Consider the following 230,686-nt stretch of genomic DNA (forward strand, 5'->3'; position numbering starts at 1 on the left):
TGATCTATACGTGGCTGAATAAAGAAAAATTAGAAGTAGATGAATCACGTCAATCCACGACACCTGTTCATATTGCTTCGAAACAAAATGCGTAATCAAAAAGCAGCTGTCGCGACAGCTGCTTTTTTCATTCATTCCATATGTTGAAAGCGATCGACGTCTGCAGCCAGTTCTTCATAAATCGTTTCGACGATTTGTGCATCATCGAAGAGCCCGAGGACGTTATCGTCCGGTAAGGCGTCAACAGGAGACGTGAAGTACAGAACGGCCGTCAATAACAATTGTTCCTGCTCCGCATGCATTTCGAATTTTTTCTGATAGAGAGCACGAAGCATTTCAAGCAGTTGTTTTAATTGAAAATAAAGGACGAGTTCTGCCTCGCGTTCGATGTCCGAGCTTTCTGTAGACGCGATATCTTGCGTCAAGTGCGCAAGTCCGATTTCTGCTCGAACTAACAATTCTTGCTGTGCTTTTTCATCACCAACGAGGTCGAGTGCCTGTCGGTGAAAATACGTATAGGCCGATTTAAAATCGCCGGGTGTGAATTCCATGGTGATGCCTCCTTCTCTTCTCTTTCTAGTTTCGCCTTATTTCTTGCAAAATTGCAACTATTTCGTGAAAATAAAGATACAAGAAAGGGGATTACATAATGCCGACACAAGCAGAATTACAACAATACGCGTCTTTAGCCGTGCGTACGGGAATTAATCTACAACCAGGACAACAACTCGAGGTGCGTGCAGGAATCGAAAATTTGCCGCTCGTTCGTGAAATCACGCGTGTCGCCTACGAAGTAGGAGCTACGCAAGTATATGTACAATGGTCAGATGATGAGATGACGAAAATCCGTTATTTCGATGCACCGGAAGAGTCGTTTGATACGTTCCCGGATTGGTTAAAAGCACGTTACGACCAACTGGCAGAAGAAAAGACTGCGTTCTTATCAGTCGTCAGTGAAGATCCAGATTTATTGAATGGCGTGGACTCGAGCCGAATCGCACGTGCGAATAAAGCAGCCGGTGTCGCTCTTGCTAATTGGCGGAAGTTCGTCATGAGTGACAATGTCAGCTGGTGTGTCGTAGCAGCACCTTCTGAAAGCTGGGCGAAGAAAGTATTCCCTGATTCAGAGAATGCTGTTGAAGAGCTCTGGTCAGCTATTTTAAAGGCTACACGTGCCGATCAAGCGGATCCGGTCGCTGCATGGGCGGATCATGATCATAATCTGCGTTCAAAAGCAAAATTCCTGACAGAGAAGAAATACAAAACATTGCACTACACAGCTCCAGGAACAGAATTATCAATCGAATTACCAGAACGTCATGTTTGGTTAGGTGGCGGTGGTCCGAATGCAGATGGTGTTGATTTCATCGCGAATCTGCCGACAGAAGAAGTGTTCACGTTACCAAAAAAGACAGGTGTCAACGGACACGTCTCGAGCACAAAACCGCTTAGCTATAGTGGGAACTTGATTGATGAGTTCACACTCTGGTTCGAGAACGGAAAAATCGTTAAAGCGGAAGCGAAACAGGGTCAAGAAGCATTAGATGACTTGATTTCACTTGATGAAGGTGCACGTTATCTCGGAGAAGTTGCGCTCGTGCCGCACCGTTCGCCGATTTCTGACTCGGGTATCCTATTCTATAATACATTGTTTGATGAAAATGCTTCGTGCCACTTAGCGATTGGTCGTGCGTACTCGACGTGTCTCGAAAATGGTCCAAGCCTTTCAGCAGAAGAATTAGAAGCACAAGGCGCGAACGACTCGATGACGCATGTCGACTTCATGATTGGATCAGCGGATCTATCGATTGAAGGAGAACTTGCAGACGGAACGCGTGAATCAGTCATGCGTGACGGAAACTGGTCAATCTAAATGAACAAAAAGGTGAGTCCGAAACGGAGCTCACCTTTTTAATAAAATGATGGATTATGCTTCTTCACCGATGATTTTCACTTCTGTCTCAAGTAAGATACCGAATTTTTCTTGAACGGTTTCTTGGACATGACGAATGAGCGCGATATAGTCGGATGCTGACGCATTCTCGACGTTGACGATGAAACCAGCGTGTTTCTTGGACACTTCAGCACCACCGATGCGTGTTCCCTGTAAGTTGCTATCTTGAATCAGCTTCCCTGCAAAATAGCCTTCTGGACGTTTAAAGACGCTACCACAAGAAGGGTACTCGAGTGGTTGTTTCGTTTCTCGCTTATGCGTCAAATCATCCATGACTTCCTTGATTAGTGCTGGGTCACCCTCTGTTAAGGCAAATCGACCTTCGAGGATGATGTATTCTTTCTTCGAGAAGCAACTTGTCCGGTATCCCAGTTCGAGTTCATCATGCGAAATGTTCAACAGTTCTCCTTGCCGTGTCAATACAGTAGCGCTATGGAGGCAATCCTTGACTTCACCACCGTATGCTCCCGCATTCATGATCAATGCGCCACCAATCGTTCCTGGAATCCCACAAGCGAATTCAAGACCGCTGAGCTGATGCGCGTAAGCTACACGAGACGCTTCGATGATTGCTGCGCCACTTTGAGCGACGAGCTCATGTCCTTCGACCGAGATATCGGTTAACTTCTCAAAGGAGAGGACAATGCCGCGAATGCCGCCATCACGTACGACAAGATTCGATCCGTTTCCAAGCAACGTCAAGGGAATACCTTGTTCGTAAGCGTATCGGACGACAAAAGCTGTTTCTTCATAAGAAGTTGGGATGATGAATAAATCCGCGATTCCTCCCATTTTTGTATACGTATGATATTTTAAAGGTTCATTGATTAGTACGGACTCTTTTGAAATGCCTTCATACAGTCCCGTCATTACTTGTTCAGTCATTATGGTCTCAGTCCTTTTCGTGAATTCCTACCCAGCGCTCATGCGCTCAAAATATATTTTAACATTAATCGTACGGTCATTGTTCAACATACTGTTCCCAAAATACCGACTTATGCCGGGAATTGCAAGCACTAGGGAGTGAATGTCATCGATTAGTAATGAAAAATGTCACAGGGAAAGCAGGATCAGGAAGAGGAATGAAGCGAAAAGAACTCGGGAAAAGAGAAGTATAGAAGGAGGCGATGACGATGGAAAGTGAACGTTTATGGATGCGACCGTTCGAAGAAGAGGATTTTAGTTTTTATAAGTCACTTGTCCAAAATGAGCAAGTCATGCGTTATATCAATGGAGGCACTGCCTTAAGTGAAGATGAGGCACGAGAGTGGTTCGAACGGCAATTGGAGCGATATTCGGATGAGCGACAAACTGGTTTTTTACTGTTGTTCATAAAAGAAACGAATGAACCGATTGGCTTTGCCGGATTATTGATGCAGGAAGTGGATGGGAAAGAAGAGTTAGAAGTCGGTTATTGGCTCGAACCAAAGCACTGGAAAGTCGGTTATGGTCGTGAAGCAGCAAAACGATTAATGATGGAGGCGTTCAATCGAGGGCATGATCGAATCATCTCGATCATTCATCCCGATAATCGTGCTTCGCAAAATGTCGCTCGTGCCAACGGGCTGAACTGGGAAAAAGATACGGTGTTTAGAGATGTTCCCGTCACGATTTATGTTGGACAACTATCACGACTTTGTCGTAACTAAAGAGGAGAGTTTTTATGTACGAATTTAACTTCGCGTCTTTTCATTCCATGACACCTGATACCTTATATGCACTTTTGAAATTACGAACGGATATCTTCGTCGTCGAGCAGGAGTGCGCGTATCCGGAGCTAGATGATCAAGATCAACAAGCGACACACCTAATCGTACGGAGTGAGAGCGGTCAAATCGTCGGATGCCTTCGGATGTATAATCATCCTACAAAAGGAGTAGCGATTGGACGGGTAGCTGTTCATCGTGATCACCGATCGGTTGGGTTAGCGAGACAAATGATGGAGAGAGCGATGGTACATTTGCAGAAAGAAGCTGCGATCTACTTACAGGCACAAGCACACCTAGAAGGGTTTTACGGATCGTTTGGTTTCGAAACCGTATCCGACCCTTATTTAGAAGATGATATTCCACATGTGGACATGCAGTTTCACGTAAAGGATTCGAAAAAAGACTTCACGTCAACGATGGATGAACCGATGAATAAGTAGAATGAACTTTTTTCGGAGGTGGATCAGTCATGAAGAAAGTGCTGGTCATTTTCGCTCTTAGTCTAATTGGCATCCTATCTTTAGGAGTCGGTATTTCGTATGCTCAATTGCAGGGGAACTATCGTGACTCGGAAAAAGAGTTGATGACGATCTTAGAGCGGCAACATGATTTATCAGCTTCCTCCTTTCTTGAAGTGCGCGCATCATTCTCTTTACGACATCGACAAATCATACACGTTCGACTTCGGGGCGAACCTGCCATCACATACGAGTTCATTCAACCAAAGGATGAACTCGAATACCTGGGGTCTGTCGGAACAAGTGTTGAAAAGACAGGAAAACAAGATGCTGTCTTTCGAAACGCTCATTTAAAAGTCGGTAAAAAATAAAAAGTGGAGGATCTTCCTGAAACGACGGAAGATTCTCCATTTTTTGCTTTCAAGACGATAGGATATTGCGTACACTACGAAGAGATACTGGAATGAGGAGGTCGAGGGAATCATGTGGAAACCCTTTGTAAAAAATCAATCAATTGCACCGGCGTTACAAGCCTTTCGGGAACTTGACATCGAAATGTTTCGGACACATGTCGCCCAACTGAACGATGCGGAACAACAGGCCTTACAATTCATTAAGCGTGCGCTAGAGCAGGATTCACCTGCTCATTTGAAAATAGCGCTTGAAATGAAACAACCACTCGTCGAGGTTGATCGTCTGTTTCAAACACTCGTCACGTGTCAAAATCGTCAGCAGTTACTCGAAATGCTGCTAGCAGACGGTCTGGACGTCAATCAAGTCTATACACTTGAAGGGCATCGCTCGATCGTCCGCCAACCCCTTCACTTTCCGGTAGGTCTATATGCGGCGCGCCATTCCGAGTTGTGGGCACTTGTTGCTGAAAAGCTGGACTTTACTTATACGATGCATCTTCAACGCAGTGATCAATTCATGGAGACGCATGAATTGAATCTGCTGGATCTCGTCTTATTGCTCGATATCGAAGAAGAGTTGACGATTCGAGTGCTTGATCAGCTGTGCGAATGCAAGGCGACCGTTGGACTTGCAGAACGATTACAACGTCCCGCTTCACCATTGTTGTTAAAGACGATTGAGGCGGATGCCTATTTGCCGACGTTTGTTTATGCTAAACATTATTTCCCGTTTTATGCGCTGATCGGACGACAAACCGTACTGTTCCAATCTTTATTGAACCGTGTGATGCAAGCATCCATTGCTTCTGAAATTATTGAAGATGCCTTGCTTGCTTTTCATAATCACCAACCGGGACTTGCCTTGACATGGGGAGATGCCTATATCGAACAGTTATACGAGATGGGGCTAGTGCTTCGTAAAACGGGTCATGTTGATTTTCGGGAAATGGATGCGGAGTATGTGTTGCCTGAATACAAGGGAATCGTCAATCGCCTAAATGATTAACGGAGGTTGATCCGTACTGAACGTATGCCAATGAGAGGTTAACTGGATATCGCAAAACATCGAGGGATGATACAGGCGTAATACATCTTGTTGTGTTGAGAGAAAAAAGACTTCAAACGTTTGGATGTTTGCACGTCGTAACTTTTCTTGAAATGCATGGAGGATGCGGCTACCGTATCCTTGACGTCTCAGCTCTGGTAAGCACGTGATTTCAAGAAGACGGATATTCTGTCCCTGCTTTTGAAATAATAGTGTACCGACGATCAGTTGCTTATCATAGACTAAGTAAGGAATCGCTTTTCGTTGAATCAACTTGTCTAAATCAGATACCTGATAAGGAAAAAAGTGATGTGTTCCTTGAAGGGCATCGTTACGAAGTGCGAGATAAGTATCTTGATTCTGTGCATGAACAGCTTTCAAACGTAGCGTAGCAGGCTGTCCTTCTGAGAGTCCAATTAAACGAAACTGTTCGGCATATAAACTATAACCAAGCTCTTTCCAAATCGAAGTTAAAGAAAGATCATGCGGCGGAGAGACTTGTACATGTATCTGCCGGCATCCTTGTCGAACGGCATGTAAGTGTAGCAAAATAGCCAGATGACGAAAGGCTTTGATGTCATGAAAGGCGCTGTTCATAAAGTGAACGACGTCATGCACGACATGATATCCGAGCGTCGCTTTCACCTGACCGGATTCGAGGTAGACCCATTGACAATCTTCAAGCGGCTGAAAATATGAAAAATCATATGCCTTTTGATGGTACTGAAGAAGTTGATGGACGTGTCGCCTTTGAACATGAGACAATTGATTGTAATACACAATAGGCAAATTAAGTTCCTCCTTTAGCAAAGTGAAGTTCAAAATATCTTACTTTTATATTACAGGAAATAAAAGGTATTTATATCTTCTGTTTCAAACAAAAAGTAGATGGATTCCTGAAGATAAGAAAGAATCGAGGCAAAATTATCATGAAGTATCTCTGGATCGTCATCGGTTTATCGGGCTGGTTATTCAGCGCGGATACATTGGTAGCCGAAGCGCGTGATTACGATGAACCGGGTGTAAGCAGTTCGACGACATATGGGAATTATGGCGCGGAGGATCATATCATCGTTGATCGGAAGGAACCGATCTATGAAGGCTTCGATTCACCGAACGACATGGCATTCCTATTCGCTTGTATTGCATTACTCGCAACAGTCGGACTTGGCATCGTCAATGCCTCCGATTGAAATGAATCTGACTAATAAAAGGCAAGTGACGAATCCATCGTCACTTGCCTTTTATTGTCTACTACGTGTGAACAAGAAGAATCTACTCTTAGAAATGAATTCGTTTTTTTCGACCAACGCGTGCCATTCTTTCGTGTTCTTGTTCGAGTCCGGCTCGTTCGAGGAGATCGAGATAATAACGAAACGGAGTCGAGCGATGCGAAAAATATGGGATGTATTCAGTGAACAGCATCGTCTCCGCTCGTTCTAACGCGCGTAAGGAAATGAGAGCATGTAGCTCTGCGAAACGAATTTCTTGATAGGTGGATAAAGCGTCTGCATCAATCCGAACATGCGACTGTAATTTTTTAGCATGCGCATTCAAGTAATGGATGTATGCTTCTTGATGTTCGGGTTTCTCGCAATGGGCAAGTACGGCAAGCAAAAGATCACTGCGCTCAGTATCGACGTCCATCGGAACCTTCAACGCTGTATAGAGGGCGCGTTCCATCCATTCGACACCATGACTATCATTTTTATAATAGCCGACTAATTCTTGAAAAAAATCGACTTGCGAGACTTTCAATAATCGAAACGGATCATTACTTAAAAATAAAGGTTCTTCCCCGGCAGCCGACGAAAGAAGAAAGAAAAATTCCTCAAAGGCAATACGGGTTCCGTTTTTACGATGAGCATAGTGGCGTAAATGCTTAAGCAGGCGTTTGGCGGTGATATACCAATTCTTTTGTTCGCGAAGCGGTACGATCGGATTCGGCTCAAGGTACTGGAGATCGTATGCTAATTGAATAAACCGTTCCGTCTGAGCAATCGTCTGTTCGACGGTCGGTTGTTCCTGTTCTTTTTGCAAATCCTTATACTTCATGAACTGTGTCAACATGGCGTCAAACTCTTTCTCTTCGATGACTTGTCTCGGGAGTTGACGATAGATTTCGACGATGATATCGCGAAGGGTCGTATCGCCATATTGTTCTAGTAAGAGTCGCAGTTTCCGTATTCTCATGATCGCCCTCCTTCGCAAGAAAAGCACAGTACAACACTATTCAATTCCCGCTTTTTTCATAAACCGAACCTCTTCATTTGCGCTTTTTAGTCAGAGACGACTATCTTAAATAAGAAGACTCATTACAGAAGGGGACGATTACACATGAATGAAACCATTCAACATTTACTCAACCACCGGTCCATCCGGAAATTCAAACAACATCAATTAGACGAAGAGACGATTGAAACACTCATAAAAGCCGCACAGGCTGCCTCGACATCCTCTTATCAGCAAGCTTATGCAATCATCGGTGTCGAAGATGAAGGATTGAAACGACAATTAGCCGACGTTGCAAGTGGTCAACAATATGTGGCAGAAAACAGTTACTTCTTCGTCTTTTGTATGGATTACCACAAACATACGTTAGCGGCAGAACTAGCAGGAGGCGACGTGAGCCGGACGATCGAGACGACGGAAGCGCTTGTCGTAGGGGCTGTCGATGCGGGACTTGCCGCTCAAAATTTAGTCGTAGCTGCCGAGTCGCTCGGCTACGGAACGGTCTACATCGGTTCACTACGAAATGATGCTCGTCGTGTCAGCGAACTCTTACAACTTCCAGATCACGTCGTACCATTATTTGGAGTCGCGATCGGTCTTCCAGATCAACAACCGGGTAAAAAACCCCGCCTTCCGATGGATGCGGTCTTCCACCGAAATACGTATACTGATGACGATACGATGCGTGAGTTACTGACAGGATACGAAGAGTCAACGTCATCGTATTACGGAGAACGGACCGGTGGTCAACGGACAGAAGGGTGGGTCAAACAGATGGCTGCCTCGATGCACGAACCGAAACGGACGTATCTCCGCGAGTTCTTGAAAGAGAAACAGATCGCAAAAGATTGATACGGAGGTATCTGAATGGCAGAACATCAACCACACCGCTCTCGCTTAGAGCGACGACGTATGCAGTTAGAAGAGCAAGCTAGACAAGAAGAGCAGGCTAGGCAAGAAGAAGTTTTTTCGAAAGCGTACGCGCCGGACGAATCATTTTATCAAGACTCCTTTGAGAAACAGCAAGAACCGGCTACGTATCATCGATATGTCGAAGAGCAACCGCGAGATAGAAAAAGTACATCGCGTCGTTCCGGGAGCGGCATGCTTAAACAGGTCGCACAGATGATCGGGAATGCCGGATCACGGTTGTTTGCTAATCGGGAACGCTCGAGACGCTCGAGGAAGGCGGGGCGATCAGAGCAATCGGTACAGCAGAATCCTGACGTCTCTTCAAGAGAAACTCATCCTAAAAAAATCAAGAAAAAACGTCGTTTTAAACGAAAGCTTCTTGGACTATTTTTATTGTTGCTCATCGCATTCGTTCTTTTTGCTTCACAACCATTCACGTTCCTATTGATTGGTAGTGATGCACGACCTGGAGAGTCGTTGCGTGGATCACGTTCGGATTCCCTGTCGGTCATGCAATTCATTCCACTTTCTCGAACGATTCAACTGACGTCGATTCCTCGAGATACGTATACACCGATTTCCTGTGAGAATGGAAAGAAGGATAAAATCACACATGCCTTTGCCTTCGGTGGAGAAGAATGTACGCAAGATGCTGTTTCGGGTCTACTCGATGAAGAGATCGATGGAAAGATCGTCATCTCCTTCGATAGTTTCATCGGATTAGTGGATCAAATCGGCGGAATCGACCTTGTCTCGACAGGAACGTTCTCCGAGCAGGATGCGAGTGGGAAAGCAAATCAGTATTCATTCCAAAAAGGGAAGGAATATCATATGGATGGTGCGATGGCACTTGCCTATTCGAGACATCGAAAAACGGATAATGACGGAGCGCGCGCGAATCGTCAGTCGGAAGTCATCCAAGCCGTCGCGACACACTTGATGAAGCCGACTGGATGGTCGAAAATTCCAGCAGCGCACACGTATATGAAAGAAGAGATGAACCTTGATTTAAGTGTCCGCGAGATGGCAACGGCAGGGTTATCGATTGCCTTGATGTCAGAACGAAAACATTATGAAATCGAAGCCGTCAGCCAACGACTGAACGGGATTTTCTATGACTTACCGAATGAGAAGGCACTGCAAGAACTACGTGATCAGCTCGATACGACGTTTTATGGCACATTGAAGAACTAATGGGGAGGGGTTTCCTTCCGGTCATTGCGGGTATAAATTGATGTACGTTGCTCCTTTGGTGGATTGTTTTAGGTTATCTCTGAAATCGACGATTTTTGGACATGACATCATGACATTCCACGAAGGTGACTAACTTATCGAGGAGGGACCCCCATATGAAAGTACTAGTCGTAGGTGCATCCGGTACGATTGGAGCGCGCGTCGTCAAATCGCTTGCCAAGGGTCATCAGGTCACGGTCATCGTTCGTCATGAACATCTGGTGGAACGATTCGAAAAACTCGGTGTCAAGGCGCATTACGTCGATATCGAAACAGAACTCGAAAAAGTCATTGAGCACGGAGTCGCAGGGCAGGATGCAGTCATTTGTGCGGCGACCGCAGGAGTAGACGGCGAAGCAACTGAAATAGAACTGCTGGACCGAACAGTCGCTTTGAAAACAATTGATGCAGCTAAAAAAGCGCGAGTACGTCATTTCGTGCTACTGAGCGCTTATGGTGCAGATCGACCTGAGCAATTCAAGAAAGATGTCTATCCGTTCTACGCTGCTAAGAATGCAGCAGAGGAACAGATTGAACATAGTGGTTTGACGTATACGATCATTTGTCCGGTTGCCATCACAACAGGTGAAGGGCGTGGCTTGATTGAAGCCGATGAAGATTTGAAGGACACGAAGGACGCGACGATTTCGGAAACGGATGTCGCATCGATCCTCGTTGCTTCTGTCGATAATCGATCGGTATTTAATCGACGTCTAGAAGTCAAGGAAGGAAAGACATCCTTGAATGAGGCCTTAGGAGGAGCGGAAGCTGTCGGTAGCGTTAAAGATAACCGTCAAGTCAAAAAACAATTACCACGTTTTAACTAACCGTGTGTCTCGTTAAAACGTGAAGTCTCTAAAATAAAGCGAACTCATTTCCGCGTATAAGACGGAAGAGTTCGCTTTTTTGTTGATAAAAGTAGATAGTCGAAAAGAGGAAGTCTGCTACACTGAACAAAGAAGGAGGGGGTTAGATGTGAAAAAACCGTTGATCTATCTGATCCTAGCGATTGCTATTATCGGCATTGCCTATCAAAGTTATCAAACATATGATGCAAAACAAAAAAAAGTGGAGCAACAACAAAAACAAGTATCACAAGGTGGTCTCGAAGTAGGGATGAAAGCCCCGAATCTATCCTTGCGTCAAGAAGGAAAAACTGTCGATCTAGACGAAATCAATCATGATGTCTTTGTCATTAATTTTTGGGCAACGTGGTGTCCACCGTGTAAACAAGAGATTCCAGAACTAAATGCCTTTGCACGACATACAGATATACCCGTCTACGGAATCAATGTCACGACATCAGAACGACGTGTTTCGGATGTTGCTGATTTTCTGAAGCAGACACCTGTTGAATATCCTGTGTTATATGATCGAAAGGGAACTTCAGAAGATGCTTATCGTCTCGTAGCAATGCCAGCAACTTATGTATTAGACCGGAAAGGAACGATTCTTTCGAAACACATCGGTCCTGTAACGGAACAGATGTTAAAAGAGATGGTGAAACGAACAGGAGGATGACGATGGAACTCCTATGCCGCAACTGCTCCTTTCAACAAACATTCCAACTCGGTCAACTAGATGGTTGGCCGACATTTCCTGCTGTCTTGACGCAAGGGGTCGAAGCGTTCATGACGGGTCTCCCGCTTTGGTTCGTTCCGTCGATGCATGAACCGATTTTACAGCGGACGTATGTAGACGACTGGAATCGATTTCGATTAATTCAGCACTATCAGCTCCATCAGGAGGAATTAGCGGATGGTTGGGTACCGTATCAATTGGATTTATACCACTGTCCGATTTGTCACCGATTTTCGAATCGATTTTGGTGTGCCCTGTTTTTGCAACTAGATGTCGTTCAACCACTTTACGAATGCCCACATGATCAGACGGAACTTGAACGAATCGAAATATCCGATATTGATCACTTTCCTTGTCCATCGTGTGATGGTCACTCCCTATATGTGCGTAGATAAAGCGAAAAAGCCATTCATTTCATGAAAGACTGATGAGAGAAATTCCTTCTCCATAGTCAATGCATGATACGGAATGGCTTTTTATCGATCATCAACCCATTTGCCGAAACGAAAATGTTTGAAAGGAAGAGGGTGATGAATTACTGACATCTAACGTATAGGTTGTACCGTCAAAAATAATCGTATCGCCTAACCTTGCTTCAGGTGGTAAATAACGTCGTGGAATGAAACTTGAACCATTTTCCCATAGTAGGACAGCATACTTGCCGTCAAGTCGCTCCAGCGTACCACGTTTGATCATATTAACTCCTCCCACAATTACATCGAAGTCATCCCTCGGTCGATCAGGAACGTACTCTCTCTCTATCATTCTCTGTAATTTTTAATCTTATGTTTGGTATATTCCCAGTTCATTTCATCTTTACACATGATTCTTTAAAAAAACGTGATTCCAAGCCGTTTTCGTCTTAAATCTGACGTATTTAACAGGAAATAAAGGAGATATTGGAAAGAAAAAAAGACCCGATAGGACATATCGGATCTTTAATATGAAATAGACTCAAGAAGCGAGAGAGTATTTTGTTTCGATTTTCGTTGGACGAAGAAATGCGAGTAAAAACGTAAACAATGGTGAAAGGAGTAAAAAGAATGCGAACGGAACGTATGCTGTTACTGGGACACCGAGTGTCGAAGCGAAGAACGCCCCAGAAACACCCCACGGAATAAGCGGATTGACGAGTGTTCCTCCATCCTCGAGTGAACGAGAGAGGAAGCGCGGATCAATCTGACGCTCTTCAAAGATTTTCTTGAATGCTTGACCCGGAAGCAAGATGGACAAGTATTGTTCCCCAGCCATCACGTTTACACCGATAGACGATAAGGCGACGGATGAAATGATGCTACCATCACGTTTTAGTTTAGAAACGGTCCGTTCAATGACCACGTCAATGACACCGATGCCACGTAAGACACCACCGAACGCAAGGGCGAGCATGACGAGCGACACCGACCACATCATCGATTGCAATCCACCTTTACTAATGATGGATGTGACCGTCTCACTAGAAGATTCTAGTTTTAACCCGTTCTGAATGACGGCCATCCAGTTCGAGATATTCCAGTTTCCTTGTACAAGACCTGTTAACAACAATCCACTTAAAACGCCAGCAACAAGTGTTGGAACGACCGGCATCTTACGTAATGCTAATACCATGACGAGCAACGGTGAAAGCAACGTCCAAGGTGACAAGTCGAACAAACGAGCTAACTCTTGTTGTGTCGTTTGAACAGCAGACGAATCGACATTTCCACTACTACGTCCGAAAATGAAGAATAAGATGAATGTGATTGTGATAGCGGGAATCGTCGTTCCCATCATGAAACGAATATGATCGAACACAGACACATTGACGATTCCGGGCGCGAAATTCGTCGTATCTGATAAAGGTGACATCTTATCTCCGAAACAAGCTCCACTGATGATGGCACCTGCTGCAAGCGCAGGATTGACGCCCAGTGCGATCGCGATTCCCATCAAGGCAACACCGACCGTACCAATCGTTGTAAACGAACTGCCTGTAAAGGTCGAGACGACCATCGCGATCAGAAGAGCGCTCGGTGCGAACCAAGTCGCTGAAAGGGTAGATAACCCAAAATGAAGAAGGGTCGGCACTGCGCCACTCATCATCCAGACCGCGATCGTCATACCGACGAGCAACATGATCAGGATCGGTTTGATCGCTTCACGAATACCTTGAATCATATGGTGTTCGACGTCCTCGAACTTAAAACCGCGGTAAACGGCATATCCTGAGACGAAAATAAGACTAGACAAGATGGCAAGATGCGGTTCGGCTTTAGCACCGAATAACGCGGACAATAAGATGATGATACTGATTCCTAGGATAGCTGCGGATTCACGGAATGACATGCGCATGCTTCCACCTCCTTATATGAATATGAAAGTATGATAATGCTCTGTTACTAACACGCTTTTATGCACAAAAGCATTGAACAAACGTAATACTAACGAATATTACAGAGGACGTCAACCATAAGAGTGTCGATGAAAAATATAAAAAAATAGAAATGTGACGATTTTTTGTCGTAAACGCTTACTTTTTTAGTTCAAATCTTGCACAATAAGAAGTATCAAATGACATTTTTGTGAACGATGAGGAGGATACATATGTTTACATTGATTTTTGTAGTAGTCGTCGCGATCATGGGTGCAGGCGTATTTGGGATTGATCATCTCGTAGCGCAACGTGCGGAAAAGCGTTAAGTAGATGCGTGTAAAAGAAGCGTTGAAGGGACTGTCTTATAGAAGACAATCGCTTCAACGCTTCTTTTTTTGTATAAAAACTAATAAAAATTCAATTGACAGTATAAATATACATATGTTTAAATCGGTATAACATTCTTTGAAGGGGAGCGTACAGATATGAAATGTACCATCATCGGAGCAACAGGATACACGGGAATTGAACTGATTCGCCTACTAGAAGCACATCCTTCATTTGAGATCGTCTGTTTGATGAGTGACTCGATGGCGGGGGAATCCATGCATAATGTATTCCCATTCATGAATAAAAAAACATATTCCTCGTTATCTTTCTTTTCGGTGGAGCATTTGATGGAAACCGAGACGGATATGGTGTTCTTAGCGACACCGAGTGGGATTTCGAAGCATTACTTAGAACAACTTCAAAACTGATCGGGTTACGTCATTGATTTAAGTGGCGATTTGAGACTTCCAGCTGAATCATATGCAACGTGGTATGACAAGGAACCCATTGATGCCCAGTTACAACAAAGAGCAACTTATGGATTACCAGAATGGAATCGTCAAGCTGTTACAGCTAGCAAATGGATTGCGAATCCAGGCTGTTACGCGACAGCAGTTTTGCTTGGACTAACACCATTCTTAAAAGAGAAAAAAATCGATCCATCTCAAATCATCATTCAAGCTTCTTCTGGTCTGACGGGAGCAGGGAAAACGTTGACGGCACAAACGCATCATGTCCATTCAAGCGAAAACGTTCGCTTGTATAAAGTGAATCAGCATCAGCACATCCCGGAAATTGAGCAGGCGCTTTTCGAATGGACCGGATCATCGCATCCGATTACGTTCTCGACTCAACTACTACCGATCAATCGAGGCATCATGGCGATTATGACGGTTCAGCCGTTGATGGATTTATCGGAAACGGAGTGGCGATCCTGGTTGACGGACCAGTATGCAACGGAACCATTCGTCCGAATCCAACAGGCTGATCCGGAAATCAAATCCGTCGTCGGGAGTAATCACTGTGATTTGACCGTTTATAAGGATGATCGGACAGGGCGAGTGACCATCGTTTCAGTCATCGATAACATGCAAAAAGGAGCTGCCGGACAAGCCGTTCAAAATGCCAACATTCTAGCTGGTTTTGATGAGACATCCGGTTTAACGCAACAGCCGATCTACATTTAATCAAGAGAAAAAAGAGGAGGAACGCCTGTGTGGCAAGTACAAGTAGAGACCCCATTGACGATCACGACACCGAAGGGATTTCAAGCATCCGGGATACATGTGGGTCTGAAACGAAAGCGGAAGGATTTAGGTCTGATCTGGTGTGAAGTAGGAGCAAGCGCTGCAGCTGTCTATACGACGAATCAGGTGCAAGCAGCACCAATCGCTGTGACGAAACAAGCGATTCAGGCGTCACAAGGTCGTATTCATGCCGTCCTCGTTAACAGCGGGAACGCGAATGCGTGTACAGGGGAACTAGGGTTATCCCATGCGTATATGTCGCAACAAGCGATGGCGAAAAGTTTAAATGTTGCTCCAGAACAAGTCGCGATTGCTTCAACAGGGATCATCGGTCAACCGTTAGCCATTGATACGTTACTGGCAGGTATTCCACAGCTGATGCCTACAAATGACAAGGATGCCGCGGATGATTTTGCTCATGCGATCCTGACGACCGATACTGGTACGAAAATAGCTGGTCAACAATACATGCAAGGGGATATCCAAATTTCAGTCTGTGGTGTGGCAAAAGGGTCAGGGATGATTCATCCGAACATGGCGACGATGCTTGGTTTCTTGACGACCGATGCAACGATTGAACCGGATGTCTTACAGACACTGTTGCGTCGGACGATTCATCGTACGTTCAACTGCATTACCGTAGATGGAGACAGTTCGACAAATGACATGGTCATGATTTTAGCGAGCGGAGCTGCAGGAGGAGCAACGATCGTTGAAGGCACGGACGAAGCGTTAGCATTCGAACAGGCGATCGAAACGGTCTGTCAAGATTTAGCGAAACAGATTGCGCGGGACGGGGAAGGCGCGACGAAGTTAATCGAAGTGACGGTAAAGGGAACACAAACCGATGAAGTAGCGCGGATGGTCGCTAAACAAGTCGTCGGATCGTCTCTCGTCAAAACAGTAATCTTTGGGGAAGATGCGAACTGGGGACGAATCATCGCTGCTGTCGGAAGTATCAAGGAGCCACTCGATGTATCAAACGTTGACATCAAAATTGGTTCGCAGTGGGTGCTGCAACAGAGCATGCCTGTCTTATTCGATGAAGCAGTTGCATCGCAGGAACTGGCAAAGCAGGATGTACAGATTCACATTGATTTGCATGACGGAGTAGGACAAGGACACGCTTACGGCTGTGACCTGACGTACGATTACGTCAAAATCAATGCGAGTTACCGAACATGACGAAACGAAAAGTCATCAAACTAGGTGGTAGTGTGTGGGAGCAGTTGGATACGCGGTATTTCGAGGAATGGAAAGCGTGGGTCGAAACCGGTAACGAACTATTGATCGTCCATGGGGGTGGCCCACTTCTATCGAGTTACTGTGAACAAGAGGGAATCAAACCCGTGTTTCGAGATGGTGTCCGTGTGACGACGGATGGTGTGTTACTCGGGGCGCGACGGATCTTAGCAGGGGAAGTCCAATCCGGGATCGTCCAGCAATTGAATCAGGCAGGAATTCCAGCGGTCGGGATGAGCGGGTTAGACGGTGCGAGCGTCCATGGTAAAAAAGTCAAAGGACTCGGTGCAGTTGGTCAAATTACGCACATTCATCCACGATTGTTCACAGTGTTGAGTACGAATGGTTATGTGCCGGTCGTCACATCCCTTGTTACAGGGGAACAAGGTGTGTTGAACAGTAACGGGGATGCGTGTGCCATTGCTGTCGCGAAGGCTTGGTCCGTCGACCGATTTGAATTGTTGACGGATGTCGAAGGTGTAAAAGTAAACGGTGACTATCAATCAGAAATCACGTCTGCAGCCATCGAAGCTGCGATAGCGTCGGGAGAAATCTACGGGGGAATGATTCCGAAGGTCGAAGCGATGATGCAGGCCACTCAGCATGGTATTCCAGAGGTCGTCATTCGGTCTGGGAAAAATGCGTTAGCTGCTGGGACACGAATCAAGGAGGAGTTACATGAGTGCACTACTACCCACTTATCAACGTACTGATGTGGAATTGGTCAAAGGACAAGGGTCGATCGTAGAAGATGCGACAGGAAAGACGTATCTTGATTTCATCATGGGAATCGCTGTATGCAACACAGGACACCGTCATCCTTATATTCAGCAACGTCTAGAGGAACAGTTGAATCAAATTTGGCATACGTCGAATCTGTTTCAAATCGCGGCACAAGAGCGGGTCGCCGAGCGACTGACGGAAGACAGTCATCTCAGTCATGCTTTCTTTTGTAACAGTGGTGCTGAAGCAAACGAGGCGGCGTACAAACTCGTTCGAAAATGGACAGGGAAAACAGAAGTTGTCACGTTTAAACAATCTTTCCATGGTCGGACATTTGCGATGATGGGCGCAACAGGACAGGAAAAAATCAAAGCGGGATACGGGGAGATGGTGAATGGATTCAAACATCTGCCGTTTAACGAGATGGAGAGCCTATCAGCGATTACGGAGCAAACTGCTGCCGTATGGCTCGAAATCATTCAAGGAGAAGGTGGGGTCGTCGTTGCTGATGATGCGTGGCTAGAAGCGTTGATGAAGAAGGCGCAGCAATACGATGTCAAAATCATCGTCGATGAAGTGCAGACCGGCATTGGTCGGACGGGTTCTCGTTTTGCGTTTGAGCAGACGCCACTCGTACCGGATATCATCACCCTTGCGAAAGGACTTGGAAGTGGACTCGCGGTCGGTGCGCTACTCGCGACGGCAGAGGCAGCGGAAGTATTCACACCTGGATCGCATGGCTCGACCTTTGGTGGGAATCCACTCGCGATGACGGCAGCGGAAGCCACACTTGACCTCTTGTTAAGTGACACTGTCATGGTAGACGTTCAAGGAAAAGGCGAATTTTTGAGACAGCAATTAGAGCAAAAGCTACCTAAATCCATCATTCGCTCTGTTCGCGGACGTGGCTTGATGATTGGTATCGAGTGTGTGATGCCTGTTGCACCGCTGATTGACGCCTTACGTGAGAATGGTCTTCTCGTCGTATCGGCTGGTCCTCATGTCATTCGCTTATTGCCATCATTGTTCGTAACGGAACAGGAACTCATGCACGCCATCGAAAAAATACAACTCGTTTGTCAACAGGAGGTCATCGTATGAAACAATCCGGAAAACTAACGCTTGCGAACGGAACGACGTTTACCGGTTCGTGGCAAGGAACAGTTCCACTCAAAGGAGAAGTCGTCTTTTTTACTGGGATGACAGGATATCAGGAAGTCTTAACGGATCCATCTTATCAGGGGCAAATTCTTGTCTTCACATATCCGTTGATCGGTCAATACGGTATTCAAGCGGAGGCGTCAGAAAGCAACCAGATTCAAGTCGCTGGTGTCATCGTTCAAACTTTGGCTGAGGATGGGCAAGGAACATCACTCGCAAGCTGGCTAGGCGAAGCGAATGTTCCGGTTTTGTCGGGAGTAGATACGCGTTCCCTTGTACATCTATTACGGACAGAGGGCGACCAATTTGGAGACATGATGCAGGAGAATATGACAGTACCGGAGTCAGTAGACGCAGCATATATCGCTTCTGTGTCGACGACTGCAAACGTTGAATACGTTCCGGAAGTCGACCAGGGGCACATCGTCTGTATCGATTACGGTGTGAAACAATCGATGATCGATGCTTTGCTTGAACGGCATATGCGTGTGACGGTCGTGCCATACGATACGACACCAGAACGGATTCAAGCACTGGCACCAGACGGTCTGCTGTTTTCCAATGGACCTGGTGATCCGACGCAACTAGATCCATTCCTTTCAGAAATCCGTGAACTGGCGACGAGCTATCCGACACTTGGTATTTGTATGGGACACCAAGTTCTCGCTCATGCGTTCGGTTGTACCTTATTAAAACAACATCACGGACACCGAGGAGCGAATCATCCTGTACGTCATCTAGCATCCGGACAAGTATTCATGACGTCTCAGAATCATGGTTATGCCGTTGATGTTAAAAGCATCGAAGCGTCTGAGATGGAACTTGCGTATGAACACATCAATGATGGATCTGTTGAAGGATTGATTCATCCGGCTCTACCAATCATGACAGTCCAGTTTCACCCAGAAGCGAGTCCAGGACCGACAGAGGCGATGGTCGTCTTCGATCAATTCGTAAATACCGTATTACATCAGGAGGTAGCATATGTGGGATAAACAGAAAGTACTCGTCATCGGTTCGGGTCCGATCGTCATCGGACAAGCAGCAGAATTTGATTATTCCGGCACACAAGCCTGTCAGGCGCTTCGAGAAGCGGGATGCGAGGTCATCTTAATGAATTCGGATCCGGCTACTATCATGACGGATCCGAGCACGGCAGATCATGTCTACATTGAGGCGATGACTCTTGAAAAAGCAACAGCTATCATCAAACAAGATCGACCGTCCCATCTCCTAGCGACGGTCGGCGGACAAACGGCACTCAATCTTGCAATGTCACTCGAAGAAGCAGGAGTACTTGAGCAATACGGTGTCGAACTCCTAGGGACATCGCTTGAGACGATCCGAGACGGAGAAGATCGCGAACGATTCAAGCAAAAGATGATCGAGCTCGCGCAACCGCTCCCGGAAAGTCAAACGATCGAATCGTTAGCAGAGCTTGAAGAATTCATGGCAGTACATGGTGTCCCACTCGTCATCCGACCAGCCTTTACGCTCGGGGGAACGGGCGGTGGAATCGCGTTGACGAAGGACGAGGCACGTCTGTTAGCGCAGAACGCCTTACAAGCGAGTCCGATTTCACAGTGTTTGGTTGAAGTGAGTATCGCTGGCTATAAAGAAGTCGAATACGAAGTCATGCGTGACAGCGCAGATACGACGATCATCGTTTGTAACATGGAAAACATCGATCCTGTCGGTGTCCATACCGGGGACTCGGTCGTCTTTGCACCGATTCAGTCGATTTCGGATCGAATGAATCAACAATTGCGGACGGAAGCGCGTAAAATCGTATCGCATCTCGGTGTCATCGGTGGATGCAACATTCAATTCGCAATCCATCCGACGGAAGAATGCTATTTCGTCATTGAAGTCAATCCGCGTGTCAGTCGTTCTTCGGCACTTGCTTCCAAGGCGACGGGATATCCGATCGCAAAATTAGCGACACGTCTTGCGCTCGGTGAGCGACTCGAGGATTGCATCAATCCTGTCACGAAGGAAACGATGGCGAGCTTCGAACCAACGATGGATTATATCACGGCAAAAGTGCCTTGTTTCCCATTTGATCTATTTACCGGCAGTAACCGGACGCTTGGAACACAAATGAAGGCGACGGGTGAGAGCATGGCGATGGGGAAGACGCTAGAAGAAGCGTTACAAAAGGCGTGGCGCGGTGCGGGAGTTGAGCAATCACCTCTTTATCCGACATGGATGAAAACAGCGGAGGCTGACGTATTGTGGAAAGAAATAAAGGCTCCGACGGACCGTCGCTTGCTTGCGATGCTCGCACTACTCGATCGCAAGGAGACGACCGTCGAAGAACTCGTTGAACAGACGAAAGTACAAGCTTTATTCGTCAAAGTACTTCAACGTCTTGTCGATCACCAACAAAAAATCGATGTATCGAATGAAAGTTCTCTAAAGCAAACCAAAATGATGGGCTTTACGGACGAACAAATTGCGCTTCTGACGGGTGTCAGTGCTGTAGAGATCGAGCACTTACGTAAAGAAAAAGGCATCCTCCCTGTCTATCATATGATCGATACATGTGCAGGTGAGTTCAAGAGTGCGACGCCTTATTTCTACGGAAACTGGAGTGGTCAAACGGAAGTCACAGCATCGACGAAAAAGAAAGTCGCTGTCATCGGTGCGGGACCCATTCGGATCGGTCAAGGAATCGAATTTGATTATTGCTCCGTTCACGCGGTACGTGCATTGCAAGCATCCGGTTATGAAACGATCATGATCAACAATAACCCAGAAACCGTCTCGACCGACTTCGAAGTCGCAGATCGCCTGTATGTCGAGCCGTTGACACTTGAAGACGTCATGCATGTGCTAGAAGCAGAGGATTGCGAAGACGTTTTAGTCCAGTTCGGAGGACAAACGGGGATTGCGCTGGCGTCTGGTTTGGAGAAAGCCGGTTATCATCTTCTCGGAACGACGGCAGATGTCATCGATCAAATGGAAGACCGTGAGCGGTTCTATCAATTTTTAGATGACATTGGTATCGATCGTATTCCGGGACAAGAAGTGGCGACGCACGAACAAATGATAGAAGTCGCAACAACGATCGGTTACCCGGTCATGATTCGTCCTTCCTATGTCATCGGAGGTAAGGGAATGCATATCATCCACGATCAAGAGCAATTAGAGACGATCGTGTCCGAATTAGCATTCCCTGTCCTCGTGGATGCCTACCTCCAAGGAAAGGAAATTGAAGTCGACTGTATTACGGACGGAACAACGACGTACGTTCCGATTTTGATGGAGCAATTGGAACGGGCAGGAGTTCACTCTGGAGATTCGACGATGATTCTGCCACCTGTATCGCTCAGCGATACCGTTCAGAGCGAAATCGAGCGAATTGCACAGATGATCGGGCAACGAATGGATTATAAAGGAGCGTACAATATCCAATTCGTCTTGCATGACGATCAAGTCTACGTGCTAGAAATCAATCCACGTGCCTCCCGCACGTTACCGATCGTCGCCAAAGTAACAGGTCAACCGATCTTGCAGTGGGCAGTCCAAGTAGCGGTCGGTCAAGCGGTCGCACTACCAACGGAACAGACGAAACTTGATTTCCATGCCGTCAAGACCCCTGTTTTTTCAACGTTGAAACTACAAGGTGTTGATCCGAAAACAGGTCCCGTCATGCGTTCGACAGGTGAAACGCTGCAATGGACGACAGACGGACTGGCGCTGGAACGTTTCATTTTCGATGAGACGACAAAACGACATTTGACGACGAGAGACATCATCGTTGCTGGAGCAGATACAGAGGCTTTCGGAACGGGTGTAGCATTAGATGAAACGATTGACTGGGCACAATGTGCGATTTTCTATTCGCACGTGACAGAAGAAAAAGCGAGTCGCGAAGCAGCGCTTGCTGCCGGGGTACAAGTTCTGACAGAACCTGAACTAGCACATTATCATCTACAAGCGACAGAAAAGTCCCCTTATGCTGTGAAGCCACTTCATACATGGACAGAGCCGATCAAGGAGGAAGTAAAATGAAGACGATGCAACAACTAAAGCATTTCTTGACGATGGCGGAACTGACGCCGGAAGCACTGACGGAGCTGTTGGCACTCGCGAAAGACATCAAGCATCAGCCGAGTGTCTACCAAAACGCATTAAGCCATAAAAAAGTGGCCTTATTGTTTGAAAAGGCATCCACGCGAACACGTCTATCGTTTGAGGTGGGTGTCGTCGAACTCGGTGGACATCCGATCGTGCTAAGTGGAGCAGACATGCAAATCGGGCGGGGGGAGCCGCTCTCAGATACGATTCAAGTCATGAGCCGTTACGTCGATGCCCTGATGATTCGGACGTTCGGTCATGAGATCGTCGACACACTTGCGGCACATGGTACGATTCCAATCATCAATGGATTGACGGATCTACACCATCCGTGCCAAGTCCTTGCTGACTTGCTGACAATCGAAGAGACATTTGGAACCCGGTCTGGGAAGATTTTGACATATATCGGGGACGGAAATAACATGGCGCATTCGCTGATGATTGGTGGAGCGCTCAGTGGAATGGAAGTTCGCATCTGTGCGCCGGAGGCGTATGCTCCTGATCCACAAATCGTTCATGAGGCACAAGTCATTGCGAAGGAAACGGGTGGAAACATCATCGTCATGACGGATCCCGAGGAAGCGGCAAGTGGTGCAGACGTCGTGTATACGGATGTCTTCGCGAGTATGGGACAAGAAGAAGAAGGGACGATGCGTCTGCAAGCATTTGAAGGATATCAGGTTAATGCCAATATTATGAATCAAGCAAATGATGAAGCTATTTTCTTGCATTGCCTTCCGGCGCATCGCGGGGAGGAAGTCACGGAGGACGTCATCGATGGCAAGCAATCGGTCATCTTCGATCAAGCTGAGAATCGCCTCCACGCACAAAAAGCGTTGCTCGTCACATTACTTGGATAACCATAAAAGACTCGGTCGCCAATTTGGCGACCGAGTCTTTTGGTTGAGCGAAGTTAATCATAATGGCGTCGGGCTAATCGTTCTTCTTGTTCTTTTTTGACTTGTCGCTTATTTTTTTCATGCAGACGTTTCATAAAAGGGGTCGTTTGCCAAGAGGGAGCCCAGTCGGATTCTTTTCCGGCACGGAGGGCAAGAATATAATCATAGCTCTGATGAAGTCGTTCGATCATCTCTGTTCGGACATCACAAATGTGACCGTGTCCGGGAATCAAGAGTTTGACTTCATATTCATAAATGAACGACTCGAGTAACTCGAGCGTCGTCAAATACTCAGAGGAATCGTGTTCGATCAAGGGGATTTCAACGTCTGAAGCGTAATCGCCGCAGACTAACAAGTGAAGTGACATGACGATGAAGGAAAGATGAGTCGCTTCATGACCGGGCGTCAAAAAGAAGATTAACTTCGTTTGTCCGATCGTTAAAATCGTCTCAGACTCATGGATGACATGTGTCACGTCTGGGAAAAGGACGGGGGAATCGATATAGAACTCATCATTAAAATCTTGGACGGCTTGGAGCGCTTCTTGTCGGTCGACATCGATGAACGGTTTAGAAGCGATGACGATGGCATCCGTAAAGGCATAGGCACCTAAAATATGATCGAAATGGGCATGCGTATAGACGACGTATAATGGTCGTTCGCGACGCACGATTTCGACGTCTCGACGAATCGTTGCAATCTCATCGGGAAGCCAGCCAGGGTCGACGACGATCAGACAATCAGGCGTCTCGATTAATGTCGAAGTCGTTTTCATGAGTGTACTTTGATAGATCGTCACGCCGGGCATTTTCATCTGAATCATACGAATCCTCCTTTACGAATCTCTATCTATATCGTTGTATACCCATAAATTCGTTGGAATCATCAGCAGAATCAATAAAAAAGACGACTCGCACGTCGCGAGTCGCCTGCCCTCTAGAGGGAAATGGTCCTAGACCTATGTTATGTCATAATTGGAGCGGGTGAAGAGAATCGAACTCTCGTCATCAGCTTGGAAGGCTGAGGTTTTACCATTAAACTACACCCGCGTATCGGCTACATGAAATATAGTAGCATAGCAAAGAGGGCATTTCCATAACTTTTATGAAAAAAAGCAATTTCTTTTAAGATTCGGTGTACAATAATACTAGTTAATCGTTTCCAATGGTAATCTTGATTTGCAATATGGGTAAAGTTGGGTAGAGGAGAGAGTGTCTGGTGAATGAAGTGCGAGTTTGGAGCGAACAGTCGATGGGAAAAGGATGGAAGGCGATCTGTCACCATCAATTCGATCGTCATCGCTTATTGATAGGAGAGTGGTTCCATAACGTAGGTGTACTTGCTTTTTCCATCAATCAAGATGCGGATTTGCTACCGGATGTCCTTCCAAACACATTCGATCTGCCGCTCGTCTCGGAACGTGTGCAACGCGTCATTGCAGCATACGCGCCTTTTTCTGTACAATGTCTCAAGGTACATCTTGAGACGAAGGACGGAGTGGTTCCGTACTATCTTCTCAATCTCTTATCTGTCAGTCGGATCGAACATCTACATACGACGGATGTATTCCGTCCGGTCCCGAGACGACGCGTCTATTTTTTGACAGAGCGACGAATCAGCGATTCGATTTGTCCGCATCATCTTATGCGAGATGAGCGCACGCATCGCATGTTCGTCTCTGCTCAACTCGCTCGCCAATTTGAGCGTATGGCTGTGACGGGTATCCGCTTTGAAGAGATACAACGAATGGAGGAATTCAAATGAAACAGTACACAGTCGATCATTGGATCACGCTAGAATATCCAAAGGTATTCGAATATCAAGAAGAAGAGACATATGTCAGTTTTTATTCGACGGATGAAAATGCAATGGGTACGCTCCAATTATCCATTTATGAGTCCGATTCAGAAGAATTGACACCGTATGAGGCGGCGGAACAAGAAATCAATCTGTTGGTGGAAGAGTTCGGCATCGAACTAACAGGAGCACTTGAAGTCCGTCGTAATTCAACAAAAGAAGCGTTGCTTGCAGTAGATGGGAAAGAAGAAGATATCTTCTTACGGATCTACGCGTATTCGGACGGGGAACGGTTAGTCTTATTGACGTACTCTGCAGAACGCGAGACGCTTGAAATCGAAGAAATCGAAGCGATGATTTCTTCACTGACTTGGATTCAATGAAGGATACGATAGAAGTGCAAAAGGCAACGGATCACAAGGATCCGCTGCCTTTTTTTATATCGATCGATGTGGCTTAAGAAGAACGGGAAGATGACTGTTTAGCTGCAGGGTTGACTTGTTTATTCAACCAGCTCGCGATATCAGCAAAAACGCGGATGCGTTCGAGCTCATGGAAGAGCTCATGACGCAACCCTCGATAAATCGTCAGCTGTACAGCATCGACACGGACACGATTATACATATCGAACAAATGATGAATACCCTTTCCATCGAACGCGACCGCGTCATCCCCACCAGCAAGCAATAAGAGGGGTAAGTGACGTGGATGCTGATAGACGGAAGCAAGTGCGTTGACGAGCTTCGTTGCATGCAAGAGTTCGTGGAAGAACCCAAGCGTGACCGTTTGACCGGACAATGGATCTGCATCATAGCGCATGACGGATTGAGGATCCGAAGAGAGCCAAGCATTTTTAGAAAGTGCTGGGAAGAAGCGCAAGTTATACCGTCCGAACACGAGTTGTCCAAACCGTTCAGCGGGATGTGTTGCTGACAGCTGATGGATTTGACGTTCGACGAGTTTTTGACTGACATCACCGAGTAAACCTGTACTCGTCGGGGGGCCGCTCGCGATGATTCCTGCTACCGTATGACCGAGTGTTTGACCGATCCGGCGAGCGATCAACGAACCAAAACTATGACCAAAAATGAACACCGGTAACGTCGGATAACGCTCTTTGATGTCAGAGACGAGTTCTTCTGCGTCCTGCATCAATTGTTTAAACCCTTGATTCGGCTCAAGGTGTCCAAGTGTTCCAAGCTGTGCTGCTCGGGTTCCGAAACAGCGTAAGTCTGCGATGATCGTGTGGTAATGATGCGCATAGAGGAATTCTGCGAATTCCTCATACCGTGCGCCATGCTCCATCATCCCGTGAAAGACGATCACGACTCCTTTAGGATCATGGGCTTCGAGGCTATGCAATGTCGTAGTATAGCCGTCAGAGGCTATCCAATGTGAATGATCAATCGTCATGTAACTCATCCTCTCATCAAGAAAGTCCGAATACCTGTCCGTCTTCCGAAACGCCCATGTGGAAGGCGGCGGGAACTGCGGGTAATCCTGGCATCGTTAATACATTCCCAGTCAGTGCAACGATGAACCCTGCACCAACCGATGGTCGGATTTCGCGGACCGTGATCGTGAAGTCTTCGACACGACCATAACGAGCAGGGTCATCGGTTAAAGAAAATGGTGTTTTTGCCATACAAATCGGTAACTCATTCAAACCCATCTCCGTACACCGTTCGAGTTCGCGGAGTGCTTTGTCTTCAAAATGAACGTCGGCTGCACCGTAGACACGCTTTGCGATACGCTCGATTTTTTGACGAAGCGGTAAGACGTCAGGATACAGAGGGCGGAACTGGCTCGGTTCCTCAAGAGCTTGCATGACTTCCGTGACGAGTGCTTCACCGCCAGCTCCCCCTTTACTGAAGACTTCACTTTCCGCGACACGAATATTACGATCCTGACACCATTCTAGGATCATGTTCCGTTCTGCTTCCGTGTCGGTGAAGAAACGGTTCAAGGCAACAACGGCAGGGACGCCGAACAGACTCATCGTCTCGACGTGTTTTTCAAGTAACGCAAGACCATCTGTTAAGGCAGCGAGATTTTCTTCGCTGAGTTGCGTTTTGTCTACACCTCCGTGCATCTTCAAGGCACGCACCGTAGCGACGATAACGACGGCATCCGGGTGGAGTCCGCCAATCCGTGATTTGATGTTGAAGAACTTTTCGGCACCTAAATCGGCTCCGAATCCTGCTTCTGTGACAACGTAATCGCTTAGCTTCAGTGCAGTTTGGGTTGCAATCAAAGAGTTACAGCCATGTGCGATGTTCGCGAACGGTCCACCGTGAATCAGTGCTGGTGTTCCTTCGACGGTTTGAACGAGGTTCGGACGAAACGCATCTTTTAGAAGTAACGTCGCAGCTCCTGACGCCTGAATATTTTTGACCGTAACCGGCTGTTGATCGTACGTATAGGCGACGACGATGCGACTCAAGCGTTGTTCGAGATCCGTGATCGAGTCTGCTAGACAGAGGACCGCCATGATCTCGGAAGCGACCGTGATATCGAACCCATCTTGACGAGGCACGCCATGCGCAGGACCACCAAGACCAATCGTGACTTGGCGCAAGGCACGGTCATTCAAATCAAGAACGCGTTTCCAGACGATACGACGCGGATCGATGCCAAGGATGTTACCTTGATGCAGGTGATTGTCGAGCAAGGCACTGATTGTATTATGAGCAGATGTGATCGCATGCATATCGCCTGTGAAATGAAGATTGATCTCTTCCATCGGTAGGACTTGGCTATAGCCACCACCACACGCGCCACCTTTTAAGCCCATCGTCGGACCGAGTGAGGGTTCCCGTAAACAAATCATCGTCTTATGGTTTGCCCGATGCAATGCCTGTCCGAGTCCGACAGTGACGGTTGATTTTCCTTCACCGGCGGCTGTCGGATTGATGGCAGTGACAAGGATCAATTTACCGTCAGATTTCGTTGCCAATCGGTTCAACAGTCCGTCTGTCAACTTCGCTTTATACTTTCCGTACGTATCAAAATCCTCTTCTTGCAAACCAATTCGGTTCGCAATTTCTCGAATCGGGCGTAAGACGGTTTGTTGTGCGATTTCTAAGTCTGAACGAATGGTCTTTTCCATGGTATCGACTCCCTCTTTGATTGGATCTCTCTTTTTTCTAATAGTAGCGTATCTAGTGCGAACGCGCCAAAAGAAAACGTTCAATATTTTCCACCCAATGGGTCAAATGGTGACGTGTTCAAGTGCTAGAGAAAGACGTACTGTAGAGTGGAGGAGGGATGAAACAATGACATCTGGACAAAAGAAGTGGAAACGCGGTCTTGATTTTTGGCTCTTCGTCGGACCGGTCTTTCTTGTATTCGCAGTGATCGTGCTTGTACCGTTTTTCAATGGCGTCATGTATTCGTTCACGGATTGGAACGGTGTAACCGGAGAATTAAATTGGATCGGCTTTGATAACTATGTCCGTCTCTTTACGAGTGACGAGCAGTTCCAGCAGTCATTTTGGTTGACGACGAAATATACGGTCGTTGCCGTCATCTTAACGAATGTCGTTGGTTTCATCTTGGCGTTCTTATTGACACAAAATATTCGCACGCGTAATTTCTTACGAACGATTTTCTTCATGCCGAACTTGATCGGTGGGTTGATCCTCGGATTCGTTTGGCAGTTCATCTATGTCAAAGGCTTCGCATCGATTGGTGAATTGACAGGGTGGAGTATATTTGAACTTCCATGGTTAGGAGATGCCCGGACAGGATTCTGGGGTATCGTCATCGTTTCGATTTGGCAAGGTGGCGGTTACATCATGGTCATCTATATCGCAGCTCTACAAAACGTGCCACAAGAGCTGATTGAAGCAGCAAAAATCGATGGTGCCAATCGTCTCTCGACGTTACGGAACATTACGTTGCCACTGATCATGCCGTCGGTCACGATCTGTTTGTTCTTGACGATTTCATGGTCCTTCAAGTTATTCGATACGAACTTATCCCTAACGAATGGTGGACCATTCAAATCGACCGAAATGCTTGCTTTAAACATTTATAAAGAATCGTTTACGAACAATAATCTTGGACTCGGGTCAGCGAAAGCGATCATCTTCTTCGTTGTTGTCGCCGCGATTACAGTCACTCAAGTCTATCTGACGAAAAAACGGGAGGTGGAAGCATGAGTACGGCACAACCGTTACCCACTCCGCAAGAGGAGAAACCGAAGCGCTCTAAAAAGACGAGAGGTCGTTATTCATTCCGTCTTGGAACAGTCGAACTGGCAGCCTTATTGATGGGGCTTCTGTATATGATTCCGTTTTATTACGTCGTCTCGAATTCATTCAAGACGCAGGGAGATATCTTTACGAATACATCTGGCCTACCAAAGGAATGGATGACGTCCAACTATTCAGAAGCATGGGAAGCCATGAACTTCGGAAAAGTCTTTTTAAACTCCGTCATCATTACAGTCGGCGCTAACGCGGTCATCATCATCTTTTGTTCGATGGCAGCTTGGAAACTCGTCCGGACGAAAACACGCTTGTCGACGATCATCTTTTTCTTATTCGTTGCCGCGATGATCATTCCATTCCAGTCGATCATGATTCCCTTATCGAAACTGTCTGGTGATCTCGGATTGCAGAACAGTTATTGGGGATTGATTCTGATGTATCTTGGTTTTGGATCTGGATTATCAATCTTCTTATACCATGGATTCATGAAGTCGATTCCTGAAGAAATCGAGGAGGCAGCCATCATTGATGGTTGTTCACAATGGGGTGTATTCTGGCGTATCGTGTTCCCATTACTCAAACCGATCACGGTCACGATCATCATCTTGAACACGCTTTGGATTTGGAATGATTTCCTACTGCCATCGCTGATGTTACGAGACGTCGATTTACGAACGATTCCACTCGCGACGTTCTATTTCTTCGGTCAGTATACGAAGCAGTGGGACTTAGCACTTGCCGGACTCGTCCTCGGGATCATTCCGTTATTGTTGTTCTTCTTTGCCTTGCAAAAACAGATCATTCAAGGAATTACGAGTGGGTCGATCAAATAATTTTTGTAAGCGCGTTCTTGCTTCTGCGAGAACGCTTTTTTCATGTTTTACACGTCAGATTAATCTGACAACTTTTATTTTTTTTGAAAAAAGTCTTTTCAAACACTTGCGACCTGTTGTACGATGTTCTCAATTCAATTGTAACAACGACGTTGAAGGGAAGAGTAACACCTTGTACGACCGTATAGCGAGCTGGGGATGGTGAGAGCCCAGTCGGAAGCAAGATGCGAAGAACCTCCCGGAGTCGCTACCCGAACCCGAATGTAAGTAGGCGTAGCCGGAGTTGCCTGTCCGTTATCATATGGCCGAAGATGAAGTGATTCGTCTTTTGAGTGAGCAACATCGTTGCTAACATGGGTGGTACCGCGGAACCGAGTCTTTCGTCCCATATTCTTGGGAAAGAAGGGCTCTTTTTTATGGCTTCTTTTTCAAAACACAATTGAGGAGGAACACCACCATGACAACACTCGTATCGATGAAACACACACAGGAAGCTATCACACTCGTAAAGAAACGCTTTGAAGAACGCTTTTCGACGACACTCGGATTGACACGTGTCGAAGCACCATTGTTCGTAGAAAGCACACTCGGTGTCAACGATCATCTCAACGGCGTAGAGCGGATCATTCGCTTCGATGCCTTGGATCACACAGCAGATCTTGAAATCGTACAATCTCTTGCGAAATGGAAGCGTCAAGCGCTTCATACGTACGGATTTGAAGCGGGAGAAGGATTATACACGTTGATGCATGCGATTCGTCGCGATGAGATGCTGGATGCGACACACTCCATTCACGTCGATCAGTGGGATTGGGAACGGATCATTACGAAAGAACAACGGACGAGTGCTTATTTACAAGAAACGGTACAAGCGATCTATGCAACGATTCGCCAAGTCGAACAAGAAGTGGAAGCGGAGTATGGTATTTCGGCAATCTTACCGGAAACGATTCATTTCATGACGACACAAGAGCTAGAGGATGCGTATCCGACTCTTTCAACGAAAGAACGTGAAACGGAAGTCACGAAAGCATATGGCGCCGTTTTCCTCATGCAAATCGGTGGCGCACTGGCTTCAGGCGAGAAGCACGATGGTCGAGCGGCTGACTACGATGACTGGACACTCAACGGTGACATTTTAGTACACCACCCAGAAATCGGAGCATTCGAATTGTCTTCAATGGGAATTCGCGTTGATCGTGAAGCACTTTTAAAACAGACGGCGATTGCTCAAGAAGAGGATAAATTGGCGTTCCCGTTCCATCAAGGTGTGCTCGAAGAGCGTCTACCGTTAACGATGGGTGGAGGGATCGGTCAATCCCGTATGGCGATGTTCTTATTGAAAAAACGTCACATCGGTGAAGTCCAAGCTTCTGTCTGGTCAGAAGAGACGCGTAAAAGTCTTCAAGCGGAAGGCGTCCACTTGCTCTGACATATATATATAGTAAGAAAGCGTCAAAACAGGATGTTTTATAAAGTAAAGGGCATGCTTCGATTCAGAAGCGTGTTCTTTTTTTTAGGTTCGTAAGACCTCAGGCGGAGGAAAGACGTGTCGATTCCTGATAGAATGGGGATAACAATAAATAAGAAAGAGGTGAAGACATGTCTTCTTTATTGATCGTAGGATTACTCATCCCTGTATTATTCCTCGTATTCCTTTGGTTCAACATTAAAGGATTACGGACGATGTGGCGAGATTATAAACAGACAGGCTCAATCGTTGCACTCGGTTTCTTCATTGTCGGGATTATCGGAATCTTCACAGGCGTCTGGACGACGTTAGTCGTCATCATTTATTATCTCCTCCGTCCAGCGAGAGGATGAACGGAGGGTTAGTCGTATGTTGGAATGGTTGTTTTCAGCCGGAGAATCCAATCTCTGGCTGTTTTTAGGAATTATGATCGTTGGTCTTGGAACAGAATTGATTCCGGCAGAAGTGGGCTTACCGTTGCTCGGTCTATATGTGTCGAACGGAACGGTCAGCTGGACAGCTGCTGTTCTGGTCGGTTTTTTAGGAAGTCTGATGGGCGCGACGGTCTTTTATCTTCTAGGTCGTTATGCAGGTCGTCCGATACTTATCCGGTACGGCAAATGGTTACTGATTAAAGAAAAAGAAATTGAGCAAGGGGAGCGCATCGTCGGGAAATACGGAACATGGTCTGCTTTGTTCGGCCGCTTTTTCCCCGTCGTGCGCTCGGTCGTCTCGATTCCATGTGGTTTGTTTGGTCTTTCGTTCAAACGCTATTTACTCGCTTCAAGTATTGGACTTTTTCCGGTTTCCTTCTTTTACATCTGGGTCGGTGAACGATTCGGAGTAGAACGTGCCGAATCCATGCTAAAAGGATTAGAGCAGGAGTTATGGTGGATCTTAGGTGGAATCGTCGTGATTCTTGGTGGATACGTTCTCTACCGTCGTGCTAAAGCGAAGCGTAAAGAACAGAAGCAAGACACACAAACGAAACAACAAGATTCATGAATATGTAAAAAAACAACGCAGTGGATCTTCAGGATCCACTGCGTTGTTTCATGAACAGATCAAGCGGGAGGAAACAGGAATCGCTTCAGTGTCTTGATCCGATGTTTTGGGGTAAGGAGTAGTAACTGATCATTGCCTTCTAGGGCAGTGTCCCCACGTGGTGTAATGATTTGATCATCACGGATGATGGCTGTGATCAAAAATTCCTGAGGCAAATCAATCTCTGAGATCGTCGTTCCAATGAATGGATGGGACATCGGTAACGTCAATTCAATGATTTCCGCATTCGGTTTACCGATTGACATGAATTCAATGACGGTATGGATAGCAGAAGTCTGTGTTTCGTTCAGTCGTAACCGCTCGGAAAGGAACGTCAACATACTTCCTTGAATTAGCGTTGATAATAAGACTGTGAAAAACACGATATTGAAGATCATCGATGCATTCTCGATATCCGCAACGAGAGGATATGTCGCGAGAATGATCGGTACCGCTCCTTTTAGACCAGCAAAAGAAATGAAGACCTTCTCTTGCCACGAATAACGAAACGGAAGAAGACTCACCCAGACTGACAAAGGACGAGCGATGAAAATTAAGATCAGCGCCAACGCAATGGAAGACAGGATGACCTGGACATCGAGCAATTGTTTCGGAAAGACGAGCAGACCGAGCACGATGAACATTCCGATTTGGGCAAGATGCGCCATACTCATCGTAAAACGAACGAGTGTCTGTCGGTAGACGAGTTCATGATTACTGATGTAGATCGCTGTGACATAAACGGCTAAAAATCCACTGGCATGGAACGTATCAGCTAAACCGAAAGACAGGAAAGCAAACGACATGAGCATGATCGGATAAAAGCTAGAAGAGGACAAATCGATCCGATTGATCAAGGTCGAAGCTGCCCATCCGATGAACAAACCAATCAGAAGTCCCATCGCCATTTCCCAAACGAGTGATCCAAGTCCCGATAAGAGCGATGCTTCTTCAGGGTTTGTCACGAACTCAAGGAACAAGACAGTCAAAAAGACGGCCATCGGGTCATTCGTACCGGATTCAACTTCGAGTGTTGATCCGACTTTCCGTCGAATCGGCTGACCACTCAAGACAGAAAAGATAGCAGCGGCATCCGTCGAACCAACGATTGCCCCGAGTAAAAAAGCATTCGCCCAACTAAAGCCCAAAATATAATGGGAAGCAACGGCAACGATGGATGTAGCGATGAAGACCCCGAACGTCGCAAGCGAGAGGGAAGGGGCTAATTCATGACGCACTTCCTTCCAAACTGTTTGCAGACCACCCTCGAATAAGATGATGATGAGGGCGACGGTTCCAAGAAGCTGAGCCAGTTCTGCATCGTCAAAACGAATGAACCCCGTAATGTCGCTTCCAGCAATCATACCAAGGGCGATAAAAATCAGTAGAGCAGGAATATTCAGACGACTTGATAACTTCGTCGTCCAGACGGCGGCAAACAGCAATATACCAATCAATAAAATCGTGAGTTGCAAGGACATGGCATCAAACTCCTATTCCTAAAAGAATCTCTAGTTTCATGATACAACAATTCCGATGAAAAGACTCGGATAACGATTGTTCAATATTTTCCACCACACCGGACAACTTTCTCTCTCTTCATTGCAAGCGTTTTCATTTATTGTGAAGATGTAGCACGAAATGAAACGAAATCAGGGAGGGAATCCGAATGCGTAAAAGAAGATGGGCAACATTACCTGTCGTCACGACGGCGATGGTCGTCGCTTTGGCAGCATGTGGTGGCGGTACATTGAATAGCGATGACTCGAAAGATAGTGGTTCAAAAGACGGTAAGACGCTCAACGTATTCCAATTCAAGGCTGAAATCGCAAAAGACATGGAAAAGATGGCAAAAGCGTATGAAAAGGAAACCGGAACGAAAGTCGTTGTGCAAACAGTCGGTGGTGGATCGGACTATGGCGCGGCTCTGAAATCACAGTTCGCTTCAGGTAATGAACCAGATGTCTTTAACAACGGTGGCTTTACGGAAGCAAAGACATGGCAGGATAAGTTAGAAGATTTGTCAGATGAAAAGTGGGTCGGTGATCTAACGGAGCTATCAAAAGAGCCTATGACGATTGATGGTAAATTGTATGGTATGCCAATGAACCTTGAGGGGTATGGCTTTATCTACAATAAAGATATCTTCAAAAAAGCCGGTATCACGGAACTTCCGAAAACATTAACTGAATTGACGGAAGCTTCAAAGAAGCTGAAGGCTGACGGAGTGACGCCATTCTCGATTGGGTACGGGGAGTGGTGGATTCTCGGTAATCACCTGTTGAACATTCCGGTCGCACAGCAGGATGATCCAGATCAGTTCATCGCAGACTTGAATTCTGGAAAAGGAAAGTTCGAAGATAACAAACAGTTCAAGGATTTCATGAATCTATTTGATTTAACGATTGAGTACGGTAATAAAAATCCGTTAACGACGGATTACAACACACAAGTCTCTCAATTTGCTGAAGGTAAGACAGCGATGCTTCAACAAGGGAACTGGGCACAACAATTGATTACGGACGTCAATCCGGACATCAACATGGGCTTCATCCCGATGCCGATCAATGATGATAAAGAAAAAATGGACCGTCTTCCTGTTGGCGTACCAAACAACTGGGTCGTCAATAAGAACTCGAAGAACAAAGCAGAAGCGAAAAAATTCCTCGAGTGGATGGCGACGTCTGACACAGGAAAAGACTACATGGTCAATAAATTTAAATTCATCCCTGCCTTCAAATCAATCGAAGCGAAGGATCTAGGACCGCTTGCAGATGATATTCAAGCGTACTCGAAAGACGGAAAAACGATCTCATGGAACTGGTTCAAGTATCCGGATGGTGCTGTAAACGAGTTCGGAGCGATCATGCAAGCATATGTTGGTAAGCAAAAAACAGCTGACGAGATGCTGCAGGACTTCACGAAAACATGGGATAAAATGAAAAAATAAGAAGTGATTCAAAAAAACATGCCTGTTCCGATTAACTGACGGAACAGGCATGTTTTTTTATGATAAGAAGAATAATTGGATGAAGAAGAGAAGCGCGAACACATAGATGAGTGGATGGACACGCTCTTTTTGGATAGCTTTCATGATTGGATAGACGATGAAACCGAATGCGATACCGGTTGCGATGCTACCGGATAATGGCATGATCAAGATGACGAGGAAAGCCGTGAAAGCTTCGCTGAAATCATCCCATGGAATCTGTTTGATGTTTTGAATCATGAAGGCACCGACTAAAATCAATGCTGGCGCAGTAATCGCAGGGACGCTCGAAATCGATTGAACGAACGGTCCAAAGACGGCAGATAATGCGAATAGAATCCCGACCGTCACGGATGTGAGTCCAGTCCGTCCACCAGCAGCAACACCCGCTGCAGATTCTACGTAAGCGGTTGTGGGACTTGTTCCGAACAATGAACCAGCGACCATCGCAGTCGAATCAGATAATAGGGCACGTTCGCTGTTTTTCAATGATCCATCTTCTTCAATCAATCCAGCCTGTTCTCCGACAGCGACCATCGTACCTGTCGTATCAAACATCGTCACGAGAACGAAGGAGAGGACACCGCTGAACAGACCGTATTGGAACACGTCTTGAATGGCGTTGAACGGATTCGTGATGATCAATCCTTCTGGTAACGTCGGTAACGCAACGAAGGAATTGGAAAACTTCAATTCACCTGTCAGGAATGCAATCAATCCAGAGAGGATCATGGCATATAAAATAGCACCTGGTACACGTTTGATCGTCAAGATGGCTGCAACTAATAGTCCGATGAGTGTGATCAATGCTTCTGGTGACGTCAATGCGCCAATCGTGACGAGTGTATCTTCACTAGCGACGAGAATTCCTGACATCTTGAGACCAAGTGAAGCAATGAAAAGACCGATTCCACCTGTGATCGCAAGCTTTAATGTCATCGGAATGATTTCAATCAGCTTCGTACGGATTGGTGATAGTGATAACAATAAGAAAATGACACCAGCAACGAAGACAACTGAGAGTGCTGTCTGATATGGAATCTTTTCACCAACGACAAGTGTATAAGTAAAATACGCATTGAGTCCCATTCCGGGTGCGACTGCGATTGGTAGATTCGCATAAAGCCCCATCAGGAGCGTACCGATCAATGTCGCGATGATCGTCGCAGAAAATGCTTGGGCTTGGGGGATACCGGCATCTGCTAAAATCGTCGGATTGACGAGCAGAATATATGCCATCGTAATGAACGTCACGAATCCAGCTTGGATTTCACGTTTTACGGTTGTTTGATGTGCGGCAAGTTTAAACATGGGTAAAAGGACCACCTTCATAACAAATTGATTAAAAAACGAACATTGATGATATTATAGTAAAATTCATTCGGAATCAAGTCGAAACAAAAAAGAATTTTTTATAAGAATCATGAAAGAGAATATCAGGAAATGATGTAAGCGGATTCAAGGTTATGATACGATTGATTACAAGAAAAAGGATGGGGGCGCCTTTCATGAAAAGTATCCGGACACGTTTGATTCGTCTCGTCGTCCTAGCGATCTTGATTCCGACAGCCCTCGCGACATCGATCTCCTACTTGTATGTACGGCACCAAAACATTGAACAGGCAGAACGTTCTAGCCTGAACGTGTTGACGCGAGGAAATACACAGGTGACCCATTACATAGAGGATATCCGCCGTCTCTCGACAAGTCTGTATGCGAATCGTTCGTTGATGAACATCATGCGCGTCGGAGCAGATCAGGAATTAGACGAATCTGATGGAGTCGTTTCGCGGGCGATGTTAGGTCTGTTTTTATCACGTCAGGATATCGAGCAGTTACATTTCGTCATATTAAATGGTTATTCGGAGTATTCGGTCTACAACATGAAAACGACGAGTCGGGGAACGTTTGATTGGATGCAAGAAACGGATTATTTTCAATTGATGAAAGAAAAAAGTGGCTGGTTGATTGACGGAGCGCACACGATTGAACCATACAATGTGCACACGATGATTCTTGATGAGAAACAAGTCGTTAGTTTTCGTTATCGCATCGATCGTGTCGAAACAGATGAGCCACTCGGCTTCCTTTCAGTGGATATTCCAGTCCGTGTATTCGAACAACAGTTAAAACTGTTCGAGAATGATCCGGAAGAGTCGTTATGGTTGATGACAGAACAGCGTGTATTGGCACAGACTGGAGCAGAGATGGAACTACCGGTCGATCAATTCACTGGGCAGAGTGGGAGTTTACGTGTCGGAAAATCGTTCATCGTCTACTCAAAGACGATGACGAATGGCGTTCCACTCATACTCGTCAAACGGATTCCGTATGCGTCAGTCATCCAAGGGGCGAACGAAACGGCATTGATTCTTGTTTTGATCGGTCTCGTCTCACTGTTCGTCATGATCATTGCCGCAAGTCTCGTTGCCATGCAGATCACGAAACCAATCAAACAGTTGACAGCAAACGTCTGGCGAGTCGAACAAGGGGATTTATCAGCACCATTCGTTGCGACGACGAATGACGAGATTGGATTACTCAACCGTCAATTCCAACGCATGATTCAACGGATTGATCTTTTAATCAAACGGGAGTATCGACTGGCACTTGAAAACCGGACGAATGAGCTACGTGCATTACAATCTCAGCTCAATCCGCACTTCTTATTCAATGCCTTACAATCGATCGGAACGACGACGCTACAAGGAGACCGGAAGATCGCGTACCGCTCGATCACCGGATTATCACAAATGATGCGCTACTCGATGAATAATGAGCAGACGATCGTAACCCTAAAACAAGAAGTCGATCATCTTCAAGCGTATATTCGTTTGCAACAGCAACGTTTTCCGGAACGGTTCCGTTATATCGTTGACATCCCGTGGCATCTCAATGACATTGAAGTGCCGAAGATGATCTTGCAACCGTTCGCTGAAAATTACTTCAAACACGGATTTCGACAGCAATTAGCAGCGACAGAAAACTATCTCGCCTACAAAGTCCGGACGGATGGTGGACGTCTCATCATTCACATCGAGAATAGCGGCGCCGTCCTCGAAACAGGACGACTTGAAGAGATTGATCGAAAAATGCGCATGCATCGTAACCCAGAAGATCTCGAGACGAGCGGCATTGGTCTCCATAATATTTATGAACGACTCTTGATTTTTTACGGGGAGCAAGCCAATATGACGCTCTCTTCTTCAGCGGTAGAGGGAGGATTCAAAATCGTGATTCGGATTCCATATGAGAAGGGGGACTTGGCATGAACGTGTTGATCGTAGACGATGAACGACATGTACGGGAAGCGGTCAAATTGCTCGGAGAATGGGACAGTTGGCAGGTCTCACATATTTACGAGGCGGAACATGGGGAAGAAGCGAAACGATTACTGGATACTGGAACGATCGATTTAATGCTGACAGATGTCGAAATGCCTGGACTCGACGGATTAACATTACTAGAATGGACAAAAAATCATCATCCAAAGGTCGTCACGATCGTGCTGACAGGGTATGATGATTATACGTATATGCGACGTGCCATTTTGCATCAATCCTTTGATTATTTATTGAAGCCGGTTGATCCAGATGTACTCAATGATGCCTTGTCCCGCGCGATGGAATGTATCCATCCGGTAGTGGAATCAGGAGAAGCGATTGATCAAATCGCCAAATACATCGAAACGCATTATGCGGAAGAATTGACACTGCAATTCATGAGCGAACGGTTTTACTTGAGCCGAGAGTATATATCACGACGCTTCAAACAGCGTTTTTCCGTTAACTTATCTGATTATATTCAAACGATTCGCTTGAATCGAGCGAAGGAATTATTGAGTGAGACGGAAGCGCGCATTTACGAAATCGCACTTGAAGTCGGATATCAGGACGATAAGTATTTTCGGAAAGTGTTCAAAAAACAATTCGGTATGACACCGAATGAGTTTCGTGAATTGTTGTCGATTTAAACGACTATCGAGGAGGAATCGTACATGAGTGTACACATTAATGCAGCTGAAGGACAAATCGCCGAAACGGTCTTACTCCCAGGAGATCCGTTACGTGCTAAATACATCGCTGAGACGTTTTTAGAGGACGTCGTCCTTTATAACGAAGTTCGAGGCATGTATGGCTTCACAGGTACTTATAAAGGGAAAAAAGTCTCGGTTCAAGGAACAGGTATGGGTGTACCATCGATGTCAATCTATGCGAACGAACTTGTTCAGTCATATGGTGCGAAGAACTTGATCCGTGTCGGAACTGCCGGTGGGATCACGCCAGACGTTAAAGTTCGTGACGTCGTCATCGCGATGAGTGCTTCGCATGACATGGCACAGAACCGTGTCCGTTTTAATGGACTAGACTACGCACCGACAGCTTCTTTTGATCTGTTGCATAAAGCATATACAGCAGCTAAAGAACAAGGTATCGATGCAAAAGTTGGTCAAATCTTCACGACGGATCAGTTCTATCAAGATGATTTCCATCACTTCAAAAAATGGGCGGATTTCGGATGTCTCGCAATCGAGATGGAAGCGGCAGGTCTTTACACACTTGCAGCAAAACATAAAGTAAACGCACTGACGATCCTGACGATTTCAGATCATCTGTTGACAGGTGAAGAAACAACATCGGAAGAGCGCCAGACGACATTCAACGATATGATGAAAGTCGCGCTTGAGACAGCGATTCAATTATAAGAAGTAAGACGGAGAAGCCTCTCCGTCTTTTTTCATAGTCGAAAAGAGATATGGTAAGATAAAGGCAGTGTTATAGATCAGTTAAAGGGGAGATTTTCGGATGGAGACAACGATGACAGAGACAGTGCTTTCAGAGCGCCTTGAGACACAGCGTCACTTTTTCCAAACAGGTGCAACACGTAGTCTAGCTTTTCGCTTAAGCATGCTGACGTTCTTACGCCAAGCGATTGAAACGCATGAAGCCGCGATCTATGAGGCATTAAAACAAGATCTCAATAAAGGACAGCATGATGCTTTTACGACGGAAATCGGTTTCGTTTATGGAGAGATTCAACGGATGGAGCGACAACTCCGTCGACTGGCACGTCCAAAGCGTGTCGCAACACCGCTTCTGCATATCGGCTCAAAAAGTGAAATCCAGTACGAACCCTATGGCAACGTTCTTGTCATCGCGCCATGGAACTATCCTTTCCAGCTGGCACTTGCTCCGGTCATTGGTGCGATTGCAGCGGGGAATACGGTCGTCCTTAAACCATCCGAGCTGACACCGAACGTCTCTCGTGTATTACGAGAAGTTTTTGAAACGGCATTCCATGAACGATTCGGAATCGTCATAGAAGGAGATGCTGAAGTCAGTAGCGCTTTACTAAACGAGCGTTTTGATTATATCTTCTTTACGGGTTCCACACGCGTCGGAAAAATCGTGCATCAGGCTGCGGCGAAGCATTTAACACCGGTCACACTTGAACTGGGTGGGAAATCACCGACGATCGTTCACAAGGATGCGGATCTTCGTCTAGCAGCGAAGCGGATCGCATGGGGAAAGTGGCTGAATGCCGGACAAACATGTATTGCCCCGGATTACGTATTGATCCATGAAGACGTTAAAGAACGTTTTTTGCAGTTGATTGAAGAAGAAGCCTTTAAACAGTACGGGAATGGCGTCGGCGTCTCATCCTACGTCAAAATCGTATCGGACGATCATCTGAATCGCCTCAGCAGTTACTTGTCGCAAGGGACGATCGAATTCGGTGGACAAGTGGATCCGGAAACGCGTAAGATGGCGCCGACTGTCATGACGAATGTAGCGGTGGATGCTCCATTGATGCAAGACGAAATCTTTGGACCGATCTTGCCGGTATTGACATACCGTGAAGTCGAAGAGGTCATCGCGTTCGTTAACGATCGTGATAAGCCGCTTGCGCTTTATCTGTTCACAGAGAACAAAGCCGTCGAACATCGTATCCTTGAACGGATTTCATTCGGTGGCGGATGTGTCAATGACACGTTGATGCACGTCGCACAGCATCATCTACCATTTGGTGGAGTCGGGGCGAGTGGCATGGGTGGATATCATGGCAAGTATAGTTTCGAGACGTTCAGCCATCGTAAAGGAATCGTCAAAAACACGACGGCGTTCGATTTACCTTTCCGCTACATGCGAACAAATAGCAATTCCAAATGGATGCGCTTTTTGTTATGATGAGCTGTGATTAATTGACTTAAGAAGGAGCTCTTCACTTGAAAGATCAAGTAAAACAGTGGATGAAACGAACAGGCTTGATTGAACGCAGTCTGCGAACCATCATGAAAGTCTTTACGTGGTTGCCACAAAAATCAAATCGAGTCCTTTTCGAGAGTTTTCTCGGAAAGCAATATAGTGACAGTCCGCGTGCCATCTACGAATTGATGCGTACGATGCATCCGGAATGTGAGTTGATTTTTAGTAAACAACGAGGTGTTACGTTTCCACGAGACGTCAAGACGGTAGATCGGTTGACGTTTCGCTGGATTTATTTGCTCGCGACGTCACGGGTCTGGGTATCAAACAGTCGGTTACCGGGTTGGTTGATCAAACCGAAAAAAACGTATTATCTCCAGACATGGCACGGCACACCGCTCAAAAAGCTCGCGCTTGATATGGATGATGTCCAAATGGCGAATACGACGACGGAGCGGTACAAGCAAGGATTTAAGCAAGAGACTGCAAAATGGTCCGGCTTAATTTCCCCGAATGCCTACTCTAGTTCAATCTTTCGGCGAGCATTTGCTTTTGAAGGTGAGATGCTAGAAATTGGATACCCTCGAAATGATATATTTTATCAAGAGGCACGGCATGCTAAAATCAAAGAAGCAGTATATCGCCACTATGATATTGATCATTCAAAAAAAGTCTTGTTGTATGCACCAACTTGGCGAGATAATGCATTCGAAGGTCAAGGGAAATATTCATTTGAGCTACCTTTTTCGCTAAATGAATTTGAAAAGCGATTTGGGGATGAATACGTTCTGCTTGTCCGAATGCACTATTTAGTCGGAAGTCGTCTCGACGTCACTGCTTATCCATCCGTTCGAAATACATCGGACTACCCGGATATCGCGGAGCTCTATCTGGCGTCGGACGCCTTGATCACGGATTATTCTTCTGTCATGTTTGATTTTGCGCACTTATCTCGTCCGATTTTATTCTATACGTATGATTTAGAACATTATCGAGATCAGTTGCGTGGATTTTACTTCGATTTTGAGCAGGAGGCACCGGGACCATTGTTGTCGACTGAAACAGCACTGTTTGAAGAGCTGAACCAGTTAGATGATTGGCACACACGGTATGCGTCAGCATTTCGAGCGTTCCAAGAGACGTATTGTCAATGGGATGATGGACAGGCTTCAGAACGGGCGATGAAGACGATCATAAAGAGAATTCACGGATAAAAGGGAGAGCAGAATCATGAAGAAGGTTATTACGTACGGAACATTTGATTTATTACACTGGGGTCATATCAACATCTTAAAACGCGCAAAAGCGATGGGAGACTATCTTATCGTTGCGATTTCAACGGACGAATTCAATCGTTTGAAACATAAGCAGTCCTACCATAATTTCGAGAATCGAAAGATGATTCTTGAAGCCATCCGTTATGTGGATGAAGTCATTCCGGAAAACAGCTGGGATCAAAAAGTAGAAGATGTGAAGAAGCATAACGTCGACCTCTTCGTCATGGGTGATGATTGGAAAGGCGAGTTCGATTTCTTAAAAGAGCATTGTGAAGTCGTTTACCTTAGCCGAACTGAGGGTATTTCTACGAGTCAGATTAAAACGGAATTAGCTTCGAAGTGATTGAAGAGGAGACCACACGACGACGTGCGGTCTTTCTTCGTAGAAGGGCAGGATGAAAGTGGTTAGAGAAGGAATCGTATGGGTCTATTTATTGTTGTTTCGTATTTGTTATGGTGTCTTTCGGTTGTTACCGCTTCGCCCCGTCACTTTATTTTGGATGACATACGGGGATAACGCAAAACCTGTTAATGATCGCTTGGCGCAGGAATTGCCAAATGAGAAACGGTATCTGGTATATGATCACCATTTCATGAAGCAGCCGGATTTATGGAAGTCAGACCGAATGCTTCGCTTTCGTCGATTACGGTTCGTCAGACTCGCATATTTACTTGCGACCTCCCGGACGGTTTTCGTCGATAATTATGTTGCGGAATTCAGTGTTGCTAAAACGCGACGTGGAACACGACGTATCCAGCTATGGCATGCCGGCGGAACGTTAAAGCAGTTTGGACTAACTTCTTCGAAAAGCCTGTTCGTATCGGAACGGATACGAAATCGGTTCCGACGTGTCTATCAGGAATATGGTGATTTCATCGTGCCGGGGATGCGTTGTGCGACACAATTCATGGCACCGCATGATTTAAAACGATCTCATTTTAAACCGTTCGGCATGCCACGGACGGATTATTGGTATGATGAGGTTCAGCGGGAACATCGGGCGCTTGATTTAAAAGAACGTTATGTAAAACCCGACCGCCGGATTCTATTGTATGCCCCGACTTACCGCGAATATAAAGGAACGGAAGATCACACGATTCAACAATTTGAACAACTGGCTAAAACAGGCTGGACGATTCTTGTTAAGTTACATCCGACGATCCGAGCGCTTTCGACCTATCGTTCCGCCCATATACATCTTGTGGATGACACGTATCAGATCAATGATTATTTGCTCATCACGGATGTTCTGGTGACCGACTATTCGTCGATTCCATTTGAAAGCTGTCTTCTTGAGGTTCCAACGTTCTTATACACACCGGACATCGATACATATCGACAACTACCAGGACTTGTCGATCAGTATCCAAAACCATTACCGGTGCGACAGACGGAGCAGATGGCGCAATTGATGGAGTGGATCGTGTCTGACGCGATACTTGAAGAGTGCCGTCAGCACATGCAAGAATTCCAAACAAGTTGGTATGATCACCCACCAGGTCAAGCAGTTGAACGAATCGTTCATCATTATTACGGAACAGGTATGTAATACTATATCTGACGATTGCTTTAGTTTTAGAAAGCGGTCGTCAGATACTTTTTCAAAAATAATGTGAAAAATTGAACAAAGTTTGACAATCTTTTGAAAATCCATTCTTTTGAACTGTGATGTTCTATACTAAAAGCAGAAGAAAAGGAGAGGAGAAATGGATATGCTGACTTGTGGAACGACTGAAGCGAATACATTCATCTTATCACCTGAGACAAGAACGTTACTAGAGAGCTTCATGACGGAAACGACGTTCAAAAAGGATTCCATCGTCTGTTGGGAAGGGGAAATGAACGACAAGTTGTTTTATGTGAAACAAGGAGGCGTCAAACTATCGAAGTTGACGAAAAAAGGCAGTCCATTACTGATGTTCTTATATTTCAAAGGGGATCTATTTGGTGAATTTGATGTAGGAGAAGCTTTTCCGAGTTCATACAGTATCGAGACGATGGAGGATAGTATCATCGGTTTCCTCTCAAAAGAAAAATTAGAGGAACTCATGAGAAAGGATGGTACTTTTGCGCTTGAGATCATGCGGTGGCAAGCATTGATGCGGAAACAGACGGAGACTAAATTGCGCGACTTGCTATTGTTCGGAAAACCGGGTGCGTTAGCTTCGACGTTACTTCGTCTCATCGCGATGGAAGGGGGACAAGTAGGAGAAACCTACCGTCTTGCAAAACGTCCATCCGATGGGGAGTTTGGTCAATTGATTGGCGCACCGCGTGAAACGGTCAATCGGATGTTCTCCCAGTGGAAAAAAGAAGGTGTCATTTCGATGACGCCAAAAGAAATCATCATTCATGATGCACAATATCTGCGTGATCTGTGTCATTGTGAAGGATGCCCAGCAGGTGTTTGTCGAATTTAATAGATAGTGTACAAACAATTCAAACGTGAAGCAGAATTTTCTGCCTCATGTATGGATTGTTTTTTTTGTAGATGAGTCGTGCCTCCTTCTCTTGTTCAGATGTGAACTTTTTGTGTGTTTTTAGAAAGAAAAGTGCGGATTCTTCACATTTGAAGTGATATATATCACAGTTTCCGAACTTGCTGAATTCTTACAATAAAGACAAGTTCAAAGCAGGAGAGGAGTAATCACCATGGACCAAAAATCAGAATCAAACCTCAAAGGAACATTTATTGCCGTCCTGATCGTAGCAGGTGTCATCATCGGGATGTGGAGTTCAATCTTTCTATTGTTCATATCACGTTAAGGGGGAATCACGATGCACATTCATCGTTTAGAAAAAATTTGGCTGATCTTCGGAGTAGCGATGCTAGCGGTCTTCTTGACCATCATCGGTGTATCCGCTTTTGCATCGGGCAATCAACCACCATCCGATGCGACATTGATTGATCCGACGAAAGTCGATCAGACGAAACCGTTTGATAAACCAGGACTAAAAAAGATTGATGATGACCGATACGAAGCGGTCATCGTTTCACAAGCTTTTCAGTTTACACCAAAAGATATGGTCATACCTAAAGGGGCGACAGTCGATTTTCTCGTGACATCGAAGGACGTCGTTCATGGATTTGAAATCGTTAAGACGAACGTCAACATGATGGTCGTTCCCGGACATATTAATTCGATTGAGTATACGTTCAAGGAAGCAGGCGAATATCTCGTCGTATGTAATGAATATTGTGGTAATGCCCATCATATGATGGCAACGAAAATCAAGGTGGTGGAATAAGATGAATGCCATTTCAAAAAAATTAAGACAGTTCGAGATGGAGCGTGGTCTGCCTGCTACCGTCATCGGAATTAAGGAAGCGAAGCTCGCTTTCGCACATGTTAGTTTTTCACTTGTCGCCTTATTGATTGGTGGTTTATGTGGATTGTTGCAAACGATGGTGCGGACAGGTGTCATTCCAGAAATTGCTGGAGTCGGCTACTATGAGCTTCTCACTGCCCACGGGTTAATGCTTGCAATCGTCTTTACGACGTTATTCATTTTCGGATTATTGTTCTCATTTTTAGGTCAATCGTTCGGACGATTCGAAGAGTTTCCGCGACGTCTCGGATGGGTCGGATTCTGGTTCATGATTCTTGGTGTCGTCCTCGTCACGTGGATGGTGCTTGCAGGAGAAGCTTCCGTCCTCTATACATTCTATGCACCACTCAAGGCACATCCAGTATTTTATATTGGACTCGTCATCTTCGTCGTCGGAACGTGGATTGCTTCTGGTGCCATGTTCCGTATGTATGCTGATTATAAACGGGAACACCCTGGCGTTCATCCACCACTTCAAGCATACATGAGTATTATGACTGCCTTATTATGGGTGGTTGCGACACTCGGCGTAGCAGCGACGATTCTCTTTCAACTCCTTCCTTTATCTCTTGGTTGGACAGATAAGGTCGGGATCGAGCTATCCCGAACGCTATTTTGGTACTTTGGTCATCCACTCGTCTATTTTTGGTTATTACCTGCTTATATCGTTTGGTATACGGTCATTCCGAAAATCGTTGGTGGGAAGATTTTTTCTGACGCGTTAGCGCGAATGTCATTTTTATTGTTCTTACTTTTTTCATTCCCAGTTGGTTTTCACCATCAATTGTTAGAGCCGGGGATTTCTGCATTTTGGAAGTATGTCCAAGTCGTTTTGACATTCCTCGTCATCATCCCATCATTGATGACTGCCTTCTCGATGTTTGCGACATTCGAGCTAGCGGGTCGCCGTAAGGGAGCAACTGGCATATTTGGTTGGGTGAAGAAAATGCCATATCGCGACGTCCGGTTCCTTGCACCGTTCATCGGGATGTTGTTCTTCATTCCAGCAGGTGCAGGTGGTGTCATTAATGCATCGCATCAGCTGAACATCATCGTTCACAACACATTGTGGGTTACGGGACACTTTCATATCACGGTCGGTGCCGCCGTCGCACTGACGTTCTTCGGAACAGCCTACTGGCTTGTCCCGCTCTTACGTGGTCGAACGTTAACAGCAGCAATGAATCGTCTTGGACTTATTCAAACGGCTGCCTGGACGATCGGAATGCTCTTCATGTCGACTGCGATGCACATCTCAGGATTACTCGGTAATCCACGACGGACGGGACCAGCCACCTACTTCAAGGATTCAATCGTCGCTGACTGGATTCCATATCATGTCGCAATGGCGATCGGCGGAACGATTTTATTCATCTCGATTCTGCTATTCCTCTATGCGATGTTCCAACTTGCATTCCGAGCGCCAAAAGGAACGGAAGAATTTCCGATTGCTGAAACGGAAGAAGAGGCGATGGCAACGCCACTCTTCTTTGAAAATTGGAAGCTATGGATTTTCGTGACGTTCGCTTTGATTGCGTTTGCGTACACGGTACCGATTTGGCATATGATTGAAAATGCCCCTCCAGGAGCTCCCGGATGGAGACTCTGGTAAGACAGTGAAGAGGGGACTGACTCAAAAAAAGAATGACGCGTCATTACACACCATTTCCTCAGGTGAGACACAAGCCAGTTTTCCTGCTTCATTTAAGCAGGAAAACTGGCTTGTTTGTCTCTGACAACGCATAAATACGTTTTTTCCTGTAGGAGTGATATGCTCCCCAAAAAGTAGACAGTTGAAATAACAAAAACTGTCTACTTTTTGAAGGGAGCTTTTTCTATGACTAAATCTAAGTTTTCGTCAGATGAAAAACTACGAATTATTAAGATGTGTGAAGACCGAATCGACTCGATCAAATCGATTGCCTCGCTCTTCGAGCTTTCAGTCACCACCTTAAATAGATGGAGGACAAAATATCGTACGGGCGGCTCCATGGCACTTCGTAATCGAACAGAGTGGACGCGTTATCCGGAAGAACTGAAGATGAAGGCTATACGTGCAGTACTCGACCAAAAGGAATCGCTTATTAGCGCTACGGCACGGTTTGATATCTCGGATAGAAGCCTACTTGCGAAGTGGATAGAGAGGTATACTAGTCATAGTACTCAAGGGAAACCATTGAAGGAGCGATCCACTATGACTAAAGGTAGAACCACTACATTCGAAGAGCGTGTCCAGGCAGTCATGGACTGTATACAGAACAGAAAAGACTATCAAAGCATCATGAAGACCCATCGGGTCTCGTACCAACAAATTTATAGCTGGGTAAGAAAGTTCGAGAAGGACGGAATCGACGCACTGATGGACCGTCGCGGACGTCAGAAGCCAGTAGAAGAATTGACGGATACAGACCGTTTGGCGTTGGATCTGAAACGACTCGAGAAAGAAAATGAGCGTCTACGCATGGAGAACGATTTCTTAAAAAAGTTAGAGGAGATCGAGAGGAGGTCACGTTAAGTCAAATTCGTCTTCAAGATAAATATGAAGCCATTCAATCATCGGTAGAGCAATTTGGTTACCCGATCATCGCCCTGTGTCACCTCGCTGGAGTCTCGCGCGCTGCCTACTACAAGTGGTTACGCCGGATTGGTATACCACAGACTCGTGAGACGGAGAACATGAAAATCATCGAAGAGATGAACGAGATCCACCTTACGGTGAACGGAATCTATGGCTACCGACGGATGACATTGAACCTGAAACGTCGTTTCGGAAGAAACGTCAACGCGAAGCGTGTCCGTCGCCTGATGCATGTCGCCGGTATTCATTGCGTCATACGCCGGAAACGTCCTTTGTATATTCGTAATCGCCCTCAACAGACTGCAGAGAACATTCTGAACCGTGATTTCAACGCCGCAGGACCGAACCAAAAATGGGTGACGGATGTCACGGAACTGAAGTATGGCGCCTCTCAGAAGGCGTATTTGAGCGCCATTCTGGACCTATATGATGGATCCATCCGTGCCTTCGTTCTTGGGCATTCCAATAATAATCAGCTTGTGTTCGATACTCTTGAACACGCCCTACAGGGCGCATCCGGAAGTCGTCCCTTGCTTCATAGTGATCGAGGATTTCAATATACTTCTCATGCGTTTCGTCATATGACACGCGTGGCAGGCATTACACAAAGTATGTCTCGGGTTGGAAGATGTATTGATAACGGACCGATGGAGTCCTTTTGGGGAGCGTTGAAGTGCGAAAGTTATTATCTACATAAGTTTGCGGAGTTCGACGAACTCCGACTCGCAATCCAGAAATATATTTACTTCTACAATGAAGAACGATATCAACAACGATTAAACGGCTTGGCTCCATTAGAATACAGAGCGCAAGCCGTTTAAAGGATTTTTATTATTTGTCCTGTTTACTTGACAGGGAGCAGTTCAGAGTTGCGTGTGACGCGTCATTCTTTTTATTACGAGATAAGGGAGGCAGATCATCAATCTGCCTCCCTTATCTTTGTAGAGACTGACTTTTGAGTCAGCCCCTTATTTGCGTGAGCTTAAGGAATAAGTAATGAAGGGCTAAATCTTATTTGACGAGATTATGCTTGAAGGCATAGACGACAGCTTGTGTACGGTCTACGACATCGAGTTTCGATAAGATGTTCGAGACGTGTGTCTTAACGGTTTTTAAGGAAATGAATAATTCGTCTGCGATTTCTTGGTTCGCCATACCACGAGCCATCAATTGAAGAACTTCCTGCTCACGTTCCGTCAAATCGTCATGCAAGTGTGTCGTAGGACGACGAAGACGTTCCATCATTTTACCGGTCACTTGTGCTGCCATGACAGATTGACCGTTTGCCGTCTTGCGAATCGCTTCTGCGATGTCAAAGGCGCTAGCCGTTTTTAAGACATAACTCATCGCACCGGCTTCAATGACAGGATAAACTTTCTCATCATCAAGAAAACTCGTCACGACGAGAATTTTTGCTTCCGGCCAGTCTTTGCGGATCAGTCGTGTTCCTTCGACACCATCGACTGGTTCCATCACTAAATCCATCAAGATGACATCCGGTCGGTGTTCAAGCGCAAGCAAGGCTCCTGCTTGACCATCCGACGCTTCGGCGACGACCTCGATGTCTGGTTGTGTGGAGAGGAAAGCAGACACACCGGCCCGGACCATCTCGTGATCATCTACTAATAATACGCGTATCATGCTTGCACCATCCGATCTTTTCTAAGTTTGACTTCGATTTGGGTTCCTTGTCCCGGAACACTGACAAGACGAATCGTTCCGCCCATCTCAGCCGTTCGTTCCCGCATCGAATTAATGCCATAAGAGGCAAGTTTTTTTTCATCAACGACGAATCCAACACCATCATCGTTCATGCTTAAAATGATCGTTTCGTTGAATTGTCGGAGTTCGATATCCATATGAGACGCTTTCGCGTGACGTAAGGCATTCGTCAATCCTTCTTGAACGATCCGGAATAACTCGTTTTCGATTTGTCGTGGAAGTGACATCTCTTCTAACTTCCAACTCAATTGTGTGGACTGCTTTCTAGATAATTCTTCGAGCAGTTGCGAAAGTCCTTGTTGTAACGTCATTCCTTCGAGTTCGACAGGGCGAAGCTGAAGTAAGAGGGAGCGCATTTCAGATTGCGCCGTTTGCGCCATCGTCTCGACCATCTCAATCTGTTTGGCAGCAGCTTCAGGTTGAGACAGAATCGTCTGTTTAGCTGCTGTCGTCATCATCGAGATGGCATAGAGCTGTTGCGAAACGGAATCGTGTAAATCACGTGCGAGTCGTTTTCGTTCTTCCGTGACGGCTTGAACTCTTGCTTGTTCAACATGTTGTGGACGTGTACTGATTTTTTGGACGGTCTCGACTTGTTCGTCGATACGTTTTCCAATCCGCGACAAGCGCGTCAACGTATGAAAGTAGGGACCCGGAACGATCGTCACATCTTTTCCTTGCTCGAGTTCAATGATGGCAGTCGTGACACGTTTGAAGTCACGTCGTAAGAAAAAGTAATGCATGCTACCGATGGCAAGCGGTAGTAATAACGAGAGTCCGATAACGAGTAGAAGGACAGGGAAATCTTGTTGACGGACGAATAGGACATGCCAATCGACTTGTCGTGTACTTAAGAATAACAACGTTGTCATGACAGCCGTCAAAAAGCCCGTCATGACTTGGAGGGCAATGACACCAAGCGGGAATTGATCACGCTTCATATCGAAGACACCTCCACGTTGCCAATACCGAGCATGACATGAATGCGAACCTTCCGCGTCGCTTCACCGTATTCCGGTGCCCGGAATTGAATGCGTCGATTAAAGAAGGTCGGAATCCGGCGGATGTCCGTCTTGACGCTTCCGAAGCCGATTGACGTGTCGAGTGTATAGTCGTAGCCGGACGGTAAAAGAATTCGGACGTCCCCGACGACACCACTGACGACGATCAAGGTCTCACCTTCCGGGACGTAAGCGTGCGTCAAATCGATTTCTAAATCCTTGACGATGAACTGTTCACTCAAATCCTGTAAGACGTATGGTGCATCGGCTTGAGTCGAGAAGGAGTAAGCGGGTTGAATCTTGATCCCTTCCTCTTCGTATTGATGCGGAGCAATCCGTGAAAATAAAAATTCGCGGACAGAATGTCGTGTCACGAGAATGATCCCAAGATAGAGCAAGATACCAGCAATGACAAAACCGATGGCAGCCGAACTAAGGACGACGCCAGCAAGAATGATCGTACCGACGATGTAGAAGAGGATTGCTAATTTTTCATGATTGCGTCGTCGGAAATGAATCCCGACATAATACAGCAGGAACGGAAATAAGACACCAAACAATACATTTCCTGCACCGGACAATAGGTCATAGAACAGACCGAGGGCGAACAGGATCGATACGTAACCGACCAGTTGTTTCGTACTTAATCGTCGCACGATCAATCTCCTTTCTAACATGACAAAGGGAGGCATACGCCTCCTTCATCATTGACTGCTTATTGGTGAATGCGGCGTTCGAGTTCAGCAATACGCGCATCGATATCATCTTCATCAACGGCTGGTTGTTTTGCTTCAGGCTCTTCTGCCGTGAACGGATGTGCTTCTTCTTTTATAGTAGCATTTGGTTCGCGATCTAGCACCTGGTTCATCTTGTTTTTTAAGTTCGAGACGTTTTCACGCATCATCCATTCGTACCGTTTGTTTTGTAGATCTTCGAGCTTCAAATTCAACTCGAGGGCTTCACGTTCCAATTCATTCAGCTCGCGTTTCGTCTCAGCGACGAGTTCTTCGAAGAAGCGGTATTGCTCCCCATAATGCTTCGATTCGATGGCTGCGCGCTCAGCCAGTTGTTGTTCACCGGCTTTGTTTGCGATTTCGACTTGCTTGAAGCGTTTATCTGCTAAATCCTTCGCTTCTTCTTGTTTATGCGTTAATTCTTGCAGTAATGTCCGTTGACGCTCGAGAAGTCGATCAATCTCTTTTAAATCAGCTTCTGTAGATCGAATATGACGAACGAGCTTTTTAGCAGGTACTTCACCCTGTTCGGCTGCTTTTTTGACTTCTGTCATCATTTGTGTCGCAAAATCGTTAAGTTGATCAAATACGTTTTTCATGAAAAAATTCCTCCTTGGAAGTGGCGAATGATATCGGGTCACACATTTTGATTAGAAACGTTTTTCGTCTAAGTCTTTCCAGTCTGCTTCGAAATGTGTCGTTGATGTACGGCGACGGTTAAAGAGATCTTGAACATTGACACGCTGTAGTTTCATACGCATGTAACCGACGTACAATGCGATGGCTGCTGCGATTCCGATGACTGCCCAGATGTTCGAGAGGGCAAGTCCGATTCCGATGGCTGCTAGGAATCCGAAGCCGAGTTTTGCTGGCCATTTGTTCGATTGCATGAACTTACTGATCGAATAGAACGCGAGTAACGCCCCTAAGCCAAGTCCGATCATATGCGGTAATGTTCCGATGACGACGGCAAGTAATGCCAGTCCGGCGAGAATCATCACCAGTTGTTTTCCTTTCGATTGCTTCATGAGGAAGCCTCCCTTGTGTTGATACCTTTATGATACGGGAGTCCTTTTATTCCTACGACACTCTTTGGACCGTATTTGCTCTCGGGCTTAAGGCGGAGAGAAGGTCTGACTTTAAGGGAAGCGCTATCAGCACCAATGATTCATGTGATACTCTATAAGGGAATCGAATCGAGAGGAGTGATGTTGATGAGTGCAACAATCAACGCTAAAAAAGTAACGTGTGTCGGAAACCAGGGAGGGGTTTCCCTCCCTTAAATCAGAGGAGGAAACCATTTGAACGAATGGGGTATACCACCTGTCTACGAAGCGACAGGAACAGAACGATTAGGACGGATCATAGCCGTCTACCAAGCGCATTATCGCGTCATGACGGAAACAGGAGAATCGCTGAGCGAACTGTCTGGTAAATTGCGTTTTCAATCGGGAACGAAAGCTGAATTGCCAGCGGTTGGTGACTGGATCATCCAAACAGAGCGAGAGCCAGGCAAAGGACGGATCGAACGTGTCTTGCCACGATCTTCTCAATTTTCCCGAAAAGCGGCAGGAACGGAAACCGAGGAACAAATCATCTGCGCGAATGTCGACGTTGCCTTGCTCGTCATGGCTTTTGGACATGACTTCAACGTCCGTCGACTGGAACGTTATTTAACGGTTGCTTGGGATGCAGGGGTGACACCAATCATCGTCCTGACGAAAAAAAGTTTGATGCCGTCGATTGAAACGGAACTGCAGGCTGTCGAAGCGATCGCGTTCGGAACACCAATCCTTGCTGTTGATTCTTTAACTGGTGACGGATTAGAGGAGTTGCGTGAACAGTTACAAATCAAGCAGACGATCGTGTTAGTTGGGTCGTCTGGCGTCGGGAAGTCGACGCTCGTCAATGCTTTAGCTGGAGAACAGTTAATGGAGACGGGTGGCGTACGAGAAGACGATGAACGCGGACGTCACACGACGACACATCGCGAACTGAAACGACTATCGAGCGGTCTATTGCTCGTTGATACACCGGGGATGCGAGAATTGGCCTTATGGGATGGAAGTGACGGTTTATCGTCGACGTTTTCCGATATTGAGGAGCTTGCTGAAAACTGTCGTTTCCGAGACTGTGAACATGATAAGGAACCGGGCTGTGCCGTTCGGACAGCTTTAGAAGATGGCACACTAACTGCTGAGCGCTGGAATAGCTTCGTCAAGCTAAAACGAGAAATCGCTTATGCGGAACGCAAGCAAAATGTGGCGTTGCAGGCGGCGGAGAAAGAAAAGTGGAAAAAAATCCACAAGCAGGCTCAAGCGCATACGAAAGTGAAGTATCAAAAGCGATAATACGACTGAAATATGAAAAGCATCTGCAACGGAAAAAGGAGTCTCTTTTTCTATGCAGATGCTTTTTTCTCGTTATTCTTTTGAAAGGAATTCATTTGTTTCTGTATGGAACGGCACGTTACCCGTCAACGCATCAAGACGATGTAAGTCGGATTGAATCGCTTCAGGGTCACTTCGGCGCGCGTTTCGTACCGTGGCCGTTCCGACCGGATGATCGTTGAATCCAGTCGTTAAATCAAACGTCCGATTCGACAGCCGATCGGTAAAATAACGATCGTGAGAGACGAAGAGGAGTTCACCAGGGAAAACATCGAGGGCGGCTTCGATTTGTTCACGAGTCGCAAGGTCCAAATAGTTCGTTGGTTCATCGAGAATAAGCAAGTGAGCACCAGAAAAATACAGACGTAAGAAAGCGATCCGACATTTCTCACCCATACTAGCGTCGGAAATCGACCGGTAAACATCATCGCGACGGAATAAAAAACAGGCGAGCAACGTCCGGGCGTCCGTTTCACTCATCGTGCCGTACTCAAGTAATGCCTCTAACAACGTACCGGATGTCGGTAAGTGGGAAAGGGCTTGTGAAAAATAGCCGGTCTTCAATCGAGGATGACGGATTACGTTCCCTTGATGATGAGCATATTCGCCCTCGATGAGACGCAGTAAGGTCGTTTTCCCGCTTCCATTCGGTCCGATGACAGCAATTCGGTCACCACGTTCTACCGTAAACGAAACGTCGTTTAGGATCGGTTTCGTCTCATGCATGAAAGAGACACGTTCGAACGAAATCAGTCGTTTCGCACGAATCGCTTCATGTTCGAATGCGACGTGAACAGTCGGTGCAACCTGTGGTTTTTGTACACGATCCTCGAGTAGACGCTCGAGTTGCTGCTCTTTTGCCTTGACCTTTGTCGCATGTTTAGCAGCCTTCTTTTTCGCATAGGGATCTCGTTCACTCGCTTGATTCGAGGCTTTTTGATGCCATTGCCGATAACCCTGAATCATGCGTGTCAGCTCTTTACGTGTGCGTTCTTGTTTTTCGTACGCTCGTTGTTGCGACAGAGCTTGATGTTCCTTTTGTTCTTTATAGGACTGATAGTTTCCGCTGTATCGCGTTGCCCCTGATTCAGATAATTCAATGACGGCATCAGCTGTTGCGTCGATGAAGAATCGTTCGTGTGAGACATAGAGAATCGAGGTCCGTGACATGTTGACCCATTCCGTGAGCCACTCGAGCGTCTCTTGATCCAGATGATTCGTAGGTTCATCGAGAATGATGAAATCAGGTCGTGACAGAAGCAGGCAGGCAAGTTGGAGGCGCGTCTGTTCACCACCGCTTAAACTGGATGCTTTGTGTGTCCAGAGTGCTTCCTCTAATTTGACTTCTTTTAAGACGCGTGTTGCATCTGCTTCAAGCGAGAAGGCGTCCTGATCGAGTGCTTGTTGATAGATCGTCAAGTCACCATTCATGGCATTAGCGCGAAGTTGATAACGAACCGCATCCGCTCGTTCGACGACATCAAGAACGGTGTGATCGCCCGCTACGAAGTGTTGTGATAGTAGACCGAGTTTTTTGTAATGACGCTTGATCGAACCGTCAGTCGGCTGAAGTTGGTCAGCGATCAAGTGTAACAGTGTCGTTTTTCCGATGCCGTTCGGACCGATTAAGGCGACATGTTCACCGGTATGAATATGAAAAGAAACGTCCGAGAAAAGACGTCGTTCGTCGTAGTCCATCGATAGGTGTTGGATCGTAAGTGTTTCAGTAGGCATAAAAGCAACTCCTTTAGTGTTCATTTCCGATAAGATGAAATGAAAAACACACCATCCGAAGCGAGCGGATGGTGTGCCGGAGTGTAACTCAAAGAAGGTGCTGGCCAAAGGTTGGTCACACCGAAAAAGAGCAGACTCGTAGCGTCAGACATCCGCAACTGCATTGCGAAAGAGATGATTTCATTCATCAAGCGACGTGTACGAGTGATTGCTTCATTTCGGTGTTGTACCTCCTGTTCATAGTCTATGACGTCATTGTAACAAACTGGAAACGTTAACACAAGTACGATTCAAGTAAGGTTTGCGCAGTATCCGTTTCTTCTGATGAAGGGGGAAGCACATCAGTTAATGGATATGCAAGACCGAGGTTTTCCCACTTATAGACACCGAGTTGATGATACGGGAGTACTTCGACGCGCTCGACGTTTCCGAGCGTCCGGATGAACTCGCCGGTCTGGCGGAGGAAATGTTCTGACATCGTAATACCTGGAACGAGGACGTGGCGAATCCAGACGGGAATGTTTCGCTCGGCTAGGCGTTTTGCGAAGGCGAGTGTATTGGCGTTACTCCGTCCAGTCAAGACGCGATAAGCGGCATCGTCGATATGTTTGATATCGAGTAGTACTAGATCCGTCGCATCGAGAATCGCATCGATGTTTTTCGGGACGACGGATCCCGCGGTATCGATGACCGTATGCAATCCATGGCGTTTTGCTTCTGTTAAAGCAGCCTCCAAGAATTCTGGCTGAGCGAGCGGTTCACCTCCAGAGAAAGTGATTCCGCCACCCGTGGCCTCGAAAAAGGAGCGATAGCTGATCGCTTCTTTTACGACTTCGTCTGCTGAGACACGCCGTCCGCAACCGAACTCCCATGTATCCACGTTATGACAGTATTGACATCGTAGTGGACATCCTTGCGTAAAGACGATGAATCGAATGCCAGGACCATCGACTGTTCCACATGATTCAACGGAATGGATCATACCATAGGTCATCCTGCTCACTTCCTTTCACATACTACACATCATTTTAGAGAGAACCGTGGAACGTTCGATTGATGACATCGATCTGTTGTTCACGCGTCAGTTTAATGAAGTTGACGGCATAACCGGATACCCGAATCGTTAACTGTGGATATTGTTCTGGATGCTCCATGGCATCGAGTAACGTCTCACGGTCAAAGACGTTGACATTCAAATGGTGTCCTTTTGAAGTCGTACCACCCATATATCCGTCAAGTAATCCGACTGTATTGCGAATGCGTGTGGCTTCATCCTTACCAAGTGCTTTTGGAACGATCGAGAACGTGTAGGAAATCCCGTCGAGCGCATGTTCATATGGTAATTTTCCGACAGATGTCAGTGCGGCGACAGCTCCTCTAGTGTCACGTCCATGCATCGGGTTAGCACCCGGTGCGAATGGTTCACCCGCACGGCGTCCATCTGGCGTATTTCCTGTTTTTTTACCATAGACGACGTTTGAAGTAATCGTCAGGACAGACTGCGTCGGAAGGGCATTGCGATACGTTGGATGTTTACGGATTTTCTCCATGAACAGTGTGACGAGATCGACCGCCATCTGATCCACCCGTTCATCGTTATTCCCGAACTTCGGAAACTCGCCTTCGATCTTGAAATCAACTGCAATCCCATCCGCATCTCGGATTGGACGAACTGTTGCGTAACGGATGGCGGATAGACTGTCAGCGACGACCGATAAACCAGCGATACCGCATGCCATCGTCCGTAAGATTTCCGGATCATGTAAAGCCATTTCAATCCGTTCGTAGCTGTACTTATCATGCATGTAGTGGATGACATTCAGTGTGTTGACGTACAGTTCTGCGAGCCAATCGAGTTGACGATCATAAGCCGCCATGACGGTTTCGTAATCGAGTACTTCATCAAGCATCAATGGACTTGCTGGGGCGACTTGAATTTTGAGCTTCTCGTCCATTCCGCCATTGATCGTATAAAGTAATGCTTTTGCCAGGTTTGCTCGCGCACCGAAGAACTGCATCTGTTTCCCGATCTTCATCGCGGAGACACAACAAGCGATGCCGTAATCATCTCCATAAACCGGTAACATCAAATCATCGTTTTCATATTGAATCGAGCTTGAAACGATCGACATCTTCGCACAGAATTCCTTGAATCCGCGTGGAAGCTGAGTAGACCAGAGAACGGTTAGATTCGGTTCCGGTGCCGGACCAAGTGTCGAGAGTGTGTGTAAGAAGCGGAATGAACTTTTCGTGACGTTTGATCGTCCATCTTCACTCATTCCACCGATTGATTCCGTTACCCACGTCGGATCACCTGAGAACAGATCGTTGTAGTCTGGTGTCCGTAAGAACTTAACGATCCGAAGCTTCATGACGAAATGATCGACGAGTTCTTGTGCAGTCTCTTCCGTCAAGCGACCAGCCGCAAGATCACGTTCGACATAAATATCAAGGAACGTCGAGACTCGACCGAGTGACATGGCTGCCCCGTTTTGCTCTTTGATGGCAGCAAGATAGGCAAGATAGACCCACTGGAATGCTTCTTGTGCTGTTTCTGCAGGGCGGGAGAGATCGAAACCATAGCGAGCTCCAAGCTCGGTCAATTCCGTTAATGCGCGCAACTGTTCATTCATCTCTTCACGGTCGCGAATCATCGATTCAGATAAGAATCCGCCACGTGCCTTTAAATCCTTCTTACGTTCTTCGATCAAGCGTGCCGTTCCGTACAAAGCAACACGACGATAGTCACCGATGATCCGTCCGCGACCATAAGCATCAGGTAATCCGGTGATAATACCGGCTTTACGTGCAGCGCGCATCTCAGGGGTATAGGCATCGAAAACCCCTTGGTTATGTGTCTTCCGGTACTCGCTGAAAGTTTTCGTGACGGTCTCGTCTGCTTCAAAGCCATACGCAGATAGGGCATCATTCACCATCCGAATCCCACCGTTCGGATGAATCGAACGTTTAAACGGTTCGTCTGTCTGTAAACCGACTATTTTTTCAAGTGAGCGATTCAGATACCCTGCATCATGCGAGAGGATCGTTGATGGTGTTTTAGCATCGACGGCATATACACCACCACGTTGTCGCTCTTCATTCGTCAGCTGTAGAATTTGTTGCCAGAGACGTTCCGTTGCTTGCGTCGGACCGACTAAAAAGTGATCATCTCCTGTATATTCCGTGCGATTGAGTCGGATGAAGTCTGCGACATCGATCGTCTTTACCCATTCACCAGACGTAAAGTTCGTCCAAGCACTCGTTTTTTCTAATAACATAGATACCACTCCTTTAATATTGAGCTAATCATCAGTTCCTTATGTGAATAGTGTAACAAAAGGAAGGGTTGATTCCCTTTACGTTCATGTGAATGTTTTAACAAGTGGACAAACGTTGATATGACGGGCTTTCTTTATTTCTGTATTCATATGAAAATAGTTTGAAAAAAAACAGTTTTAGATTGCTAATTCAAGGTTTTTTGGAAACTGTATGAGTTGATTTGAAAAAGATTCACTAGAACAGTTGAAACTGTGAGGAATGTCACGCTACGGTGCCTTGTATTTTTAAGACGTATCGTTGACAATGAAAAAGGGAATATAGAACGTGGAGGTGTGCCAAATGGAGTATGTATCATTAACACAACAAGGAGAGTATCAGTCAGGAGACTGGGTCTCTTTGAAAATCGGATCGGACGGTTCAACGCGAACGGGAATGATCACGGAATTCGAAAATGATGGATTCTGGATTCGGTTTGAAGATGATTTTGATTATGAAGACTTTATCGGCTATGATGAATCGTATTGGATTGCGCTTGTTCGTCGTCCGGTTGACGTAAAAGCGACGTATGCGAGTCTTGCGGAGTACCCGGCACTCGCTGCAGAATTACAGGATCGTGTCATCCAAGGATTCGAAATTTTAGAAGAAGAAGCCGGTGAAAGCGAGATTCGATTCCATATTCGATTGCTTGACGCAGGAAATGAATATACACAGACATTACGGGGATACCGTGATGCATCAGGAGATCATGTCGAATACGTAACGGCATGATGGAATTAAGAGAGTAGGAGAAATCGTTATGAACTTTACAAAATCATTTTTACAGGAAGCATGGGAACGCGCACGCTTTACGGAGTTGATGCCTGTTCAAGAACAAGCGATTCCGTTGTTGCGCGAAGGAAAAGATGTCCTGGCAGAAGCGCCGACAGGAACAGGGAAGACGCTTGCCTATGTCATTCCAGCTTTAGAAAAGATTGAAGTAGAAGAACCACACGTGCAAGTCGTGATCACGGCACCAACACGGGAACTCGTCATGCAAATTCATCAAGTCATTCAATTGTTTGCTCAAGGAAGTGGTATCAAATCCGGTGCATTCATTGGTGGTGTTGAATTAAAGCGACAATATGAACGATTGAAGAAAAAACCACAAATCATTGTTGGAACGCCAGGGCGTCTCGTTGAGTTGATCGATTCGAAGAAGCTGAAGATGCATAAGGTGAAATTGATCGTCTTGGACGAAGCGGATCAAATCTATGAGAGTGGTATGAGTGACTCGGCGACGCGAATCGCAAACAGTGCACTACGCGATCGTCAGTTAGCATTCGTCTCCGCGACATTACCGGAACGGACAGCAGAATGGGGACGGACGCTTGCAAACAACCCTGAGACGATTCGAGTTGAGCGTGCCGTCAGTACACAAGTGACATTCGGTTATTTGGAGACTTCACGTCGTCAGAAGCCGGAATTGTTACGTCGTCTGGCGAACATGCAAGGATCAAAAGTACTGACATTCATTAATAATCGTTCCTTCCTCGGACCATTGAATGGCGAGTTGAGTAAATTCTCATTGAAATACCGGATTTTAGACGCTGAAAAAGGCAAACGAGAGCGGATGGAGACATTGCGTTCTTATAAAAAGGGAGAGTTTCCTTTACTCGTCACGACAGGTCTTGCGGCACGTGGGTTAGATATCGAAGCAGTCACGCATGTCGTCCATTATGATTTGCCGGAGTCGTTTGACGATTTCGTACACCGTTCAGGTCGGACGGGACGTGGAAACGCGAACGGAATGGTACTTGCTCTTGTTACGGATCAAGACTTAAAACACTTAAAAACACTTGCGAAGCAAATGGGCGTCGAGATGGAAGCGATGGAAATTTACCGTGGGGAAGTCATTCCAAAACGTGAATTCACAGCACCTCAGACGATTAAACGACCGGCTACTCCTCACCGGAAAGGGCGATCGAAATGAAGAACGATCGAAAAGTAATTCCGTTTCCGACGACGGTTTCTGAAGCGGAAATGAATGCAGCCTTGAAGAAGATGTATCAAGAAGCAGCGACAGCGCGCAGTACGGATTGGGTCGCTTTCATTGAAGAGATTGCGACGGAGGGACGTTGGTATTTAAAAGATGCTGAATTGTTCCGGGACTTATTCGTAGATTGGGCCATCTTCTATGAGACGGATGATCAAGGAAAAACGCCGCACGGTCGTTTTCTTGAGCAGGTCAAAGAAGAGTTATCGCCTAGCCTCTACCGCGCCTTGCGTGGATTAGCGGACCCGATGCCTTCGTTGTTTCAAGTCGAGGCGGATGGTGTCGTTGATTTAATGTCAAAACAGACGTATCAAACGGATTTGTCTGAGATTGAAGTCGAATCAGGTGATTTGTTGATTGGAAAACTGCTCTACATTTCTGGGAAATGGCGCTTTGCGATTGCCTATATGAAAGTAGCGCGCGCACTGGTACCAGAAGTCCTCGCTTTGTTGACGGACTTCGTGGATGAAGTAGGAGAAGACGCGTTGCTTCGTCAGTATCCAGAATTTTGTGCGGAATTGATTGACTTACTCCTCGATATCGAAGAAGGCAATATTTCACCGAGACCAGAAGAATAATCGAAAAAACCTAGAATACATGACCTGATTATGGTCAACGTATTCTAGGTTTTTTTCATGAATCTGCTCGATATAGGGAGACATCGTTTTTATCCCGATGTTTCACGCGATACATGGCAAGGTCGGATTGCTTTAAGCATGTTTCAAGATCAGCCTTATGACACGCGGTCACACCGATGCTTGCAGAAACGAATAAGGATTGTCCTTTATAAACGTAAGGACGTCTTAAAAAGTTTAAGAAGGATTTACATTTTCGACGTAAGGACAGTTCATCATCGGCGTGTAAGAGGATCGCGAACTCATCTCCACCAAGTCGATACACCTGTTCTAAAGAATTCGTATGCTCGCTCAATCGTTTCGCGACTTCGATCAATACGTAATCACCTGCCTCATGACCATACGTATCATTGACTTGCTTAAAACCGTCTAAATCGACTACCGCAAGATAATTCATCTCGAGGAGATGGTTTGAAAAATCTCGCTCCAACGAACGACGGTTTCCGATACTTGTCAAGGCGTCATGGTAGGCGTGGTATTCGATCCTTTTTTGCCGGAGCTTTCGTTCAGTGACGTCATGTAAAATCGTGAAACGTCCCATCGAGGTGGCAGCAATCTGAATCGGAATATCAATGATCTCATACTTTCTGTGTTGTTCATCTTCATACTCATCGATATCTGTCTCAAGTGTTTCTAATAAGTGACGCATCGTACGAGGTATATGTTCAATCGTCATGTCGGGTAAATGAAACAGACGTTGGGCAGCTAAATTTGCGTATAGTGCCGTTCCAGATTGATCGAGTCGAATCATCGGGTCAGGATGACCGAGAAAGAGTGGGATGACTTGCTGTTCACTATCTTTAATTTGTTGTTTGCGATGTTCAATGCGTGAAGCGAGTTGTTCATTCCGTTCGTGTAATTGTGCAACGATCAACCTATGCTGACGAGCAATCAAGATTTGTCGAATGATTAGTAAAACTAAAATGATGAAGATATCGAGCTTCCCGCCTTCTTGTTCCACCATATAGTGAATGAATAAAGGAACGGCCAGTAGAGGGAGCCAGGAACGGGGAATGGCCTTCGTTCGAGTGGTTCCTTCTTCAATATGATCAATATGCCATAAAATAGCTGCACTTTGCGCCAAACGGATCAAGATCGGGAAAAACAATAGATAATTTGCTGAGAAGTCCGGGAAATAAACACTTGAGACTTCGTAGATACCGCGAATGAAAATGGATAAGAACAATAAGAATAATGCCATCCTTGATACCCAATGAGTTTCTTGAATGAACGTGAAATAGAAGAAGACGAATAAACCGAGTGATGTATTCGTAATGACGATGATGGCATAAGGAACAGTTTGCAGTCCCGGATTCGTCAATTCATTGAGGACATGAAACGCAACAAGTGCTACGAAAACGACGATGATCGCGGCATCGACGAAAGCGAGCACGTGTTGTCCGAGTGTCCGTTTTGTGATGATTCGGTAAAAAATCGCGTATAAGAATACGTAATGAGATATTGAAAATAAAATCAGGCTATAAATAGATGGAACTGGAAAGTCTGGATCGAAGAAATGTAATGTCTCGAACGGAACCGATGCAGGTTAAAACCAGTGATCCTAAAGCGATCAGCCAAAACTTTCGTCTGGGTACGACCAATGTTTGTTCCTTACGATAAGCAGTAAGAATAAAGTAAGCAATCAATCCAAGAGAGATATACTGTAGTACTTGTTCAACGATCCGATTAGAGATGGAAGGAGTCCATGTAGCAAGGATCATTAGAGCAAAAGATATGACGAGCATGGCAGGAAACCAACGAATGAAATAGTTCGATTTAAGCATGGACTCCCTCCTAACGTTTAATTTGAGTAGCGAACAAAAAATTGTTTTTTTTCGGTCTTCTTAATATGGTACATGGCTTCATCTGCTCGAATCAATAATTGTTCAGAGCTTTTACCATCTTCAGGTATAAGGAAATTCCGATTGATGGTGTGACTTGAAGCGTATGTGTCTGGATGTAGAACGGATGATTTAGAACTTCGAGAACGTGTTCGGCAAACTGGCGTGTTTCCGAAGCAGATGCCTGAATGAAGATCAAGAACTCATCTCCTCCAAGACGTGCAACGAGATCAGTTGACGTCGTCATCGATTGAAGGCGGCTCGCCGTCTCTTGTAACACGAGGTCACCAACATCATGCCCATAAGTGTCATTGATTTGTTTGAAACCGTCTAAATCAATGAATAGTAAGGAGCCGTATTCTAACGTCGGCAGAGTCAGATAAAGTTGTTCCTCGAAGTAACGCCGGTTTGGCAAATGCGTGAGCGAATCATGGTACCCCATACGTTCTAGCCATACTTCCTGTTGATAATCTTCCGTGATATCCGCCAAGATGACGAAATAGCGTTGTTGATCCGGGATATCGATGATTGTCGTATTCAAAAAGATTTCCGGATGTTCCTCCGTGGTCGGTACATGTAGCAAGTGAGAGGGATAAATCAGCTGCGCTTGTTGAAGCAATGGAATGAGTCGATCGAGTTGTAGCCGTTGGCTCGGTCCGAGCGGTAAATCGCTCCATCCAGCTTCGACAGCAGCTGGATTGACAGATCGAATCTGATACGTAGCATCGATTTCAAGAACAATTTCTGGATAAGATAGAAAAAGCGATGTTAGTTCCTTTTCCCTTAACTGTAAGAGTGCTGTCTTTTGATGGACAATGTCTTCTAGATTCGTTTGCAGTGCTGTTGTTTCCTGTAATAACCGCAGATTTTCCTGATATGAAAAGCTGTCGTGTTAAAAATAATAAAAACGTAATGCCGACGGAAAGTGAGAAGAAGGTTTGGGAGACAGGGAAGAATGTAATATAGAGAATCAGTACAGATAATAAGATGTACGACATCAAGGAACGCGTAAGTGTTTCGACCCGAATAAGAGTTGCTTGTTGTTCATGACTGATGGGAAGAGCGCGAGTATTCATGAAGGCAAGGATGAAGAGTCCGCTGAGTGGGTATAGCGGAAGCAATAAACCAGCTATTCGCGGTTCACCGTTTAATAACAACGTATAAAAAATAAAGTTCGTCATACCGAGCACGAACGTTCCGAGTACTAGGAAGAGGAACCCTAATCTCGATACGTTTCGCTTTAGTCCAGAAGCATAAAGTAAGAAAAAGAACAGCGTTAACAGAATCGTCAAGAAGGCATAGAAGGTCCAACTGATTTGCTCGAGTACCGTTCTAGTATAAGAGGGGACAAAGCGGAAAATAGCGATGTATCCAGCAATCATTGATACAGTGAACAATGTTAAAGAATCAAGAATCAATAATTTTTGTTTTTGAAACAAAGTCAAATCCAACTGCCGAAATAAGAAGATGACCATCATCGTTAAATGAACCGTATAAGGCAGATCTAATAAGACGTTCAGGTTAACAGCGTTCCATTGAAAAAGACGACCAATCATATTGAGGAAATCGCCTAGAAAATACGAGAAAAAGGCGATCGATAACCATTTATATGGAATGGAAGATTGTTTGAAAGCCTTCGATTGACTAAGTAGGAAGATGACGAAAGAACCGACTAGACTAATGATCGCTGAAAGTTGTAACGAGCGATCTTGTGGCAATAGCCATAGCAGGGTGTACGTAACAACTAAGTAGAATGCGACGGTAGGGTAGATGTTATGAACGATCCGTTTCACCGGAACTCCTCCTTTCGTAAGCCTTCCATGAAAATGAAATATGCTATAACATTACCCGATATCTAGTTTGAATTCACATTTATTTTCAGATTTAAAATGAAAATAAGAGGCAATTCCCATTTCATGAAAAAAGCAGGGTTCTTCTTTAAGGAAGAACTCCGCTTATCGAAATTATTGATTAGATTGACGATAGTTTTCAAATGCCTCGATTTTTTCAGAAAGGTACGTCCAATACTCCATCCGTTCATCAAGCATCGCTTTCGTTTTTTCAATGGCTTGATACAGTTCATTGACTTTACCGAGATCGCTTCCTGCCGAAGCAAGTTCGGCTTCTAATTGCTCCAGTTCTGCCTCACTTTCTTCGATTTGTTGTTCAATGATTGCCCAATCTTGTTGTTCCTGATAACTTAGTTTCTTTGGCGTCTCTATCTTTGGTGCTGTAGCAACCTCAACCGTCTTTTCAACAACGATTGAGGGAACGGGTGCTGTCATTTGCTCAAGATAGTCTGTATATTGTCCATAATAAAAGACGACATTCCCGTCTTCAAATGCAATCAAGCGATTGACGACCCGGTCGAGGAAGTAGCGATCGTGGCTGACCGTGATGACGGTGCCTGGGAATGATTCTAAATAATCTTCGAGTACGGATAACGTCTCAGTATCCAAGTCGTTCGTCGGCTCATCAAGGAAGAGGACGTTCGGTTCTTCCATCAAAATCGTCAACAATTTCAGACGTCGTTTTTCGCCGCCGGAAAGCTTACCGATTTGTTTATATTGGGCTTCCGGTTTAAAGAGAAACTGTTCGAGCATCTGACTTGCCGTGATCTCCTCGCCAGCGAGTGTCGTGATGACTTTTGCGATTCGTTCGACCTCATCGATGACACGGCGTTCGGGATGCGTGAATTCGGCAAATTGCCCATAAAAGCCGATCTTCACCGTTTCGCCGTGAATGATTTCACCGGTTGTTGGTTCTAAGCGTTGCGCAAGAATTGAAAGAAGTGTTGATTTTCCACTCCCGTTTCGTCCTACGATGCCATACCGTTCTTTCCGTCCAATCAGAGCGTTAAACGATTCAAAAAGGGTCCGTTCACCAAATCGATGCGAGACATCATGCGCTTCGATGACTTTTTTACCAAGACGGGTCGAACCGACCTGTACTTCGAGTGTTGATTCTTCTTCCTCGTACGAGAGGTCTTGTAAAGCATCCACGCGCTGGATTCGCGCTTTTTGTTTCGTCGTCCGCGCCTTTGCTCCGCGACGCAACCAGGCGAGTTCGCGACGGAGGATGTTTTGACGTTTTTCTTCCATAGAAGCCGTCCGTTCACGGCGTTCGGCACGTTTCTCAAGAAACGATTCATAGTTTCCGACATAGAAATAAGCCGTACCGTTCGCGATCTCCATCATATGATTCGTCACACGATTCAAGAAATAGCGATCGTGGGTAATCAGTAGAATCGCACCACGGTATTCCTTGATTTGAGTCTCAAGCCAACTGATCGTCTCAGCATCGAGTTCGTTCGTCGGCTCATCGAGCAGGAGAAGATCGGCTTCATCAAGTAAAGCTTCAGCGAGTCCGACACGCTTGCGTTGTCCTCCGGAAAGAGAGCCGATCAACGCGTTCAAGTCGAGGATGCCGAGTTTGTTTAAAATCATCTTTAAGCGTGATTCCGTGTCCCAAGCTTGCGCAGCATCGACTTCTGTCTGAGCTGTAATGAAGCGATTGAGTAGTGTTTTACTCGTCGGATCTTGTTCAAGTGCTAGACGCGCTGTTTCATAGTGATGTAACGCATTAATCGTTGGTGTATCACCAGACAACAATACTTCCATGACCGTTTGGTCTTCCGGATAATCGGTCGTTTGCGATAGCAAGCGGATCCGATAATCATTCGGGTGATGCATCGTACCAGCGTCTGCCGTCTCTTTACCTGCCAAGATATGCAGGAGTGTCGACTTACCGGTACCATTGACGCCGATGATGCCAATCCGGTCGCCAGGTGAGACGGAGAATGTCACATCTTCGAAGACGATTTTATCGGCGAATTCTTTTTTGAGATTTTCTGCTTTCATTAACATATTAGACACCTTCTACAATCTGTTTGATTTGCTGTTCGACTGTTTGGACGAGTTCTTTCTGTGTCATCGTACTCGGATCAATCGACGGTAAGATCGTGACGTCGACCGTGGCAGGACGAATCTTACCCGTCTCCTCCATGACACGATAACTTCCTGAAATTGCGACGGGTACGACGCGAGCGCCACTTGAGGTCGCGAGTGTGAAGCTTCCCGCTTTGAACTCCGCCATTGGACCGCCTTTGGAGCGTGTTCCTTCCGGGAAGATGATCATCGATTGTCCGTCCTTGATCGTCTCGACACCAGAACGAATCGCTTTCAGCGATTGGCGTCGATCTTTTCGATCGATCATGACACATCCCATCAGATTCATCCAAACATTGACGATTGGGATTTTATTCACTTCGATTTTTGAGATGAATGCTTTCGGTTTATCGATTGTTCCAAGTAGAATCGGAACATCGAAGTTCCCTTGGTGATTCGAGATGAAAACGACAGGTTCGTTTGCTGGGATGTGTTCACGACCTGTTACGTTGACACGAACACCAGCGAGTCGGAGAAGAGAGTTTGCCCAGGCGCTTGCTACACGCTGGACGAACGCATAGCGCGCGAGATGCGTTCGACGTTTTGCACTAGGTAAAAACGGTAAGGTACAGGGTAAGACAAGTCCAAAATAAATGAACCATATGACAGTACGTATCATGATGAAGTGACAGCTCCTTTTTTCATTACTGATGTTATTGTACAAAAAAAGACCGGGCGTCGCACCCGGTCTGCGTGATTATTCCCAGTAACGAGGTTCAGATTCCTCTTCGCTTTCTCCTAGTTCAAAGGTGAGGCGACGTGTCGTTGGATCAACAGAGAACGTAGCATTTGTATTGTCGATCTGTTTGATTTCCATCGTTTCCTCATCCAAAATGAGAGTCAAGCGGACCTTATCTTCGTGATCTACGAGCAGTACGCCATCTTCCTTCAACCATAAATCGATGACAGGGGAGTAGCGAAGTGTCCAACCGTTTGATAAAGGGATTTCGTTCATAATGAATCTGTTCCTCCTAGATGATGAAATCGTGTTCTTTATTTATCATGCTGGTCTGTCGCGGAGAATGCAAGTGGTGTGCTGGAATCTTGTTGAGGATAAGAGACTTGATAAGAAAGTTCACGCTTTTTCATCCGTTCGTACTGTTTTTTGACACGACGGTGTCGGATGTATTCAATGTAAGTCAGATAGGACGTACGTATCAGCTGGCGGATTGATGATAGTGACAGACAAATCGCTAGCGTAAAGACGAACACACCGATCGAACTCGTATAATAACCGGTAACAAAACTTAAATATGTAGTGATGAGACCCGCAATCGTCGTGAATAAGTAGAAGAGCACGTCCGTTTCCTCCTCGAAATTAAAATAATGGTATGTCCATTACAATTCGAGGTAAGCCGTGATTTTCCTTTATCGTCCTGTAAATGTCCGGAAAAAATAAAAAATCCACACGGAAGGTGTAGATTTTAAGGGCGGTCGATTTGCTGAAGCGCTGGTGTCTTCGGTGTCATATCCGTACTGTTCGATCCTTCTGCGAAGACGATTCCAATCGTAGCAAGGAACGCAAAAAATGCAAAAACCAATGTTTTCGTGAAGCGTCGTGCGAACGAACGCGATTGAATGTTATGAAACATTTTTATCCCCCATATTTACCTAAACTAAACCTTCTTTTTCCTGTTATTTAATCATATATCTTTTTTTCAAAAAAATCACGCAAATGTGTTCTGTTCACAAATATGTCACAACTGTCACCATTGTGTCGATATCAGAGATGAATGGAAAAAGAGTATAGTATGGTAGGGAAAGAACAGCAGAACGATTCACAAGGACTGGAATCGATTCAAATACAGAGAGGAGATGACCCGAAATGGGATTACGCGCAGGACAGGTTGTCACATTAAAAGTAGAACGCGAAGCAGAGTTCGGAGTGTTTCTGACAGATGGAAATGAAGACGTGTTGTTGCATAACAATGAACAAACACGGAAAGTAGCCCTCGATGAAGAGGTAGAAGTCTTCTTGTATCAAGATAATGAAGGGCGTCTAGCATCATCGATGACGATTCCAGAAGCTTCATTTGAAGACTATGTCAAGACGACGATTAATGGAACACGCTATAACACAGGAGTGTTCGCGAACATCGGTATTCAAAAAGACGTTCTCGTCTCACTCGACGATTTGCCGCAGCGCCGGATGTTCTGGCCAGAAGAAGGCGATCAACTCTTCATTCGTCTGAAACATGATCAGAAGCTTCGGTTACTCGGAGACCCTGCACCTTATGCATACTTCAACTTACGTGCGAAGCCAGCTCCAGAGGAGTGGAACAACATGGACGTCGAAGGTCTCGTCTTCTCACAACGTGAACCAGGCGTTAACGTCTGGGTCAACGATCAATCGATCGGATTCTTGCATGAACGTGAGATGGAACGCTGGCCGCGTCTTGGAGAAGTCTTGAAATTACGAGTGACAAATGTAAAACCAGATGGTACAGTATTACTTTCAGCACGACCACGTGCCTTTGAAGCCATTGATACAGACGCGGAGTTGATTCTGAACCATCTACTTGAACATGATGGTCAGATGCCGTATGGTGATAAGACAGCTCCCGAGACGATCGATGAAGTATTCGGTCTCAGCAAGGCAGCATTCAAACGAGCGCTCGGTCGCCTGTTGAAAGATAAAAAAATAGAAAAAAATGAAACGGGTATTCGGTTGACGAAATAATCGGACCGAGTAAGCCTGCGTTTCGAATAGATAGTAAGGAATTCATCATTTTGGTGGTTGCGGCTGGTTTGATTACCGGCGACCATTTACTGAATATACCCCATCACTAGTGGGGGCACGCGATGACGTACATCGCACGGTCCGGGCACTTCGCCTTTCCCTCGCCCTTATGGCAACGATTATGATGGTGACTTCCCTAAACATTATTATAAGAGAAACCACTCTATCTTTATGTGATAGATTCTGTTATAATAGGTAGTCGATTGTATTCGTTACGGTAGCGTCTGTTTAGTGGCAGACGTTTTTCATATGACAAAGGAGAGTATTTAGCATTGACAACATTTCGTGAATTAAATCTTAGTGAGGCACTTATCAAAGGTGTCCTAAAAATGGGCTTCGAAGAAGCAACACCAATCCAAGCAGAAACAATTCCAGTCGGACTCAGTGGCGTTGACTTAATTGGTCAAGCACAAACAGGTACTGGTAAAACTGCAGCGTTCGGTATCCCAACAATCGAGCGTCTTGACGCAAAATCACGCAACATCCAAGCGTTGATTCTTGCTCCAACACGTGAGCTCGCAATCCAAGTAGCAGAAGAATTGAACCGGATCGGTGAAGTAAAACGCGTTCATGCACTTCCTGTTTACGGCGGTCAGCAAATCGATCGTCAAATCCGCGCACTTCGCAAAAATCCACAAATCGTCGTTGCGACACCAGGACGTTTGATGGACCACATGAACCGTAAGACGTTGAACCTCGATCACGTTCAAACGGTCATCCTTGACGAAGCAGATGAGATGTTGAACATGGGATTCGTCGAAGACATTGAGAAAATCCTCGGTGCACTTCCTGAAACACGTCAAACACTCTTATTCTCAGCAACGATGCCACCACAAATTCGTAAAATCGCAGATCGTTTCATGACGACTCCGACACATATCAAAGTCAAAGCAAAAGAAATGACAGTTGAAAACATCGACCAGTCATTCATCGAATTGAAAGAAAGCCAAAAATTCGACGTTCTTTGCCGTTTGATCGACACGGATTCTCCGGAACTCTCAATCATCTTCGGTCGTACGAAAAAACGTGTTGACGAAATGACTGAAGGTTTGATCCAACGTGGATACACAGCTGACGGTTTACACGGTGACTTAACACAAGCAAAACGTGACCAAGTCATCCGTCGTTTCAAAAAAGGAACGATTGATATCCTCGTCGCGACAGACGTTGCAGCACGTGGTCTTGACATCTCTGGTGTCACACACGTCTACAACTTCGACGTCCCACAAGATCCAGAGAGCTATGTTCACCGGATTGGTCGTACGGGTCGTGCTGGTAAAACGGGATCGGCTGTCACATTCGTTACACCACGTGAATTCGGTCAAATCAAAACAATCGAACGTGTCACGAACAAAAAAATGTCACGTCGTCATGCACCAACACTTGATGAAATCTTAGAAGGCAACTTGAAGCTTGCTGCACAAGAACTCATCAAACGCGTTGAAGCAAAAGACTCAAAAGAATATACGACACTTGCACAAGAACTCTTAGAAGAGTACGAAGCAGTGGAACTTCTTTCAGCAGCACTTAAAGGATTGACGAAAGAGCCGGATGCAACACCAGTCCAAATCTCTTCAATCGAACCAATCCGCGTGAAACGTTTCGGTAGCAACGGTGGTGGAAACCGTCGTCCTTACGGAAACAAAGGTGGAAGTGGAAGCGGCAACCGCAGTGGCGGATACCGTGGAAACAACCCACGTGGCGGTAGTGATCGTCGTGAAGGTGGTCGTTCATCTTCTTCATCAGATCGTCGTGAAGGCGGTTATGCTGGACGTAGCAACCGTAGCGAAAGCGATCGTAACCGTGGTGGACGTAAACCACGTTTTGAAAAGTAAACGATTCGAACCGATTTGTCACAGACAAGTCGGTTCTTTTTTATGATTTATCTGAGCGGTCATGATAAAATGAGCCATGAACGATAGGGAGAGGGCTGAATCATTCGTGTATACCATTTATGTAGCAGCATCCGTCTGTCTCGTTGCACTGATTATCGCGACGAAAAAGATTTGTGAGCGGACGACAAAAGGACATTTTCGTTATATTCCGTTGGCGACCTTATTATTTGGCGGCATCATCTTTCTTGTGCTAGCCATCGGTAAGGGGGGAGCCGTCGGAATCCAATACGGTGTCCTGAGTATCATCTACTTGACGGCGACATTCGGTGTGTACTTGTATATCGCATTGAGGAAAGATACGACGTTATCGTAAAACAGGGGCTCTCTCGTTACAGAGAGGCTCTTTTTTTGTTAAGATAGAACAAGAGTACAAGGGGGGAATAGAATGGATGCATTAGATGTCATCGTTCATCCCGAAGAGATAGAGGCATGGTTTCAACCGATCGTAGGCGCTGCCCCTTTTAAGGTGGAAGGGTATGAAATCCAGTCCCATTTTCGTGGAGAACCGTTAAAACCATTTTTTCAGGAAGATGATGTTCCAATCGAGTATCAACTCGAAGTCATGGGGCATGTCGTCCGTCAAGCATTCCAAAAAGTACCCTCCGATGCACAAGCGTTTATTCTGATCCGTTGTCGTCCAGCTTGGCTGTTTGAAAACGGTGGGGAGGACTTCTTGCATGTCTTACGGACGGTCGACTCGTCGTTTCCAAAAGAGCGGATGTACGTTACTTTGACGGATGTCCAAGTCGATGATTTTGACCGTTTGGGTCGGATCGTTGCGTATTACCAGAACTCTGGACTGAAGGTAGCGCTGGACCGTGCGGAAGCAACGAGTCTTGAACGTGTCTTTTCGATGTCGCCGGATATGTTGATCGTCGATTTATCCTCCATGATTGAAAAAAAGACCGTCTCAGCGTCGTATCCACATCTCTTACAGACGATGGAGCATCTTTGCGACCAGCTTGGAGCGCCACTTTTGTATAAGAATATCAGTCATCTCGGTCAACTTCGGTATGCGTGGCAACACGGAGGACGTTACTACATGGGGAATCTACTTGGAGAAGCATCACCTGAATGGGTCATGACCTGTCCTGGTATGGAAGTGTTGATCCATGAAGTCCCGATGTTTTATAAATATGATCGCGAGCAGATGAATCGCTTGTTTCAGCTAGAGCAAGACTGGACGGTTCGATTTAATGAAGATTGTCAGTCCTTGAAGCCGGAGCAAGATCTCGATCAATGGTTGCTGACGCTCGCCCGGAAGATGGAGCCAGAATTCATCCGGTTTTATATAACGGATGCGAATGGATTCCAACAATCTTCAAATGTCAGTAAAAAGAGTGGGGAGTGGAAACTGTATTCCTTCTACAAAGGGTACAACTGGAGTTTCCGTCCTTACTTCATCCGGACGACGGTAGCTATGGAACGACGACATAGTGGATATTTGTCCGAACGGTACGTCGACTTCAGCTCGAGTGAACAAACGCGGACATTTAGTATGCCGCTTAGTAATGGGATGTTCTTATTTGCGGATATCTCTGCAGATTATCTATATCAAGAACGATTGAGTGAATGAGGAGGAAATGAAAGTGTTAGATTATGATTACGAGGCATTACGAGAAATTGGACGAATCGTCGCCATGGCACGCGATGAGATGGCGGATGCCGTCAAACCGGGAGTCACGACGAAGGAACTCGATGACATCGGAGCACGCATCCTGAAGGAACAGGGAGCAGAGTCTGCTCCAATCGTCATGTACGATTTCCCAGGAGCGACATGTATCAGTGTCAACGATATCGCAGCACACGGTATCCCAGGGAAGTATGTCATTCAAGAAGGTGATATCGTTAATGTCGATGTCTCGGCTGTGAAGAACGGTTACTACTCGGACACAGGGAAGACGGTCATCGCAGGAGAAGCAAAACGTCCGGAAGATGTCCGACTCGTTGAAGTGTCATTGACGGCGCTTGAGAAAGGACTTGAAAAAGTCAAAGCCGGAACGAAGGTCAACCAGATCGGAAAAGCAATCTATGCCGAAACACGTAAGAGCGGTTTCACGGTCATCCGTAACTTAGCGGGACATGGTCTCGGTAAGACACTTCATGGTGAGCCAGAATCCATCTCGAACTACTTCAATCGTGAAGAGAATGATTTGTTGAAGGAAGGCCAAGTCATCGCTGTCGAGACGTTCATTTCAACAGGAGATGAGTTCTGTATCGAAGATGAGCGGGACGGTTGGACGTTATACACACCGAACCGGAGCCTCGTCTCACAATTCGAGCACACGGTCGTCGTCTTGAAGGACGGGTATGAGATTTTGACGAAAGTCGAAGGCAAAGAATCGTTCTAAGAAAAGCTCATATAGTAAAACACGAGAAGGGGGCTGACTCAAAAGTCAGTTTCCACAAAGGTAAGGGTGGCAGAATGATAATCTGCCACCCTTACTTCATAACAAAAAGAATGACGCGTTTCACGCATCTCCTACAGGAAAAAGCGCATCTTTGCGCTGTCAGAGACAAACAAGACCAGCTTTCCTGCTTGAATAAGGCAGGGAAAGCTAGCTTGTGTCTCGACTGAGGAAAGGGCGTGAAAAGACGCGTCATTCTTTTTTGAGTCAGCCTCCTTTTTCGTCGTAGTGCTCCTATTATAAGGATATCCGGGACGTTGCCAATTTATTTAACTGTGACTCGGATACGGCTGGAGCGGAATAACGAATGTGTCCGTGTTCGACATGATACGGGGTCTCAAGCAAATCTTCTTCGAAATAATCGGCAGTACTTGCCATATCGATCGGATAAGCGAGTCCAGGCAGTGTTGCAAAAGCAAGGGTCTGACGACGCCCGATACCGCTCTCGAACATCCCACCGAGCCAGTATGGTGCTTTTGTTCGAAGGGACAAAGCGTTCGTCAGTCCACCGACGCGTGCCGGCTTGATGTTTAGAATCTGACCAGCGTGGAGCGTCTGCATCAACTCGGCATCTGCTGGAGCGACGATGGATTCATCCAGACAAATCGGTGTCTGTAAGAGTCTAGCGAGACGTTGATGTCCGGACCAATCCGACGCTGCGAGCGGCTGTTCCATCATAACGAGACCGAATGAATCCCACTGTTGTAATAGAGGGAAGTCTGCTTCAGTGAAGCTGCCGTTAGCGTCAAACATCAAGGGCGCATCAGGGAAAGCGGCACGTACTTGCTCAAGAACGACGGTATCCGTCGGAGCGAGCTTCAGCTTGATCCGTCCATATCCGGAAGCGATCGCTTGTCCGACGGCTTCGACGGTCTGTGCTGCAGAAGCCCGTCCGAGTGCTTTCCCGCAAGGTACGAGAGATGATTCATCACCTCCGAGATACGTGGCGAGCGATTGACCGGTAGCTGCTGCGAATAATTCATAGATCGCGCCTTCGAACATCGCCTTTGCCATCGGATTACCTTGCACGATGTGGAATCGATCCGTAACGTCTGCTGGATGATGGAGCGGTTGTTCAAGTAATCGATACAGCAGCGGAGCGATTCCTTGAAGAGAGTGCTGTGTTTCCGATGTATACCACGGTGTATCAAACGCGACACCTTCCCCGTAACCGATTCGTCCTTCCGAATCAGTCAGACGCAAAATCGTCGTCCGACGTACTGTCAGCGTCGAGAGGGCGGTTTGCATCGGACGACGAAAGACGAGCGGAACATCGAACAGTTCGGCAGACCGGAGAGTGATACTCATAATAACTCCTTCAGTTGCTTCCGCAATAGTTTACCGTTCGCATTGCGTGGCAGCGCGCTATGATAGATATAATCAACCGGACATTTATATTTAGCGAGCAATTGACTGATTTCCGTTCGGACGATGACTTCATCGAGTGTGCTGACGATGAAGGCGACCGGAACCTGTCCCCATTTAGCATCAAATCGTCCGACGACACCTGCTTCTTGAATTCCATCAATCGAGAGAAGTGCTGATTCGACTTCAGCTGGATAAATGTTTTCCCCACCTGAGATGATGAGGTCGCTTCGACGATCGAGGACGTAGAGGTATCCATCGGCGTCCAAGCGTCCTAAGTCACCAGTCTTGAAAAAACCGTCTGCCGTAAACGCTTCTGCCGTTTTCTCTTCCTCATGAAAATAACCTTTCATGATCGTCGGTCCTTTGACTTCGATTTCTTGATGACGTGTAATGCGGATTTGTGTCGGATGAATCGCTTGTCCGGCCGATCCAATCTTTCGTAAGGCATCCTCTGGCAAAAGAGTCGCGATTTGAGAAGCCGTTTCTGTCATCCCGTATGTCTGCATGACCGGGATATTGCGGTCGAGTGCACGCGTCAGAATCGGTAATGGCACAGGACCGCCTCCTGTCAGTACGACGCGAAGCGCGTGGCGACGTAGCCCGGCTTCGAGCAGTCGATCAAGCATGACCGAGACGAGTGAGACGTGGGTGATCTTTTCCGTCGTAATCCAGTGCAAGGCGCGTTCTGGTGAAAAATGTGGCTCAAGAATGATCGGTACTCCGTAGATGACCGCCCGATAGACGACAGCTAATCCACTCATATGGAACAGCGGCGTGACGATCAAAAAACGATCCTCTGGCAGTGATCCGATATGACGCGCGGCGTTCGTCGCACTTGAAAAATGATTCAACATCGTTTGTTCGACGGCTTTCGGATGTCCGGTCGTACCACTCGTAAAGAGCATCGATTGGACGTATTGCTTGGGCATATGGCGTATTAACAGGTCAGGTGCTTCTTTTTCATAAGAGAAAGCCACGCACGGAATCCTTGTATCAAGTGTCCGGTCCGTCACGATGAGCCGTACATCTGCCTGCTTGAATTGACGTAATACTTCCGTTTGCGTCAAACGTGTGTTGATCGGGACGACGGTCAGTTCAAGCAATTGAGCTGCGTGAAGTGCGACGATGTAGCGCGCACTCGATGGACCGTACAGGGCGATCCGGTCTCCGCGTGTCACGATCGTCGCCCAAGTACTCGCTAAGCGATGCGCGCGTGCATATAGTTCGGACCACGACCAACGCTCTGTTTCCGTAATGAGTGCGATGTCATCCGGCTGTTCTTTTGCCCGTGTATAGATCCAAGGATACAAAATAGTCACTTCCTTTTGAGATGAATATACGAAAAAGGTTCAATGTCGTAAGACGATTGAACCTTTTTTTCATTATGGGAAACGCGGGAACTGTCCGAAGTCCGGGTTGCGTTTTTCTTTGAACGCATCGCGTCCTTCTTTTGCTTCGTCCGTTGTGTAGTACAACAACGTTGCATCTCCTGCGAGTTGCTGAATCCCTGCAAGACCATCTGAATCAGCATTGAATGCCGCTTTAAGGAAACGAAGAGCCGTTGGTGAATGTTGAAGGATTTCAGCACACCATTGAATCGTTTCTTGCTCGAGATCTGCGAGTGGGACGACCGTGTTGACGAGTCCCATATCAAGTGCTTGCTGTGCGTCATATTGACGGCAGAGGTACCAGATTTCACGCGCTTTCTTGTGTCCAACAACGCGTGCGAGGTAACCAGAGCCATATCCAGCATCGAATGAACCAACTTTTGGACCAGTTTGTCCGAAGCGGGCGTTGTCTGCAGCGATCGTCAAGTCACACACGAGGTGAAGGACGTGTCCGCCGCCAATCGCATAACCTGCGACCATAGCGATGACTGGTTTTGGGATGACACGAATCAAACGTTGAAGATCAAGAACGTTCAAGCGTGGAATTTCATCGTCACCGACATATCCACCATGTCCACGTACCTTTTGATCTCCGCCAGAACAGAATGCGAGATCGCCTTCACCTGTTAAGATGATGACGCCGACATTTTGATCGTCACGTGCACGTGAAAATGCGTCGATGAGTTCGTGGACCGTGTGTGGTCGGAACGCATTGCGAACTTCAGGACGGTTGATCGTGATTTTCGCGATCCCGTTCCATTGTTCATATTTGATGTCTTCATAGCTGCGGGCTGATACCCATTCCGGAGCATATTTCATGTGAATTCCCCCAATATGTTAGTGATGAATAAGTAGATTCTCTACCATTGTAACAAACTTTTGCGGTTGGTCGATATGTGGGGCGTGCGAAGCGTGCAAAATCACGTGAATTTTTTCAGGTGATGCCGCTCGTGAAGCGATGGCACGGAATTTTTCATCCTCTGCCCCGACGATCCAATCAATCTCTTTCGGAAGGCATGACCATAGGGATGGCATGCTTCCTGTACCTTGTGTACGTAACGAAGCACTTAAACCTTCAACCGTTTGGGACAGACGCTCCTGACGCAGTCGCATACGTTGCGATTCCGGGAGAAGGGCTTGGGGTTTAAATAATCCAAGTGTCTCCCAGTGATCGATAAAAGCTTCGAGTCCGCCTTTTTCAAGGCGCTCCGCTAACTTTTGATCGGATGTACGACGTAATTTTCGCTCCATTGCCGTCTTAAGACCGGGTGTCGTACTAACGGCAATCGTTCGAGCGATTTGCTCAGAGACGACGCTCAGCATTAAAGCGATTCGTCCGCCCATCGAATATCCGAGGACGATCCATGGCTCGGATCGCATAGCGAGCAGTGCCTCGAGATCCTTGACCTGTTGCGTCAAACGCATTCGTTGCTCAGACGCCGGTGTCGTTTTTCCATGTCCCATCAAATCGAGGCGATAGACGGTGAAGTGAGTCGATAAATGCTCACTTAGCATGTCCCACGTCGAGAGGGAGCCTGTAAAACCATGAAGCAATAGGAGCGGTGGACCCGATCCCTCGATTTTCACATGATACGTATGGCCACGCAAAATCATTGGAACACCTCGGCTAACGCATGATTCGTCACGTCCCAGATCGAACGGTGCATCTGTACGTTTTCTGTTCGTGTCGTCTTGACTTCAAGAATCCGAGTGACGTGCGTCTCTTCCGCAAGTGCTTGACGTAACGCGGCAATGGAATCGATCGCCTGATAGGTTACACCGTATCCGGAAGCGAGAGAAGCGAAGTCGAGATGCTGCGGTGTACCGAAGAGTGGTTCGAATACCTCTTGCTCAAGTCGTTGTTGCGGTAAAAAGCTAAAAATGCCACCACCTGCATTGTTGACGAGAATGATCGTTAACGGAAGCGTCCGTGCTGTCATCAGACCGTTAATATCATGAATGAACGCCAAGTCACCGACGAGTAAGTAGCGATGTGTGGCATCAAACGTTGCTCCTAGAGCGCTTGAGAGAATGCCGTCAATTCCGTTCGCTCCTCGGTTCGCGAGTAGACGAAGGGATGTTCCTGTCGGTAGGAACGTATCGACATCCCGTATCGGCATACTGTTCGAAACAAAGAGACTTCCGTCCTGTAACGTCGCCAATGCACGGACGACGTTATATTCCGTCATCTCCTCTTGATCGATTGTCGCAAAAGCAGCGGCGACGCGTCGCTCCGCCTGTTGCAACAGTGTCAGATACGCAGGATCGTGCGGAACAGATTCATGATGCGCGAGTTGTCGCGCGTGACCAATTACGAAATCCGAATGAAGCTGTGGATCGCGCCAGTTTCCTGGATGACCGACGACCGTCGTCGGAATCTCCCGAGACCAAAGCAGATAAGGTTTTGACGTCGGCATGGCACCGAAACGAATGATTCGGTCTGGTCGGACGTGCTGAGCGGTAGCGGGATGTTTGAGCCATGTATCGTAATAGGCAAAAACGTGAGCATCATGCGATTGTCGTCCTTGACTGAGTGGATCCGCCAACACCGGAATCCCTGCTTGTTTCGCATACGAGATGACAACCTGACTGTCCGCCGCAGTAAGTTGTGGTCCAAGTACAAAAAGAAGACGCTCTTCTTGAAGTGCGGTCGCTAAAGCGTTGTTTACGCCCGGTGTCGGTTCAGGTAAAACACCGACCGGGCGCCCTGTCCGTAAGAGATCGAGTTCCGGCACGAGCGGTTCACGTAAGGGAACGTTGATTTGAACCGGGCCAGCTGGTTCCGTTAGAGAGAGTAGGGTTGCGCGTTGTGCAACATGAGCGACGTAAGGAAGGCTCGCTTCTTCTGCTAACGGAAGATCAAACGCATGCCGAACCTGCTTCCCGTACAGACCAACCTGATCAATAGCTTGTGGCGCACCGACATTCCGTAATTCATGTGGTCGATCGGCGGTCAAGACGATCAGCGGAAGTTCAAAAATATTCGCTTCGGTCACTGCTGAATAATAGTTCGTCGCAGCGGTACCGCTTGTACAAATTAATGCAACGGGACGAACGCGTTCTTCCGTCCGTGTTAGACCTAAAGCAAAAAAACTAGCCGACCGTTCGTCAACAAGGACGTGGGTACGGCTAGAAGGATGCAGAAAAGCAGCAATGGCAAGTGGTGTCGAACGGGAACCGGGACTGATGACGAAGTCCCGGACACCAGAAGCGACGAGCGTATCAATTAACGTGTGCATCCACTTAGTCAACATAAATATCATCCTTTTCAATCGAACCGACGTGTCCAAGTGCTTGTACCATCGGTGATAGTTTAGTTTCCGTCTCTGCCAGTTCACTATCGAGATGAGAGCCTTCGACGAGACCGCAACCGGCGTAAAGAATGACCGCCCGTTCTGTAAACAATCCAGATCGAATGGCAACGATGAATTCCCCGTCATCCTGTCCGTTCATCCAACCAACAGGTGAACCGTACCATCCTCGTTCGAACGTCTCGATTTCTTGGATGGCATCGACTGCTAACTGCTTTGGTTCGCCTCCAAGAGCAGGTGTCGGATGCAGTTTTTCGATTAATTGGAATAACGTCACATCTTCTTTTAAATGAGCTGTGATCGGTGTATAAAGATGTTGAATATGGCGATTCTTCAAGAGAATCGGCGTATCCGGACAATCCAGTTCCTCTGAAAAAACAGATAATGTCCGTTCGATCGAATCCGCGACGATTCCGTGCTCCACCCGATTCTTTTGATCTTGTAATAACGATTGACCGAGTGCTTCGTCCATCTCATCCGTTGCGTGGCGTGGTGCAGAACCAGCGACGGCTGCCGTTTCAAGACGACGTCCACGTTTTAAGACGAGTCGTTCCGGTGTAGCGCCGATGAAGGCTTCTTCCGGATTTGGTTGGAAACAGAAGACGTAGCTGCCGGGCTGGGTATCTTCGAGTTCAGCGACGACAGCGGCTACGTCGAGTGGACGATCCAGCTCATAGACGACTTCGCGCGCCAAGACGATTTTTTCAAGTGTCGTCTCCAAGTAGTGCATCGCTTGATGGAACGAAGCTTCAAAGGCTTCATTCCCATCTCGCGATAGTCGTAAGCGCGTGACGCCTGCCGCAGTCGATGGTTGCGGTTGATTGACTTTGGCGAAATCGAGTGAGAGTTCATTTAAGATAGAATCGACTTGATCCATTGGCTCGACGCGAGCAAAAATCGTCACACGTGTCTTGCCATCTTGTTCTAGAAATAAAAACTTCGGAATCGTCATCGAAGCGTCTCCGAAGGAAGACCAACGATAATCCGGTTGTTTAAGTTCGGTAAACGAAAATCCGCTGAACGCAAATAAATCATGACCGACATGATCGCGATTCAAGTTTTCCCATTGCGATTGAATTCGTAAAAAACGATCCGTTCCTGAAGCCTGAAGTTGTTGTACGATGCCAAACCCGATGGCCCGCATCGAGCGATCAGGTGTCGCGAAATAAAATCGTTCCTCGATACCCTGTTCGAGGGAACGCATGTCAGTTGCTTCGATTTCCCATGAATACGAAGCGAGTATAGGTCGTTGTGAGGCGTTCGCCTGACTGACGGCCTGTTCGATACACTGTTTTAGCTCTTGTTGAGCGTAAGCCATACCGCTCATTGCCCCCTAGTCTATAGATACTGTGATATGTTTCACTTAATCTAAGTGTAAACTTTTTGCGGACAAAAAAGAAGGAATAAGCTATCTCGGATTGAACATTGACAGCAAAAAACGAAACCCGATACACTTAGACAGGAAAGGGGTTATTATATGAATAAATCAATCGCTGTCTATTGGCGAATGACACGACCGCATACATTAACAGCAAGTTTTGTTCCGGTCGTCGTCGGTACGGCAGTTGTCGCACCACGCGTGGAATCGATACGCTTGGATTTGTTCGTGGCGATGTTGATCGCATCGATGTTGATTCAAATCGCAACGAATCTGTTCAATGAATACTACGATTACAAACGTGGTTTAGATACGGAGGAGTCGGTCGGAATCGGTGGATCGATCGTTCGTGACGGATTCAAGCCGGGAACGATCCTAGCGTTCGCACTTACATTGTATGGCATCTCGGCATTACTCGGTGTGTATCTGTGCATCGAGACATCGTGGTGGTTACTTGTCGTAGGACTCATTTCGATGTTCGTCGGATATATCTATACAGGAGGACCGCTTCCGATTGCCTATACACCGTTTGGAGAAGTCGTTGCAGGCTTTTTCATGGGGTATATCATCATCGCGATTTCGGCGTACTTGCAAATTGGTTATGTTCCGACAGAAGCCGTTGCGATTTCGGTACCAGTCGCCATCTTGATTGGTTCAATCCTACTTGCGAATAATATTCGGGACTTGGATAATGATAAGGTCAACGGACGAAAAACGATTGCCTGTCTCGTCGGACATCGCCGTGCCGTGTACGTCTTGATCGGATTTTTTGCGGCAGCTGTCCTGTCTCTCATTATTGCTGTACTCGCATTCGAAGTCTCATGGTTTGCGTTACTCGCGTTATTGAGTATTCCGCTCATGATCAAAGCAGTACGTCTCTTCTGGGAAGACTTACCACCGGAAAAGCTGATGCCTGGCATGGCACAGACCGGTAAAGTGAACACGATTTTCGGACTCTTACTCGCAATCAGTCTCGTGATCGCGAATATCTAATCTTTAATCAAAGCAGCAGGCGATCCGCTTGCTGCTTTTTTAACGTGAAGATAGCGAACAGTTAGAAAAAAACTACTTCGGTTGTCACTGATTTAAAATTTTACTATAATTGAAGCAATGTGCCTGAAAGATCAAACAAGGTCGGAAATCAGGAAATATGGTTAGAGGTGGAACTGAAATGAATAAAATCGCGGTAATCGGAAAAGTATTCGTCGACATAAAAGGAACTTCGTTCGCTCCTTTGCATAAGGATGCGAAAAACGTAGGAGACATCACGTTTTCAAATGGAGGAACAGGACGCAACGTAGCACAAAATCTAGCCGTCCTCGGGAATGAAGTTCGCTTTATCTCGACGGTTACGAATGATCAGATTGGCGTGGGAGTGCTCGATGAGCTGAAATCTTACGGTGCAAATGTGGATCACGTCGAAATGTTAGAGGATCATGGAATGGGCATGTGGCTAGCTGTCATGGATAACGAAGGTGACTTGCAAACATCGATCTCGAAACAACCGGATGCGAAGTTGCTCGAAGAGGCGATTTTACGTCAATCGGTCTATGCACTCGATGGAGTCGATGCCGTTGCGATCGATCTGGATTTGTCCGTTACGGTCTTAGAACGTTTGATTCATTTATGTCGCAAAATGGAGTTGCCGTTGTTTGGTGTTTGTGGTCACTTGAGCGTCATCGAACGAAATCGTCATCTGCTACAAGGGTTCACTGGATTCATTTGTAGCCGAGAAGAGGCGGAAATTCTGTCTGATCTGTCGATCGTGACGGTTGAAGATGCGATTCATGTAGCAAATGAGCTAGCGAAAAAAGGTGCTCCATTCACGGTCGTGACGATGAGTGAACTCGGGGCGGTCTACGTTGATCGGCGTACAGCGACATCAGGTCACGTCGGAACGAAAAAAGTGAAGGTCGTTGACTCAACGGGAGCAGGCGACTCATTCTTCTCTGCTGTCTTGTCTGAATTGACACAAGAGAGACCGGCAGAAGAAGCCTTGAAGCTTGGCATGAAGGTTGCAGCGGAAGTCATCGCTTCGACAGAGAATGGAATCGTTCCTGAAATGCTGGATGCTCTTCGATAAGTAGAAATGATAAAAGGGGAGGTGGCGTCATGCCGATTCAACGAAGTGCAATCATTTTACGAAACGAACAGGATGAAATTGCGTTGATCCGACGGGATAAACCGAACGAAACGTATTATGTCTTTCCAGGCGGTGGGAAAGATAACGGAGAATCGTTAGAAGAAACAGCGATTCGTGAAGCACATGAAGAACTTGGAATCGATGTGGAGTTGACCGGTATTGCCGCCATCGTCCGTTTTAATGGATTCGACAATCCTTATTTTTGGGCGAAAACAATTGGGGGTCGCTTTGGCACGGGTACGGGTGAAGAGTTCGAAGAGGAAGGATCGGGTTATACACCGGTCTGGATCAAGCGTTCGGAGCTACCTTCGTTACCAATTCGTCCACCGTCACTTGCCAAACAGCTGGCAGAAATGACAGAACCATTCTATGATTTAATCCTTTCTGAAAACGAATGAGGTTTTAGTTGAAATAAAATGGGAAAAGTATATTAAAACAATGAGGTGGTCTTCGACTGCCTCTTTTTCATGAAGGAGAGATGACGATGGCGCATTCACGCGATCTAAAAGGGCTTGCCCTGAACTTAAAGCAGCGAATGTCCGATCATAATATCACGGATTATGCAGGGACACTCGCTTATTACTGGTTTTTATCCATTTTCCCAGGAATCATTTTTGTCATTTCGGTCTTATCATTCTTTGACATCGATCGTCAGACACTCGAGTCACAAATTCGGGACCTAGCGCCAGGCGGAGCCGTCAATACGTTCACGGATACAATTTTCCAAGCCATCAAAGAACCGCAGGGTGGTCTGTTATCGATTGGTGCCATTCTTGCTGTCTGGTCTGCTTCCAAAGGGGTCGATCGTTTGATCACGACAGCAAACCATGCCTATGGTGACTTCTCGCCCCGTGGTTTTGTCGCAGCGCGTGGGATTGCCTTGTTACTCACGATCGTGCTCGGAGTCGGGATGTTGTTGCTGATCGTCTTGAATGTACTTGGTGGTCCGATCATTACGTATCTTGCCAACTTCGTGTTGCCGATCGATATGGGGCAAAAAATCCTACTGACGGTCTTACGATATGTCGTGTCGACGATTCTATTGATTTGTATCCTGTCGATTTTTTACCGCGTCGCACCAAAGCGTCCGATTACATTCAAAGAAGCAATTCCAGGAGCTGTTTTTGGTGTCATCGTCTGGCAATTATTATCGGTTGGATTCGGATTTTACGTCTCGAACTTCTCGAATTACAATCAAACATACGGTTCGCTCGGTAGTGTAGTTATCTTGTTACTATGGCTCTACTTCACAGGGCTGATCATCTTACTCGGTTCTGAATTGAACGCATCATGGGAACGGTTCATGAAAAAAGCGGATCCGAAGAAAATGGAAGAAAAGCGCTTGAAGGAACAAGCTGAACTTGATGCCATTCCGACGAATACGTTCGGATGAAGGTACAAAAAAGCCTGACTGCCATGTGGCGGTCAGGCTTTTTTGATGGTTAAGCAGCTAATCGTTTTTCAGATGAACGCTGTGGAAGACTTGGTAAAGCATCCTGTTGAAGAAGGCGTAAACCGTTCAGGATGACGAGAATCGTTGATCCTTCGTGTCCGACGACGGCGAACGGCATGATGAGGAACTGGGACAAATTCGATGCGATCAATAGGAGGATGACACCGATCGCAAGCGTGATGTTTTGTTTGACGATCCGGTTCATCTTCCGGGCTTTGTGCACAGCGTAGGCAAGACGACCTAAATCATTTTTCATCAAGACGACGTCAGCGGTCTCAAGCGCAGCGTCCGTTCCTTCACCCATCGCAATCCCGACATGTGCTAATGCAAGGGCTGGGGCATCGTTAATGCCGTCACCGACCATCGCGACGGTCCGACCTTCTGTTTGGTATTGTTTGATGTAGCGTACTTTATCTTCCGGTAGGCACTCAGCGACGAAGTCCGTCAATCCCGCCTCACGTGAGATGGCAGCTGCCGTGACCGGATTGTCACCAGTTAACATGATCGTTGCGATGCCGAGATCATTTAAGGCAGCAATCGCTGTTTTGGCTTCCGGACGAATCGTATCACGTAACGCATAAAGCGCTACGATCTGTGCTCCATTGCTGACATAAACGATCGTATGCCCTTGCTCTTTCAATGACTGTTCGATCGCGACGAATGGATCGTCTAAACCATCATGGAACGCCCGTTTACCGATACGATACGTGACACCATCGACAGTTGCTTCAATCCCGTATCCTGTCACATCTTTAAACGTTGATGGTTCGCGGACATCGGTTTTTAAGTGATCGACGATTGCTTGTGCGAGTGGATGGTTCGACTGCGCTTCGATGGAAGCGACCGCTTGTTGGACTGCGCGGACGTCCATGCCTTCCGCGTAACGACTTTCAGTGACGACGGGTTTCCCTGTTGTCAGTGTTCCCGTTTTATCGAAGACGATCGTATCGACTTGACCGAGCGTCTCAATGTGGGCGCCTCCTTTAAAAAGAACGCCATTTTTCGCAGATGCGGCAATTGCAGATAAGGCAGCAGGTGTAATCGACGCAACAAGGGCGCAAGGTGAGGCGACGACGAGAAGAATCATCGCGCGGTAAATACTTGTCTCAAATGTCCAGCCAACGACGTAATGAGGGAGGACCATCATCAGTGCGACGACGAGGAGGACGATTTTGACATAACGACTTTCGAAACGTTCGATGAACTGAGCAGATGGAGACTGTTCACTTTGTGCGTTTTGGACCATATGAATGATTTTTTGGAACAACGATTCGTCAGCAGCTTTCGTCATCTCAATCGTCAAGACACCATTCATGTTGACAGTCGAATTATAAACCGTATCACCTGTTTGTTTTTCAACCGGAATCGATTCTCCTGTAATCGATGCTTCTTCGATCGCGGCTTGACCTCGTACGATGACACCATCGACTGGAATCCGCTCCCCAGGACGAACATAGACGAGGTTACCGATCGCTAATTGTTCGATTCCGACGACTTCGAGTTGACCGTTTGCATTCAGACGTGTTGCTTCCTCCGGTTGTAAGGACATCAAGCTTTGCAAGGCACGTTCGTTTTTATTCATCGTGTATGTCTCAAGGGCACCGGATAACGCAAAGATGAAGATGAGGATCGCACCTTCCATCCAGTAGCCGATGGCAGCCGCACCGATGGCAGCTAAAATCATCAACAATTCGACGTTCAACGTTTTTTCTTGGTACGTCTCCGTCAATCCTTCCTTCGCTTTCGCATATCCTCCGATTACATAAGCCGATAAGTACAATGTGACATAAACGGCAGACGCCGTATTGAATTTTTCGAGTCCGTAAGCAACTAAAATCAATATTCCGCTAAACAATGCTAGAATCAATTCGTGATGCTCATCCCAAGCATGACGGAATACGGAACGCTGTTGAACATCGGTAGTAGTGGAAGTCGTCATATTAAAACTCCTTTCAAAATGTAAATGAGAAATGAAATCATTATAGAAAGAGAATGAGAATGTGATATATCAATGAGTTTAACTGATTGATAATGAGTTTCATTGTCTCTAGATTATAATTATTATTATCTGTAGAATTACTATACCATGCTTCAGTGAAAAGGAACAGGAAAGGAACTAGAAAGATGCAAAAAATTTTAACCCATCGGATTGGACTCGTCGTCTTTGCGTTACTAACGACTTTTTTGTGGGGAAGTGCGTTTCCCTTCATTAAAAAAAGTTATGACTTATTACAGATCACATCTTCCGAATACGGAGAGCAATTGCTGTTTGCGAGCTATCGTTTCTTTTTAGCAGGTGTGTTATTACTTGTCGTCAGTGTCTTCGTCTTCAAACAGACGATCACACTGAAGGAGCGGACTTACGCCTATAGTCGTCTCGGCTTCTTTTTGACGTTCTTGCAGTACGTCTTCTTTTATATCGGTCTATCTTTATCAACTGGCGTACAAGGATCAATCATTGCCGGATCGACTTCGTTCTTCCAGATGTTGCTGGCACATTTTCGATATGAAGACGATCGACTGAATCGATTTAAAGGACTCGCCTTATTCCTTGGATTCACAGGTGTCATCTTGGCCAACTGGCCACAAGGTGGGCAAGGTGTCTCGTTTGGAGTAGGGGAAGGATTATTGATCGCAGCAATGGTTTCCGGGGCGTTCGGTAACTTGGTTGCCAAAGAATACTCGGCACGTTATCCGGTGGCACCGATGACTGGATGGGCGATGGTCATTGGATCAATCGGTCTCTTTATCGCAGGAGTCATTCTCGATGGTCACGTCGCACCATTCACCTTTTCAACGACAAGTGCTTGGATGCTCGTGTATCTTGCCTTCTTATCAGCGACTGGATTTACGCTTTGGAACTTACTAATGAAATATAATCCAGTCAGTAAAGTGTCGTTGTTCATGTTCTTCGTACCGATCTATGGTGTCAGTTTATCGGCCTTGATTCTCGGCGAGACGATTCCACCGCAAGCGTTGCTTGGGTTACTCTTCGTCGTCAGTGGTATCTTAGTCTCGACGTACCTTCCTGTATGGTTTCAAAAGCGAGGTTGACGAAGATTCAGAATCGTGCAAAAATAGTTTCAATCAAAGTAACTCCCAATCGTTCGTTGCTCAAGCCGACCCGTTCGGCTTTTTTCTGTACGGTCAAGTGAAGACCGATTCGGCCTTGTCTGAAAGGCTAGTGCGACTATAAAACGGAAGGAGATGAAAACGAATGGAACGGAATGAGATCGTTCGAAAGATCATTGCCACTCGTCGTCCACGTGATGAGTTTGCCCGGTTCGTCGTAACGTGCGTCAGTCAGCAGTTGAAGGAAACCCATGGAGATGTGGATGTGGAAATCATCGAGGCGGAGAGAGGTTACGATTCAGTGTGGTCAATCAACGGTCGAGAGGTCGTCGTGCTGCTCGAGACAGAAGAGCTGAAGCGTGCAAAAGAACAGCCGTATGCGATCGACGATAAGCTCTGGCGGAGTTTTCGGCAAGAAGGAATCGTGAAATAAAACAAAGGATCTTGCGCATCATTAGCGCAAGATCCTTTGTTTTAGATCCGGGATGATTCGTGACGTTTCGCATATCGTAAGAGAAACGCAAGTGTCGCTAGAACCAGAACGAATAGACTGAAATAAAGCATAGCTGGAAGCAGAACGAACAAGCTGCCAGCAATCGGTCCAAGGATCGAACCAAGACTAAAGGCAATCCCTGCAAGCAAGTTGCCCGTCGGAAGAAGGTGTCGCGGTAACTGTTCCGTCATATAGGCGACACCGAGCGAGTACGTCGAGCCAAGTGCCATCCCGCTAATAGCAAAAATCGCGAATAACCAACCATATCGTTCGAAGACGAAGCAAGCGATGAGGAAAGCAACGGAGCCAATCGAAAGAACGGTTACTAACGTCCGACGTTTTCCGAAGTGATCAGCAAGTCGTCCAAGTGGAAGTTGCATGATCAACGAGCTGACGACGAATGTCGTGATCAAGGTACTGGTCTCAGATAGACCGTACCCGTTACGCGTCGCAAAAACGGGAAAACTGGCATTCAGTGTGGCTTCGAGAAAACCATATGTAAAGCCAGGAAGTAACGTGAACCAAGCAGTTGATAGGACAAGTTTATACCGTGAGGCGGCGCTTTGCAGCTCCTCCGGCATGACGGATGACGGTTTTTCGTTCGGCATACGCGATAACAAGATCAGGACGATGACAGTCAATGTACCAGTCAACACGAATGGTAGCCAGTTGATGACATCGACGAGAGGTGCCGCAAGAGGACCGAGAGCAAAACCGAGACCGAATGCCATCCCGTATAGTGACATCGTTCGCCCTAACCGTTCATTTGGGGTAATGGACGTCACCCAAACCTGTGATCCATAGTGTAACGTTTGATCACCGAATCCGACGAGAAATCGTAAGATCATCCAAGCAATGACACTTGGAAGAAGTGGAAATAAGAAAACCGCTACTGCAACAAGAGCGAGTCCGAACGAAATGACGGGAATATAACCCCGTCGTCGCAGTGGACCTTCCATGAGCGGGGCAGCGACGATGACGCCAATGTATAGAACGGCAGCACTGAGACCGTTGATGAAGGCGGGTGTCCCTTGGCGTTCAAGTAAAATGGATAGCAATGGAATCAGCAATCCTTGGGTGAAACCGGAAATGAAGACAATTGATAAAATGAGAGCAAAACGACGTGACACAAGTAACGACGACCTTTCTTTTTTCTTTTTAGCATAACACGCCCCAGTCTCTGAAACGGGAGACTGGGGCGTGCTTCATTTATTTTCTTGTTCAAAACGTGTCGGACGCGGCATGTGCAGCAGATGTTCATCCCAATCTGTCTGATCGAACACTTCATCATGTTCGATACTGTGTGAAGCACGAATACCAACCATCATGACGAACAAGACCATACTGAACGTACCGATGATTGCGACAATACCTACGAGCCATTCCATCCCGGTCACCCCTTTTTAGAAAACAGAATGTGTCTACTTTGTGACATTTTTCCCGGGACGCCATTGTTCAAAACCTATTTTTGATTCTTAAAGCCGACTCGATTGTTTTGTGAAATCAATCTCAGGGTAGTATGCGTTTTTCACAAGCGCGTTCGGTCCAAGGCATTGCACCGCAGGACAGTGACATGACAAGCTTTTATTCAGTTCTGTCTCTTGCCACTGGGCATACGCATCATTGAAAGATGTCTCGTGAATCGTACCGAGCGAAGCGAGTTCGTCGCCGAAATCGGTCACGATGATTTCACCATCAAAGATGTTGACGTTAAGACGAGAACGACCATCTGGGTCATTGCGAACCGATACGTTTTTTTCTTGACGCAAGCGACGGTGCAATTCTAAATCTGCCTCTTCCATCGAACATGCGTAGAAAGGAAGTGTTCCGAACAACATCCAAACGTTCGGATCGCGGACGTCAAGCAAACGATGAATTCCGTCACGGATTTCAGATAAACTAGCTGCTTCGATCATTGACGCGAAGTCAGCGGGGTACATCGGGTGCACTTCATGACGGACACACCCCATATCGACAATTTCCTTATGGATTGCTTCAAGGTGTGGCAACGTCCGTTTATTGATCATCGTCTCAGCAGACACGATGACACCTCGTGCATTCAGAACACGGGCATTCTCTTTCATCGTCTCGAAAAGTTTCGTCCGTGCTTCACGTGACGGTTTTCGTTCCATCATCGCAAAGCCGCCATCGATGAAATCGTCGGCTGTTCCCCAGTTATGTGAGATGTGCAAGACATCTAGATAAGGAATGATTAATTCATAACGAGATAACGGAAGTGTTAAATTTGAGTTGATTTGGGTTTTAGCGCCACGTTCGTGGGCATACTTAAGTAAAGGGACGACATATTCCTTGACGGATTTCATCGAAAGCATCGGTTCTCCGCCTGTGATGGAAAAGGCACGCAGGTGTTCGATTTCATCCAGACGTTGAATGAGTAGTTTGAGTGGGATTTCAGGTGACTCGCTACTGGATAACATGTAACCAACGGCGCAATGTTCACAGCGCATGTTACACAGTTTTGTCGTCGTGACTTCGATGTTCGTCAAACGGACGGTGCCGTATTGTTCAATGTCACGATAAGCTTCCCACGGATCGTTTGCGATCGTGATGGGTGATGATTGTGGCATGGGTACTCCTCCTTTTTAGTGCTCCACTTCGTATCGTATGCTAAAATAACGTCGGAATCCAGCGGAAGAAAGGAAGTCTGAATAATGGGAAAAGCAAGAACTGATAAACTTGGTCAAATGAATGTGCTAAAATCAAGAATGCAGCTTCTCTGTCATACAATCGATTCACTCGATGAATCATCAGATATCGAAGATTTGGAACGACTGATCGTATCACTGGATCAACTCAAGGCGAAGGTCGTTCGATATGCGAAGGATATGAAAGAACAAGAAGAAACGAAAAAAGCGGTAGATTGAGACCGCTTTTTCATTTGCACAAACGGAAAGGATGAAATCAATGGCAACAAAAATCAAATTAAAGACAGGTGAGGTCCGTTCGGTCACGTGTCTACGGATGGGAATCAACGGTGAAGGGATCGCGACGCTCGAGCGACAAATCGTCTTCATCCCAGGATTACTCGTCGGGGAAACGGCACAAATCGAGATCACGGAAATTCATGCGAACTATGCGAATGCAAAAATCTTAAAGCGTGACGATCGTTCACCAGACCGTGTTACTCCACTTTGCCCGGTCTATAGTGTCTGTGGCGGCTGTCAATTACAACACATGAGTTACGATGGACAATTGCGTTATAAGGAAGAAATGCTTCGCAACGCTTTCTTGAAATCAACGAAATTGAATGTCGAGAAAGCGGATATCCGTCCGACAATCGGTTCGAAGGAATGGGAATACCGCAATAAGTCGCAATTCGTCGTCGGTAAACAGGGGAATGAGATTGTCAGCGGTCTCTATTCCGCTAATTCGAATCGTCTGGTCGCGATCGATGATTGTGTCGTCCAAAACAAGGACACGCTTCGCGTCAACCAAGCTGTCACGAAATTACTCAATGACTATAAAGTACCCGTTTATCATGCAGCAAAACAAGACGGTGTCATGCGCCATATCGTCGTCCGGACAGGAATCAAAACGGGTGAAATTCAGGTCGTACTGGTTGCTTTTAAAGACGGCTTCCGTGATCTAGAAGGTTTGTCACGCGATATCATGGATATCCCAGGTGTCGTCTCGGTCGCACTGAACATCAATGATAAGTTGACATCACGTGTCTTCGGAGAAGAAACGGAAGTCTTGCGTGGCGTGGAACGGATTGAAGAAGAAATGGGCGAATTCACGTATCAACTGTCTCCGCGTGCCTTCTTCCAATTGAATCCGGAACAAGCAGAGCGGATGTATGAAGAGATCGCGCGTGCTGCTGCTTTGACTGGCGAAGAACGTGTCGTTGATGCCTACGCAGGTGTTGGTTCAATCGGACTTTGGATCGCTAAAGGAGCAAAAGAAGTCCGCGGTATGGAAATCATTGAAGAAGCTGTCGAAGATGCCAATGCGCACATGAAGCAATACGGATTCGACCATGCCCACTACGTCGTCGGTAAGGCAGAAGCGTGGATTCCACGTTGGGTCAAGGAAGGCTGGATTCCGGATGTCTTCATCGTCGACCCACCACGCTCAGGTTGCGATACACAATTGTTGAATGCGATGATCTCGTCTAAAGCGAAAAAAATCATCTATGTCTCGTGTAATCCGCAGACGCTTGCACGTGATTGTGATCACTTGATGAAAGCGGGATACAAGGTGTCGTACATTCAGCCGTACGATATGTTCCCACAAACAGCGCACGTCGAAGCGATCGTCGTGCTCGAAAAGAAGAAAAAGAAAAAGTTCTAAGTAACAAGCCCGTATGCACTCCTTGAACGAGTGGACATACGGGCTTTTTATCATGTTTGCGAAGGATAACCGAACGTTGCGTCACACTCAGCGAAGCGTTCCTTCAACCGAGTAACACGATCAGCAGGAAGTGGACCGCGCTCGATCAATTGCTGATTCAAAGCGAGGTGTTCTGGTCGAGATGTGCCGATGATGGCCGTCGTGATTCCTGGCTCAAAAACCGTGAAACGAAGCGCGGTTTCAAGCCAACTCGATTCCTCGAGTGGATAAGCGAGTTGTTGCGCACGTTCCCAGTAGGGTTCGACGTACTGTCCGACCGGACGCTCCGTGAATCGCCACGGGGCGTTACCGATCGGGCGCTTGGCGATGACACCGTGATCTAGAAGGGTGGGCAGGACTTCGGCGACACGTTGGTCAAATAGATTGAACGACGTTTGAAAACTATCGAAGCGATTCGTTTCGATAGCATATGTCAAGTCTTCCCGATCACCGGAATAAGCGATGACGCGAACTTTTCCAGCTTGTTTTGCTTGTTCAAGCGCTTCGATGACATCTCCTTGGGCGAGAACTTCTCGACTACAAGAGTGGAGATGTACGATGTCGAGATAATCTGTTTGCATCGTTTGTAAGGCTTGATCGATGCCACCATGGACCGCTTCAAAGGTCCAGTCCTGCGCACCGGGCACATCATAGCCGACTTTCGTCGACAGAATGACGTCGTGCCGACGATTCTTTAGAAATTGTCCGACGCGTTGCTCCGATAAGCCATAGCCGCGTGCTGTGTCGATCAGATTGATGCCGAGATCACGTGCTTGTTCGAGCAAATAGACTGCTTCGCGATCCGTCATCTGTTCTGCACCGATGTGACCGGCTCCGAACCCAAGCGGGGATACGAGTAGGTCGGATGTTCCAAAACGTCTTAACTCCATGAACGATACTTCCTTTCAGACATCTGTAGTTTTATATCGATGATGCTCGTTTTTGTTGAATACGATAGATCAGATAACCAACGAGTGCCACGCCTGCAATCGACCATTGAACGATGGACGAGGATTGCATGAACTGATGGACGGCGAACACTTCGACTAACATGGCTGGAATTTTTCCGATCGTACTGGCAGTCAGGAAGAGTAGGATCGAAATACCACTAGCGGCACTGACGATGTTGACGATGCCAGACGGGACGAACGGTAACAGCCGCAGCAAGATGATCGTCCAAAATGCTTCATGTCCTCGTTGTGCTTGCAGTTTTTGTTGCAAACGAGCGAATCGATCCGGAAGTGGGCGACGAAGGGCATACCGCAGTCCTTTTCGGTAAAGTAGAAACGCACAAACCGCACCTAGGACTTCACCGATGAAAGAGAGCAATGTGCCCATCCATAATCCGAAATAGACGAGATTCGCAGCGGTGACGAACGTACTCGGTAGGACACCAAGTACACTGACGACGACGCCGACTAAGACACTAACGAACGGAGCGAACGGTCCGAAGAGTTCAAAGGTTTGGATGACATGATGTTCCATCATTCGAATCCATCCGCTTCATCCGGAAGAAGCGGTAACACGATGTGGACAGTCGTTCCTTCTCCAAGAACGGAGTCGAACCGGATCGTTCCATCATGACGATCGATGATGTGTTTTGTGATCGCAAGACCAAGACCGGTTCCGCCATCTTTACGCGTCCGTGATTTATCGACACGGTAAAAACGTTTTGTCAGTCGATCAAGATGCTCTTCCGGAATGCCTTCTCCTTCGTCCCGGATAAGACAATGCGTCCGGTCGCCGATCGTTTCAGTCGATAAGAAAATCTGTTTACCAGGCGGTGTGTACCGTAAGGCGTTATCGAGTAAATTGCCGAAGACTTGCTCAAGGCGGTCCGTATCGCCTAAGACGATTTGATCCGGGTCGAGATTCATGACGAACGTGACTCCTTTTGACTGGGCGATGGGTTCCATCCGGTAAATGACATCTTCAAGTACTTGACTGAAGACAAGTGGTTGTTTCGACATCGGATAGGAATCGCGTTCAAGTTGAGCGAGATCGAGCAGATCATTGACGAGACGTTGCAGACGCTCTGTTTCTCGCTCAATGATTTGGTAATACTGCGCACGTTTTTCTTCCTCGAGCGAATCATCCTGCATCATCTCCGTATAGCCACGGATGTAGGAGAGCGGTGTCCGCAATTCATGACTGACGTTCGCGAGGAACTCCTTCCGCTGCTCGTCGACTTCTCCGAGCGATTCCGCCATCTTATTTAATGTTTCTGCGAGTTCCCCGATCTCATCGTCCGATTGAATCGGAATCCGATAATCAAAGTCACCTTGTGCATAAACAGTCGAGGCGCGCTTCATGTCGATCAACGGACGGATGATCGTATCGATGATTTGTCGTCCGAAGATGACGAGATTCAAAACAATCAGTCCGATCATGAAGAAGATCATCAGGCGGAGTGGGCGGAATGGTTCACTGATTTGACCGAGTTCCAGATACAAGATCAGCGTACCAACCAGTCGATTGTTTTCGATGATCGGAAATCCGGTCATCAAAATGTCCGTTCCTTCAATCGGATGGGTCCGACTGGAGACGACGGTTTCACCGTTTCGAAGTTCTTCGATATCCGCATTCGTCAAAAAGCGCAGTCCAGCTGGATTTTTCTTCAGGAAATCGATAAAGAAGACTTTCGATTCCGTCAACTCATTCGTATAAGTCATTCCATCGTAAAAAGCACCAGATAATCCTTCAGATTCATAAATGTTGATCAGCTTTTCGCCTCGGTTCAATAAGATATCTTCCTGCGTCTGAAGATAGAACCGGTCGTAGAGATAGAACGTCAGCAGGACGAATAAAATAGCGGAAAAAACGCTTGTGAACCAAATCGTGATCCAAATCCGGCGCCGGATCGTATAGCGCTTAATCATACTTCCTCGAATTTATAACCGATGCCCCAGACCGTTTGAATCGAGCCACCAGCTTCCCCGAGCTTTAAGCGAAGTGTTTTGATGTGTGTATCGACCGTCCGTAAGTTCCCGATATAGTCCGCACCCCAGATTTGATCGAGTAACTGTTCTCGAGAAAAGACCTTATCATTGTTTTGAGCGAACAGGTGCAACAAATCAAATTCCTTACGCGTCAGACTGACCGGCTTGCCATTGACGTGGACACTCCGACTTTCAGTGTCGAGTTCAAGCATGCCGAGCGTCAGGGTAGCCGATTGATCAACTGTAAAGCGATGAGAACGACGAAGTGTCGCTTCGATGCGAGCAAGCAGTTCTCGAGGGCTGAATGGTTTTGTGATATAGTCATCAGCTCCGATTTTCAGACCGTGAATACGATCGAGCTCGTCCGAACGTGCCGTCAGCATGATGATCGGAACGTTTGAGAATTCACGGATGCGCATACATGCTGTCAAGCCGTCCATTTCCGGCATCATGACATCGAGTAGAACGAGATGGAATGTATTTTGTTGAATGAGATGGATCGCTTCTTGTCCGTTAGAAGCTGTCATCGTCGTGTAGTGTTCTTTTTCAAGATTCGAGACGAGAAGGTCACGCATTTGTGCTTCATCATCTACTACGAGAATGTTAAACGATTCTGGCATTAGTCTTCGCTCCATTTCCTGTAGAAGAAAGTGTTTCTTCCATAAAGATGAGTTTTCTTATTTATCATACCATTTCAAACTTTAGAAGCGCATGCGTGGACACAAAAAAGCATGAGAGACAAGGCTCTCATGCTTCGAGTTGTTGGTGATCGTATAGTGTTTCGAGCTCCCGACCATGAATGTACATGTGGAAACTAGATTTTGAGACTTCATATAGCGTGAACTGTGTCTCGCCGGCATTCAATTGCTCAAGAAGCGCAGGACGCAACTCATCCGCACAGAACGCATACGGCAATTTTTCAGCTGCTTTTTGTGACCGAATATTGCTTTTGCGAATTTTCATGAAGACACTCTCATATCCAAGCTCGAAGAACAGCTCAGAGAAGAAGGCTTCTTTCGCTAAATGATTGTATCCTTTACCATGATACGGTTTACCTAACCATGTACCGAGAAACCCATATTGTCCTTCGATATCGAGTAAACTAATCGTACCAATCGGTTGATCGAATTCATCTAGGATGGTACGTGATACGATTTCACCACGTTCTTCCTCTTCGATTGCCTGCTTTGTAGTAAACAGAAATTCATCAAAGTACCGTGTTTTTTGGCGGACGTACGGATATACGTCTTGATGCTGCATCAGTTCGAACAAATCAGCGCAGTCGCTCAGCTCCCGTTGCTTGAGCATACTTCCATTCCTCCTTTTAGGACCGCAAGAATGATTGTCGAAAGCTACCTGTCTGACTCGTTTGAACCGCGCATGGTATGCCTTCTTCAGTTGTCGGATAAGATAATATTACCTTCTTTTTTTAAAATTGCAAGAAAATAATTTTTGTGAAAAAAGATACAAAAACAAGATGTTTTCCGTAAGCGTCTAAAACCCCCGAAAGGTGCAAAAAACACCTGGCGGGGGTGGGGTTAAGTCAAGTTCAGTTGAGCGTGTTCAAAAATGATTTTTCCGTCAATCATCGTCATGAGCGGCTTCGCTAAATAGTCGAGTGGGAAGTGACTCCATAGGACGAGATCCGCGTCTTTTCCGACCTCGATCGATCCGACGCGATCGTCCACACCGAGCGAGCGGGCTGGATGAATCGTGATCGCGCGCAAGGCGACATCGACCGGTAGACCTTCTCGTGCAGCTAGACCGGCACAGAGATTCAAGTACTGGACAGGGGTGTACGGATGATCGGTCGTAATGGAGATTTCAAGACCATGCTCATGAAGAATTCGATACGTTTCCCATGTCTTATTCTTCAGTTCGATTTTAGACTTTCGCGTGAAGGTGGGTCCGACCGTCACTTTTTCAATCGGTAATTGTTCCATCTCTTTTGCGACGAGATGACCTTCCGTACAATGTTCGATACGTAAATCGAGATCGAACTCTTCCGCAAAACGAATGGCGGAAAGGATATCATCTGCTCGGTGCGCATGTACACGAAGCGGCATTTTATGATCAAGGACCCGTTTGATCATCTGATGGGCGAACGTTTCGGAAACTCGTTGTGTCCGAACTTCAAGAAAGGCTTCGCGCAACATCCCCATGATGCCCATCCGTGTCAGTTCACCGGCGCGACCAGCACTATGGACACGCTTCGGGTTTTCACCGAGCGCCACCTTCAGACCCGCATACTTTCGAAGAATCATATCATCGATGAACCGTCCGTGCGTCTTGATGACACTCGTGACGCCGCCAATGATGTTCATGCTACCGGGCATGACTTGAACGGTCGTAATCCCGTGCTCGACGGCTTCCTTAAATCCTTCATCAAGTGGGTAGACGCCATCAATGGCACGCAGATGAGGGGTCATCGCAAAAATCGTCTCATTCGCATCATTTCCGACGGTTCCGGTACCTTCGTCATATAATCCGAGATGTGTATGGGCATCGATGAAACCGGGTAATAAAAAGTGACCTTCTGCTTCAATGACTTGATCGTTTTCTAAGTGATCCAGTAATTCACCGATTTCAATGATTTTCCCATCACGAATGCGGATGTCCCCGTAAAAACTGTCCGAAGTAATCGGATAGATATGTGCGTTTCGAATTAAGATATCCAAGTATCGTCCACCCCTGTACTAGTTTGAATGCTCGATTGCTCGCAATGCATCCTTTAGTTCAGCATACCGAAACTTGTATCCGTTTTCGAGCGCTTTTTTCGGAACGACACGAGCTCCTTCTAGTACAATCGTACTCTTTTCACCGAGTGCGAGTTCTAACGCGAAGCGTGGCGCCGGGAGCCAGTGTGGGCGATGTAAGACTTTTCCGATCGTCTGTCCGAAACGCCGCATCGTCTCCGGATGAGGAGCAGTGATGTTCAGCGGTCCTTCGACTGTCGGGGTCTCAAGTGCGAATACGAATAAATCGACTAAATCATCGATGTGGACCCAGGAGACCCACTGTTTTCCGTCGCCCATCGTCCCACCACCAAACAAGACATAGGGCAGGCGCATTAATGGGTAAGCGCCACCGGCTTTCGTTAGGACGACACCGATTCGTGGATGGACGAGTCGAATGCCAGCGTCAGCAATCGGGCGGGCAAGATCTTCCCACGCAACACAGACATGACTTAAGAAGTCAGCGGTCGGTGGAAGGGGGTGATCTTCAGAGAAGGTTTGATGCCGATCTTGTCCGTAAATGCCAACCGCAGAAGCAGACAACACGACATTTGGTTTTTGATCGAGTGCTTCAACGATTCGCACGAGCTCCTTCGTCGTACTGACGCGGCTGTCGAGAATGACGCGTTTGCGTTCATCCGTCCAACGTCCGTCGTTGATCGAAGCACCAGCCAGATGAATGAATGCATCAACGCCCTCTAAGTGCTGTTCCGGTTTTGCGTCTTCTGTCATCCACTTGATATATGTGACATGCGCGTCATTTGCTTTCGGATGACGCGTTAAGATAAAGATATGATGTCCTTGCTCGAGTAAACGCTTCGTCAAGGCTTGACCAATCATACCGGTTCCACCGGTAATCGCAATGTTCATGTAATCCATCCTCCCTGAAATAAGTAAAAGTAGCTTCTTTCCATTTGTTCCCGTTCCATGGTTTCACTCAAACATAGACCTGCCTGTTCATGATATCGTAGAACTACCGAATCAGGTTAGGGGAGGGAACGACATGAAGATCAAACGGATCTCGACGCAGAAAAAGAACAGCGAACGATTCAACATCTATGTCGAGCGTGATGGCAAAGAGGAATATGCCTTTGCCGTAGACGTCGATATCTTAATTAAATACAATCTACAACGCGATAAGGAACTCGATGACGATTTCGTCAAGGAAGTGTTGACGGCTGAAGAACAGCAAAAAGCGTATCGTCTCTCGTTGAATCATTTATCGTACCGCATGCGGGCGACGAGTGAAGTCGTCGCCTATTTAACAGAGAAAGAGACACCGGAGCATGCGATCAAACATGCAATCGAGCGATTGACGGAGCAGCGCTATCTGGATGATCAACAGTTCGCACTTGCTTATACGGCAACGAAAAAAGCGACGACACCTCAAGGACCGGGACGGATTCGACGCGACCTTGAGGCATTGAAGATACCGAAGACGGCGATTGATGAAGCGATCGTGACGTTTACGGATGAAGAGGAATACGAAAAAGTCCTGAAGTTTTTGCGGCAAAAGCAAAAAGAGCTGCAACGGCGTTCCGTGCGGGAACTGACACAAAAGTTACAGATGACGCTCATGCAACGCGGATTCTCGTCCGACTTGATCAAGGCGGGCATCGAAGAGGTGTTTCGAGCTGAAGAAGGGGACGAAGAAGAACAAGCGGCCCTTTATCAAGCACGCAAGTATTACCCGAAATACCGGCAACTTGAACCGTTCGAACGCGAACAGAAAGTGAAACAAGCGCTCGTCCGAAAAGGATTTCCATACGGTCTAGCGGCTCAAGTCCTCGAACAAGTCAAAGAAGAAGAGGCGGAATAATAAAAGCAAGACGAAAAATTGACAATTATCCGACAATTGTGCTATTCTACGCACAGACTAAGAAAAGGAGGAACCGTCCTATGAAAAAGCCAATTGGTTTCACTCATATCCAACAGCTGAATACGACGGAGACTCTTGAGCACGTATAAGTAATTCATTTCATGTGCGAGCAAGGGGATTCGTCTCCCGAGCGCGCAGACGAACAAGAATGCATCATGCCCATTTCAAGGCATACTGATTCTCGGACTGCATCCGGAAATCCGTATGCCTTTTTGCGTGCTCGGAAAAAGTATTTCATTTCACAGTAAAGGGGGGACCCTCATGCGTTTATTTCGGCAATTGAGTTGGTTTCTAAAAGAACACAAATCATCGTATCTCGTAGCAGTCGTCTTATTGATCATCACCGGCTTCATTGATTTAACGCCGCCATGGCTGATCGGTAAGGTCATCGACGGATTGCGGTCGGGATCGATGGACCAGGCGACGCTCTGGCAATACGTCATCGGATTAACAGCCATTTCTATCGTTTCTTTCATCTTGACGTATCTATGGTTAGCGAAATTATTCGGAACGGCATTTTTATTAGAACGGACACTTCGGAGTCGCTTCTTTACGCACTTATTGAAACTGACGCCGACGTTCTACCAAAAGAATCGGACGGGAGACTTGATGGCACTCGCGACGAACGACTTGAAGGCGGTCGAGCGGACAGCAGGATTTGGTGTCTTGACGCTCGTCGACTCGTTGAACATGACGGCAATCACTCTCGTCGTCATGGGGGTGGCGATCGATTGGAAGTTGACGCTTGCTGCCTTGTTACCGATGCCACTTCTCGCTTACGCGATGAATAAGCTCGGAAGTCAAATTCACGGACGTTTCATCACTGCCCAGGATTCATTCGGAACGATGAATGACCAGGTCGTCGAGTCGATTTCCGGACTGCGTGTCATCCGCTCGTTCGTACAAGAACCAGTCGATGTTAAACGCTTCGACGATGTCACGACGGATGTCTTTGAGAAAAACATGCACGTCGCAAAAATCGATGTCTTATTTGAACCGATCATCAAGCTGCTCGTCGGCTGCAGTTACTTGATCGGCTTATCGTTCGGGACATATCTCGTCTTTACGAACGACATCACGCTCGGACAATTGGTCGCCTTTAACATCTATCTCGGGATGCTGATTTGGCCAATGTACGCCTTTGGTGAATTGATCAATGTCATCCAGCGCGGAACAGCAAGTCTTGACCGCTTGGAAGCAACGATGCGAGTCAAACCGTTGATTGCTTCGACACCGCGGGAACATATTGATCGCCCTGAACGGATCGAGATGAACGATTTGACGTTTACGTATCCAGAGACAGCCCATCCGGTCTTACGAGATTTGAATATGACGATCGAACAAGGAACAACGATCGGTGTCGTCGGACCAACGGGATCCGGGAAAACGACGTTCTTGCGTCAATTCTTACGCGAGTATCCAATCGGACGGGATATGCTGACAGTCAACGGCGTACCGTATGAAGATGTTGCGCTAGAGACGGTTCGCGGATGGACCGGTTACGTCTCACAAGAACATTTACTATTCTCAAAATCCGTTCGGGACAATATTCTATTCGGTGCAGGTGAAGCGACAGAAGAAGAATTGCAGGAAGCGATTCGTCTCGCATCGTTCGAAAAAGATATCGAAACGCTGGAACAAGGACTTGAGACGATGGTTGGTGAACGTGGCGTCACGTTGTCGGGAGGACAAAAGCAACGTCTCTCGATCGCACGGGCGATGTTAAAAAAACCAGAGTTGCTGTTGCTGGATGATTCATTATCAGCAGTAGATGCGAAAACGGAATCACATATCATTGATTCGATTCGATCGAATCGCCACCAATCCACGACATTGATTGTTGCCCATCGCTTATCGGCAGTAGCACATGCGGACGAAATCATCGTCCTGCAAGACGGAATGATTTCTGAACGAGGAACACATGACAGCCTGATGGCACAAAATGGCTGGTACGCTCAACAATTCGAGCGACAAAGTGAAGAGATGTAAGGAGGTGCCTCTGCATGAATGAATTGGAATTATATCAACTCGATCCGGCACGTCGGAAGACGACGATCCGTTCGTTGATCCGCTATGCGATGCATGAGAAACAAGCGATTTTCTTAGGGTTGTTTCTACTCGTACTGGCAGTCGGAGCGGAATTGACAGGTCCGTATATTGCCAAAGTCATCATTGATGAACATATCGTGGCAATTGAGAAGGACTGGGTCGAAGTTAAAGCGGATGGTGCGGTCACGTATGATGGTCGTCAGTTCGCCAAAGCACAAGACGTCTCGAAAAGTCAGATCGTTCAATCCGTTTCAATCGTCCAAACGACCAACGGCTACTTTTTCGTACCGAAACAAGTCGTCAGTGGGGGAGAGCGGAAAATCAGTGGAAGTACGATGACGATCACGCGTGGAGACGACGTCTACACGTATGATAATATTCAAAAACTGACACAAGGACAGGTCTATGATTTTTATTCAAAAGACTTAAAAGCAATCGGCTGGTTGTCCTTGCTCTACGTCCTCTTGCTGCTAGTAGCAGCTGGTTTGAACTGGATTCAGCAAATCTTGCTCCAGCGATCTGCTCATAAAATCATTAAACGGATGCGGCTGGATGTCTTTACGCATCTGCAACGGTTACCGGTTCGTTATTTCGACCAGACACCGATTGGAAAAATCGTCAGTCGCGTCACGAATGATACGGAAACGATTCGCGATCTATATCTCGGTGTGCTCGCCCGGGTCTTCTCGGGGATCATCACGATGGCGGGGATTCTCGTCGCGATGTTCTTCCTCGATTATCGCTTAGGACTAGTCTCACTAATCATCATTCCGATCGTCTATTTCTGGATCCAGCTGTTCCAGAAACTCGCGACGAAGAACAACTTCAAAGTCCGCTCCCTCGTTGCCGACATGAATGGTCAACTGAATGAGAACATCCAGACGATGCCGATCATTCAGGCTTATGCACGTGAGAAGGAAGTTCTTGCTGAATTCGAACAAAAGAACGAAGAGAACTATCAGACAAGGGCAAAGTTGTTACGACTTGATGCCCTGATGTCACACAACTTATCCTACTTTTTGAAAAACTTGACGCTCGCCTTGTTGATTTGGGTCGTCGGTGGGAAAAGTCTGACGAACGGCTCGTTTTTATCGCTCGGGATCTTATATGCGTATATCGATTACGTATCCCGTTTATTCGAACCGGTCACCCAAATCATGAATCAGCTGTCACCGCTACAACAAGCACTCGTGTCAGCGGACCGAATGTTCCAGTTGCTCGACGAAAAGGGAGAGCCTGTTGAACAAGGTCGCGTTGCTCGGTTTAAAGGAGCGGTGTCCTTCAAGGACGTCGAATTCAGTTATGAAGCAGGAAATCCCGTATTACGTGAGATTCAAATCGATGCTCGTCCTGGCGCGACGATTGCTCTCGTCGGTCACACGGGCAGCGGGAAAAGTTCGATCATGAACCTGCTGATGCGTTTCTATGATCCGTCAAAAGGACAGTTGTTGATTGACGGACAGGACGTGACGCGTTTGCCGAAACAAGCGGTCCGTGAGCATATGGGGATCGTCCTACAGGATCCGTTCCTCTTCACAGGAACGATTCGCTCGAACATCACACTTGGCAATCCTGACATTTCTGAGGCACGTGTTCGCCAAGCGATCGAAGCCGTCGGCGCGGATCGGTTCATTGATCGTTTACCGAACGGACTCGATGAACCAGTCATCGAAAAAGGTGCCACGTTATCAGCGGGGGAACGACAGTTGATCAGTTTTGCCCGTGCGTTAGCGTTTGACCCTGCAATCCTAGTTCTTGACGAAGCGACAGCGAGCGTTGACTCGGAAACGGAAGCGGTCATTCAAGATGCCTTGTTAACGTTAACGAAAGGACGAACGACGTTCATCATCGCCCATCGCTTGTCGACGATCAAGGATGCGGATGAGATTCTTGTTCTCGATCATGGTCGGATCGTCGAGCGAGGATCCCATGATGTGCTCCTTGCAACGTCCGGGATTTATGCGAAAATGTATGCGTTACAAAGTAAACGGAATCTTGAATTGAAATCAAGCTAATCCATCCAGTTTCTCCTCCTTTTCGTTTATACTGAAAAACGAAGAGGGGGAGTTTTTGTAATGGAGACACGGATGAGTCAATTATCGAAATACGAGCTTGAGATGTTGATCACGAAATTAAGTGAACAAAAACGAAAAGCGGAGCAACACGGGAACGTCAGTGAAGTGGAAGTCGTGACGCGAAAAATCGCCATTGCGAAAAGTTATTTGATTGATCCGGCACGATTCGAACGGGGAGCCTTTTACCGAATCGAAGGAGAAGAGGCACGATTTGATTTACACTTCGTCAATGGCGTCATGGGTTGGGGACATTTTGAAGGAACCGCTCAGGAAGTCGCGATTCCGCTCGCGTTATTCACAGGAGAGGGAGAACAGACATGACGAATCGAGAACAAGCCCTTCAGCAACTGGCTGAAGAATTATTGCAAGTGAATGAAGTATTAACCCCGGAAGAAGCACTGACGTGGGTCGAAGTGCTGTGGGAAGATTTCGAAGCGACACTCGCGCGCGCAGGTGAGAAATATCAAGGTGAAGCCGTCGCGGTTCATTTCGTCGAGCAACAGATCAAACAGCACGGGGCAATGTTACACCGGTTTAATACGACGAACGAAAAATTCAAGCAATTGATGACAGGTCGAAACGTCGAATGAAAAAAGCTCCGCGCATCGGGATTTCCGTTGCGCGGAGCTTTGTCTTTATAATGCAGGGATGAACAGTTTTTTCTGCAAGGTCCGTTCGCTAAACACCCAGCCGGTATAGGAGCTGACGATCTCTTGTGTGGCAGCGTCGATTCTGACGACGGCAACGAATGGATAGACTTCCTTCGTGAAGTAACGCAGGTTAGTGAAGCGGTATTCGACAATGCCATCCTTTCGTGAGACCGTATACGTATGAATCTTCGAGAACTCAAGAAACGCTTGCAAGTCCGCGTTTTGTTTGACGATTTCGTACAAGGCGTCACCGTGTGGTTCGTCCTTGATCCGGAAGTTTCCGCATTCGACGACGGTTCCACTGTTAATCTTAACGACGGAATACTCATCGCGTAAACGTGCCGCGACATGCCATTCATCCCATTTCATGCCAGGGGAGATGAACAGTTTATGCGCACCGCGATAATAGCGGGCTGCGGTCGCGAGGGCATCGTTTCGTAACTTGAATTGAACAGCGTAGTAGATGATGACGATGGCGATTAAAATCGGGAAGATGACGATCGTCGCTCTCGTTAGTAGCCAAATCCCGAACGCGGCATAATACATCGTGAACAGATATGGATCAAATGTATTGATGACACCCCAACCAATCCAGGATTTTTTGAACGGGTGTAAGGCTTGTGTTCCGTAAGCGTTAAACAGATCGACGAAGACATGAAGAGCGACAGCGATCTGCGCCATCAGCCATAATGAAGTCGGAGGTACACTGAATAACGTGCCGATGACGATTGAAAGTAATAACGGCCAGGCGAGCAAGGCGATCAACCCGTGCGATTTTCCGCGGTGTTGACGCAAGTAGGCGCTGTTTCCTTTAAACTTAAAGACAGTATCGAAGTCCGGTGCGTGTGAGCCGACGAGCGCCGTCGTCGTCACGGCAGCAAACATCGTCGTGCTCGCTGCGACGTCAGGGTGTAGCGTCGAGATGGCGGCGAGACAAAGTCCCATGCCGATATGCGTACCAGTATCCAATGCGAATTCGCTCCTTCTATAAAATCGTGATGGTGAATCCATCGAGGTTCTGCCGAGTAATTTTTAATAAATATATCGTATCCAAGAGAAAAGAGGTAACCTTTTGACTGTCGTTCAAGAATATTTCACAAACTTTAATAAAACACAATTTACCACAGAACTGATTGCCTGGTTCCTTCGTGAACAGCGGGATCTCCCGTGGCGAAGAACCAAAAACCCATATCATATCTGGATTAGCGAGATCATGCTTCAACAAACACGCGTCGATACGGTCATCCCGTATTATGAGCGCTTCACGAAACGTTTTCCGACACCGCATGACTTAGCAGAAGCGGATCAAAGTGAAGTCCTGAAGCACTGGGAGGGCTTAGGGTACTATTCCCGTGTCAAGAATCTTCAAATCGCGGTTCAGGAAGTTGTTGAAAAATATGATGGAATCGTTCCGGACGAAAAGGAATTGTTCAGTCAGCTGAAGGGTGTCGGTCCGTATACGACAGGAGCGGTTCTATCGATTGCTTATGGGCAAGCAGAACCAGCTGTAGACGGAAATGTGATGCGCGTCCTCTCGCGTGTACTTGGGATTTATGAAGACATTGCTGCACCGAAGACACGGAAATTGTTTGAGGCGGCGGTACATCAATTGATTGATCCGGCTGACCCGTCCAGCTTCAATCAAGGCTTGATGGAACTCGGCGCGATGGTCTGTACACCGAAGTCTCCGATGTGTGGACTCTGTCCTGTTCAAGACGTTTGTTTTGCATATGATCGAAATGCACAGGAAGAACTACCTGTGAAGACGAAGAAAGGGAAGACGCAAATTATTCCGTATGATGCTCTCGTCTATGAAACGAACGGAAAAATCGCAATTGAACAACGAGCAGAAACGGGCTTGCTCGCAGGTATGTGGCAATACCCACTTCGAGAAGCAGAAGAAGATCGTAATGGAACGCTTGTTGGACACGTTCGACATGTCTTCTCACACCGGATTTGGGAAATTGCTGTCTATCGCGTGACGGAACAGCCGGACCAGACGGTACTGGTTGATCAGGAAACATATGCGACGCATCCGGTATCTGTCGCGCAAATGAAGATTGATCGACTATTAAAGGGGGAGATCTAATGCATACTTTTCGTTTTGAGACACGTGTCGATACATCAAAGGAGCAAGCGTGGGATTTTTTAAGTGACGCCAAGGCCTTAAGTCGATTGACGGTATTTCCACAAGTGAAGACGTCGGGCGATACGCGGACACGAGCGGGAAATACGATTCGTTTACGCGTTGGTGTTCCTCCACTATTTGTCTCGTGGACGTCTTGGATTCCTTTCGTAGAAGAATATGTCTTCGTCGATGTTGGTACAAAAGTGCCGTATCCATTCCGGGCATGGTGCCATGTGCACCGAGTCGAAGAACGTGAATCTGGCGTCTTTTTCGTGGATGAAGTGACGTATGCATCCTTCTTGCCCGCCTTCGTCATTGAAGCATTCATCTTGAAACCGATGTTCAAACAACGAAAAAGTGCGATTTTGAATCACTTTCAAGCCTGAATTCCGTCATTTTTCTGAAAAAACACCCTTTCGTTTTTCATGCGTTCTGAAAATGGGTATAATAAGCACGAGAGTATAACAGAATGGAAGAAAAACGCTTTAGAAAGGAGTAGCACATGAGTCGATTCCCAAAAGAAAGTAGCAAGATTGAGATTCAAAGTTTCAAACATAACGGGAGCTTACACAGAGTTTGGGAAGAAACGCTCGTGCTGAAATCGACGGAAGAAGAATTGATTGGGTTCAATGACCGCATCATGGTCAGTGAATCGGATGGTCGTCAGTGGCGAACACGAGAGCCTGCAATCTGTTACTTTTCAACAGAACTCTGGTTCAATGTCATTTGTATGATTCGGGAGGATGGCATTTACTATTACTGCAATCTTGGATCACCTTCTACGTTCGATGAGAAAGATCGAGCAGTCAAGTACATTGATTACGATTTAGATATCAAAGTGTATCCGGACATGTCCTACATGATCCTCGATGAGGACGAGTATGAGAAGCATCGCCGCGAGATGAATTATCCGAAGGCGATTGATCGTATTTTGAAAGACAATGTCCAAATCCTGATTCAGTGGATTCGCAGTCGGAAGGGTCCATTCAACCCGGCTTTCGTGGATATGTGGTATCGTGAATATGAAACAAGATATCGGAGATGATGGTTCGCCATCGTCTTTTTTTAATTGAAGGAAGTGAAACACGTGGCAACACAAGCAAAACGTAAGAAACAAGGTTCGATCCGCCGCTATATGGCGTTCGTCAAGCCGTATCAAAAACAGATCCTCCTGACGGTCTTCGTCGGGATCATCAAGTTCTCGATCCCACTCGGACTTCCGTTGTTGTATAAGTACATCATCGACAATATCCTAACTGGAAACACGATGCCGATGGCGGAAAAAAGTAAACAATTGGCGTATTTGATTGGAGCGGGTGTCTTCATCTTCTTGATTGTCAAACCGCCGCTCGAATACGTTCGCCAGTACCTCGCGCAATGGTCCGCGTCGAAGATTTTATTTGACGTACGGAATCGATTGTTTGATCATGTTCAGAAATTATCGCTTCGTTTTTATTCGAATACGAAAACTGGAGAAGTCATCTCGCGAATCATCAATGATGTCGAGCAGACGAAAGACTTCGTCGTCACGGGATTAATGAACCTGTGGCTTGATATGATCACGATTTTCATTGCGATCGCAATCATGTGGACGATTGATCCGCAGTTGACGCTCGTCGCGATCATCCCATTACCATTCTATGCTCTCGCCGTTAAGTTCTTTTACGGTCGCTTACGTGGATTGACACGGGAACGTTCGGCAGCACTTGCGGAACTACAAGGTCATTTGACGGAACGGGTCAACGGCATGGCAGTCATTCGTAGTTTTGCACTCGAACCGCACGAGAACAAAGCGTTCAAACATCAAAATGATGGGTTCTTAAAAGCGGCGCTGCGTCAAACGAACTGGAATGCGCGAACGTACGTCGTCGTCTCGACGATTACGGATTTCGCACCGATCCTCATTTTCGGGACAGCGGCGTTCTTCGTCTTGAACGGACAAGTGACACTCGGGACGATGGTTGCGTTCATTGGTTATATCGATCGCCTGTATGCGCCGCTCGGTCGTCTCGTCAACTCCTCAACGACGTTGACGCAGTCGATCGCTTCGATGGACCGGATGTTCGAGTTTTTAGATGAGCCATATGACATCACGGAAAAACCGAATGCACGCGAACCAAAAAATGTCCGCGGAAACGTTCAGTTCGAAAACATCAGTTTCGCTTATGAAGAAGGCGGCGAGCTAGCGATTGATCGGTTGACGCTTGACGTTCAGGCAGGTGAACGGATTGCTTTCGTTGGGATGTCAGGTGGCGGGAAATCAACGCTCGTCAGTTTGATTCCGCGTTTCTATGATGTGTCTGCCGGTCGGATCACGCTTGACGGCGTTGACATTCGTGACTTGAAGTTGCGAGGTCTTCGCGATCAGATCGGGATGGTCATGCAGGAGTCGATTCTCTTCAGTGAGTCGGTCCAAATGAACATCAAGATGGGGAATCCGGAGGCGACGGACGAGGAAGTCATCGCGGCAGCAAAAGCAGCAAATGCCCATGAATTCATCGAACGATTACCAAACGGTTATCATACGCCGGTCGGAGAACGCGGCGTCAAGTTATCGGGTGGTCAAAAACAACGTCTTGCGATTGCACGGGTCTTCTTGAAAAATCCACCGATTCTGATCTTGGATGAAGCGACGAGTGCGCTTGATTTGGAGAGTGAAGCGATGATTCAAGATTCGTTAGCGCGTCTCGCGAAAGGGCGGACGACATTTACTGTCGCGCACCGTTTATCAACGATCACTGATGCCGATAAGATTGTCGTCATCGAAAATGGTCAAATTACGGAAATCGGAACACACGAAGTCCTCATGCAAAAACGGGGTGCGTATTTCGAACTGTATGCCATTCAAAATCTGGAACTCGTCGAATAACACAAAAGCAGCGATCCTCGTGAGGGTCGCTGCTTTTTTAGGAGGAAGACTTAGAGTCGAGCAAAGGCACGATCGACTGCTGCGATCGTCTCTGTGATGTCGGCTTCCGTATGTTCCGTCGTCAAGAACCACGCTTCGTATTTCGAAGGGGCAAGGTTGACGCCTTCTTCTAGCATCAATTTGAAGAAACGTCCGAACATCTCGCTATCTGCACGTTCTGCACCATCATAATCGATAACTGTTTCATCCGTGAAGTAGACCGTCATGGCACCTTTTAGACGGTTGATCGTAATCGTGACGTTATGACGTTTTGCTGCTTCTAGCACACCTTGTTCGAGTAAGGCGCCAAGGTGATCGAGTTGTTCATAGACACCAGGCTGCTCAAGTAATTCAAGACAAGCGATACCCGCAGCCATGGATGCTGGGTTACCTGCCATCGTACCTGCTTGGTAAGCCGGACCGAGTGGCGCGACGTGTTCCATGATTTCTTTGCGACCGCCATAAGCGCCGATTGGTAAACCACCACCGATGATTTTGCCGAGTGCCGTCATATCGGGACGGATATCGAGTAACTCTTGTGCACTGCCGTACGTGAATCGGAAGGCTGTGATGACTTCATCATAGATGACGAGTGCGCCGTGTGCATGCGTGATTTCGTTGACCGCAGCAAGGAATCCAGGTTGCGGTTCGACGATACCGAAGTTTCCGACGATCGGTTCAACGAGTACACAAGCGACTTGATCGCCCCATTGTTCCATGATTTGACGGTACGATTCGATATCATTGAACGGTGTCGTGATGACTTCTTTTGCCGTCGCTTTCGTGACACCAGCTGAATCGGGAGAACCAAGTGTCGCTGGTCCGCTTCCTGCTGCAATCAGCATCAAATCCGAGTGACCGTGGTAACACCCGCTGAACTTCACGACGAGCTCACGACCCGTATACGCACGTGCGACACGAATCGTCGTCATGACAGCTTCGGTTCCCGAGTTCGTAAAGCGTACTTTTTCAAGCGATGGGATCGCTTTTTGTAGTTTATGTGCAAAGTTGATTTCTAGACGGTGTGGTGTGCCGTAAAGAAGACCGTTTTGGGCAGCGTGGGTGATCGCTTCCGTAATGTGAGGGTGACCGTGTCCCGTGATGATCGGACCATAGGCTGCTAAGTAATCGATATAACGATTGCCATCGACATCATAAAAGTAAGCACCTTCTCCGCGTTCCATATAGACAGGTGCGCCGCCACCGACGGCTTTGAATGAACGGGATGGGCTGTTGACGCCACCAACGATACACTCTTGTGCGATTTCATATAACGCCTCTGAAGTAGGACGTGTAGTGTGGGTAGACATGAGGATTCCTCCAATCGATGATTCGTGAAAAATATCACGATATGATTGTATCATGGACGTCAAATCCGGTGCAGAGCCGTTGACGGAATACCTATTTGTAGGTAGACTAATTATAAAGATTACAATCTGATAATCAATGAAAGATAGAAATGAGGGGATGGACGTGGCTAACGAAATGCTGGATGACGCCGTGAAGTCACTTCGGGAATCAGGCGTTCGAATGACACCACAACGTCACGCGATTTTGGAATATTTAACGACGGGACACACGCATCCGACAGCGGATGAGATTTATCGTGCACTCGAACATCGTTTTCCAAACATGAGTGTGGCGACTGTATATAATAACTTACGCGTGTTTCGAGAAAAAGGAATCGTTGAGGAAATGAATTACGGAGACGCTTCAAGTCGCTTCGACTTCGTTACGACACGCCATTACCACATGATCTGTGAAAATTGCGGAAAGATCGTTGACTTCAATTATCCTGTGCTCGATGATGTCGAAACGGTTGCGGCGCATTTAACAGGCTTTAAAGTCGATCGTCACCGATTAGAAGTGTACGGAACTTGCCCGGACTGTCAATCGAATGTCCAATAAAAAAACGAGCTGCCTTAGCGGGGAGCTCGTTTATTGTGTTTATTATATTTTTCATCGAATTCTTTTCCTTCAAGAGATGGATCCATCGTCAATGGTTCATCGCAATGCATACATAAGTCGACTCGACCAAGGACCTTTGTTTCTTTTCCACAGTTCGGACAAGTGACGACAGCTGCCTTCGTTGATGTCAGACCAATCAAGAAATAGAGTGCCGTACTGGCGAGAACCATGACGAAACCGAGAAGCATGAGTAAGACCATGATGATTTCAAATTGTTTGAGCAATAGACCGACATACATGACGAGCATCCCACCGAAGACGAGAAACATAGCTAAGTTTCGCGCGCGGTTTATTTTATTTTTACGTTGTTTTTTCAAGTGAATTCCCCCTGTTGTCAGTCTAGCATAAGAAGTGGGATTGCCTGAAGAAGGAAAGCTTGTTTTTTTGTCGAAAATGGTAACGACGAGTTCGTATAGAAGGGTGAGAAGTACATGGAACAAGCAACACGAACGATTTATTCGGAGTACGCGGCTTATCGTGAAACACAAGGGATCATTGCTGTTGAGAAACGGCAACCACGGGATTCCCTGACGGATCAATTTGATACACTTCTTGTCGTCATCACGAGAGACCCAGAAGTCGAGTGGACGATCAAACATTATCGACTGAATACACTAAAGGTATCATTACACCTCGTACATGAAGATGTCTTATCACGCTGGATTTTGTTAAATGCCAATCGACGTGCGATTCACTGGATTGCGGAAGGAACGATCGTGTTTGAACGAAATGATTACTTAGTTGATTTAAAACGGCAGCTATTAAACTTTCCTGAGGAGGAAAGATGTTTACAGATGACGATTTCGTTCGCTAAACTTTTGCGTCGTTTCCAAGACGGAAGGAACTTGTTCAGTCGCGGACATCATTATGATGCCTATACACACGTCCATCACGCATTACATCATCTCGCGCGATTATCTGTTCTGGAAAAAGGAAAACATCCCGAGACAGTCGTCTGGGAACAAGCGCGACTCGATGATCCGGATGTCTATAAACTATATGAACAATTATTGATGAGTGAAGAGACATTAGATCAACGTATTCACCTCGCCTTGATTGGACTTGAGCATCTTCTGCAGTCGAAGGTCTTATCGGGAGGACGCTATTTATTTGAAATCATGCGTGAGCGGACAAGTCCTTGGACGATGTATGAATTGATGGAAGAAGAGCGACTGCAAGAAGTCAAAGTAGATTTAAGTAGTCTGATTGATTTCTTCATGCGAAAAGGTCTGATCAGGATTTCGTATCAAACAACTAAAGGAGCAGGGGTCGAACTCGTAACGTATGAGCCGGTCGTATGACGATCGGCTTTATTTTTTTCTATATGTTGTTTTGGCTATATATAGAAGGAAAAAGTTTTCAAAAGTTTTTTAGAAAAACTATTGACGGTATTATACCGAGATAGTATATTAATACATGTCGACAGGGCAACACGCACTGGACGGTGACGAGAAAGAAAAAAGATTTCAAAAAGGGATTGACGCTTAAGTTATTCCGTGATATCTTATTAAAGTCGCTGAAAACGACACGACGAACTTTGAAAATTGAACGATGAGGCAAAAATCGTATTCTACGGAATACAAAAACGAATGAAGCGCAAGCTTCGTCAATCGTGACTTCGGTCACACAACGAGCAAGTCAAACACTTCATGGAGAGTTTGATCCTGGCTCAGGACGAACGCTGGCGGCGTGCCTAATACATGCAAGTCGAGCGCAGGAAACTGACGGAACTCTTCGGAGGGAAGGCAGTGGAATGAGCGGCGGACGGGTGAGTAACACGTAAGGAACCTGCCTCAAGGATTGGGATAACTCCGAGAAATCGGAGCTAATACCGGATAGTTCATCGGACCGCATGGTCCGCTGATGAAAGGCGCTTCGGCGTCACCTTGAGATGGCCTTGCGGTGCATTAGCTAGTTGGTGGGGTAACGGCCCACCAAGGCGACGATGCATAGCCGACCTGAGAGGGTGATCGGCCACACTGGGACTGAGACACGGCCCAGACTCCTACGGGAGGCAGCAGTAGGGAATCTTCCACAATGGACGAAAGTCTGATGGAGCAACGCCGCGTGAGTGATGAAGGTTTTCGGATCGTAAAACTCTGTTGTAAGGGAAGAACACGTACGAGAGGGAATGCTCGTACCTTGACGGTACCTTACGAGAAAGCCACGGCTAACTACGTGCCAGCAGCCGCGGTAATACGTAGGTGGCAAGCGTTGTCCGGAATTATTGGGCGTAAAGCGCGCGCAGGCGGCCTTTTAAGTCTGATGTGAAAGCCCCCGGCTCAACCGGGGAGGGCCATTGGAAACTGGAAGGCTTGAGTACAGAAGAGAAGAGTGGAATTCCACGTGTAGCGGTGAAATGCGTAGAGATGTGGAGGAACACCAGTGGCGAAGGCGACTCTTTGGTCTGTAACTGACGCTGAGGCGCGAAAGCGTGGGGAGCAAACAGGATTAGATACCCTGGTAGTCCACGCCGTAAACGATGAGTGCTAGGTGTTGGGGGGTTTCCGCCCCTCAGTGCTGAAGCTAACGCATTAAGCACTCCGCCTGGGGAGTACGGCCGCAAGGCTGAAACTCAAAGGAATTGACGGGGACCCGCACAAGCGGTGGAGCATGTGGTTTAATTCGAAGCAACGCGAAGAACCTTACCAACTCTTGACATCCCATTGACCGCTTGAGAGATCAAGTTTTCCCTTCGGGGACAATGGTGACAGGTGGTGCATGGTTGTCGTCAGCTCGTGTCGTGAGATGTTGGGTTAAGTCCCGCAACGAGCGCAACCCCTATCCTTAGTTGCCAGCATTCAGTTGGGCACTCTAGGGAGACTGCCGGTGACAAACCGGAGGAAGGTGGGGATGACGTCAAATCATCATGCCCCTTATGAGTTGGGCTACACACGTGCTACAATGGACGGTACAAAGGGCAGCGAGACCGCGAGGTGGAGCCAATCCCATAAAGCCGTTCCCAGTTCGGATTGCAGGCTGCAACTCGCCTGCATGAAGTCGGAATCGCTAGTAATCGCAGGTCAGCATACTGCGGTGAATACGTTCCCGGGTCTTGTACACACCGCCCGTCACACCACGAGAGTTTGCAACACCCGAAGCCGGTGAGGTAACCGTAAGGAGCCAGCCGTCGAAGGTGGGGTAGATGATTGGGGTGAAGTCGTAACAAGGTAGCCGTATCGGAAGGTGCGGCTGGATCACCTCCTTTCTAAGGAAAACGTCCCTTACGGGACATGCCCATCGTTCAGTTTTGAGAGCTCGTCTCTCAGTCTCGTAAGAGACACTCGCACCTTGAAAACTGAAGACATCAACAAGACATCAAACTTTTAATTAACCATGTCATTTAAGACGTGTGTTCTTAGAATACCAACGCTAGATCAAGGTATGAAGGGCGTACGGTGGATGCCTTGGCACTAGGAGCCGATGAAGGACGCGACGAACAGCGATATGCTTCGGGGAGCAGTAAGTATGCTTTGATCCGAAGATTTCCGAATGGGGGAACCCACCATCCGTAATGGGATGGGACATGTTACGTGAATACATAGCGTAGCGTGAGGCAGACCCGGGGAACTGAAACATCTAAGTACCCGGAGGAAGAGAAAGCAAATGCGATTCCCTGAGTAGCGGCGAGCGAAACGGGAACAGCCCAAACCGGAGAGCATGCTCTTCGGGGTTGTAGGACACTCTATACGGAGTCAAAAAGGAAGACAGTAGGTGAAGGACCTGGAAAGGTCGGCCGAAGAAGGTGACAGCCCTGTAGCTGAAACTGTTTTCCCTCCAGAGTGGATCCTGAGTACGGCGGGACACGTGAAACCCCGTCGGAATCCGGGAGGACCATCTCCCAAGGCTAAATACTCCCTAGTGACCGATAGTGAACCAGTACCGTGAGGGAAAGGTGAAAAGCACCCCGGAAGGGGAGTGAAATAGATCCTGAAACCGTATGCCTACAAGTAGTCAGAGCCCGTTAACGGGTGATGGCGTGCCTTTTGTAGAATGAACCGGCGAGTTACGATAACGCGCGAGGTTAAGCCGATGAGGCGGAGCCGTAGCGAAAGCGAGTCTGAACAGGGCGTTCAGTGCGTTGTCGTAGACCCGAAACCAGGTGATCTACCCATGTCCAGGATGAAGGTCAGGTAACACTGACTGGAGGTCCGAACCCACGCACGTTGAAAAGTGCGGGGATGAGGTGTGGGTAGCGGTGAAATGCCAATCGAACCTGGAGATAGCTGGTTCTCCCCGAAATAGCTTTAGGGCTAGCCTCGAGGTTGAGAGTTCTGGAGGTAGAGCACTGATTGGACTAGGGGCCCCCACAGGGTTACCGAATTCAGTTAAACTCCGAATGCCAGCAACTTATACTCGGGAGTCAGACTGCGAGTGATAAGATCCGTAGTCAAGAGGGAAACAGCCCAGACCGCCAGCTAAGGTCCCAAAGTGTATGTTAAGTGGAAAAGGATGTGGCGCTGCCTAGACAGCTAGGATGTTGGCTTAGAAGCAGCCACCATTCAAAGAGTGCGTAATAGCTCACTAGTCGAGTGGCGCCGCGCCGAAAATGTAACGGGGCTAAACATACCACCGAAGCTGCGGATTCCGTAAGGAATGGTAGGGGAGCGTTCCAAACCGCTGTGAAGCTGTACCGGAAGGAGCAGTGGAGCGTTTGGAAGTGAGAATGCCGGTGTGAGTAGCGAAAAGAGGGGTGAGAATCCCCTCCGTCGAAAGCCCAAGGTTTCCTGAGGAAGGCTCGTCCGCTCAGGGTTAGTCTGGACCTAAGCCGAGGCCGAAAGGCGTAGGCGATGGATAACAGGTTGATATTCCTGTACCGCCGATCCACCGTTTGAACAATGGGGGGACGCAGGAGGATAGTGACGCATGCGGATGGAAGTGCATGTGCAAGTTTCAAGACCGTCTGATTGGCAAATCCGTCAGGCACCAAAGTCAAGGAACGACGCGGAGTCCCGTAGGGACGTAGGTCACGATTTCACACTGCCAAGAAAAGCCTCTAGTGAGGGGGAAGGCGCCAGTACCGTAAACCGACACAGGTAGGCGAGATGAGAATTCTAAGACGCGCGGGATAACTCTCGTTAAGGAACTCGGCAAAATGGTCCCGTAACTTCGGGAGAAGGGACGCTCTACATGAGTAGAGCCGCAGTGAATAGGCCCAAACGACTGTTTAGCAAAAACACAGGTCTCTGCTAAATCGCAAGATGACGTATAGGGGCTGACGCCTGCCCGGTGCTGGAAGGTTAAGGGGATGGGTTAGCGCAAGCGAAGCTTTGAACCGAAGCCCCAGTAAACGGCGGCCGTAACTATAACGGTCCTAAGGTAGCGAAATTCCTTGTCGGGTAAGTTCCGACCCGCACGAAAGGCGTAACGATTTGGGCACTGTCTCAACGAGAGACCCGGTGAAATCATAGTACCTGTGAAGATGCAGGTTACCCGCGACAGGACGGAAAGACCCCATGGAGCTTTACTACAGCCTGATATTGAGGCTTTGTGCATGATGTACAGGATAGGCGGGAGACGTCGAGCCCGGAGCGCCAGCTTCGGAGGAGTCACCCTTGGGATACCGCCCTTCATGCATAGAGTCTCTAACTCGCAGCCGTGATCCGGCTGGAGGACCGTGTCAGGCGGGTAGTTTGACTGGGGCGGTCGCCTCCTAAACAGTAACGGAGGCGCCCAAAGGTTCCCTCAGAATGGTTGGAAATCATTCGTAGAGCGCAAAGGCAGAAGGGAGCTTGACTGCGAGACCTACAAGTCGAGCAGGGACGAAAGTCGGGCTTAGTGATCCGGTGGTTCCGCATGGAAGGGCCATCGCTCAACGGATAAAAGCTACCCTGGGGATAACAGGCTGATCTCCCCCAAGAGTCCACATCGACGGGGAGGTTTGGCACCTCGATGTCGGCTCATCGCATCCTGGGGCTGGAGTAGGTCCCAAGGGTTGGGCTGTTCGCCCATTAAAGCGGTACGCGAGCTGGGTTCAGAACGTCGTGAGACAGTTCGGTCCCTATCCGTCGTGGGCGCAGGAAATTTGAGGAGAGCTGTCCTTAGTACGAGAGGACCGGGATGGACGCACCGCTGGTGTACCAGTTGTTCCGCCAGGAGCATCGCTGGGTAGCTACGTGCGGACGGGATAAATGCTGAAAGCATCTAAGCATGAAGCCCCCTCCAAGATGAGATTTCCCTTTGAGTAATCAAGAAAGACCCCTCAGAGACGATGAGGTAGATAGGTCACGGGTGGAAGCATGGCGACATGTGGAGCTGAGTGATACTAATCGGTCGAGGCCTTGTTCTAGCAGATGCATTGTTGATGACTTCAGTTTTGAAGGCGCGAGCCTTTCAAAAAAACGAAAAAAAGTCTTGACGTTATGCGAACATAATGTTAAGATAATAAATGTCTGGTGGCGATAGCCAAGTGGTCACACCCGTTCCCATGCCGAACACGGAAGTTAAGCACTTGAACGCCGAAAGTAGTTGGGGGCTTCCCCCTGTGAGGATAGGACGCTGCCAGGCGATCGTTCCGCAATAGCTCAGCGGTAGAGCAACCGGCTGTTAACCGGTAGGTCGTAGGTTCAAATCCTACTTGCGGAGCCATTTATTACTTCTTCACCACGTACAATGGAGAGCTGTCCGAGTGGCCGAAGGAGCACGATTGGAAATCGTGTAGGCGTCAAAAGCGTCTCAAGGGTTCGAATCCCTTGCTCTCCGCCATCATCACTTTCAATTCATAATGGCCCGTTGGTCAAGCGGTTAAGACACCGCCCTTTCACGGCGGTAACACGGGTTCGAATCCCGTACGGGTCACCATTTATAGCGTCGCGGGGTGGAGCAGTCTGGTAGCTCGTTGGGCTCATAACCCAAAGGTCGTCGGTTCAAATCCGGCCCCCGCAATTACATACGGTCCTGTGGTGTAGCGGTTAACATGCCTGCCTGTCACGCAGGAGATCGCGGGTTCGAATCCCGTCAGGACCGCCATTGTTAAGGCTTTGTAGCTCAGTTGGTAGAGCAAAGGACTGAAAATCCTTGTGTCGGCGGTTCGATTCCGTCCAAAGCCACCATCTTTATTAACAACATGATTTTCCCATTTGTGGGGGGGTAGCGAAGTGGCTAAACGCGGCGGACTGTAAATCCGCTCCCTCGGGTTCGGCGGTTCGAATCCGCCCCCCCCCACCACCATAGGGGCATAGTTTAGCGGTAGAACTACGGTCTCCAAAACCGTCAGCGCGGGTTCGATTCCTGCTGCCCCTGTTTACCATGGCGATTGTGGCGAAGTGGTTAACGCACCGGATTGTGATTCCGGCATTCGTGGGTTCAATTCCCATCAGTCGCCCTCTTATTATTGGGCTGTAGCCAAGTGGTAAGGCACTGGATTTTGATTCCAGCACGCGAAGGTTCGATCCCTTCCAGCCCAGCTTTTCAAGCGGAAGTAGTTCAGTGGTAGAATACGACCTTGCCAAGGTCGGGGTCGCGGGTTCGAATCCCGTCTTCCGCTCCAATGAGTGGCGCCATAGCCAAGTGGTAAGGCAGAGGACTGCAACTCCTTTATCGTCAGTTCGATTCTGACTGGCGCCTCCAACTATTTCTCAATTAAATAGTTTTGCAAGAGATTGTGCCGGTGTGGCGGAACTGGTAGACGCGCACGACTCAAAATCGTGTTCCTTTGGAGTGTCGGTTCGATTCCGACCACCGGTATCTTGCGGGTGTAGTTTAATGGTAAAACCTCAGCCTTCCAAGCTGATGACGAGGGTTCGATTCCCTTCACCCGCTTTATACTTTTTACACAATCTGATGTTTCACCTGATCATGCGGGTGTAGTTTAATGGTAAAACCTCAGCCTTCCAAGCTGATGACGAGGGTTCGATTCCCTTCACCCGCTTTATACTTTTTACACAATCTGATGTTTCACCTGATCATGCGGGTGTAGTTTAATGGTAAAACCTCAGCCTTCCAAGCTGATGACGAGGGTTCGATTCCCTTCACCCGCTTACCAAAAAAGAGCAATGTGTCGTTTTCGCTGACACCTTGCTCTTTTTGTTTAGGAACGGGATTTTAACGAGGAAAGGAGTAGATCGTGATGGATGGTATGCAATTGAAATTGGCTTTACAAGAGTACGCAGCAGAAATTGGGATCGATGAATTGAAGGTGACGACGGCTGATCCATTTCTTGTCTTAAAACGTCGCCTGCAAGCGCAACAAGAAAAAGGATTCGCTTCTGGTTTTGAAGAGCCCGATCTCGACCTTCGAACGACACCGTCTCTACTCGTTGAAGATGCCGCTTCGATCATTGCCATTGCGGTCGCGTATCCAAGTACTCTCAAAAATGCACCTCGTGGCAAGGAAGGGGAGCGACGGGGAATCTTTTGTCGATCGTCCTGGGGACTGGATTATCACCAGGCGTTGCGACAACGCTTGACGTTACTTGAAGAAAAAATTCAAGAATTGAGTCCAGGTGCAAGGACACGCTCGATGGTCGATACAGGAGAACTCGTCGATCGTGCAGTAGCAGAACGAGCAGGTATCGGATTCAGTGGGAAAAACTGCTCGATCATCAGTGAGGAGCACGGATCCTATCTCTATCTTGGTGAACTGATTACAGATATCGTCCTACCGCCGGATCAGCCAGTCGAAGAATTGTGTGGGACATGCAATAAGTGCATCGACGCTTGTCCGACGGATGCGCTTGTTGAACCTGGCGTCATCGACGCTAAACGGTGCATCTCGTTTTTGACGCAGACGAAAACGTTACTACCAGAACCATTCCGAATGGCGCTTGGGAACCGTCTATACGGTTGTGATACGTGTCAGCAAGTATGTCCGTATAACCGGAAGAAGAATGCGACACATCATGCTGAACTGCAGCCGGATCCAGAACAAGTCAAACCGCTCTTAGTTCCACTCTTATCCATGAGTAATCGTGAGTTCAAGAGCCGGTTCGGTACGTTATCTGGCGCATGGCGTGGAAAGAAGCCGATTCAGCGTAATGCGATTTGTGCGCTCGTCCATTATCGAGACAAGAGTGCGATTGATGCGCTACGATTGATGATAGAAACGGATGCCCGGGAAGACATGCGGGCACTGGCACTCTGGGCAGTTGGTCGAATTGGTGGAATTGAAGAAAAGTCATATATCGAATCACGTCTTTTAGCCGATATTGCAGTGGATGTGCAAACCGAAGGACAACGGTTACTTGAGGAGTGGGGGGAAGCAGATGCCATTTCAACAGCTCACTTATGAGTTTGGTACATTGCTCGTCGCATGGGAAAAAGAGCACATCGTGTATCTCGATTTTGGATTGAATGAAGAGCGTGCTCGAACCCATTTGCAAGAAGAAACCGGCGACGGTGAATTACCGAAAGCTTGGCGCATGGCGTTTGATCGTTACGCAGTCGGCGATCGACAAGCGCTTGATGAACTTCCTTGTCAGTTGCGTGTCACGCCTTTTGCAGAGCAAGTATTGCACGCTTTACGAACCGTTCCGTTTGGTCAGACGATCAGTTACGGTGAACTGGCTCGAATGATTGGGAAACCAAAGGCAGCACGAGCCGTTGGTGGTGCCTTGAACCGGAATCCAATCGCGTTAATTTATCCGTGTCACCGTGTCATCGGGGCGACTGGTAAACTGACGGGTTTTGCAAGTGGGATTGCCCATAAAGAAGCGCTTTTAGCGCATGAGATAGGAGAGAATTAAACCATGGCTATTCATGTCGTTATGTATCAACCGGAGATTCCTCAAAATACAGGAAATATTTCACGCACATGTGCAGCGACGCATTCCGTCCTTCACTTGATCCGACCGCTCGGCTTCTCGACGGACGATAAGCAACTTAAACGTGCGGGTCTCGATTACTGGGAATTCGTCGATGTCCGTTATCATGATTCGTTAGAAGAACTGTGGGAGAAGCATCCGGAAGGTATTTTCTACTATATTACGAAATATGGAGAACAGTACCCGAGCCAGATCGACTTATCGGACGTCGAACAGGATTATTTCTTCGTCTTTGGTCGGGAAACAAAAGGATTGCCGCTTGAAGTCATCGATGCGAACGCAGAGCGTTGTATCCGTCTACCCCAATCGAATCTCGTTCGTTCACTGAACGTCTCGAACACGGCAGCGATCATTGTCTATGAAGCATTACGTCAGCAAGGATACGCAGGTCTTCTATAAAGCAAAAGAGGCTGGGACATAACTAGCTGAATTTAACGAGAAGAAGGAATTGCCATCACTCAGGATGTGCAATTCCTTCTTTTTTCATTGTCTCGCGTCAAGTTGCCCTTCGGGCAACGCTTTGGATGAGCCATTTTCTTAAATTTACGGCCATGAGGATGAAGCCGAGCTCACGCTTCACCTTCGCTTTTCCTCTCACAGAAAAGCGAGTGAAACTCAAATTAGCCTTCAGATATCCAAAAACTGGTTCCACGTCTATCTTCCGTTTCGCATAGAGGGATCCTGTTTTTTGATCTGAAAGCCATTTTTTCATCTGTTCTTTTTGTTCTTCCCATGAAGTGTTTATGTGTACCTGTCGGTGACGACCCTCTTTGGCCTTGGTACAACGGGAGCGAAACGGGCAGCCATCACACCCTTCGCTTTCATACACCTTGAAATCACGCGTGAATCCGTACCGATCTGTTCTCTTGGACATGTAACGGAATGTTACGTCCTGTCCATTAGGGCACACAAAACGATCCGACCTTTCATCATAAGACCAGTTTACTGTGTTAAATGGATCATTGCGCCATTTTCGAGACTTTTCTTTTTCGAACATCGTATAAGGGATGAGTGGAATGCGCCCTCGGCGCATCAGAATATCCTGATAATTCTCCTGACTCCCATAGCCGGCATCCGCAACGATATGCGGTGGTAGTGGTAAATATGAGCTGATCTCATCTAAAAAGGGGAGTAACGTCCGGGCATCCGTCGGATTCGGATAAATATCATAAGCGAGTGTGTACTGTCCTTCGGTCGCGATTTGAACGTTATAGCCTGGCTTGAGTTGTCCATTTTGCATATGATCTTCCTTCATTCGCATGAACGTCGCGTCTGTGTCTGTTTTCGAATAGCTGTTCCGTCCAGCGAGCGTCCTCTTTTGGAGGGCGTATCTCTGTTTCCGCTCGATGAAATCTGTAATCTCCTTTCGAAGGAGACGTGGTTCCTTCCGTTCAGAACGTAGACGTTTTCTTTCTTGAGTATCCGAACTCGCCTCGATTTTTTGGTTGATGGAAGCGATATGTGCGTCTAAAGCTTCACCCATGTGTTCGAGTTCTGAGAGAGTGAGCTCGTCCGGGCTTTCTCGTTCAATTTCCGGTAGGATGTCTTGTTCGACGAGGTTGTCATAGATACGATTCGATTTGTCCACGAGAGACGAACTATGACGTTCGATCGATTTCCGCCAAACAAAGGTGTATCGGTTCGCATTCGCCTCTAGCTTTGTACCATCGATAAAGATGGCTTCTTCATTGATTTCTCCCATCTCGACGAGATGGCAACGGAAGGTAACGAAGGCTTGCTTCAAGATTGGAGTGACTGCGGGATGCACTCGAAAACGGTTGATGGTACGATAGCTCGGCGCATTCCCTTGCGCTAGCCACATCATCCGCAGACTATCGGATAGTAATCCCTCAATCTTCCGACCGGAGAAGACCGACTGTGTGTAGGCACATAAAATAATTTTCATCATCATCCGCGGGTGATAAGCAGGGCATCCCGTCGTCCGCATGAAAGGATCGAAAACATCATCCGGAATGGATTCGACGAGATGATGGACAGCGAACGCGATATCATTTTCTTGAAGACGAACTTCTAAATCTAAGGGCAGAACCAGCTGGTTCATGTTATAATCTTTAAACATAAGGGCACCTCCGATGGTTATGGTTTAGTCACTTTAACTTTATCAGAGGTTGTCCTTATTTGTTTATTCAGAACCGGTTTTTCATCATAGAACAAGGCCCTCGAAACGACTACACGTTTCGAGGGCCTTTCGTTTGTGAAACTGAGTTATGTCCCAGCCTCTTTATGAATTATTCGTTACCTTCAGGTTTTTTGTTGTAGCCTGCAGTGAAGATTGCTGTCAAAAACGCAAGACTTACGCCGACCATTAAGATAAATGCCATTTTTGTTTCCCCCTTCAGTCTCTTGAACCGATATAATCTATTATAGTATACCTGTAAGTGAAATTGTGTGCTACATATGAATTTTCTATGAATGGAGACTCTACATGCGTACGAACGTTTACCTATTAAGTTATGCTCCGCTGATCAGCATCTTGTTATTTAGTACGTCCCTTGCGATTGCAACGACGGAACTCGCATTACATTGGCTCGATCAAGTTGGTGTGTACGATGAATTGTTACAACTCTTGACGGCACGCGATACGAAGCTTGTCGTTTGGCTCGGCTTTTTGATTGTCTACTTCATGATCTTCAGTTCATTGAAATTATTATCGGATACGATCAATCAGCTCGGTTTCGCCTTTTTCATCAAGGAACAAGAGGGAACGACACTCGGCATGTTACGTCCGGGAAGTATTCTGCTACTTATCGGAGGTTGTGTCAGCTTCGCCTTCATGACGTCCTTCTTGCATGTCGGAATCGTCTTGCTTGTGTCTTTTTTCATCTACTTCATCTTTTACACGGTACAAATCAGTAAAATGACGAGTGCAGCAGGAGCCGTCGGTTTGATTATCTTTTCTTTCTTAGCCTGGGGTGTTCTGCTTGCTGGTCTATCCTGGGTCGGTCTGACTTTATTCAATTCGTTCGGGGAAGCGATTTTATTTCCGAGTTGACTTAAGGACTTAAAATCTTCGCCCACGTCTGGACCTGTAACGTTGCATTTGCCTCAACAGGGAAGGGACGCGGGCGATCTGCCCCTAGCCATATTCCTCCGATATGTTGATTTTTAATACCGACGAACCACATATCTTTGTTATCGTTCGTTGTTCCTGTTTTTCCTCCGATATAGCGCGCAGAGGAATCATATCCTTTGCGTCCCGTTCCATACGTCATGACATTCTTTAAACCAGCCCGTAATTCCCGGTTCGTCTGACTGGACCAAATCCGTTGTTCCTTTTCTTGTGGTCGTTCGACCGTTCCATTCTTAAGCGTAATACTTTTGATCATTGATGCCGGTCGATAGATCCCGTCATTAACGAATACGGAATAAGCGTTCGTCAGCTCATACGGACTGATCCCGTATTGCAACCCACCTAGAGCACTCGTAAAAGCATCATCCTCTCGCGTCCATTGGCTGAACTGGAACGGACGGATGGACTTCAGTCCTTCCCGGAAAGAGACAGCAAATGCGCGAATGGCTGGTGTGTTATAGGAATAGGCAATCGCATCGGCAATCGTTACTTGTCCGAGAATTCGATTTCCGCTATTTGACGGACAGTATCCATCGATACAGACGGGACTACCGTCTAACGTGCTCGACAAGCGGGCTTTCGTCTTCTCAAGGTAAGGACCGTAGACAAGTAACGGTTTGATGGCTGAACCAGGTTGTCGGTACGACTGCACTGCTCGGTTGAACTGACCTGTCAAATTCGATTTGTAGCCGACAAGAGCCGTGACTCCGTGTGTTTGTCCGTCGATGCCAACATAAGCCCCCTCAATCGGGTTGGGTAGATTGCGAAGAGCTTCCTTAGCCCGTCGTTGTTCTGCTGAGTCGAGATATGTCGAGATGACCGCCCCTTGTTGATGTAGATATTCTGCAGCACGCTTCTCACTCCAACCTTTTTTTTGAGCGGTCATCCGAACAGCAGCTTGAACGGTGGCATCGATATAGTCCGGATAAGGGACACTCGGTTTATAGGATCGAGGCGACACACGAGAAATAGTAAAATCTTTCGTCAGTACACGATCGCGTATTAACGCTTGAACGATTCGTTGCTGACGTTTTTTTGTGTTTTCAGGAAAGCGCAGCGGGTCATAAAGAGAAGGATTGTTCGGAATTGCTGTCAGAAAACTGATTTCAGACCAACTCAACTCGCGTGCCGGCTTATTGAAATAGGATTTCGCGGCAAGTTCGATGCCATAAATATTATTCGCAAAATAGGCTTGATTGACATACGCTGTCATCAGTTCTTTCTTCGAATATTTTTGCTCCAAAGACACAGCAATTAACAACTCTTTTATTTTTCTAGTATATGTTTTTTCGTTTGATAGATACGTCATTCTTGCTAGTTGTTGTGTGATCGTACTGCCACCTTGAGATTTAGAATCAGACTGATTTTTTGTAAACGCGCGTAAGATTCCTGTGATGTCATATCCGTCATGTTGATAGAAACGCTGATCTTCGATGGCAACAAACGCTTGCTCGACTTTTTTCGGCAATGTTCGAGGAGTTAGATCATCCCGTCGCAATCCGTCATAGAGCTCGACCCGTTTGTTTTCATAGGTTACGGTAATTGGTTGATAGGAGGTCAGTGGATGTCGCGTCGTCTGTTCATCGGCCCAGAAAAAAAGTGTACGTGCTGTTTTTAACTCATCTTTTATTGAAAATAAGGAAAATAGAAGCATCGTCGCAAGACCAAGTAAGACAAGATATCCTGTAGTAATTCGCATGAGAACTCCTTTCAAAAAGCCATTTCATTCCTATTATCGGTCTTTTATGGAGAAATCAGTAGATTTTTTTCGAATTTTGTATTTTAATAAACCTATTTTGCAGGAATGTTATATTAAAAAGAGAAAAGATTGGGTATATAGAAGTATCTGTGGATTTTACAACGCGAATTGTCTGAAAAAAAGAGCATAAATGGAGGGGACGAAATGGCTAAAAAGAATGTCGTTGCGATGTTACTTGCAGGCGGAGAAGGGAAACGTCTGGGAGCTTTAACGAAACATACTGCAAAACCAGCTGTTGCATTTGGAGGAAAGTACCGGATCATTGATTTCCCGCTATCGAACTGTACGAACTCAGGAATCGATACAGTTGGTGTATTGACGCAATATGAACCACTTGAATTAAACCGCTATCTCGGAATCGGGAGTGCATGGGATTTAGATCGACGTAACGGTGGTTTGACGATTCTACCTCCTTACCAGGCGCAAAACGGAAAGAACTGGTACGAAGGAACAGCAAATGCCATTTATCGAAACATGAGTTACATCAACCAATTTGAACCTGACTATGTACTTGTCTTATCAGGCGATCATATTTATAAAATGGATTATGAACAGATGATTGAAGAGCATCGTCTTGGTGGAGCGGACGTGACGATCTCCGTTCGTGAAGTGCCATGGGAAGAAGCACCACGGTTCGGAATTCTCAACACGGATGATGATCTACGGATTAATGAATTCGAAGAAAAGCCACAGAATCCAAAATCGAATCTTGCATCGATGGGAATCTACGTCTTTAACTGGGATGTATTGAAGCGTCATTTAATTCAAGATGCTGGCGATGCGGAATCAAGCTTTGACTTCGGTAAGAACATCATTCCGAACATGCTCTTTGAAAACCTTAATATTCGTGCATATAAATTTAAAGGATACTGGAAGGATGTCGGAACGATTCAATCGCTCTGGGAAGCGAATATGGACTTGTTGACGGCAGAACCAGAGTTTGATTTATATGATCCTTCTTGGAAAGTCTATTCGGTCAACCCGAATCAGCAACCACAATATATCGGGAATGCTGCGACAGTCGAGACATCGATCATCAATGAAGGATGCCATATCGAAGGCGAAATCAATCATTCGGTTCTCTTCCATGGTGTCGACGTAGCAGAAGGATCACTCGTCAAAGACTCAGTCATTTTCCCGAATGTCAAAATCGGACGAGACGTCACGATTCATCGGGCGATCTTAGCAGACGGTGTGATCGTAGAAGATGGTGCAACGATCGGCTCTCCAGACGGAGAAGTTTTCGTCATCGAAGCAGACAGCATCGTCAAGAAGAACGAAGTCATCAAAGAAGCGATTCAATAAGGGGGATATTCGGATGAAGGTCGATTTATTAGGTGTCATCAATTTAAGCGGAGAAGAAGGCTTTTTCAAGGAATTGACGGAACATCGTAACTTAGCGGCAGTTCCATTTGCAGGACGTTATCGGTTGATCGATTTTACATTAACGAACATGGTACAAAACGATATCGCAAACATCGGGATTTTTACGCTCGAGAAATATCGTGGAATGATGGACCATCTTGGATCGGGTAAAGAGTGGGATCTTGACCGTTCAAACGGTGGACTCTACATCTTCCCGCCTGCATTGTCACAAGATGCGAACGAGTTCCGTGGAGACTTATCGAACTTCCACCTCCACCGTGACTTCTTCCTTCGCAGTAAGGAAAACTATGTCGTCGTTTCTGGTTCAAACATTTTATCTGCGGTAGATTATCGCGATGTGTTACGCGAACATAAAGAATCGAATGCGGACATCACGGTCGTCTATACGAAGCGTGAGCTGCCTTGTAAATACTGCCGTCCGATCCGTTTTGGCGAACAGAATCGCGTGACTGCAATCGGATCACGAGGGTTCCAACCGACGGATGAGACGTTCTATATGGAAACGGTCGTTCTATCGAAGAATCTCTTTGTTCGTTTAATCGATGAAGCAATCGCACGTGGTGAGTACGATTTACTTCAAAGCATCATTCGTTCGCAGCTCAATCGCTTGCACGTTCACGGGTATGAGTACCGTGGTACATCACAAGTCATTCATTCGCTTCGTTCGTATTACCGTGAAAGCATGCTGTTACTTGAACAGTGGGGAGCAATCAACGACTTCCAACACGTTTATACGAAAATCAAGCATGAACCGCCGACGCGTTACTTACCGGGTTCTGCCATTAAGAACTCACTCGTCGCAAACGGCTGTAAGTTAGAAGGCACGACGACGGACAGCATCTTGTTCCGTGGTGTCAAAGTCGGAAAACACGCTCGCATCAAGAACTCGATCATCATGCAAAAATCAGTCATTGAAGAAGGCGCGGTCGTCGAGTACGCGATTCTCGATAAAGAAGTCACTGTCAAACGCGGTCAAGTCATCCGCGGAACGGCAGAAGAACCAATCGTCATCAAAAAACAAACAATCGTTTAAAGGAGATGTCATTCATGAAGGTATGGTTTGCTGCCACGGAAGCGACACCCTTCATCAAGACAGGGGGGCTAGCTGACGTCGTCGGCTCGCTCCCCTTAGCGCTTGCTGAGGAAGGGGCAGACGTTTCAGTCGTCTTACCCAATTATGGTCAAATCAAGGAACAATACAAATCAGAGATGGAGTTCTTGTTCGACTTCATCGTGCCAGTCGGTTGGCGCCAGCAATTTGGCGCCGTCCTTCGTTTGAAACAAGATGGTGTGACGTTCTATTTCATCGATAATGAGTACTACTTCAAACGGGATGGCGTCATTTATGGACATTACGATGATGCGGAACGGTTTGCGTATTTCTCACGTGCTGTCCTTGAGATGATTCAACATTTGGATCGAAAGGAAGTACCGGACGTCATCCATTGTCACGATTGGCAAACAGGTGTGATTCCAGCGTTCTTACGCATCCATTATCAACACCTCGAGCGCTATCAAGACATTAAAACGGTCTTTACGATTCACAATCTACAATACCAAGGTGTCTTCCCAGAGGAAGTGCTTGGTGACTTACTTGGCTTGAGTCATGAACATTTCACAGCGGATGGGATCGCTCATAACGGACTCGTCAATTACATGAAGGCAGGACTCGTCCACTCCAATCAAATCACGACAGTCAGCCCATCGTACCGTGATGAGATCATGGATCCTTATTACGGTGAGACGCTTGAGCCAGTCTTACAACATCGTGCTGTTGACGTGCGTGGCATCTTGAACGGGATCGACTATCGTCAATTTGATCCTGCGCATGATACGCATCTCGTTGAGACGTATTCCGTTGATACCGTCACGGAAGGAAAAGCAAAAAACAAGGCGGCTTTACAAGAGGAACTAGGTCTCCCAATCAATCCGGACGTACCATTGTTCGGTTTCGTATCTCGTCTTGTCGACCAAAAGGGAATCGATTTACTCGCGCATATCTTACCAGACTTGTTCGAACTCGATGCGCAGTTCATCATTCTCGGATCGGGTGAAGCGGAATATGAAGGATTGTTCCATCATGCGACATCGATTCGTCCAGACAAAATCGCTTCTTATATCGGATTTGACGTTGGTCTCGCACAACGAATCTACGCGGGCAGTGATGCCTTCTTGATGCCATCGCGTTTTGAACCGTGTGGTCTCAGTCAGTTGATTTCGATGAAGTATGGCTGTTTACCGGTCGTTCGGGAAACAGGTGGGCTCCGTGATACGGTCAAACCGTTCAATCAGTTCACATTAGAAGGAAATGGATTCTCGTTCGCGAATTATAATGCACATGAGTTTTTAGAAGCGATTAAACGTACGATTGAGGTGTATCATGATCGACCAGTCTTTGATCATTTGATTGAGACAGCGATGAATGAGGACTTCAGTTGGTTGCGTTCAGCCGACGAATACTTGGCGTTATATCGTTTGATTGCACCGTCCGCCACTTGATCGTATCACTGGGAAAAGGGGTTACGTCATGTTCAAAGATAAAGAGAAGTTCAAGGAGAGGTTTACGGAACGATTCGTTTCGATGCATGGCAAGGCAATAACGGAAGCAACAGAAAACGATATTTATCAGACACTTGCCTATCTGGTACGCGAGACGGTCACGACCGATTGGTTACGGACGAAGGAAACATATATCCATAAAAAAAGTAAGCAAGTCTATTACTTCTCACTCGAGTTTTTACTCGGACGTTTCCTGCATAACAATCTATTGAGTCTTGATGTCTTAAAGGATGTCGAGCGGGGACTTGAAGAACTCGGATATCAGCTCAGTGATTTGACGGAAGAAGAGCCGGAACCTGGACTTGGGAACGGGGGTCTCGGACGTCTCGCGGCGTGTTTCCTTGATTCCCTTGCTGCGCTCGGTCTTCCTGGACACGGGAACGGAATCCGGTATCAGTATGGTCTCTTCAAGCAAAAAATCATCGATGGTTATCAAGTCGAATTACCGGATAACTGGCTGAAGAACGGGAACATGTGGGAAATCAGACGTTCCGATAAAGCGGTCGATGTTCCATTCGGTGGACATGTTTGGCTTGAAGAAGTCGGTGATGGGTATCGCGTCCATCATGAACCGGCTGAAATCGTTCGTGCTGTTCCGTACGACATGCCGATCGTCGGTTATCAAAACAAGGTCGTCAATAACTTGCGACTCTGGAGTGCTGAGTCTCCACTTGATGATGATGAATTACTTAGCCAATACCGTGGGAACTATAAAGATTTACTGGCACATAAACAATCGATTCAGACGATTTCCGAGTTCTTGTATCCGGATGATACGACCTATGAAGGAAAAGAGTTGCGTCTGAAGCAACAATACTTCTTCGTTTCTGCTGGATTACGGAGTATCTTGACGTCCTTTAAAAAACGAAATCATTCACTGAAGCAACTCGGAAATCATATCGCCATCCATATTAATGATACGCATCCGGTCGTCGCGATTCCGGAGTTAATGCGGATCCTTATCGATGAAGAAGGATTTGGATGGGAAGAAGCATGGCGGATCACGAAGAGTGTCATGTCGTTTACGAACCACACGTTACTGTCAGAAGCACTCGAGCGCTGGCCGATCGATTTGTTCCGTCGCTTGTTACCGCGCATCTACCTCATCATCGAGGAAATCAACCGACGCTTCTGTAAGGATGTGCTTGCGAACTATCCACACATGGAAGCGCATATGCGAGATATCGCCATCATCGCGGATGACCGGATCAACATGGCGAATCTGGCTGTTGTCGGCACGCATTCGACGAATGGTGTCGCTCAGATTCATACTGAGATTCTGAAGCAGCGTGAGATGCGCCTATTTTATGAGATGTTTCCGCTTCGCTTTAATAATAAGACGAACGGAATTACACATCGTCGCTGGTTCCTCTCATCAAACCCAGCACTGGCAAATCGTGTGACGGAAGCAATCGGGGATAGTTGGATTCAGCATCCGTCTGATTTGCAAAAGTTGACGAAATGGGCAGAGGATTCAGCATTACAGAAGGACATCGCCGAGATCAAACTTCAGCGCAAAGAAGAATTAGCGTTGCTCATTGAAAAAGAAACCGGTATCGTCGTGGACCCAACCTCGATTTTTGATGTTCAAGTCAAGCGATTGCATGCGTACAAACGTCAACTCTTGAATGCATTACACATTCATTCGCTCTACTATCGTCTGAAGGAGGACCGTTCCTTCACGATGACACCGAGGACATTCATCTTTGGTGCAAAGGCGGCGCCAGGCTATCATTATGCAAAAGAAGTCATTCGTTATATCAATGCGTTAGCTCGCTTGATCAATCAGGATCCAGACGTCAGTCCATACTTGAAAGTCGTCTTCCTAGAAAACTATCGTGTATCGCTTGCTGAGAAGATTTTCCCGGCAAGTGACGTCAGTGAACAGATTTCGACTGCAAGTTATGAAGCCTCTGGAACCGGCAACATGAAATTCATGATGAATGGCGCCTTGACGATCGGAACGCTCGACGGAGCGAACATCGAAATTCGAGACGAGGTCGGGGATGCGAACATCTTCATCTTCGGCTTAACACCACAAGAAGTCATGAATTATAAACAATACGGCGGTTACAGTGCATACGATCAATACAGTGCCCAACCCGAGCTACGACGGATCATCGGCAGTCTCGTCGATGGAACATTATTTGCTCCAGGTGAATTCCAAGCGATTTACGATTCATTATTGACGTATAATGATGAGTATCTGATCCTGAAAGACTTCATGTCGTATCAACAAGCGCAAGAACGAATCGATCGGATGTATCAGCAACCAGAAGAATGGTATAAACGCGTCATTCTTAATATTGCACGGTCAGGTGTGTTCTCAAGTGACCGAACGATTAAAGAGTATGCGAATGCGATCTGGAACATCAAACCGATTCAACTCTGAACAAAAAGACACTGACAGATGTTTCTGTCAGTGTCTGATGCTTACGAACGGGAGACATCTTCACCACGGCTGACCCAATCACTATAAGAGCCGGCGTAAAGCCGGACATCGGTTTTCCCAAGTGAATGGAGAGCAATGACATTTACACACGCTGTCACGCCACTTCCACAATAAAGGATAGGGGCTGTGACCGGTAGGATGTCGGCGTACAATTCTTTCAAATCTTCCGCGTCCCGTAAGCGACCATCTGGTGAGAGTGCTTGTTCGAAGAAACAATTCACGGCACCTGGAATGTGACCGGCGACGTGATCGAGTGGTTCGATTTCTCCACGGTATCGATTGGGTGCACGGGAATCGATGATCATCGTTTCTGTCAGCTGATGCTTTAGCTCTTCGAATGAGACAAGCATCTCATCTTGAAAACGAGGCGCGTACTGGGACGGTTCATAAGTAGGGACGTCGTCCGTGACCGGAAGATCGAACGCTAGGTAAGAGGAGAATCCGCCCTCAAGGACGACGACACGCTCATGTCCGATCCATTTAAATAACCACCAGGCACGAGCGGCATACGGAAAACCATCGTCATACAAGACGACGAAGTCTTCCGGTGTCACACCATGCTGTTCCAGTGTGTGTTGCCACGCTTCTTTTGAAGGAAGCGGATGCCGACCGCCGACTTCATCGATGGGACCGGAAAGGTCAGTCGTTAAATCCAGGTGCTGTGCACCTTCGACGTGTTGTTCCAAAAAAGCATTTCGTCCATATTCAGGTTGTTGCAAGTCATATCGGCAGTCAAACCAGCGAATCTGATCCGTTCGGACGAGCTGTTGAAGATCTGCCATTTGAATCGTAGGAAACATGCCTCATCACCTTACCCTTTCTAGTGTTAATCATATGAAAGGTATCGCATCATCGCAAGTCTTACCCTCATTTAAAAAGGAGTCGATTTACCATGTCATGGAAAGAAACCTATCAAAAATGGAATCAGTTCGCTGATTTAGACAGTACATTAAAAGAAGAGTTAGTCACGTTAGCAACGGATGAAAAAGCAGCTGAAGAAGCATTTTATAAAGAACTCGAGTTCGGAACAGGTGGTATGCGTGGGGAAATCGGTGTCGGGACGAACCGGATGAACGTATATACGGTCCGAAAAGCATCACAAGGGTTCGCGGCATTCATTAAGGCGTCGGGGGAAGAAGCGGCAGCAAAAGGAATCGTCATCGCACACGATTCACGCCATTTCTCACCAGAATTTGCCCTAGAGGCGGCACGGACGCTCGCAAGCAACGGCATCAAAGCGTATCTGTTCGACGGTCTACGTCCGACACCGGAACTTTCGTTTGCGGTTCGGTCTTTACAAGCGTCGGGCGGGATCGTCATTACGGCGAGTCACAACCCACCAGAGTACAATGGCTACAAAGTATATGGAGATGACGGTGGACAACTTCCGCCAAAAGAGGCAGATGAACTCGTTTCGTACGTCAGCCAAATCGAAGATGAGCTATCGATTGAACTGGAGCAAGAAGAAGTCCTTCGCGCGAACGGTTTGATCGTCCGTGTCGGAGAAGAGCTCGACGAGGCGTATCAAGAAAAATTACAAACGATTCGTGTCTTACCTTCGATTCAATCGGAATTAGCGGATCCACTTAAAATCGTCTTCACACCACTTCACGGAACAGGTCTTGTGCCGGTAACAGAAGGCTTGAAACGGTATGGATTCGAACACGTGACAGTCGTTAAGGAGCAAGCGGAACCAGACGGTGCGTTCCCGACCGTGACGTCGCCGAACCCGGAAGAACATGCTGCCTTTAAACTGGCGATCGAATATGGTGACCGGACAGATGCCGACATCTTGATTGCGACGGATCCCGATGCCGACCGTGTCGGAGTCGCAACACGTGATGCAGACGGAGAATGGACAGTCCTGACAGGGAATCAGACGGGAGCGTTATTGCTCGACTACATCCTTTCACAAAAAGCGGCGCAAGGAACACTGCCAGCGAACGGATTCGTCGCGAAGACGATCGTTACGTCGGAACTCGGCGCGTTGATCGCACGTCACTATGATCTCCACGTCGAGAATACATTGACAGGCTTTAAGTTCATCGGGGAAAAAATCAAACAATATAACGCATCGGGTCAATATGAGTATCTCTTCGGATACGAGGAGAGCTATGGTTACCTTATCGGTGACTTCTGCCGAGACAAGGATGCCGTCCAAGCGTGCTTGTTAGCTGCTGAGATGGCTGCGTACCATAAGAAAGAAGGACGGACGCTCTATGAGGCATTACAGGCGATTTACGAGCAGTTCGGGTACTTTGAAGAGTCACTTCGCTCTCTGACACTCAAAGGGAAGGATGGCGTGGCACAGATCGGTCGTATCATGGATACGTTCCGTGAGAATCCGCCAAAACAAGTGGCTGGAGAACAGGTCGTCTTATTCGAGGACTATGATGCGAGTATCGCCCACGATTTGAAGACACATCAACCTTCACCGATCAACTTGCCAAAATCCAACGTACTGAAGTTTACGCTTAGCGATGGATCATGGTTCTGCCTTCGTCCATCGGGTACGGAACCAAAAATCAAATTCTACTTCAGCGTCACGTCACCAGATGCTGCTGAGACGACACGGAAACGTCAGCAGATCGAAGATGAAGTCATGCAAGAAGTCGAACAAATTCAATAAGTTCCATGCAGGATCACGTCATCGACGGGGTCCTGTTTTTTGTCTGAGAGCATCAAAAAGTGAAATTCGTGCAACCGGTACCATTTTAAGATACAGTAAACGAGGTAGAGTTTATATGATAGAGGAGTTAGAAGACAGATGGAACGGATTCAACTAACAGAAGATTTATCATTCTCACGCATCATTCACGGCTTATGGCGATTGAATGAATGGGAGATGACGAAGGAAGAGCGGCTCGAATTGATTGAAGCATGCCTTGCTTTAGGAATTACGACGTTTGATCACGCAGATATCTATGGCGATTACACGAATGAACGCTTATTCGGAGAAGCGCTTGCTTTAAAACCGGAGTTACGTGACCGAATGGAGATCATTACGAAGACGGGCATCAAGATGAAAGGGAATCATTTCTCGGATCAGTCGTTGTCATTCTACGATACGACGAAAGAGCATATCATCAAACAAGTCAACCGTTCTCTTCAAGAACTCGGTGTCGAGTACGTGGATACGTTGTTGATTCACCGTCCAGATCCGTTGATGGACCCGAACGAGATTGCTGAAGCGTTCGTAGAGTTGAAGGACGCAGGAAAGGTACGGACATTCGGTCTCTCGAACCATACACCTGCGCAACAAAGTCTCATTCAGTCGCGCTTACCATTCATGCTCGTGACGAACCAACTCGAGTTGTCGGTTTCGGAACTGAAACATTTCGAGGACGGATCCGTTGATCTCTGTCATGAAAATGAGATGCCGTTGATGGCATGGAGTCCGCTTGCGGGCGGTCGTCTCTTCAAGGACGAGCAATATGCACCGTTACGCGAAAAATTAGCGGAGATCGCAGAGACGATCGGGGCAGAAGAAATCGACGAAGTCGCATATGCATGGTTGCTCAAACATCCAGCACGTATCATGCCAATCGTTGGTTCTGGTAAGATTGAACGCATCGAATCTGCGGTTCGTTCGACGAAATTGTCGTTGACACGCGAACAGTGGTTTGAGATTTTGAAGGCATCACGTGGTCGTGACGTCGATTAATTGATTTTGAGATAGAAGCGGATCAATGCGTAAATTGTCCGTTAGCGAAATAAAGTGAGAGGATCGTTTCCGATATATCATCCGGAAGCGATCCTTTCTTTCGCTTACGTATAGAACATATGTCAAAAAGTAAACAAAAAAAGCCCCATCTCAAGGGGGAGGAGAGATGGGGGATCTATGAGGTTAAGCTTCTAAGCGAAGCATCTCCTGACGATATTTATCTAAACGATCTTTACTTGCTGAAACGGCAGCTTGGTCATTGGCTTGAATCGCATCGAAGAGCGTACTGAGCTCATAATCGATTTCGAGACGTAGCACTGGAATTCGCTGCTCTGCATCTTGTCTACGGAAAGCTTCAATTACTTGTTTCATCTCGGCCACGCTCCTTTGTAATTTGTCAGATAATTCTGATTTTTATTAGTATACTTGATTATTCCCGGATTGCCTAGTGCTAAACCTAAAAAAATCTAAAAAAACACACTTGAAATCCTGACGGTTCCAAGTGTGGAAAATTCATTCTGGAATGCTGAATCGTGCCTCTAAGCGATGTTGAACACTTTGAATGAGCGTTGACATGATCCAGTAAATCGCAGCTGAGAATAGCAGCAACGGCATGACGAGATACGTCGTAGCTGAAATCTGGTCAGAGACGTATGTCAATTCTTCGACAGCAACAATCGTACCGAGTGATGTCGATTTGATGATATCGATGACAGAGTTTGAAAGCGGTGGAATCGCCCGAGATAGTGCTTGCGGCAAGATGACGTCCTTGAATGTCTTACGACGCGGAATACCGAGCGAATCAGCGGCTTCCCATTGTCCACGATCGACAGAGGAGATGGCAGCTCGGAACGATTCTGAGATATACGCAGAAAAGTGAAGCGATAAGCCGAAAGCGAGAGCTTGGAATCCAGTCAATTGAAGGACAACGAGACCATTGTATAAAATCAGGATTTGTAACAGCAATGGTGTTCCTCGGAAGAAGGAGACGTATAAACGTGCAAAACCGCTAAAGACGGCAAGACGGCTATCACGCATGACGGCAAGAATCAACCCGAGAATAAGCGCAAAGACGATGGCGAGACCACTTGCTAGAAGGGTCGTACCAATCGCCTTTGCGTAGACGTCCGAGTTATCCCGGACGATCGTCAGTAATTCACTCACTTACTGATATCCTCGTTGAAATACTTCTCACCGATTTTTGCAAGAGTGCCGTCTTCTTGCATCTCAGCGAGTGCTTTATTAAAGTCTTCTGTATACTTGCTGTTTTTCGCCATCATGAAGCCTGATTCGTTCTTATCGAACGTCTCACCGACCGCTTTGACTTTATAGCCTGCTTTTTTCAGCTCCGTTAAAACGAAGAGACGATCGTTCATAGCAGCATCAACACGACCTGCTTCAAGATCTTTTAAGACTTGGTTCGCACCTTTGTAGTACTTCACTTTCGCGCCAGCTTCTTCAGCCGTTTTGGCATAAAGTGAACCTTGTGTCGAACCGACTGTCTTTCCTTTTAAGTCGTCGAGTGTTTTGATGTCGTTCGTTTTATTGTTGACGATGATCGTTGAACCAGAGACCGTATACGCATCAGAGAAAGCGTATTTTTCTTGGCGCTCAGGCGTGATTCCCATTTGGTTCGCGATCACATCGATCCGTTTTGAATCGAGTGCTGGGATGAGTCCTTTGAAGTCCATCGCTTTGTAATCGACTTTATAGCCGGCACGTTTTGCGACTTCGTTCATGACGTCTACGTCATAACCTGTCAATTTTCCTTTTTCTTTATACGTGAAAGGTGGGTACGTTGCTTCTGTACCGACTGTAATAACTTTTGACTCTTTATCAGAACCTGCGTTGTCGTTCGAAGCGCCGCATGCTGCAAGCACCCCCGCTGTCGATAATGCTGCTACAGCTAATTTCAAACCGTGTTTCATAGCGCTCTCTCCTTTATAAATGAATGATTTCAATTCCTAGTTTTCGAATAGGATTAATTTTAAGCTACAAGCAGTATCATACAAAGTTACAGGAACGTCTGTCAATAAAAAAGACTGCCCTTAAAAGGACAGTCTGAAACATCGGAACTGATTAATGATGCGATTAACGGATCGTTGCTTCTGTTGAAGCATCGAAGAAGTGTGCTTTTGTCATATCAAAGAAAAGATCAAGCTGCGATCCCATCTCGACGTGTGAACGAGAATCAACACGTGCCGTGAACGCTTGTTGCCCGACTTTTGAGTAGAGGTAAGACTCTGCACCCATCAATTCGGAGACTTCGATATGTGCTGGGAAGCGGTGTGCTGTTTTCGTATCTTGGTAGATCAATTCCGCATGGATGTCTTCTGGGCGAATTCCGAGGACGAGATCCTTGTTCGTGTAACCACGGTCACGGAGAACTTTCATTTTCCCTTCTGGTACTTCGAACTTCTCTTCTGTTCCTGAAACGTGGAAGAGACCGTCTTCTGCTAATTTACCTGTCAAGAAGTTCATCGATGGTGAACCGATGAATCCGGCGACGAACATGTTATCCGGGTGATCATAGACTTCTTTCGGCGTACCGACTTGTTGAATGATACCCGCTTTCATGATGACGATTCGTGTCGCAAGCGTCATCGCTTCCGTCTGATCGTGCGTAACGTAAATCGTCGTCGTCTCAAGACGTTTGTGTAACTGAATGATTTCCTTACGCATTTGTACCCGCAATTTAGCATCTAAGTTCGAGAGCGGCTCATCCATCAAGAAGACTTTAGCATCACGAACGATGGCGCGACCAATCGCTACCCGTTGACGCTGACCACCAGAAAGTGCTTTTGGCTTCCGCTCGAGATATTCTTCAAGACCAAGGATACGAGCTGCGTTATCGACGCGTTGTTTGATTTCATCTTTCGGGAACTTCCGAAGCTTTAATCCGAACGCCATGTTATCGAAGACGTTCATGTGTGGATACAGCGCGTAGTTTTGGAAGACCATCGCGATATCGCGATCTTTTGGCGCTACATCGTTCATGCGTTTACCGTCGATGATGAAATCCCCACCTGAGATTTCTTCGAGCCCAGCGATCATCCGGAGCGTCGTTGATTTACCGCAACCTGATGGTCCGACGAAGACGATGAATTCTTTATCTTTAATGTGAAGGTTGAAGTCATCAACCGCTTTTGCATCACCTGAGTAGATTTTATCGATATGTTCAAGACGAATTTCAGCCATGTGTAGTTCCCCCTAATGTAAATGATGAAATAATAACGCTTACAAGATTTAGTATAAAAGAAGTCAGGGAGTCTGCCTATGGACAACCTGACTAAATGCAAACGTTTTCAATTAGGCATCATGCTACAAGAAGTAAGGTATAGAGGAAAGTAGCACCTTCAAATGAGCGAACATCGATTCCAGTCTGCTCCGTCAACCGGTCGAGTCGATACTGGAGGCTATTTCGATGTAAGAATAGATGTTTTGCTGTCAGAGAGACGTTCAAATTAGCTCGACAAAAAGCAAGGATCGTCTCACGAGACTCTGGCTCGAGGGAACGGATGAACTGATCGACGAGTGTCGCGCGATGCCGATCATCTAGACTTGCAAGACGGATCATGGCAGGCAAGAAACGTTCGATTTGCATCGAAGGAACGAAAGCAAGCGCTGCTTGTTCAAGTTGGAACTGAACGGCGATATCACCTGCAGCACGTTGTTGACCAAGCAATACCTTACCGTCTAGTACAAAATCAGATTGTAATGCTAAAAATAAATCGGATAGTTCGGACTCGATGACAAACTCTTCGCGTTCAACGACCGTGAAGCGGTGTGTGCTAAAAGGAATAAGGATGCTCGTCTGCGAAAAGAAAGAGGAGAGCAATTGTTGAATTTCTTCACTTGTCCGTTCATCGGTTGGATTGAACAAAAAGTGGACAAGTCGGAACGACTGATCTTCGAGGGCATGAGCAGATTGGATACGCTCTCGCCATAAATCGATATCAGATCGCGACGTCGTAATGATGCGTTCAGCGAATACATCAAGCAGTTGTTGTTCGCGGTCAGAGATGGCGGTCGCCTTGATTCCAAAACAGAGTCCATCTTCAAGGCGATATACGCTATACTGTTCCTGGCAATATACATTCGGATCGGTCGTAAGCTGGTCATTGAATACAGTCATCAGTTGTCGTAACACACGGCATCACTCCTAAATCGTACATAACTATCTCGACTTTACCATAAGTCGAAAATCGGAAGGAATGATAACTTATGTCAGATACGTTTTTACTCGTATTGAAACTTGTCGGAATCATTGTCATTGGTGCCCTGATTGGCACAGTCACGAATCATCTAGCGATTCGGATGTTATTTCGACCACTTGAACCGAAATACATCGGAAAATTTCGCGTACCCTTTACCCCGGGTCTGATTCCTAAACGGCGGGATGAACTGGCAGCGAATCTCGGACGGACGGTCGTCAAGCATCTTTTGACGCCAGAAGGGATCGGGAAACGTCTCGCATCACCAGCTGTTCGTGGAGCCGTCACGCGACTTGTCGAACAAGAAGTCATGAAATGGACACGCTCGGAAGAGACGACGGAAGCGTGGATTAGTCGCTTCATCGACGAACCCAAACAACGGATCCAAGGGAAAATCAGTTATCACTTGGAGCAGGAGTTTTCGCTCCTCATGGGTAAATGGCGTAAAAAATCCGTACGCGAGTTAATCGGGGAAGCCGGAGAACAAAAAATCGAGGAGGTCATGCCAAGACTCGTCACATCCGTATTGCACCAAGCAGAGGAATATTTTGATGGACCAGAAGGACGTCTACAACTCGAGGAAACGGTTGCTCGTTTCATCCAACAGCGTCTCGGAGGTGGGATGTTCGGGATGTTGCTCGCGAACGTCAACGTCGTTGATATGATTCAGCCGGAGCTGAAACGGGTACTTCAATCAGAGTCGACGTCTCAGTTCATCCTTGCCTTATTACGTCAGGAATGGCAAAAGGGACTGGATCGTCCACTGTCGTCTTATATGACAGAAGAGACGGAGTCACGGATTCGACAGACCGTCAAAGAACAAGTCTTGGCGCGTTTACCGATTGAATCGATGCTTGCTACACCATTACGCATCTGGTTGAATCCACTCGAAGCACAATTACTCGAGCAACATGTTCCTGTCGTCATCGATCATCTATTCGAACGGACGACGAATCAAATCGGGCAAATCTTGCAGACACTCGATCTCGAAACGATTGTTCGAGAAGAGGTAGGTTTGCTGGATACTGCATATCTCGAGGAAATCGTCTTATCGATTTCCAAACGGGAATTCCGGGCTATCACTTGGCTTGGAGGGTTGTTAGGTGGTTTAATTGGATTGATACAGGCGGGGCTTTATCTCGTCTAAACAAATTGGAGGTTTTACTCATGGCAGAAACAAACTTATACGATCACGCGTACACACTGGAGCGTGCATTACGTGAAACTTCGGAGTACACGACATTAAAAGACTTGTACACGCAAGTTAACGCGGATCCGGAATCAAACGAATTGTTCGCATCGTTCCGTAACATCCAACTCGAATTACAACAAAAACAGATGCAAGGTGAAGAAATCACACCAGACGATATGGCGTCTGCTCAAACAAAGATGCTCGAAGTACAAAACAACCCATTAATCAGTCAGCTGATGCAAGAAGAGCAACGGATGCACACGATGTTGACAGAAGTCACACAAATCATCATGAAGCCGTTAGAAGAACTCTACGCGCCAATGATGGAGCAACAAGACGACGTTCAATAAGTCATCAAAAAGGAAGACGCGCCATTATGGCCGTCTTCCTTTTTTGTATGGCTCAAGAGGAAGCAGGAACGATTCGTGGCAAGTAAGCGCGCTCGAAATGAATCAAACGACCTGAACGTGTGACGCGAGCGGCATGATGAGCGTACCCACTCTCATTGAGACGCCGAATCCCTTCTTCTCGAGCTTGTCCATCAGTTTCTGCTTCAAAAACGTCATCGAGTAACGTTTCACCACGATCTGAAAAGACTGTAATCGTATACTGCATACTTGTTCCTCCCTTGTCTGATCGGTCTTGTATTTAGTATAGTGAATAACCATTCATTTTACAAGCGCAAGTCTAAGTCTTGCCACGTCAACTGTCGCGCAGCGGGAGGAGTAGTCAGGTGACTGACCGTCATACCAATCAAGCGGATCGGTCCGTCGAAGGTGATGCCATTGAAGAGTTTCGTTGTTTCCTCAAGTAATCGTTCTTCGTCCGCCGTCTCTTCTGAAAATGTATGCCGTTTCGAACGTGACTGGAATGTATCGGTCTTCCACTTGATCGTGATCGTTCGGCAGACGAGTTCTTTTTTTTGAAGACTCGCAATGACGGATTTTGATTCTCGAATCAACGTCTCGAATATCGTATCGATATCCTCCGTATCTTCTTCGAAGGTCGTCTCAGAACCGATTGATTTTCGCTCGCGTTCCGGACGAACGGGACGTTCATCGATGCCATGCGCCATTGCATGCAGTTCCGTTCCGCGATCGCGTCCGAGCAATGCTCGTAATTGTTCGACCGGCATTGCTTGGACATCTGCGACGGTTTCAATTCCTTGTTTTCGTAACGCTTGTTCCGTGACTTTTCCGACGCCATGTAAATCTCCAATTTTTAATGGAGACAAGAAACTGATGACGTCCTCTGGAGGAACGACCGTCAACCCGTTCGGCTTCTCGTATCCGGAAGCGACCTTCGCGACGAGCTTAGAGTTCGAAACACCAGCAGAGGCTGTCAGACCTGTCCGTTCTTTAATTTGCTGAAGAACATATTGCGCGATATAGGTCGCACTTTTTTGATCAAAATAATTTTCCGTGACGTCGAGGTACGCTTCATCAAGCGAGAGAGGCTCGACGAGCGGTGTCACTTCTCGGAAAAGCGCCATAATTTGCGCACTGACAGCCCGGTAGACGTCAAAGCGGGGACGAATGAAGACCGCACGAGGGCAGAGCTGAAAGGCGCGTCGTGACGGCATCGCGCTATGAATCCCGTATTTCCGTGCTTCATAGGAACAGGTCGCTACGACACCGCGTGCATGAGGTGGTCCACCGACGACGACAGGAACACCTTTTAATCGAGGACGATCGCGTTGCTCGACGGAAGCGTAAAAGGCGTCCATATCAATATGAATGATTTTTCGTTCCATCGGACAAGCGTCTCCTTTCAGTAGATATGATACAATTAGTATAACGAACTTATGTTCTGATATCTATTTTTTTGGTCGACTGTTCTTTGGCATCCGAACAAGAGCGCCTAACCATCCGCGCCAGCGCATCCAGTAGAAGATGCCACCGGTCGAGAGAAAGATCAGTCCTAGGGATAGGGCGTAACCGTATTTCCATTCTAATTCCGGCATGATTTTAAAGTTCATCCCCCAAATCGCACCGAGGGCCATCGTTGGTGTCGCGACGGCAGTAAAGATCGTTAATGCCTTCATGATTTCGTTTCCACGGAAGTTCGAGACGGTCGTCGATAAGTCGAGCAGGACCTCAATGTCTTTTTGATAATGTTCGATGAGCATCAACAGACGGCGGACACGTATCGTAGCTAGTTTCAACGAGAGATCCTCGAGATACGCGTCCTCATCGAGAAATGATTCTTCGCCAGCCATGACGAGCTCTTGAAACGGAACGATTAAATCGGACCAGTTCTCGATCGTGTCGCGTAAAGCGAAGATGCTATCGAGTGAATCTTCATTGATGCTACCGCGCAGTTCATCTTGTCTTGAGAACAGTTCCGTCTCAAACTGATCGATACCGGCAAAATACGTGTTCAGCTGTAAAGCAAGAATCGTATAAAAAGCCGCAAAGGGATGCGCGGGAGAATAGGGAGCGACCAGGGACACGATTGAATCCGACAATCCGATTGTGATGAGTTTTTCTTTCGTTACGTAAAAGCAAATCGAGCGGCGGTCAGTTTTGTCGACAGGATTCTGCCAGGTGACGACAGCGCCATAGAGAACCCCTTTTTCCGAGCGGGTGAAGTTCATGTCTTTCGATCGCAACTGTGTGACCCAGTCCATTTCTGATTGGTCGACGGCAGCCGTCGGAAAGGTTTGTTCATAGTCAGCTAAATCGAGATAGCGGGACCAATTAAATTGAGGTTCCAGTTCCATGTTCATGACTCCCATATAGTAGAATGAAATAGTATATGCCTTAAGTGTAGTCAATGGAATATAAAAAAGACACCTATTTTACAGATAAAGGACGTGTTTCAAGTATGAAAGGAATCGGTAAATTAGCAGTTGGAGAAACGCTCGATCAACGAGCGATGATCAAGCAAGCAGTCAAAGGAATTGCAGCAAATGGGAAACCATACTTGACGCTCATCTTGACGGATAAGACAGGCGAAATCGAGACGAAGATGTGGGATACGAGTGATCTTGAAAAATATGCGCCGAAATCAATCGTCCATGCTGCTGGAGAAGTCATGGACTATCGGGGACGGACACAACTCAAGCTCAAACAAATCACGGTCCTAGAGGAGACGAATGTCGAGGACTACGTCCAATCCGCACCGATTCCGCGAGAGCAGATCGAGACGGAAGTACTCGCGTTCGTAGAATCGATTCAGAACAGTGATATGAAAAAGCTCGTTAAACATTTGATTACTTCACGATTTGACGCCTATTTCACGCATCCGGCAGCGGTCAAGAACCATCATGCTTTTTACTCGGGGCTGTCATACCACGTCCTTTCCATGTTGCGTCTAGCGGATCAAATCGCTCAACTCTATCCGACCTTAAACCGTGACGTGCTAATCAGTGGCATCATTCTGCACGATTATGCGAAAATCAAGGAGTTATCCGATCCGGTTGCACCGGAATATACGTTGCCTGGTAAACTCGTCGGTCATATTACGATGATGGTAGCGGAACTTGAAAAAGTCGGAGCAGAATTACAAATTGACGCAGAAGTACTGACGGTCTTGCAACATCTCGTCTTAAGTCATCACGGACGACCGGAATGGGGTTCTGCTGTCGCACCACAGATGCGCGAGGCAGAAGTCTTGTTCTTGATCGATAACCTTGATGCACGGATGACGATGATGGATCGTCTCCTTGAATATGTCGAGCCAGGACAGTTCTCGGAACGATCATTCGCACTAGATAATCGTGCTTTTTACCGTCCGAAGCTATAAGGGGGAAAAAGATGAAGACGAAGTTGTTTGATACGGTTCAACTCGGAGCGTTGACATTCCGAAATCGGGTCATCATGGCGCCGATGTGTATGTACAGTGCAAAAGAAGATGGACTCGTTACGGATTGGCATGTCACGCACTATGCAACCCGTGCGATGGGTGGTGTCGGTGGCGTCATCTTAGAAGCGAGTGCTGTTACGCCAGACGGTCGCATTTCAGCCGGTGATCTTGGAATTTGGTCAGATGCGCATATCGAAGGCTTACAACGGATCGCAGAGCAAGTCAAAGCAGCGGGTGCCAAAGCAGGCATTCAACTGGCCCATGCCGGGCGCAAAAGCACGACGGCAGAACCACCCCTTGCACCGAGTGCTTTACCGTTTGATGATACGTATACACATCCACGAGCATTAACGCTTGAGGAAATCGCGACGATCAAACAACAGTTCATCGATGCAGCACTGCGTGCGGAACGAGCAGGGTACGATTTCATTGAAATTCATGGGGCTCATGGTTACTTATTGAACACGTTCCTCTCTCCGTTATCAAACGTTCGTGAGGACCAATACGGTGGTTCGATTGAAAATCGGATGCGCTTGTTGCTAGAGATCATTGATGGCATTCAAGCCGTTTCCAAGCTCTCGATTTGGGTCCGGATTTCAGCAGCGGATCACGCAACAGGGGGAATGACGGCGACGGATTATATTCCACTCGCAAAAGAACTAGCTGCACGTCACATCGATTTACTCGACTGTAGTTCAGGTGCTGTCGTCGCTAATGCCGTACCGGAAGTGTATCCAGGCTATCAAGTGAGCTATGCGGAAGAGTTGAAACGAGAGACGGGTATTGCAACAGGCGCGGTTGGATTGATCACGACAGCTGCCCATGCAGAAGAAATCGTCCGTAACGGTCGAGCAGATATTGTCCTGCTCGCACGTGAACTACTTCGCCAACCTTACTGGGTCTACCATGCGGCAGCCGAACTAGGAGACACGGTCGCCTTGCCGAAACAATACGAACGGGCACCGATCCGGACGGTTCGTTAACTATTAATCATATGAAAAAACGACACAAAAAGAGGCTGGGACATAACTCAGTTTCACAAACAAAAGGCCCTCGAAACGACTATACGTTTCGAGGGCCTTGTTCTATGAAGAAAAACCGATTCTGAATAAACAAATAAGGACAACCTCTGATAAAGTTAAAGTGACCAAACCATAACCATCGGAGGTGCCCTTATGTTTAAAGATTATAACATGAACCAGCTGGTTCTGCCCTTAGATTTAGAAGTTCGTCTTCAAGAAAACGATATCGCGTTCGCTGTCCACCATCTCGTCGAATCCATTCCAGACGATGTGTTCGAGCCTTTCATGCGCACGACAGGATGCCCGGCTTACCATCCACGCATGATGATGAAAATCATCTTATGTGCCTACACACAATCGGTCTTCTCCGGTCGGAAGATTGAAGGATTACTATCCGATAGTCTGCGGATGATGTGGCTAGCACAAGGGAATGCGCCGAGCTATCGTACCATCAACCGTTTTCGAGTGCATCCCGCAGTCACTCCGATATTGAAGCAAGCCTTCGTTACCTTCCGTTGCCATCTCGTCGAGATGGGAGAAATCAATGAAGAAGCCATCTTTATCGATGGTACAAAGTTAGAGGCGAATGCGAACCGATATACCTTTGTTTGGCGGAAATCGATTGAACGTCATAGTGCGTCTCTCGTGGACAAATCGAATCGTATCTATGACAACCTCGTCGAACAAGACATCCTACCGGAAATTGAACGAGAAAGCCCGGACGAGCTCACTCTCTCAGAACTCGAACACATGGGTGAAGCTGTAGACGCACATATCGCTTCCATCAACCAAAAAATCGAGGCGAGTACGGACACTCAAGAAAGAAAACGTCTGCGTTCTGAACGGAAGGAACCACGTCTCCTTCGAAAGGAGATTACAGATTTCATCGAGCGGAAACAGAGATACGCCCTTCAAAAGAGGACGCTCGCTGGACGGAACAGCTATTTGAAAACGGACACAGACGCGACGTTCATGCGAATGAAGGAAGATCATATGCAAAATGGACAACTCAAACCAGGCTATAACGTTCAAATCGCGACCGAAGGACAATACACACTCGCTTATGATATTTATCCGAATCCGACGGATGCCCGGACGTTACTCCCCTTTTTAGATGAGGTCAGCTCATATTTACCACTACCACCGCATATCGTTGCGGATGCCGGCTATGGGAGTCAGGAGAATTATCAGGATATTCTGATGCGCCGTGGGCGCATTCCACTCATCCCTTACACGATGTTCGAAAAAGAAAAGTCGCGAAAATGGCGCAACGATCCCTTTAACACAGCGAACTGGTCTTACGATGAAACGGCGGATCGGTTTGTGTGCCCGAATGGACAGGACGTAACGTTCCGTTACATGTCCAAGAGAACAGATCGTTACGGATTCACGCGTGATTTCAAGGTGTATGAAAGTGAAGGGTGTGATGGCTGCCCGTTCCGCTCCCGTTGTACAAAGGCCGAAGAAGGGCGTCACCGACAGGTACACATAAACACTTCATGGGAAGAACAAAAAGAACAGATGAAAAAATGGCTTTCAGATCAAAAAACAGGATCCCTCTATGCGAAACGGAAGATAGACGTGGAACCAGTTTTTGGATATCTGAAGGCTAATTTGAGTTTCACTCGCTTTTCTGTGCGAGGAAAAGCGAAGGTGAAGCGTGAGCTCGGCTTCATCCTCATGGCCGTAAATTTGAGGAAATGGCTCATCCAAAGCGTTGCCCGAAGGGCAGCTTGACGAGAGACGATGAAAAAAGAAGGAATTGCACATCCTGAGTGATGGCAATTCCTTCTTTTCGTTAAATTCAGCTAGTTATGTCCCAGCCTCTTTTTGATTACTGCTGTTGTTGTTGCATCATCTGTTGTTGCATTTGTTGTTGTTCTTGTTTGTCTAAATCAAAAGCATCCTTGAAGTCTTTGTTTTCGATTTTAACATCGTATTCTTTCATGAGTGAACGGTAGATATCGTTCGGGTTGACTTGTGCTGCTTTTTCTTCAGCAAGTGCTTTTTTGATGCGTGATTTTTCTTTATCAAGTGTAAAGTCTTTCTTTTCTTTACGATCGACTACTTTGATGATGTGGTAACCGAACTGTGTTTTAATTGGATCGGAGATTTTACCTTCAACGCCATCCTTGAACGCATAATCTTCGAATTCCTTGACCATTTTACCTTTTGTGAAGTATCCAAGGTCTCCACCTTTTGTACCGCTACCTGTATCTGTTGATTTCTCTTTTGCGAGTTTCGCGAAGTCCGCGCCGTCATCCAATTGTTTTTTAATGTCTTTTGCTTCTGACTCTTTCGCAACGAGGATATGGCTTGCTTTAACTTCGACTTTTTCTTGGTCAAAACGCTCTTGGATTTCTTTATCTGTTACTTTTGATTTCGCAGATTTTGCTTCCGTTAAGAGCATTTGTGTGCGAAGAACTTTCTCGAATTCTTTTTCATTCTTGATTCCAGCAGATTTCAATGTTGTACTGAACTGCTCTTTATCCGGGAACTGGTCCTTTGTCTTCTTGACTTCTGCTTCGACTTCTTTATCCGTGACTTCTTTGCCGTATTTCTTCTCAAGCAATTTGTTCATCGTTTGCTGGAAGGCGATTTGAGCACCAGCTTTTTCGTATGCTTCTTCTTGGACGTCAGCCTTGTTGACTTCGCCACCTTTGTAATTGATGACGGCTTCGTCATTTGATCCACATGCTGCTAACGTAAATACACTTGCGACTGCTGCTGCGCCTAACAATTTCTTTTTCATACATACACCCCTAATTTACCATTTATTTCAACCGTTTTATCATATCATATTCTCGTCTGGTTGACAGCTGTATCTTGTCATGCCGAGAGATACTTGCTCTTTTCCATGCTATCACATCCAAGTAGCCGATTGAGGATAATTTTTATGGGAAATTGTGAGGGAAATAACGCTCTTGAGACATAGTAGTAATGTCCTTGTCATGAGGAAAAAAGACCTAAAAAAAGCATTCTAGCTAGAGGCTAAAACGCTTTTAGTAAGGTTATGCTTTTTTGATTGAGTCCATGACTGGATCTTGAGGGCGACGATCTGCTTCTTCTGTGATCATCTTTGATGTCTCAGCGAATATGTCCATGAAGCTGTCGCCATACAAGCGACGTACGATCGCAGAAATGTCCGTTAATTCCGGGAACTTTCCGTACAGTTCCTGAAGAGGAAGTGATGCACGGAAGACACCGTTTTCTTCAGGGCGGAACGCTTGAATCGTCTCAAGCAAGAGTGATTCGCCCTCTGGTGTCAACTGGACGTAGGTATTTCGTTTATCTGTTTCCTTTTTTGAGAACGTCAACAGTCCGCGGTCTTCTAACTTCTTCGAGAAGTTGAACGCCGTCGAGACGTGCATGACACCATACTTCGCAATCTCTGAAATCGAGGCACCGCCTAGCGCGTGCGAAATCCACAAGATATGATGTTCATTGATGTTCAGATCAAAAGGCTTGATCCAATTTTGCCAATCTTTTTCTACCGTTTTCCATAGTGCTTTGCTTAACTGGACAATCTTGTGGCTATACAACAAAGCCTCTTGTCCAGGATATAACTTTTCGTGTTCCATATCTGACTCATCCTTTCGAAAGGTGACAATGGCTCAAACGCGCAAAATGCAAACTATACAAAAACAAATCGAAGCAACGGATCTTACTTTTGTGGAGAAAGCTGGTCTGCTTCCTGTTTCGCTTCATCAGCGAGAGACTGGATCTTCGTGAGCGATGCTTGGACTTCCGTTTGGTATTCCGAGACGCTCTGCATGACTTCTTCTTTGAAGTGCATACCAGACGCTTTTGCTGTCTCTACTAAGTTCTTGCCCTCCTGGGTCAAATCCTGCACATTCGTTACGATTGTAGAATAAGAATTTCGACGTTGATGACCGTTCGAAGAGTCGCTTTTCGTACCTTGGCGAAGCGCCTTCAGACCGTAAAAAGTCACAAGTGTTAGCGTAGCACCAAAAGCGACCCAGTTACGGGCGGGACGCTTCGACATATTGAACCTCCTTTTTAATATTAAAATATTTGTTTCATATTATTTTACCGAAAATCGAATGAAAGAAACCTATTTCGGCAATATTTTTCTAAGAATAGAAGAAAAAGAACAGACTTAGATGCGAGAAGCAATCGAGTTAGCGAGTTCAGCCAATTCCTCTACCGTGTAATCGTCATTATGAACTTCCCATTTCGCGCCGAAACCGTCTTGTTTATCGTGACGCGGAATGAGGTGCAGGTGGAAGTGGGAGACCGATTGACCCGCTACTTTTCCTGTATTCGATAAGAGATTCATGCCAGCTGCCTCTGTCTCTTGTTGAAGCGCACGACTGATTTGCGGGATCGTCGCAAATACGTCTTGTGCTTGTTCAGGAGAAAGATCATACAAATTATCGGCATGTTGTTTTGGGATGACGAGCGTATGTCCTTTCGTCACTTGTGACAAATCGAGGAAGGCGAGAACTTGTTCGTTCTCGAATACGATATGACCAGGGACTTCTTTGCGAGCAATTTTACAGAAAATACATGACTCTTTTTGCATGGAACGTTCACTCCTTTGGGTAAGATAACATTAGTATACGGAAAGTTTCCGACTTCCGCACGATTGACAGTCAAATTGAACCCGATACACTTAGAAACATACAGCTACTGAAGGGAAGGAGCGAACTGCATGGCATCACGAGTAGCCTCGACGGCACAAAAAAAACGAAAACGGCGTCTGCTCGTCGGTAGCGTTATCGTCGTCGGTCTTTTCTTATTCGTTGCCTTTTGGTTTGGGCGTAACATGCAAGAAGCGGCGAAAATGGAGAAAACAGACGAGCGTCTTGCTACCTTGTTAAAGGAAAAGGATCAGCGTGGATTCCAAAAGCTAGTCACGATGAACGATAAGTCACTACCGATGAGTGAGGCGACGCGACTCGTTAATTGGTTGACGGCTGATGCAGAGCGGACGGACCGGGTCATCGCACAAGTCAAACAGGATCAAGACGCAGGTAAGCAAGTGAAGACACATCTGTTTTCGTTACAAGAAGAGGATGGATGGCTTTGGTATGACCGGTACTCTCTCGATGTGAATCCTCAACGGTTAACCGTTTCGAGTGATCTACCGGGAACAAAGGTTTCACTAGATGGAGAAGAAGTCGGGACGATCGATCAGAAATCCCTTGAAGTCAAGCGTTCTCCTGGAGAGTACGATGTTCAAGTAAGTGCGGAACAATCAGGACAGACCGTCCAGGAATCAAAGACTGTACAACTCGGAGATGAACCGAACGCGACAGTCGACTTTAAATTAGCTGATCGGTTCAATACGACCGTTTCGAACGAATATGCAGTCGATATCAAAACGTTACTTGAGACGGAAGTGAAAGCCCGGACTGGAAAAAGTATCGATACGATGACTGGCTATCTTGGACGTTCGCGTGACTCGTTTGAGAATACGTTCGGCACGCCTGATTCGACCGTTGCCAATCGAGCGCGGTACGATGGATATGAAGTAACCTATCAGTCGGGGCAGGTGGAAGAATTGTTAATCCGATTGAATAAGACTCCGGATGAACTGGAAGCCATCGCTGGAAAACCAGAACGAAAGAAGCGAGAGCAAGTCGGTACGGTTTGGGAATATCCGTCTAGTTTTCTCGAAGGTGTGTTCGAATGGTTGAATCTGCGAGCAGAAAAACGTGTCGTCGAGCGAGAAGACGGCATGTGGTTACAATTAAAAGACTAAAAAAATCCTCGGACAGAACGTGAACTGCCCCATAAAAGTTGGACATAAAATCCAACTTTTATGGGGTGTTTTTTATGGTCAAATATACAAAGGCGTTTAAAGTCCAAGTCGCTGAGCGTTATCTAACAGGACGAGACGGATACCGAGGTGTGGCGAAAGAATTCGGGATAGCGCATAACCTGGTCCGTGAGTGGTCACGTCTCTATGAGCGTTGGGGGGAAACGATCTTCGATCCTTCCTATACAACACACTCGCTGGCATTTAAACTGGAGGTATTAAACGACATGGCGACCAATAAGCTGTCCAATAGAGAGACGGCCGTAAAATACCGAATTTCCTCCCCGGGGATGATCTCGAGATGGCGATCGACGTATGATCGGGAAGGGACCGCAGGTCTGGTCGCCAGACCGAAAGGACGTGCCCCGATGGCGAGACGCAAGAAGAAGGAATTTGAAGAGATGACAGAAGTCGAGAAGCTCAAAGAGCGGATCGAGTATCTCGAGATGGAGAACGCTGCGTTAAAAAAATTGAAAGCCTTGGTTCAAGAAGAGAATGCGCGACGAACCGGATCAAGGCACAAGTAATCGATGAATTGCGATCAATCTATCCCGTTCCGGGACTCCTCCGCGTGCTCGGTATGGCACGAAGCGTTTATTACTATTGGCGGACGCGCCTGACGGGCGAAGACAAGTATGCGGAAGTGAAGGCGGCCATCCATACCCTCTTCCACGAACACGAAGGACGATGTGGCTATCGTCGCATCCACGCACTTCTCGAACGCCAGGGCTTCCGGCACGATCCGAAGACCGTGCGCCGTCTCATGAACGAACTCGGTCTCAAATGTCTCGTCCGCATGAAGCGATACCGCTCCTATAAAGGACGGGTCGGAAAGGTCGCACCGAATCTTCTTCAACGTGACTTCAAGGCCACCGGTCTGAACCAGAAATGGGTGACTGACGTCACTGAATTTCACCTGTTCGGAGAGAAGCTCTACCTTTCTCCGATGATGGACTTGGGAAACCGTGAGATCATCGCCTATACCCTATCGGACCGTCCTACATATCGATTCGTTGGCGAAATGTTAGATCAGGCAATCGGGAAGCTCGACGGAGAGGCGCGCCCAATCCTTCATTCCGATCAAGGGTGGCATTATCAATACAGAGCGTTCACTGGTACGCTCCACGAGCACGGCATTACGCAAAGCATGTCCCGTAAGGGCAACTGTCTCGACAACGCAGCCATCGAAAGCTTCTTCGCCGTGCTCAAGTCAGAGCTCCTGTATCTCAAGGAGTTCGATGACATGGACCACTTCAAATGTGAGCTCGAGCGTTACATCGAGTACTATAACCATCGTCGTATCAAGAGACGACTAAAAAACCTGAGCCCGGTTGAATACCGGACTCAGGTCCTCAAGGTCGCCTGACAAATTATTTATTGTCTAACTTTTTTGGTTCAGTTCAAACGTCCGAGGATTTTTGGTTATCGTTTATTCACCGCACGGAGAATGAACGATACGATGAGGATAAGAATGATAGCTCCGAGTAAAGCAGGTACGATTGCGAATCCAGCAACCATTGGACCCCAATCTCCGAATAATGCTTGACCAATCAATGCACCAACGAAACCAGCGATGATGTTACCGATAATACCACCTGGAACATCTTTACCTAAAATCAAGCTTGCTAACCAACCAATAATACCACCGACGATTAATGCCCATAAGAATCCCATTTAAGACACTCCTTTTCAATTTAAGATATATGATTACTTACGTACTGCCCGGAGAATAAGTGAGACGATGAAGATCAAGATGACTGCTCCGAGAATAGCCGGAATGACTGCGAAACCAGCGATTTTTGGTCCCATTGAACCAAAGATGGCTTGACCGATCATCGAACCGATGAAACCAGCGATAATGTTACCGATGATGCCACCCGGCACATCTTTCCCGATAATTAAACTTGCGATCCAACCGATGAGACCACCAATGATGAGTGCCCATAAGAAACCCATTTTAAAACATCTCCTCTACATATTAGTTTTACCTGTTTTCAGGCAGTTATAAACACGTGCGAAAATGAAAAAATCTGAAATCGTTCATTCTTTAAATGACTAGACAATTAGACCACTTGATAGAGAATGAATGGACGATTCATTGATTTCACTTTCAATTTACATGTAAATCGTTTTCATATATTGATGTAACGATTACACTTAGAGTAATTGCCGAAAAAACAAGTATTAAAACATTATATTTTAAAAAACTAGGCGTTAAGCTAGAAAAACGAAGCAAATCTACTTTACGATGAGCCTAAAGGGAGTGGCGAACATGTTATTAGATATCAAAGGTTTATCAGGTGGATATGGATCGAAAACCGTCCTTCATGACATTAGTATCGAAGTGGATCGGGGTGAACTCGTTGGTTTAATTGGTTTAAACGGTGCTGGGAAATCGACGACGATCAAGCACATACTCGGTCTTTTGCCAGTCAAGACGGGATCAGTTCGAATCAATGGAATGGATTTAGCAACGAACGAAACCGAGTATCGTCGTCAAGTTGCATACATTCCAGAACAACCGATGTTATATGAACAACTGACATTACGGGAGCACCTTCGTCTGATGGCGCAAGGATATGATGTCGAAGAAGCGATCGCGACAGAACGCGCGCAACATTACGCTGAACGACTTCGGATGACGAAGCAACTCGAATGGTTTCCAAGTGTCTTCTCAAAAGGAATGAAACAAAAAGCGATGATCTTGTGCGCACTCGTCACAGGGAGTGAGCTGTTGATCGTCGATGAACCGTTTGTTGGACTAGATCCGCTCGCGATTCGCGAGTTATTACAGATTTTTAGTGAACTCAAGCAAGACGGTAAAGGTATTTTAATGTCGACGCATATCCTTGAGACAGCAGAACGGCATTGTAATCGTTTCGTACTCTTACATGAGGGTCACATTGCAGCGGAAGGGACGACAGCTGCTTTACGCGCACGATATGGATTACAAGATGGAACACTAGATGATCTGTACGTCGCTGCAATCGAGGAGGCGGAACGATGAGCAGCCAGTCCTTATGGAGGGAACGGTATCAGGCGGCGATGACCGAGACGGTGAAATACACAAGGTATATGGCGAATGGTGGACTATTATTCACCGTGTACTTCGTTATTTTGTACGGTTTAGTCGTATACGGTCGTTTCCTCGACCAACTCGATCCATCGTTTCCTGGTCGGTTCGTCATGGCAGCCTTGTTTCTGATTTTACCGCTCTACCGGACGAGTCGGACGTTTCTCGTTGAGGCGGACCAAGTGTTTTTGTTACCGGTATTAGCGAAGTTATCAGGGTTTATGCAACAAGTACGAGCGTACAATGCGGTCTTTGGTATCATCCGTGCCGTGATTCCATTTTTAGCTGTCGTTGTTCTCTATGTTCGAACGGAACAGACGACACCACTTGAACTTGTTTTACTTGGGGTAGCACTTGGACTGTTCGGAGCAGCAGCGAACTTATCAAAACTTGAAGGAATTGCACATCGGACGGTGCTGTTATATGCGTTCGGAGCGGCACTTCTCGTCATCATCGATATGGCGTGGATGGCGATCGTCGTCGCACTTCTCTTAATGGTCGTCCTTCATCTGAAGCGTCAGGATCATCTTCCTCTACGCGAATGGATTTCACTTGAGCAGGAATCGCGCGATCGATTTTATCGATTAGCGAATTGGTTTGTCGATGTGCCGCATCTATCGGCAACGTATAAACGCCGTCGTCTCTTAAGTAACATGGTCGAGCGGATTCCATATCGAGCGCAAATGACATTCGATTACTTGTATGTCAAACAGTTCATCCGGAGTGGAGACGGGATCGGATTGATTGTTCGTTTGACGTTAATTGGAGCTGTTTTCATGTGGTTGGCAAGTGGAAATGTTTGGTTCGTCGCCTTAGCGATTCCAGCGTTCGGAGGACTAACTAGTTTTCAGTTGGCGCCATTCACGAAAGCAGTCGATCAGCATCTTTTGACTCGTCTATTACCATTTGGAAATGCCGTACTGGCGAAACGGAAAATCATCCGCTTCGCAGCAATCAGTCAATGTATCGTACTGACACTTATTGGATTCTTTTTAAGCGGATCCATCTATGTCGTTGGTGGAGCAGCGTTGGCACTTGTGATTGGTGAATACTACGCTCGAAAGTAATAAACAAGAAAGAGCCTACGCGATGAATCCATCGTGTAGGCTCTTGTTCTTTACTAATTATTAATTGACACGTTCGTTTGAGAGGTCTTCTTCAACCATACGTAATTCTTTGCTGACAGGAGCAGGGAGATCGTAAGAAGATTGACCATGTTCTGCAACATCCAGTCCGCGGAGTTCATCTTCGCGTGTGATCCGAAGACCAATCGTAAGGTCGAGAACTTTTAAGAATGCGTAACTTAAGACGCTGACGATGACGACGGCAAAGACGACACCAAGTGCTTGAACGCCGAGTTGCGTAAAACCGCCACCATAGAAGAGACCAGCTTGTCCGATCCCTGTGATTTCAACGAGTCGTGGTGAAGCGAAGAATCCAGTTGCGAGTGTACCCCAGATACCAGCGACGCCATGAACGGAGAAGGCACATAATGGATCATCCACACGGCTTGCGAGAAGAATGCTCGTTCCATATGTGATCACACCAGCGAGGAAACCGATGACGACAGCTGCCCACGGTTCGACGAAGGCACAGGCTGCTGTGATGGCAACGAGTGCAGCTAACACGCCGTTGATGATCGAAGGGATATCTGCGACACGACGGTGCCAGAATGAGATGGCAAGAGCACCGAGGGCACCTGCTGCAGTCGCAAGTAACGTCGTCAAGGCAACGTAACTAAAGAATCCATCGGCAATCGTTAGTGTCGAACCAGCGTTGAAGCCGAACCAACATAACCAGAGGATGAAGGCACCAACGACAGAGTAGATGACGTTGTGTCCAAGTAACGGTGTTTTTTCAGCACCGATTCGTTTCTTGAGCAGTAAAGCGGCAACGAGTGCGGCAATTCCACCTTGCAAGTGAACGACCGTTGATCCAGCGAAGTCTTGCATCCCGAGCGAACCAAGGAATCCACCTGCCCAAACGGAACGTGCGATGATCGGATAGATGATAGCAACGAAAAACGTTCCGAACAACAGGTAGACGGATAATTTAGCACGTTCTGCGAATCCGCCCCAAGCGATCGCGAGGGAGACAGCGACGAATGAGAGTTGGAAGAGGAACTTCACATCAATCGTGATGTTCGACCAATCAAGACTGCTGAATCCTCCTTGTAAGAAGAATCCTTCCGTTCCGATAATGGAATTACCATCACCGAACGTCAATCCGAATCCGATGGCCCAAAAGGCGAGGGCGGCAACTGAGAAGCTGATGATCTGTTTGACAGCGACGTGCCCTGCGTTCTTCGCCCGTAACATTCCTGTTTCTAAAAGTAAGAATCCGATTTGCATCGTAAAGACGAGCAGTGCTGCGAATAAGACATAAAACGTATCGACTGAGATAGCGAGTTGTTCCAGTTTCATTGTCGTTCCTCCTTTATCCATTTAAAGTATGTGTTTACTTTAGACGGAAATACTTTCAAAGAAACGTGTTGTGTCAGAAAATCTGACATGGTATTTTTGTGGAAAGGAGTGACGAAGATGAACTACCGTGAGAAAAAGGTGATGTCGATTGGAATCGTCTGTGAGTTGACCGGATTATCGGAACGTCAGATTCGTTACTATGAAGAACGAAAATTAATCTTTCCAGAACGGACGAACGGAAAGACACGAAAATATTCATTTACGGATGTCGAGCGACTTGTCGAAGTCGCGGAAAAAATTGAAGATGGCTGGCGGACACATGAAATACGTGAAAAAGAACGGAAGGTAACGGAACAGCAACGTTCTGACTTGATCCGTGGTCAATTAAACGCTGCATTCGGTCTTTACAAGAAACAGTGAACATTTCATGAACTGGTAACAGAACTGTCATTTTGTAAACGATTTATTGGCACAGACTTCTTAATTTCAGATATAATGTTTCTGTGTTCACAAACTTATCGTACGTTTTTTTGGGGCGTTAGAACGAGTATAAAGGGGTAGTTATGATGAAGAAATTCAATGATACGTTTTTGCGGGCGATCCGTGGCGAGCAAATTGATCACGTTCCCGTCTGGTACATGCGACAAGCAGGTCGTTATCAAGCGGAATATCGTGAAATCAAGAAGACACGGACGCTTTTCGAGATCACACATGACTCGGAACTAGGCGCATATGTGACAGAACTACCTGTAAAACAATTAGGGGTCGATGCAGCGATTCTGTATAAAGACATCATGACGCCACTTCCATCGATGGGCGTTGACGTCGAAATCAAGAGTGGTATCGGTCCAGTCATCGCGAACCCGATCCGCACGATGGCAGATGTTGAAGCATTACAACCATTTAACCGTGAAGATATTCCATATATCTATGAAACGATTCGTTTGTTACGGGAACGACTCGAAGTACCGTTGATTGGTTTTTCCGGGGCACCATTCACGCTTGCGAGCTATATGATTGAAGGTGGTCCTTCGAAGGGATACCATAAAACGAAAGCATTGATGTATGGACAACCTGAGGTATGGCATGCCTTAATGGAGAAACTAGGTGACATGGTCATCGATTACATCAAATCACAAGTGGATGCAGGAATCCAAGCGTTCCAAATCTTTGATTCATGGGTCGGAACGACGAGCCGGAAAGATTATGTCCGTTACATCAAGCCAACGATGGAACGCATTTTCACAGAATTAAAAGATACAGGCGTGCCGATGATCATGTTCGGTGTAGGAGCGAGTCACTTGGCAGAGGAATGGCACAGTTTACCGTTAGACGTCGTCGGACTTGATTGGCGTTTGTCGATTGACGAAGCACGTGAGCGTGGACTGACGAAACCTGTCCAAGGAAACCTCGACCCGTCTTATCTGTTAGCACCATGGGAAATCCTTGAAGCAAAAACGAAGGAAATTCTCGATATGGGAATGAAGCAACCAGGATTTATCTTTAACCTCGGTCACGGCATCTTCCCGGAAGTCGATCCAGAAGTATTGAAACGTTTGACTGCATTTATCCATGATTATTCGAAAGAAAAAATGGAGGTAGGAAAATGAAGACGTTAGGACTACTTGTTATGGCGTACGGTACGCCATATAAACCAGAAGATATCGAGCGTTATTATACGCACATTCGTCGCGGACGCAAACCGTCTCCAGAAGCATTGGCAGAGTTAACGGAACGTTACGAAGCCATCGGTGGTGTCTCACCACTCGCACAAGTCACGATTGATCAGGCTGAAGAGCTACACCGTCAACTGTCTGAGAAATATGCTGGTGAAATCGAGTTCAAACTCTATCTTGGTCTGAAACACATCGAGCCATTCGTTGAGGATGCTGTCGAGCAAATGGCAAAAGACGGCATTACGGAAGCAGTCACAGTCGTTTTAGCACCACACTATTCGACGTTCAGTATCCGTTCATATAACGGTCGTGCGAAGGAAGTCGCGGACCAACACGGTATCCGTCTCGCATCCGTCGAATCGTGGTACAAAGAAGAAGCGTTTCTCGATTGGTGGGGTAAAGAAATTCGCAAGACGTTCGACGCTTTACCAGTATCTGAAGAGAAAGCCGTTCTCGTCGTTTCAGCACACAGTCTACCTGAAAAAATCATTGCAAACGGTGATCCATACCCAGAGCAATTGAAGGAAACAGCTGAATTGATCGCGCAACGTGCTGGTGTACCGCATATGATCACAGGCTGGCAATCGGCTGGACAAACGCCAGAACCATGGCTTGGACCAGATGTTCAGGATTTGACACGTGACGTCTACGAAGAAAAAGGATACGAAGCATTCGTCTACGTACCCGTTGGTTTCGTTGCCGATCACCTAGAAGTATTGTTCGATAATGATTACGAGTGTAAAGTCGTCTGCGACGAACTCGGAATTCATTATGCGCGACCTGTCATGCCAAACGCGGATCCAGCTTTCATGAAAGCTGTCACGGAAGCCGTCGCGAAACAGGTGGGTAGTTATGTCCAGTAAACGTCTCGTCATCGTGGGCGGTGGTATATCAGGACTTGCAGCCGCCTATTATGCAGAGAAGCAGTTTCCAGAGATGAACATCACGTTACTCGAGGCAGAGGGTCGTCTCGGTGGTAAGGTGGCGACATATCGGGACGAAGGATTGACGATCGAGCGGGGACCGGATTCATACGTCGCACGGAAACACGTGTTGACGGATCTCATCGAAGAGATTGGATTAGGGGAGCAACTCGTTCGCAATAACACGTCGCAAGCGTATATCTTGGATGCGCGCGGTCTCCACCCGATTCCAAAAGGTGCCGTCATGGGCATCCCGACCGATTTAGAGTTATTCGCAGAGACGTCTCTACTGACGGAAGAAGAAAAGGCAGAGGTGACAGAACGCTTGCTTCACCCTGCTCCTGATTTGACGATTCCGGAAACAGACATTCCATTAGGGGAATACCTGCGTCCGCGTCTTGGAGATGCGCTCGTCGAGAAGTTGATCGAACCGCTTCTTTCAGGCATCTATGCGGGTGATATCGACCGGATGAGTACGTTTGCGACCTACCCGCAATTCGTTGCGAATGAGCAAAAGGCTGGAAGCTTGTTCGAAGGGATGCGCCTCATGCGTCCGCTTGATCAACAACAAGGTCCGACGCTCAAAGCGACAGGTCAATTCCTATCACTTGCTACTGGACTCGAGTCTCTCGTCGAGCGTTTAGAAGAGGTGCTCGAACGGACAGAGATTCGTCTTGAGACACCGCTTCGCTCCATTGAACGGGAAGAAGACGGGCGATATCGTCTCGAAACGGATCATGGTCCAGAATATGCCGATGATATTTTGTTGACGATTCCGCATCGCCAAGTCGTGTCCCTGTTACCAGATGCGACGCTTCCAGGGCTTGCGAACCTTTCAACACACTCGACGGCGACGGTCACGTTGATTTTCGATAAGGAAACTGCGTTACCGATTGATGGAACGGGATTCATCGTCAACCGTCGGGCGCCGTATTCAATTACAGCATGCACGGCGATTGATCAAAAGTGGAATCATGCAGCACCGAATCATACCGTGCTTCGTGCCTTCATCGGACGCCCCGGAAAAGATGCACTCGTTCGTGAATCAGACGAAGTGATTGAACGCGTCGTCTTAGAAGATCTTGAAAACATCTGTGATCGTCCCTTGCAACCGGAACGTGTCGTCATCAGTCGTCTCTTAGACGGCTTACCGGCCTATACGGTAGGACATGCACAGCGGATTCAAGAAGTGCGAGAAATCGTCGCTTCTCATTATCCGCACATTCATTTAGCCGGACTCGCCTATGATGGTGTTGGATTGCCAGACTGTGTAGCAGGTGTCAAAGCGACGCTTGAACAAATGGCGTTACAACAACTGGAACCATGCAAAGAATCATGACACACTTAAACCTTTTTGAAGCTAGCAGTGCTTCAAAAAGGTTTTTTTGTCTTCAGAAGAATGACACGGAAGGAAACGGGAATAAGAGACTGAGGAATCAAAATTGAAGAATACCGTTGAAGCGGGAGGGAATCGTATGGTGGAAGTATGGAGTACGTTCACGATCATCATCGTCTACGGATTGCTTATCATGAATATCTTGGCTGTCCTGACGGTTATTTTTCTCGAGCGGCGCGATATTGGTGCGACGTGGGCATGGGTATTCATCTTGTATTTCGTTCCGCTCGTTGGATTTCTCGTCTATCTGTTTTTCGGAAGATTGTTGAAAAAAACGAATTTTTATCGTGTCACGGATGAAGAACAACTGGAACAGGATAGACGGATCGCCTTACAGAAAAAAGAACTTGTAACGATGGGACGGCACCCGATGATTCAAAAGCATCGTGATATGATTCGGATGAACCTGATGTCGAACGGTTCCCTGCTCAGTCTCTCGAATCAACTGCAGATTCTTTCGGATGGCGAGCAGAAGTTCAATCGGATGATTCAAGATATCCGCCAGGCAGAGCATGAAGTGAATATCCAATATTACATCATTCAGAAAGATCGTCTCGGGTTAGCATTGATCGATACATTGACCGATTGTGCCCGTCGTGGAATCAAAGTACGTCTATTGTATGATGCTGTCGGATCACGAAGTCTCAAACGGACGGATTTTAAGGATTTACTCGCACACGGAGGAGAAGTGTTTGCCTTTTTCCCGTCGACGATTGGATTCGTTAATTTTCGATTGAACAACCGCAATCACCGTAAATCCTGTATCATTGACGGTCGAATCGGCTATATTGGTGGCTTCAACGTTGGTACGGAATATCTCGGTATCGATGAAAAGTTCGGCTACTGGCGGGATACACATTTTCGCTTGGAAGGTGACGTCGTTCATGATCAACTCGACCGCTTTATTCTCGACTGGAACCAAGCAAGTGACGTCTATACGGAAAAATCTTTGTTTTACTATGGAACGCATAGGATTCAGGATATATTACCGATGCAAATCGTCACATCGGGTCCGGATTCCCGTTCAGAGTATTTGAAGCTTGCCTTAATCAAGATGATCAACGAAGCAAAACGGACGATTTATATCCAATCGCCTTATTTCATTCCAGACACGAGTTATTTAGATGCATGTAAGGCAGCCCTTCTGTCCGGAGTGGAAGTACGCATTATGATTCCGAACAAACCGGACCATCCATTTGTTTACTGGGCAACGACTGCTGCTGTAGGGGAACTGCTATCTTACGGAGCTAAAATCTACACGTATGAACCTGGATTTTTGCATGCGAAGACAATCGTCGTCGATGGAGAAATTGCTTCGGTCGGAACAACGAATATCGATGCGCGAAGTTTTCGTTTAAACTTCGAAATGAATACAATCGTTTATGACCAGGCAGTAGCGATTGAACTAGAACGGCTCTTCTTAGCCGATTGTGAGGTATCAAAGCTCATGACGGTCGAGTCGTATGTTGCGCGTTCAAGAATGATCAAATTCAAGGAAAGTATTTCGCGTTTGTTGTCACCGATTTTGTAAACCGTGTTTACGACCAGTCAAAATGTGAAAAATGGTATAGTAGTATGGAAATAGAAAAAGAGGAGAGTGAAGACGATGGCAAATCCAATCAAATTACTCGTATCAGACATGGATGGTACCGTTCTTTCGGGCAAACAACGAATAGAGCCGGAGACGATTCAGGCAATTGAAGCAGCACGCGAACAAGGTGTCGAGTTTGCAATTGCAACAGGACGTAATTACTTAAATGCTAAAGAATTGACGGATGCCGCAGGAATCCACTGTCCAATCATTGCTTCAAACGGGGCACGTGTGATGACCGTCGATGGAGAAGAGTTGAGTGCGACGACTCTGACGACAGAACAAGCACAGCAAATTTACGGCATCATTAGCCAGTACGAAGTCTTCTTCGAGATGTTCTGTGATCAAGGACTCGTGACAGCGCAAGGAGCGACGATTGATGCAGCCTACGATTCGTTAAAAGAATTAAGTGAAGAAAGTGATCGGGCAAAACAAGTGCTTGATTTCTTCCACGATCGCTATTATGTCCACGAAGACGTCAAGATGATTGATGGATTCCGGTCATACATTCGTAATCAAGCGGGAAAAGTATTCAAGTTCATTTCGTTCTCATTTGATCAAGAATTGATGAAAACAATCTGGCAGGAAATCGAGCAGAAAGTCGAGGGTGTCTATGTCACGTCGTCAGGACACGATAACATCGAAGTCATGGCAGTCGGTGCCGATAAAGGAACGGCAGTTAAAATCCTCGCGGACCACCTTGGTGTGCCGATCGAACAAGTCGCTGTCATCGGTGATAATCTGAACGATCTTCCCATGTTTAAGGTTGCTGGAAAGGCGATTGCGATGGGGAATGGTCATGATGAAGCAAAAGCGATTGCGCATCATGTGACGAAAATAAACGATGAGCACGGCGTCGGATATGCGATTCAGCAACTGGCGTCCCGTGCTTGGTAAGGGGGACGTTTCATGTTTAAGGCATTTAAGGAGTTTGCTTTTCGAGGCAATGTGATCGATTTAGCGGTCGGAGTCATTCTCGGTGCTGCGTTCAGCGGGATTATCAAATCACTCGTCGACAGCGTCTTCATGCCGTTGATCGGTATCATCATCGGTGGTATTGATGTCAAAGGATTATCAATCATGGTCGGAAATGCAAAATTACAGTACGGTCAGTTCCTTCAGGCGAGTATCGAATTCTTATTGATTGCCTTTGCTTTGTTCATCTTCGTCAAAGGAATCACTTCGTTCCGGAAGAAGGAAGAAGTCGTCGAAGAAGAAGCGGTACCAACGACAGAAGAAAAACTATTGACAGAAATCAGAGATGCCTTGATTCGTCAAAATGAGTCATCACCTAAAAACTGATATATACCAAAAGCCTGTCTCACATATTTATGTGAAACAGGCTTTTTTGGCTCATAAAATTTCGAGTAATGCATTTTCGGAGCAGACTTGTAACGAAAGCTGTTTTTTCATTCCTTGATCAAATGAAATTTCTAGCACGTCGTCAACCATGTGCAAAACGGTTCCGGGACCAAATGCTGTATGCGATACACGCATGTTCTCAGTGATCGGAAGTGGAGGAACTTTCGCTCGCGCTGCAATGGCAGGACGTTGGCGTTCTATTTTTCGTTTTGCGGAATCCGGTGTAACAAGACGATGAACGTCTTCGACGAATGGTGAGACATCGAACGATTTCGATTTAAAACGATAAGACAGGAGATGCAGTTCGTGTCGTGCCCGTGTCATCCCGACGTAAAACAAGCGTGCTGCTTCTTCCATATCATCGAGTTGTCCATTCTTGTACGCCTTGATCGTGTCAGCCGATGGAAGAATACCAGCAACGAGATCAATCATAAAGACGCGATCAAATTCAAGCCCCTTTGCACTGTGAAAGGTCGAAAGGGTGACCGCATTTTGATTTTTGTTTTGTTTCGCATCACGCATCAACTGTTCGAGATGCGCGATCCGCTCACGAAAGGCGAGTAACGTCGGTACATCACTTGCGATGTTATCGATCGTATTTAATGTCTCAAGCAGGTGATCGAGACTAAAACCGAGACTCTCACTCATTTTCCGCAAATTCTTTTCGTAGCCCAGTTCATGACGAATCAATGAGAGGGCAGCAGACGGTCGAACGGTCTGAATGGAAGCGAACGTGCGCTTCATTTGTTGAAGTTGTTTCTTTTGATAAAACTTCATCTCGATTTTGTTTATGAGTAGATCAAATACAGATTCACCCGTGCCGAACTGTTGCAATTGAGAAAGTTGCGCTTTTGAAATGTACCCGGCGAATTTCGTATGAATAGTTGCTAACACATCGATATCTGTCGGATCTTGTGCGAATGTCATGAAGTTTAAGATATCCTTCAAAATCCAATGACTGAAGAATTTATGATCGACATCCTTAATATAAAACGGAATATTTGCTTGATCCAACGCATTCATGACGTTGATCGAAGAAGCATTGTTGCGATATAAGATGGCCACTTCGCGGTAATTCGTCTCTGTCCGTAGTTGATTCAACAGATAGCGGGTCTGATCCTCGTAAGTTGGTAACGTCTCTAAGATGATCGGACGAACAGCAGCGTTCTCCGTGAACATCTGTTTCGGATAGCGTGCTTTATTGCGCTGAATGAATTGGTTCGCGACGGATACGATGTCTTGAGACGAACGATAATTTTGTTCCATGTAAAGAATCGTCGCATTCGGATACGTATCTTTGAAGTGCAAAATTTTAGAAGCGTCCGCGCCACGCCAGCTGTATAGCGTCTGATCATCGTCTGCAACGACACAGAGTCGGTTATGCGGTAAGGCTAACTTTTCGACCAATTGATGTTGAACGAGTGACGTATCCTGGCTCTCATCCGTTAGGATATAGTCAAAGCGACGCTGATAATGTTGCAACAGACGACGGTCTTGCTCCAAAATCGTATTCGCATACGTCAACATATCATCAAAGTCGAGTAACGGATGTAAGGGATCACGCGACTTGAATTGTTCATACGCGACATAGATATCAGGGAAATGTTTGATCGTCGTCGGTACTGCCTTGATTTCCTTTAAAGAAAGAAGACGGTTCTTGACGAAGGAAATCATTCGTAATAACTCATCCATCTGGTCGTCGGTAATGACACTCCGATTAATTTCCTGGAAAATACGCCGGAGTAACATACGTTTATGTGGCGCATTCGGATGTTGTTGATCCATTGGTCCCTCAATGATCGTATAGGAGAGACGTTGCTGGGATGTATGATCCCGAACGACTTGAAAAGCAAAGCTATGAATCGTCGAGAATGCCGCTGTCGTTCCAATTAATTCGTGAAATAGATGATAAAAACGATCCGCCATCTCGCGAGCTGCTGCCTTACTGAAGGTCAGCCCTAAAATACGATGTGGTTCGATCTTTTTTTGTAAAATCAAATAGGCAATCTTAAAATTAAGCGTCGTTGTTTTTCCAGAGCCGGGTGAGGCGAGTAACAGCAACGGACCATGGTCATGTTCGATTGCCTGTTGTTGGACAGGATTCAGTTGAATACCGGTCAATCGCTCCATCTGTTCGAAAAAATCTTCATGCATGATACAGTTCACCTCGAGCGTATTTATTTCTCGTCCAATAATCGAACTTTCCCTAGTGTATCATTTTTAGTGTCAGGATTGGATTACGGAAAGAAGAACCGTGGAATAAAGAGACAAGAGCCTATTGGATGTTATGTAAGACGAGTACCCTAAAAGACTAGGCAAATGGATAAAAAAACATTAAAATGGGAATAGATGTAAGAGAGTACTCTCTTGTCCTGTACAAAGAGGGAAGGCGGAATGAGAATGTCTGTAGTGAAATTACACATGTATACGAATGAACATTATGAACAATGTGATGCGTTCATTCTTCCGGAAGAACAAGTCCAGTTTACTTCTTTTCCGACGGATGTCGTCACAGATGCAGTTGCCCATCCAGATAAATTCCCGGTTGTCATCAAAAAAGACGAGCTCGTCGTCGGATTTTTTATTCTTCATCTTAACCCCCCTAAAACACATCGAACACATGAACAAAGTGTCCTATTACGTGCCTTTTCCATTGATGCACGCCATCAGCACCAAGGATATGCGAAAGAGGCAATGATGCAGTTGCCAGAGTTCGTGCATCATCATTTTCCAGAAGTCACAGCGATTACACTAGCGGTCAATAAAAAGAATATTGCTGCAAAATCATTGTATTTCAAGACGGGATACGTCGATACGTTACAGTCCGTCATGGGTCCGATTGGGGAGCAACACATCCTTGCATTTGATTTAGAAAAAGAACTGCGATTGAAGCATTGAATTAAAAAAGCATTTTCCTGATTCTATTCAGGAAAATGCTTTTTGTTCATTTAAGATAAATCAAAAATGGATAGATGGGCAGTCGCTTCACCAGAGAAGGCGATCCCACGACTGGATGCTTTCGGGAAGATGCGTCCAGATGCAACGGCTTCTCCATCGTTCAGGAAAAGTTCAAATGAAGAACGATCTACGAACAAACGTAATGTATGCAAGTCTTTTGTAAGGACAGTCGACCGCGATGTACCAAATGTTTCAGCAGGTACTTCCGCACCTGAACGGCTTCGATCGATCGTAAATTGACGTGATACAGCATCGTAGTGGAATACCGTCTCTTCTGTAGCGTCTTGACGAATCGAGAAGCGGAACGAGTCGGACGACAGCTTCAAGTCTGTCATCATGAGTTCGAAAATCTCGGCTTCCGCAATCGTCACATCTTGCTCGAAAAGAATCGTTTCGTCAAACAGTGTCTCTTTTCGTAGCTGTGTCAGTTCACGGACAGGTCGTTGACGAAGTTGTCCCTGTTCGATCGTTAATTCACGTGGCAATGTCAAAGCATGTGCCCAGTTATAGATGTCAGAAGGATAACTAATATCCGGTAACCCCATCCAACCAACAAGAATCCGTCGACCATCTGCCGCTTCAGTTGTTTGTGGCGCGTAGAAGTCAAATCCGAAATCGAGTTCTTGGAACGATTCGTGTGTGAATGTTAAGTCGGGTAAAGCTAACGGTTCACCGATGAAATAACCGGACTGGAAGATATTTTGATAGTTCGTACCATCCGGTTCGATCCCTTGAGGACTAAAGAGGAAAACACCTTTTCCATCGAGTTCAAAATAATCAGGACATTCCCACATATAACCGAATGTTGGATTGTTCGTCTGTAATTCACCGAGGAATGTCCAGTGCTCTGCATCTTGAGACTGATAGATGACAGTACAACCCGTCAAGTCAATGCGCTGTGCACCAATGATGCAGTACCAGGTACCCGATGCATCTTGGAAGACTTTCGGATCACGGAAATGTTCCGTATATCCTTCAGGAACGTTTGGGATAGCAGGTGGTAAATGTTTTTCGATTCGTCCGTCGGAGCGAAGATGTCCGACGATTTGACTCGTATGGCGATTCCAATCGGCATCCCGTTTATTGCCAGTATACATGATGTGCACTTGATCATCTTTAATGAAGCCACTACCGGAATAAGCACCATGCGAATCGGGATCGTCATTCGGAATCAAGGCAGCTCCTTCATCGAACCAATGTACCAGATCTTTTGATGTCATGTGATACCAGTACTTCAGCCCATGAACAGGTCCGAGGGGGAACCATTGATAGAATAAATGATAGAGACCGTCGTGATAGACGAAACCGTTCGGATCATTCAAGAGTCCAGTTGGTGGTTGAATATGATAGGAAAATCGCCAAGGAGATGTTCGAACTTCTTCCTTCATCGCTTGGTAGACGCTCGGATCGACATCCGAGAGGGGACGATATCGTGCTTCACGTGTCCATTGATTCATGCTGACAGCTCCTTGTTGAAAATTTATACGCTTCTCGTTCACCTTACGGAGGAGAGCTGCGCTTGTCAATCCTTCGTCCTGAATGGTCAATGAACGGACATACATCCTCTGCCGTTTTGCTTCGAACGATAGAGCGCTAAATCAGCGCGATGCATGACTTGTTCGAGTGATTCTCCTGTCACCTGTTCGGCGAGCCCAATACTCATCCCGATATGGACGGTTTGTTCTTCTAAGTGATACGGCATCGAGACGTGAGCAATCCATTGTTCACCTAAGTATCGTGCTTCTGTTAAGGATTGAGTGGTCAAGACGATGATGAACTCATCGCCGCCCAGACGAGCCACGAATCCACCCGGTGGAAGCAATTGTTCGAGACGTTGACTGACCTCAATCAGCAAGAGATCACCTAGGGCGTGACCATACGTATCATTGACTGCTTTAAAGCCGTCTAAATCAAGGCAAAGATAGATAGAACGTGTTTCTACAGGCAATTGTTCGATGTATTGAGCGAGACCGTTTCGGTTCGCGAGACCGGTCAGGCTATCGCGTTGTGATAAGCGTTCGAACGTCAATTTCTCTTGTTCGGTATGTAGCAAGCGATGAATCAATTGCTGTAAGGCATCCGTCAGTGTCTCGATTTCTCGGATTCCACGATGATTCGGAAGTGATTTTGATGGATCATCCTGCATCTGTTGGGCGGCATGTGTGATTTTTAATAATGGTCGTGTCAATAACTTCGCTAACATCCATCCGAGTACGGCTGTGATGAAAGAGGCAATCAATCCGGATATGAAAATCGTTTGACGTAAAGCGTCGGCATCAGCGAAGGCAATCGAAGTCGGTTGACGCACGAGAACCGTCCACCCGAGTCCGTCGTAGTCCTTATAACCGCGACTCGTACTTTGACTAGAGACGAATTCTTTCCCTTGCCAGGAAGCGGTCGCAGAAGCATTCGACATCAACGTTACGCTATCGGGTAATGTTTTACCGCTCCATCCGTTTGGTCCAAGCAAAATCGTCTTTCGATCTTGACTAACGATGAACACATCGACTTGTTGGAGAGAGGAAGTAGCACTCTGAAAGCTTTGTTCGATCGCTTTTGCCCATTCGAAACTGAGATGTGTTGCGAGGACACCAGAAAATCGACCCTGATCATATAAAGGTGTACTAATATCGACGAATTGGAGTGGCTCACCGCTTGGGTTCGGCAATAATTTTGCGAGTAGGACAGCTTCATGGACATCCCCGATGAATGGTTGTGATAAGGCTTGTTGGAAGACAGGGCGTTCCTTGATCGACGTTCCTTCAAGAATCTGGTTCGTTGACGCAACGACTTTACCTTCCGCATCTAAGCGACCAATCCAAGAAAAGTCAGGAATCTGTCGTTGTAACTCTTCGAGTGTCTGCCGTGTTTCTGCTTTTTGTTCTGTTTGTTGGATTGTTGATAAGGAACCTAGCAATTTTACTTCGGCATAACGTGACCACATGTAATGATCAAGCTTATCAGATAGTTGGTGAGCGGTCGTTGACAGATTCATCCCGACTTCCGATTGGAGTCGGTTTGTTGCATGTTGACTAATGAAGAAAGTTAATCCGAGCGTCATGCTAAAAAATAGCAGGGAAATCAATCCTGCCAATAAAACATCAAAGCGAAGTGAGGGTCTGGACATTGTGTGATACTCCATTCATGCGTTTTCATTTGTTTTTACTTACATCATACACGTAGACGTCTACGAGTTGTTCACGATTCGAGAGACTCGTTCGCACGTAGTGGAAATCGTGTTTTTCCCAAAAGCGTAGGGCCCTTAAATTATCAGGTAAGACTGCGAGATGAATGTAAGATTCCTGACTTAGGAATTGATCACAAAAAGCGGATAGTAACCGACTGCTAGTTCCCGTTCCGTGCTGAGAAGCATCCAATAAGAATAGACCGATCCAAGGTGTACCGTCTTTCGGGTGCTTCGGTAGGTAGTCAATCAGTAAGACAGGTTCTCCGTCCACATACCCAATCAGCGATACGGTATCTGGATTTAAATACTCTTCCTGTAAGGTCGAATCAGAGAGTGGAAGCACTCGTTCTTCTAAGAGCGCATATTCAGGAACGCTCGCATACAACGATTGAATGATCGGAAAATGTTCGCGTGTCACTTCTTTAAAAATAATCATCTAGCGGCTCCATTCTTTAGTTATTTTTCGCACGGAACTAATCGTATTGAGGAGTTTCATTTGGAATCAGATTACATATTTGTAAGGAATGGAACTTTTCCTTTAAAATCACGTACACTAATAGCATAGACAAAATATGAATGAGGAGGAAGAGCAGATGTTAAAGATTGAAAATATCTCAAAGCGTCTCGGGAAAGAGCAAATTTTAAAAGACGTCAGTTTTGAGGTATCGCCAGGAGAAGTGTTCGGCTTCCTCGGACCGAACGGAGCAGGGAAAACGACGACGATTCGCATCATCACGGGACTACTCGAGCAGGATGCAGGGAAAGTCACGGTCAATGGATTTGATGTCGTAGAAGAGCGTTCGAAAGCGTTGACGCAAATCGGAGCAATCGTTGAGAATCCGGCGTTTTATCCTTATCTGACAGGAAAACAAAACTTGGTTCATGCAAAAAACCTCATTCCGGGACTCGGTCAAGTTGATTATGATGCACTAGCACGACTCGTTGGTCTTGAAGGAAAGCTTTCAAAAAAAGTCGGAGAGTACTCACTCGGAATGAAGCAACGACTCGGAATTGCTCGTGCCTTGCTACATAACCCGCGCGTCTTGATTTTAGATGAACCAACGAATGGTCTGGATCCATCCGGGATTGCGGAGCTTCGTGAATATTTACGTCAAATGGCGCGTGAGCAAGATATCGCGATTTTAATTTCAAGCCATATGTTGAGTGAGATGGAACAAATCAGTGATCGTTACGCGATCATCGATCAGGGTGTCATCAAGTCGGTCGAGTCCGTTCGTAATGAAACCGGAGCGAAAATCGCTCTTCGTGTTAATGCAGAAGCAATGACAGATGTACTGGATGCCCTTCGCGTCGCAAACTACCCATCAGAAGTACTCGAGAATAAAATCATTATCACCGCACCGGAAAATGAGTGTCCAGCTATCGCGCGACTCGTCGTACCGATTGCCGATTTACATGAATTGACCGTCAAACGCTTGACGCTCGAGGAACAATTCCTGCAAGTAACGAAAAAAGAGGGGGATTCACATGTTTTCGCTCATACAAAATGAATGGATGAAATGGTGGACGACTAAAAAAGCGAAGATCGTTTTAGCGCTATATGTCGTTATTGCAGTTGGTATTATCATCATTGCAAAGACGAATGATTTTGAGTTCACACGTTATGATTATTATTCATTAACATTCCTGTTGTTGACTTCCTTGTTAGGTATCATCACGATCGTCTTCACGGCAGAAGCCATCGGGAATGAAGTACGTTATGACACGATGAAACACTTATTAATGAGTCCGTATTCCAGAATGACGATTTACTTCTCGAAATTGATCTTCTCGATTTTGATCATGTTATTTCAATTCGTGTTCATCGCTGCGATCGTCTACGCAGGCTCATTTGCGTTTTCAGAAGCAGGAGATCCAATTCTGTTCCGAGATACGATCGTCGAAGTTGTCAGTCCGATCTTTACGATATTCATGACGTTATTCTTCTCATTGTTATTCCGTTCTGTCGGAATGATCATCGGCTTCACCGTACTGGCTCAGTTCTTTACGAGCATTGCGGGTAACTTACTGATTGGCTTCAAGCCAGCAATCGCTAAGTGGATCATATTCATGCATTTAGACTGGTCAATGTATTTCAAGGATTCTATGACCTATGGTACGAGTGAAGCGATGGGAACATCTTTGACATTCTCCGTCTTGTTCGTATTGGCACACATCATCGTCTTGTTAGGTGCATCGATTCTTGTCTTCCAAAGAAAATCATATACGTAAATGAAAGAGCTCCTGCTGATAGATAAATTCGTCTATCAGCAGAAGCTCTTTTTCAGTATTCAAGAACTTGTTCGTTTAGGCGGACGTGCTGTAATCGGGAACAATTGCTGGAACCATTCGATTAGTGGACCGTTCAATAAGAGGAAAATGAAAGTTCCGACTCCGATGCCGATCAGTTCGCGTTCAATTAGTGAAAAGAGGCAAGCAATCACAAAAGGAATGCCGAGGCTGATCGTTGCTCCGAGCGATGTACTTTTAAAACGACTGATGAGTGACTTCATCAAGTAATCCGGTGGCATCAATACGAATCCGATTTGGAGATAGAGGGCGAGTCCAAGTGAAATCAACGGCATGCCGATCAACATGTACACGGCGCGCATCCACAATCCTTGTGGTGTATAAATCAATTGATGGATCGATAAGAAGAAATCAATCGCGGCGCCGAAAAGGACGACGAGTGCAAAACTAAGGACGATCGTCCACCAACTGAAGCGGCTTCCGAGAAAGAGTGTTGCAATCAAGGCGAGTACATGTAGGACGATGATCGCTAGTCCAACGGTTAACGGTGAGATTGCCGCGACGGCTTCACTCGCTGAAGTCCAAGGTGCACTCCCGATCGAGGCGGTCACCATGAAGCTGTTTCCTAAGGCGTTAATTAAAATAGAAAATAAATAGATGACAATCCGTTTTTGCTGACTCATTGACGTGCACAGACGGTAGGACTGCGCGTTCACCTCCTGAAAATAAATCGTTTCGTTAAGCTATACCCTAATCGTAGCGCTCTTTTCACTTATTTTCATGAAAAGAGCATTGCCTATTCCTTATGTTTCACGACATACTTAGGACACATTACGAATCAGGGGGAGAACGTATGACATATTTTGGACAGAAGATCCTGCCTTCCGTTAGAAAATTAGAAGACTTTGAAAAGATGCTGAAGAGTCCATATGAATATGGGGTCTTACTCGAAATGCACGTATCGCGTTTAAAAGCAGTCTACGAGATGGCGCATCGTTACGACAAAAAAATGTTTTTGCACATGGATCTCGTTCAAGGATTAAAAAATGATGAATACGCAACGGAATACGTCTGCCAAGAATTGAAACCGTATGGTGTCATTTCGACGAAGGCAAGCGTCATCTTGAAAGCACGTCAAAAAAAGGTCAAGACGATGCAACGCATGTTCTTACTCGATTCGAGTTCACTCGAAAAGAGTTATCAACTTATGGAACGGACGCAACCTGATTACATCGAAGTGTTACCAGGGTTAATGCCAAAGTACATTCAAGAAGTGAAAGAAAAGACGGGACGTCTCATTTTTGCAGGAGGACTCATCGATACGGTCGAGGAAGTTGAACAAGCGATTGAAGCAGGTGCCTCAAGTATCACGACATCGAATAAGGATTTGTGGCGTCATTTTGAACCACGCTCCTAATCGGGGTGTGAGGAAAATCATTCGGATTATTTGACAGCGTTTTCACTGGTTGTTATAGTGATATCAAGTTGATACAAAGTGACGGAGAAAAGGGAGATTCACGTGTGAGTCCTGCTTGAAGAAAATTCAAGCATGAACTGACGTGGATCTCCTTTTTATGTTGCTTTTTTCACATAACAAAAAGGAGGAATACACATGTCACCCTTACTAGCGGAATTTTTAGGTACAGCCTTGCTTGTCGCGCTTGGAAACGGTGTTGGTGCAGGCGTTAGTTTGACGAAATCGTTTGCGAAGGATGCAGGCTGGATCGTCATCACGTTTGCCTGGGGTTTTGCTGTGGCGATTGCAGCGTATGCCGTCGGTCAATTCAGTGGAGCACACCTTAATCCAGCAGTAACGCTTGGTTTAGCCTTTGACGGTTCATTTGCATGGGCGGACGTACCAGGCTATATCGTCGCTCAAATTGCCGGCGGGATACTTGGTGCAAGTCTTGTTTTCGTTCATTACTTACCACACTGGGCGGAGACGAAAGACCCAGCAACGAAACTCGGCGTCTTTGCGACGTCACCAGCGATTCCACATACATTTGCCAATCTAATGAGTGAAATGATTGCGACATTCTTACTTGTCATCGGGTTGTTATCGATCGGAGCGAATAAGTTCTCAGATGGTTTAAATCCATTGATCGTCGGTTTCTTGATCGTCAGCCTCGGTATGTCATTCGGAGGCACGACAGGATATGCGATGAATCCGGCGCGGGACCTTGGTCCACGTATCGCTCACTTCATCTTACCGATTCATGGAAAAGGATCTTCGAACTGGGGATACTCATGGATTCCGGTTCTCGGACCAGTTCTCGGTGGAAGTCTTGGCGGATTGTTTTATCGTTCGGTCTTCACAGGAAAAGATACACCGGCTTTTTGGGTTGTAGGACTTGTGACAATCGTCATATTAGGCTTATGCTATAGATTCGGTGTTCGTCCGAACAAAACAACGTCAGTGGAGTCAAAGTCAGCTTAACTTATTTAGATACAAAAGGATGGGGAAGAGATGGAGAACTACATTTTGTCATTGGATCAGGGAACGACGAGTACACGTGCGATCCTGTTTAATCGTGCCGGCGAGATCGTCCATTCAGCACAACAGGAATTCACGCAGTATTTTCCGAAACCAGGTTGGGTCGAACACAACGCAAACGAGATTTGGGGAAGTGTCCTTGCTGTCGTGGCGACTTGTCTGACGGAGGCGAACGTAAAGCCATCGCAGATTGCTGGTATTGGAATCACGAACCAACGTGAAACAGCTGTCGTCTGGGAAAAAGAAACAGGGAAACCGATTCACAATGCAGTCGTGTGGCAATCGAGACAAACGGCTGAAATCTGTGAAGCGCTTCGAGCAGCCGGTCATGCCGAGCTCTTCCGTGAGAAGACAGGTCTATTGATTGACGCTTATTTCTCTGGTACGAAAGTCAAATGGATTTTAGATCATGTCGAAGGAGCACGGGAACGTGCTGAACGTGGTGAACTATTGTTCGGTACGATCGATACGTGGCTCATCTGGAAATTATCCGGCGGAAAAGCACATGTGACCGACTATTCGAATGCAAGTCGTACGTTGATGTATAACATTCATGAATTAAAATGGGATGACGAGTTACTCGGCATCTTAGATGTCCCGAAAGCGATGCTTCCAGAAGTACGACCATCTTCTGAAGTGTACGCAGAGACAGCAGGGTATCACTTCTTCGGAGAATCAGTTCCGATTGCTGGAGCAGCGGGCGATCAGCAAGCCGCCTTGTTTGGTCAAGCGTGTTTTGACACAGGAATGGCAAAGAACACATACGGTACAGGCTGCTTCATGTTGATGAACACAGGCGAAGAGGCTGTGAAATCAGATCACGGATTGCTGACGACGATCGCGTGGGGCGTCGATGGAAAAGTCGAATATGCTTTAGAAGGAAGTATCTTCGTCGCAGGATCTGCGATTCAATGGTTACGTGACGGCTTACGTCTCATTGATGATGCCAAAGAATCAGAAGGATACGCAACACGCGTCACGTCTTCAGACGGTGTCTACGTTGTACCAGCATTCGTTGGTCTTGGAACGCCTTACTGGGAATCAGACGTTCGAGGTGCGGTCTTCGGTTTGACACGGGGTACGGAAAAAGAACACTTCATCCGCGCGACACTAGAATCACTCGCTTATCAGACACGCGATGTTTTATCTGCGATGGAACAAGATTCAGGCATCGAGATGAAGACACTTCGTGTCGATGGTGGAGCGGTTAAAAACAACTTCTTGATGCAGTTCCAGGGCGATATCATCCAAGCACCGGTCGAACGTCCGGAAATCAATGAGACGACGGCATTAGGTGCAGCCTACTTGGCAGGTCTTGCTGTCGGATTCTTTGAAAACCGTGAACAAATTGCTACGCAATGGAAAAAAGAACGTCGCTTCGAGCCAAGCATGGCAAAAGAAGAGACGGATGCGCTCTACGGTGGATGGCAAAAAGCTGTTCAAGCTACGATGTTGTTCAAATGATGTGATGTATGTTATAGTAAGGTCAAGTTAATAAATCGGTCGGAGAATATGGAGAGACCACAGCAGCAGTTGACATAGTCAGCGTGTTTGTTGTGGTCTCTTTTTTTTCGAACCTAAACAGGAGGAACTATTCATGGCTAACCAACCATTTTCAAGCAAAAACCGTGCAGATGTCTATAATCGATTAACACGTGAAGAACTCGATCTACTCGTCGTAGGTGGCGGTATCACAGGTGCGGGGATCGCCCTCGATGCAGCGTCACGCGGTATGAAGATTGGCCTCGTCGAAATGCAGGATTTCGCGTCCGGTACGTCTAGTCGTTCAACGAAATTAGTCCATGGTGGTCTACGTTATTTAAAACAATTCGAAGTTCAGATGGTCGCGGAAGTCGGTAAAGAACGTGCGATCGTTTACGAAAACGGACCACACGTCACGACACCAGAGTGGATGTTGCTTCCGATGCATAAAGGCGGTACGTTCGGACCGTTCAGTACGTCAATCGGTCTTCGTGTTTATGACTTCTTAGCAGGTGTTAAACGTTCGGAATGGCGGACGATGTTATCTGCGAAAGAGACATTGGCAAAAGAACCACTCGTCAAACAACAAGGTCTTAAAGGTGGCGGTTACTACGTTGAGTACCGTACAGATGACGCCCGTCTAACAATCGAAGTCATGAAAGAAGCGGTTGAACACGGTGCACGCGTCGTCAATTATACAAAAGCGGAAGAAATCATCTACGATGCTGGAAAAGTCGTCGGCATGCGTGTGACGGACCTCTTGACAGGTGACGTACATGAAATCCGTGCGAAAAAAGTCGTCAACGCGACAGGTCCATGGGTTGATGAATTACGTGAAAAAGATGGCTCTAAAGTCGGGAAACAACTTCGTTTGACAAAAGGTGTCCACGTCGTCATCGATCAATCGAAATTCCCACTCAAACAAGCGGTCTACTTCGATACACCAGACGGTCGGATGATCTTCGCGATTCCACGTGATGGAAAAGCGTACGTTGGTACGACAGATACGTTCTTCGATAAAGATACTGCACATCCGAAGTTCACAGTCGAAGACCAAGACTACGTCCTAGACGCGATTCACTACATGTTCCCAGAGGTTAAAGTGACAGCAGAAGACGTTGAATCAAGCTGGGCTGGTGTACGTCCATTGATTTATGAAGAAGGAAAAGATCCTTCTGAAATCTCTCGTAAAGATGAAGTATGGCAGTCTGAGTCAGGTCTCATTACGATTGCGGGTGGGAAATTGACTGGATACCGTAAAATGGGTGAGCACGTCGTTGATCTCGTCGCTAAACTCTTGAAAAAAGAAGAAAACGTCGCGTACGCACGTTGCTCGACGAAAAACATGCCAATGTCTGGTGGACACGTCGGCGGAGCAAAAGGATTTGCTGAATTCCTAAAAGCTCAAACAGCAACGAACGGTCTAACGACAGAAGAAGTTCAATTCCTAGCAAAACGCTACGGTTCGAACTTACCGAAAGTACTGGAATATGCAGCAGCATTCGATGCAGCAACGACAGCTCTTCCACGTTCTGTCTATGCACAACTCCACTACAGCATCGAACATGAAATGGTCGCTCGTCCGATCGACTTCTTCATCCGTCGTACAGGTGCTGTCTTCTTTGACATCGCGTGGGCTCGTGCTCATAAAGATGCCGTCATCGAAGAAATGAAAACTGTCTTGAACTGGACAGCAGAACAAACAGATGCTTATACGAAAGAACTCGATATCGAAATCGAAGATGCAGCACACGCGCTTGTAACAGAATAAGCGATGAACGCACTAAAGAACCAAGATCAAAACGATCTTGGTTCTTTTTTTGAACATATTTGAATCGACCTGGGCGGAAAGATTGCAACTCTGTCTAGAGGCGACTATGCTTAATGTATGAAACTGCACAAAAGGAGAGAACACTGATGAAAGTAGAAGTATGGTCGGATTATGCATGTCCGTTTTGTTATATTGGGAAGCGTCGTTTAGAACAAGCAATTGCGAACGAAAAGTTGGATATTGAGGTCGAATTCAAAAGCTTTGAACTTGACCCAGATGCACCAGCAGTGCCGACGCAAGGGTTATACGAAATTCTTGCTTCGAAATATGGGACGACTCTCGAACAAGCACGGAATATGTCGCAAGGTGTCGTTGATACGGCACGTCAGGAAGGCTTGCACTACGAGATGGATCGTGTCATCCCAGCCAATACATTCGAGGCTCATCGCCTGACTCAATTTGCAAAAAAACATGGTAAGATGAATGCAGTATCGGAAGCTTTGTTCACAGCTTATTTCATGAATGGAGAAGATTTGAATGACCCAACCATTCTGACGCGGATCGCAGTAGAAGCAGGACTTGCTGAAGCAGATGTCACAGCGTTTCTCGCATCAAAAGAACTGGCGACAGATGTTCGAGAAGAAGAGGCGATGGCACAACAACTTGGTGTTCGTGGTGTACCGTTCTTCGTCTTCGACCGAAAATATGCTATTTCCGGCGCACAACCAGTAGAAGCATTCGAACAAGTCTTCGCGAAGATCCGCCAGGAACAAACACTTGAAATCATCGCTGAAGGTGATGCGTGTGGTGTCGACGGCTGTAACTGATCACATTATGATTCCATCACAAAGGAGCACGAAACCCTTATGAAATTCATCTTCCATCCTGAGATTCGCGACGCGCGAATCAATCTCGCTGTCGAAGAATTCATCTTGAACAACCTGAACGTCAATGAAGAAGACTATTTCTTGTTTTATATCAACGGTCCATCCATCATCGTCGGAAAAAACCAGAACACGAATGAAGAAGTTAATTTGAAGTATGTCGAGGAAAACGGCATCCACGTCGTCCGTCGTCTTTCCGGCGGTGGCGCTGTGTATCATGACGAAGGAAACTTGAACTTCAGTTTCTTGACGAAAGATGACGGTGATTCGTTCAACAACTATAAAAAGTTCACGGAGCCGGTCGTGCAAGCGCTGCATAAACTCGGTGTCGAAGCGGAGTTATCTGGACGAAACGATATTCATGTCGGAAGCCGGAAAATCAGCGGGAATGCCCAGTTCACGACAAAAGGACGGATGTTTAGTCATGGTACGCTGATGCTCGATTCGAACATCGAAGAAGTCGTCAATGCGCTTGTCGTCAGTGAAGAGAAGATGCGTTCCAAAGGCATTAAATCGGTTCGGAGCCGTGTCGCGAACATCTCGGAATTCCTGACAGAACCGTTGACGATGGAACAATTCGTCGATCATCTCCTTGCCTCGATCTATGAAGGGAAAGAGATTGAACGGTATATCTTAACTGAAGAAGACTGGGATAAAGTACGTGCCATCTCGGCAGAACGTTATGGCAACTGGGAATGGAATTTCGGAAAATCACCGAAATTCGATGTTATTCAAAAAAAACGTTTCCCGATTGGAACGATTGACTTCCGATTGAATGTCAAAAAAGGCATCATTGAAGAAGCGAAGATTTACGGTGACTTCTTTGGCGTCGAGGACGCGGAAGAAATCGCACGGGCGCTTGAAGGTACACGTTATGATCGCGCGTCTCTTCGCGAAGTGCTCGGTCGGTACGAATTGAAAAAATATTTCGGCGCCGTCGAACTTGATGAGGTGCTAGACGTTTTAGCGTAAGTCTTTATGGGAAAACTCCTTCTATCAACAGCATAGGGGGAGTTTTTTTCATGGGCTATAATAAAGATAACTTTTTAGAAGGTTCGTTGACGGACTTTATCGATTTTGAACAGATTTCAAAACAATTACCGAAGACGGAGGACGAACAACCGTTACCTTATTATGAGCGTGATGATTATAAGGCAGCAGGTAAGCTTGAAGGAAAGGTCGCAATCGTCACAGGCGGCAATTCTGGAATCGGTCGTGCTGTCTCGATTGCTTATGTCCGTGAAGGGGCAAAGGTTGTCATTGCTTTCTATGGCGATCAAGAGGGAGCAGAAGAAACGAAAGCGCGTCTTGAAGAATTAGGAGGCGAAGTCCTACTTTCTAAAGGAGATATTGGGGACGCAGACTACTGTGAAACACTTGTTCAAAAAACGATCGACCATTTCGGTCGCTTAGATATCGTCGTCAACAATGCAAGTATGCAAAAACCAGAAGATAGTCTGAAGGATATCACGGATGAGTCGATGGAGAAGACGTTTAAGACAAATATCTTCGGAATGATGCGCCTTGCCCGTGCTGCTTTACCGCACCTTTCACTTGGTTCTGCCATCATCAATACGACATCTTCGACAGCATACGAGGGGAACGCATTATTGATCGACTACTCCGCTACTAAAGGAGCAATCGTTAGCTTCACGCGGAGTCTTTCAATGAATCTGGCAAAAGAGGGCATTCGTGTCAACGCCGTCGCGCCTGGTCCGATTTGGACACCACTCATCACGGAGACGTTCCCGGATGAATCAGTCAAGACGTTCGGTAAGAATACACCGATGGATCGTCCAGGGCAACCGGCCGAGATGGCATCTGCTTATGTCTTCCTCGCCTGTAACGATTCAAGTTATATGACAGGACAGGTCCTTCACTTAAATGGTGGTGTCATCGTTAACGGTTAAAAAGAAACTCGGTGAAAACGTTTCCAAAAAGTGTTACACTATCCATACGGTCGCTTTTGACTACGTATGGATTTTTTTTATGTAAAAAATGAATAGTCATTCATTCGAAAGGGGAATTTTGCTCATGCTTGGATTGATTCAATCCGTCGAAGAAACCGCTCGAACACATCCGGACTCAACCGCGTATGTGTTTGAGGACACGCAAGTCAGCTATCGTGAGTTCGTCGAGAAGTTTCACCGGGCAGCCGGTGCGCTTGAAGCGAACGGAATCCGAAAAGGCGATCATGTCGCGCTGATCTTAGGGAATAGCCCAGCATTCCTAGTGGCATATTACGCCATCATGAAACAAGGGGCAATCGCGATTCCAATCAACCCTACATATACACCGGATGAGATCGGGTATATCCTGATGAACGGTGATGTGAAGGGGATTTTAGGCATTGCTCCGCTTGTTGAAGCTGCAAAAGATCGTCTCGTTCATTTACCGAACCTCAGGATTGTCGTCTCTGTTCCCTATGCGGATCAAGAAGGACCAAACGAAACACATCAACAAGTGACGTTCATCACGCTCGATCGCTGGCTCGAAATCGAACATCCATTGACAGACGTGACGAATGAACTGGATGACATCGCCGTCATTCTCTATACGAGTGGGACGACAGGAAAACCAAAAGGTGCGATGTTATCGCATCGTAATCTGACGTCGAATGCGCGCTCGATCGGAGATTATCTACACGTATCAAGTAAAGACCGGACACTTGCCGTATTACCAATGTTCCATGTCTTTTGTTTGACAGTCGTGATCAATGCTTCGCTCGCACATGGAGCCTCAATCATCATTGCTTCACGTTTTTCACCACAAGAGACGTTTGAATTATCGAAAAAAGAACAGGTGACGATTTTTGCAGGCGTGCCAACGATGTATAATTTCTTACTCCAAACCGTGAAGGCCCATCCGGAATACGCGACCTATTTTGAGTCAACCCGTCTATTCGTATCAGGAGGAGCGAGTCTTCCAGTACCACTCCTTGAAGCGTTTGATCAGACATTCCAGTGTCATATCCTCGAAGGATACGGTTTATCGGAAGCATCGCCTGTCACTTGTTTCAATCCGGTCGATGGTGTTCAGAAACCAGGCTCGATCGGTACATCGATCGTCGATGTTGAAAACAAAGTTGTCGATGAACTCGGACAGGAATTACCAGATGGTCAGGTCGGAGAATTGATTGTTCGTGGACCAAACGTCATGACGGGTTATTACAAGATGCCAGAAGAGTCGCAAGCGACGTTACGCGATGGCTGGTTATATACGGGTGATTTGGCTCGTCGTGATGAAGATGGTTATTTCTATATCGTCGATCGCAAAAAAGATATGATCATCGTCGGTGGCTATAACGTCTACCCACGTGAGGTCGAAGAAGTGCTCTATCAGCATCCAAATATCATTGAAGCCGCTGTTATCGGCATACCGGACGAGGAGATGGGCGAAGCTGTCAAAGCATTCGTCGTTGTCCGTGAGACGATGACAGAAGAGGAAACACAGGCGTTCTGTGCTACATCACTCGCAAAATATAAATGTCCGACACAGATTGAGTTCATCGATCAATTACCTCGTAATACGACCGGAAAGATTTTACGGACCGTATTGAAGAAACAACCGACGAATTCATGAGTGTTTCAAGAACTTCAGGTTTCTGAAGTTCTTTTTCTGTGCATAGACAAGAAGGAGGGGATACGAATGAATATCGCATTGATCGCACATGATGAAAAAAAAGATGAGATGATGGGGTTTACACGAGCTTATGCTGCATTCTTCAAAAAAAATACATTGTATGCGACAGGAACGACCGGGCAACGGATCATGGAAGCGACAGATTTACATGTCCATCGCTGTAAATCTGGACCACTCGGCGGTGATCAAGAAATCGGAGCACTCGTGGCTCAAGGAAATATCGATATCGTGATTTTTTTACGCGATCCGCTAACGGCGCAACCGCATGAACCGGACGTCTCCGCACTCATTCGATTATGCGATGTGTACGATCTGCCGCTCGCAACGAATGTCGGAACTGCCGAAATTTTAATCAATGGACTCGAACAAGGACAATTCGATTGGAAGGAAATCATTCGAAAACGTCATGAACTAGAACAAAAAAAGTTTTTAGATGATTAATTTTGTGAGAACGCTTCTCATTTTCGTTTGAGCATGCTATAGTCAGTTTGAGGATGATACTGATTATCAATTGCGAGGGAAAAGGTGGCGAAGAAAATGGAGATTCTATTAATGACGGGTGTAACAGTATTGCTAGGAGGCGGCGTTGGATTTTTGACGCACGTCGTGAAAATGGAACGACGTCAACAGGTGGCACCTGCGACTTCAAAGAACGAGCAAGTAGCGTATCCAGCGCTCCGTCTCGTCAAATAATAGAAAATTTATGACTTCGCCTTTCTTTTCTTTTGAAAAGAAAGGTTTTTTTGAATTATTATCCACTCTCCCATAATTTTGCGGAATTCCTTTGATACACTGAAACAAAGCACATTAGTCGAGGAGTGAGAGCTATGCATACAATCTATTTGGTTGATGATGAAGTGAACTTGAATCGTGTACTCGTAAAGTACTTGGAACAAGAAGGTTGGCAGGTTAAATCGTTTACATCTGGTGAGGCAGCTGCTTCTGCGATCGTAGAGAAGCCAGATTTGTGGGTTTTAGATATCATGCTACCGGATATGGATGGTTTTCAATTGATTAAGCGAATTAAGGCACATGATGAAACGACACCCGTCATTTTCATCTCGGCGCGTGATGAGGATATCGATAAGATCATTGGTCTTGAGATGGGATCGGACGATTATATTGCGAAGCCGTTCCTTCCGCGCGAACTGGTCATTCGTGTCAAAAAAATCTTAGCACGTACGTATGCGACACCGAAAAGTAGCGTCATTCAATACGGCGATTATATGATTTATCCTGAGAAACGAATTATCGAGGAGAACGGTCAAGAAATTGATCTAACCTCAAAAGAGTACGATCTACTGATTTTATTTGCGACACAAATCGGGACGCCGATGTCTCGCGAGCAGATTCTCGTCAGTGTCTGGGGTGACGATTATTTCGGATCGGATCGCGTCGTCGATGATCTTGTCCGTCGTGTCCGTAAGAAATTAACGAAACTGGAACTCGAAACAATCTATGGTATTGGCTATCGCTTGGTGTCTGCATGAAAAATCGTAGTCTCGGATTTCAGATTTGGGCGATGTTTCTGCTCGTCATCGTCACATTATCTGCAGTCATTCTCCTTGTCATCCGCTCATCGATCGGAAATTTCATCGATGAACAGGTCTATTCGACGCTTGAGAATAGTGAGGTCTTCTTCTCGAAGGATGCCTCTGTCATCGAGATGCTACAAGATAATCCGATTGAATTCGATCGTCGGAAACAAGAATCTCGATCAGTTAATATCCTATTGCTATCTAAGAACGGAAAACTTTATTACGGTGGGGCACCGCAACAACTGATCAATCAGATGTACCGTGATGCAATTGATCAAAAAACAGTTACGGCAAAGTATACAACGCGTCTTGATAAAGAAGATGTATACTACAGTATTCGAAAAATCGAGGATAGTGGTGAAACGTACTATCGTGTCTCCTATGTTTGGGATGCGTATCGACAAGAACTGATTACGCAGTTATTCTCGAAAATCGGATTCGTCGTCATCATTGGAAGTATCTTTACGCTATTCATTGCCTTTTGGTTAGCGCGACGGTTGACACAACCACTCGTCGAAATCGAGGGAGCGGTCGGGAAGATCGCGGCTCAGAAATGGGATACACCACTTCCACTTGATCGCGGGGATGAAATCGGACGACTCGCACGATCCGTTGATGCGATGCGGATGGATCTTGAAAAACAAGATAAGGCACAAAAATCATTACTTCAAAACATCTCCCATGATTTGAAGACACCGATCATGGTCATCCGAAGTTATGCTCAATCCATCTCAGACGGGATTTATCCGGATGGTGATTTGACCGGATCCGTATCCGTCATTGATGAAGAAGCGGAGCGGTTGGAGAAAAAAGTCGCAGCTCTACTTTATGTCACGAAGCTCGACTATTTCGAGCTCGATCGTTCAACGTGGGACAATGTTGACATCGACCGGATGGTGCATCTGTTGAAAAATCGCTTTTCTGGGACGAAGTCACTTGAATGGCATGTTAGTGGAGAAGCGGGAATCGTTCTTGGTGAAGGAGAGCAGTTACGTGTTGCGCTCGAAAATGTCATGGACAATGCGATTCGTTATGCCGAAACACGAATCGATATCCGATTGTCCGGAACAGCGGATCAGGTGCATATCGAAATCGAAAATGACGGACCACCGCTTGACGGCTCCTCGCCACTGTTCCATCAATTCTCACGTGGCAAGGAAGGAAAGTTTGGGCTTGGTCTCTATATCGTCAAACGGATCGTTGAGCGTCATGATGGAACGGTCGCAATCGAAAACCGTTCTGCGGGAAATGGAGTTGGAAAAGTTTGTGTGATTTTTAATTTCCCACGTCATTTTATTGAGCAAGAGGAAAAAAAACCAAAAGAATTTTAAAAACGGGATCTTTGGATCTCGTTTTTTTCGTTAGGAAATAATCGTTCCGTTCATGCAAGGCAAAAGGAAGTTTGATATAACCAATATAATCCAGGAAGGGAGCGAAGGAGATGTCATACCCAATCACGGAAGAAACGTTAGCCTTGATCCCGCGATACGGTCAATACGGTGAACCGCAGACACTCGTCATCAAGGAACATTCTGAAAGTATTTTAGATGGTCATCCCATTAAGCTGATTGAAGAATCCTGTTTGTATTTTGGTTCGTCCATGCGTGGAAGAATCGAAGCAGCACGGCATATTCTTGGTCCGAACCGAAAGACCCCTGTTTTAGTGGATTGGCAAGCACAAACGATTTTCTTTCCGACGACCGCAAAAGAAAAGGCGGAATGTATTTGGATTAATTTTAAACAGATGAAGACTGTTCAGAAAAAATCCGGTAAAGTACAAGTCGAATTTCAGACAGGTCAATGTATCGATACGGATGCATCCGCATACAGCATTGAACGACAACGGATTAAAACACTGGAACTGGCTTATGAAATGCAGCGTCGTTTTCAGTTGCCGGAGTTTAAGAATCGGTGAAAAGTGGAAACACATAACAGGAATCTTACTTACGTAAGGAGAAACAGTAGAGAGAGAAATCATAGGGAGGTGAAGCGGTAACTTTTACCGCGACACGATGAATGAATCATACGAATGGTTAAATCGCCGAAAATTACAGCCTGGATTTGGTGCGACTGGAGGCAGACGCTTTATCAGTTCCCGCATCGTGCGTCCGGAAAATACACCGGGTAAACGAATCAAAGGAATTAAACGGGCGCGACAATTGGTCGTCGATGATGCTGGAAATCGCCGTTGGGTCACAAAACGCATCGTCGTGACGGATGCTGCGAAACACGTCACGATGAACCGTCGGACATCCATCGCCTTGAAAGAGACGAATGAGTCCCGCCTTGAGCAAGTCAAACAAAAACTAGCATCCAACAAAAAAGTCTTATTACCGATCTTGGCGGCAACAGGGATCGCTGTCGCAGGTGGCGTTCTTGCTTACGTCCTTCGTCGGAAGAAAAAACAATCTGATCAATAAAAATAAGCCGTTCTCCAATCGGAGGACGGCTTATTTCATGCATTATAAGAATCGTTTTCGTAAAGAAGTCGAGAGTGCTTTGTCTGCGATTTCTTCTAGTTCCGTCAAGTTTGTCGGATCAAAGCTATCATTGTAGAAACGACCTACGAAGTCGACACGGTCGTAATCGAGTTCCTTGAAAATCAAGTGTTTATGGTCGTCATAAAAAACGACACGATAGTAATCAGATCCACGTTCAAGGGTTACGAGACCTTTGATGTGATCCAATTTTTTTTGTTCTTCGGTTTTCTCTTCCTCGAGCGTGTCATCCTCGTTCGTCGATGCTTCGGCTTGCTCGATCGCATTCTTTACGAGTTCAGGTCGTTGTTCTTGTTCTTCCGTCATGTTTTATCGCCTCCATTTATTATTTTACATGGAAATGGACAGATGAGAAAGAAAAATCCCTCAGTCCATCTGGTGTGCTTCACAAACGCGTAGTACATTCATCGCGCCAATTCGTAATCGCTCGAGTAGTTGAAGTCGTGCTTCGTCATTTGGAATTGTATCAAGAGCAGCTACTTCCATCAGTTCCAACCAACGGATGGCATGTTCTTTTTGAATCGGTAATAACCGGTGAATCATCGCTAAACTCGCCGGCGGTTGATCCGGGTCGCGCGGTCCCCCTGTCAATTGGGTCAAGAAGACGAGTTGTGCCTGTTCGACACGTTGCCGATCTTCAGGGAATAACGGTCGCAACAGTGAATCATGGTAGACTTGATGATAGAACGAGCGAACCAAGGATGTGAGTATATGCTCGCCTCCGATGGTTTCGTAAAGTGACAAGAAGTATCACCTGCCTTACATAGGATGTGTCCTGATTATAGCAAATTTATACGTAGAAGACATGCGCCAAAAACAGTACATTTGTTCTTGTTTGTGAGATAATAATAGTAAAGAAAAAAACGAGGAGGAGGTTTTCTTGATGAACCATATGCATATTGGTCGTGCCGGGAGTGGAAAAACGACACAATTGATCGAGCGCGTCGTACAAGAACTCGAGCAACGACCACTAGGGGAGAAGATGTATTTCATCGTTCCAGATCAGATGTCATTTGAAATGGAGCGGCGGATTGCGACAGATGAACGGATAGCAGGTCTTGTTCGTCTTGAGGTCATGAGTCTACGGCGCTTTGCGTTTCATATCTTACGCGATTACGGGAATCAAACGATTCCATTTCTTGATGAGACGGGGACACAGCTATTACTGCGACAGGTCGTTGAGGAATCAGAAGACGAACTGAAGATTTTTAAACGAACTAAAAACATGCCTGGATTTTTCCAAGGACTTGATGAGCTCATTGCGTCGTTTAAACGTTCGTTGATTGAGCCAGACATGTTGCGTCAAGTGAGTGATCGCTCTCTCGAACGGTCATCGAAATTAAACGATCTTGCGTTGATTTATGATCGCTTTACGGAACGAATTGTCGATAAAGCACTCCATGCAGACGATTACTATACGACGTTGCTCGAATTGCTTCCCAAAGCGCGACTGGATCAAGCGACGATCATCGTCGACGGATTTTATGAATTTTCGCTCCAGGAACAACAAGTTTTACTCGCCTTGATGCAACAAGTGGCTGAAATGCATATTAGTTTTACAATGGACGCAACGGATCCTTATGCGAAACAAACTTCTTTTGGTGTGTCTCAGCGGTGCTACATGCAATTGATCGGTCAGATGCAGGAACTGTCGATTCCATATGAAGAAATTTTGTATGATCAACCAATCAAGTTTCAATCAGAAGGACTACGACATTTGGAGCAGGCCTTGTTGAAGCCGGGATATCCTCCTGTCGATCATGACATTGAGGGCTTTCAGATGACAGCTGCAGTTAACCGTCAAGTTGAAGCAGAATCAGCCGTGCGGAAAGTGATTCAACTCGTTCGACAAAAAGGGTATCGGTTTCATGAGATGGCATTCGTCGTGCGACATCTTGAGCCGTATGCGGATCACTTGGAACGAGCCTTCCACATGTATGATGTTCCATATTTCTTGGATCAACGTGAGTCGATGGTTCATCATCCACTCGTTGACTTGATTCAATCTGCTTTGGACATCGTAACGTCGGGTTATCGGGAAGAAACGGTCTTTCGTTTGCTGAAGACGGAGCTCTTGCCGATTCCCGCGGAAGATGCGCGTCTAGCGCTCGATCGTTTTGAGACCTTCGTGCTCGAACGCGGCATCAAAGGGTCGATGTGGCAACAACCGTGGCAATTAAAGCGGCGCCTAGCAGAGGAAGTTCGCTTAACGGAAGAGGAGCTTGCGCAAGAAGAAGAACTGAACCATTTACGAACATTCGTCGTCGACTTGATTGAACCGTTGCACCGCCGGCTGAAACAGGCGAAGACGATGAGCGCGTATACGAAAGGTCTGTATCAATTCCTTGAAGAACAAAAAATTGCAGAACGTTTAATGGAATGGCGTAAGCAAGCACTAGAGCAGGATCAATTACTTGTTGCGCGCGAGCATGATCAAGTATATGAAGCGATACTTCATCTATTCGAGCAGCTAGAAGCTGCTGCGCCTGAGCATACCTTATCAACGGATTTGTTCGTCCAGATGGTCGAGACAGGACTTGAGAGCCTTCGTTTTGCGCTTGTTCCGCCATCGCTCGATCAAGTCATCGCGACGGACTATGTCCGTGGACGATTACAACGAGTAAAAGTCGTCTTTTTACTCGGAGCGAATGATGGTCTGATTCCGTTCGTTCAAGATCAATCAAAGTTACTGTCCGAAAATGATCATGACTTCTTACATGAACATGGTATTCCGGTTGGAAAAGCATCTCTTGATGTGTTTGATGATGAGCTGTTTTACCTGTATCAAGGGATGATGGCTCCAAGTGAAGCCTTGTATGTTAGTTACGCACTTGTCGATGAAGAAGGAAAGGCGCTTCAGCCGGCAGCGATCACAAAACAATTAAAACGACAACTGTTGCTCGATCGTCCGATTAAGACGCACTTTGCGGAAGCTGGGGAACACGCACCGCAAGAACAACTTGATTTCGTGACGAGTCCAGAGCGTGCGGCAGCAGCGACAGCGATTGAACTTCGGCGTCTTCAACGACGTTATCCGATTCAGCCGATTTGGTTCGAGGTGTACAATACGCTTCTCGAAAACGGACGGGGACGTGAACGGATGGGGTTATTCTCGAGTGCCTTGTTCTATCAAAATCAAGCGGAAGCGTTACCGGAAGGGTTGGCGCATCGTCTATATGGTGATTCACTGCAAGCGAGCGTTTCGCGTTTTGAGACCTATAACGCCTGCTCGTATAAGCATTTTGCTCGGTATGGGCTTCGTTTGCGCGAGCGAAAGCTTTATAAATTCGAAGCACCGGACATCGGAAATCTGTTCCACGGCGCATTAAATGATCTATCGCTCAGTATTAAAGCTTCTGGACGTCAGTGGCGAGAGCTTGACGGCGAGACATGTGGAACACTTGCGAAGGAAGCTGTCGAGAAAGTGACACCGGAAATTCAGAACGCGATTTTGATGAGTTCGAGTCGGTTCGGTTATATCAAGAAAAAATTAACCGATGTTGTGGAACAGACTGCGAAAATGCTCGTTGAGCAGGCGAAACGAACGGATTTTGAACCGGATTTATTTGAAATCAGTTTTGGGAACGCGACCTTCCCACCATTACGCTTTACGTTACCAGATGGAACGGAAATCGAATTCACGGGTCGGATCGACCGGATTGATCAGGCGACGATCGGGGATCAGTTATACGTTCGCATCATTGACTACAAATCAAGTGCGCGGGGACTGGATTTTGCGGAAATCTATTATGGGCTCGCCATTCAGATGTTGCTGTATTTGAAGACAGTCGTGGAACAGTCGGAATTGCTCTATCAACAGCAGGCAAAACCTGCGGGTGCGCTTTATTTCCATGTCAAGAATCCGATGTTACGAGGCGATTTATCTGCTGATGAAGCAGAACGTAATCGACTATTGCTCGAGTCCTATCAAATGCAGGGCGTCATTCTCGAGAATGATGAAGTACTGCGGGCTATGGATCATATTGCGTACGATGAACGAAAAAAATCACCACTCGTCAAAGTGACATTCACGAAAAACGGACTCCATAAGACACAGACGAAAGGTGTCGTGCAGGAGGAGGATTTATCGGCGCTGATGGACCATGCATGGGAGGCGTTAAAAGACAGCAGCCAGGATATTTATGATGGAGATATCGCCATCAATCCATTTGATTATCAGGAACGGACACCTTGCAGCTTCTGCGAATACCGATCGGTCTGTCAATTCGATGAGTCACTTGGGAATCAGTATCGCCCATTAAAACCGATGTCTGAAAAAGAAGTGCTGGAACGGTTGAAGGAGGAAGAAGAATGAGTGTGCGTTGGACAGAAGAACAACAACAAGCTATTTCAGCGAGAGGAGGACATATCTTAGTTTCAGCAGCTGCTGGATCAGGAAAGACCGCTGTCCTTGTCGAGCGACTGACGCAACGTTTGATCGATCCCGAAGATGAGCTGTCAGCGGATCGTATACTAGTTGCCACCTTTACGAATGCGGCAGCGCGTGAGATGAAGACGCGGGTCATCGAGGTCATGGATCAGCGTATCAAAGAGGCGCCGGATGATTTGTATCTAAAAAAGCAGCGTCAACTGATGAACCGGGCCCAAATCACGACGATCCATTCATTTTGTCTATCGATTCTACGCGAGAATTATTACCGGATCGGTTTGGATCCGGCATTTCGGATAGCTGACGAATCTGAATTGTTATTACTGCAAGACGATGTCTTAGAAGCAGTCTTCGAGACGTTCTATGCTTCTGAGGATCCGGGATTCTATGATTTGATTGATAGTTATACATCGGACCGGGATGATCAAGCGATGCTGTCGCTGATTTCGAATCTCTACCGTTTTTCTCGATCCTTACCTGACCCAGAAGCGTTTTACGCGCATTTGATCAGTCAGTACGATCAGCCGATTGACCCGGACGATTCGCCACTTATGCAACGATTGGTCGAACTGGAATGGGAGACATTGTCGAATCTGTTGGGACGTTACCGAGAACTAGCGTTTGAATTGGAACAGTCCGGATATACGGAAATGGGACAGATGATGCGACAGGATATGGCTCCGTTTGGAGTACTTGAAACGTCAGCGCGGCGATGGTCGATGGTTGCGTTTGCCTTTCAAGCAGTGGAGTTCGGTCGCTGGAAAAGTCCGCGTGGGGATGAAGGAATCAAACCGTTCCAGACAGAGCGAACACGTCTTGTTGCAGAGTTTAAAAAGATGAAGGAACTGTTCGTTCAAAAAACAGGTGTCGATTACTTGGAGGATTTACGATCCCAGTTACGACACGTAGAGACGATCGTCACACTCGTGCGTCAATTCGCAAATGATTATCTCGAAGCGAAACAACAACGAGGAATCGTTGATTTTTCAGATCTTGAACATTTTGCATTAGAGATCTTGACGGATGAAGGACAACCGTCAGACGTAGCAAAGCTTCTGAAGGAGCGCTTCGTTGAGGTACTCGTTGACGAATACCAAGATACGAATGAAGTACAGGAACGCATCATCCAACTGGTCTCAAAAACGGATGAGGCGACAGGGAATTTATTCATGGTCGGAGATGTCAAACAATCCATCTATAAATTTCGTCATGCTGAACCAGGATTGTTCCTAGAAAAATTCAAACGATTCCAGCAGACGGACGTCGGAACACGGATCGATTTAACGAAAAACTTCCGAAGTCGTCTTGAGGTGCTGGATGGAACGAATCAAATCTTTCGACAAGTCATGGATGAGACGGTTGGAGAAATTGATTACGATGAAGCCGCCCATCTTCGACTCGGTAATCTGAGTTATCTCGAATCGGAGCAAGTCGCACCTGAATTACTTTTAATCGATCCGCTAGATAGTGAAAAGGAAGAGGTTGAAGCACGAGCGATTGCGACGCGGATTCTAGAACTCGTCGACTCCAAACATCCACATCTGATCTATGATGCGAAAGCGAACCGATTCCGAACTTGTGAATACCGCGATATCGTCGTCTTAGCACGGTCGCGTGGTAAGCGTGTCCAAGCACTTGTCGAGGTACTTGAACAGTATGAGATTCCAGTTTATGCGGATACGACGGGTGGATATTTCCAAGCGACGGAAATTCAAATCATGATGGCGTTGCTTAAGACGATCGATAATCCGCTTCAAGACATCCCGCTCGCGAGTCTGTTACGATCGCCGATTTTCAGTGTGGCGGATCGCGATTTGGGACGGATTCGAGCAAAACAAAAAGAAGGAAGCTTTTATGAGGCGGCACTTGCGATGGCGTCAGAGGAGTCGGAACTCGGTATTCGAATCGATGAGATCATCCGTCAGATTCAAGCATGGCGAACCGAGGCGCGTGGGAGTGCGCTTCCAACCTTCATTCGGTCGTTGTTTGATCAGACCGGCTATTTTGAGTATGTCGGCTGTCTCGCCGGAGGCAGAAGTCGTCAAGCTAACTTGAATGCCTTATATGAGCGGGCGAAGCAATATGAGACGTCCGGCTATCGTGGGTTGTATCGTTTTCTCCGTCTAATTAATCGGTTGATCGAACGAGGAGAAGACTTCGCGGAAGCTCGTTCACTCGGTGAAGACGAAGATGTTGTCCGCATCATGACGATTCACCAGTCAAAAGGACTCGAGTTCCCAGTGACGATTGTCAGCCAATTGACGAAGCAATTCAATAAACAGGATCAGATGCAAGCGATCCAGTTGCATAAGACGTATGGTATTGCTCTGGATGCAATCGATCCAATCCGTCGTTTGCGATCCGGAACGTTGCTGAAAGAAGTCATCCGCCGGGAAATGGATCGAGAAATGAAGGCGGAAGAGATGCGGGTTCTGTATGTCGCGATGACCCGGGCAAAAGAAAAGCTGATTCTCGTTGGAACAGTCAAGGATTTAGAAGATCAAATGGCGACTTGGCAGATGACACCACCCGATGAAGTCCTGTTACCGGAAAATGATCGGCGCCAAGCGAAAAGTTATGCGGAATGGGTCGTCCCGGCAGTCTTGCGCAGCAGCTTACTGCGTCCGGATGAGACGAACTGGTCGATTCGCGCGATGTCGTTGGAGGAATTAGCACCGTACCAAGAGATTTCAACGCTTGTGGAGCAACTTGAGCACGTCCAGCAGCTTGAAAAAATCGACGTCCCGGTCAATTCACACGTCAAAGAAATTGTCGAGTCGGCGTTTTCGTATCAGTATCCGCATCTACTCGCGACAGAGACGGCAGCGAAACAGACCGTCACGGAACTGAAGCGTGCGGAACAACTCGAGCGCGCAGCCTTTGAAACAACGTATCGTCAAACGACCTATTATCGAACACCACAATTTCTCGGACCCGTACTCAGTGGAGCGGAACGAGGAACGGTCTTACACTTAGCGATGCAATTATATGAACCGGATATAGCGCTTACGCAACAGATCGATCAATGGGAAGCGACGGAACGGATTACGCCCATCGAAGCAACGACGATGCGAGAAGCAACAGCACAATTACAAGGATTCCTCGATTCCGAGATCGGGCGATTGTTCGATGAACGACTACGGACGAATCATGTCTATCGAGAGTTGCCGTTTACGTATAAAATCGAGGCGGCACGTTTCCGGAAAGACTGGACGGGTCCTTCAGACGATGCTGTCATGCAAGGAATCGTCGACTGCTTGATTCAAGATGGAGAGTCGTATATCTTGCTCGATTATAAATCGGATCAAATTGTTACGACGGAAGTCGGACAGACACCTGCTGATATGTTACGAGAACGATATGCGACTCAGCTGAACCTGTATCAAGAAGCGTTAGAAGCCATTCTTCATATTCGAATCTCGCGGAAAGCCATCTATGCTTTTGCTTTAGGAGAAACGATTGATTTAGTTTAATCGGTTCATCTTACGATTGAGACCTCCCTTGTCCTCCTACTTCTGGTGGAGACAAGGGAGGTTTTAGTATAGGTCGAAAGAGGGATGAGGAATAAAGGAACAAAATCAGCGTATGAAGTGATTTCCGTTTCTTATTGTGAAGGAACTGTGTAAAATAAAGAAGATATGTCACTTTAATGATGGATAATTTTGGGAGGTTTTAATAGATGGCACGTATTTTATTAGCAGAAGACGAAGATGTCTTACGAATGTTGGTACTTGATACACTGGAAGATGAAGGGTATACGATCGATGAAGCGACGGACGGGGACGAAGCGTATCAAAAAATCATGAACGCTGAATACGATCTTGTTCTACTCGATTACATGATGCCTGGAATGACAGGAATTGAAGTCATCGAAAAAGTCAGACAACATCCGGATAAGCAACATTTAAAAATCATGATGCTGACGGCTAAAAGTCAACAATCCGACCGGGAACGCGCGGAAGAAATCGGTGCGAACTATTTCTTCTCAAAACCTTTTAGTCCTCTAAAGTTGATTGATGTAGTAGGAGGAATACTGAGTGATTACAAAGTGGATTAATCGAAAAATCGGACGCCAACTCATGGCTTCCTTTTATGTCGTATTAGCTACATTGATGATTTCATCATTGATCGTCTACAACTACACCGACACGAAACTGCAGGCGACCCGGGCGAAGTTAGAAGACATCCGTGATCGAAGTGCACGCGCAGGTGCCTTATGGGAAGAGTGGCAAGATGTCCAGTTCAACATGCGCGGATATGCCTTGATGGGAAATGCGGATTTATATAATCAGGTCATGGCCCAACAAGATAAGATTGATCAGCAGACAGAATGGTTCGAAAAAAATGCGATCTATGATCAAGGAAAGGCATTCGCCAAGTCCTCGAGAGAATTATATGGTTATTATTTCGATGCCATCTTGCCGCTTGTTCAATCCTATGTCAAAGCGAAAGAATCAGGAGATGTCACGGAATCTTTCTTAAAAGGAACGACGCTTGCTGAACTACCACTCGGTCAAAAGTTGTTAGCTGAAGGTCAAATCCAGTTAGATAGTCAAGGAAACATCGATGTATTATCAGAGATTAATAAAAGTGAATTAGCACTCGGTGGCTATCGTGAATTTTTGGAAGATTGGGCACAACGGACAAGTAATCAATTAGAACGGGAAATCCGAACGACACAACTGATTTGGTTAGCGAATATCGTCGTCTTGATTGCCGTCTTGATCTTCTTCATCTACCCCTTCATCCGCCGGATCACGATAGGATTATTGTCTCTCGTCAAAAACAGTCAACGGCTTGCGAATGGTGAGGATGTCTCGAGCGTCAAAGTACCAAATCGTAAAGATGAAATTGGTATTCTGGCGTTATCATTCAACCAGATGGCGAGTTCGATTTCTGAAAACAAACAGCACCTATTAGCAAAAAATGAAGAGTTGCAGGCGCAGCAGGAAGAACTGCAAGCTCAGCAAGAAGAATTGCAAGCACAACAGCAAGAGCTTGAAGAAGCATTGGAGCTGACGATGCGAAATGAACAGCATCTCCAGTACCGGAATGATTTAACCGAGACACTTGCGGCACGTGAGTCATTGACCGCTTATCCCGAAATCATCGAGAAGCTCGTCACGATCACGGATTCGGAGATCGGTGCATTGGTGTTCGTGGATGAGGAAGATAGTTATTCTGTCGTCACTTACGGGATGACGGATGAACTGGCAGAACAGTTGCTTCAAAATGATGCGTCACTGTTGAAACGAGCAGAATCGCTGAAGACCCCAGTTCATTCTTCTAAACAAGTCGCGAGCAATCATCCATTACCGTATCCGTACTATATGTATGAAACGGCTGTGCCGATTCTCGATCCAACGGCAGATGATATCATCGCGTATATTTACCTTGTCCGTTACCGCGATCAGTTCACGAATGAACAGATGCGAGACGTCATGTCCTTCTCTCGTCAACTGTCACTATCGCTCTTGCGAATGCGTTTATTTGACGAGATGACGAAAGAAAAAGCGAAGACGGAGCGAATTCTCGATTCGATTCGAGAGGCCGTCATCTATCTCGAGCCAGGAAAAGAAGAGGTCTTCGTCAATCGACCGTTATACGATCTTTTCCCGGAATTACGATATGGTGTTCACACGGAGCAAGAAACGCTTCAAACATGTCTTGAAGTCATTCGATCTGTCGTCGATGAACCTGAAGTCTTCAGCAGATATGTCGATTCAGTTCTCCGTGGAGAATTACCGACGGATAGTCTACAATTCTCGATTCGAAATGAGACGGTATTCATTCAATTTTATGTCGAGGTGATTCAGATTCATCAGGTGCATAAAGGAACGATGCTTGTCATGCGTGATGTGACGAAAGAGACTGAAATGGACCGTTTGAAATCAGAGCTCGTTTCGACCGTGTCTCATGAACTTCGGACGCCGCTCTCTTCGATTTACGGCTTTACAGAGCTCATGCTCAACCGAGATATTGAAGAATCGCGCCAAGATCGGTATTTGCGGACGATCCATTCCGAAACGGAACGTCTTGCGAATCTCGTCAATGATTTCTTAGATGTCCAGCGCATGGAGTCGGGCACACAATCCTATAAGAAAGCATCCGTGAACGTTCATGCGATTGCTGAAGAAACGACACAATTTTATGCCGCTTCGACACAAGCCCATCGGATTACGTTCCGTCATGAAGGAGATCAATTGCCTGTCATTGAAGCAGATGAAGAAAAAATCAGGCAGTTACTCAATAATTTATTGAATAATGCAGTGAAATATTCACCATCTGGTGGTGCGATTGATGTTGTACTGACGACATCGCTTGATCAAGTCATTCTTCAAGTCCGGGATGAGGGAATCGGGATTCCGGAACAATCGCTCAGTCGTCTCTTTGAAAAATTCTATCGCGTCGACAATTCGGACAGTCGCAAAATCGGTGGTACGGGTCTTGGTCTAGCCATCTGTAAGGAAATCGTAACCGGTCATGGTGGAGAAATTCACGTGGAATCGGTCGTAAGGGAAGGAAGTCTCTTCACCGTCAAATTTCCACTCGTCCAGTCCACACATGTGACAATCTCCTGAAAAAACCATATAGCAACAAAATAACACTAGGTGTTCGTACGGAAATCAGATACGATGAGAGATGAGATAGGAAAAGAAAGGAGGAAATGAAATGCCAATCACAGCATTTGTTCACACACACGTCTTACTTTGGGTACTTTTGTTGGTCACGTTCTTCGTTGCGTTTTCGATGTACAAGAACAATAAAAAAGCCGCAAAAGGCATTCATATGGCGTTCCGTCTTCTGCTTTTATTGACGTTCGCGACAGGTCTTTATCTGTACATTGAAATTCCTAACAAGGAAGGCTTATATCATGCGAAGATCACAGCAGGTCTTCTGACGCTCATCTTCGGAGAATTGACACTCGTTCGTGTCAAAAAGGGTAAAGCCTATTCCGGTTTCGTCATCGGATTCATCGTGCTCGTTCTTGTCACAGTATTCCTTGGGTATTCGCTCCCATACGGTATGAAGTTCTTTTAAGTGCATGCGAAATCAAAGAGTCCTTTTCGACCTCACAGGTTGAAAGGACTCTTTTTGTCGTGTCCGCTAGTAATTTTTGTTTACAAGTGGTTGTTATTTGGGAAAAGGGATGTATTACACAGTAGAGAGGGGAACGCTTGTGGCACAGTTGAAGGAATGGACGAAAGTCTTCCGGGCACGGAAATGGATGAAACGCGCAGAACCGGTGTTACCACTTTGGCATGGATACATCGGTTATAAATATGGTTTATTTGATGCTCTTCAAACGGGAGCGACGCAAGCAGAGGCTCAACTGCGGATGCAACGTCCGCTGACACAGGAAGCGTTATCCCGCTGGTTCGAGGTCGGCGTAGCTGTTGGTCACTTAAAGAAAAAAGATTTACGTTACACAGCGACGCGTCATGTATTGCCGGAACTTTCTCAATCAGACGATCGCAGTATCGGATTCATGTTATCGGAAATGATGGAGTTACATTTACCCGCATTATTCTCTTATCCACAGTTTCTAGAAGAAGGTCAACAGAAAGTTTTCAATGGTGAAGAACACGGCGACATCGTTGCCGAAACGTCGGCACTTGTTGAGACCGTCGCTTTTCCAGCCGTACGTCATATCATTCGTAGTCGCAATCTGACATCACTTCTTGATATCGGCTGTGCCTATGGCGGATATCTCCGCAAAATCCATGAGGCGTTGCCTGATTTGCGACTCGCTGGAATCGATATCGAAGAATCGGTCATTGCAGAAGCAAAACGACGAGATACAAGCGGAGAAATTGACTTTGTCGTCGGAGACATTAAGACATTCGATGTCAAAGAGACCTATGACGGAGTCATGATGAATAATATTTTATATTACTTCCCACAACCGGAACGTCTTGCGCTTCTAGAAGGCGTTCGCCGTTTCGTTAAAGATGACGGGACAGTCATTCTGGTAACACCACTTCGTGACAGTTCGCATGGTGCGCCGTTCTCGGCAGCATTTAATGCTTTCATGACGTTGCATGAGAATCTGTATCCATTACCAAGCAAAGAAGAACTGAAAGAGGATTTATCGAAAGCTGGGTTTGAAAACATTTCGATCACACCATTCTTAAAAGAAGGTGCCTGGTATATCGTGACTGCAAACGCCACTTCCTAAGCGAAGTCTGGCGTTTTTACAGTTGGAAGACAGTTTAAATTTGTCGCTCTTACTATGTGCTTAGTATAATAGTTGAAACGATGAGAGATAAAAGGAGAGATTTGGGTGAAGCGACGCGTAGCAGTGATAGGAGCAGGACCAGGGGGACTTGCATGTGCCTTATTATTAGCGGGAAAAGGAATAGATGTCACCGTCTATGAAAAACAAACGCAGGTCGGCGGGCGTACTTCTGCCGTCAAGATAGATGACTATACGTTTGATCGAGGACCAACATTCCTCAATATGCCGCACATTCTAGAAAACGTTTTTCATGAAGCCGGTCTACGATTAGAAGATTATCTGAATCTTAAAGCGCTTGATCCGATGTACACGCTTTATTTTAAAGGTGGAACAGAGCAATTCACGATGACGACGGACCGGGACCGGATGAAAGAGACGATTGAACAGCACTTTCCGGGAAACGGAGAGGGATATGATCGATTCATGGCAGAGCAGGCGCTAAAACTCGGTAAGTTGATGCCCATTCTCCAGACACGTCATGACCGATTAACAGACTACTTATCACCGCGTGTCTTAACAGCACTTCCGCGTCTTTCACTTGGGCGATCCCTTTATGATGTCTTATCCGACTATTTCACGAGTGAAGAACTAAAGTATGCGTTTACGTTCCAAGCCAAATATTTAGGCATGTCAGCTTGGGAATGTCCAGGTGGCTTTTCAATCTTGTCCTACATGGAACATGCTTACGGTGTCCATCATCCGATTGGTGGGATGCATCAGGTGCCGCTTGCGATGCAACGCGCGATTGAAGAACTCGGTGGAACAGTTCAATTAGGTACAGGCATCAAGCAGTTGATCTTGAACGGGAAAACTGTCGAAGGAGTCATCCTTGAGTCAGGTCAACATGAGTTATTCGATGAAGTCATCATCGGTGCCGATTTCGCACATGCGATGAATCATTTGGTGCCGGAAGGGGTTTTGAAAAAATGGTCCCGACCAAAAATTGACCGTAAAAAATTCTCATGTTCGACGTTCATGTTATATCTTGGTGTCAACCGGACGTTTGATGCACCACACCACACGATTTATTTTGCGGAGGACTATGAGAAAAACGTTCGTGAGATGACACAGACGCTTGAGCTATCTGATGACTTTTCATTCTATGTCCAAAATCCATCCGTGATTGATCCAACGCTAGCACCTGAAGGCAAGTCTGCTATGTATGTACTAGTGCCGGTACCGAACAATTACTCTGAACTTGATTGGTCGATCGAAGGACCGAAACTACGTCGTCGTGTTCTTGACGCCCTTGAAACGCGTTCGCCGTATCAAGGGATTGAAGCAGCAATCGAAGTCGAAGAGATGTTCACGCCAGACGACTGGGAAGCGATGGGGATCCATCAAGGCGCGACGTTCAATCTCGGTCATCAGTTGACGCAGATGATGTATTTCCGACCGCATAATCAATTTGAAGAGCTCGATCATCTGTATCTCGTCGGAGGTGGCACACATCCAGGTAGCGGATTACCAACGATCTTCGAATCCGCGCGTATCACGGCAGAACTTGTGCTCAAAAAAGAAGGGGTGCGGACATGAAGATAGGATTCGTAGGAGCCGGTGTCGGTACACTGCATGCAGCGCTTTTGCTGACAGCAAGACATCCCGGAGTCGAGATTACGATTTTTGAAAAAGAAGCGCATGTCGGTGGTCGATTACGATCCGTCGATTTTGAATCAGGTGGCCGCATCGATGAAGGTCCGACGATCGTCCTGATGCCAGGCAAGTTAAAAGAGCAGTTGGCAGAAGCCGGCGTGACGGGAGTAGAACTTGAACGGGTCGATCCATTGTATGACCTTCACTTCGACGACGGTACCGTCGTCACGAAAGTAGCCGATGTCGTGGATCAAGCGATCGCAATCGAACGTCAATTCGGTGAAGGGCGTGGATTTTATGAATTCATGCATCAAAAAGAAAAGGATTATGAGACGAGTGTATCGAAATTTTTAGAACGTGGTTATCGTCGAAAGACAGAGTTGTTGCACCCAGACATGATGCGTCCATTATTACAGATGCATGCTCTAGAAACTGCACATGACCATTTGAAGCGATACTTCAAGAGTAAATATTTGCGCATGGCATACAGTTTCCCGACATTTTATATCGGCGGAAATCCTTATACAACACCATCGATTTACGGTTTGATTCCGTACCGGGAACAAGCAGAAGGTGTCTGGTATGTAAAAGGTGGCTATTTCTCGCTTGCTGAACGCATGTATGACACATTAGTCGAACGTGGTGTCCGATTTGTCTTCGAGGCACCCGTTGAACGAATCGTTGTCGACCAAGGACAGGCGAAAGAAATCATCTTACAAGATGGAACACATGAAGCCTTCGATCAAATCGTACTAAATGGAGAGTTTCCATTGATGGAACGTCTTGTGGAAGGTAAACAACCTAAAACCTATACGCCTTCAGGCGGTACGCTACTGCTGTATTTCAAAATGAAAGGGAAAGTCGATTTACCAGTGCATCGCTTTTTGATGCCAAACGACTTGGAACCGCTCATGACGAATATCTTTAAAAAGGGACGATTACCTGAACATCCGGCAGTCTATCTGTTCCATCCAAGTCAGATTGACCGTAGTTTGACAGGAACGGACGATAGCGTCGTCTATTCATTAATTCCTTCTCCACGTGGCTATGGTGTAGAAGATTATGAAAAAGTAGAGTTCGTTGAGACCGTACTTGAAAAAATCGAGCATCATCATCCGGGATTCCGGGAAAAGATACAAGAAATGAAGATTCGTACACCGAATGATGCACAGACCTTTGGATTGTATCAGGGAGGGAGTTTTGGGATTGCGCCGACGATTCGCCAATCCGCTGCCTTAAAGACACAGGCAAAACCGTATCCGGATATCGATCGATTATATGCCGTCGGTGCATCGGTGCATCCGTGTGGAGGAGTACCAGTCGTCATGATGGGCGCAACGATACTCGTAAACCGAATGGAACAAGAGATGGGGTGGAAACATGAATTCAGTGACGATCCAGAACGCGTATATCAAATGTGAGGAAGTCATTCAGTCCGGATCTAAAACGTTCTATAAAGCCTTCTCACTCTTACCAAAAGCAGATCGACAAGCTGTTTATGCCATCTATACATTTTGCCGATTCCTCGATGATACCGTCGATGAATCAGAGACACCAAAAGAGAGCTTAATGGCTTTCTTGAATGAATTCAAACGATTCCGTGATGGCGAAGTACTAGATAAACCGTTATGGATTGCTTTAGCAGATGTATTTGAACGTTATGAAATGGATGAGACACCATTTCTTGAGCTCGCAGAAGGGATGCGTTGGGATATCGAGAAAAATCGTTATCAAACGCTTGAGGAGACAGAGCAATACAGCTACTACGTAGCGAGTACTGTCGGTTTGATGCTGTTACCCATCCTTGCACCGCAACAGCCTGATCTCCGTAAATCAGCTATCGATCTTGGAATCGCGATGCAACTGACGAACATTTTGCGCGATGTCGGTGAAGATGCAAAACGCGGCCGCATCTACTTGCCCCATTCATGGATGGAGACATACGGTGTCACAGCGGAGTCGTTACTCGCTGGTCGTCCTTCAGGAGACTTCATCGGTCTCTGGGAAGAAGTTGCCCTTCGAGCAGAGCATCTATATGACGCGGCGATTCCATCGTTTGAACGATATCCACGTGAGAGTCGGTGTGCTCTAAAAGCTGCTGCCTTCCTATACCGCGGTATTCTTGATGCAGCGCGGGATAATCACTATGACGTCTTTACGAAACGCGCGTACGTCAGCCGTTGGCAAAAAATGAAGTTACTTGCTACGATTTAATACATGACCATAGAAAAAAGACCTTGGCGGGGACCAAGGTCTTTTTTCTATGGTCTGAGACCGGGGAGTCTCAGATTACTTCTACACCAGAGCGAACATCTGGACTACGAGATAGGTCTGTTTCGACCACGGGGATGGTCTTTTCTTTATCGAGCTATCTGTGGACCATTCGGATGAGACGATCTAAGGGGGAACGTCGTAAGTCATGCGAATGGACACACGATGAGTCACGTGATGAAATGGGTGGGTCCCATTTGATTTCGCTGGTTAGAAAAAGTAAGTTCTTCAACGCTCTTGACTCGGGGAAGTCACCTTGCGCTTGATTGAGGATGTGGGGTCAATCACTACCTCTTGAACTCGAAGTAATCGTATCAAATCTTAGTTGTCCGTACAAGTGATTGATATGCAATTCACATAACGTTCACAGGGTAGCGGCGACAGCAGAGACGATTCGTTCACTTGCTAGTTTTCCTGAAAGCGTCACCATTGGACTACCGCCACCAGGATGCGTTGATCCACCGGCAAAAAACAAATTGTGAACATTCTTTGAACGGTTGCTCGGACGGAGGAAAGACGACCGGATGCCATTGGATGACAAGCCATATAACGAGCCGTGATAAGCAAAGAAGGTTTGTTCGATATCCTGTGGTGTGATCCGTTGTTCGAAGACGACATCAGATGAAATATCAATTCCAAATGACTGCAATCGTTGATTGATCAGTTGATCATACGTATCAAAATCAATCGCATGTCCAGTATCCGTTGCGGGTGCATTGACGAGCACGAATAAGTTGTCACCCGCTTGTCCCATTTCTGGTGCTGTGACGGAAGAATTCGAGATATAGATCGTCGGCTCCTCAGCGTAACGTTTTTCATCAAAGAGTGCCTTGAACTCAGCTTCGTAATCCGAAGAGAAGAAGACGTTATGATGAGCCAGTCCTTCGATCCGACGTGAGAGACCGATACATCGGACGTAGGCAGAAATTGATGGTTCGACTTGAGCAGGTGTCGGATTTTTAAAATCAGGTCGTGCCGTTTCTGAGATCAGGCGTGGATATTGTGTCAATAAATCGCCGTTCATGACGACGAAGTCGACCGGTAGATATTCCAAATGATTCAATTCGATTTCCGTTGCTTGTCCATCTACGACTTCGATCTGTGTCACCTCATCGCCAAGACGGAAGACGACACCTAGTTCTTTTGCACGTCGAGCGAATCCTTCTGCGATTGCTGTATTGCCGCCATTCGTGAAGTAGACGCCGTCATTTAGTTCTAAATGAGCGATGAGACTGAAGGTAGCGGGTGTTTGATAAGGACTACTCCCGATATAGGTCGCATAACGATCGAGTGCCTGAATCAACCCTTTATCCTTAAAGTAGTGCTTATGCAGCCCATGAAGGTTTTGGAAGGGATGCACTTTCAACATGTCTCGCCAGAGGGAAGGGCGGATGAATGAATCTATATTCGTAAAGAATTGTTGTTTTGCAATCGTATGCAACTTCGCCACTTCTTCTTGATAACCTGTAATATCGTTTTTTGCCAACTGACCGTTCGTGAAACGATCTACTTCTGTCCGCATCGCTTCACGTCCAGACGAGAACGTTAAGGTGCGTCCGTCAGAAAAGTGATTGACCGTGTGACGCTCAAGTTTCGTGAATGTAAAGTATTCATCAGGATCCGCACCAGATTCAAGAATGACAGATTGAAAAACTTCCGGCATCGTGATCGTGTTCGGACCAAAGTCGAAGCGATGTCCTTCTGTGATGATCGGCATCATTTTGCCACCGATATGTGTATTGCGCTCGATGACCGTGACACGAAATCCTTTTGCAGCTAATGAGATGGCAGCGCTTAGTCCTCCAAGACCAGCTCCGATGACAGCTATATGTTTCATGATACTGATTCCTCCTTATGAATAGGTCCTACCCTTCCATGTGATTTCCCGTTTCCTAAAGCTTCGAATCATCGCACTTGCTAGCAAGATGACATAAAAGAATACAGCTAGTGGATGGAGCCACCAAACATGTCGGATTCGTGCCGCACGATCAATCCGGAATCGTGCTAAGTAAAGAAGAATCAGTGCACCACCCATCTGCCAGGATGGGTGAAGGATGAGATAAGGTAGGACACTTGCTTGAACCAAGTAAAAGAGTAGAAAGTATGATCCGACAACATAAGAATCGTTCATCCCACGAAAGACATTCTTTAGAAAACCTTGCCAGACCTCTTCATTCGTGGCGTACATATCACAAGAGACTGCTGGAGCGACTTCGACGAGCGTCGTCGTCCATCCGTATTTTTTAAATGTGCGACAAAGTTCTAAATCGTCAACGAGAGCCGATTGAATACTTTCATGTCCACCGACTTGATCATACGCACGTCGTTCGACGAGAACGACCATTCCGTTGGCTGCAGCAAACGCTGGATGCTTCACCTTGCGAAAAGGAATCGGAAGATGTTGTGCAATAAGAACATGTTGCATTGGAATCAAACACTTTCCAAGAAACGTCGGTACAGGAAAGGACGGGAAACCGGAAAGGAAAACGGCTCGTTCTGTTCGTAACGTTCCGTATAAGCGACAAATTGCATCAGGTGTCAGTGTCACATCAGCGTCGAGAAATAACAAGTAGTCCTCTGTCGTTCGTTTCGCGAGTTGATGACACGCATGGACCTTTCCTGCCCAGCCTGTTGGTAAGGGAAGACCATCAATCACTGTAAAACGGTCGTCTTGACCAATCCGATCGAGCAATAACTCGCGCGTCCGATCGGTCGAGCGGTCTTCATATAAGTAAACGTGCATCCCAGGTGTCAGAGCATGTTCTAGTGCGTCTAATAATTTTCGTACATTACGCTCCTCATTACGTAAAGGGATGCAGATTGCTAGACTATCTGGTTGAACGGGATCCGTTAATCGTGGTAAAAAAGCTAAATTGATCCATGTATAGAGACAGACAGCTAGAGCGAAGAAGAGAAAGAACCAACTCATGACCGAAATGCCCGTAACCAGCGCTCCGTTCGCGCAGGAAGTGGTTCCCTTCGGGTAGAGAGACAGCGATACAAATCAACACGTTCCGCAATTGCATCTGCTCGAATGTCGTCGTATAAATCAGTTAGTTCTGTTGTCAGTCGTTTTGCCTGAGCACTTGACCGTTCGTCAGGTAATGGATGAAAGCGACGCGTCCGGATATAGACGTCCGGTTGCTGTTCATGACCATATGAATAATAAAAGGCGACGAGAGACACGTGATCCGTATGACGCGTCAAATGTGTGGCACCACTTGCTAAGCGAAGCGGACGGTCCTCTTGATGACGTTCCTCGCCTTGAGGAAACATCCAGACGCTGCTGCCATTTTGAAGTCGTTCTTTTGCATAATGAAGGCTTGTCTTAATATCAGCGAATGATGTCCGGTCAACAGAGAAAGCTCCAAGACGGGAGAAGAACGGGAAACGAGCAAGCCCTGCTTGATCAATCATGACATAGGGGTCGTGATGGAAACAGGTCTGATCTAAATGAAAAAGAATCATACCGTCCCACCAAGAACTGTGTGTAGCAAGCATGAGACCAGGGACAGGTAAATCGTCTGCTCGATATAAGACACGGTGGAAATGACGTCGGATCAAAGCATGATCGACATACGTATGAAATACGGATTCAGCTAATTTGCTTTTGTTTGCTTCTTTCAACGGTAACCCCTCGTTTCACAATGAAATAGACGATGAATGCACTTAAGCTGACCAAAGTGACGCCATAGAGACCAGCAACTCCTGCTGTTACACCGAATAAAGTGTGCAATATCAAAAAGAGATACTGATTGTTTTGTTCGAGTGCGGCATCCGTCGCTTTGACTTGATAGCGATTGATGAAAAAGGAAAAGACGAGCGCCGTTCCATACCACCCGAAGAAATTCTGTGTCGGAATATCGTAATACCAGCCACCGTCTTGCCAAAGCCAATACGATTTCACGTTAGCAGCAACAGGATCGATCGCTAAATCGAGCCAGACGGCAAACAATGGAACGAGAATCAATGTACTATAGCGAAACGAGAACAAACGGGAGAAAGCGAGACTCGCCCCCATGACCGATAGCCATGCAGCCCCGATCGTAATCGGCACACCTAATAATTGGACACCGAAATCCGACTCGTAACGATATGTTCCAAACGGCCAACCGGTATGGACCCCAATCGACTCAATGATGATCGAACCAAAGAAGATAAAGGGGATGACAAGACGCCCCTTCGGTAAGACATGCCAAAAATAGAGAGCTGCGTATAAGCCGGAAGCGAATAAAAAGACGGCATTGGCCCACTCGAGCCAAGGGGGAAGTAACGAAAAACCGACTAAGATCAAGCCGATGGTGAACCAAATCGAAAAGAAAATCCAAAGACGTTTATGAAACTGCTCCATGCGTGACACTCCTCCATTTCCAAAATAGCTTCTGTCATAAGTATACCCATATATCTTGAAAACGAGCGAGGGAGAAGCGGTCTTGTAAAAAAAGTGGTCCGGCTTCTCGCAAGAGAAACCGAACCACTTCCTATCATCATCCGTTTGAATGTTGTTTTTGCTTCTTCTTTTTGATGAACGAGAAAAGGAGAAACGCGATATACAACGGAACAGCAACGAACCAAAACGTCGACCACTCATTGCTACGAGCAATCATGACATACGTCACGTACAGCAATGTAAAGGTGATGACGAACGTATGGCGCGGAACGGGAATGTCTTTAAAACTTGGAATCTTGACACGACTGACCATCAAGAAGGCAAGACCTGTAAAGACGAGTGGGACCATCAAGTCGTTCATTCGTCCGCTAAACAACGTGACGACGGCCAAAATACCACCAGCCGCTGTAATCGGTACACCTGAAAAATAAGCAGATGCCACATTCGTTGCCGATAAATTAAACCGAGCAAGACGGAATGCGCCAAACAACGGGAACAGAGCAGAGATTAGTAAACCAACTTCTCCGAATTCATAGAAATACGTATAGTAGGCCATCATTGCAGGTGCGACACCGAATGTCACGATATCTGCTAATGAGTCCAGTTCTTTTCCGAAGTCGCCTGCTACACCAAGCATCCGAGCAAGACGTCCGTCCAGACTATCAAGCATCATCGCGATGACGATTAGTAAGGTGGCATTTTGAAAATCACCTTTTGCTGCCATGACGATGGCTAAAAAACCACAATACAGATTTCCGAACGTAAATAGGTTGGGTATTGAATTACGAACACGATCTTTCCACAAAATGATTCCTCCTACCACTTCATCGATACTACTCATCATACCATAATTAGGAGACGGAATTCAGCCGTTCGTAAAGAGAATCCCCTGAGTGAAAGATAAAAAATCATGAGGATTCAATCGAACTTGATGTCCACGTTTTCCAGCGGATATGATGATGAGTGGTTCATGGATAGCACGATCCGATAAAAGAACCGGAAAGTTCTTCTTAGCACCGATGGCAGAGACACCACCTCGAATATAGCCAGTCAGGCCTTCTAACTCCTTCATCGGAACAAGCGCGACTTTTTTTGAATGCAATGCTTTGGCCGCTGCCTTTAGAGAGAGTTCTTCTTCCCCCGAAATGACGACGAAGACATATTTATTTTCGACCATTTTCAAAACAAGGGTTTTAAAAATGGTCGAAAGGGGGTAATTAATCTTTCTAGCGACGGCTTCAGCAGATAAATCATCAAGATCAACAGGATAAGTGAGGGATTCGAAGTCAATCTTAGACTGCTTCAGAAGCCTCTCGACGTTCGTTTTGCTCATGTGTTTCTCCTTTGACGAGTGAGTATTGGACCCATTTCCGTCCGTGCCAACGTTTCATGGCGAAAATGCCACGGAACCATTCGTCAGCAGAGAAGGCAATCCAGATTCCAAGTAATCCAAGACCGAAACCAAGACCAAGTGTATAACTGAGGACGACCGCGATTCCCCACATCGATAGAATACCGATGGCGACAGGGAAACGAACATCTCCTGCCGATTTAAGAGTTCCCATGAGCACGATGTTCATCGCGCGACCTGGTTCAAGAATGACGCTTGCCCAGAGTAGTGGGATACCGATTGCAATGATTTCAGGACTCGATGTGAACACTGATAGAATCGATGAACCGAATGAAGCAAGAGCGACAGCTGAGATGAAGCTTGCGAAAACAGCAATCTTCAATGTTTTCACAGCACGTCCATATGCTTGTTCAAATTGTTGCGCACCAACTTGGCGTGCGACGAGTAATTGCGTTCCTTGAGCGATGGCAAGCGTGAATAGGAAACAAAGCATCGTGATGTTTGATACATAAACACGAGCAGACAACGCTGCTTCACCAATTGTTGCGATGAATCCTGTGATGATGAGTTGTGAGAATTGATAGGCGATTCCTTCACCAGCAGATGGGATTCCGATGTTCATGATTCGTTTCACATCCTCACGATTGAAATGAATCAAGTCTTTTACTGTAAAACGTAAAGAAAGTTTGCGGTAAACGACAAAGAACAAGACAAGGACAGCGATTGTCCGGGCGATGACGATCGACCAAGCGACACCAGCAACACCGAGAACGGGAATGCCGAAGAGTCCAAGAACAGCGATGACGTTACCAAAAGCACTAACGAAATTCATGAGTAGCGTGACGTACATAGCATTTTTTGTGAATCCATGACTCCGGAGAATTGCACCCAGTGTCAATGAGATGGCTTCTAAGAAAAGGAATAGACCAACGATCTTAATGAACGTTTCGCCATAGACGAGCGTCTCTCCTTCTAACGAGAAAAATCCAAGGAGTTGTCTTCCGAACAACACCACGGTCAGAGAAACGATGAGACCGGTATACAAGTTAATCGCAAAAGCAGAACGAGCCGTTTGACGAGCGTTTTGCGTCTTTCTTGCACCGAGGTACTGACCAATGATGATCGTTGCACCGACCGAGGTGATGTTAAAGAGAATAATGAAGATATTCAAAATTTGATTGGATACACCGACTGCTGCAGCAGCGCTATCTGAGTAATAACTTAAAATCAACGTTGCAATGATCCCGAGGCTCATATGCAATGCAATCTCGATGAATAATGGCCACGTAATGTGGAATAAGCTTGGTTGCTTGACTGTTTTCATAAATAAATCCCCTTTGTTTCATAAAACGAATAGTGTTTCTTTATCTTTTTGAAACTATACGCCTTCGATTTTCATAATGAAAGAGGGTTTTTTGTCTTTCATCGAAAAAAAAGAGATTTAAAAGGATTTTCATAAAATATCACGAATACATCATAATGAACAATCATTCATTTTTTAAAGGTAGGGGAATCCGATGAAACGAGAGATGCATTATGTCGTCAAGGATCAAATTGCAACGCTAACGCTAGCTCGACCCAAACAACTGAATGCATTAACGTCGAATTTACTAGAGGAATTGGCAGACGCTCTAGAAGAAGCGAATCAGGATGAAGAAGTACGTGTCATCGTCTTGACTGGTGAAGGACGTGGATTTTGTGCAGGGCAAGATTTGAAAACCGTCTCGTCTGAGCTCGATCATGGTGAATATCTACAGCAGTATTACCATCCTGTCGTTCGGGCACTCGCTAAATCGAAGAAACCGACGATCGCTGCCATCAATGGTGTAGCGGCAGGTGCTGGGTTATCACTAACGCTCGCCTGCGATTTCCGCCTCGTCCACGCTGAAGCGAAATTGTCGCTCGGATTCATCAATATCGGTCTTGTTCCGGATGCAGGAGCGCCGTATTTCTTACCTCGGCTAATCGGTGCGGCAAAAGCAACGGAGCTTGCGTTACTCGGTGACACGATTTCAGCAGACGAAGCCGTTTCGCTCAACCTTGCAACACGAAGCATCGAATCAGAGCAATTTGTAGAAGAGGTCACAGCGTTTGCTCGTCAGCTGGCGGATCGTCCGACGAAAGTAATCGGGTACATCAAGCAGCTGCAAGCAGCGAGTTACGAAAATAACTTAGAAGAGATGCTTACTCAAGAAATCATCTATCAGTCACGTGCTGGAAAAACGGAAGACCATCGTCATGCTGTTGAATCCTTCATCGAAAAAAAACGCCCTGTTTTTGTCGGACGATGAATCGAAGAACATATATAGAAGAAAGACGTCGGAAACGCACGATGCGCCGACGTCTTTTTAATTCAATTTCTTTTTGATTTTTCGTGCGGTCGCATGTGTGCGATTCGTCAATCCTGTAGAGATTCGGAATAATAGAATTCCAAGAAAAGCAGAAACAAAAATGTATATCCCGGTCAACGTCACGAATGCGCCACTAGCGAGCGTGATGAAGAGAATCGAAAATTCACCACGTGGACCAAGACAGAATCCTGATTCGATCGCATGATAATTCGATAGACCGAACGATTTTCCGCCGAGATAACCGACTAAGAATTTAGAGGCGACTCCCCAAATGACAAGAGCGAAGAAAAATAGATCAATCGGTAATCCGTCAGTCAACTCGAATGACATGCCGAACGTGATAAAGAACAATGGTAATAATAAGTCTTGGAACGGCGTGACTAGTCGTCTAAGATAACGCGTCTCATCCAGTTCGGTTAACAGAATACCGATGATAAAGGCGCCAAGTACTTCTGACAAGCCGAATAAAATACCGACACCGGAAAATAACAAGATTAACCCGATGATTCCGATGCCGGCATCAGGATGACGGTAGAGTGAATCGACGAGACGTTTCCGTCTTCTGATGAACAACGTCATGATGATTAAAGCAATGAAGAAGAAGGCGAACCCGAGAAAGATGATACTAATTTTTGCTACCGAGAACGTCTCAGTCCCTAAAACGAACGGTGCCGTCGTCAGTAGGATCGGTGCCATCAAATCTTCGAAGACGAGCAGGGACAGCACGAAGCGATTCACATCCTGATGTTTATCCGGTTCCCGATCGAGCAGTCGAGCTGAAATCGAAGAACTCGTCGCGTACAAGACACAGCCGATCAAAAACGATTCGGCGATGGAAAAACCGAACGATAAAGTCAACAGGATTGTTCCACCAAACGAAAGTAGAATATCGATGACTCCTGCTTTCCAAATGGAACGGAGCTGAATCAGCAAGTCCGCCACTGAAAATTTTAGACCGAGTAAAAAGAACAGGACGATGATGCCCGCTTCTCCTCCGAGTTTCAGCTCTTCGGGAGGATCGTAATAAAATCCAAGGACGATTCCAATCAAGATGAATGCCAGAATACTCGGGACGTGGAATCGTTCACTCAAGTAACTGATCGTAAACAAGCCGATGAGGATGAGACCGGCGTAAAAGAAAATTTCCATGGAGGATGTCCTCCTTTCTGTACTCTATACCCTAATTCGATGGCATTCATTAACTTGTTTCTATCCTGGAGAACGGATACAGAAAAAAGCCTGTACACAAAACTTCTTTTTTAGAAGGTGAGTGTACAGGCTTTAGATAGTTATAAGACTTGAACGATCGTTCCAGAATACGCAGGGAGAGAAACGTCAAGTGTCTGCTGGTGCGTGTTCGTCAATAAATCAAGCCCTCGACCAGCTTGTGGAGCGGTCAATGAAACAGGAACATCTGAATTGTTGAAGTAGATATAATACAATCCTTCCGGGCTCATGCGACGCATGATGATCGTATTCGTCTCATCATTCGCATGAACGAAAGAGATATGCCCTTTGTTCGCGAGTGTCTTATGCTGCTTTCGAAGCTGTAACAAGTGTCGTGTATAGGCGAATAACTCCTGATCCTGCTCTTCAGGATCCCACGGCATACATTTTCGGCAGCCTGGATCTTGATCGCCATCGAGACCGATCTCATCACCATAATAGATGACGGGACTACCTGAGAACGTCAACATCGATAACAAGAGAAGACGAAGCTTCTGTTTGTTATTCCCAGCACGCGTCAACGCACGCGGTGTATCGTGTGATCCGATCAAATTAAAGGTCACTTCATTGACATTCATCGTGTTTGAGAACAACACATGCGACATATCGTTCGCATACGAGCTTGCTTTAGTCTTATCTAAGGCAAAGAAGTTCAAAGCGGCATTCGTAAATGGATAGTTCATGACGGCATCAAACTGGTCACCGAGCAACCATTCCTGTGAGTCATGCCAAATTTCACCAAGGATATACGTGTCAGGGTTGACTTCCTTGACGACTTGACGGAAATCACGCCAAAATGCGTGATCGACCTCGTTGGCGACGTCGAGTCGCCAGCCATCGATTCCGAATTCTTCGACCCAGTAGCGGGCGACATGGAGTAAGTATGACTTTACTTCATCGTTCTCGGTGTTGAATTTCGGCATTTCAGGTACGAAAGCAAACGTATCGTAGTTCGGCAATGGTTCTGTCACGAGCGGGAAATCACGCAGATGGAACCATTCTTTATAGGTTGAATGACTACCATGTTCACGGATGTCAGCGAATGCTTTATGGTGGAAGCCGGCATGATTGAAAACGGCATCTAACATGATGCGAATCCCGTGTGCGTGTAACAGATCGACCATTTCTTTGAACTTTTCTTTTGTGCCAAACTGTGGATCAATTTCTAAGTAATCGATCGTATCGTATTTATGGTTCGATTTTGCTAAGAAGATCGGACAGAAGTAAATACCAGTGATGCCGAGTTCAACAAGGTAGTCAATATGATCGATGACACCTTGGAAATCTCCACCGAAGAGATTCGTCGTTGTCGGTGCCGTACTATTCCATGGAAGTGTACCAGCCGGATCGTTCGTCGCATCGCCATTTGCAAAGCGATCTGGGAAGATTTGATACCAAACTGTATCCTGGACCCAATCCGGTGCAGTGAATACGTCGACTGCATTAAGGAAAGGAACACAGAAATAGTAGCCTGTATCATCGAGCGGTTTTTCATCGAACCATCCACGCTCTGTAAAGACTTGGCTTGTTGCACTGTCATGGAGACGGAAACCATATCGTAGACGACGGAAGGGTGGAACGACATCGATGAACCAATAATCATATAGTTCATCTGATCCACTTCGCTTCATCGGTGTTTCGAATGTATTCCAGTAGTTGGATTTTGAGGGATCGAAGTTCCAATCGGCAGCATCTGGGTTTTCGGTATGCCAATCATATGGGTCGCCCCAAATCAAATCGACGTGATCAACGTCATTTTTTTTCGTTTGTAAACGGATGTGGATTGTTCGCTCATCATATTTATAGACGAACGGAGACATCGCGCGGTGAAACACAGCTTCTTTGAACATGGCAGTCACTCCTTAACGCAATCGCTTGCATCATATTGATTATGTCTTCGACCTAAGAATAGTAAAGCGCTTTCTTAAAGTCAATTGCAATCCCGTGAAATCAAGGATTCCTGATAAAAGTCGAGAGTATGATGCAATCGTTTGCATCATGTTGTGCAAACGATAAAAATGAAAACGTTTTCTTTTTTATGTACTTATTCTCTACAGCATTTGATTCAAATAATGAAATCAAAAATAAAAAGTTTTGAAATGTAAGAAAATAATTGAATAAAAGGACTTGTCAAAAGGATTTTAGATTGTATAATAAAAATGTAAAGGTGATGCAAACGTTTTCATAAAACGCTTACAAACACTCGGTTGTTATCATGAGAAAATGGTTGTGCCTTTATGCAAACGTTGTGCATTAAAACTTATCATTCATAAGTTAACTTGGGGAGGAAATTTCAATCATGGAAATGAAAAAATTCGTAGCAGGTCTTTCTGTATCTGTCATGGCAATCGGTGCTCTTGCAGCATGTGGCGGTGGATCAGACTCTGATTCATCATCTTCAGAATCAGGTAGTAAAAAACCAAGCAAGATCGTCATCTGGGAAGACACTGACAAAGCTGAAACAACTAAAGCGGCAGCTAAAGCATTCGAAGAAAAAGAAGGCGTCAAAGTTGAAGTCAAAGAAGTCAAGATGACGGATCAGCAGAAAAAAGTAGCACTTGATGGACCAGCAGGTAAAGGACCAGACATCATGCTTCTTCCTCACGATCAAATCGGTACAGTTGTTGACCAAGGTTTGATCGCGGAACTCAAAGACGGCGAAAAAGCACTTGAGCCATTCATCGATACAGCGAAATCGGCAGTAACGTTTGATGGTAAAGTCTACGGATATCCAAAAGCAGTTGAAACACCAATCCTCCTTTTCAATAAAGATGAATTAAAAGAAGCGCCAACTTCAATGGATGACCTATACAAGCTTTCTACTGAAAAGAAAAAAGACGGTCAGTACGGTTTCCTCGCACTTTGGGATAACTTCTACTTCGCACACGGTCCAATCGGTGGCTACGGTGGTTATGTCTTCAAAGATAACGGTGGCAAATTGGATCCGGCAGATATCGGCTTGAACAATAAAGGTGCCGTCGAAGGTATGGATTACATTGGAAAATGGTACAAAGAAGGTCTCTTCCCGAAAGGTCTCATCGGTGGTGGCGGTGCTCAAGCGATGGATCAACTCTTCGGTGATAAAAAAGCAGCAGCTGTCATGAACGGTCCTTGGGCTGTTGCAGGATATAAAGAAAAAGGCATCAATCTTGGAGCGTCTGAACTTCCGAAACTTCCAAACGGTGAGCCAATCAAAACATTCGTTGGTGTAAAAACGTACGCGATTTCAGCATACTCGGAAAATGCAGAGTGGGCTGAGAAGTTCTTGGCATCACTCACTGGTGAAGAAAACGCTAAGACAATGTTCGAAAAATACAACGAGATCCCACCAGTCACTGCACTTCAAGAAGATGCAGCAATCAAGGACAACGAAGTCGCAGCAGCAGTGTTCGCACAAGCGAAAAACGGTGTACCAATGCCAAACATCGCTGAGATGGGTCAAGTTTGGGAACCAATGGCAGCAGCACTTCAGCTTGTTGCAACAAACAAACAAGACGCGCAAAAATCAGCTGATGACGCTGTCAAACAAATCAAGCAACAAATTGAAGCTAACAATCAATAAGCGTAAGTGGAACGCATGAATCCATGACAAAGAGATAAAGAGAGGGGGATCTTGGATTCCCCCTCATCTTTATGGTTGGAAGAGAAGCCTGAGGTCAGACATGACCTTTGGAAAGGAGAACGGACGATGGCTGCGATTGCAACACCACACCCGACGAATCCAACGCCTGAAAAAAAGACGAACCACCGCACGATTGCGGCGCTGATGTCAATCATTCCAGGAGTAGGACAACTATACAATAAACAGTTCCTTAAAGGCGCGACGTTTTTCGTCGTCGTACTATCATATTTTCTCGTCAACTTTGAACTGTTCTTCAAAGGAGCCGGAAATGGTCCTGGCGATCGCGGAGCGATCTGGGGCTTGATTACACTCGGTGAGGTACCAGGCGTAAGAGGGGATCACTCGATCTTCCTGATGGTCGAGGGCATCATTGCCTTGATTTTACTTATCTTTGGTATAGCCATTTACGTCTGGAACTTTATCGATGCGTATCGAATCGGTAAGTTACGTGACATGAACCTCGAAGTACCTTCCTTGAAGATGCAACTACGGAACTTCCGCGATAACGGGTTCCCGTACGCGATGTTGATTCCTTCATTAGTGCTTTTAGTGTTCACGGTCGTCTTACCATTGATCTTTACTTTCTTGATTGCCTTTACAAACTATAAGTTCAACAACTCGCCTCCAGCGAAATTAGTCGACTGGATTGGGATTCAAAACTTCTTGAATATCTTCACGGTCGATATTTTCCGCGATACGTTCGTCAGCGTTCTCGGCTGGACGCTTGTCTGGACCGTCGCTTCAACGACAGGAGTCATCGCGATCGGTATCGGTCTCGCAGTCTTACTGAACCAAAAAGGACTCAAAGGAAAACGATTCTTCCGTTCCATCTTGATCCTGTCATGGGCAGTACCAGCTTTCATTACAATCTTGATCTTCCGCTCGATGTTTAATGAAACATTCGGTGTTTTCAATACGACGTTACTACCAGCAATTGGTCTTAATAATGGTATCGAGTGGATGACAGATCCAACGTATACGAAGCTTGCCTTAATCGGGATCCAGTGGTGGTTAGGTTTCCCGTACATCATGACGCTGACGACAGGGATCTTGCAGTCGATTCCAGAGGATCTCTATGAAGCAGCAACAATCGACGGAGCAACTTCTGGCGAGAAATTCCGTTTGATCACATTGCCGATGATTCTTTTCGCAACAGCACCGATCTTGATCACACAGTATACGTTTAACTTCAATAACTTTAATATCATCTATCTATTCAACAATGGTGGACCGGCAGTACCAGGTCAATCAGCTGGTGGAACGGATATCTTGATTTCGTGGATTTACAAATTGTCGCTTGGCTCGAACCCGCAGTATGGATTCGCAGCAGCGATCACGCTTGTGTTGTCGTTCTTCATCATGACGATTGCCGTCATTCAGTTCAAGCGTTCAAAATCATTCAAAGATGAGGATATGATCTAATATGAGAAAACAAAACCGAATCAACATGGCGTTGTCATATCTCATTTTGACGGTCGCCTCCATCATTATCGTCTATCCACTCCTTTGGGTCGTTGGTACTTCACTTAACCCAGGGAAAAGTATTACATCGGATATCTTCCCAAGTAATCCGACTTTGATTCACTACTTCGATTTGTTCGATCCGTCAAAAACGGATTATGGCATGTGGTATTTAAACACAATCAAGATTGCCGTCATCACGATGGTCGTCTCCGTCTCGCTAATCACGTTAACAGGATACATTTTTTCACGCTATCGCTTCGTTGGTCGGAAAAATTCACTCATCTTGTTCCTCGTGTTGCAGATGGTACCGCAATTCGTTGCCATTATTGCGATTTATGTCTTGCTTAATATGTTAGAATTGTTTGATACGCATCTGGCGCTCATCCTACTCTACTCGGGTGGCGCGATTCCAATGAATACGTATCTTGCAAAAGGATATTTCGATACGATTCCAAAAGAACTCGATGAGGCGGCACGGATGGATGGTGCCGGTCACTTACGAATCTTCTGGCAAATCATCTTACCGCTCGCAAAACCGATGGTCGCCGTCATCGCGTTGTTCAACTTCATGGCACCATTCAACGACTTCATTTTAGCATCGCTCGTCCTGCGTTCTCCTGAGAAACAGACACTTGCGGTCGGGTTGTACAACATGGTGTCGGAGCAGTTCGACAATAACTTCACGTTATTTGCGGCAGGTGCCGTATTATCAGCAGTTCCAATCGTTCTTCTCTTCTTCGCATTCCAGCGCTTCTTCGTGTCTGGATTGACAGCAGGTGGAACGAAAGGATAATCATAAGGGGGAAATCAGCGGCATGAGACGAGGCATAATGCTTCTCCTCTTGCCGCTTCTCTTGTCTATCGGGCTTCAACCGATGACGGGTGAAGCAGCAGGTTGGGAAAAAGAACGAATGTATTTCATCATGGTGGACCGGTTCGAGAATGGCGATCCGAGTAATGACCGAGAGGCGGATCCTGAAAATCCAAAAGCGTTTCAAGGTGGCGATCTAGCAGGCGTGACGAAACGTCTCGATTACATCAAGGAAAAGGGATTCACGTCGATTTGGTTAACGCCGATCTTTAAGAACCGTCCGAATGGTTATCATGGATACTGGACGGATGATTATTACGAGATTGATCCGCACTTCGGAACAAAGGAAGAGTTTAAACGTCTCGTCAAGGAAGCACATGAACGGGATATCAAGGTCGTCCTTGATCTTGTCGTCAATCATTTAGGACCAAATCATCCAATGGTGAAAGAAAAACCGGAGTGGTTCCATAAAAATCAACCAATCATGAACTGGAATAACCCGTCGGAAGTCGAGAATAACTGGCTGTTCGATTTACCGGACTTCAATACGGAAAATCCGGAAGTCGTCGATTATTTAGTTGATGTCGCAAACTACTGGGTCGATGAAACGGGTATAGACGGATACCGGCTCGATACGGTTCGCCATGTGCCAGCCTCATTTTGGGAAACGTTTATCCCAGCAGTCAAAGAAAAGCATCCAGACTTATTCTTGTTGGCTGAAGTGTTCGATGGAGATCCGCGAAAAATCGCGTCCTATTCAAAATTAGGTTTTGATTCCGTGACGAACTTCCCGTTTTATTATGGAGTCAAGGATCAGTTTGCCCGCAAAAATGGTTCAGCGGAAGAGCTCGATTCAGTTTATAATCGAGATACTACGTTTAATCCGAATGCCAAGGGACTTGCAACCTTCATTGATAATCATGATGTCAAGCGCTTCATCACGGAAGCAAAGATTGGTGGAGCAGATGAAGAGGAGCGGCAGCTTCGATTAGCGCTGTTCGCACTCTATGCTGCACCAGGGATGCCGATCGTCTACCAAGGAACAGAGGTGGCGATGCCAGGTGGTGAGGATCCCGGAAACCGGATGATGATGACATTTGATCAAAATAAGAAGATGCAACAGTACGTAAAAACGTTGAACGAGATGCGTCAGGACTACCCAGCGTTTGCAACAGGGAAGCAACGCTTGATCGCAAAAACCGATCATATGGCAGTCTACTCACGGGAGACGAAACAACAAAAAGTCATTTACGCGATTAATCTTGGAGAAAAAAAGACGAGCTTACGCGTGTCTGCGAAAGAAGTCGGTGATGATCAGCGTCTAAGAGGACTTTTATTCTCAGACTTGGTGCGTCAAGATGGTGACGCCTATGAGATCACGCTTGATGCAAATAGTGCGAACAGCTATGTCATCGAAAAGTCACAAGTCAACTGGTGGTCGATCATCGCAATTGGTGCGATTGCTCCGATTTTAGCGCTCATACTTCTTCTCGTTCACCGTAAACGCATGCAACGTCAAACAAAATAAAATACTTAACTAGGGGAAATGTGAGGTGAAGGGGATGCAGGTAACAATCAAGGATGTAGCACGGGAAGCGAATGTCGCACCCTCGACGGTATCACGCGTCATTGCGAATAGTTCACGCATCAGTCAAAAGACGAAGGAACGGGTGCGGCAGGCGATGGATGAGCTCGGGTATTATCCGAACGTTCATGCGCGCAGTCTCGCGAATCGAACGACACAAGCGATCGGTCTCGTCATGCCAAGTGCTGCAACAAAAACGCTACAAAACCCGTTCTTTTCGGAGGTCATTCGAGGAATCAGTACAAAAGCGCATCAAAATGGATATTCGTTATATATGACGACAGGTGTCTCGGAAGAAGAAGTATATGAAGGTGTCGTCTCGATGGTTCAGGGCCGTCGTGTCGATGGTGTCGTCGTACTGTATTCCCGTACGGATGACAAAGTCGTTCAATTTCTGCAAGATTCGAAGTTTCCGTTCGTCGTCGTCGGAAAACCATTCAGTGATTCATCACATGTCACGTATGTCGATACGGATAATTATCTAGCCGGTCGCGAAGTGACGAAGTACTTGCATCAACTTGGGCATGAGTGTATCGCATTCGTCGGAGGCGCACAGGACTTAGCTGTGACGCAAGAACGTGTCGGGGGTTACAAGACGGCTCTCATGGAAGAGGGCATCCCGATTCAAGAATCCTACATCGTCAGTGCACCATTCATGACGACAGGAGGCGCTGAGGCAGTCAAACGACTGATGTCGCTTGAACATCCGCCGACGGCTGTCGTCGTCAGTGACGACATGATGGCACTTGGTGTCATGAGTACCCTGAATGAGATGGGGATCGGTGTGCCGGATCAAATGGCCGTCGTCAGTTTCAATAACTTGTTCATCGCAGAATTCTCAAGCCCACCGTTGACTTCTGTTGAAATCAATATCTTTGGACTTGGTTTTGAAGCGACGAATTGTTTGATTGAACAAATCAATGAAGATGCGACCCCTTATGGGAAGCGCGTCATCGTTCCACATTATCTCGTCGTCCGTCAGTCTTGTGGCGGAAAATCTGAAGCGTGAAACAGAAGTCTATTTTTAAACCGATTGGTTTGAAAATAGACTTTTTTTGATTCAAATGGATGTCGATTTCTAGTAAAAGGAAGCGGTTGCAGAAAAAGAAATTTATTTTCGTGCAAACGATTGCATTGATGCTTTTTATGTGTACAATAAAGAATGTAGAGTATAGATGAAACGCTTACATGTTCAGATTGACTGACATGCGTAGCATAAAAAAGGAGCGACTTGACGATGAAACGACTTTTTGAGGTCAATGAGTGGAAAATTACAGAGCTTGGTTTTCATCCAGAAGATAATCGATTGGCAGAATCGATGACATCGATCGGAAACGGTCATATGGGAATGCGCGGAACGTTTGAAGAAGAATACACAGGCGACACGCATCAAGGCATGTATGTCGCAGGTGTTTATTATCCGGATAAGACACGTGTCGGCTGGTGGAAAAACGGTTATCCGGAGTACTTCGCGAAAGTACTCAATGCTGTCAACATCATGGGTTTGAAAGTATCTGTCAACGGAAAAACTGTTGATTTGAATACGTGGGAAGTCATCGACTTCAAACGTGAACTTGATATGCAACATGGTGTGTTGACGCGGGCGATGTTGTTGAAGCATGGAGAAGAAGAGATAAAAGTCGAATCCAAGCGTTTCTTCTCGATCGTCGATAAAGAAATTGCTGCCTTGCAATATACGGTAACACCTGTCAATTTCGAAGCAGAGGTCATCATTGAATCATATCTCGATGCGGATGTTGAGAATGAAGACTCAAACTATGATGAGAAGTTCTGGCTTCCCGTTGAACACGGAATTGAAGAACGGTTTGGTTATGTCACATCAAAAACGAAAAAGCTCGATTGGCATGTGACAGCAGCGATGATCACGGACGTCGAAGGCGCACGGTGTGAGGTCGTCGATGGCAATACGCAGTACGTCGCGAATCGTTTCACGAAACAAGCCGCAGTAGGTGAGGGTGTCACTGTCGAGAAATTCGTTGCGCTCGTAACGAATCGCGATCATGAAATCGATGCGTTACTGGAGCAAGCGATGAAACGGGTTCACGTCGCATTCGAATCAGGCTTTGAACCATTGCTTGCGACACATGAAGCAGCGTGGTTGCACCACTGGGAAGAAGCGGATGTGAAGATTGAAGGTGATGTCGAGGCACAGCAAGGGATTCGTTTCAACATCTTCCATATGTTCCAGACCTACACAGGTGAAGACTCACGCCTGAACATCGGACCAAAAGGCTTCACGGGCGAGAAGTATGGTGGTGCGACGTATTGGGATACAGAAGCGTACTGCTTGAACTTTTACCTTGCGACGTCGAAACCGGAAGTGGCTTGGAATTTACTCAAGTATCGCCACAATCAATTACCGCAAGCAAAAGAAAATGCGGATAAGAATGTTGGGATGAAGGGTGCGCTTTATCCGATGGTGACGATGAACGGAGAAGAGTGCCACAACGAGTGGGAAATTACACATGAAGAAATTCACCGGAACGGCGCGATTGCGCATGCGATTTATAATTACACGAACTACACGGGGGACACATCGTATCTCGGACAATACGGATTTGAAGTGTTAGTCGAGATTGCTCGTTATTGGGCAAGCCGTGTCAATTATGTGGCGCATAAGGATGTCTATATGATTCTTGGGGTGACGGGACCAAATGAATACGAGAACAACGTCAACAACAACTGGTATACGAATTTGATCGCAGCATGGTGTCTCGAATATACGCAGACCGTTCACCGTCATTTGGCACAAGAAGAACCAGAACGTTTGCAAGAACTCATGCATCAATTAGCGTTGACGGATGAGGAACTGGCGAAGTGGGCAGATATCGACGCGAAGATGTATTATCCAAAAGATGAAGCAGCTCCTGGTATCTTCATGCAACAGGATGGCTTCATGGATAAGGAACAAATCCTGGTCGCTGAACTCGATCCAAAACATCTTCCGCTGAACCAGAATTGGTCTTGGGACCGGATCCTTCGCTCTGTCTTCATCAAACAGGCAGATGTCCTGCAAGGTCTCTACTTCTTGACGGATCGCTTCAGTCTAGAAGAGAAGAAAGCGAACTTCGATTTCTATGAACCACGTACGGTTCACGAATCATCATTATCTCCGTGTATCTACTCGATCATTGCAGCGGAAGTCGGCTATGAGGAAAAAGCGGTCGAACTGTACCAACGTTCGGCACGACTTGACCTTGATAACTACAACAATGATACGGAAGACGGATTACACATCACGTCGATGGTTGGATCTTGGATGTCGATCGTCCACGGGTTCGCCGGATTACGGGTGGCGAACGATACGTTGTCCTTTAAGCCGATGTTGCCAAAAGGCTGGACGAGCTATGCGTTCCGGATGCAGTGGCGCGGTCATCATATCCATGTCCATGTTCAGCCAAACGCCGTCGAAATCACTCAGACGGAAGGCGAAGCATTCAGCTTAAACGTTCATGGAACGACTGTAGAAGTTCCGGCAGGAGGAAAGATTACGGTGCCTGCTTCGATGACAGTATAAATACGATGAAAAAGAACCGATGCCATGAACTGAACCAAAAAAGTTAGACAATAAATAATTTGTCAGGCGACCTTGAGGACCTGAGTCCGGTATTCAACCGGGCTCAGGTTTTTTAGTCGTCTCTTGATACGACGATGGTTATAGTACTCGATGTAACGCTCGAGCTCACATTTGAAGTGGTCCATGTCATCGAACTCCTTGAGATACAGGAGCTCTGACTTGAGCACGGCGAAGAAGCTTTCGATGGCTGCGTTGTCGAGACAGTTGCCCTTACGGGACATGCTTTGCGTAATGCCGTGCTCGTGGAGCGTACCAGTGAACGCTCTGTATTGATAATGCCACCCTTGATCGGAATGAAGGATTGGGCGCGCCTCTCCGTCGAGCTTCCCGATTGCCTGATCTAACATTTCGCCAACGAATCGATATGTAGGACGGTCCGATAGGGTATAGGCGATGATCTCACGGTTTCCCAAGTCCATCATCGGAGAAAGGTAGAGCTTCTCTCCGAACAGGTGAAATTCAGTGACGTCAGTCACCCATTTCTGGTTCAGACCGGTGGCCTTGAAGTCACGTTGAAGAAGATTCGGTGCGACCTTTCCGACCCGTCCTTTATAGGAGCGGTATCGCTTCATGCGGACGAGACATTTGAGACCGAGTTCGTTCATGAGACGGCGCACGGTCTTCGGATCGTGCCGGAAGCCCTGGCGTTCGAGAAGTGCGTGGATGCGACGATAGCCACATCGTCCTTCGTGTTCGTGGAAGAGGGTATGGATGGCCGCCTTCACTTCCGCATACTTGTCTTCGCCCGTCAGGCGCGTCCGCCAATAGTAATAAACGCTTCGTGCCATACCGAGCACGCGGAGGAGTCCCGGAACGGGATAGATTGATCGCAATTCATCGATTACTTGTGCCTTGATCCGGTTCGTCGCGCATTCTCTTCTTGAACCAAGGCTTTCAATTTTTTTAACGCAGCGTTCTCCATCTCGAGATACTCGATCCGCTCTTTGAGCTTCTCGACTTCTGTCATCTCTTCAAATTCCTTCTTCTTGCGTCTCGCCATCGGGGCACGTCCTTTCGGTCTGGCGACCAGACCTGCGGTCCCTTCCCGATCATACGTCGATCGCCATCTCGAGATCATCCCCGGGGAGGAAATTCGGTATTTTACGGCCGTCTCTCTATTGGACAGCTTATTGGTCGCCATGTCGTTTAATACCTCCAGTTTAAATGCCAGCGAGTGTGTTGTATAGGAAGGATCGAAGATCGTTTCCCCCCAACGCTCATAGAGACGTGACCACTCACGGACCAGGTTATGCGCTATCCCGAATTCTTTCGCCACACCTCGGTATCCGTCTCGTCCTGTTAGATAACGCTCAGCGACTTGGACTTTAAACGCCTTTGTATATTTGACCATAAAAAACACCCCATAAAAGTTGGATTTTATGTCCAACTTTTATGGGGCAGTTCACCAAGTCGGTTCTTTTTTTGTGTAACACGAATTAGAGGACACCTTTGTCACAAATGAAAACGCCATCATGAAAAAGAACATCAATCTTTGGAAATCTTGACTATCCGGCGACATTTGAATGTGCTAAAGTGTTTCAAGATAGTTATGAATGAGAGGAGAACGGCGTGTGACAGCAGTAGTAAAGGAAAGTATGTTAAAAGTGATTGTGGCTACGATTGGAGGATTCGTCATTGCCGTTGCCATGAACTGGTTTTTGATTCCAAGTGGTGTTTATTCGACTGGATTTACAGGACTTGCCCAAATCTTGACGCAAGTCCTTCAAAATACAGCATTTGCGTTTGGTGAAAACGTTTGGTTCTTAGCGCTGAACATCCCTTTGATCGTGCTTGCATGGATCATGTTAGGTCGGAGTTTTACAATCGTCACGTTGATTTCGGTTCTGGCAACGACGATTTTTATTGGCCTTATTCCTCAATATGCTGTCATACCAGGTGATCAGACACTGAATGCAGTGTTTGGAGGGGTCTTGCTTGCGATTGGTACCGGTATCACGATTAAATTCGGTGCTTCGACGGGTGGGTTTGATATCGTTGCCCTCATCTTTGCCCGTTTTTCCGATCGCAGTGTCGGCTTATATCTGTTCGTCTTGAACTTTTTGATCGCACTATTGGCAGGTGCCTTGTTCGGCTGGTCGACTGCCTTATATACGATCGTCTTCATCTACGTGACTTCTAAGGTCGTCGATGAGATTCATACAAGTAACCAACGCTTGACGATTTTTATCGTCACGAATCATGCGGATGACATCACGACGGCTCTGCATCAGCACATCATTCGAGGCATCACGCAGATTCCTTCGATCGGTACGTATTCACGAGCTGAGAAAGCGACGTTGATGATGGTCATTGAGCGTCACGAATTGCGGGATATCGAACGGATTTGTCGGGAAGCGGACGAGACGGTCTTCATCAACGTCGTCGCGACAGACTCGGTTGTCGGATACTTCCGAAAAGGATAATGAAAAAGGCACTTGCTCTGCGATATGCAGCAAGTGCCTTTTATCTGTTTTCAGGCGAGCCCGAGGACGTGTCTCAAGTAATACGCGATCCCGTCATCCTCGTTTCGCTTCGTCGTGCCGTTTGCCAGATGTTTCAGCGCGGGGATGGCATTGCCCATCGCGACACCATGTCCAGCATATTCGATCATCTCTAAATCGTTTTCCTCATCACCGAAAGCAATGATTTGTTTAGAGTTAATACCAAGGTGGTCGGCGATATGGGCAAGACCGACCGCTTTGCTTGTACCTTTTCGCATCACTTCGACCATGAATTCAGGTTTCACCCATTGACGATTGAGTACCGTCTCGGCATGGATACCAGATAGTTCGGAGCGGATCTCATCGACGTGTTCTCCTTTGGCATGAATTAAAAGAGAGGTTGGTTCATGCATAAGCACCTTTCGTAAATCTCCGGTCGTGACGGATAAGGCATGGTCGGTATAGAATTCGTAAATACCAACCGGATCATATTGAAAATAGACATGATCCGTGACTTCGCAGACGATGTTTTGTGTTTTCGTCTCAGCGACAGATTCTAAAATATGTTGAACAGTTTTTAATGGAATCGGATGATGCTGAACTTCAAAGTGGATGTCTTGTGGATGATGGACGAGACCACCGTTAAAGTTAACGATCGGTGTCGTTAAACCGAGCTGTTCGTAATATTTTCGAGCGTGACGAAACGGTCGTCCGGTTGCGATGACGACTTCGTGACCATTCGCACGCGCACGCTGGAGCGCAGCGATGTTCGCAGCGCTGATTGTCTTATCATCTTTTAAAAGGGTGCCGTCGAGATCGACAGCGATTAAGTGACGGGTCATGATGAAATCCTCCGCTTTCTTTTCGTTAATTCTACTGTAGCATATGAAGCGATTGTCCTTCGTATGAAACGATTAAGTTTTTCAAGGAAAAGAAAGCGCTTGAAAAAATTAGAGAAAAGCTGTTGCTTGGTTTAAAAAATGGTATACTACAAATCGTAGGATAACTCTATAGTACGTTATGGAAACGGAGGGGAAATCATGCGTTTTCTCGTTACATTCTTTTGGTCATTCTTACTCGTGAACACGGCTGTGTTCATCGTATCGGCAGTTGATGCAGTAACGTATAGCTTCGGATTCGCGACAGCTATGTCTGTCGTCACTTCACTTGTCGTCTTCGCACTCGATGCCGTCAATGAAGATTTAGGTCTTGGTCAAGGGACTAAGGCAGAATAAGGAAAAGCGAGATGTCGTCACATGGGCGATAGGCTCGCTTTTTGTCTTAAGGAGGAATGATCGATGATCGTCATCGAACAGGTTCTGTGGCAACAGATGCCGCAAAATATCTACATCGCAGGAAATCAGATCATCGGAATCGGTTCCTATACCATAGATGAAGCAATGATTACGCATCGGATCGATGGTCGCGGCAAACAGCTAGTTCCTGGATTCATCGATGGACACTTACATCCAATCGGTGGGGGAGGAGAAGGCGGATTTGCAACGAGAACAGCATCGCTGACCGTTCGAGACATATTCGAAGGTGGTGTCAC

213 protein-coding genes, 17 tRNA genes, 3 rRNA genes, 2 pseudogenes and 1 other annotated feature (2 of these 236 only partly in view) are annotated in these 230,686 nt (G+C 46.5%); of the genes and pseudogenes, 150 read left to right on the forward strand and 85 right to left on the reverse strand.

The window, feature by feature from the left end; translation table 11 throughout:
* A protein-coding gene (locus tag MKY22_RS03080) for a formate/nitrite transporter family protein (RefSeq protein ID WP_023467197.1) crosses the window boundary here: on the forward strand, window positions 1–95 show its final stretch. 742 nt of this gene lie to the left of the window's left edge; only the last 95 of its 837 coding nucleotides appear in the window; its start codon lies beyond the left edge, outside the window; it ends in the stop codon at window positions 93–95.
* 36 nt (window positions 96–131) lie between these two features.
* On the opposite strand, the gene MKY22_RS03085 is transcribed toward MKY22_RS03080, so the two are convergent.
* Window positions 132–551 (reverse strand): YkvA family protein, encoded by a 420-nt coding sequence (locus tag MKY22_RS03085; RefSeq protein WP_023467198.1) that lies wholly within the window; start codon window positions 549–551, stop codon window positions 132–134.
* 98 nt (window positions 552–649) lie between these two features.
* Here MKY22_RS03085 and MKY22_RS03090 point away from each other — a divergent pair, with 98 nt between their 5' ends.
* Window positions 650–1,873 carry an aminopeptidase gene (locus MKY22_RS03090; protein WP_035398837.1) on the forward strand — a complete coding sequence of 408 codons (1,224 nt, stop codon included), beginning with the start codon at window positions 650–652 and terminating at the stop codon, window positions 1,871–1,873.
* A gap of 54 nt (window positions 1,874–1,927) precedes the next feature.
* On the opposite strand, the gene murB is transcribed toward MKY22_RS03090, so the two are convergent.
* Window positions 1,928–2,839, reverse strand: a complete 912-nt coding sequence (gene murB, locus MKY22_RS03095; RefSeq protein ID WP_035398835.1) for a UDP-N-acetylmuramate dehydrogenase — start codon at window positions 2,837–2,839, stop codon at window positions 1,928–1,930.
* Window positions 2,840–3,087: 248 nt separating this feature from the next.
* Here murB and MKY22_RS03100 point away from each other — a divergent pair, with 248 nt between their 5' ends.
* From MKY22_RS03100 to MKY22_RS03115, 4 genes are all read left to right on the forward strand, one after another.
* A complete protein-coding gene (locus MKY22_RS03100) occupies window positions 3,088–3,603 on the forward strand; it encodes a GNAT family N-acetyltransferase (protein WP_214728472.1) in 516 nt (171 codons plus the stop codon).
* Between the two features lie 14 nt (window positions 3,604–3,617).
* Window positions 3,618–4,103 (forward strand): GNAT family N-acetyltransferase, encoded by a 486-nt coding sequence (locus MKY22_RS03105; RefSeq protein ID WP_214725314.1) that lies wholly within the window; start codon window positions 3,618–3,620, stop codon window positions 4,101–4,103.
* Between the two features lie 29 nt (window positions 4,104–4,132).
* Window positions 4,133–4,492: a hypothetical protein gene (locus MKY22_RS03110; RefSeq protein ID WP_064300833.1), complete on the forward strand. Its 360-nt coding sequence runs from the start codon at window positions 4,133–4,135 to the stop codon at window positions 4,490–4,492.
* 112 nt (window positions 4,493–4,604) lie between these two features.
* Window positions 4,605–5,540: a hypothetical protein gene (locus tag MKY22_RS03115; RefSeq protein ID WP_290780378.1), complete on the forward strand. Its 936-nt coding sequence runs from the start codon at window positions 4,605–4,607 to the stop codon at window positions 5,538–5,540.
* Here MKY22_RS03115 and MKY22_RS03120 read toward each other — a convergent pair.
* The gene (locus MKY22_RS03120) at window positions 5,529–6,359 is read right to left on the reverse strand and encodes a GNAT family N-acetyltransferase (RefSeq protein ID WP_290780440.1); all 831 of its coding nucleotides are present in this window, start codon (window positions 6,357–6,359) and stop codon (window positions 5,529–5,531) included. The genes MKY22_RS03115 and MKY22_RS03120 overlap by 12 nt on opposite strands.
* 149 nt (window positions 6,360–6,508) lie before the next feature.
* Between MKY22_RS03120 and MKY22_RS03125 the strand changes: the two genes are divergently transcribed.
* A complete protein-coding gene (locus MKY22_RS03125) occupies window positions 6,509–6,772 on the forward strand; it encodes a hypothetical protein (protein ID WP_149426844.1) in 264 nt (87 codons plus the stop codon).
* A gap of 88 nt (window positions 6,773–6,860) precedes the next feature.
* Here MKY22_RS03125 and MKY22_RS03130 read toward each other — a convergent pair whose 3' ends face one another.
* Window positions 6,861–7,772 carry a hypothetical protein gene (locus tag MKY22_RS03130; RefSeq protein WP_214728476.1) on the reverse strand — a complete coding sequence of 304 codons (912 nt, stop codon included), beginning with the start codon at window positions 7,770–7,772 and terminating at the stop codon, window positions 6,861–6,863.
* A 144-nt stretch (window positions 7,773–7,916) separates the two neighbouring features.
* On the opposite strand from MKY22_RS03130, the gene nfsA reads away from it, so the two are divergent.
* From nfsA to MKY22_RS03155, 5 genes are all read left to right on the forward strand, one after another.
* Window positions 7,917–8,663, forward strand: a complete 747-nt coding sequence (gene nfsA, locus MKY22_RS03135) for an oxygen-insensitive NADPH nitroreductase (RefSeq protein ID WP_341086604.1) — start codon at window positions 7,917–7,919, stop codon at window positions 8,661–8,663.
* A gap of 15 nt (window positions 8,664–8,678) precedes the next feature.
* The gene (locus tag MKY22_RS03140; RefSeq protein WP_290780386.1) at window positions 8,679–9,917 is read left to right on the forward strand and encodes an LCP family protein; all 1,239 of its coding nucleotides are present in this window, start codon (window positions 8,679–8,681) and stop codon (window positions 9,915–9,917) included.
* Window positions 9,918–10,072: 155 nt separating this feature from the next.
* The gene (locus MKY22_RS03145; protein ID WP_023467211.1) at window positions 10,073–10,783 is read left to right on the forward strand and encodes an NAD(P)H-binding protein; all 711 of its coding nucleotides are present in this window, start codon (window positions 10,073–10,075) and stop codon (window positions 10,781–10,783) included.
* Between the two features lie 148 nt (window positions 10,784–10,931).
* On the forward strand, window positions 10,932–11,477 hold the full coding sequence (locus MKY22_RS03150; protein ID WP_341086609.1) for a TlpA family protein disulfide reductase: 546 nt from the start codon (window positions 10,932–10,934) through the stop codon (window positions 11,475–11,477).
* A 2-nt stretch (window positions 11,478–11,479) separates the two neighbouring features.
* A complete protein-coding gene (locus tag MKY22_RS03155) occupies window positions 11,480–11,932 on the forward strand; it encodes a hypothetical protein (protein ID WP_341086612.1) in 453 nt (150 codons plus the stop codon).
* A 91-nt stretch (window positions 11,933–12,023) separates the two neighbouring features.
* Here MKY22_RS03155 and MKY22_RS03160 read toward each other — a convergent pair whose 3' ends face one another.
* Together MKY22_RS03160 and nhaC are read right to left on the reverse strand one after the other, a co-directional pair.
* Window positions 12,024–12,233: a DUF3006 domain-containing protein gene (locus tag MKY22_RS03160; RefSeq protein WP_023467214.1), complete on the reverse strand. Its 210-nt coding sequence runs from the start codon at window positions 12,231–12,233 to the stop codon at window positions 12,024–12,026.
* A 258-nt stretch (window positions 12,234–12,491) separates the two neighbouring features.
* Window positions 12,492–13,868, reverse strand: coding sequence for a Na+/H+ antiporter NhaC (gene nhaC, locus MKY22_RS03165; RefSeq protein ID WP_341086614.1), 1,377 nt, complete (start codon window positions 13,866–13,868; stop codon window positions 12,492–12,494).
* Window positions 13,869–14,375: 507 nt separating this feature from the next.
* On the opposite strand from nhaC, the gene MKY22_RS03170 reads away from it, so the two are divergent.
* The 8 genes from MKY22_RS03170 to argF are packed head-to-tail and all read left to right on the forward strand — an operon-like array spanning window position 14,376 to window position 23,536.
* A complete protein-coding gene (locus tag MKY22_RS03170; RefSeq protein ID WP_341086615.1) occupies window positions 14,376–14,648 on the forward strand; it encodes a hypothetical protein in 273 nt (90 codons plus the stop codon).
* 12 nt (window positions 14,649–14,660) lie between these two features.
* Window positions 14,661–15,407 (forward strand): N-acetyl-gamma-glutamyl-phosphate reductase, encoded by a 747-nt coding sequence (gene argC, locus MKY22_RS03175; protein WP_341090060.1) that lies wholly within the window; start codon window positions 14,661–14,663, stop codon window positions 15,405–15,407.
* A 27-nt stretch (window positions 15,408–15,434) separates the two neighbouring features.
* On the forward strand, window positions 15,435–16,652 hold the full coding sequence (gene argJ / locus MKY22_RS03180) for a bifunctional glutamate N-acetyltransferase/amino-acid acetyltransferase ArgJ (protein ID WP_341086616.1): 1,218 nt from the start codon (window positions 15,435–15,437) through the stop codon (window positions 16,650–16,652).
* Window positions 16,649–17,422 (forward strand): acetylglutamate kinase, encoded by a 774-nt coding sequence (gene argB / locus MKY22_RS03185; RefSeq protein WP_214728494.1) that lies wholly within the window; start codon window positions 16,649–16,651, stop codon window positions 17,420–17,422. The genes argJ and argB overlap by 4 nt, the downstream gene beginning before the upstream one ends.
* Window positions 17,388–18,533 carry an acetylornithine transaminase gene (locus MKY22_RS03190; RefSeq protein ID WP_214728496.1) on the forward strand — a complete coding sequence of 382 codons (1,146 nt, stop codon included), beginning with the start codon at window positions 17,388–17,390 and terminating at the stop codon, window positions 18,531–18,533. Before argB ends, MKY22_RS03190 begins: the two co-directional genes overlap by 35 nt.
* A complete protein-coding gene (locus MKY22_RS03195; protein ID WP_341086618.1) occupies window positions 18,530–19,588 on the forward strand; it encodes a carbamoyl phosphate synthase small subunit in 1,059 nt (352 codons plus the stop codon). Before MKY22_RS03190 ends, MKY22_RS03195 begins: the two co-directional genes overlap by 4 nt.
* Window positions 19,578–22,610: a carbamoyl-phosphate synthase (glutamine-hydrolyzing) large subunit gene (carB, locus tag MKY22_RS03200; RefSeq protein ID WP_341086620.1), complete on the forward strand. Its 3,033-nt coding sequence runs from the start codon at window positions 19,578–19,580 to the stop codon at window positions 22,608–22,610. The genes MKY22_RS03195 and carB overlap by 11 nt, the downstream gene beginning before the upstream one ends.
* Window positions 22,607–23,536, forward strand: coding sequence for an ornithine carbamoyltransferase (gene argF, locus MKY22_RS03205; RefSeq protein WP_290780408.1), 930 nt, complete (start codon window positions 22,607–22,609; stop codon window positions 23,534–23,536). The genes carB and argF overlap by 4 nt, the downstream gene beginning before the upstream one ends.
* A 53-nt stretch (window positions 23,537–23,589) precedes the next feature.
* Here argF and MKY22_RS03210 read toward each other — a convergent pair whose 3' ends face one another.
* Window positions 23,590–24,399, reverse strand: coding sequence for an MBL fold metallo-hydrolase (locus MKY22_RS03210; RefSeq protein ID WP_341086625.1), 810 nt, complete (start codon window positions 24,397–24,399; stop codon window positions 23,590–23,592).
* A 152-nt stretch (window positions 24,400–24,551) separates the two neighbouring features.
* Window positions 24,552–24,625, reverse strand: a tRNA-Gly gene (locus MKY22_RS03215).
* A 169-nt stretch (window positions 24,626–24,794) separates the two neighbouring features.
* On the opposite strand from MKY22_RS03215, the gene MKY22_RS03220 reads away from it, so the two are divergent.
* Both MKY22_RS03220 and MKY22_RS03225 read left to right on the forward strand, forming a co-directional pair.
* Window positions 24,795–25,340: an imm11 family protein gene (locus tag MKY22_RS03220; RefSeq protein WP_244290094.1), complete on the forward strand. Its 546-nt coding sequence runs from the start codon at window positions 24,795–24,797 to the stop codon at window positions 25,338–25,340.
* Entirely contained in the window at window positions 25,337–25,756 is a 420-nt protein-coding gene (locus tag MKY22_RS03225) for a hypothetical protein (RefSeq protein WP_023467229.1), read from the forward strand. Before MKY22_RS03220 ends, MKY22_RS03225 begins: the two co-directional genes overlap by 4 nt.
* 73 nt (window positions 25,757–25,829) lie before the next feature.
* Here MKY22_RS03225 and MKY22_RS03230 read toward each other — a convergent pair whose 3' ends face one another.
* Window positions 25,830–26,786 carry an alpha/beta hydrolase gene (locus MKY22_RS03230; RefSeq protein ID WP_341086627.1) on the reverse strand — a complete coding sequence of 319 codons (957 nt, stop codon included), beginning with the start codon at window positions 26,784–26,786 and terminating at the stop codon, window positions 25,830–25,832.
* A gap of 16 nt (window positions 26,787–26,802) precedes the next feature.
* Window positions 26,803–28,482: a formate--tetrahydrofolate ligase gene (locus tag MKY22_RS03235; protein WP_290780415.1), complete on the reverse strand. Its 1,680-nt coding sequence runs from the start codon at window positions 28,480–28,482 to the stop codon at window positions 26,803–26,805.
* 166 nt (window positions 28,483–28,648) lie between these two features.
* On the opposite strand from MKY22_RS03235, the gene MKY22_RS03240 reads away from it, so the two are divergent.
* The 5 genes from MKY22_RS03240 (at window position 28,649) to MKY22_RS03260 (ending at window position 32,896) form a co-directional block, all read left to right on the forward strand.
* On the forward strand, window positions 28,649–29,536 hold the full coding sequence (locus MKY22_RS03240; protein ID WP_023467232.1) for a carbohydrate ABC transporter permease: 888 nt from the start codon (window positions 28,649–28,651) through the stop codon (window positions 29,534–29,536).
* Window positions 29,533–30,420 (forward strand): carbohydrate ABC transporter permease, encoded by an 888-nt coding sequence (locus MKY22_RS03245; RefSeq protein WP_058703664.1) that lies wholly within the window; start codon window positions 29,533–29,535, stop codon window positions 30,418–30,420. Before MKY22_RS03240 ends, MKY22_RS03245 begins: the two co-directional genes overlap by 4 nt.
* Before the next feature lie 143 nt (window positions 30,421–30,563).
* Window positions 30,564–30,811: a binding site (T-box leader), on the forward strand.
* Window positions 30,812–30,877: 66 nt separating this feature from the next.
* Window positions 30,878–31,852 carry an aspartate--ammonia ligase gene (gene asnA, locus MKY22_RS03250; RefSeq protein ID WP_029340849.1) on the forward strand — a complete coding sequence of 325 codons (975 nt, stop codon included), beginning with the start codon at window positions 30,878–30,880 and terminating at the stop codon, window positions 31,850–31,852.
* 170 nt (window positions 31,853–32,022) lie between these two features.
* Window positions 32,023–32,244 carry a hypothetical protein gene (locus MKY22_RS03255; protein ID WP_058703665.1) on the forward strand — a complete coding sequence of 74 codons (222 nt, stop codon included), beginning with the start codon at window positions 32,023–32,025 and terminating at the stop codon, window positions 32,242–32,244.
* 16 nt (window positions 32,245–32,260) lie between these two features.
* Entirely contained in the window at window positions 32,261–32,896 is a 636-nt protein-coding gene (locus MKY22_RS03260) for a DedA family protein (protein ID WP_149426856.1), read from the forward strand.
* A 59-nt stretch (window positions 32,897–32,955) separates the two neighbouring features.
* On the opposite strand, the gene MKY22_RS03265 is transcribed toward MKY22_RS03260, so the two are convergent.
* Window positions 32,956–34,416, reverse strand: coding sequence for a potassium/proton antiporter (locus tag MKY22_RS03265; protein ID WP_023467237.1), 1,461 nt, complete (start codon window positions 34,414–34,416; stop codon window positions 32,956–32,958).
* A 188-nt stretch (window positions 34,417–34,604) separates the two neighbouring features.
* Here MKY22_RS03265 and MKY22_RS03270 point away from each other — a divergent pair, with 188 nt between their 5' ends.
* Window positions 34,605–35,885, forward strand: coding sequence for an ABC transporter substrate-binding protein (locus MKY22_RS03270; protein ID WP_341086636.1), 1,281 nt, complete (start codon window positions 34,605–34,607; stop codon window positions 35,883–35,885).
* 57 nt (window positions 35,886–35,942) lie between these two features.
* Here the strand turns inward: MKY22_RS03270 and MKY22_RS03275 are convergent, their stop codons facing one another.
* Window positions 35,943–37,235: an NCS2 family permease gene (locus MKY22_RS03275; RefSeq protein ID WP_286949796.1), complete on the reverse strand. Its 1,293-nt coding sequence runs from the start codon at window positions 37,233–37,235 to the stop codon at window positions 35,943–35,945.
* A 197-nt stretch (window positions 37,236–37,432) separates the two neighbouring features.
* Here MKY22_RS03275 and MKY22_RS03280 point away from each other — a divergent pair, with 197 nt between their 5' ends.
* The 12 genes from MKY22_RS03280 to MKY22_RS03335 all read left to right on the forward strand — a co-directional run bounded on the left by MKY22_RS03280 (window position 37,433) and on the right by MKY22_RS03335 (window position 50,137).
* Window positions 37,433–39,196 (forward strand): sensor histidine kinase, encoded by a 1,764-nt coding sequence (locus MKY22_RS03280; RefSeq protein ID WP_341086643.1) that lies wholly within the window; start codon window positions 37,433–37,435, stop codon window positions 39,194–39,196.
* The gene (locus tag MKY22_RS03285; RefSeq protein WP_023467243.1) at window positions 39,193–39,897 is read left to right on the forward strand and encodes a response regulator transcription factor; all 705 of its coding nucleotides are present in this window, start codon (window positions 39,193–39,195) and stop codon (window positions 39,895–39,897) included. Before MKY22_RS03280 ends, MKY22_RS03285 begins: the two co-directional genes overlap by 4 nt.
* Window positions 39,898–39,921: 24 nt before the next feature.
* Window positions 39,922–40,629: a purine-nucleoside phosphorylase gene (gene deoD / locus MKY22_RS03290; RefSeq protein WP_023467244.1), complete on the forward strand. Its 708-nt coding sequence runs from the start codon at window positions 39,922–39,924 to the stop codon at window positions 40,627–40,629.
* A 100-nt stretch (window positions 40,630–40,729) separates the two neighbouring features.
* Window positions 40,730–42,112: an aldehyde dehydrogenase gene (locus MKY22_RS03295; protein ID WP_214728510.1), complete on the forward strand. Its 1,383-nt coding sequence runs from the start codon at window positions 40,730–40,732 to the stop codon at window positions 42,110–42,112.
* A 62-nt stretch (window positions 42,113–42,174) separates the two neighbouring features.
* Window positions 42,175–43,344, forward strand: coding sequence for a CDP-glycerol glycerophosphotransferase family protein (locus MKY22_RS03300; protein WP_214728564.1), 1,170 nt, complete (start codon window positions 42,175–42,177; stop codon window positions 43,342–43,344).
* Between the two features lie 16 nt (window positions 43,345–43,360).
* Entirely contained in the window at window positions 43,361–43,750 is a 390-nt protein-coding gene (gene tagD, locus MKY22_RS03305) for a glycerol-3-phosphate cytidylyltransferase (protein ID WP_035412608.1), read from the forward strand.
* A gap of 52 nt (window positions 43,751–43,802) precedes the next feature.
* Window positions 43,803–44,957 carry a CDP-glycerol glycerophosphotransferase family protein gene (locus MKY22_RS03310; RefSeq protein ID WP_035412610.1) on the forward strand — a complete coding sequence of 385 codons (1,155 nt, stop codon included), beginning with the start codon at window positions 43,803–43,805 and terminating at the stop codon, window positions 44,955–44,957.
* A gap of 163 nt (window positions 44,958–45,120) precedes the next feature.
* Entirely contained in the window at window positions 45,121–45,828 is a 708-nt protein-coding gene (locus MKY22_RS03315) for a Crp/Fnr family transcriptional regulator (RefSeq protein ID WP_341086652.1), read from the forward strand.
* 232 nt (window positions 45,829–46,060) lie between these two features.
* Window positions 46,061–46,174, forward strand: a complete 114-nt coding sequence (locus MKY22_RS03320) for a cytochrome C oxidase subunit II (RefSeq protein ID WP_214728512.1) — start codon at window positions 46,061–46,063, stop codon at window positions 46,172–46,174.
* 12 nt (window positions 46,175–46,186) lie between these two features.
* Complete coding sequence (locus MKY22_RS03325) at window positions 46,187–46,657, forward strand: cytochrome c oxidase subunit II (RefSeq protein WP_050678241.1); 471 nt, start codon at window positions 46,187–46,189, stop codon at window positions 46,655–46,657.
* A 1-nt stretch (window position 46,658) separates the two neighbouring features.
* Complete coding sequence (locus tag MKY22_RS03330) at window positions 46,659–48,350, forward strand: b(o/a)3-type cytochrome-c oxidase subunit 1 (protein WP_290780432.1); 1,692 nt, start codon at window positions 46,659–46,661, stop codon at window positions 48,348–48,350.
* A gap of 225 nt (window positions 48,351–48,575) precedes the next feature.
* Window positions 48,576–50,137 (forward strand): IS3 family transposase gene (locus MKY22_RS03335; protein WP_341086024.1). Its coding sequence is split into 2 segments (ribosomal slippage): window positions 48,576–49,206 and window positions 49,206–50,137, totalling 1,563 coding nucleotides; the frame shifts between segments, so codons are not numbered across the junction.
* Between the two features lie 190 nt (window positions 50,138–50,327).
* On the opposite strand, the gene MKY22_RS03340 is transcribed toward MKY22_RS03335, so the two are convergent.
* The 5 genes from MKY22_RS03340 to MKY22_RS03360 are packed head-to-tail and all read right to left on the reverse strand — an operon-like array spanning window position 50,328 to window position 53,801.
* Window positions 50,328–50,957 carry a response regulator gene (locus MKY22_RS03340; protein ID WP_023467256.1) on the reverse strand — a complete coding sequence of 210 codons (630 nt, stop codon included), beginning with the start codon at window positions 50,955–50,957 and terminating at the stop codon, window positions 50,328–50,330.
* Window positions 50,954–51,979 (reverse strand): sensor histidine kinase, encoded by a 1,026-nt coding sequence (locus tag MKY22_RS03345; RefSeq protein ID WP_341086657.1) that lies wholly within the window; start codon window positions 51,977–51,979, stop codon window positions 50,954–50,956. Before MKY22_RS03345 ends, MKY22_RS03340 begins: the two co-directional genes overlap by 4 nt.
* Window positions 51,976–52,695, reverse strand: a complete 720-nt coding sequence (gene liaF / locus MKY22_RS03350; protein ID WP_029340864.1) for a cell wall-active antibiotics response protein LiaF — start codon at window positions 52,693–52,695, stop codon at window positions 51,976–51,978. The genes MKY22_RS03345 and liaF overlap by 4 nt, the downstream gene beginning before the upstream one ends.
* Window positions 52,696–52,754: 59 nt before the next feature.
* The gene (locus tag MKY22_RS03355) at window positions 52,755–53,372 is read right to left on the reverse strand and encodes a PspA/IM30 family protein (protein WP_341086660.1); all 618 of its coding nucleotides are present in this window, start codon (window positions 53,370–53,372) and stop codon (window positions 52,755–52,757) included.
* Between the two features lie 51 nt (window positions 53,373–53,423).
* Entirely contained in the window at window positions 53,424–53,801 is a 378-nt protein-coding gene (locus MKY22_RS03360; RefSeq protein ID WP_023467260.1) for a lmo0954 family membrane protein, read from the reverse strand.
* Between the two features lie 273 nt (window positions 53,802–54,074).
* On the opposite strand from MKY22_RS03360, the gene rsgA reads away from it, so the two are divergent.
* Window positions 54,075–55,124: a ribosome small subunit-dependent GTPase A gene (gene rsgA, locus MKY22_RS03365; protein WP_290776723.1), complete on the forward strand. Its 1,050-nt coding sequence runs from the start codon at window positions 54,075–54,077 to the stop codon at window positions 55,122–55,124.
* Window positions 55,125–55,196: 72 nt separating this feature from the next.
* On the opposite strand, the gene abc-f is transcribed toward rsgA, so the two are convergent.
* From abc-f to pflB, 4 genes are read right to left on the reverse strand one after another with little or no spacing between them, the layout of a single operon-like run.
* Window positions 55,197–56,897 carry a ribosomal protection-like ABC-F family protein gene (gene abc-f / locus MKY22_RS03370; protein ID WP_341086665.1) on the reverse strand — a complete coding sequence of 567 codons (1,701 nt, stop codon included), beginning with the start codon at window positions 56,895–56,897 and terminating at the stop codon, window positions 55,197–55,199.
* A gap of 20 nt (window positions 56,898–56,917) precedes the next feature.
* Complete coding sequence (locus MKY22_RS03375; RefSeq protein WP_341086668.1) at window positions 56,918–57,178, reverse strand: hypothetical protein; 261 nt, start codon at window positions 57,176–57,178, stop codon at window positions 56,918–56,920.
* Window positions 57,172–57,891: a pyruvate formate-lyase-activating protein gene (gene pflA, locus MKY22_RS03380; RefSeq protein WP_341086670.1), complete on the reverse strand. Its 720-nt coding sequence runs from the start codon at window positions 57,889–57,891 to the stop codon at window positions 57,172–57,174. Before pflA ends, MKY22_RS03375 begins: the two co-directional genes overlap by 7 nt.
* 34 nt (window positions 57,892–57,925) lie before the next feature.
* A complete protein-coding gene (gene pflB, locus MKY22_RS03385) occupies window positions 57,926–60,175 on the reverse strand; it encodes a formate C-acetyltransferase (protein ID WP_290776719.1) in 2,250 nt (749 codons plus the stop codon).
* A 340-nt stretch (window positions 60,176–60,515) separates the two neighbouring features.
* On the opposite strand from pflB, the gene MKY22_RS03390 reads away from it, so the two are divergent.
* Genes MKY22_RS03390 through MKY22_RS03400 form a run of 3 tightly spaced genes read left to right on the forward strand, consistent with a single transcriptional unit; the run spans window position 60,516 to window position 62,786 of the window.
* Window positions 60,516–60,944: a hypothetical protein gene (locus MKY22_RS03390; protein ID WP_023467265.1), complete on the forward strand. Its 429-nt coding sequence runs from the start codon at window positions 60,516–60,518 to the stop codon at window positions 60,942–60,944.
* Window positions 60,945–60,972: 28 nt separating this feature from the next.
* Window positions 60,973–62,145, forward strand: coding sequence for a DEAD/DEAH box helicase (locus tag MKY22_RS03395; RefSeq protein WP_290776715.1), 1,173 nt, complete (start codon window positions 60,973–60,975; stop codon window positions 62,143–62,145).
* Entirely contained in the window at window positions 62,142–62,786 is a 645-nt protein-coding gene (locus MKY22_RS03400) for a hypothetical protein (protein WP_290776713.1), read from the forward strand. The genes MKY22_RS03395 and MKY22_RS03400 overlap by 4 nt, the downstream gene beginning before the upstream one ends.
* 55 nt (window positions 62,787–62,841) lie before the next feature.
* Here the strand turns inward: MKY22_RS03400 and MKY22_RS03405 are convergent, their stop codons facing one another.
* The 8 genes from MKY22_RS03405 to MKY22_RS03440 form a co-directional block, all read right to left on the reverse strand.
* Complete coding sequence (locus MKY22_RS03405; protein WP_341086673.1) at window positions 62,842–64,236, reverse strand: GGDEF domain-containing protein; 1,395 nt, start codon at window positions 64,234–64,236, stop codon at window positions 62,842–62,844.
* A 482-nt stretch (window positions 64,237–64,718) separates the two neighbouring features.
* On the reverse strand, window positions 64,719–65,303 hold the full coding sequence (locus MKY22_RS03410) for a GGDEF domain-containing protein (protein WP_341086676.1): 585 nt from the start codon (window positions 65,301–65,303) through the stop codon (window positions 64,719–64,721).
* A 112-nt stretch (window positions 65,304–65,415) separates the two neighbouring features.
* The gene (locus MKY22_RS03415) at window positions 65,416–66,477 is read right to left on the reverse strand and encodes a hypothetical protein (protein WP_290776707.1); all 1,062 of its coding nucleotides are present in this window, start codon (window positions 66,475–66,477) and stop codon (window positions 65,416–65,418) included.
* Window positions 66,478–66,648: 171 nt separating this feature from the next.
* Window positions 66,649–68,544: an ABC-F family ATP-binding cassette domain-containing protein gene (locus MKY22_RS03420; protein ID WP_445298365.1), complete on the reverse strand. Its 1,896-nt coding sequence runs from the start codon at window positions 68,542–68,544 to the stop codon at window positions 66,649–66,651.
* Between the two features lie 7 nt (window positions 68,545–68,551).
* The gene (locus MKY22_RS03425) at window positions 68,552–69,250 is read right to left on the reverse strand and encodes a lysophospholipid acyltransferase family protein (RefSeq protein ID WP_029340873.1); all 699 of its coding nucleotides are present in this window, start codon (window positions 69,248–69,250) and stop codon (window positions 68,552–68,554) included.
* A gap of 78 nt (window positions 69,251–69,328) precedes the next feature.
* Window positions 69,329–69,586, reverse strand: coding sequence for a hypothetical protein (locus MKY22_RS03430; protein ID WP_023467272.1), 258 nt, complete (start codon window positions 69,584–69,586; stop codon window positions 69,329–69,331).
* 38 nt (window positions 69,587–69,624) lie between these two features.
* Window positions 69,625–69,930 carry a hypothetical protein gene (locus tag MKY22_RS03435; RefSeq protein ID WP_290776702.1) on the reverse strand — a complete coding sequence of 102 codons (306 nt, stop codon included), beginning with the start codon at window positions 69,928–69,930 and terminating at the stop codon, window positions 69,625–69,627.
* Window positions 69,931–70,055: 125 nt separating this feature from the next.
* Window positions 70,056–70,223 (reverse strand): hypothetical protein, encoded by a 168-nt coding sequence (locus MKY22_RS03440; RefSeq protein WP_023467274.1) that lies wholly within the window; start codon window positions 70,221–70,223, stop codon window positions 70,056–70,058.
* Between the two features lie 233 nt (window positions 70,224–70,456).
* Here MKY22_RS03440 and MKY22_RS03445 point away from each other — a divergent pair, with 233 nt between their 5' ends.
* From MKY22_RS03445 to map, 5 genes are all read left to right on the forward strand, one after another.
* Complete coding sequence (locus tag MKY22_RS03445; protein ID WP_023467275.1) at window positions 70,457–71,311, forward strand: CvfB family protein; 855 nt, start codon at window positions 70,457–70,459, stop codon at window positions 71,309–71,311.
* Between the two features lie 332 nt (window positions 71,312–71,643).
* Window positions 71,644–73,206 carry a DEAD/DEAH box helicase gene (locus MKY22_RS03450; RefSeq protein WP_290776700.1) on the forward strand — a complete coding sequence of 521 codons (1,563 nt, stop codon included), beginning with the start codon at window positions 71,644–71,646 and terminating at the stop codon, window positions 73,204–73,206.
* A 106-nt stretch (window positions 73,207–73,312) separates the two neighbouring features.
* Window positions 73,313–73,579, forward strand: coding sequence for a hypothetical protein (locus tag MKY22_RS03455; protein WP_029340877.1), 267 nt, complete (start codon window positions 73,313–73,315; stop codon window positions 73,577–73,579).
* A gap of 72 nt (window positions 73,580–73,651) precedes the next feature.
* The gene (locus tag MKY22_RS03460; RefSeq protein ID WP_023467278.1) at window positions 73,652–74,842 is read left to right on the forward strand and encodes an EAL-associated domain-containing protein; all 1,191 of its coding nucleotides are present in this window, start codon (window positions 73,652–73,654) and stop codon (window positions 74,840–74,842) included.
* 13 nt (window positions 74,843–74,855) lie between these two features.
* Complete coding sequence (gene map, locus MKY22_RS03465) at window positions 74,856–75,617, forward strand: type I methionyl aminopeptidase (RefSeq protein WP_414654406.1); 762 nt, start codon at window positions 74,856–74,858, stop codon at window positions 75,615–75,617.
* Between the two features lie 294 nt (window positions 75,618–75,911).
* On the opposite strand, the gene menC is transcribed toward map, so the two are convergent.
* The 6 genes from menC to MKY22_RS03495 form a co-directional block, all read right to left on the reverse strand.
* Complete coding sequence (menC, locus tag MKY22_RS03470) at window positions 75,912–76,982, reverse strand: o-succinylbenzoate synthase (protein ID WP_058704976.1); 1,071 nt, start codon at window positions 76,980–76,982, stop codon at window positions 75,912–75,914.
* Entirely contained in the window at window positions 76,979–78,352 is a 1,374-nt protein-coding gene (gene menE / locus MKY22_RS03475) for an o-succinylbenzoate--CoA ligase (RefSeq protein WP_341086693.1), read from the reverse strand. The genes menC and menE overlap by 4 nt, the downstream gene beginning before the upstream one ends.
* A gap of 72 nt (window positions 78,353–78,424) precedes the next feature.
* Window positions 78,425–79,249 (reverse strand): 1,4-dihydroxy-2-naphthoyl-CoA synthase, encoded by an 825-nt coding sequence (gene menB / locus MKY22_RS03480; protein ID WP_023469886.1) that lies wholly within the window; start codon window positions 79,247–79,249, stop codon window positions 78,425–78,427.
* Window positions 79,250–79,267: 18 nt separating this feature from the next.
* Window positions 79,268–80,044 carry a 2-succinyl-6-hydroxy-2,4-cyclohexadiene-1-carboxylate synthase gene (gene menH / locus MKY22_RS03485; protein ID WP_290776694.1) on the reverse strand — a complete coding sequence of 259 codons (777 nt, stop codon included), beginning with the start codon at window positions 80,042–80,044 and terminating at the stop codon, window positions 79,268–79,270.
* Window positions 80,041–81,684, reverse strand: a complete 1,644-nt coding sequence (menD, locus tag MKY22_RS03490) for a 2-succinyl-5-enolpyruvyl-6-hydroxy-3-cyclohexene-1-carboxylic-acid synthase (RefSeq protein WP_341086701.1) — start codon at window positions 81,682–81,684, stop codon at window positions 80,041–80,043. The genes menH and menD overlap by 4 nt, the downstream gene beginning before the upstream one ends.
* Window positions 81,674–83,059: an isochorismate synthase gene (locus MKY22_RS03495; RefSeq protein WP_290776900.1), complete on the reverse strand. Its 1,386-nt coding sequence runs from the start codon at window positions 83,057–83,059 to the stop codon at window positions 81,674–81,676. Before MKY22_RS03495 ends, menD begins: the two co-directional genes overlap by 11 nt.
* Window positions 83,060–83,218: 159 nt before the next feature.
* Here MKY22_RS03495 and MKY22_RS03500 point away from each other — a divergent pair, with 159 nt between their 5' ends.
* The 4 genes from MKY22_RS03500 (at window position 83,219) to MKY22_RS03515 (ending at window position 86,655) form a co-directional block, all read left to right on the forward strand.
* On the forward strand, window positions 83,219–84,112 hold the full coding sequence (locus tag MKY22_RS03500) for a 1,4-dihydroxy-2-naphthoate polyprenyltransferase (RefSeq protein WP_029340886.1): 894 nt from the start codon (window positions 83,219–83,221) through the stop codon (window positions 84,110–84,112).
* Between the two features lie 178 nt (window positions 84,113–84,290).
* Window positions 84,291–85,202: a PfkB family carbohydrate kinase gene (locus MKY22_RS03505; RefSeq protein WP_290776901.1), complete on the forward strand. Its 912-nt coding sequence runs from the start codon at window positions 84,291–84,293 to the stop codon at window positions 85,200–85,202.
* A gap of 29 nt (window positions 85,203–85,231) precedes the next feature.
* Entirely contained in the window at window positions 85,232–85,660 is a 429-nt protein-coding gene (locus MKY22_RS03510) for an NUDIX hydrolase (protein WP_290776902.1), read from the forward strand.
* 86 nt (window positions 85,661–85,746) lie between these two features.
* A complete protein-coding gene (locus tag MKY22_RS03515) occupies window positions 85,747–86,655 on the forward strand; it encodes a YihY/virulence factor BrkB family protein (protein WP_341086706.1) in 909 nt (302 codons plus the stop codon).
* 49 nt (window positions 86,656–86,704) lie between these two features.
* On the opposite strand, the gene MKY22_RS03520 is transcribed toward MKY22_RS03515, so the two are convergent.
* The gene (locus MKY22_RS03520) at window positions 86,705–88,654 is read right to left on the reverse strand and encodes a heavy metal translocating P-type ATPase (RefSeq protein ID WP_023467288.1); all 1,950 of its coding nucleotides are present in this window, start codon (window positions 88,652–88,654) and stop codon (window positions 86,705–86,707) included.
* A gap of 185 nt (window positions 88,655–88,839) precedes the next feature.
* Here MKY22_RS03520 and MKY22_RS03525 point away from each other — a divergent pair, with 185 nt between their 5' ends.
* Both MKY22_RS03525 and MKY22_RS03530 read left to right on the forward strand, forming a co-directional pair.
* Window positions 88,840–89,769, forward strand: coding sequence for a DMT family transporter (locus tag MKY22_RS03525; RefSeq protein ID WP_058265779.1), 930 nt, complete (start codon window positions 88,840–88,842; stop codon window positions 89,767–89,769).
* A gap of 163 nt (window positions 89,770–89,932) precedes the next feature.
* The gene (locus MKY22_RS03530) at window positions 89,933–90,220 is read left to right on the forward strand and encodes a hypothetical protein (protein ID WP_023467290.1); all 288 of its coding nucleotides are present in this window, start codon (window positions 89,933–89,935) and stop codon (window positions 90,218–90,220) included.
* Window positions 90,221–90,261: 41 nt separating this feature from the next.
* Here the strand turns inward: MKY22_RS03530 and MKY22_RS03535 are convergent.
* The 3 genes and pseudogenes from MKY22_RS03535 to yfkAB form a co-directional block, all read right to left on the reverse strand.
* Window positions 90,262–91,431: pseudogene (locus MKY22_RS03535) on the reverse strand (MFS transporter); the annotation flags it as partial.
* A gap of 54 nt (window positions 91,432–91,485) precedes the next feature.
* Window positions 91,486–91,668, reverse strand: coding sequence for a hypothetical protein (locus MKY22_RS03540; RefSeq protein ID WP_023467292.1), 183 nt, complete (start codon window positions 91,666–91,668; stop codon window positions 91,486–91,488).
* Window positions 91,669–91,755: 87 nt separating this feature from the next.
* Window positions 91,756–92,868 (reverse strand): radical SAM/CxCxxxxC motif protein YfkAB, encoded by a 1,113-nt coding sequence (gene yfkAB / locus MKY22_RS03545; protein WP_341086714.1) that lies wholly within the window; start codon window positions 92,866–92,868, stop codon window positions 91,756–91,758.
* Between the two features lie 84 nt (window positions 92,869–92,952).
* On the opposite strand from yfkAB, the gene MKY22_RS03550 reads away from it, so the two are divergent.
* The gene (locus tag MKY22_RS03550; protein ID WP_023467294.1) at window positions 92,953–93,165 is read left to right on the forward strand and encodes an SE1561 family protein; all 213 of its coding nucleotides are present in this window, start codon (window positions 92,953–92,955) and stop codon (window positions 93,163–93,165) included.
* Window positions 93,166–93,205: 40 nt separating this feature from the next.
* Window positions 93,206–94,591, forward strand: a complete 1,386-nt coding sequence (gene rlmD / locus MKY22_RS03555) for a 23S rRNA (uracil(1939)-C(5))-methyltransferase RlmD (RefSeq protein ID WP_058265782.1) — start codon at window positions 93,206–93,208, stop codon at window positions 94,589–94,591.
* Between the two features lie 50 nt (window positions 94,592–94,641).
* On the opposite strand, the gene MKY22_RS03560 is transcribed toward rlmD, so the two are convergent.
* From MKY22_RS03560 to MKY22_RS03590, 7 genes are all read right to left on the reverse strand, one after another.
* Entirely contained in the window at window positions 94,642–95,520 is an 879-nt protein-coding gene (locus MKY22_RS03560) for an aldo/keto reductase (protein WP_290776905.1), read from the reverse strand.
* Window positions 95,521–95,551: 31 nt separating this feature from the next.
* Window positions 95,552–96,118, reverse strand: a complete 567-nt coding sequence (locus MKY22_RS03565) for a TVP38/TMEM64 family protein (protein WP_290776906.1) — start codon at window positions 96,116–96,118, stop codon at window positions 95,552–95,554.
* The gene (locus MKY22_RS03570) at window positions 96,115–97,509 is read right to left on the reverse strand and encodes a sensor histidine kinase (RefSeq protein WP_341086726.1); all 1,395 of its coding nucleotides are present in this window, start codon (window positions 97,507–97,509) and stop codon (window positions 96,115–96,117) included. Before MKY22_RS03570 ends, MKY22_RS03565 begins: the two co-directional genes overlap by 4 nt.
* Window positions 97,506–98,189, reverse strand: coding sequence for a response regulator transcription factor (locus MKY22_RS03575; RefSeq protein ID WP_023467299.1), 684 nt, complete (start codon window positions 98,187–98,189; stop codon window positions 97,506–97,508). Before MKY22_RS03575 ends, MKY22_RS03570 begins: the two co-directional genes overlap by 4 nt.
* 127 nt (window positions 98,190–98,316) lie before the next feature.
* Window positions 98,317–98,877: a GNAT family N-acetyltransferase gene (locus MKY22_RS03580; RefSeq protein ID WP_023467300.1), complete on the reverse strand. Its 561-nt coding sequence runs from the start codon at window positions 98,875–98,877 to the stop codon at window positions 98,317–98,319.
* Between the two features lie 230 nt (window positions 98,878–99,107).
* Window positions 99,108–100,247 (reverse strand): amidohydrolase, encoded by a 1,140-nt coding sequence (locus MKY22_RS03585; protein WP_023467301.1) that lies wholly within the window; start codon window positions 100,245–100,247, stop codon window positions 99,108–99,110.
* Window positions 100,248–100,265: 18 nt separating this feature from the next.
* Window positions 100,266–101,174 carry a TIGR01777 family oxidoreductase gene (locus MKY22_RS03590; protein WP_023467302.1) on the reverse strand — a complete coding sequence of 303 codons (909 nt, stop codon included), beginning with the start codon at window positions 101,172–101,174 and terminating at the stop codon, window positions 100,266–100,268.
* A gap of 133 nt (window positions 101,175–101,307) precedes the next feature.
* Here MKY22_RS03590 and MKY22_RS03595 point away from each other — a divergent pair, with 133 nt between their 5' ends.
* The 5 genes from MKY22_RS03595 to MKY22_RS03615 all read left to right on the forward strand — a co-directional run bounded on the left by MKY22_RS03595 (window position 101,308) and on the right by MKY22_RS03615 (window position 106,897).
* Window positions 101,308–102,123, forward strand: coding sequence for a RecX family transcriptional regulator (locus MKY22_RS03595; protein WP_058265788.1), 816 nt, complete (start codon window positions 101,308–101,310; stop codon window positions 102,121–102,123).
* 321 nt (window positions 102,124–102,444) lie between these two features.
* Complete coding sequence (locus tag MKY22_RS03600; protein ID WP_341086730.1) at window positions 102,445–104,172, forward strand: ABC transporter ATP-binding protein; 1,728 nt, start codon at window positions 102,445–102,447, stop codon at window positions 104,170–104,172.
* A 14-nt stretch (window positions 104,173–104,186) separates the two neighbouring features.
* Window positions 104,187–106,247, forward strand: coding sequence for an ABC transporter ATP-binding protein (locus tag MKY22_RS03605; RefSeq protein ID WP_341086732.1), 2,061 nt, complete (start codon window positions 104,187–104,189; stop codon window positions 106,245–106,247).
* A gap of 60 nt (window positions 106,248–106,307) precedes the next feature.
* Complete coding sequence (locus tag MKY22_RS03610) at window positions 106,308–106,628, forward strand: DUF1811 family protein (protein WP_341086734.1); 321 nt, start codon at window positions 106,308–106,310, stop codon at window positions 106,626–106,628.
* Window positions 106,625–106,897, forward strand: coding sequence for a YfhJ family protein (locus MKY22_RS03615; RefSeq protein WP_341086736.1), 273 nt, complete (start codon window positions 106,625–106,627; stop codon window positions 106,895–106,897). Before MKY22_RS03610 ends, MKY22_RS03615 begins: the two co-directional genes overlap by 4 nt.
* 45 nt (window positions 106,898–106,942) lie before the next feature.
* On the opposite strand, the gene MKY22_RS03620 is transcribed toward MKY22_RS03615, so the two are convergent.
* Window positions 106,943–107,926 (reverse strand): metal-dependent hydrolase, encoded by a 984-nt coding sequence (locus MKY22_RS03620; protein ID WP_214725256.1) that lies wholly within the window; start codon window positions 107,924–107,926, stop codon window positions 106,943–106,945.
* A 103-nt stretch (window positions 107,927–108,029) separates the two neighbouring features.
* On the opposite strand from MKY22_RS03620, the gene mutY reads away from it, so the two are divergent.
* The 4 genes from mutY (at window position 108,030) to MKY22_RS03640 (ending at window position 111,954) form a co-directional block, all read left to right on the forward strand.
* Window positions 108,030–109,046, forward strand: a complete 1,017-nt coding sequence (gene mutY, locus MKY22_RS03625) for an A/G-specific adenine glycosylase (protein ID WP_195865949.1) — start codon at window positions 108,030–108,032, stop codon at window positions 109,044–109,046.
* Window positions 109,046–109,471, forward strand: coding sequence for an SRPBCC family protein (locus MKY22_RS03630; RefSeq protein ID WP_290776911.1), 426 nt, complete (start codon window positions 109,046–109,048; stop codon window positions 109,469–109,471). The genes mutY and MKY22_RS03630 overlap by 1 nt, the downstream gene beginning before the upstream one ends.
* Before the next feature lie 116 nt (window positions 109,472–109,587).
* Window positions 109,588–110,130, forward strand: coding sequence for a nucleoside tri-diphosphate phosphatase (ntdP, locus tag MKY22_RS03635; RefSeq protein ID WP_023467311.1), 543 nt, complete (start codon window positions 109,588–109,590; stop codon window positions 110,128–110,130).
* A 90-nt stretch (window positions 110,131–110,220) separates the two neighbouring features.
* Window positions 110,221–111,954 (forward strand): ABC transporter ATP-binding protein, encoded by a 1,734-nt coding sequence (locus tag MKY22_RS03640; protein WP_290776915.1) that lies wholly within the window; start codon window positions 110,221–110,223, stop codon window positions 111,952–111,954.
* 50 nt (window positions 111,955–112,004) lie between these two features.
* Here MKY22_RS03640 and MKY22_RS03645 read toward each other — a convergent pair whose 3' ends face one another.
* Window positions 112,005–113,303 (reverse strand): glutamate-1-semialdehyde 2,1-aminomutase, encoded by a 1,299-nt coding sequence (locus tag MKY22_RS03645; RefSeq protein WP_290776912.1) that lies wholly within the window; start codon window positions 113,301–113,303, stop codon window positions 112,005–112,007.
* A 175-nt stretch (window positions 113,304–113,478) separates the two neighbouring features.
* Between MKY22_RS03645 and perR the strand changes: the two genes are divergently transcribed.
* On the forward strand, window positions 113,479–113,901 hold the full coding sequence (gene perR / locus MKY22_RS03650) for a peroxide-responsive transcriptional repressor PerR (protein ID WP_369792039.1): 423 nt from the start codon (window positions 113,479–113,481) through the stop codon (window positions 113,899–113,901).
* 14 nt (window positions 113,902–113,915) lie between these two features.
* Here the strand turns inward: perR and MKY22_RS03655 are convergent, their stop codons facing one another.
* A complete protein-coding gene (locus MKY22_RS03655; RefSeq protein WP_290776913.1) occupies window positions 113,916–114,278 on the reverse strand; it encodes a DUF2614 family zinc ribbon-containing protein in 363 nt (120 codons plus the stop codon).
* A gap of 114 nt (window positions 114,279–114,392) precedes the next feature.
* Here MKY22_RS03655 and MKY22_RS03660 point away from each other — a divergent pair, with 114 nt between their 5' ends.
* The 23 genes from MKY22_RS03660 (at window position 114,393) to trmL (ending at window position 124,121) form a co-directional block, all read left to right on the forward strand.
* Window positions 114,393–115,262: a nucleotidyltransferase-like protein gene (locus tag MKY22_RS03660; protein ID WP_290776914.1), complete on the forward strand. Its 870-nt coding sequence runs from the start codon at window positions 114,393–114,395 to the stop codon at window positions 115,260–115,262.
* Window positions 115,263–115,607: 345 nt separating this feature from the next.
* Window positions 115,608–117,169, forward strand: a 16S ribosomal RNA gene (locus tag MKY22_RS03665).
* A 167-nt stretch (window positions 117,170–117,336) separates the two neighbouring features.
* Window positions 117,337–120,250: ribosomal RNA gene (locus MKY22_RS03670) — 23S ribosomal RNA — on the forward strand.
* A gap of 102 nt (window positions 120,251–120,352) precedes the next feature.
* Window positions 120,353–120,468, forward strand: a 5S ribosomal RNA gene (gene rrf, locus MKY22_RS03675).
* Together the 16S, 23S and 5S rRNA genes with 16 tRNA genes alongside form the textbook arrangement of a ribosomal RNA operon.
* Before the next feature lie 6 nt (window positions 120,469–120,474).
* Window positions 120,475–120,549, forward strand: a tRNA-Asn gene (locus MKY22_RS03680).
* Between the two features lie 26 nt (window positions 120,550–120,575).
* Window positions 120,576–120,666 (forward strand) — tRNA-Ser (locus MKY22_RS03685).
* Window positions 120,667–120,687: 21 nt separating this feature from the next.
* Window positions 120,688–120,762 (forward strand) — tRNA-Glu (locus MKY22_RS03690).
* A gap of 10 nt (window positions 120,763–120,772) precedes the next feature.
* Window positions 120,773–120,846 (forward strand) — tRNA-Met (locus tag MKY22_RS03695).
* An 8-nt stretch (window positions 120,847–120,854) separates the two neighbouring features.
* Window positions 120,855–120,930 (forward strand) — tRNA-Asp (locus tag MKY22_RS03700).
* 7 nt (window positions 120,931–120,937) lie between these two features.
* A tRNA-Phe gene (locus MKY22_RS03705) sits at window positions 120,938–121,013 on the forward strand.
* A 31-nt stretch (window positions 121,014–121,044) separates the two neighbouring features.
* Window positions 121,045–121,128, forward strand: a tRNA-Tyr gene (locus tag MKY22_RS03710).
* Between the two features lie 4 nt (window positions 121,129–121,132).
* Window positions 121,133–121,203: transfer RNA gene (locus MKY22_RS03715), tRNA-Trp, on the forward strand.
* 9 nt (window positions 121,204–121,212) lie between these two features.
* A tRNA-His gene (locus MKY22_RS03720) sits at window positions 121,213–121,285 on the forward strand.
* Between the two features lie 10 nt (window positions 121,286–121,295).
* Window positions 121,296–121,367, forward strand: a tRNA-Gln gene (locus MKY22_RS03725).
* Window positions 121,368–121,375: 8 nt separating this feature from the next.
* A tRNA-Gly gene (locus MKY22_RS03730) sits at window positions 121,376–121,450 on the forward strand.
* 6 nt (window positions 121,451–121,456) lie between these two features.
* Window positions 121,457–121,530 (forward strand) — tRNA-Cys (locus MKY22_RS03735).
* Between the two features lie 36 nt (window positions 121,531–121,566).
* Window positions 121,567–121,647, forward strand: a tRNA-Leu gene (locus MKY22_RS03740).
* A gap of 4 nt (window positions 121,648–121,651) precedes the next feature.
* Window positions 121,652–121,722 (forward strand) — tRNA-Gly (locus MKY22_RS03745).
* A gap of 38 nt (window positions 121,723–121,760) precedes the next feature.
* Window positions 121,761–121,831, forward strand: a tRNA-Gly gene (locus MKY22_RS03750).
* A gap of 38 nt (window positions 121,832–121,869) precedes the next feature.
* A tRNA-Gly gene (locus MKY22_RS03755) sits at window positions 121,870–121,940 on the forward strand.
* 89 nt (window positions 121,941–122,029) lie between these two features.
* On the forward strand, window positions 122,030–123,190 hold the full coding sequence (gene queG / locus MKY22_RS03760; RefSeq protein WP_214860879.1) for a tRNA epoxyqueuosine(34) reductase QueG: 1,161 nt from the start codon (window positions 122,030–122,032) through the stop codon (window positions 123,188–123,190).
* Window positions 123,165–123,644, forward strand: a complete 480-nt coding sequence (locus MKY22_RS03765) for a methylated-DNA--[protein]-cysteine S-methyltransferase (protein ID WP_290779604.1) — start codon at window positions 123,165–123,167, stop codon at window positions 123,642–123,644. The genes queG and MKY22_RS03765 overlap by 26 nt, the downstream gene beginning before the upstream one ends.
* Window positions 123,645–123,647: 3 nt before the next feature.
* Complete coding sequence (gene trmL, locus MKY22_RS03770) at window positions 123,648–124,121, forward strand: tRNA (uridine(34)/cytosine(34)/5-carboxymethylaminomethyluridine(34)-2'-O)-methyltransferase TrmL (RefSeq protein ID WP_023467320.1); 474 nt, start codon at window positions 123,648–123,650, stop codon at window positions 124,119–124,121.
* Window positions 124,122–124,218: 97 nt separating this feature from the next.
* Here the strand turns inward: trmL and MKY22_RS03775 are convergent, their stop codons facing one another.
* Entirely contained in the window at window positions 124,219–125,802 is a 1,584-nt protein-coding gene (locus tag MKY22_RS03775) for an IS1182 family transposase (protein WP_341086759.1), read from the reverse strand.
* A gap of 366 nt (window positions 125,803–126,168) precedes the next feature.
* Here MKY22_RS03775 and MKY22_RS03780 point away from each other — a divergent pair, with 366 nt between their 5' ends.
* A complete protein-coding gene (locus MKY22_RS03780; protein WP_029340917.1) occupies window positions 126,169–126,735 on the forward strand; it encodes a DUF5366 family protein in 567 nt (188 codons plus the stop codon).
* A 1-nt stretch (window position 126,736) separates the two neighbouring features.
* Here the strand turns inward: MKY22_RS03780 and MKY22_RS03785 are convergent, their stop codons facing one another.
* Window positions 126,737–128,512 (reverse strand): transglycosylase domain-containing protein, encoded by a 1,776-nt coding sequence (locus tag MKY22_RS03785; RefSeq protein WP_290779607.1) that lies wholly within the window; start codon window positions 128,510–128,512, stop codon window positions 126,737–126,739.
* A 204-nt stretch (window positions 128,513–128,716) separates the two neighbouring features.
* On the opposite strand from MKY22_RS03785, the gene MKY22_RS03790 reads away from it, so the two are divergent.
* From MKY22_RS03790 to MKY22_RS03805, 4 genes are read left to right on the forward strand one after another with little or no spacing between them, the layout of a single operon-like run.
* On the forward strand, window positions 128,717–129,877 hold the full coding sequence (locus tag MKY22_RS03790) for a glucose-1-phosphate adenylyltransferase (RefSeq protein ID WP_290779610.1): 1,161 nt from the start codon (window positions 128,717–128,719) through the stop codon (window positions 129,875–129,877).
* A gap of 13 nt (window positions 129,878–129,890) precedes the next feature.
* On the forward strand, window positions 129,891–130,991 hold the full coding sequence (gene glgD, locus MKY22_RS03795; RefSeq protein WP_195865556.1) for a glucose-1-phosphate adenylyltransferase subunit GlgD: 1,101 nt from the start codon (window positions 129,891–129,893) through the stop codon (window positions 130,989–130,991).
* Window positions 130,992–131,005: 14 nt separating this feature from the next.
* A complete protein-coding gene (gene glgA, locus MKY22_RS03800; RefSeq protein WP_223041402.1) occupies window positions 131,006–132,457 on the forward strand; it encodes a glycogen synthase GlgA in 1,452 nt (483 codons plus the stop codon).
* Between the two features lie 28 nt (window positions 132,458–132,485).
* Entirely contained in the window at window positions 132,486–134,909 is a 2,424-nt protein-coding gene (locus MKY22_RS03805; RefSeq protein ID WP_341086767.1) for a glycogen/starch/alpha-glucan phosphorylase, read from the forward strand.
* Between the two features lie 41 nt (window positions 134,910–134,950).
* Here the strand turns inward: MKY22_RS03805 and MKY22_RS03810 are convergent, their stop codons facing one another.
* On the reverse strand, window positions 134,951–135,769 hold the full coding sequence (locus MKY22_RS03810) for a sulfurtransferase (RefSeq protein ID WP_290779618.1): 819 nt from the start codon (window positions 135,767–135,769) through the stop codon (window positions 134,951–134,953).
* A 92-nt stretch (window positions 135,770–135,861) separates the two neighbouring features.
* Here MKY22_RS03810 and MKY22_RS03815 point away from each other — a divergent pair, with 92 nt between their 5' ends.
* Both MKY22_RS03815 and MKY22_RS03820 read left to right on the forward strand, forming a co-directional pair.
* Window positions 135,862–137,598 (forward strand): phospho-sugar mutase, encoded by a 1,737-nt coding sequence (locus MKY22_RS03815; RefSeq protein WP_290779621.1) that lies wholly within the window; start codon window positions 135,862–135,864, stop codon window positions 137,596–137,598.
* A 138-nt stretch (window positions 137,599–137,736) separates the two neighbouring features.
* Window positions 137,737–138,633 carry an aldo/keto reductase gene (locus tag MKY22_RS03820; protein ID WP_290779624.1) on the forward strand — a complete coding sequence of 299 codons (897 nt, stop codon included), beginning with the start codon at window positions 137,737–137,739 and terminating at the stop codon, window positions 138,631–138,633.
* A gap of 183 nt (window positions 138,634–138,816) precedes the next feature.
* Here MKY22_RS03820 and MKY22_RS03825 read toward each other — a convergent pair whose 3' ends face one another.
* The 5 genes from MKY22_RS03825 to MKY22_RS03845 form a co-directional block, all read right to left on the reverse strand.
* Window positions 138,817–139,005: a hypothetical protein gene (locus MKY22_RS03825; protein ID WP_029340924.1), complete on the reverse strand. Its 189-nt coding sequence runs from the start codon at window positions 139,003–139,005 to the stop codon at window positions 138,817–138,819.
* A gap of 141 nt (window positions 139,006–139,146) precedes the next feature.
* Entirely contained in the window at window positions 139,147–139,797 is a 651-nt protein-coding gene (locus MKY22_RS03830) for an amino acid ABC transporter permease (protein ID WP_023467332.1), read from the reverse strand.
* The gene (locus MKY22_RS03835) at window positions 139,794–140,561 is read right to left on the reverse strand and encodes a transporter substrate-binding domain-containing protein (RefSeq protein WP_047396216.1); all 768 of its coding nucleotides are present in this window, start codon (window positions 140,559–140,561) and stop codon (window positions 139,794–139,796) included. Before MKY22_RS03835 ends, MKY22_RS03830 begins: the two co-directional genes overlap by 4 nt.
* 163 nt (window positions 140,562–140,724) lie before the next feature.
* On the reverse strand, window positions 140,725–141,831 hold the full coding sequence (locus tag MKY22_RS03840) for an ABC transporter ATP-binding protein (RefSeq protein WP_035409428.1): 1,107 nt from the start codon (window positions 141,829–141,831) through the stop codon (window positions 140,725–140,727).
* Between the two features lie 118 nt (window positions 141,832–141,949).
* Window positions 141,950–142,783 (reverse strand): PucR family transcriptional regulator, encoded by an 834-nt coding sequence (locus tag MKY22_RS03845; protein ID WP_214860894.1) that lies wholly within the window; start codon window positions 142,781–142,783, stop codon window positions 141,950–141,952.
* A 74-nt stretch (window positions 142,784–142,857) separates the two neighbouring features.
* Here MKY22_RS03845 and MKY22_RS03850 point away from each other — a divergent pair, with 74 nt between their 5' ends.
* Both MKY22_RS03850 and MKY22_RS03855 read left to right on the forward strand, forming a co-directional pair.
* Complete coding sequence (locus tag MKY22_RS03850) at window positions 142,858–143,994, forward strand: DUF445 family protein (protein WP_341086777.1); 1,137 nt, start codon at window positions 142,858–142,860, stop codon at window positions 143,992–143,994.
* Window positions 143,995–144,014: 20 nt separating this feature from the next.
* Window positions 144,015–144,389 carry a YlbF family regulator gene (locus MKY22_RS03855; RefSeq protein ID WP_023467337.1) on the forward strand — a complete coding sequence of 125 codons (375 nt, stop codon included), beginning with the start codon at window positions 144,015–144,017 and terminating at the stop codon, window positions 144,387–144,389.
* A 52-nt stretch (window positions 144,390–144,441) separates the two neighbouring features.
* Here the strand turns inward: MKY22_RS03855 and MKY22_RS03860 are convergent, their stop codons facing one another.
* The 3 genes from MKY22_RS03860 to MKY22_RS03870 all read right to left on the reverse strand — a co-directional run bounded on the left by MKY22_RS03860 (window position 144,442) and on the right by MKY22_RS03870 (window position 146,761).
* The gene (locus MKY22_RS03860; protein WP_056059948.1) at window positions 144,442–144,654 is read right to left on the reverse strand and encodes a YhzD family protein; all 213 of its coding nucleotides are present in this window, start codon (window positions 144,652–144,654) and stop codon (window positions 144,442–144,444) included.
* Window positions 144,655–144,712: 58 nt separating this feature from the next.
* Window positions 144,713–145,792 carry a DNA polymerase IV gene (gene dinB, locus MKY22_RS03865; protein WP_290779786.1) on the reverse strand — a complete coding sequence of 360 codons (1,080 nt, stop codon included), beginning with the start codon at window positions 145,790–145,792 and terminating at the stop codon, window positions 144,713–144,715.
* 63 nt (window positions 145,793–145,855) lie between these two features.
* The gene (locus MKY22_RS03870; RefSeq protein WP_341086789.1) at window positions 145,856–146,761 is read right to left on the reverse strand and encodes a magnesium transporter CorA family protein; all 906 of its coding nucleotides are present in this window, start codon (window positions 146,759–146,761) and stop codon (window positions 145,856–145,858) included.
* A gap of 104 nt (window positions 146,762–146,865) precedes the next feature.
* Here MKY22_RS03870 and MKY22_RS03875 point away from each other — a divergent pair, with 104 nt between their 5' ends.
* From MKY22_RS03875 to MKY22_RS03885, 3 genes are all read left to right on the forward strand, one after another.
* The gene (locus MKY22_RS03875) at window positions 146,866–147,786 is read left to right on the forward strand and encodes an HD domain-containing protein (RefSeq protein WP_029340932.1); all 921 of its coding nucleotides are present in this window, start codon (window positions 146,866–146,868) and stop codon (window positions 147,784–147,786) included.
* Between the two features lie 11 nt (window positions 147,787–147,797).
* Window positions 147,798–148,829, forward strand: a complete 1,032-nt coding sequence (gene namA, locus MKY22_RS03880; RefSeq protein ID WP_341086790.1) for an NADPH dehydrogenase NamA — start codon at window positions 147,798–147,800, stop codon at window positions 148,827–148,829.
* A gap of 192 nt (window positions 148,830–149,021) precedes the next feature.
* A complete protein-coding gene (locus tag MKY22_RS03885) occupies window positions 149,022–150,605 on the forward strand; it encodes an IS1182 family transposase (RefSeq protein WP_341086792.1) in 1,584 nt (527 codons plus the stop codon).
* A gap of 97 nt (window positions 150,606–150,702) precedes the next feature.
* Here the strand turns inward: MKY22_RS03885 and MKY22_RS03890 are convergent, their stop codons facing one another.
* The 4 genes and pseudogenes from MKY22_RS03890 to MKY22_RS03905 all read right to left on the reverse strand — a co-directional run.
* The gene (locus MKY22_RS03890) at window positions 150,703–151,620 is read right to left on the reverse strand and encodes a peptidylprolyl isomerase (RefSeq protein WP_050677713.1); all 918 of its coding nucleotides are present in this window, start codon (window positions 151,618–151,620) and stop codon (window positions 150,703–150,705) included.
* Between the two features lie 259 nt (window positions 151,621–151,879).
* Window positions 151,880–152,449, reverse strand: coding sequence for an HTH-type transcriptional regulator Hpr (locus tag MKY22_RS03895; RefSeq protein ID WP_023467344.1), 570 nt, complete (start codon window positions 152,447–152,449; stop codon window positions 151,880–151,882).
* An 83-nt stretch (window positions 152,450–152,532) separates the two neighbouring features.
* Window positions 152,533–152,874, reverse strand: coding sequence for a hypothetical protein (locus tag MKY22_RS03900; protein WP_023467345.1), 342 nt, complete (start codon window positions 152,872–152,874; stop codon window positions 152,533–152,535).
* A 114-nt stretch (window positions 152,875–152,988) separates the two neighbouring features.
* Window positions 152,989–153,417: pseudogene (locus MKY22_RS03905) on the reverse strand (HIT family protein); the annotation flags it as partial.
* 126 nt (window positions 153,418–153,543) lie between these two features.
* Here MKY22_RS03905 and MKY22_RS03910 point away from each other — a divergent pair.
* The 3 genes from MKY22_RS03910 (at window position 153,544) to MKY22_RS17355 (ending at window position 156,019) form a co-directional block, all read left to right on the forward strand.
* Window positions 153,544–154,596, forward strand: coding sequence for a TcaA second domain-containing protein (locus tag MKY22_RS03910; protein WP_064300384.1), 1,053 nt, complete (start codon window positions 153,544–153,546; stop codon window positions 154,594–154,596).
* Window positions 154,597–154,670: 74 nt separating this feature from the next.
* Window positions 154,671–155,180, forward strand: coding sequence for a helix-turn-helix domain-containing protein (locus tag MKY22_RS17350; protein ID WP_425589483.1), 510 nt, complete (start codon window positions 154,671–154,673; stop codon window positions 155,178–155,180).
* Complete coding sequence (locus MKY22_RS17355) at window positions 155,165–156,019, forward strand: IS3 family transposase (protein WP_445298378.1); 855 nt, start codon at window positions 155,165–155,167, stop codon at window positions 156,017–156,019. The genes MKY22_RS17350 and MKY22_RS17355 overlap by 16 nt, the downstream gene beginning before the upstream one ends.
* Before the next feature lie 56 nt (window positions 156,020–156,075).
* Here MKY22_RS17355 and MKY22_RS03920 read toward each other — a convergent pair whose 3' ends face one another.
* On the reverse strand, window positions 156,076–156,327 hold the full coding sequence (locus MKY22_RS03920; protein ID WP_029340936.1) for a GlsB/YeaQ/YmgE family stress response membrane protein: 252 nt from the start codon (window positions 156,325–156,327) through the stop codon (window positions 156,076–156,078).
* Between the two features lie 33 nt (window positions 156,328–156,360).
* A complete protein-coding gene (locus MKY22_RS03925; RefSeq protein ID WP_023467349.1) occupies window positions 156,361–156,609 on the reverse strand; it encodes a GlsB/YeaQ/YmgE family stress response membrane protein in 249 nt (82 codons plus the stop codon).
* 316 nt (window positions 156,610–156,925) lie between these two features.
* Between MKY22_RS03925 and MKY22_RS03930 the strand changes: the two genes are divergently transcribed.
* Window positions 156,926–157,660, forward strand: coding sequence for an ABC transporter ATP-binding protein (locus MKY22_RS03930; protein WP_064300383.1), 735 nt, complete (start codon window positions 156,926–156,928; stop codon window positions 157,658–157,660).
* Window positions 157,657–158,793 (forward strand): ABC transporter permease, encoded by a 1,137-nt coding sequence (locus MKY22_RS03935; protein WP_341086803.1) that lies wholly within the window; start codon window positions 157,657–157,659, stop codon window positions 158,791–158,793. The genes MKY22_RS03930 and MKY22_RS03935 overlap by 4 nt, the downstream gene beginning before the upstream one ends.
* Window positions 158,794–158,853: 60 nt before the next feature.
* Here the strand turns inward: MKY22_RS03935 and MKY22_RS03940 are convergent, their stop codons facing one another.
* Window positions 158,854–160,149, reverse strand: a complete 1,296-nt coding sequence (locus MKY22_RS03940) for an ammonium transporter (RefSeq protein ID WP_341086806.1) — start codon at window positions 160,147–160,149, stop codon at window positions 158,854–158,856.
* 117 nt (window positions 160,150–160,266) lie between these two features.
* On the opposite strand from MKY22_RS03940, the gene MKY22_RS03945 reads away from it, so the two are divergent.
* From MKY22_RS03945 to mscL, 7 genes are all read left to right on the forward strand, one after another.
* The gene (locus MKY22_RS03945) at window positions 160,267–160,569 is read left to right on the forward strand and encodes a MerR family transcriptional regulator (RefSeq protein WP_023467353.1); all 303 of its coding nucleotides are present in this window, start codon (window positions 160,267–160,269) and stop codon (window positions 160,567–160,569) included.
* A 143-nt stretch (window positions 160,570–160,712) separates the two neighbouring features.
* Window positions 160,713–161,759: a uroporphyrinogen decarboxylase gene (gene hemE, locus MKY22_RS03950; RefSeq protein ID WP_341086810.1), complete on the forward strand. Its 1,047-nt coding sequence runs from the start codon at window positions 160,713–160,715 to the stop codon at window positions 161,757–161,759.
* Window positions 161,756–162,688 (forward strand): ferrochelatase, encoded by a 933-nt coding sequence (gene hemH / locus MKY22_RS03955; RefSeq protein WP_064300380.1) that lies wholly within the window; start codon window positions 161,756–161,758, stop codon window positions 162,686–162,688. The genes hemE and hemH overlap by 4 nt, the downstream gene beginning before the upstream one ends.
* A complete protein-coding gene (gene hemG, locus MKY22_RS03960) occupies window positions 162,678–164,087 on the forward strand; it encodes a protoporphyrinogen oxidase (RefSeq protein WP_290715886.1) in 1,410 nt (469 codons plus the stop codon). Before hemH ends, hemG begins: the two co-directional genes overlap by 11 nt.
* A gap of 136 nt (window positions 164,088–164,223) precedes the next feature.
* A complete protein-coding gene (cls, locus tag MKY22_RS03965) occupies window positions 164,224–165,675 on the forward strand; it encodes a cardiolipin synthase (RefSeq protein WP_214747398.1) in 1,452 nt (483 codons plus the stop codon).
* 75 nt (window positions 165,676–165,750) lie between these two features.
* A complete protein-coding gene (locus MKY22_RS03970) occupies window positions 165,751–166,632 on the forward strand; it encodes a Cof-type HAD-IIB family hydrolase (RefSeq protein ID WP_214747401.1) in 882 nt (293 codons plus the stop codon).
* 12 nt (window positions 166,633–166,644) lie between these two features.
* Entirely contained in the window at window positions 166,645–167,037 is a 393-nt protein-coding gene (mscL, locus tag MKY22_RS03975; RefSeq protein ID WP_035409394.1) for a large-conductance mechanosensitive channel protein MscL, read from the forward strand.
* 51 nt (window positions 167,038–167,088) lie between these two features.
* Here mscL and MKY22_RS03980 read toward each other — a convergent pair whose 3' ends face one another.
* A complete protein-coding gene (locus MKY22_RS03980; RefSeq protein WP_341086818.1) occupies window positions 167,089–169,251 on the reverse strand; it encodes an ATP-dependent helicase in 2,163 nt (720 codons plus the stop codon).
* A 246-nt stretch (window positions 169,252–169,497) separates the two neighbouring features.
* Between MKY22_RS03980 and MKY22_RS03985 the strand changes: the two genes are divergently transcribed.
* Window positions 169,498–169,995, forward strand: a complete 498-nt coding sequence (locus MKY22_RS03985; RefSeq protein ID WP_341086819.1) for a GNAT family N-acetyltransferase — start codon at window positions 169,498–169,500, stop codon at window positions 169,993–169,995.
* 50 nt (window positions 169,996–170,045) lie between these two features.
* Here the strand turns inward: MKY22_RS03985 and MKY22_RS03990 are convergent, their stop codons facing one another.
* From MKY22_RS03990 to MKY22_RS04000, 3 genes are all read right to left on the reverse strand, one after another.
* Complete coding sequence (locus MKY22_RS03990; protein WP_341086820.1) at window positions 170,046–171,512, reverse strand: glycoside hydrolase family 32 protein; 1,467 nt, start codon at window positions 171,510–171,512, stop codon at window positions 170,046–170,048.
* A gap of 86 nt (window positions 171,513–171,598) precedes the next feature.
* Entirely contained in the window at window positions 171,599–173,182 is a 1,584-nt protein-coding gene (locus MKY22_RS03995; protein WP_341086821.1) for a sensor domain-containing diguanylate cyclase, read from the reverse strand.
* A 25-nt stretch (window positions 173,183–173,207) separates the two neighbouring features.
* The gene (locus MKY22_RS04000; protein ID WP_290779696.1) at window positions 173,208–173,678 is read right to left on the reverse strand and encodes a GNAT family N-acetyltransferase; all 471 of its coding nucleotides are present in this window, start codon (window positions 173,676–173,678) and stop codon (window positions 173,208–173,210) included.
* 157 nt (window positions 173,679–173,835) lie between these two features.
* On the opposite strand from MKY22_RS04000, the gene MKY22_RS04005 reads away from it, so the two are divergent.
* Window positions 173,836–174,753 (forward strand): ABC transporter ATP-binding protein, encoded by a 918-nt coding sequence (locus tag MKY22_RS04005; protein ID WP_290779699.1) that lies wholly within the window; start codon window positions 173,836–173,838, stop codon window positions 174,751–174,753.
* On the forward strand, window positions 174,731–175,474 hold the full coding sequence (locus MKY22_RS04010) for an ABC transporter permease (RefSeq protein WP_341086822.1): 744 nt from the start codon (window positions 174,731–174,733) through the stop codon (window positions 175,472–175,474). The genes MKY22_RS04005 and MKY22_RS04010 overlap by 23 nt, the downstream gene beginning before the upstream one ends.
* Window positions 175,475–175,533: 59 nt before the next feature.
* Here MKY22_RS04010 and MKY22_RS04015 read toward each other — a convergent pair whose 3' ends face one another.
* Window positions 175,534–176,175: a YczE/YyaS/YitT family protein gene (locus MKY22_RS04015; RefSeq protein WP_029340953.1), complete on the reverse strand. Its 642-nt coding sequence runs from the start codon at window positions 176,173–176,175 to the stop codon at window positions 175,534–175,536.
* A 170-nt stretch (window positions 176,176–176,345) separates the two neighbouring features.
* On the opposite strand from MKY22_RS04015, the gene MKY22_RS04020 reads away from it, so the two are divergent.
* The 14 genes from MKY22_RS04020 to MKY22_RS04085 all read left to right on the forward strand — a co-directional run bounded on the left by MKY22_RS04020 (window position 176,346) and on the right by MKY22_RS04085 (window position 189,723).
* A complete protein-coding gene (locus MKY22_RS04020; RefSeq protein WP_214728716.1) occupies window positions 176,346–176,909 on the forward strand; it encodes a glycerol-3-phosphate responsive antiterminator in 564 nt (187 codons plus the stop codon).
* 195 nt (window positions 176,910–177,104) lie between these two features.
* Entirely contained in the window at window positions 177,105–177,929 is an 825-nt protein-coding gene (locus tag MKY22_RS04025; RefSeq protein ID WP_029340954.1) for an MIP/aquaporin family protein, read from the forward strand.
* A 30-nt stretch (window positions 177,930–177,959) separates the two neighbouring features.
* On the forward strand, window positions 177,960–179,450 hold the full coding sequence (gene glpK, locus MKY22_RS04030) for a glycerol kinase GlpK (protein ID WP_341086825.1): 1,491 nt from the start codon (window positions 177,960–177,962) through the stop codon (window positions 179,448–179,450).
* Between the two features lie 133 nt (window positions 179,451–179,583).
* Window positions 179,584–181,239: a glycerol-3-phosphate dehydrogenase/oxidase gene (locus tag MKY22_RS04035; RefSeq protein WP_341086827.1), complete on the forward strand. Its 1,656-nt coding sequence runs from the start codon at window positions 179,584–179,586 to the stop codon at window positions 181,237–181,239.
* A gap of 146 nt (window positions 181,240–181,385) precedes the next feature.
* The gene (locus MKY22_RS04040; RefSeq protein ID WP_341086830.1) at window positions 181,386–182,066 is read left to right on the forward strand and encodes a DsbA family oxidoreductase; all 681 of its coding nucleotides are present in this window, start codon (window positions 181,386–181,388) and stop codon (window positions 182,064–182,066) included.
* A 39-nt stretch (window positions 182,067–182,105) separates the two neighbouring features.
* A complete protein-coding gene (locus MKY22_RS04045; RefSeq protein WP_214856732.1) occupies window positions 182,106–183,095 on the forward strand; it encodes a lipoate--protein ligase in 990 nt (329 codons plus the stop codon).
* A 50-nt stretch (window positions 183,096–183,145) separates the two neighbouring features.
* Window positions 183,146–184,033 carry a glucose 1-dehydrogenase gene (locus MKY22_RS04050; RefSeq protein ID WP_035409372.1) on the forward strand — a complete coding sequence of 296 codons (888 nt, stop codon included), beginning with the start codon at window positions 183,146–183,148 and terminating at the stop codon, window positions 184,031–184,033.
* 124 nt (window positions 184,034–184,157) lie between these two features.
* Window positions 184,158–185,705, forward strand: coding sequence for a fatty acid--CoA ligase family protein (locus MKY22_RS04055; protein WP_341086835.1), 1,548 nt, complete (start codon window positions 184,158–184,160; stop codon window positions 185,703–185,705).
* Window positions 185,706–185,771: 66 nt separating this feature from the next.
* On the forward strand, window positions 185,772–186,206 hold the full coding sequence (mgsA, locus tag MKY22_RS04060) for a methylglyoxal synthase (protein WP_341086838.1): 435 nt from the start codon (window positions 185,772–185,774) through the stop codon (window positions 186,204–186,206).
* A 96-nt stretch (window positions 186,207–186,302) separates the two neighbouring features.
* On the forward strand, window positions 186,303–186,458 hold the full coding sequence (locus MKY22_RS04065; RefSeq protein ID WP_197026224.1) for a hypothetical protein: 156 nt from the start codon (window positions 186,303–186,305) through the stop codon (window positions 186,456–186,458).
* 134 nt (window positions 186,459–186,592) lie between these two features.
* Window positions 186,593–187,255 (forward strand): response regulator transcription factor, encoded by a 663-nt coding sequence (locus MKY22_RS04070; protein ID WP_341086842.1) that lies wholly within the window; start codon window positions 186,593–186,595, stop codon window positions 187,253–187,255.
* Window positions 187,252–188,634, forward strand: a complete 1,383-nt coding sequence (locus MKY22_RS04075) for a HAMP domain-containing sensor histidine kinase (protein WP_341086843.1) — start codon at window positions 187,252–187,254, stop codon at window positions 188,632–188,634. Before MKY22_RS04070 ends, MKY22_RS04075 begins: the two co-directional genes overlap by 4 nt.
* 110 nt (window positions 188,635–188,744) lie before the next feature.
* Window positions 188,745–189,218, forward strand: coding sequence for a competence protein ComK (locus tag MKY22_RS04080; protein WP_029340962.1), 474 nt, complete (start codon window positions 188,745–188,747; stop codon window positions 189,216–189,218).
* Between the two features lie 97 nt (window positions 189,219–189,315).
* The gene (locus tag MKY22_RS04085) at window positions 189,316–189,723 is read left to right on the forward strand and encodes a hypothetical protein (RefSeq protein ID WP_023467385.1); all 408 of its coding nucleotides are present in this window, start codon (window positions 189,316–189,318) and stop codon (window positions 189,721–189,723) included.
* A 42-nt stretch (window positions 189,724–189,765) separates the two neighbouring features.
* Here MKY22_RS04085 and MKY22_RS04090 read toward each other — a convergent pair whose 3' ends face one another.
* Both MKY22_RS04090 and MKY22_RS04095 read right to left on the reverse strand, forming a co-directional pair.
* Window positions 189,766–190,107 (reverse strand): hypothetical protein, encoded by a 342-nt coding sequence (locus MKY22_RS04090; protein WP_341086848.1) that lies wholly within the window; start codon window positions 190,105–190,107, stop codon window positions 189,766–189,768.
* Between the two features lie 60 nt (window positions 190,108–190,167).
* The gene (locus tag MKY22_RS04095; RefSeq protein WP_341086850.1) at window positions 190,168–190,545 is read right to left on the reverse strand and encodes a truncated hemoglobin; all 378 of its coding nucleotides are present in this window, start codon (window positions 190,543–190,545) and stop codon (window positions 190,168–190,170) included.
* A gap of 139 nt (window positions 190,546–190,684) precedes the next feature.
* On the opposite strand from MKY22_RS04095, the gene addB reads away from it, so the two are divergent.
* The 9 genes from addB to MKY22_RS04140 all read left to right on the forward strand — a co-directional run bounded on the left by addB (window position 190,685) and on the right by MKY22_RS04140 (window position 206,237).
* Window positions 190,685–194,116: a helicase-exonuclease AddAB subunit AddB gene (addB, locus tag MKY22_RS04100; RefSeq protein WP_341086852.1), complete on the forward strand. Its 3,432-nt coding sequence runs from the start codon at window positions 190,685–190,687 to the stop codon at window positions 194,114–194,116.
* Window positions 194,113–197,664: a helicase-exonuclease AddAB subunit AddA gene (addA, locus tag MKY22_RS04105; RefSeq protein WP_341086854.1), complete on the forward strand. Its 3,552-nt coding sequence runs from the start codon at window positions 194,113–194,115 to the stop codon at window positions 197,662–197,664. The genes addB and addA overlap by 4 nt, the downstream gene beginning before the upstream one ends.
* Window positions 197,665–197,870: 206 nt before the next feature.
* A complete protein-coding gene (locus MKY22_RS04110) occupies window positions 197,871–198,248 on the forward strand; it encodes a response regulator (RefSeq protein WP_341086856.1) in 378 nt (125 codons plus the stop codon).
* Complete coding sequence (locus MKY22_RS04115; RefSeq protein WP_341086857.1) at window positions 198,229–200,772, forward strand: HAMP domain-containing sensor histidine kinase; 2,544 nt, start codon at window positions 198,229–198,231, stop codon at window positions 200,770–200,772. The genes MKY22_RS04110 and MKY22_RS04115 overlap by 20 nt, the downstream gene beginning before the upstream one ends.
* Before the next feature lie 91 nt (window positions 200,773–200,863).
* Window positions 200,864–201,232 (forward strand): DUF1516 family protein, encoded by a 369-nt coding sequence (locus MKY22_RS04120; RefSeq protein ID WP_290779740.1) that lies wholly within the window; start codon window positions 200,864–200,866, stop codon window positions 201,230–201,232.
* 139 nt (window positions 201,233–201,371) lie between these two features.
* A complete protein-coding gene (locus MKY22_RS04125) occupies window positions 201,372–202,370 on the forward strand; it encodes a class I SAM-dependent methyltransferase (RefSeq protein ID WP_290779742.1) in 999 nt (332 codons plus the stop codon).
* A 105-nt stretch (window positions 202,371–202,475) separates the two neighbouring features.
* Window positions 202,476–203,966, forward strand: coding sequence for a phytoene desaturase family protein (locus MKY22_RS04130; RefSeq protein ID WP_341086860.1), 1,491 nt, complete (start codon window positions 202,476–202,478; stop codon window positions 203,964–203,966).
* Window positions 203,963–205,444, forward strand: a complete 1,482-nt coding sequence (locus tag MKY22_RS04135; protein ID WP_341086861.1) for a phytoene desaturase family protein — start codon at window positions 203,963–203,965, stop codon at window positions 205,442–205,444. The genes MKY22_RS04130 and MKY22_RS04135 overlap by 4 nt, the downstream gene beginning before the upstream one ends.
* Window positions 205,404–206,237: a phytoene/squalene synthase family protein gene (locus tag MKY22_RS04140; RefSeq protein WP_341086862.1), complete on the forward strand. Its 834-nt coding sequence runs from the start codon at window positions 205,404–205,406 to the stop codon at window positions 206,235–206,237. The genes MKY22_RS04135 and MKY22_RS04140 overlap by 41 nt, the downstream gene beginning before the upstream one ends.
* A gap of 421 nt (window positions 206,238–206,658) precedes the next feature.
* Here the strand turns inward: MKY22_RS04140 and MKY22_RS04145 are convergent, their stop codons facing one another.
* The 7 genes from MKY22_RS04145 to MKY22_RS04175 all read right to left on the reverse strand — a co-directional run bounded on the left by MKY22_RS04145 (window position 206,659) and on the right by MKY22_RS04175 (window position 213,359).
* The gene (locus MKY22_RS04145; RefSeq protein ID WP_047396282.1) at window positions 206,659–208,131 is read right to left on the reverse strand and encodes a phytoene desaturase family protein; all 1,473 of its coding nucleotides are present in this window, start codon (window positions 208,129–208,131) and stop codon (window positions 206,659–206,661) included.
* A 15-nt stretch (window positions 208,132–208,146) separates the two neighbouring features.
* Window positions 208,147–209,223: a glycosyltransferase gene (locus tag MKY22_RS04150; RefSeq protein ID WP_047396286.1), complete on the reverse strand. Its 1,077-nt coding sequence runs from the start codon at window positions 209,221–209,223 to the stop codon at window positions 208,147–208,149.
* Window positions 209,220–209,921, reverse strand: coding sequence for a lysophospholipid acyltransferase family protein (locus MKY22_RS04155; RefSeq protein WP_341086865.1), 702 nt, complete (start codon window positions 209,919–209,921; stop codon window positions 209,220–209,222). Before MKY22_RS04155 ends, MKY22_RS04150 begins: the two co-directional genes overlap by 4 nt.
* Window positions 209,890–210,645 (reverse strand): carotenoid biosynthesis protein, encoded by a 756-nt coding sequence (locus MKY22_RS04160; protein WP_341086867.1) that lies wholly within the window; start codon window positions 210,643–210,645, stop codon window positions 209,890–209,892. Before MKY22_RS04160 ends, MKY22_RS04155 begins: the two co-directional genes overlap by 32 nt.
* A 136-nt stretch (window positions 210,646–210,781) precedes the next feature.
* Window positions 210,782–211,528 carry a CDP-diacylglycerol--serine O-phosphatidyltransferase gene (gene pssA, locus MKY22_RS04165; RefSeq protein WP_341086869.1) on the reverse strand — a complete coding sequence of 249 codons (747 nt, stop codon included), beginning with the start codon at window positions 211,526–211,528 and terminating at the stop codon, window positions 210,782–210,784.
* Between the two features lie 21 nt (window positions 211,529–211,549).
* A complete protein-coding gene (locus MKY22_RS04170) occupies window positions 211,550–212,017 on the reverse strand; it encodes an aminoacyl-tRNA deacylase (protein ID WP_341086872.1) in 468 nt (155 codons plus the stop codon).
* Window positions 211,977–213,359, reverse strand: a complete 1,383-nt coding sequence (locus tag MKY22_RS04175) for an MATE family efflux transporter (protein WP_341086875.1) — start codon at window positions 213,357–213,359, stop codon at window positions 211,977–211,979. Before MKY22_RS04175 ends, MKY22_RS04170 begins: the two co-directional genes overlap by 41 nt.
* A 193-nt stretch (window positions 213,360–213,552) precedes the next feature.
* Between MKY22_RS04175 and MKY22_RS04180 the strand changes: the two genes are divergently transcribed.
* Window positions 213,553–214,326 carry an enoyl-CoA hydratase/isomerase family protein gene (locus MKY22_RS04180; protein WP_341086877.1) on the forward strand — a complete coding sequence of 258 codons (774 nt, stop codon included), beginning with the start codon at window positions 213,553–213,555 and terminating at the stop codon, window positions 214,324–214,326.
* Window positions 214,327–214,383: 57 nt separating this feature from the next.
* Here MKY22_RS04180 and MKY22_RS04185 read toward each other — a convergent pair whose 3' ends face one another.
* The gene (locus MKY22_RS04185; RefSeq protein ID WP_341086879.1) at window positions 214,384–215,535 is read right to left on the reverse strand and encodes a cation:proton antiporter; all 1,152 of its coding nucleotides are present in this window, start codon (window positions 215,533–215,535) and stop codon (window positions 214,384–214,386) included.
* A gap of 140 nt (window positions 215,536–215,675) precedes the next feature.
* Window positions 215,676–217,463, reverse strand: a complete 1,788-nt coding sequence (locus MKY22_RS04190; protein WP_341086881.1) for a glycoside hydrolase family 13 protein — start codon at window positions 217,461–217,463, stop codon at window positions 215,676–215,678.
* Window positions 217,464–217,918: 455 nt separating this feature from the next.
* Between MKY22_RS04190 and MKY22_RS04195 the strand changes: the two genes are divergently transcribed.
* From MKY22_RS04195 to MKY22_RS04220, 6 genes are all read left to right on the forward strand, one after another.
* Window positions 217,919–219,175, forward strand: coding sequence for an extracellular solute-binding protein (locus MKY22_RS04195; protein WP_214808387.1), 1,257 nt, complete (start codon window positions 217,919–217,921; stop codon window positions 219,173–219,175).
* Window positions 219,176–219,301: 126 nt separating this feature from the next.
* Window positions 219,302–220,657: a carbohydrate ABC transporter permease gene (locus MKY22_RS04200; RefSeq protein ID WP_214808332.1), complete on the forward strand. Its 1,356-nt coding sequence runs from the start codon at window positions 219,302–219,304 to the stop codon at window positions 220,655–220,657.
* Between the two features lies 1 nt (window position 220,658).
* Entirely contained in the window at window positions 220,659–221,492 is an 834-nt protein-coding gene (locus MKY22_RS04205; protein WP_341086887.1) for a sugar ABC transporter permease, read from the forward strand.
* A gap of 22 nt (window positions 221,493–221,514) precedes the next feature.
* Window positions 221,515–223,038: an alpha-amylase family glycosyl hydrolase gene (locus tag MKY22_RS04210; protein ID WP_290779779.1), complete on the forward strand. Its 1,524-nt coding sequence runs from the start codon at window positions 221,515–221,517 to the stop codon at window positions 223,036–223,038.
* Between the two features lie 34 nt (window positions 223,039–223,072).
* Window positions 223,073–224,104, forward strand: coding sequence for a LacI family DNA-binding transcriptional regulator (locus tag MKY22_RS04215; RefSeq protein ID WP_035398727.1), 1,032 nt, complete (start codon window positions 223,073–223,075; stop codon window positions 224,102–224,104).
* Window positions 224,105–224,332: 228 nt separating this feature from the next.
* Window positions 224,333–226,633 (forward strand): glycoside hydrolase family 65 protein, encoded by a 2,301-nt coding sequence (locus MKY22_RS04220; protein ID WP_214856709.1) that lies wholly within the window; start codon window positions 224,333–224,335, stop codon window positions 226,631–226,633.
* 62 nt (window positions 226,634–226,695) lie between these two features.
* On the opposite strand, the gene MKY22_RS04225 is transcribed toward MKY22_RS04220, so the two are convergent.
* Window positions 226,696–228,044 (reverse strand): IS3 family transposase gene (locus MKY22_RS04225; protein WP_445298366.1). Its coding sequence is split into 2 segments (ribosomal slippage): window positions 226,696–227,585 and window positions 227,585–228,044, totalling 1,350 coding nucleotides; the frame shifts between segments, so codons are not numbered across the junction.
* 220 nt (window positions 228,045–228,264) lie between these two features.
* On the opposite strand from MKY22_RS04225, the gene MKY22_RS04230 reads away from it, so the two are divergent.
* Entirely contained in the window at window positions 228,265–229,116 is an 852-nt protein-coding gene (locus MKY22_RS04230) for a YitT family protein (RefSeq protein WP_214854759.1), read from the forward strand.
* A gap of 50 nt (window positions 229,117–229,166) precedes the next feature.
* On the opposite strand, the gene MKY22_RS04235 is transcribed toward MKY22_RS04230, so the two are convergent.
* Window positions 229,167–229,976, reverse strand: coding sequence for a Cof-type HAD-IIB family hydrolase (locus MKY22_RS04235; protein ID WP_214768965.1), 810 nt, complete (start codon window positions 229,974–229,976; stop codon window positions 229,167–229,169).
* A 198-nt stretch (window positions 229,977–230,174) separates the two neighbouring features.
* On the opposite strand from MKY22_RS04235, the gene MKY22_RS04240 reads away from it, so the two are divergent.
* Complete coding sequence (locus MKY22_RS04240) at window positions 230,175–230,369, forward strand: YjzD family protein (protein WP_023467415.1); 195 nt, start codon at window positions 230,175–230,177, stop codon at window positions 230,367–230,369.
* 63 nt (window positions 230,370–230,432) lie between these two features.
* Window positions 230,433–230,686: the 5' portion of a beta-aspartyl-peptidase gene (gene iadA / locus MKY22_RS04245; RefSeq protein WP_214728746.1), read on the forward strand. The gene runs 880 nt beyond the window's last position; 254 of the gene's 1,134 nt are visible here — the first part of the coding sequence; its start codon is at window positions 230,433–230,435; the stop codon falls past the right edge of the window.

It is taken from the genome of Exiguobacterium sp. FSL W8-0210, from assembly GCF_038006045.1.
Lineage (GTDB): Bacteria > Bacillota > Bacilli > Exiguobacteriales > Exiguobacteriaceae > Exiguobacterium_A.

Excerpts from the sequence above, each read along its gene's own strand:
- MKY22_RS03815 (WP_290779621.1), top strand. The coding sequence starts at position 135,862 with ATGTCATGGAAAGAAACCTATCAAAAATGGAATCAGTTCGCTGATTTA.
- hemE (WP_341086810.1), top strand. The coding sequence starts at position 160,713 with ATGATGAAGAAATTCAATGATACGTTTTTGCGGGCGATCCGTGGCGAG.
- MKY22_RS04170 (WP_341086872.1), bottom strand. The coding sequence starts at position 212,017 with ATGAGCAAAACGAACGTCGAGAGGCTTCTGAAGCAGTCTAAGATTGAC.
- MKY22_RS03640 (WP_290776915.1), top strand. The coding sequence starts at position 110,221 with ATGGCGTTCGTCAAGCCGTATCAAAAACAGATCCTCCTGACGGTCTTC.
- MKY22_RS03115 (WP_290780378.1), top strand. The coding sequence starts at position 4,605 with ATGTGGAAACCCTTTGTAAAAAATCAATCAATTGCACCGGCGTTACAA.
- MKY22_RS03920 (WP_029340936.1), bottom strand. The coding sequence starts at position 156,327 with ATGGGATTCTTATGGGCATTAATCGTCGGTGGTATTATTGGTTGGTTA.
- MKY22_RS03285 (WP_023467243.1), top strand. The coding sequence starts at position 39,193 with ATGAACGTGTTGATCGTAGACGATGAACGACATGTACGGGAAGCGGTC.
- MKY22_RS04070 (WP_341086842.1), top strand. The coding sequence starts at position 186,593 with ATGCATACAATCTATTTGGTTGATGATGAAGTGAACTTGAATCGTGTA.
- MKY22_RS04025 (WP_029340954.1), top strand. The coding sequence starts at position 177,105 with ATGTCACCCTTACTAGCGGAATTTTTAGGTACAGCCTTGCTTGTCGCG.
- MKY22_RS03390 (WP_023467265.1), top strand. The coding sequence starts at position 60,516 with ATGGAGTATGTATCATTAACACAACAAGGAGAGTATCAGTCAGGAGAC.
- MKY22_RS04050 (WP_035409372.1), top strand. The coding sequence starts at position 183,146 with ATGGGCTATAATAAAGATAACTTTTTAGAAGGTTCGTTGACGGACTTT.
- abc-f (WP_341086665.1), bottom strand. The coding sequence starts at position 56,897 with ATGCCTACTGAAACACTTACGATCCAACACCTATCGATGGACTACGAC.
- MKY22_RS03595 (WP_058265788.1), top strand. The coding sequence starts at position 101,308 with ATGAAGATCAAACGGATCTCGACGCAGAAAAAGAACAGCGAACGATTC.
- MKY22_RS03345 (WP_341086657.1), bottom strand. The coding sequence starts at position 51,979 with ATGAAGCGTGATCAATTCCCGCTTGGTGTCATTGCCCTCCAAGTCATG.
- MKY22_RS03780 (WP_029340917.1), top strand. The coding sequence starts at position 126,169 with ATGCGTACGAACGTTTACCTATTAAGTTATGCTCCGCTGATCAGCATC.
- MKY22_RS04215 (WP_035398727.1), top strand. The coding sequence starts at position 223,073 with ATGCAGGTAACAATCAAGGATGTAGCACGGGAAGCGAATGTCGCACCC.
- MKY22_RS04085 (WP_023467385.1), top strand. The coding sequence starts at position 189,316 with ATGAATGAATCATACGAATGGTTAAATCGCCGAAAATTACAGCCTGGA.
- MKY22_RS03395 (WP_290776715.1), top strand. The coding sequence starts at position 60,973 with ATGAACTTTACAAAATCATTTTTACAGGAAGCATGGGAACGCGCACGC.
- murB (WP_035398835.1), bottom strand. The coding sequence starts at position 2,839 with ATGACTGAACAAGTAATGACGGGACTGTATGAAGGCATTTCAAAAGAG.
- yfkAB (WP_341086714.1), bottom strand. The coding sequence starts at position 92,868 with ATGCCACAATCATCACCCATCACGATCGCAAACGATCCGTGGGAAGCT.
- MKY22_RS03160 (WP_023467214.1), bottom strand. The coding sequence starts at position 12,233 with ATGATCAAACGTGGTACGCTGGAGCGACTTGACGGCAAGTATGCTGTC.
- MKY22_RS03105 (WP_214725314.1), top strand. The coding sequence starts at position 3,618 with ATGTACGAATTTAACTTCGCGTCTTTTCATTCCATGACACCTGATACC.
- MKY22_RS03420 (WP_445298365.1), bottom strand. The coding sequence starts at position 68,544 with ATGAAAGCAGAAAATCTCAAAAAAGAATTCGCCGATAAAATCGTCTTC.
- MKY22_RS03885 (WP_341086792.1), top strand. The coding sequence starts at position 149,022 with ATGTTTAAAGATTATAACATGAACCAGCTGGTTCTGCCCTTAGATTTA.
- MKY22_RS03270 (WP_341086636.1), top strand. The coding sequence starts at position 34,605 with ATGCGTAAAAGAAGATGGGCAACATTACCTGTCGTCACGACGGCGATG.
- MKY22_RS03980 (WP_341086818.1), bottom strand. The coding sequence starts at position 169,251 with ATGCATGAAGATTTTTTCGAACAGATGGAGCGATTGACCGGTATTCAA.
- MKY22_RS03240 (WP_023467232.1), top strand. The coding sequence starts at position 28,649 with ATGACATCTGGACAAAAGAAGTGGAAACGCGGTCTTGATTTTTGGCTC.
- pssA (WP_341086869.1), bottom strand. The coding sequence starts at position 211,528 with ATGATGAGTAGTATCGATGAAGTGGTAGGAGGAATCATTTTGTGGAAA.
- MKY22_RS03145 (WP_023467211.1), top strand. The coding sequence starts at position 10,073 with ATGAAAGTACTAGTCGTAGGTGCATCCGGTACGATTGGAGCGCGCGTC.
- MKY22_RS03810 (WP_290779618.1), bottom strand. The coding sequence starts at position 135,769 with ATGTTTCCTACGATTCAAATGGCAGATCTTCAACAGCTCGTCCGAACG.
- MKY22_RS04240 (WP_023467415.1), top strand. The coding sequence starts at position 230,175 with ATGCGTTTTCTCGTTACATTCTTTTGGTCATTCTTACTCGTGAACACG.
- MKY22_RS04220 (WP_214856709.1), top strand. The coding sequence starts at position 224,333 with ATGAAACGACTTTTTGAGGTCAATGAGTGGAAAATTACAGAGCTTGGT.
- MKY22_RS03125 (WP_149426844.1), top strand. The coding sequence starts at position 6,509 with ATGAAGTATCTCTGGATCGTCATCGGTTTATCGGGCTGGTTATTCAGC.
- MKY22_RS04010 (WP_341086822.1), top strand. The coding sequence starts at position 174,731 with ATGTTTTCGCTCATACAAAATGAATGGATGAAATGGTGGACGACTAAA.
- MKY22_RS03940 (WP_341086806.1), bottom strand. The coding sequence starts at position 160,149 with ATGAAACTGGAACAACTCGCTATCTCAGTCGATACGTTTTATGTCTTA.
- MKY22_RS03995 (WP_341086821.1), bottom strand. The coding sequence starts at position 173,182 with ATGTCCAGACCCTCACTTCGCTTTGATGTTTTATTGGCAGGATTGATT.
- MKY22_RS03500 (WP_029340886.1), top strand. The coding sequence starts at position 83,219 with ATGAATAAATCAATCGCTGTCTATTGGCGAATGACACGACCGCATACA.
- MKY22_RS04120 (WP_290779740.1), top strand. The coding sequence starts at position 200,864 with ATGCCAATCACAGCATTTGTTCACACACACGTCTTACTTTGGGTACTT.
- MKY22_RS03460 (WP_023467278.1), top strand. The coding sequence starts at position 73,652 with ATGGATGCATTAGATGTCATCGTTCATCCCGAAGAGATAGAGGCATGG.
- MKY22_RS04090 (WP_341086848.1), bottom strand. The coding sequence starts at position 190,107 with ATGACGGAAGAACAAGAACAACGACCTGAACTCGTAAAGAATGCGATC.
- MKY22_RS03195 (WP_341086618.1), top strand. The coding sequence starts at position 18,530 with ATGAAACAATCCGGAAAACTAACGCTTGCGAACGGAACGACGTTTACC.
- perR (WP_369792039.1), top strand. The coding sequence starts at position 113,479 with ATGCTGGATGACGCCGTGAAGTCACTTCGGGAATCAGGCGTTCGAATG.
- MKY22_RS03225 (WP_023467229.1), top strand. The coding sequence starts at position 25,337 with ATGAAACAGTACACAGTCGATCATTGGATCACGCTAGAATATCCAAAG.
- trmL (WP_023467320.1), top strand. The coding sequence starts at position 123,648 with ATGGCTATTCATGTCGTTATGTATCAACCGGAGATTCCTCAAAATACA.
- mgsA (WP_341086838.1), top strand. The coding sequence starts at position 185,772 with ATGAATATCGCATTGATCGCACATGATGAAAAAAAAGATGAGATGATG.
- MKY22_RS03315 (WP_341086652.1), top strand. The coding sequence starts at position 45,121 with ATGCTGACTTGTGGAACGACTGAAGCGAATACATTCATCTTATCACCT.
- MKY22_RS03440 (WP_023467274.1), bottom strand. The coding sequence starts at position 70,223 with ATGTTTCATAACATTCAATCGCGTTCGTTCGCACGACGCTTCACGAAA.
- MKY22_RS04045 (WP_214856732.1), top strand. The coding sequence starts at position 182,106 with ATGAAATTCATCTTCCATCCTGAGATTCGCGACGCGCGAATCAATCTC.
- MKY22_RS03560 (WP_290776905.1), bottom strand. The coding sequence starts at position 95,520 with ATGGAGTTAAGACGTTTTGGAACATCCGACCTACTCGTATCCCCGCTT.
- MKY22_RS03245 (WP_058703664.1), top strand. The coding sequence starts at position 29,533 with ATGAGTACGGCACAACCGTTACCCACTCCGCAAGAGGAGAAACCGAAG.
- MKY22_RS03840 (WP_035409428.1), bottom strand. The coding sequence starts at position 141,831 with ATGGCTGAAATTCGTCTTGAACATATCGATAAAATCTACTCAGGTGAT.
- glpK (WP_341086825.1), top strand. The coding sequence starts at position 177,960 with ATGGAGAACTACATTTTGTCATTGGATCAGGGAACGACGAGTACACGT.
- MKY22_RS03140 (WP_290780386.1), top strand. The coding sequence starts at position 8,679 with ATGGCAGAACATCAACCACACCGCTCTCGCTTAGAGCGACGACGTATG.
- dinB (WP_290779786.1), bottom strand. The coding sequence starts at position 145,792 with ATGGAACGAAAAATCATTCATATTGATATGGACGCCTTTTACGCTTCC.
- MKY22_RS03890 (WP_050677713.1), bottom strand. The coding sequence starts at position 151,620 with ATGAAAAAGAAATTGTTAGGCGCAGCAGCAGTCGCAAGTGTATTTACG.
- MKY22_RS04065 (WP_197026224.1), top strand. The coding sequence starts at position 186,303 with ATGGAGATTCTATTAATGACGGGTGTAACAGTATTGCTAGGAGGCGGC.
- MKY22_RS03790 (WP_290779610.1), top strand. The coding sequence starts at position 128,717 with ATGGCTAAAAAGAATGTCGTTGCGATGTTACTTGCAGGCGGAGAAGGG.
- MKY22_RS03190 (WP_214728496.1), top strand. The coding sequence starts at position 17,388 with ATGAGTGCACTACTACCCACTTATCAACGTACTGATGTGGAATTGGTC.
- MKY22_RS03550 (WP_023467294.1), top strand. The coding sequence starts at position 92,953 with ATGGGAAAAGCAAGAACTGATAAACTTGGTCAAATGAATGTGCTAAAA.
- MKY22_RS03600 (WP_341086730.1), top strand. The coding sequence starts at position 102,445 with ATGCGTTTATTTCGGCAATTGAGTTGGTTTCTAAAAGAACACAAATCA.
- glgD (WP_195865556.1), top strand. The coding sequence starts at position 129,891 with ATGAAGGTCGATTTATTAGGTGTCATCAATTTAAGCGGAGAAGAAGGC.
- addB (WP_341086852.1), top strand. The coding sequence starts at position 190,685 with ATGAACCATATGCATATTGGTCGTGCCGGGAGTGGAAAAACGACACAA.
- MKY22_RS03820 (WP_290779624.1), top strand. The coding sequence starts at position 137,737 with ATGGAACGGATTCAACTAACAGAAGATTTATCATTCTCACGCATCATT.
- MKY22_RS03850 (WP_341086777.1), top strand. The coding sequence starts at position 142,858 with ATGTCAGATACGTTTTTACTCGTATTGAAACTTGTCGGAATCATTGTC.
- MKY22_RS04055 (WP_341086835.1), top strand. The coding sequence starts at position 184,158 with ATGCTTGGATTGATTCAATCCGTCGAAGAAACCGCTCGAACACATCCG.
- MKY22_RS03990 (WP_341086820.1), bottom strand. The coding sequence starts at position 171,512 with ATGAATCAATGGACACGTGAAGCACGATATCGTCCCCTCTCGGATGTC.
- MKY22_RS03255 (WP_058703665.1), top strand. The coding sequence starts at position 32,023 with ATGTCTTCTTTATTGATCGTAGGATTACTCATCCCTGTATTATTCCTC.
- MKY22_RS03320 (WP_214728512.1), top strand. The coding sequence starts at position 46,061 with ATGGACCAAAAATCAGAATCAAACCTCAAAGGAACATTTATTGCCGTC.
- MKY22_RS04205 (WP_341086887.1), top strand. The coding sequence starts at position 220,659 with ATGAGAAAACAAAACCGAATCAACATGGCGTTGTCATATCTCATTTTG.
- MKY22_RS04080 (WP_029340962.1), top strand. The coding sequence starts at position 188,745 with ATGTCATACCCAATCACGGAAGAAACGTTAGCCTTGATCCCGCGATAC.
- nhaC (WP_341086614.1), bottom strand. The coding sequence starts at position 13,868 with ATGCGCATGTCATTCCGTGAATCCGCAGCTATCCTAGGAATCAGTATC.
- MKY22_RS03875 (WP_029340932.1), top strand. The coding sequence starts at position 146,866 with ATGAAAGGAATCGGTAAATTAGCAGTTGGAGAAACGCTCGATCAACGA.
- MKY22_RS03210 (WP_341086625.1), bottom strand. The coding sequence starts at position 24,399 with ATGATTCAGATGAAAATGCCCGGCGTGACGATCTATCAAAGTACACTC.
- MKY22_RS03425 (WP_029340873.1), bottom strand. The coding sequence starts at position 69,250 with ATGATACGTACTGTCATATGGTTCATTTATTTTGGACTTGTCTTACCC.
- hemH (WP_064300380.1), top strand. The coding sequence starts at position 161,756 with ATGAAGACGTTAGGACTACTTGTTATGGCGTACGGTACGCCATATAAA.
- MKY22_RS04160 (WP_341086867.1), bottom strand. The coding sequence starts at position 210,645 with ATGGAGCAGTTTCATAAACGTCTTTGGATTTTCTTTTCGATTTGGTTC.
- MKY22_RS03515 (WP_341086706.1), top strand. The coding sequence starts at position 85,747 with ATGGCGCATTCACGCGATCTAAAAGGGCTTGCCCTGAACTTAAAGCAG.
- argB (WP_214728494.1), top strand. The coding sequence starts at position 16,649 with ATGACGAAACGAAAAGTCATCAAACTAGGTGGTAGTGTGTGGGAGCAG.
- MKY22_RS03520 (WP_023467288.1), bottom strand. The coding sequence starts at position 88,654 with ATGACGACTTCCACTACTACCGATGTTCAACAGCGTTCCGTATTCCGT.
- MKY22_RS03970 (WP_214747401.1), top strand. The coding sequence starts at position 165,751 with ATGGCAAATCCAATCAAATTACTCGTATCAGACATGGATGGTACCGTT.
- MKY22_RS03870 (WP_341086789.1), bottom strand. The coding sequence starts at position 146,761 with ATGGAACTGGAACCTCAATTTAATTGGTCCCGCTATCTCGATTTAGCT.
- hemG (WP_290715886.1), top strand. The coding sequence starts at position 162,678 with ATGTCCAGTAAACGTCTCGTCATCGTGGGCGGTGGTATATCAGGACTT.
- MKY22_RS03590 (WP_023467302.1), bottom strand. The coding sequence starts at position 101,174 with ATGAACATTGCGATTACCGGTGGAACCGGTATGATTGGTCAAGCCTTG.
- deoD (WP_023467244.1), top strand. The coding sequence starts at position 39,922 with ATGAGTGTACACATTAATGCAGCTGAAGGACAAATCGCCGAAACGGTC.
- MKY22_RS03580 (WP_023467300.1), bottom strand. The coding sequence starts at position 98,877 with ATGCTCAAGCAACGGGAGCTGAGCGACTGCGCTGATTTGTTCGAACTG.
- MKY22_RS04035 (WP_341086827.1), top strand. The coding sequence starts at position 179,584 with ATGGCTAACCAACCATTTTCAAGCAAAAACCGTGCAGATGTCTATAAT.
- ntdP (WP_023467311.1), top strand. The coding sequence starts at position 109,588 with ATGAGTCGATTCCCAAAAGAAAGTAGCAAGATTGAGATTCAAAGTTTC.
- MKY22_RS04110 (WP_341086856.1), top strand. The coding sequence starts at position 197,871 with ATGGCACGTATTTTATTAGCAGAAGACGAAGATGTCTTACGAATGTTG.
- MKY22_RS03300 (WP_214728564.1), top strand. The coding sequence starts at position 42,175 with ATGAAACGAACAGGCTTGATTGAACGCAGTCTGCGAACCATCATGAAA.
- MKY22_RS03935 (WP_341086803.1), top strand. The coding sequence starts at position 157,657 with ATGAGCAGCCAGTCCTTATGGAGGGAACGGTATCAGGCGGCGATGACC.
- tagD (WP_035412608.1), top strand. The coding sequence starts at position 43,361 with ATGAAGAAGGTTATTACGTACGGAACATTTGATTTATTACACTGGGGT.
- MKY22_RS03355 (WP_341086660.1), bottom strand. The coding sequence starts at position 53,372 with ATGAAAAACGTATTTGATCAACTTAACGATTTTGCGACACAAATGATG.
- rlmD (WP_058265782.1), top strand. The coding sequence starts at position 93,206 with ATGGCAACAAAAATCAAATTAAAGACAGGTGAGGTCCGTTCGGTCACG.
- addA (WP_341086854.1), top strand. The coding sequence starts at position 194,113 with ATGAGTGTGCGTTGGACAGAAGAACAACAACAAGCTATTTCAGCGAGA.
- MKY22_RS03765 (WP_290779604.1), top strand. The coding sequence starts at position 123,165 with ATGCCATTTCAACAGCTCACTTATGAGTTTGGTACATTGCTCGTCGCA.
- MKY22_RS04200 (WP_214808332.1), top strand. The coding sequence starts at position 219,302 with ATGGCTGCGATTGCAACACCACACCCGACGAATCCAACGCCTGAAAAA.
- MKY22_RS03130 (WP_214728476.1), bottom strand. The coding sequence starts at position 7,772 with ATGAGAATACGGAAACTGCGACTCTTACTAGAACAATATGGCGATACG.
- MKY22_RS04235 (WP_214768965.1), bottom strand. The coding sequence starts at position 229,976 with ATGACCCGTCACTTAATCGCTGTCGATCTCGACGGCACCCTTTTAAAA.
- glgA (WP_223041402.1), top strand. The coding sequence starts at position 131,006 with ATGAAGGTATGGTTTGCTGCCACGGAAGCGACACCCTTCATCAAGACA.
- MKY22_RS03575 (WP_023467299.1), bottom strand. The coding sequence starts at position 98,189 with ATGCCAGAATCGTTTAACATTCTCGTAGTAGATGATGAAGCACAAATG.
- MKY22_RS03110 (WP_064300833.1), top strand. The coding sequence starts at position 4,133 with ATGAAGAAAGTGCTGGTCATTTTCGCTCTTAGTCTAATTGGCATCCTA.
- asnA (WP_029340849.1), top strand. The coding sequence starts at position 30,878 with ATGACAACACTCGTATCGATGAAACACACACAGGAAGCTATCACACTC.
- MKY22_RS04195 (WP_214808387.1), top strand. The coding sequence starts at position 217,919 with ATGAAAAAATTCGTAGCAGGTCTTTCTGTATCTGTCATGGCAATCGGT.
- argF (WP_290780408.1), top strand. The coding sequence starts at position 22,607 with ATGAAGACGATGCAACAACTAAAGCATTTCTTGACGATGGCGGAACTG.
- MKY22_RS03275 (WP_286949796.1), bottom strand. The coding sequence starts at position 37,235 with ATGTTTAAACTTGCCGCACATCAAACAACCGTAAAACGTGAAATCCAA.
- MKY22_RS03630 (WP_290776911.1), top strand. The coding sequence starts at position 109,046 with ATGCATACTTTTCGTTTTGAGACACGTGTCGATACATCAAAGGAGCAA.
- namA (WP_341086790.1), top strand. The coding sequence starts at position 147,798 with ATGAAGACGAAGTTGTTTGATACGGTTCAACTCGGAGCGTTGACATTC.
- MKY22_RS04135 (WP_341086861.1), top strand. The coding sequence starts at position 203,963 with ATGAAGATAGGATTCGTAGGAGCCGGTGTCGGTACACTGCATGCAGCG.
- menD (WP_341086701.1), bottom strand. The coding sequence starts at position 81,684 with ATGTTGACTAAGTGGATGCACACGTTAATTGATACGCTCGTCGCTTCT.
- menB (WP_023469886.1), bottom strand. The coding sequence starts at position 79,249 with ATGAAATATGCTCCGGAATGGGTATCAGCCCGCAGCTATGAAGACATC.
- MKY22_RS04000 (WP_290779696.1), bottom strand. The coding sequence starts at position 173,678 with ATGATTATTTTTAAAGAAGTGACACGCGAACATTTTCCGATCATTCAA.
- MKY22_RS03430 (WP_023467272.1), bottom strand. The coding sequence starts at position 69,586 with ATGAACGAAATCCCTTTATCAAACGGTTGGACACTTCGCTACTCCCCT.
- MKY22_RS04145 (WP_047396282.1), bottom strand. The coding sequence starts at position 208,131 with ATGAAACATATAGCTGTCATCGGAGCTGGTCTTGGAGGACTAAGCGCT.
- menH (WP_290776694.1), bottom strand. The coding sequence starts at position 80,044 with ATGATTTTGCGTGGCCATACGTATCATGTGAAAATCGAGGGATCGGGT.
- carB (WP_341086620.1), top strand. The coding sequence starts at position 19,578 with ATGTGGGATAAACAGAAAGTACTCGTCATCGGTTCGGGTCCGATCGTC.
- MKY22_RS03260 (WP_149426856.1), top strand. The coding sequence starts at position 32,261 with ATGTTGGAATGGTTGTTTTCAGCCGGAGAATCCAATCTCTGGCTGTTT.
- MKY22_RS03400 (WP_290776713.1), top strand. The coding sequence starts at position 62,142 with ATGAAGAACGATCGAAAAGTAATTCCGTTTCCGACGACGGTTTCTGAA.
- MKY22_RS03085 (WP_023467198.1), bottom strand. The coding sequence starts at position 551 with ATGGAATTCACACCCGGCGATTTTAAATCGGCCTATACGTATTTTCAC.
- MKY22_RS03805 (WP_341086767.1), top strand. The coding sequence starts at position 132,486 with ATGTTCAAAGATAAAGAGAAGTTCAAGGAGAGGTTTACGGAACGATTC.
- MKY22_RS04190 (WP_341086881.1), bottom strand. The coding sequence starts at position 217,463 with ATGTTCAAAGAAGCTGTGTTTCACCGCGCGATGTCTCCGTTCGTCTAT.
- MKY22_RS03570 (WP_341086726.1), bottom strand. The coding sequence starts at position 97,509 with ATGATTAAGCGCTATACGATCCGGCGCCGGATTTGGATCACGATTTGG.
- MKY22_RS03855 (WP_023467337.1), top strand. The coding sequence starts at position 144,015 with ATGGCAGAAACAAACTTATACGATCACGCGTACACACTGGAGCGTGCA.
- MKY22_RS03615 (WP_341086736.1), top strand. The coding sequence starts at position 106,625 with ATGACGAATCGAGAACAAGCCCTTCAGCAACTGGCTGAAGAATTATTG.
- MKY22_RS04040 (WP_341086830.1), top strand. The coding sequence starts at position 181,386 with ATGAAAGTAGAAGTATGGTCGGATTATGCATGTCCGTTTTGTTATATT.
- MKY22_RS03510 (WP_290776902.1), top strand. The coding sequence starts at position 85,232 with ATGCCGATTCAACGAAGTGCAATCATTTTACGAAACGAACAGGATGAA.
- MKY22_RS03495 (WP_290776900.1), bottom strand. The coding sequence starts at position 83,059 with ATGGCTTACGCTCAACAAGAGCTAAAACAGTGTATCGAACAGGCCGTC.
- MKY22_RS04185 (WP_341086879.1), bottom strand. The coding sequence starts at position 215,535 with ATGGAAATTTTCTTTTACGCCGGTCTCATCCTCATCGGCTTGTTTACG.
- MKY22_RS03895 (WP_023467344.1), bottom strand. The coding sequence starts at position 152,449 with ATGGAACACGAAAAGTTATATCCTGGACAAGAGGCTTTGTTGTATAGC.
- MKY22_RS03295 (WP_214728510.1), top strand. The coding sequence starts at position 40,730 with ATGGAGACAACGATGACAGAGACAGTGCTTTCAGAGCGCCTTGAGACA.
- MKY22_RS03265 (WP_023467237.1), bottom strand. The coding sequence starts at position 34,416 with ATGTCCTTGCAACTCACGATTTTATTGATTGGTATATTGCTGTTTGCC.
- pflB (WP_290776719.1), bottom strand. The coding sequence starts at position 60,175 with ATGTTATTAGAAAAAACGAGTGCTTGGACGAACTTTACGTCTGGTGAA.
- MKY22_RS03155 (WP_341086612.1), top strand. The coding sequence starts at position 11,480 with ATGGAACTCCTATGCCGCAACTGCTCCTTTCAACAAACATTCCAACTC.
- MKY22_RS03985 (WP_341086819.1), top strand. The coding sequence starts at position 169,498 with ATGTCTGTAGTGAAATTACACATGTATACGAATGAACATTATGAACAA.
- MKY22_RS04175 (WP_341086875.1), bottom strand. The coding sequence starts at position 213,359 with ATGAAAACAGTCAAGCAACCAAGCTTATTCCACATTACGTGGCCATTA.
- MKY22_RS03860 (WP_056059948.1), bottom strand. The coding sequence starts at position 144,654 with ATGCAGTATACGATTACAGTCTTTTCAGATCGTGGTGAAACGTTACTC.
- MKY22_RS03945 (WP_023467353.1), top strand. The coding sequence starts at position 160,267 with ATGAACTACCGTGAGAAAAAGGTGATGTCGATTGGAATCGTCTGTGAG.
- MKY22_RS03530 (WP_023467290.1), top strand. The coding sequence starts at position 89,933 with ATGGAACGGAATGAGATCGTTCGAAAGATCATTGCCACTCGTCGTCCA.
- MKY22_RS17350 (WP_425589483.1), top strand. The coding sequence starts at position 154,671 with ATGGTCAAATATACAAAGGCGTTTAAAGTCCAAGTCGCTGAGCGTTAT.
- MKY22_RS03235 (WP_290780415.1), bottom strand. The coding sequence starts at position 28,482 with ATGGAAAAGACCATTCGTTCAGACTTAGAAATCGCACAACAAACCGTC.
- MKY22_RS03505 (WP_290776901.1), top strand. The coding sequence starts at position 84,291 with ATGAATAAAATCGCGGTAATCGGAAAAGTATTCGTCGACATAAAAGGA.
- MKY22_RS03310 (WP_035412610.1), top strand. The coding sequence starts at position 43,803 with ATGAAAGTGGTTAGAGAAGGAATCGTATGGGTCTATTTATTGTTGTTT.
- MKY22_RS03170 (WP_341086615.1), top strand. The coding sequence starts at position 14,376 with ATGAAATGTACCATCATCGGAGCAACAGGATACACGGGAATTGAACTG.
- MKY22_RS03325 (WP_050678241.1), top strand. The coding sequence starts at position 46,187 with ATGCACATTCATCGTTTAGAAAAAATTTGGCTGATCTTCGGAGTAGCG.
- MKY22_RS03090 (WP_035398837.1), top strand. The coding sequence starts at position 650 with ATGCCGACACAAGCAGAATTACAACAATACGCGTCTTTAGCCGTGCGT.
- MKY22_RS03785 (WP_290779607.1), bottom strand. The coding sequence starts at position 128,512 with ATGCGAATTACTACAGGATATCTTGTCTTACTTGGTCTTGCGACGATG.
- menC (WP_058704976.1), bottom strand. The coding sequence starts at position 76,982 with ATGAGTATCACTCTCCGGTCTGCCGAACTGTTCGATGTTCCGCTCGTC.
- MKY22_RS04020 (WP_214728716.1), top strand. The coding sequence starts at position 176,346 with ATGACATATTTTGGACAGAAGATCCTGCCTTCCGTTAGAAAATTAGAA.
- MKY22_RS03910 (WP_064300384.1), top strand. The coding sequence starts at position 153,544 with ATGGCATCACGAGTAGCCTCGACGGCACAAAAAAAACGAAAACGGCGT.
- MKY22_RS04005 (WP_290779699.1), top strand. The coding sequence starts at position 173,836 with ATGTTAAAGATTGAAAATATCTCAAAGCGTCTCGGGAAAGAGCAAATT.
- pflA (WP_341086670.1), bottom strand. The coding sequence starts at position 57,891 with ATGACCTATGGTATGATCCATTCCGTTGAATCATGTGGAACAGTCGAT.
- MKY22_RS03525 (WP_058265779.1), top strand. The coding sequence starts at position 88,840 with ATGCAAAAAATTTTAACCCATCGGATTGGACTCGTCGTCTTTGCGTTA.
- MKY22_RS03660 (WP_290776914.1), top strand. The coding sequence starts at position 114,393 with ATGGAACAAGCAACACGAACGATTTATTCGGAGTACGCGGCTTATCGT.
- MKY22_RS03230 (WP_341086627.1), bottom strand. The coding sequence starts at position 26,786 with ATGACGATTGATCATTCACATTGGATAGCCTCTGACGGCTATACTACG.
- MKY22_RS03445 (WP_023467275.1), top strand. The coding sequence starts at position 70,457 with ATGGGATTACGCGCAGGACAGGTTGTCACATTAAAAGTAGAACGCGAA.
- MKY22_RS04015 (WP_029340953.1), bottom strand. The coding sequence starts at position 176,175 with ATGAGTCAGCAAAAACGGATTGTCATCTATTTATTTTCTATTTTAATT.
- MKY22_RS04075 (WP_341086843.1), top strand. The coding sequence starts at position 187,252 with ATGAAAAATCGTAGTCTCGGATTTCAGATTTGGGCGATGTTTCTGCTC.
- MKY22_RS03340 (WP_023467256.1), bottom strand. The coding sequence starts at position 50,957 with ATGATACGCGTATTATTAGTAGATGATCACGAGATGGTCCGGGCCGGT.
- MKY22_RS03605 (WP_341086732.1), top strand. The coding sequence starts at position 104,187 with ATGAATGAATTGGAATTATATCAACTCGATCCGGCACGTCGGAAGACG.
- MKY22_RS03565 (WP_290776906.1), bottom strand. The coding sequence starts at position 96,118 with ATGATGGAACATCATGTCATCCAAACCTTTGAACTCTTCGGACCGTTC.
- MKY22_RS03775 (WP_341086759.1), bottom strand. The coding sequence starts at position 125,802 with ATGTTTAAAGATTATAACATGAACCAGCTGGTTCTGCCCTTAGATTTA.
- MKY22_RS03925 (WP_023467349.1), bottom strand. The coding sequence starts at position 156,609 with ATGGGTTTCTTATGGGCACTCATCATTGGTGGTCTCATCGGTTGGATC.
- MKY22_RS03280 (WP_341086643.1), top strand. The coding sequence starts at position 37,433 with ATGAAAAGTATCCGGACACGTTTGATTCGTCTCGTCGTCCTAGCGATC.
- MKY22_RS03825 (WP_029340924.1), bottom strand. The coding sequence starts at position 139,005 with ATGAAACAAGTAATTGAAGCTTTCCGTAGACAAGATGCAGAGCAGCGA.
- nfsA (WP_341086604.1), top strand. The coding sequence starts at position 7,917 with ATGAATGAAACCATTCAACATTTACTCAACCACCGGTCCATCCGGAAA.
- queG (WP_214860879.1), top strand. The coding sequence starts at position 122,030 with ATGGATGGTATGCAATTGAAATTGGCTTTACAAGAGTACGCAGCAGAA.
- MKY22_RS03645 (WP_290776912.1), bottom strand. The coding sequence starts at position 113,303 with ATGTCTACCCACACTACACGTCCTACTTCAGAGGCGTTATATGAAATC.
- MKY22_RS03100 (WP_214728472.1), top strand. The coding sequence starts at position 3,088 with ATGGAAAGTGAACGTTTATGGATGCGACCGTTCGAAGAAGAGGATTTT.
- MKY22_RS04210 (WP_290779779.1), top strand. The coding sequence starts at position 221,515 with ATGAGACGAGGCATAATGCTTCTCCTCTTGCCGCTTCTCTTGTCTATC.
- MKY22_RS04140 (WP_341086862.1), top strand. The coding sequence starts at position 205,404 with ATGAATTCAGTGACGATCCAGAACGCGTATATCAAATGTGAGGAAGTC.
- MKY22_RS03330 (WP_290780432.1), top strand. The coding sequence starts at position 46,659 with ATGAATGCCATTTCAAAAAAATTAAGACAGTTCGAGATGGAGCGTGGT.
- MKY22_RS03835 (WP_047396216.1), bottom strand. The coding sequence starts at position 140,561 with ATGAAACACGGTTTGAAATTAGCTGTAGCAGCATTATCGACAGCGGGG.
- MKY22_RS03610 (WP_341086734.1), top strand. The coding sequence starts at position 106,308 with ATGGAGACACGGATGAGTCAATTATCGAAATACGAGCTTGAGATGTTG.
- mscL (WP_035409394.1), top strand. The coding sequence starts at position 166,645 with ATGTTTAAGGCATTTAAGGAGTTTGCTTTTCGAGGCAATGTGATCGAT.
- MKY22_RS03540 (WP_023467292.1), bottom strand. The coding sequence starts at position 91,668 with ATGGAATGGCTCGTAGGTATTGTCGCAATCATCGGTACGTTCAGTATG.
- MKY22_RS04150 (WP_047396286.1), bottom strand. The coding sequence starts at position 209,223 with ATGAGTTGGTTCTTTCTCTTCTTCGCTCTAGCTGTCTGTCTCTATACA.
- MKY22_RS03900 (WP_023467345.1), bottom strand. The coding sequence starts at position 152,874 with ATGTCGAAGCGTCCCGCCCGTAACTGGGTCGCTTTTGGTGCTACGCTA.
- MKY22_RS03360 (WP_023467260.1), bottom strand. The coding sequence starts at position 53,801 with ATGAAGCAATCGAAAGGAAAACAACTGGTGATGATTCTCGCCGGACTG.
- MKY22_RS03930 (WP_064300383.1), top strand. The coding sequence starts at position 156,926 with ATGTTATTAGATATCAAAGGTTTATCAGGTGGATATGGATCGAAAACC.
- MKY22_RS04180 (WP_341086877.1), top strand. The coding sequence starts at position 213,553 with ATGAAACGAGAGATGCATTATGTCGTCAAGGATCAAATTGCAACGCTA.
- cls (WP_214747398.1), top strand. The coding sequence starts at position 164,224 with ATGGTGGAAGTATGGAGTACGTTCACGATCATCATCGTCTACGGATTG.